Annotated in this window: 207 protein-coding genes, 1 tRNA gene, 1 riboswitch and 6 other annotated features (1 of these 215 cut by a window edge); of the genes, 38 read left to right on the top strand and 170 right to left on the bottom strand. The window is 37.0% G+C overall.

Going from position 1 to position 230,686, the window contains the following annotated elements; genetic code table 11:
* A protein-coding gene (locus ACFQU5_RS01070; protein ID WP_390283836.1) for a LysM peptidoglycan-binding domain-containing protein crosses the window boundary here: on the bottom strand, positions 1-929 show its 5' portion. 379 nt of this gene lie to the left of the window's left edge; only the first 929 of its 1,308 coding nucleotides appear in the window; its start codon is at positions 927-929; its stop codon lies beyond the left edge, outside the window.
* 146 nt (positions 930-1,075) lie between these two features.
* Here ACFQU5_RS01070 and ACFQU5_RS01065 point away from each other — a divergent pair, with 146 nt between their 5' ends.
* Entirely contained in the window at positions 1,076-1,606 is a 531-nt protein-coding gene (locus ACFQU5_RS01065; protein ID WP_390283834.1) for a transcription repressor NadR, read from the top strand.
* A gap of 50 nt (positions 1,607-1,656) precedes the next feature.
* Here ACFQU5_RS01065 and ACFQU5_RS01060 read toward each other — a convergent pair whose 3' ends face one another.
* The 36 genes from ACFQU5_RS01060 to ACFQU5_RS00885 all read right to left on the bottom strand — a co-directional run bounded on the left by ACFQU5_RS01060 (position 1,657) and on the right by ACFQU5_RS00885 (position 39,319).
* Entirely contained in the window at positions 1,657-2,043 is a 387-nt protein-coding gene (locus ACFQU5_RS01060; RefSeq protein ID WP_390283832.1) for a thiol-disulfide oxidoreductase DCC family protein, read from the bottom strand.
* A 13-nt stretch (positions 2,044-2,056) separates the two neighbouring features.
* Positions 2,057-2,944: a prephenate dehydratase gene (pheA, locus tag ACFQU5_RS01055; RefSeq protein WP_390283830.1), complete on the bottom strand. Its 888-nt coding sequence runs from the start codon at positions 2,942-2,944 to the stop codon at positions 2,057-2,059.
* A gap of 95 nt (positions 2,945-3,039) precedes the next feature.
* The gene (locus tag ACFQU5_RS01050) at positions 3,040-3,495 is read right to left on the bottom strand and encodes an ACT domain-containing protein (RefSeq protein ID WP_137729207.1); all 456 of its coding nucleotides are present in this window, start codon (positions 3,493-3,495) and stop codon (positions 3,040-3,042) included.
* Between the two features lie 42 nt (positions 3,496-3,537).
* The gene (gene obgE, locus ACFQU5_RS01045; protein ID WP_390283827.1) at positions 3,538-4,827 is read right to left on the bottom strand and encodes a GTPase ObgE; all 1,290 of its coding nucleotides are present in this window, start codon (positions 4,825-4,827) and stop codon (positions 3,538-3,540) included.
* A gap of 5 nt (positions 4,828-4,832) precedes the next feature.
* Positions 4,833-5,360: a Spo0B domain-containing protein gene (locus ACFQU5_RS01040; protein ID WP_390283825.1), complete on the bottom strand. Its 528-nt coding sequence runs from the start codon at positions 5,358-5,360 to the stop codon at positions 4,833-4,835.
* Between the two features lie 229 nt (positions 5,361-5,589).
* Positions 5,590-5,889, bottom strand: a complete 300-nt coding sequence (rpmA, locus tag ACFQU5_RS01035) for a 50S ribosomal protein L27 (RefSeq protein WP_036201727.1) — start codon at positions 5,887-5,889, stop codon at positions 5,590-5,592.
* Between the two features lie 13 nt (positions 5,890-5,902).
* Positions 5,903-6,250 (bottom strand): ribosomal-processing cysteine protease Prp, encoded by a 348-nt coding sequence (locus ACFQU5_RS01030; protein ID WP_390283823.1) that lies wholly within the window; start codon positions 6,248-6,250, stop codon positions 5,903-5,905.
* Between the two features lie 17 nt (positions 6,251-6,267).
* Entirely contained in the window at positions 6,268-6,576 is a 309-nt protein-coding gene (gene rplU, locus ACFQU5_RS01025; protein ID WP_107934610.1) for a 50S ribosomal protein L21, read from the bottom strand.
* Between the two features lie 14 nt (positions 6,577-6,590).
* Positions 6,591-6,668: a sequence feature (ribosomal protein L21 leader region), on the bottom strand.
* Positions 6,669-6,711: 43 nt separating this feature from the next.
* The gene (locus tag ACFQU5_RS01020) at positions 6,712-7,350 is read right to left on the bottom strand and encodes a site-2 protease family protein (protein WP_390283820.1); all 639 of its coding nucleotides are present in this window, start codon (positions 7,348-7,350) and stop codon (positions 6,712-6,714) included.
* Positions 7,323-7,874, bottom strand: coding sequence for a M23 family peptidase (locus tag ACFQU5_RS01015; protein ID WP_390283818.1), 552 nt, complete (start codon positions 7,872-7,874; stop codon positions 7,323-7,325). The genes ACFQU5_RS01020 and ACFQU5_RS01015 overlap by 28 nt, the downstream gene beginning before the upstream one ends.
* Before the next feature lie 386 nt (positions 7,875-8,260).
* The gene (gene minD, locus ACFQU5_RS01010; protein WP_390283816.1) at positions 8,261-9,058 is read right to left on the bottom strand and encodes a septum site-determining protein MinD; all 798 of its coding nucleotides are present in this window, start codon (positions 9,056-9,058) and stop codon (positions 8,261-8,263) included.
* Position 9,059: 1 nt separating this feature from the next.
* Positions 9,060-9,728, bottom strand: coding sequence for a septum site-determining protein MinC (locus tag ACFQU5_RS01005; protein ID WP_390283814.1), 669 nt, complete (start codon positions 9,726-9,728; stop codon positions 9,060-9,062).
* Positions 9,729-9,757: 29 nt separating this feature from the next.
* On the bottom strand, positions 9,758-10,282 hold the full coding sequence (mreD, locus tag ACFQU5_RS01000; protein ID WP_390283812.1) for a rod shape-determining protein MreD: 525 nt from the start codon (positions 10,280-10,282) through the stop codon (positions 9,758-9,760).
* Positions 10,283-11,209 carry a rod shape-determining protein MreC gene (gene mreC / locus ACFQU5_RS00995; RefSeq protein WP_390283810.1) on the bottom strand — a complete coding sequence of 309 codons (927 nt, stop codon included), beginning with the start codon at positions 11,207-11,209 and terminating at the stop codon, positions 10,283-10,285.
* A 12-nt stretch (positions 11,210-11,221) separates the two neighbouring features.
* Complete coding sequence (locus ACFQU5_RS00990; protein ID WP_390283808.1) at positions 11,222-12,241, bottom strand: rod shape-determining protein; 1,020 nt, start codon at positions 12,239-12,241, stop codon at positions 11,222-11,224.
* Between the two features lie 668 nt (positions 12,242-12,909).
* The gene (gene radC, locus ACFQU5_RS00985) at positions 12,910-13,608 is read right to left on the bottom strand and encodes a RadC family protein (protein ID WP_390283806.1); all 699 of its coding nucleotides are present in this window, start codon (positions 13,606-13,608) and stop codon (positions 12,910-12,912) included.
* Positions 13,609-13,622: 14 nt separating this feature from the next.
* Positions 13,623-14,210, bottom strand: a complete 588-nt coding sequence (locus ACFQU5_RS00980; RefSeq protein WP_390283804.1) for a Maf family protein — start codon at positions 14,208-14,210, stop codon at positions 13,623-13,625.
* A gap of 94 nt (positions 14,211-14,304) precedes the next feature.
* Positions 14,305-14,961, bottom strand: coding sequence for a hypothetical protein (locus ACFQU5_RS00975; protein ID WP_390283802.1), 657 nt, complete (start codon positions 14,959-14,961; stop codon positions 14,305-14,307).
* A 170-nt stretch (positions 14,962-15,131) separates the two neighbouring features.
* Complete coding sequence (locus ACFQU5_RS00970) at positions 15,132-16,382, bottom strand: bifunctional folylpolyglutamate synthase/dihydrofolate synthase (RefSeq protein WP_390283800.1); 1,251 nt, start codon at positions 16,380-16,382, stop codon at positions 15,132-15,134.
* A complete protein-coding gene (locus ACFQU5_RS00965; RefSeq protein WP_390283798.1) occupies positions 16,363-17,661 on the bottom strand; it encodes a bifunctional folylpolyglutamate synthase/dihydrofolate synthase in 1,299 nt (432 codons plus the stop codon). The genes ACFQU5_RS00970 and ACFQU5_RS00965 overlap by 20 nt, the downstream gene beginning before the upstream one ends.
* Positions 17,662-17,832: 171 nt before the next feature.
* Complete coding sequence (locus ACFQU5_RS00960) at positions 17,833-20,484, bottom strand: valine--tRNA ligase (protein ID WP_390283796.1); 2,652 nt, start codon at positions 20,482-20,484, stop codon at positions 17,833-17,835.
* Positions 20,485-20,553: 69 nt separating this feature from the next.
* Positions 20,554-20,805, bottom strand: a binding site (T-box leader).
* Positions 20,806-21,111: 306 nt separating this feature from the next.
* The gene (locus ACFQU5_RS00955; protein ID WP_390283794.1) at positions 21,112-22,140 is read right to left on the bottom strand and encodes a hypothetical protein; all 1,029 of its coding nucleotides are present in this window, start codon (positions 22,138-22,140) and stop codon (positions 21,112-21,114) included.
* 479 nt (positions 22,141-22,619) lie between these two features.
* A complete protein-coding gene (gene hemL, locus ACFQU5_RS00950; protein ID WP_390283792.1) occupies positions 22,620-23,906 on the bottom strand; it encodes a glutamate-1-semialdehyde 2,1-aminomutase in 1,287 nt (428 codons plus the stop codon).
* A 2-nt stretch (positions 23,907-23,908) separates the two neighbouring features.
* Positions 23,909-24,889 carry a porphobilinogen synthase gene (gene hemB / locus ACFQU5_RS00945; RefSeq protein ID WP_390283790.1) on the bottom strand — a complete coding sequence of 327 codons (981 nt, stop codon included), beginning with the start codon at positions 24,887-24,889 and terminating at the stop codon, positions 23,909-23,911.
* Entirely contained in the window at positions 24,876-25,643 is a 768-nt protein-coding gene (locus ACFQU5_RS00940) for a uroporphyrinogen-III synthase (protein WP_390283788.1), read from the bottom strand. Before ACFQU5_RS00940 ends, hemB begins: the two co-directional genes overlap by 14 nt.
* Positions 25,636-26,565: a hydroxymethylbilane synthase gene (gene hemC, locus ACFQU5_RS00935; protein ID WP_390283786.1), complete on the bottom strand. Its 930-nt coding sequence runs from the start codon at positions 26,563-26,565 to the stop codon at positions 25,636-25,638. Before hemC ends, ACFQU5_RS00940 begins: the two co-directional genes overlap by 8 nt.
* A 45-nt stretch (positions 26,566-26,610) precedes the next feature.
* Positions 26,611-27,438 (bottom strand): cytochrome c biogenesis protein CcsA, encoded by an 828-nt coding sequence (ccsA, locus tag ACFQU5_RS00930; RefSeq protein WP_390283784.1) that lies wholly within the window; start codon positions 27,436-27,438, stop codon positions 26,611-26,613.
* A gap of 323 nt (positions 27,439-27,761) precedes the next feature.
* On the bottom strand, positions 27,762-29,123 hold the full coding sequence (gene hemA, locus ACFQU5_RS00925) for a glutamyl-tRNA reductase (RefSeq protein WP_390283782.1): 1,362 nt from the start codon (positions 29,121-29,123) through the stop codon (positions 27,762-27,764).
* A gap of 326 nt (positions 29,124-29,449) precedes the next feature.
* Positions 29,450-30,031 (bottom strand): ribosome biogenesis GTP-binding protein YihA/YsxC, encoded by a 582-nt coding sequence (gene yihA, locus ACFQU5_RS00920; RefSeq protein WP_390283780.1) that lies wholly within the window; start codon positions 30,029-30,031, stop codon positions 29,450-29,452.
* 3 nt (positions 30,032-30,034) lie between these two features.
* The gene (gene lon, locus ACFQU5_RS00915) at positions 30,035-32,353 is read right to left on the bottom strand and encodes an endopeptidase La (protein WP_390283778.1); all 2,319 of its coding nucleotides are present in this window, start codon (positions 32,351-32,353) and stop codon (positions 30,035-30,037) included.
* A gap of 282 nt (positions 32,354-32,635) precedes the next feature.
* Positions 32,636-33,904 (bottom strand): ATP-dependent protease ATP-binding subunit ClpX, encoded by a 1,269-nt coding sequence (clpX, locus tag ACFQU5_RS00910; RefSeq protein ID WP_390283776.1) that lies wholly within the window; start codon positions 33,902-33,904, stop codon positions 32,636-32,638.
* A gap of 306 nt (positions 33,905-34,210) precedes the next feature.
* The gene (tig, locus tag ACFQU5_RS00905; RefSeq protein WP_390283774.1) at positions 34,211-35,503 is read right to left on the bottom strand and encodes a trigger factor; all 1,293 of its coding nucleotides are present in this window, start codon (positions 35,501-35,503) and stop codon (positions 34,211-34,213) included.
* Between the two features lie 106 nt (positions 35,504-35,609).
* The gene (locus ACFQU5_RS00900) at positions 35,610-36,617 is read right to left on the bottom strand and encodes a tetratricopeptide repeat protein (protein ID WP_390283772.1); all 1,008 of its coding nucleotides are present in this window, start codon (positions 36,615-36,617) and stop codon (positions 35,610-35,612) included.
* Between the two features lie 426 nt (positions 36,618-37,043).
* Complete coding sequence (locus ACFQU5_RS00895) at positions 37,044-37,925, bottom strand: NAD-dependent epimerase/dehydratase family protein (protein WP_390283770.1); 882 nt, start codon at positions 37,923-37,925, stop codon at positions 37,044-37,046.
* Positions 37,926-37,948: 23 nt separating this feature from the next.
* Positions 37,949-39,001: a DUF4097 family beta strand repeat-containing protein gene (locus ACFQU5_RS00890; protein ID WP_390283768.1), complete on the bottom strand. Its 1,053-nt coding sequence runs from the start codon at positions 38,999-39,001 to the stop codon at positions 37,949-37,951.
* Complete coding sequence (locus ACFQU5_RS00885) at positions 39,002-39,319, bottom strand: PadR family transcriptional regulator (RefSeq protein ID WP_390284684.1); 318 nt, start codon at positions 39,317-39,319, stop codon at positions 39,002-39,004. It lies immediately after the preceding gene.
* 109 nt (positions 39,320-39,428) lie between these two features.
* Between ACFQU5_RS00885 and ACFQU5_RS00880 the strand changes: the two genes are divergently transcribed.
* The 3 genes from ACFQU5_RS00880 to ACFQU5_RS00870 all read left to right on the top strand — a co-directional run bounded on the left by ACFQU5_RS00880 (position 39,429) and on the right by ACFQU5_RS00870 (position 41,414).
* Entirely contained in the window at positions 39,429-39,941 is a 513-nt protein-coding gene (locus ACFQU5_RS00880; protein ID WP_390283766.1) for a DUF3231 family protein, read from the top strand.
* Between the two features lie 113 nt (positions 39,942-40,054).
* Positions 40,055-40,804 carry an SDR family NAD(P)-dependent oxidoreductase gene (locus ACFQU5_RS00875; protein ID WP_390284682.1) on the top strand — a complete coding sequence of 250 codons (750 nt, stop codon included), beginning with the start codon at positions 40,055-40,057 and terminating at the stop codon, positions 40,802-40,804.
* Between the two features lie 124 nt (positions 40,805-40,928).
* Positions 40,929-41,414, top strand: a complete 486-nt coding sequence (locus ACFQU5_RS00870) for a hypothetical protein (protein WP_390283764.1) — start codon at positions 40,929-40,931, stop codon at positions 41,412-41,414.
* 43 nt (positions 41,415-41,457) lie between these two features.
* On the opposite strand, the gene trhA is transcribed toward ACFQU5_RS00870, so the two are convergent.
* The 16 genes from trhA to ACFQU5_RS00790 form a co-directional block, all read right to left on the bottom strand.
* Positions 41,458-42,099: a PAQR family membrane homeostasis protein TrhA gene (gene trhA / locus ACFQU5_RS00865; protein WP_390283762.1), complete on the bottom strand. Its 642-nt coding sequence runs from the start codon at positions 42,097-42,099 to the stop codon at positions 41,458-41,460.
* 317 nt (positions 42,100-42,416) lie between these two features.
* A complete protein-coding gene (locus ACFQU5_RS00860) occupies positions 42,417-43,694 on the bottom strand; it encodes an L-lactate MFS transporter (protein ID WP_390283760.1) in 1,278 nt (425 codons plus the stop codon).
* Between the two features lie 669 nt (positions 43,695-44,363).
* Positions 44,364-44,786 (bottom strand): universal stress protein, encoded by a 423-nt coding sequence (locus ACFQU5_RS00855; RefSeq protein ID WP_390283758.1) that lies wholly within the window; start codon positions 44,784-44,786, stop codon positions 44,364-44,366.
* Positions 44,787-44,987: 201 nt separating this feature from the next.
* Positions 44,988-45,845: a hypothetical protein gene (locus tag ACFQU5_RS00850; protein WP_390283756.1), complete on the bottom strand. Its 858-nt coding sequence runs from the start codon at positions 45,843-45,845 to the stop codon at positions 44,988-44,990.
* Between the two features lie 91 nt (positions 45,846-45,936).
* Positions 45,937-46,755, bottom strand: a complete 819-nt coding sequence (locus tag ACFQU5_RS00845) for a C40 family peptidase (protein WP_390283754.1) — start codon at positions 46,753-46,755, stop codon at positions 45,937-45,939.
* Positions 46,724-47,536, bottom strand: coding sequence for a serine hydrolase (locus ACFQU5_RS00840; protein ID WP_390283752.1), 813 nt, complete (start codon positions 47,534-47,536; stop codon positions 46,724-46,726). Before ACFQU5_RS00840 ends, ACFQU5_RS00845 begins: the two co-directional genes overlap by 32 nt.
* A gap of 8 nt (positions 47,537-47,544) precedes the next feature.
* Complete coding sequence (locus ACFQU5_RS00835) at positions 47,545-48,477, bottom strand: S66 peptidase family protein (protein WP_390283750.1); 933 nt, start codon at positions 48,475-48,477, stop codon at positions 47,545-47,547.
* A 5-nt stretch (positions 48,478-48,482) separates the two neighbouring features.
* Positions 48,483-49,424, bottom strand: coding sequence for an ATP-binding cassette domain-containing protein (locus ACFQU5_RS00830; protein ID WP_390283748.1), 942 nt, complete (start codon positions 49,422-49,424; stop codon positions 48,483-48,485).
* On the bottom strand, positions 49,417-50,475 hold the full coding sequence (locus tag ACFQU5_RS00825; protein ID WP_390283746.1) for an ABC transporter ATP-binding protein: 1,059 nt from the start codon (positions 50,473-50,475) through the stop codon (positions 49,417-49,419). The genes ACFQU5_RS00830 and ACFQU5_RS00825 overlap by 8 nt, the downstream gene beginning before the upstream one ends.
* Before the next feature lie 12 nt (positions 50,476-50,487).
* Positions 50,488-51,462 carry an ABC transporter permease gene (locus ACFQU5_RS00820; protein ID WP_390283744.1) on the bottom strand — a complete coding sequence of 325 codons (975 nt, stop codon included), beginning with the start codon at positions 51,460-51,462 and terminating at the stop codon, positions 50,488-50,490.
* A complete protein-coding gene (locus ACFQU5_RS00815) occupies positions 51,462-52,406 on the bottom strand; it encodes an ABC transporter permease (protein WP_390283742.1) in 945 nt (314 codons plus the stop codon). Before ACFQU5_RS00815 ends, ACFQU5_RS00820 begins: the two co-directional genes overlap by 1 nt.
* Positions 52,407-52,507: 101 nt before the next feature.
* Positions 52,508-54,346, bottom strand: a complete 1,839-nt coding sequence (locus tag ACFQU5_RS00810) for a peptide ABC transporter substrate-binding protein (RefSeq protein WP_390283740.1) — start codon at positions 54,344-54,346, stop codon at positions 52,508-52,510.
* A gap of 32 nt (positions 54,347-54,378) precedes the next feature.
* Positions 54,379-55,446, bottom strand: coding sequence for a dipeptide epimerase (locus ACFQU5_RS00805; RefSeq protein ID WP_390283738.1), 1,068 nt, complete (start codon positions 55,444-55,446; stop codon positions 54,379-54,381).
* Positions 55,447-55,457: 11 nt separating this feature from the next.
* The gene (locus tag ACFQU5_RS00800) at positions 55,458-56,252 is read right to left on the bottom strand and encodes a M55 family metallopeptidase (protein ID WP_390283736.1); all 795 of its coding nucleotides are present in this window, start codon (positions 56,250-56,252) and stop codon (positions 55,458-55,460) included.
* Positions 56,236-57,021 (bottom strand): M15 family metallopeptidase, encoded by a 786-nt coding sequence (locus ACFQU5_RS00795; RefSeq protein ID WP_390283734.1) that lies wholly within the window; start codon positions 57,019-57,021, stop codon positions 56,236-56,238. The genes ACFQU5_RS00800 and ACFQU5_RS00795 overlap by 17 nt, the downstream gene beginning before the upstream one ends.
* Positions 57,022-57,269: 248 nt before the next feature.
* Positions 57,270-58,334 (bottom strand): DmpA family aminopeptidase, encoded by a 1,065-nt coding sequence (locus tag ACFQU5_RS00790; protein ID WP_390283732.1) that lies wholly within the window; start codon positions 58,332-58,334, stop codon positions 57,270-57,272.
* 260 nt (positions 58,335-58,594) lie between these two features.
* Here ACFQU5_RS00790 and ACFQU5_RS00785 point away from each other — a divergent pair, with 260 nt between their 5' ends.
* The 4 genes from ACFQU5_RS00785 to ACFQU5_RS00770 all read left to right on the top strand — a co-directional run bounded on the left by ACFQU5_RS00785 (position 58,595) and on the right by ACFQU5_RS00770 (position 61,032).
* Positions 58,595-58,768 carry an asparagine synthase gene (locus tag ACFQU5_RS00785; RefSeq protein ID WP_390283730.1) on the top strand — a complete coding sequence of 58 codons (174 nt, stop codon included), beginning with the start codon at positions 58,595-58,597 and terminating at the stop codon, positions 58,766-58,768.
* Between the two features lie 274 nt (positions 58,769-59,042).
* Positions 59,043-59,318, top strand: a complete 276-nt coding sequence (locus ACFQU5_RS00780) for a hypothetical protein (RefSeq protein ID WP_390283728.1) — start codon at positions 59,043-59,045, stop codon at positions 59,316-59,318.
* 184 nt (positions 59,319-59,502) lie between these two features.
* The gene (locus tag ACFQU5_RS00775; RefSeq protein WP_390283726.1) at positions 59,503-59,772 is read left to right on the top strand and encodes a Parvovirus coat protein VP1-like protein; all 270 of its coding nucleotides are present in this window, start codon (positions 59,503-59,505) and stop codon (positions 59,770-59,772) included.
* Positions 59,773-60,006: 234 nt separating this feature from the next.
* Entirely contained in the window at positions 60,007-61,032 is a 1,026-nt protein-coding gene (locus ACFQU5_RS00770; RefSeq protein ID WP_390283724.1) for a threonine aldolase family protein, read from the top strand.
* A 62-nt stretch (positions 61,033-61,094) separates the two neighbouring features.
* On the opposite strand, the gene ACFQU5_RS00765 is transcribed toward ACFQU5_RS00770, so the two are convergent.
* The gene (locus tag ACFQU5_RS00765) at positions 61,095-62,684 is read right to left on the bottom strand and encodes a sensor domain-containing diguanylate cyclase (RefSeq protein WP_390283722.1); all 1,590 of its coding nucleotides are present in this window, start codon (positions 62,682-62,684) and stop codon (positions 61,095-61,097) included.
* 335 nt (positions 62,685-63,019) lie between these two features.
* Between ACFQU5_RS00765 and ACFQU5_RS00760 the strand changes: the two genes are divergently transcribed.
* Together ACFQU5_RS00760 and brnQ are read left to right on the top strand one after the other, a co-directional pair.
* A complete protein-coding gene (locus ACFQU5_RS00760; protein WP_390283720.1) occupies positions 63,020-64,135 on the top strand; it encodes a phosphodiester glycosidase family protein in 1,116 nt (371 codons plus the stop codon).
* Between the two features lie 158 nt (positions 64,136-64,293).
* Entirely contained in the window at positions 64,294-65,604 is a 1,311-nt protein-coding gene (brnQ, locus tag ACFQU5_RS00755) for a branched-chain amino acid transport system II carrier protein (RefSeq protein ID WP_390283718.1), read from the top strand.
* A 106-nt stretch (positions 65,605-65,710) separates the two neighbouring features.
* Here brnQ and ACFQU5_RS00750 read toward each other — a convergent pair whose 3' ends face one another.
* From ACFQU5_RS00750 to ACFQU5_RS00740, 3 genes are all read right to left on the bottom strand, one after another.
* A complete protein-coding gene (locus tag ACFQU5_RS00750) occupies positions 65,711-66,895 on the bottom strand; it encodes a NupC/NupG family nucleoside CNT transporter (protein WP_390283716.1) in 1,185 nt (394 codons plus the stop codon).
* 501 nt (positions 66,896-67,396) lie between these two features.
* Positions 67,397-68,356, bottom strand: a complete 960-nt coding sequence (locus ACFQU5_RS00745) for an alpha/beta hydrolase (protein WP_390283714.1) — start codon at positions 68,354-68,356, stop codon at positions 67,397-67,399.
* A 225-nt stretch (positions 68,357-68,581) separates the two neighbouring features.
* Positions 68,582-70,645 (bottom strand): metallophosphoesterase family protein, encoded by a 2,064-nt coding sequence (locus tag ACFQU5_RS00740; protein ID WP_390283712.1) that lies wholly within the window; start codon positions 70,643-70,645, stop codon positions 68,582-68,584.
* Positions 70,646-70,857: 212 nt separating this feature from the next.
* Here ACFQU5_RS00740 and ACFQU5_RS00735 point away from each other — a divergent pair, with 212 nt between their 5' ends.
* Positions 70,858-71,190, top strand: a complete 333-nt coding sequence (locus ACFQU5_RS00735) for a hypothetical protein (protein WP_390283710.1) — start codon at positions 70,858-70,860, stop codon at positions 71,188-71,190.
* Between the two features lie 78 nt (positions 71,191-71,268).
* Here the strand turns inward: ACFQU5_RS00735 and ACFQU5_RS00730 are convergent, their stop codons facing one another.
* Positions 71,269-72,165 (bottom strand): NAD(P)/FAD-dependent oxidoreductase, encoded by an 897-nt coding sequence (locus tag ACFQU5_RS00730; RefSeq protein WP_390283708.1) that lies wholly within the window; start codon positions 72,163-72,165, stop codon positions 71,269-71,271.
* Between the two features lie 415 nt (positions 72,166-72,580).
* Here ACFQU5_RS00730 and ACFQU5_RS00725 point away from each other — a divergent pair, with 415 nt between their 5' ends.
* Positions 72,581-73,207 (top strand): GntR family transcriptional regulator, encoded by a 627-nt coding sequence (locus ACFQU5_RS00725; protein WP_390283706.1) that lies wholly within the window; start codon positions 72,581-72,583, stop codon positions 73,205-73,207.
* A 295-nt stretch (positions 73,208-73,502) separates the two neighbouring features.
* Here the strand turns inward: ACFQU5_RS00725 and ACFQU5_RS00720 are convergent, their stop codons facing one another.
* The 6 genes from ACFQU5_RS00720 to ACFQU5_RS00695 form a co-directional block, all read right to left on the bottom strand.
* Complete coding sequence (locus ACFQU5_RS00720; protein ID WP_390283704.1) at positions 73,503-74,132, bottom strand: hypothetical protein; 630 nt, start codon at positions 74,130-74,132, stop codon at positions 73,503-73,505.
* 7 nt (positions 74,133-74,139) lie between these two features.
* Positions 74,140-74,361 (bottom strand): helix-turn-helix domain-containing protein, encoded by a 222-nt coding sequence (locus ACFQU5_RS00715; protein ID WP_390283702.1) that lies wholly within the window; start codon positions 74,359-74,361, stop codon positions 74,140-74,142.
* 10 nt (positions 74,362-74,371) lie between these two features.
* Positions 74,372-74,863 carry a DUF2975 domain-containing protein gene (locus tag ACFQU5_RS00710; RefSeq protein WP_390283700.1) on the bottom strand — a complete coding sequence of 164 codons (492 nt, stop codon included), beginning with the start codon at positions 74,861-74,863 and terminating at the stop codon, positions 74,372-74,374.
* Between the two features lie 432 nt (positions 74,864-75,295).
* Positions 75,296-75,808 (bottom strand): GNAT family N-acetyltransferase, encoded by a 513-nt coding sequence (locus tag ACFQU5_RS00705; RefSeq protein ID WP_390284680.1) that lies wholly within the window; start codon positions 75,806-75,808, stop codon positions 75,296-75,298.
* 139 nt (positions 75,809-75,947) lie between these two features.
* A complete protein-coding gene (locus ACFQU5_RS00700) occupies positions 75,948-76,913 on the bottom strand; it encodes a quinone oxidoreductase family protein (RefSeq protein WP_390283698.1) in 966 nt (321 codons plus the stop codon).
* Positions 76,914-77,146: 233 nt separating this feature from the next.
* Complete coding sequence (locus tag ACFQU5_RS00695; RefSeq protein ID WP_390283696.1) at positions 77,147-77,422, bottom strand: hypothetical protein; 276 nt, start codon at positions 77,420-77,422, stop codon at positions 77,147-77,149.
* A 420-nt stretch (positions 77,423-77,842) separates the two neighbouring features.
* Between ACFQU5_RS00695 and ACFQU5_RS00690 the strand changes: the two genes are divergently transcribed.
* Positions 77,843-79,555: a methyl-accepting chemotaxis protein gene (locus ACFQU5_RS00690; RefSeq protein ID WP_390283694.1), complete on the top strand. Its 1,713-nt coding sequence runs from the start codon at positions 77,843-77,845 to the stop codon at positions 79,553-79,555.
* Positions 79,556-79,912: 357 nt separating this feature from the next.
* Here the strand turns inward: ACFQU5_RS00690 and ACFQU5_RS00685 are convergent, their stop codons facing one another.
* Positions 79,913-80,749, bottom strand: coding sequence for a GNAT family N-acetyltransferase (locus ACFQU5_RS00685; RefSeq protein WP_390283692.1), 837 nt, complete (start codon positions 80,747-80,749; stop codon positions 79,913-79,915).
* A gap of 246 nt (positions 80,750-80,995) precedes the next feature.
* On the opposite strand from ACFQU5_RS00685, the gene dhaK reads away from it, so the two are divergent.
* Both dhaK and ACFQU5_RS00675 read left to right on the top strand, forming a co-directional pair.
* Positions 80,996-82,735 (top strand): dihydroxyacetone kinase subunit DhaK, encoded by a 1,740-nt coding sequence (dhaK, locus tag ACFQU5_RS00680; protein WP_390283690.1) that lies wholly within the window; start codon positions 80,996-80,998, stop codon positions 82,733-82,735.
* 362 nt (positions 82,736-83,097) lie between these two features.
* A complete protein-coding gene (locus ACFQU5_RS00675) occupies positions 83,098-83,418 on the top strand; it encodes a Cif family virulence factor (protein WP_390283688.1) in 321 nt (106 codons plus the stop codon).
* Positions 83,419-83,611: 193 nt separating this feature from the next.
* On the opposite strand, the gene ACFQU5_RS00670 is transcribed toward ACFQU5_RS00675, so the two are convergent.
* Positions 83,612-83,764, bottom strand: coding sequence for a multidrug transporter (locus tag ACFQU5_RS00670; protein ID WP_390283686.1), 153 nt, complete (start codon positions 83,762-83,764; stop codon positions 83,612-83,614).
* A gap of 255 nt (positions 83,765-84,019) precedes the next feature.
* Positions 84,020-84,382, bottom strand: coding sequence for a Na-translocating system protein MpsC family protein (locus ACFQU5_RS00665; protein WP_390283684.1), 363 nt, complete (start codon positions 84,380-84,382; stop codon positions 84,020-84,022).
* A gap of 962 nt (positions 84,383-85,344) precedes the next feature.
* On the opposite strand from ACFQU5_RS00665, the gene ACFQU5_RS00660 reads away from it, so the two are divergent.
* Positions 85,345-85,854, top strand: coding sequence for a DUF2179 domain-containing protein (locus tag ACFQU5_RS00660; protein WP_390283682.1), 510 nt, complete (start codon positions 85,345-85,347; stop codon positions 85,852-85,854).
* A 229-nt stretch (positions 85,855-86,083) separates the two neighbouring features.
* Here ACFQU5_RS00660 and ACFQU5_RS00655 read toward each other — a convergent pair whose 3' ends face one another.
* The 12 genes from ACFQU5_RS00655 to ACFQU5_RS00600 all read right to left on the bottom strand — a co-directional run bounded on the left by ACFQU5_RS00655 (position 86,084) and on the right by ACFQU5_RS00600 (position 95,864).
* Complete coding sequence (locus ACFQU5_RS00655) at positions 86,084-86,644, bottom strand: Ltp family lipoprotein (RefSeq protein WP_390283680.1); 561 nt, start codon at positions 86,642-86,644, stop codon at positions 86,084-86,086.
* Between the two features lie 754 nt (positions 86,645-87,398).
* Positions 87,399-87,472: transfer RNA gene (locus ACFQU5_RS00650), tRNA-Arg, on the bottom strand.
* Between the two features lie 123 nt (positions 87,473-87,595).
* Positions 87,596-88,102 carry a metallophosphoesterase gene (locus ACFQU5_RS00645; RefSeq protein WP_390283678.1) on the bottom strand — a complete coding sequence of 169 codons (507 nt, stop codon included), beginning with the start codon at positions 88,100-88,102 and terminating at the stop codon, positions 87,596-87,598.
* Between the two features lie 301 nt (positions 88,103-88,403).
* Positions 88,404-88,997 carry an XTP/dITP diphosphatase gene (locus ACFQU5_RS00640; protein ID WP_390283676.1) on the bottom strand — a complete coding sequence of 198 codons (594 nt, stop codon included), beginning with the start codon at positions 88,995-88,997 and terminating at the stop codon, positions 88,404-88,406.
* On the bottom strand, positions 88,997-89,755 hold the full coding sequence (gene rph / locus ACFQU5_RS00635) for a ribonuclease PH (RefSeq protein ID WP_390283674.1): 759 nt from the start codon (positions 89,753-89,755) through the stop codon (positions 88,997-88,999). The genes ACFQU5_RS00640 and rph overlap by 1 nt, the downstream gene beginning before the upstream one ends.
* A 273-nt stretch (positions 89,756-90,028) precedes the next feature.
* The gene (gene racE / locus ACFQU5_RS00630) at positions 90,029-90,823 is read right to left on the bottom strand and encodes a glutamate racemase (RefSeq protein WP_390283672.1); all 795 of its coding nucleotides are present in this window, start codon (positions 90,821-90,823) and stop codon (positions 90,029-90,031) included.
* Positions 90,824-90,842: 19 nt separating this feature from the next.
* On the bottom strand, positions 90,843-91,283 hold the full coding sequence (locus tag ACFQU5_RS00625; RefSeq protein WP_390283670.1) for a MarR family winged helix-turn-helix transcriptional regulator: 441 nt from the start codon (positions 91,281-91,283) through the stop codon (positions 90,843-90,845).
* 142 nt (positions 91,284-91,425) lie between these two features.
* Positions 91,426-91,647: a helix-turn-helix domain-containing protein gene (locus tag ACFQU5_RS00620; protein WP_036198757.1), complete on the bottom strand. Its 222-nt coding sequence runs from the start codon at positions 91,645-91,647 to the stop codon at positions 91,426-91,428.
* 72 nt (positions 91,648-91,719) lie between these two features.
* Complete coding sequence (locus ACFQU5_RS00615; RefSeq protein ID WP_390283668.1) at positions 91,720-92,163, bottom strand: acyl-CoA thioesterase; 444 nt, start codon at positions 92,161-92,163, stop codon at positions 91,720-91,722.
* Between the two features lie 480 nt (positions 92,164-92,643).
* A complete protein-coding gene (sdhB, locus tag ACFQU5_RS00610) occupies positions 92,644-93,423 on the bottom strand; it encodes a succinate dehydrogenase iron-sulfur subunit (RefSeq protein WP_390283666.1) in 780 nt (259 codons plus the stop codon).
* 21 nt (positions 93,424-93,444) lie between these two features.
* A complete protein-coding gene (gene sdhA / locus ACFQU5_RS00605; protein WP_390283664.1) occupies positions 93,445-95,190 on the bottom strand; it encodes a succinate dehydrogenase flavoprotein subunit in 1,746 nt (581 codons plus the stop codon).
* Between the two features lie 59 nt (positions 95,191-95,249).
* On the bottom strand, positions 95,250-95,864 hold the full coding sequence (locus tag ACFQU5_RS00600; RefSeq protein WP_390283662.1) for a succinate dehydrogenase cytochrome b558 subunit: 615 nt from the start codon (positions 95,862-95,864) through the stop codon (positions 95,250-95,252).
* Positions 95,865-96,133: 269 nt separating this feature from the next.
* Between ACFQU5_RS00600 and ACFQU5_RS00595 the strand changes: the two genes are divergently transcribed.
* Complete coding sequence (locus tag ACFQU5_RS00595; protein WP_390283659.1) at positions 96,134-96,550, top strand: YslB family protein; 417 nt, start codon at positions 96,134-96,136, stop codon at positions 96,548-96,550.
* A 121-nt stretch (positions 96,551-96,671) separates the two neighbouring features.
* Here the strand turns inward: ACFQU5_RS00595 and ACFQU5_RS00590 are convergent, their stop codons facing one another.
* From ACFQU5_RS00590 to zapA, 13 genes are all read right to left on the bottom strand, one after another.
* The gene (locus ACFQU5_RS00590) at positions 96,672-97,895 is read right to left on the bottom strand and encodes an aspartate kinase (protein ID WP_390283656.1); all 1,224 of its coding nucleotides are present in this window, start codon (positions 97,893-97,895) and stop codon (positions 96,672-96,674) included.
* A gap of 153 nt (positions 97,896-98,048) precedes the next feature.
* A riboswitch (Lysine riboswitch) is annotated at positions 98,049-98,233 on the bottom strand.
* A gap of 29 nt (positions 98,234-98,262) precedes the next feature.
* Positions 98,263-100,053, bottom strand: a complete 1,791-nt coding sequence (gene uvrC, locus ACFQU5_RS00585; protein WP_390283653.1) for an excinuclease ABC subunit UvrC — start codon at positions 100,051-100,053, stop codon at positions 98,263-98,265.
* Between the two features lie 269 nt (positions 100,054-100,322).
* On the bottom strand, positions 100,323-100,637 hold the full coding sequence (gene trxA / locus ACFQU5_RS00580; protein ID WP_486394997.1) for a thioredoxin: 315 nt from the start codon (positions 100,635-100,637) through the stop codon (positions 100,323-100,325).
* Positions 100,638-100,856: 219 nt separating this feature from the next.
* Entirely contained in the window at positions 100,857-101,834 is a 978-nt protein-coding gene (locus ACFQU5_RS00575; protein ID WP_390283650.1) for an electron transfer flavoprotein subunit alpha/FixB family protein, read from the bottom strand.
* A gap of 121 nt (positions 101,835-101,955) precedes the next feature.
* Positions 101,956-102,729 carry an electron transfer flavoprotein subunit beta/FixA family protein gene (locus ACFQU5_RS00570; RefSeq protein ID WP_390283648.1) on the bottom strand — a complete coding sequence of 258 codons (774 nt, stop codon included), beginning with the start codon at positions 102,727-102,729 and terminating at the stop codon, positions 101,956-101,958.
* A gap of 78 nt (positions 102,730-102,807) precedes the next feature.
* The gene (locus ACFQU5_RS00565; RefSeq protein ID WP_390283645.1) at positions 102,808-103,581 is read right to left on the bottom strand and encodes an enoyl-CoA hydratase; all 774 of its coding nucleotides are present in this window, start codon (positions 103,579-103,581) and stop codon (positions 102,808-102,810) included.
* 318 nt (positions 103,582-103,899) lie between these two features.
* Positions 103,900-104,481, bottom strand: coding sequence for a fatty acid metabolism transcriptional regulator FadR (fadR, locus tag ACFQU5_RS00560; protein WP_390283642.1), 582 nt, complete (start codon positions 104,479-104,481; stop codon positions 103,900-103,902).
* Positions 104,482-104,653: 172 nt separating this feature from the next.
* Positions 104,654-106,348: a long-chain-fatty-acid--CoA ligase gene (locus ACFQU5_RS00555; RefSeq protein ID WP_390283639.1), complete on the bottom strand. Its 1,695-nt coding sequence runs from the start codon at positions 106,346-106,348 to the stop codon at positions 104,654-104,656.
* A 1,033-nt stretch (positions 106,349-107,381) separates the two neighbouring features.
* Positions 107,382-107,795: a DUF350 domain-containing protein gene (locus ACFQU5_RS00550; RefSeq protein ID WP_390283636.1), complete on the bottom strand. Its 414-nt coding sequence runs from the start codon at positions 107,793-107,795 to the stop codon at positions 107,382-107,384.
* Between the two features lie 151 nt (positions 107,796-107,946).
* The gene (locus ACFQU5_RS00545; RefSeq protein WP_390283634.1) at positions 107,947-110,313 is read right to left on the bottom strand and encodes an endonuclease MutS2; all 2,367 of its coding nucleotides are present in this window, start codon (positions 110,311-110,313) and stop codon (positions 107,947-107,949) included.
* A gap of 38 nt (positions 110,314-110,351) precedes the next feature.
* Positions 110,352-112,064, bottom strand: a complete 1,713-nt coding sequence (gene polX, locus ACFQU5_RS00540; protein ID WP_390283631.1) for a DNA polymerase/3'-5' exonuclease PolX — start codon at positions 112,062-112,064, stop codon at positions 110,352-110,354.
* Positions 112,065-112,204: 140 nt separating this feature from the next.
* The gene (locus tag ACFQU5_RS00535; protein ID WP_390283629.1) at positions 112,205-112,747 is read right to left on the bottom strand and encodes a CvpA family protein; all 543 of its coding nucleotides are present in this window, start codon (positions 112,745-112,747) and stop codon (positions 112,205-112,207) included.
* Between the two features lie 5 nt (positions 112,748-112,752).
* The gene (gene zapA / locus ACFQU5_RS00530; protein ID WP_390283627.1) at positions 112,753-113,013 is read right to left on the bottom strand and encodes a cell division protein ZapA; all 261 of its coding nucleotides are present in this window, start codon (positions 113,011-113,013) and stop codon (positions 112,753-112,755) included.
* A gap of 439 nt (positions 113,014-113,452) precedes the next feature.
* Between zapA and rnhC the strand changes: the two genes are divergently transcribed.
* Complete coding sequence (rnhC, locus tag ACFQU5_RS00525) at positions 113,453-114,409, top strand: ribonuclease HIII (protein ID WP_390283624.1); 957 nt, start codon at positions 113,453-113,455, stop codon at positions 114,407-114,409.
* A 46-nt stretch (positions 114,410-114,455) separates the two neighbouring features.
* Here the strand turns inward: rnhC and ACFQU5_RS00520 are convergent, their stop codons facing one another.
* Both ACFQU5_RS00520 and ACFQU5_RS00515 read right to left on the bottom strand, forming a co-directional pair.
* Positions 114,456-115,889: a sodium:solute symporter family protein gene (locus tag ACFQU5_RS00520; protein ID WP_390283621.1), complete on the bottom strand. Its 1,434-nt coding sequence runs from the start codon at positions 115,887-115,889 to the stop codon at positions 114,456-114,458.
* A gap of 119 nt (positions 115,890-116,008) precedes the next feature.
* Positions 116,009-116,548, bottom strand: a complete 540-nt coding sequence (locus ACFQU5_RS00515) for a hydrolase (RefSeq protein WP_390283618.1) — start codon at positions 116,546-116,548, stop codon at positions 116,009-116,011.
* A 165-nt stretch (positions 116,549-116,713) separates the two neighbouring features.
* On the opposite strand from ACFQU5_RS00515, the gene ACFQU5_RS00510 reads away from it, so the two are divergent.
* On the top strand, positions 116,714-117,184 hold the full coding sequence (locus tag ACFQU5_RS00510) for a nucleoside-diphosphate sugar epimerase (RefSeq protein WP_390283616.1): 471 nt from the start codon (positions 116,714-116,716) through the stop codon (positions 117,182-117,184).
* Between the two features lie 35 nt (positions 117,185-117,219).
* Here the strand turns inward: ACFQU5_RS00510 and pheT are convergent, their stop codons facing one another.
* Together pheT and pheS are read right to left on the bottom strand one after the other, a co-directional pair.
* The gene (pheT, locus tag ACFQU5_RS00505) at positions 117,220-119,625 is read right to left on the bottom strand and encodes a phenylalanine--tRNA ligase subunit beta (protein WP_390283613.1); all 2,406 of its coding nucleotides are present in this window, start codon (positions 119,623-119,625) and stop codon (positions 117,220-117,222) included.
* A gap of 12 nt (positions 119,626-119,637) precedes the next feature.
* A complete protein-coding gene (gene pheS / locus ACFQU5_RS00500; RefSeq protein ID WP_390283610.1) occupies positions 119,638-120,675 on the bottom strand; it encodes a phenylalanine--tRNA ligase subunit alpha in 1,038 nt (345 codons plus the stop codon).
* A gap of 233 nt (positions 120,676-120,908) precedes the next feature.
* Positions 120,909-121,147, bottom strand: a binding site (T-box leader).
* Between the two features lie 213 nt (positions 121,148-121,360).
* On the opposite strand from pheS, the gene ACFQU5_RS00495 reads away from it, so the two are divergent.
* Positions 121,361-122,719 (top strand): methyl-accepting chemotaxis protein, encoded by a 1,359-nt coding sequence (locus tag ACFQU5_RS00495; RefSeq protein ID WP_390283607.1) that lies wholly within the window; start codon positions 121,361-121,363, stop codon positions 122,717-122,719.
* 70 nt (positions 122,720-122,789) lie between these two features.
* On the opposite strand, the gene ACFQU5_RS00490 is transcribed toward ACFQU5_RS00495, so the two are convergent.
* On the bottom strand, positions 122,790-123,551 hold the full coding sequence (locus ACFQU5_RS00490) for a TrmH family RNA methyltransferase (RefSeq protein WP_390283604.1): 762 nt from the start codon (positions 123,549-123,551) through the stop codon (positions 122,790-122,792).
* Between the two features lie 358 nt (positions 123,552-123,909).
* Here ACFQU5_RS00490 and sspI point away from each other — a divergent pair, with 358 nt between their 5' ends.
* The gene (sspI, locus tag ACFQU5_RS00485; protein ID WP_390283602.1) at positions 123,910-124,119 is read left to right on the top strand and encodes a small acid-soluble spore protein SspI; all 210 of its coding nucleotides are present in this window, start codon (positions 123,910-123,912) and stop codon (positions 124,117-124,119) included.
* A gap of 50 nt (positions 124,120-124,169) precedes the next feature.
* On the opposite strand, the gene ACFQU5_RS00480 is transcribed toward sspI, so the two are convergent.
* The gene (locus ACFQU5_RS00480) at positions 124,170-124,583 is read right to left on the bottom strand and encodes a MarR family winged helix-turn-helix transcriptional regulator (protein ID WP_390283599.1); all 414 of its coding nucleotides are present in this window, start codon (positions 124,581-124,583) and stop codon (positions 124,170-124,172) included.
* Positions 124,584-124,716: 133 nt separating this feature from the next.
* Between ACFQU5_RS00480 and ACFQU5_RS00475 the strand changes: the two genes are divergently transcribed.
* Positions 124,717-125,232: a CarD family transcriptional regulator gene (locus ACFQU5_RS00475; RefSeq protein ID WP_390283596.1), complete on the top strand. Its 516-nt coding sequence runs from the start codon at positions 124,717-124,719 to the stop codon at positions 125,230-125,232.
* Between the two features lie 456 nt (positions 125,233-125,688).
* Here the strand turns inward: ACFQU5_RS00475 and argF are convergent, their stop codons facing one another.
* The 3 genes from argF to ACFQU5_RS00460 form a co-directional block, all read right to left on the bottom strand.
* On the bottom strand, positions 125,689-126,654 hold the full coding sequence (argF, locus tag ACFQU5_RS00470; RefSeq protein ID WP_390283593.1) for an ornithine carbamoyltransferase: 966 nt from the start codon (positions 126,652-126,654) through the stop codon (positions 125,689-125,691).
* Positions 126,655-127,048: 394 nt separating this feature from the next.
* The gene (locus ACFQU5_RS00465; protein WP_390283590.1) at positions 127,049-128,137 is read right to left on the bottom strand and encodes a M42 family metallopeptidase; all 1,089 of its coding nucleotides are present in this window, start codon (positions 128,135-128,137) and stop codon (positions 127,049-127,051) included.
* A gap of 116 nt (positions 128,138-128,253) precedes the next feature.
* Complete coding sequence (locus ACFQU5_RS00460) at positions 128,254-128,736, bottom strand: dUTP diphosphatase (protein ID WP_390283587.1); 483 nt, start codon at positions 128,734-128,736, stop codon at positions 128,254-128,256.
* A gap of 92 nt (positions 128,737-128,828) precedes the next feature.
* On the opposite strand from ACFQU5_RS00460, the gene ACFQU5_RS00455 reads away from it, so the two are divergent.
* Positions 128,829-129,227, top strand: coding sequence for a sigma-w pathway protein ysdB (locus ACFQU5_RS00455; protein ID WP_390283585.1), 399 nt, complete (start codon positions 128,829-128,831; stop codon positions 129,225-129,227).
* Positions 129,228-129,419: 192 nt separating this feature from the next.
* Here the strand turns inward: ACFQU5_RS00455 and metG are convergent, their stop codons facing one another.
* From metG to infC, 5 genes are all read right to left on the bottom strand, one after another.
* Positions 129,420-131,054, bottom strand: a complete 1,635-nt coding sequence (gene metG / locus ACFQU5_RS00450) for a methionine--tRNA ligase (protein WP_390283582.1) — start codon at positions 131,052-131,054, stop codon at positions 129,420-129,422.
* Positions 131,055-131,127: 73 nt separating this feature from the next.
* Positions 131,128-131,372, bottom strand: a binding site (T-box leader).
* A 187-nt stretch (positions 131,373-131,559) separates the two neighbouring features.
* Complete coding sequence (locus ACFQU5_RS00445; RefSeq protein ID WP_390283579.1) at positions 131,560-131,829, bottom strand: DUF1294 domain-containing protein; 270 nt, start codon at positions 131,827-131,829, stop codon at positions 131,560-131,562.
* Between the two features lie 208 nt (positions 131,830-132,037).
* Entirely contained in the window at positions 132,038-132,397 is a 360-nt protein-coding gene (gene rplT / locus ACFQU5_RS00440) for a 50S ribosomal protein L20 (protein ID WP_390283576.1), read from the bottom strand.
* Positions 132,398-132,457: 60 nt separating this feature from the next.
* Positions 132,458-132,658 (bottom strand): 50S ribosomal protein L35, encoded by a 201-nt coding sequence (gene rpmI, locus ACFQU5_RS00435; protein WP_107934205.1) that lies wholly within the window; start codon positions 132,656-132,658, stop codon positions 132,458-132,460.
* 33 nt (positions 132,659-132,691) lie between these two features.
* Positions 132,692-133,195: a translation initiation factor IF-3 gene (gene infC, locus ACFQU5_RS00430; RefSeq protein WP_036198712.1), complete on the bottom strand. Its 504-nt coding sequence runs from the start codon at positions 133,193-133,195 to the stop codon at positions 132,692-132,694.
* A gap of 95 nt (positions 133,196-133,290) precedes the next feature.
* Positions 133,291-133,438 (bottom strand) — a sequence feature (ribosomal protein L20 leader region).
* A gap of 364 nt (positions 133,439-133,802) precedes the next feature.
* Between infC and ACFQU5_RS00425 the strand changes: the two genes are divergently transcribed.
* Together ACFQU5_RS00425 and ACFQU5_RS00420 are read left to right on the top strand one after the other, a co-directional pair.
* The gene (locus ACFQU5_RS00425; RefSeq protein ID WP_390283572.1) at positions 133,803-135,011 is read left to right on the top strand and encodes a glycosyltransferase; all 1,209 of its coding nucleotides are present in this window, start codon (positions 133,803-133,805) and stop codon (positions 135,009-135,011) included.
* Positions 134,995-135,726, top strand: coding sequence for an HAD-IIB family hydrolase (locus ACFQU5_RS00420; protein ID WP_390283568.1), 732 nt, complete (start codon positions 134,995-134,997; stop codon positions 135,724-135,726). The genes ACFQU5_RS00425 and ACFQU5_RS00420 overlap by 17 nt, the downstream gene beginning before the upstream one ends.
* Before the next feature lie 199 nt (positions 135,727-135,925).
* Here the strand turns inward: ACFQU5_RS00420 and thrS are convergent, their stop codons facing one another.
* From thrS to ACFQU5_RS00340, 16 genes are all read right to left on the bottom strand, one after another.
* The gene (gene thrS / locus ACFQU5_RS00415; protein WP_390283565.1) at positions 135,926-137,857 is read right to left on the bottom strand and encodes a threonine--tRNA ligase; all 1,932 of its coding nucleotides are present in this window, start codon (positions 137,855-137,857) and stop codon (positions 135,926-135,928) included.
* Between the two features lie 484 nt (positions 137,858-138,341).
* Positions 138,342-139,268, bottom strand: coding sequence for a primosomal protein DnaI (gene dnaI / locus ACFQU5_RS00410; RefSeq protein ID WP_390284676.1), 927 nt, complete (start codon positions 139,266-139,268; stop codon positions 138,342-138,344).
* Positions 139,269-139,278: 10 nt separating this feature from the next.
* The gene (locus ACFQU5_RS00405) at positions 139,279-140,664 is read right to left on the bottom strand and encodes a replication initiation and membrane attachment family protein (protein ID WP_390283562.1); all 1,386 of its coding nucleotides are present in this window, start codon (positions 140,662-140,664) and stop codon (positions 139,279-139,281) included.
* 18 nt (positions 140,665-140,682) lie between these two features.
* Positions 140,683-141,153, bottom strand: coding sequence for a transcriptional regulator NrdR (gene nrdR / locus ACFQU5_RS00400; RefSeq protein WP_301137984.1), 471 nt, complete (start codon positions 141,151-141,153; stop codon positions 140,683-140,685).
* 438 nt (positions 141,154-141,591) lie between these two features.
* Entirely contained in the window at positions 141,592-142,611 is a 1,020-nt protein-coding gene (locus ACFQU5_RS00395; protein WP_390283558.1) for a glyceraldehyde-3-phosphate dehydrogenase, read from the bottom strand.
* A 304-nt stretch (positions 142,612-142,915) separates the two neighbouring features.
* Positions 142,916-143,509: a dephospho-CoA kinase gene (gene coaE, locus ACFQU5_RS00390; protein ID WP_390283555.1), complete on the bottom strand. Its 594-nt coding sequence runs from the start codon at positions 143,507-143,509 to the stop codon at positions 142,916-142,918.
* A gap of 16 nt (positions 143,510-143,525) precedes the next feature.
* Entirely contained in the window at positions 143,526-144,398 is an 873-nt protein-coding gene (gene mutM / locus ACFQU5_RS00385; protein ID WP_390283553.1) for a bifunctional DNA-formamidopyrimidine glycosylase/DNA-(apurinic or apyrimidinic site) lyase, read from the bottom strand.
* Between the two features lie 12 nt (positions 144,399-144,410).
* Entirely contained in the window at positions 144,411-147,038 is a 2,628-nt protein-coding gene (polA, locus tag ACFQU5_RS00380; protein WP_390283550.1) for a DNA polymerase I, read from the bottom strand.
* Between the two features lie 153 nt (positions 147,039-147,191).
* A complete protein-coding gene (locus ACFQU5_RS00375; protein ID WP_390283547.1) occupies positions 147,192-147,629 on the bottom strand; it encodes a DNA polymerase I in 438 nt (145 codons plus the stop codon).
* Between the two features lie 375 nt (positions 147,630-148,004).
* The gene (locus ACFQU5_RS00370) at positions 148,005-150,104 is read right to left on the bottom strand and encodes an ADP-ribosylglycohydrolase family protein (protein ID WP_390283544.1); all 2,100 of its coding nucleotides are present in this window, start codon (positions 150,102-150,104) and stop codon (positions 148,005-148,007) included.
* Between the two features lie 12 nt (positions 150,105-150,116).
* Positions 150,117-151,271 carry an ADP-ribosylglycohydrolase family protein gene (locus ACFQU5_RS00365; RefSeq protein ID WP_390283541.1) on the bottom strand — a complete coding sequence of 385 codons (1,155 nt, stop codon included), beginning with the start codon at positions 151,269-151,271 and terminating at the stop codon, positions 150,117-150,119.
* Between the two features lie 13 nt (positions 151,272-151,284).
* A complete protein-coding gene (locus ACFQU5_RS00360) occupies positions 151,285-152,751 on the bottom strand; it encodes an extracellular solute-binding protein (RefSeq protein ID WP_390283538.1) in 1,467 nt (488 codons plus the stop codon).
* Positions 152,752-152,777: 26 nt separating this feature from the next.
* Entirely contained in the window at positions 152,778-153,656 is an 879-nt protein-coding gene (locus ACFQU5_RS00355; RefSeq protein WP_390283535.1) for a carbohydrate ABC transporter permease, read from the bottom strand.
* A 13-nt stretch (positions 153,657-153,669) separates the two neighbouring features.
* Positions 153,670-154,572: an ABC transporter permease gene (locus ACFQU5_RS00350; RefSeq protein ID WP_390283532.1), complete on the bottom strand. Its 903-nt coding sequence runs from the start codon at positions 154,570-154,572 to the stop codon at positions 153,670-153,672.
* 30 nt (positions 154,573-154,602) lie between these two features.
* Positions 154,603-154,911: a DUF4387 domain-containing protein gene (locus ACFQU5_RS00345; RefSeq protein ID WP_390283529.1), complete on the bottom strand. Its 309-nt coding sequence runs from the start codon at positions 154,909-154,911 to the stop codon at positions 154,603-154,605.
* A 2-nt stretch (positions 154,912-154,913) separates the two neighbouring features.
* Positions 154,914-156,269, bottom strand: coding sequence for an acyclic terpene utilization AtuA family protein (locus ACFQU5_RS00340; protein ID WP_390283526.1), 1,356 nt, complete (start codon positions 156,267-156,269; stop codon positions 154,914-154,916).
* A 277-nt stretch (positions 156,270-156,546) separates the two neighbouring features.
* Here ACFQU5_RS00340 and ACFQU5_RS00335 point away from each other — a divergent pair, with 277 nt between their 5' ends.
* Positions 156,547-157,641, top strand: coding sequence for an ABC transporter ATP-binding protein (locus ACFQU5_RS00335; RefSeq protein WP_390283523.1), 1,095 nt, complete (start codon positions 156,547-156,549; stop codon positions 157,639-157,641).
* A gap of 252 nt (positions 157,642-157,893) precedes the next feature.
* Here ACFQU5_RS00335 and hflC read toward each other — a convergent pair whose 3' ends face one another.
* The 8 genes from hflC to citZ form a co-directional block, all read right to left on the bottom strand.
* Positions 157,894-158,916 carry a protease modulator HflC gene (hflC, locus tag ACFQU5_RS00330; protein ID WP_390283520.1) on the bottom strand — a complete coding sequence of 341 codons (1,023 nt, stop codon included), beginning with the start codon at positions 158,914-158,916 and terminating at the stop codon, positions 157,894-157,896.
* Complete coding sequence (gene hflK, locus ACFQU5_RS00325) at positions 158,913-159,884, bottom strand: FtsH protease activity modulator HflK (RefSeq protein WP_390283517.1); 972 nt, start codon at positions 159,882-159,884, stop codon at positions 158,913-158,915. The genes hflC and hflK overlap by 4 nt, the downstream gene beginning before the upstream one ends.
* 242 nt (positions 159,885-160,126) lie before the next feature.
* The gene (gene pnpS, locus ACFQU5_RS00320; protein ID WP_390283514.1) at positions 160,127-161,572 is read right to left on the bottom strand and encodes a two-component system histidine kinase PnpS; all 1,446 of its coding nucleotides are present in this window, start codon (positions 161,570-161,572) and stop codon (positions 160,127-160,129) included.
* Complete coding sequence (locus ACFQU5_RS00315) at positions 161,569-162,282, bottom strand: response regulator transcription factor (RefSeq protein WP_390283511.1); 714 nt, start codon at positions 162,280-162,282, stop codon at positions 161,569-161,571. Before ACFQU5_RS00315 ends, pnpS begins: the two co-directional genes overlap by 4 nt.
* 53 nt (positions 162,283-162,335) lie before the next feature.
* Complete coding sequence (locus ACFQU5_RS00310; protein ID WP_390283507.1) at positions 162,336-162,773, bottom strand: MaoC/PaaZ C-terminal domain-containing protein; 438 nt, start codon at positions 162,771-162,773, stop codon at positions 162,336-162,338.
* A gap of 332 nt (positions 162,774-163,105) precedes the next feature.
* Positions 163,106-164,044, bottom strand: a complete 939-nt coding sequence (gene mdh / locus ACFQU5_RS00305; protein WP_390283504.1) for a malate dehydrogenase — start codon at positions 164,042-164,044, stop codon at positions 163,106-163,108.
* A 239-nt stretch (positions 164,045-164,283) separates the two neighbouring features.
* A complete protein-coding gene (gene icd / locus ACFQU5_RS00300; protein ID WP_390283501.1) occupies positions 164,284-165,543 on the bottom strand; it encodes an NADP-dependent isocitrate dehydrogenase in 1,260 nt (419 codons plus the stop codon).
* A 78-nt stretch (positions 165,544-165,621) separates the two neighbouring features.
* Positions 165,622-166,737: a citrate synthase gene (citZ, locus tag ACFQU5_RS00295; RefSeq protein WP_390283498.1), complete on the bottom strand. Its 1,116-nt coding sequence runs from the start codon at positions 166,735-166,737 to the stop codon at positions 165,622-165,624.
* A 300-nt stretch (positions 166,738-167,037) separates the two neighbouring features.
* Between citZ and ACFQU5_RS00290 the strand changes: the two genes are divergently transcribed.
* A complete protein-coding gene (locus ACFQU5_RS00290) occupies positions 167,038-167,952 on the top strand; it encodes an AI-2E family transporter (RefSeq protein WP_390284674.1) in 915 nt (304 codons plus the stop codon).
* On the opposite strand, the gene ACFQU5_RS00285 is transcribed toward ACFQU5_RS00290, so the two are convergent.
* The 8 genes from ACFQU5_RS00285 to ACFQU5_RS00250 form a co-directional block, all read right to left on the bottom strand.
* Positions 167,939-168,328 carry an FxsA family protein gene (locus ACFQU5_RS00285; RefSeq protein ID WP_390283495.1) on the bottom strand — a complete coding sequence of 130 codons (390 nt, stop codon included), beginning with the start codon at positions 168,326-168,328 and terminating at the stop codon, positions 167,939-167,941. The genes ACFQU5_RS00290 and ACFQU5_RS00285 overlap by 14 nt on opposite strands.
* A 137-nt stretch (positions 168,329-168,465) precedes the next feature.
* The gene (gene pyk, locus ACFQU5_RS00280) at positions 168,466-170,226 is read right to left on the bottom strand and encodes a pyruvate kinase (protein ID WP_390283492.1); all 1,761 of its coding nucleotides are present in this window, start codon (positions 170,224-170,226) and stop codon (positions 168,466-168,468) included.
* A gap of 22 nt (positions 170,227-170,248) precedes the next feature.
* Entirely contained in the window at positions 170,249-171,208 is a 960-nt protein-coding gene (gene pfkA, locus ACFQU5_RS00275; protein ID WP_390283488.1) for a 6-phosphofructokinase, read from the bottom strand.
* Between the two features lie 425 nt (positions 171,209-171,633).
* Positions 171,634-172,599 (bottom strand): acetyl-CoA carboxylase carboxyltransferase subunit alpha, encoded by a 966-nt coding sequence (locus tag ACFQU5_RS00270; RefSeq protein WP_390283485.1) that lies wholly within the window; start codon positions 172,597-172,599, stop codon positions 171,634-171,636.
* Positions 172,592-173,464 carry an acetyl-CoA carboxylase, carboxyltransferase subunit beta gene (accD, locus tag ACFQU5_RS00265; protein ID WP_390283482.1) on the bottom strand — a complete coding sequence of 291 codons (873 nt, stop codon included), beginning with the start codon at positions 173,462-173,464 and terminating at the stop codon, positions 172,592-172,594. Before accD ends, ACFQU5_RS00270 begins: the two co-directional genes overlap by 8 nt.
* A gap of 18 nt (positions 173,465-173,482) precedes the next feature.
* Complete coding sequence (locus tag ACFQU5_RS00260; protein ID WP_390283479.1) at positions 173,483-174,130, bottom strand: FadR/GntR family transcriptional regulator; 648 nt, start codon at positions 174,128-174,130, stop codon at positions 173,483-173,485.
* A gap of 266 nt (positions 174,131-174,396) precedes the next feature.
* Positions 174,397-177,480: a DNA polymerase III subunit alpha gene (gene dnaE / locus ACFQU5_RS00255; RefSeq protein ID WP_390283476.1), complete on the bottom strand. Its 3,084-nt coding sequence runs from the start codon at positions 177,478-177,480 to the stop codon at positions 174,397-174,399.
* Between the two features lie 17 nt (positions 177,481-177,497).
* Entirely contained in the window at positions 177,498-178,445 is a 948-nt protein-coding gene (locus ACFQU5_RS00250; protein WP_390283474.1) for a DHH family phosphoesterase, read from the bottom strand.
* 124 nt (positions 178,446-178,569) lie between these two features.
* On the opposite strand from ACFQU5_RS00250, the gene ACFQU5_RS00245 reads away from it, so the two are divergent.
* Positions 178,570-178,872 (top strand): YtpI family protein, encoded by a 303-nt coding sequence (locus ACFQU5_RS00245; RefSeq protein WP_390283471.1) that lies wholly within the window; start codon positions 178,570-178,572, stop codon positions 178,870-178,872.
* Positions 178,873-179,057: 185 nt separating this feature from the next.
* Here the strand turns inward: ACFQU5_RS00245 and ACFQU5_RS00240 are convergent, their stop codons facing one another.
* Positions 179,058-180,365, bottom strand: coding sequence for a DRTGG domain-containing protein (locus tag ACFQU5_RS00240; protein ID WP_390284672.1), 1,308 nt, complete (start codon positions 180,363-180,365; stop codon positions 179,058-179,060).
* 141 nt (positions 180,366-180,506) lie between these two features.
* Positions 180,507-181,184: a metal-dependent hydrolase gene (locus ACFQU5_RS00235; protein WP_390283468.1), complete on the bottom strand. Its 678-nt coding sequence runs from the start codon at positions 181,182-181,184 to the stop codon at positions 180,507-180,509.
* Positions 181,185-181,418: 234 nt separating this feature from the next.
* Here ACFQU5_RS00235 and ACFQU5_RS00230 point away from each other — a divergent pair, with 234 nt between their 5' ends.
* Positions 181,419-182,507: a M24 family metallopeptidase gene (locus ACFQU5_RS00230; RefSeq protein ID WP_390283465.1), complete on the top strand. Its 1,089-nt coding sequence runs from the start codon at positions 181,419-181,421 to the stop codon at positions 182,505-182,507.
* Positions 182,508-182,554: 47 nt separating this feature from the next.
* On the opposite strand, the gene ACFQU5_RS00225 is transcribed toward ACFQU5_RS00230, so the two are convergent.
* The 6 genes from ACFQU5_RS00225 to ald all read right to left on the bottom strand — a co-directional run bounded on the left by ACFQU5_RS00225 (position 182,555) and on the right by ald (position 188,517).
* A complete protein-coding gene (locus ACFQU5_RS00225; RefSeq protein WP_390283463.1) occupies positions 182,555-183,286 on the bottom strand; it encodes an ABC transporter ATP-binding protein in 732 nt (243 codons plus the stop codon).
* On the bottom strand, positions 183,279-184,052 hold the full coding sequence (locus tag ACFQU5_RS00220; RefSeq protein WP_390283460.1) for an ABC transporter ATP-binding protein: 774 nt from the start codon (positions 184,050-184,052) through the stop codon (positions 183,279-183,281). The genes ACFQU5_RS00225 and ACFQU5_RS00220 overlap by 8 nt, the downstream gene beginning before the upstream one ends.
* Positions 184,052-185,002, bottom strand: a complete 951-nt coding sequence (locus ACFQU5_RS00215; protein ID WP_390283457.1) for a branched-chain amino acid ABC transporter permease — start codon at positions 185,000-185,002, stop codon at positions 184,052-184,054. Before ACFQU5_RS00215 ends, ACFQU5_RS00220 begins: the two co-directional genes overlap by 1 nt.
* A 4-nt stretch (positions 185,003-185,006) precedes the next feature.
* Entirely contained in the window at positions 185,007-185,888 is an 882-nt protein-coding gene (locus ACFQU5_RS00210) for a branched-chain amino acid ABC transporter permease (protein ID WP_390283454.1), read from the bottom strand.
* Positions 185,889-185,996: 108 nt separating this feature from the next.
* Positions 185,997-187,151 (bottom strand): ABC transporter substrate-binding protein, encoded by a 1,155-nt coding sequence (locus tag ACFQU5_RS00205; protein ID WP_390283450.1) that lies wholly within the window; start codon positions 187,149-187,151, stop codon positions 185,997-185,999.
* A gap of 253 nt (positions 187,152-187,404) precedes the next feature.
* Positions 187,405-188,517, bottom strand: coding sequence for an alanine dehydrogenase (gene ald, locus ACFQU5_RS00200; RefSeq protein WP_390283447.1), 1,113 nt, complete (start codon positions 188,515-188,517; stop codon positions 187,405-187,407).
* A 350-nt stretch (positions 188,518-188,867) separates the two neighbouring features.
* On the opposite strand from ald, the gene ACFQU5_RS00195 reads away from it, so the two are divergent.
* Entirely contained in the window at positions 188,868-189,314 is a 447-nt protein-coding gene (locus tag ACFQU5_RS00195; RefSeq protein WP_390284670.1) for a universal stress protein, read from the top strand.
* 196 nt (positions 189,315-189,510) lie between these two features.
* Here ACFQU5_RS00195 and ACFQU5_RS00190 read toward each other — a convergent pair whose 3' ends face one another.
* From ACFQU5_RS00190 to ezrA, 10 genes are all read right to left on the bottom strand, one after another.
* On the bottom strand, positions 189,511-190,440 hold the full coding sequence (locus ACFQU5_RS00190) for a class I SAM-dependent methyltransferase (RefSeq protein WP_390283444.1): 930 nt from the start codon (positions 190,438-190,440) through the stop codon (positions 189,511-189,513).
* Between the two features lie 114 nt (positions 190,441-190,554).
* A complete protein-coding gene (gene tpx, locus ACFQU5_RS00185; protein WP_390283441.1) occupies positions 190,555-191,058 on the bottom strand; it encodes a thiol peroxidase in 504 nt (167 codons plus the stop codon).
* Positions 191,059-191,195: 137 nt separating this feature from the next.
* The gene (locus ACFQU5_RS00180) at positions 191,196-191,795 is read right to left on the bottom strand and encodes an RDD family protein (RefSeq protein ID WP_390283439.1); all 600 of its coding nucleotides are present in this window, start codon (positions 191,793-191,795) and stop codon (positions 191,196-191,198) included.
* A gap of 13 nt (positions 191,796-191,808) precedes the next feature.
* Positions 191,809-192,819: a signal peptide peptidase SppA gene (gene sppA / locus ACFQU5_RS00175; protein ID WP_390283436.1), complete on the bottom strand. Its 1,011-nt coding sequence runs from the start codon at positions 192,817-192,819 to the stop codon at positions 191,809-191,811.
* Between the two features lie 221 nt (positions 192,820-193,040).
* Positions 193,041-194,627: an acyl-CoA synthetase MbcS gene (gene mbcS, locus ACFQU5_RS00170; protein ID WP_390283434.1), complete on the bottom strand. Its 1,587-nt coding sequence runs from the start codon at positions 194,625-194,627 to the stop codon at positions 193,041-193,043.
* 317 nt (positions 194,628-194,944) lie between these two features.
* Positions 194,945-195,157 carry an alpha/beta-type small acid-soluble spore protein gene (locus tag ACFQU5_RS00165; protein WP_390283431.1) on the bottom strand — a complete coding sequence of 71 codons (213 nt, stop codon included), beginning with the start codon at positions 195,155-195,157 and terminating at the stop codon, positions 194,945-194,947.
* A 291-nt stretch (positions 195,158-195,448) separates the two neighbouring features.
* Entirely contained in the window at positions 195,449-195,661 is a 213-nt protein-coding gene (locus ACFQU5_RS00160) for an alpha/beta-type small acid-soluble spore protein (protein WP_390283428.1), read from the bottom strand.
* A 102-nt stretch (positions 195,662-195,763) separates the two neighbouring features.
* Positions 195,764-196,972: a tRNA uracil 4-sulfurtransferase ThiI gene (gene thiI, locus ACFQU5_RS00155; RefSeq protein ID WP_390283426.1), complete on the bottom strand. Its 1,209-nt coding sequence runs from the start codon at positions 196,970-196,972 to the stop codon at positions 195,764-195,766.
* The gene (locus ACFQU5_RS00150; RefSeq protein ID WP_390283423.1) at positions 196,969-198,117 is read right to left on the bottom strand and encodes a cysteine desulfurase family protein; all 1,149 of its coding nucleotides are present in this window, start codon (positions 198,115-198,117) and stop codon (positions 196,969-196,971) included. The genes thiI and ACFQU5_RS00150 overlap by 4 nt, the downstream gene beginning before the upstream one ends.
* A 128-nt stretch (positions 198,118-198,245) precedes the next feature.
* Positions 198,246-199,955, bottom strand: coding sequence for a septation ring formation regulator EzrA (gene ezrA / locus ACFQU5_RS00145; RefSeq protein WP_390283421.1), 1,710 nt, complete (start codon positions 199,953-199,955; stop codon positions 198,246-198,248).
* A 319-nt stretch (positions 199,956-200,274) separates the two neighbouring features.
* Between ezrA and hisJ the strand changes: the two genes are divergently transcribed.
* Both hisJ and ACFQU5_RS00135 read left to right on the top strand, forming a co-directional pair.
* A complete protein-coding gene (gene hisJ, locus ACFQU5_RS00140; RefSeq protein ID WP_390283418.1) occupies positions 200,275-201,066 on the top strand; it encodes a histidinol-phosphatase HisJ in 792 nt (263 codons plus the stop codon).
* 59 nt (positions 201,067-201,125) lie between these two features.
* Positions 201,126-201,605 carry a GAF domain-containing protein gene (locus tag ACFQU5_RS00135; RefSeq protein ID WP_390283415.1) on the top strand — a complete coding sequence of 160 codons (480 nt, stop codon included), beginning with the start codon at positions 201,126-201,128 and terminating at the stop codon, positions 201,603-201,605.
* Between the two features lie 94 nt (positions 201,606-201,699).
* Here the strand turns inward: ACFQU5_RS00135 and ACFQU5_RS00130 are convergent, their stop codons facing one another.
* Positions 201,700-203,571, bottom strand: coding sequence for a sensor domain-containing diguanylate cyclase (locus ACFQU5_RS00130; protein ID WP_390283412.1), 1,872 nt, complete (start codon positions 203,569-203,571; stop codon positions 201,700-201,702).
* Between the two features lie 518 nt (positions 203,572-204,089).
* Here ACFQU5_RS00130 and rpsD point away from each other — a divergent pair.
* Entirely contained in the window at positions 204,090-204,692 is a 603-nt protein-coding gene (gene rpsD / locus ACFQU5_RS00125) for a 30S ribosomal protein S4 (protein ID WP_390283409.1), read from the top strand.
* A gap of 295 nt (positions 204,693-204,987) precedes the next feature.
* Here rpsD and ACFQU5_RS00120 read toward each other — a convergent pair whose 3' ends face one another.
* Together ACFQU5_RS00120 and tyrS are read right to left on the bottom strand one after the other, a co-directional pair.
* Positions 204,988-205,155: a hypothetical protein gene (locus tag ACFQU5_RS00120; protein ID WP_390283406.1), complete on the bottom strand. Its 168-nt coding sequence runs from the start codon at positions 205,153-205,155 to the stop codon at positions 204,988-204,990.
* A 101-nt stretch (positions 205,156-205,256) separates the two neighbouring features.
* Positions 205,257-206,525 (bottom strand): tyrosine--tRNA ligase, encoded by a 1,269-nt coding sequence (tyrS, locus tag ACFQU5_RS00115; protein ID WP_390283403.1) that lies wholly within the window; start codon positions 206,523-206,525, stop codon positions 205,257-205,259.
* A gap of 147 nt (positions 206,526-206,672) precedes the next feature.
* Positions 206,673-206,887, bottom strand: a binding site (T-box leader).
* Positions 206,888-207,002: 115 nt separating this feature from the next.
* Between tyrS and ACFQU5_RS00110 the strand changes: the two genes are divergently transcribed.
* The gene (locus ACFQU5_RS00110; RefSeq protein ID WP_390284668.1) at positions 207,003-209,993 is read left to right on the top strand and encodes a transglycosylase domain-containing protein; all 2,991 of its coding nucleotides are present in this window, start codon (positions 207,003-207,005) and stop codon (positions 209,991-209,993) included.
* An 82-nt stretch (positions 209,994-210,075) separates the two neighbouring features.
* On the opposite strand, the gene argD is transcribed toward ACFQU5_RS00110, so the two are convergent.
* The 5 genes from argD to acsA form a co-directional block, all read right to left on the bottom strand.
* A complete protein-coding gene (gene argD, locus ACFQU5_RS00105; RefSeq protein ID WP_390283400.1) occupies positions 210,076-211,227 on the bottom strand; it encodes an acetylornithine transaminase in 1,152 nt (383 codons plus the stop codon).
* 38 nt (positions 211,228-211,265) lie between these two features.
* Positions 211,266-212,057 (bottom strand): acetylglutamate kinase, encoded by a 792-nt coding sequence (gene argB / locus ACFQU5_RS00100; protein WP_390283397.1) that lies wholly within the window; start codon positions 212,055-212,057, stop codon positions 211,266-211,268.
* Complete coding sequence (gene argJ / locus ACFQU5_RS00095; protein WP_390283393.1) at positions 212,020-213,243, bottom strand: bifunctional glutamate N-acetyltransferase/amino-acid acetyltransferase ArgJ; 1,224 nt, start codon at positions 213,241-213,243, stop codon at positions 212,020-212,022. Before argJ ends, argB begins: the two co-directional genes overlap by 38 nt.
* 13 nt (positions 213,244-213,256) lie before the next feature.
* A complete protein-coding gene (gene argC / locus ACFQU5_RS00090) occupies positions 213,257-214,291 on the bottom strand; it encodes an N-acetyl-gamma-glutamyl-phosphate reductase (RefSeq protein WP_390283390.1) in 1,035 nt (344 codons plus the stop codon).
* A 357-nt stretch (positions 214,292-214,648) separates the two neighbouring features.
* Positions 214,649-216,376 (bottom strand): acetate--CoA ligase, encoded by a 1,728-nt coding sequence (gene acsA / locus ACFQU5_RS00085; protein WP_390283387.1) that lies wholly within the window; start codon positions 216,374-216,376, stop codon positions 214,649-214,651.
* Positions 216,377-216,681: 305 nt separating this feature from the next.
* Here acsA and ACFQU5_RS00080 point away from each other — a divergent pair, with 305 nt between their 5' ends.
* From ACFQU5_RS00080 to ACFQU5_RS00070, 3 genes are read left to right on the top strand one after another with little or no spacing between them, the layout of a single operon-like run.
* On the top strand, positions 216,682-217,314 hold the full coding sequence (locus ACFQU5_RS00080; protein ID WP_390283384.1) for a GNAT family N-acetyltransferase: 633 nt from the start codon (positions 216,682-216,684) through the stop codon (positions 217,312-217,314).
* A 23-nt stretch (positions 217,315-217,337) separates the two neighbouring features.
* Positions 217,338-217,988 carry an acetoin utilization AcuB family protein gene (locus tag ACFQU5_RS00075; RefSeq protein WP_390284666.1) on the top strand — a complete coding sequence of 217 codons (651 nt, stop codon included), beginning with the start codon at positions 217,338-217,340 and terminating at the stop codon, positions 217,986-217,988.
* Positions 217,985-219,142 (top strand): acetoin utilization protein AcuC, encoded by a 1,158-nt coding sequence (locus ACFQU5_RS00070; RefSeq protein ID WP_390283381.1) that lies wholly within the window; start codon positions 217,985-217,987, stop codon positions 219,140-219,142. Before ACFQU5_RS00075 ends, ACFQU5_RS00070 begins: the two co-directional genes overlap by 4 nt.
* A gap of 39 nt (positions 219,143-219,181) precedes the next feature.
* Here the strand turns inward: ACFQU5_RS00070 and ccpA are convergent, their stop codons facing one another.
* A complete protein-coding gene (gene ccpA / locus ACFQU5_RS00065) occupies positions 219,182-220,180 on the bottom strand; it encodes a catabolite control protein A (RefSeq protein WP_390283378.1) in 999 nt (332 codons plus the stop codon).
* A gap of 493 nt (positions 220,181-220,673) precedes the next feature.
* On the bottom strand, positions 220,674-221,759 hold the full coding sequence (locus tag ACFQU5_RS00060; protein ID WP_390283376.1) for a bifunctional 3-deoxy-7-phosphoheptulonate synthase/chorismate mutase: 1,086 nt from the start codon (positions 221,757-221,759) through the stop codon (positions 220,674-220,676).
* A 178-nt stretch (positions 221,760-221,937) separates the two neighbouring features.
* Here ACFQU5_RS00060 and ACFQU5_RS00055 point away from each other — a divergent pair, with 178 nt between their 5' ends.
* Entirely contained in the window at positions 221,938-224,079 is a 2,142-nt protein-coding gene (locus ACFQU5_RS00055; RefSeq protein WP_390283373.1) for a cell division protein FtsA, read from the top strand.
* A 276-nt stretch (positions 224,080-224,355) separates the two neighbouring features.
* Here the strand turns inward: ACFQU5_RS00055 and ACFQU5_RS00050 are convergent, their stop codons facing one another.
* From ACFQU5_RS00050 to ACFQU5_RS00035, 4 genes are all read right to left on the bottom strand, one after another.
* A complete protein-coding gene (locus ACFQU5_RS00050) occupies positions 224,356-224,814 on the bottom strand; it encodes a YtxH domain-containing protein (RefSeq protein WP_390283371.1) in 459 nt (152 codons plus the stop codon).
* A gap of 18 nt (positions 224,815-224,832) precedes the next feature.
* Complete coding sequence (locus ACFQU5_RS00045) at positions 224,833-225,318, bottom strand: DUF948 domain-containing protein (protein ID WP_390283368.1); 486 nt, start codon at positions 225,316-225,318, stop codon at positions 224,833-224,835.
* Between the two features lie 91 nt (positions 225,319-225,409).
* Entirely contained in the window at positions 225,410-226,726 is a 1,317-nt protein-coding gene (gene murC, locus ACFQU5_RS00040; RefSeq protein ID WP_390283365.1) for a UDP-N-acetylmuramate--L-alanine ligase, read from the bottom strand.
* A 267-nt stretch (positions 226,727-226,993) separates the two neighbouring features.
* The gene (locus tag ACFQU5_RS00035) at positions 226,994-230,341 is read right to left on the bottom strand and encodes a DNA translocase FtsK (RefSeq protein ID WP_390283362.1); all 3,348 of its coding nucleotides are present in this window, start codon (positions 230,339-230,341) and stop codon (positions 226,994-226,996) included.
* Positions 230,342-230,686: the final 345 nt, after the last annotated feature.

Here is a 230,686-nt window from a genome sequence, read left to right as displayed (position 1 = left end):
GGTGCAACATCTGACATAGGGGCCATATCATAGTTGGGTTCGAAATTTGGCATTCCATAAGGCATCATTTCTTGAGAAGGATATCCTCCTCCACATCCACAGTCGTTATATTGTTGCGGCATTTGTTGATAATCATATTCATTTTCAGCATATGGCATTTGCTGGTAATTTGCGTGATCATCACATCCACATGGTTGTGGTTGATAATATTGCTGTTCTTGGCAACCACATGGGTTATGATAATATACCTGTTCATGGCATCCACATGGGTTATGGTGATGGACTTGCTCATGACATCCACATGGGTTATGGTGATATGTTTGCTCATGACATCCACATGGCTGTGGAGGCGGACAGCATACATAAATAATTTGAGGCTGTGGTACTGGTACGTGAACGTACTGCACCTCTTTTTCTACCGATGTCTCGACATTTGTTTCAACTTGCGTTTGTGGTGCCGGCATTTGAATATAGATTGGTTGTGGTACTGGCGCTGGTGCTGGTGCTGGTGCTGGTAAAGTTTTGGGTTGTTGAAAATGCATTTGTGGTGCAAAATCAAATTGGAATTGCGGCATTAAATCGACTTGCGGCATTGGCATAGGTTGTGGAACAGGAGCAGGAATTGGAGCAGTTTCCACTACTTTCGGCACCTCTTTTACTGGTTTAGGTTTTTCAATAGGTTGCGTTAATTTTTCTTTCGGGGCAGTCATCATTTCCTTTGTTGGCATCGGTGCAGTTTGCTGTTCTTTTGTCATGGTAGACTTTGGAGAAGCAGCACCATTTTCTGGCAAGAAAATTTCCATGCCCGGTACAATATAATCAGGGTTAGCTAAATGCGTATTTAAACGTTTTAATTCATCAAGCCCAATCCCATACTGTTTAGCAATACGCCAAAGTGTTTCACCTTTTTGAACAATATGAATTCGCACAAACATCCTCCTTTTCTCGTTTTATAATATGTGATTCATATGAAAAGGACACAAAAAAATAAAACGCTTTGTGTTGTTCCTCGTGATAAACTATGAATGATAGAGTGATGTATATACATGAAATTACATATGAAAGAGGTATCAAAATGAAAAAAATGTTAGGCGAGGACCGTCGACATGAATTGCTCCATATTTTAAAAACCACAAACGAGCCGATTACAGGAACAGATTTAGCAAATCACGCGAATGTATCCAGGCAAGTCATTGTCAACGATATGAATTTATTAAAAGCACGTAATGAACCAATTATTGCGACAAGTCAAGGGTATGTGTACTTAAAACGCGAAGAGCAAATGGAAGTATTTGAACGAAAGATTGTTTGTCTACATACAGCAGCACAAGCTGAAGATGAAATGTTAACAATTGTAGACTGTGGAGTTACATTAAAAAGTGTAAGCATTGATCACCCTGTTTACGGGGAGATTACCGCTTCCATGATGTTATCTAACCGACATGATGTAAAAACTTTCCTGCATCGTATCAGCAAGACACAAGCAAACTATTTATCTGTCTTAACAGATGGTACACATCTACATGAGATTTCTGCTTCTTCTGAAGAACTATTAGATCGAGCCGAACACATGCTACGAGCTAAAGGATATTTAGTTGAAGAATAAAGTCATCAAAAAAGTGGGCTCTCCATTGCGGAAAGCCCACTTTTATTAGTCTAGTCTATAAACCGTTCTAATTCTTCCTTTGTCGGAATTCTGCATTCAGTTTGTTTCCCAAGTTTGTGGCGATTCTTTGCGACAATATCATAGATTGCATCCCGCAAAAACGGTGGGGTGAATAAGAAGGGATATAACAAACTCCACACCCCATCTAACCTTCGAGCAACTTTTAATGCCGCAGTTGATTTTACATAACACTTTTTTCCTTCAATGAATACGAGGCTGTCTATTGTTTTAGGAATTTGAAATTCTTTTAACAATTTTTGCCCTATATTACTTTGAATAGAAGCAAACTTAAAATACTTATTTCTATCCCGCTTTATAATAAATTGAACACTTGCATCACAAAAATGGCATTCCCCATCAAAGAGAATAATGTTCATATTCACACCTCTATTACTCTTGTGTCAAGTATGTATAATAAGTACCAAGAGATTTCACATTACAACCCAGGGCATCCAATTCTTCCATGGCCCCCTTCATCATGGCATCATTTTCATCTGCATGGACATCCATGATAAAGAAATATTCACCCAACCCAGTTTTTAAGGGACGGGATTCAATTTTACTTAAATCTAGTTTACGCCAAGCAAGAACAGATAGAACTTGATGCAGCGCACCCGATACGTTCAAGGGTAATGTAACCATTAAAGTTGTTTTCGCATTTCCTTCTGATTTTTCAATAGGCAATCGCATATTACTTTTTGATAAAACAAGAAAACGAGTATGATTAAACTGAAAATCATGGATATTTCTTTGCACGATTTCTAAGTCATATTTCTCTGCTGATGAGATGTTTCCTATAGCAGCAATACAGCGATCAGGATTTTCGGATACTAGTTTTGCGGCAGCAGATGTAGAAGAATATGGATTCAATGGAACAGAACTGAAACGATAGTACAGGTATTTATGGCATTGTGCTAAAGCATGCGGATGAGAATAAATTTCTTCGACATTTTGCCAATTGTCTTTTTGTTTTTTATGTACCATTAAGTGTTGTTGAATTTTAGATAAGCAATCTGCTACGATAAATAAATTGGCTTCATGAAATAAATAATCTATAGTCAGTGGAACCGTACCTTCTATCGTGTTCTCAAGTGGTACGACAGCTAAGTCAACCTTCTCCTCAGATACTGCCTCTATACACTCAGGTATCGTTGAATAAGGCATCAGCCAATCACTTGGAAATAAACTCTTTGTCGCCAAATATGTAAAAGAAGCTTCGGGTCCTAAATAAGCAATCCTTTGATTCCAATCTTTATTTTCCACTGTTTTTGCCCCCATTATCTAAAGAGTTTCATTATTCAATCTTCTATCTATTGAAAAAGAGAGAGCAATGTTTCCACCTTGCTCTCCTCGTTATTGCGCTTACTTATAGTTTATAGAGCACCAGAACTGATTACCTCAGCAGATTCAACGAATTCTAACTTTTTTAATTGTTGAATAAGCTCGTCAAGTTCATATACCATACTCGTTACATCTAAAGATAAAGTTACGTTCGCCCTTCCCTGAATCGGGATTGTTTGATGTATCGTTAATATATTGCATTGTGCTACAGAAATAATTTCTAAAAGACTAGCGAGTGTTCCTTTTTCATCTTGCAATTGTATAAAAATCGTAAGAATTCGTTCACGTACAATGGAGTGGAAAGGAAAAACGGCATCCCGATATTTATAAAATGCGCTTCGCGATAAATCCACTTCTTTTACCGCATCCCAGATTGAAGAAACTGCTCCACTTTGTAATAGATGCTTGGCTTCTAAAGTTTTTTGCATAGCATCCGTCAGCACATCTTCTCGAACTAAATAATACCGTTGATTAGCAACGTTTTTCATACTCTCCCCCCAAAATCTCCTACGATCCAAAAACTAATAAGATTATTCTATAAACTCAAATTCGAATTCCATTAAGCGGACGATATCTCCGTCTGTTGCTCCACGTTCACGTAGAGCATCGTCGACACCCATTCCACGTAATTGTCTAGCAAATCGTCGAATACCATCTTCACGACTGAAATCAGTCATTTTGAATAGACGTTCAATTGAGTAGCCCGACAATACATATGCCCCGTCATCATCACGAGTAATTTCGAAGTCGTCACCTTTTTTCTCATGCTTATATAGTACAGTTGCATCACTATCTTCTGCAACTACATCATGCAATTCAAAGTGAGGTGTTACTTCAAGTAAGTCGGCAATTTCAAATAATACGGGTTTTAAGCCTTGTCGTGAAACAGCAGAAACCGGATAAACTTTTACAGAATCTCCAATTTTCTCTTTGAATTCTTTCAAGTTTTCTTCTGCGTCTGGCATGTCCATTTTATTTGCTACAACAATTTGTGGTCTTTCTGTTAACCGTAAGTTGTATTGTTTTAGTTCTTCATTGATTGTAAGGAAGTCATCATATGGATCCCGGCCTTCCATACCCGACATATCGATAACATGGACAATTACTCTCGTTCTTTCGATATGACGAAGGAATTGCATACCTAATCCAACACCTTGATGTGCCCCTTCAATCAATCCAGGTAAATCTGCCATTGCAAAGCTTCGTCCATCTTCCGTTTCAACCATTCCCAGATTCGGAACAATTGTCGTGAAGTGATAAGCACCAATTTTAGGTTTTGCTGCTGACACTACGGATAGCAATGTTGATTTACCTACGCTTGGGAAGCCCACTAAACCAACGTCTGCTAACACTTTTAATTCTAATGTAACATTTAATTCCTGACCTGGCTCGCCTTTTTCTGCGAGTTCTGGCGCTGGATTTGAAGGCGTGGCAAATCGGCTATTACCACGTCCGCCACGTCCACCACGTGCAATAACTGCAGTTTGGCCATGTTCCACTAAGTCTGCAATAACTGCCCCTGTTTCTTCGTTCATGACGACCGTACCAGGTGGAACTTTTACCACTAGGTCACCAGAGTTTCTCCCGTGCATCCCTTTACTCATTCCGTGCTCACCACGGTCAGCTTTAAAATGACGTTGGTATCGGAAATCCATAAGAGTTCGTAACCCTTCTTCTACCAGGAAAACAACATTTCCGCCATTACCGCCATCTCCACCTGCTGGACCACCATTTGGTACATATTTTTCACGGCGAAAGGCGACCATACCATCTCCGCCATCTCCACCTTTCACATAAATCTTAACGTGATCGACAAACATTAAATTCACTCCTGTTCTATGTTCAAAGCATACTTCCATTCTGTCGTAGTTTGCTCATATGTTTGAACCTTTATATTGTTATTCCCTTCATAATTGAAGTAATGAGTTTCCCACTTACCTTTTAAGTCAAAAAGTAATGTAAATTGTTTCTCATCTGTTTCAATTGAGATATCTAGTTGCTGTTCAATAAAAGGATCTAGAGTATCATAAACATGAATAACTGTCTTTTCTAAGTATTCTACAATTTGTTCATCTTTTTTCAGATTAACTGGAACAGTTATATTACTATTTAAAGTAAGTTCAAACGCAGGATATCTCCATTGGATCGTTTGCAACCATTCCACCGTCTTAGGTAATTTTAATTTATTGATATTTGAAAGGCTTTTACTTTGCTCCGAAATTTTTTCAATCATCTTTTTCGCTTCTTCGACCCTATCAAGATCTAAGTACATTTTAATTAATTGAATTTGATTCATGAAATCATGATTAGCAAATCGTAAAACATCATTAATCGAAAGTGTAGAAGTTTTCATATAAATCCTCCAAACGTAATAGAAAAAATCCTACCAATATCTTTATCAGTATAACAAGTTTTTCTATTTTTCGCCTTTCTTTGCCCTAAAGTGTGTAGGAATACTATAAGAAAATTTCAAATATCCATGGAGTCCATCATTATTTTTAATAGTTACGAGGGAACTATAACTTCCCTTATACATGAAAAAGGACTGCTGGCTAGCAGTCCTTTTTGTATAATATATACTCTTAAGCTTCTTGAGCTACTGGGTATACACTTACTTTTTTCTTGTCGCGACCTAAACGTTCGAATTTAACAACACCGTCAACTTTCGCGTAAAGTGTGTCATCTCCACCACGGCCTACGTTTGTACCTGGGTAAATTTTTGTACCGCGTTGACGGTAAAGAATTGAACCACCTGATACGAATTGACCATCAGCACGTTTAGCACCAAGGCGTTTTGACTCAGAGTCACGTCCGTTCTTTGTAGAACCTACCCCTTTTTTCGAAGCGAAAAATTGAAGGTCTAAAGAAAGTAATAATTTCATGTCGTTCCACCTCCTACTGGGCTACTTGGTTGTAGTTAATTTTAATATATTGTCCATAAGTTTGGACCATCGAGTAAACTTGAGCAGTCATAACTTGGACAATAAGTTGTAATTTTGCATCGGCTTCCACATCAATATCAGTAGGAAGATCTACACGAAGATAGCCTCCACCTTCTGTTGCCTGGTCGATTTTCGGTTCGATATGTAATAATGCATAAATGGCATTTACAGTACCAATGGCAATTGTAGATGCACCTGCACATACTAAATCCTTACCTGTTTCATCATACCCAGCATGACCTGAAAATTCGAATGCAGATACGTGTCTATTTTCATCGTGATGAATTGTAACAGAAATCACTTCACTCACCTCGACTCTTAAGCGTTGATTGTTTCAACAACTAATTTTGTGTAAGGTTGACGATGACCTTGTTTACGACGGTAGTTTTTCTTCGCTTTAAGTTTGAATACAGTAATTTTTTTCGCGCGTCCTTCTTTTACAACTTTCGCTGTAACAGTAGCACCTGCAACAGTTGGAGCTCCAACTTTAACTGTTTCTCCACCTACGAATAAAACTTTATCAAAAGTAACTACTTCGTCAGCTTCAACACCTAGTTTTTCAACATAGATCTCTTGTCCAGCTTCTACTTTGATTTGTTTTCCACCAGTTTCAATAATTGCGTACATTAAAATGCACCTCCTCTTAGACTCAGACTCGCCTGTAATGAAAGGTGATCAATTCGATACTTAAGACCCTCCCAGAGCGGTTGTAGCACGGGTGCTACAAACAATAACATTACAATATTATCATAGTATCAACTTTTAAGTCAACCGTTTAATTACATGTTTTTCAAATGCAGAACGGTATTTTCGATATCTCCACTCATTCACAATTTGTATAAATAAGAAGATACTCAATACAAGTAAAAATGAAGATTTTGGCAATAAAATAAATGTAATAAGTACAGTTCCCGAAATTAGTATGAGTGAAATGGTTAAATAGAATTCAACTACCCGAATTCGTGGGTAAAAGATATGAATAAGTGACATGATAATCCGTCCACCATCTAACGGCCATATTGGAATTATATTGATAGCAAGCAAAATAATTTGAATCTTCAATAATGGCGCTGCTATTAAGGGATCAAGAAACGGTGTGGCGGCAATACAACAAAGAGTGGCAATCGGTCCACCGAGCGCAATCATTAATTGCTTTTTCGGAGCAATCGAATTCCCGCCTTTTAACAGAATTTCTCCACCATATGGCATTATTACACATCTTTCAACTTTCACTTTACAAAGATAAGCTGCGACGATATGCCCCACTTCATGAATAATTAAGGAAGATAGAATAAGTGCATAATAAGAAATATTACCATATAACACAATACTGAACAGAATCGGCAAAAATAATGGATGAATGGTCATACGCATCATGATTGCGTATGCTCTTTCATCCATTCTAAAGTCTCCTCTAAGTTAAATACTTTCCCGTCATCTTCTATTTTGATATAAAGATCCCCAGGCTCTTTATTTGCAAGGGTACCTCCCCGTTCAATTGATGTATATGGCAATAATGAAAACGAATCCACATTTCCATAAGTTACAGTGATATCCCCTTCATAAAAGACTGAAATTGTTTTGCCTGTGTTTTTAGTATGACCTGTGTACACGACAAGTCCATTTTCGATTGCAAGGATTGGAATGGCTTCTTCAAATGTTAACAGATATCCTTGATCATACGGTTTTACAGATACAAACGATAATAACTCTTGATTTATATTTTCGGTTGAAACGGTAATTTTCTCATCTGGTTCCTGACCAAATACTTCTTGCAATAAATTACGCATAACAGTTAGATCTTCAGAGCTGTAAACTATTTTTTTCACATCTACTTCTAATTGACTTCTTTCTTGAAGCCGAGTACCGAATATGACAACCCCGCAGAGAACAATAGCCGCAATCCATTTCCATTTCTTGTTCACTACCTCATCCATTCTCTTTTTCATAGTATATGAAAAATATGAAATTAGGATTCTAGTGGAAATCAAAAGAAACTGTCCGATTACGTCGAATGCAAATGAAAATAATTTTTTCGTTTTTAGAAGGGGTGATCGAGCCAATTTGCAGTCGTCTCTACGACTTATCTTTAAGGCCAACACGACGTTTGTCATGTGACAATGCAACACGATGCCCGTGTCTTTGTCAGCGCAGTATGTAGAGGCGCGCTCACAAAAATTGCTGCTTAAATTTTCGCAGCTTACGTGGTAGGCTGCGTGTTCTAGATTAAACAACTATCTGTATGTAAATTAACAATCTGCTTTTCTAAATAATAAAAAGGCTATTGATTTTCACCAATAACCTTTTATCTCTATTTCGAGAAAATAGAGATTAATTTTTTAAACATCCCTTTAGAGTTATCTTCAATGGACATTAAAGGAACAGATTCGCCTAAAATTCTTCTTGCAATATTACGATATCCTAAGGAAGCCTTGCTACTAGGATCCATGACAATAGGTTCACCTTTGTTAGATGAACTGATTACGTCTTCACTATCAATTACAATACCCAATAAATCAATTGATAAATGGGTTGTAATTTCATTTATATCCAGAGCATCTCCGTTTTTCATTAAATCTTTACGAATACGGTTAATAATCAATTTTGGCGGTTCAATTGCTTCCTGCTCTAATAATCCAATAATCCGGTCGGCATCTCGAACTGCAGAGATTTCAGGTGTTGTTACAACAATAGCACGATCAGCACCTGCTACTGCATTTTTATAACCTTGTTCAATTCCCGCAGGACAGTCAATTAAAACATAATCATATTCACGCTTTAGCTCGTCTATTAAACTCTTCATTTGCTCTGGCGTTACGGCATTTTTGTCCGTTGTTTGAGCGGCAGGCAATAAAAATAGTTTTTCATCGACACGTTTATCCTTAACTAACGCTTGATGAATTTTACAGCGACCTTCTACAACATCGACTAAGTCATAAATAATTCGATTATCTAAACCTAATACTAAGTCTAAGTTACGTAAGCCAATATCTGTATCTACTAAACATACTTTTTTCCCTTGAAGAGCCAATGCAGTTCCCAGATTGGCAGTTGTTGTTGTTTTACCTACTCCGCCTTTACCTGAAGTTATTACGATTGCTACACCCACATTAGCTTCCTCCTTTAATCGTACTTAATAATGGACGTATTTTCCTTACCTCTTGTACTCGTTCATATGAAATTATGCCATCTCTATTAATATATGCAAAGATTTGTTCAGCATTTTCTTGGACAAAAGGTTTTTCATTGGACATTGTTTCGATAAGGTCATCAATTAAAACGTGGGTAGGTTCAAAATGAGACGCAACGATAATTGCCTCTTTATTTCCATTTACTCCTGCATGGGCAATTCCTCTTAAATTACCAAGAACAAATATACTTCCACCAGCCTCAATTTTACCATTGGGGTTTACATCACCAATGACAACAATATCTCCATCTGTTTTCACGATTTGACCTGAGCGAATAATCCCAATATAGGTCTCGCTCTGTTCTGTAAGCACTTTCTCGTTACTTTCTTCAATTGTTATAACATCACTGTGCACTTTCGAAACGTGCATATTTCCCGGTCCCTGCACAATTGCGATGAGTTCTTTTTGTTGTGCATTCAGTAGGTAACGGTTGCCTAGATGTAGTTGTACATCAACTTTTCCATCAATTCCACCTTCTGAAACCTTGCGTTCAAGTTCTTCTACTAGTTCTGCGTAGGCGCACTGATCATCAAGCCGTAGTACCAACCCCGCTTTAGTCCCCTTTATATGGACAAGCTGTTTATTCATAGTAAAGCGACACCTCACGCCAAATCAATTTAAGAATTATCTCGGGCACGCTGTAACACACGCGCATTGATTAAATATTTAAATGCCCAACCAAGCATTATTAAAAATAATAGGTTTGCGATTATAGTTGGCAGTAAACGGTTGCTTAAAAAATCGCTTACCGGAATAGTTGTAAATTGAATAAAATTAAAGAAATAATACAAAAAAACTTCCATTAAAGCTACGAGCACTACAGATAATATTGTTGTAACACTTAAATGTTGGTGGATAAATTTTACAGTTGACCCAGCAACAAAACAAAGGAGTGGATATAAAAAGGAATATAATCCAATAATATCAATGTAGAACACATCATACAAGAGTCCAAAAATCAAACCATACAAACACGCTCTTTTTTTACTATAGTAGATAGAGATAAATATTAAATAAAGAATGACAAACCGCGGTACTAAAACAAGTGTTTGTTCTCCCCAGCTAATTGGCGAAAACAAGGCAAATTCTGGTTCCAACAAAAATAAAACAACCGCTACGAAGGGAACTAAGAAACGTATCATCTATTCTTCACCTTCAGTAGTATCAGTAGTTTCATCGTCAGTACCATTTGTCAAATCCGCGTTAGTCCCCGTGCCATCCGAACCGTCAACCGAGACGGAAGTTCTTAGGGCAATTATCACATCTTCTAACATCGAAAAGTTTGCAGCTGGTTTAACGTAAGCCATATTTGTAAGACCGTAATCGTCGGTAGTCACTTCTGTAATTTCTCCGATTAAGATCCCTTTTGGATAAATCCCACCTAAACCAGACGTTACAACCTGTTCGCCCTCTTTTACTTTAAAGCTAGAATCGATTCTCTTTAGTATTAATTCATTACGCTCACTGTCATATCCTTCTATTAAACCAAAAACATCCGATTTTTCTCCTTGAACAATGGCAGATACTCGATAATTAGGATTATTCGAGTGTAGTAATTCAACTTCTGAAGTGAATGGTGTCACCAAACTTATTTTGCCGATTAAACCATTCGCCGTCATAACTGCCATATTTAGTTGAACACCGTGTGATGAGCCTCTGTTAAGAATGATTTTTTCTTCCCATTGGTCTGGATTTCGGGCAATCACAGTTGCTTTTAACGGATTATAATCTTTTAAACTATCCTCTTTTTCTACCAGTTCTTTTAAAGATTGATTTTCAGATTGCAAAGTATTAACTTCTGCTTGAAGTACAGCAAAATCTTCCAAACGCATTTTTAAACGTTTATTTTCTTCGTACGTATTTAATAAAGAATTAATATCATTGAAAATACCTGTTATGTAACTTGCTGGCTTTGCAACAATGAATTGAGCAAAGCCAACTGTGTCTTTAATAAATTGTTCCGGAACGCTTGCGTTTTGTCGATCTCGTAAAGAGAAGCTAATCAATGCCACAAGGAAAATTGTGCCAACTAGTAGCAGTATTAATTTCTTGTTTGTAAAATGTGGCATTGCGAATCCTCCTTAACCTTTCATCTGTTGAGAACGAACTAAGTCGATATGGTCTAGCGCTTTACCTGTACCAATAGCCACACAATCGAGTGGATTTTCTGCGATAAACACAGGCATATTTGTTTCGTCACTGATGACTTTATCCAGGTTGCGTAGAAGTGCCCCACCGCCTGTTAATACGATTCCTCTTTCCATTACGTCCGCGGAAAGTTCTGGAGGAGTTTGTTCTAACGTTTTCTTTACTCCATCAATAATAACTGAAATTGCTTCTTTTAGAGAGTCAGAAATTTCTTCTGCCGAAATTTCAATTGTTTTTGGCAAACCTGTCAGTAGATCGCGTCCACGGATATCCATCTTTTCATTACTATCATCTACTCGTGCAGTACCAATTTCTATTTTAATTTTTTCTGCAGTACGCTCACCTATTGTTAAGTTATACGTTTTACGAATATAGCTGATAATGGATTGGTCCATTGCATCTCCACCCATTCGAACCGATTCACTTGTTACGATACCACCTAAAGAAATAACAGCAACTTCTGTTGTACCACCACCGATATCAACAACCATCGAACCAGTTGGATCCCATACAGGCAGGTCAGCCCCAATTGCTGCTGCAAATGGTTCTTCAATAGTGAAGGCTTCTTTAGCCCCTGCTTGTCGAGATGCATCAATAACTGCACGCTGTTCGACCGATGTAATTCCATAAGGAACACAAATCATCACATTTGGTTTTTTCAAATTGGAACCTGAATTTTTTAAAGCCTGTTTAAGGTAGTATTGAATCATCGATGTGGTAATATCGAAATCTGCAATAACCCCATCTTTCATCGGTCTAATGGCCACAATTGACCCCGGTGTACGACCAATCATATTTTTTGCATCATTACCAACTGCAACAATATCCCCTGTTTTTGTATTTTTCGCTACTACAGAAGGTTCTCGTAAAACGATTCCTTTTCCTTTAATAAAAACTAATGTATTCGCTGTGCCAAGATCAATCCCGACATCTTTATTTCCTAATCCAAACAAATTTAGTACTCCCTTTCTTCATTAAGCAATCTCTAAGAGCGCTTAAAATCATAAGAATTATTATAGCTGAAAAGTTGGAGAATTTATAGTGTCACATGTACTGTTCTACCATATTTCTCTAATGATTCATTTTTTATCGACATTCTTCATTTTATTTCGATTCTGTCCATGAAACAAATAAAATAATTATGTAAGTTTTTACATTCACGTAACAAGTACTCCATTGTAATGACGAAAAAGAATAGAATAGGTTCTTTGAAACGAAAATGAAATATAAAAAGCGTACAATTACAAATTTCGTCGCCTTTTTTCTTTTTTTGTAATAATAATGTCATTTGTTTGTTATTCCATTTTATTTTAATTTGCCCCAAAAAAAGTCGAACATCCAAAAAAATTGGACATTCGACTGAAATCTTTTAAAAAAACTTACAAAGTGTAGACAAAGTCGATATTCCACTTTGTCTACACTTTTTTTAATTATTTCTAAAACAAAAATAGGTACTCAGACTGTCTTGAAAACGCTTGTCAGCCAGTTTTCCCTGCATCGAAAGCTCTGCGACAGATGCAAAGGCACGTAGTCGAGCGAAGACCCGAATAGAACTATACCTTCATGAGGGGACGAGCGAGACAAGTAACGCGGGATGCGAGCGTTTGTCAACAGTCTGAAATTACATATACCCTTTTTCTTTTAGACTAATGAATTGATGGTCACCAATAATGACATGATCGATTAATTCAATTCCAATAATATATCCTGCTTCTTGCAGGCGTTTGGTTACTTCTATATCCTCGGGACTTGGTGTGGCATTGCCAGATGGATGATTATGGGAACAAATAATCGATGCTGCTGAACGCTTCACCGCTTCACGGAAAATCTCGCGAGGATGTACAATAGAGGAATTTAAACTTCCGATGAAAATAGTTTGTTTATGCAATACCTGATTTTTGACGTTCAAAAATAATACCACAAAATGTTCTTGCTGAAGCGATGACATTTCAGGCATTAAGAAAGTAGCTGCATCCTGCGGGGAACGAATTGTAAACCGTTCATCTACTTGCTTCTGGGATAATCTTCTGCCTAGCTCAATTGCTGCTAAAAGTTGTACAGCCTTTGCTTCTCCAATTCCTTTAATCGAAATGATTTCTTCTATTGTTGCATGTTTTAACTCATGTAGCTTCTCAAAATTATTCAAAACACGATTTGCGAGAGTCAACACTGATTCTTGCTTGGTACCTGTTCGCAATAAAATTGCGATTAATTCTTGATTCGATAAACTTTGGGCTCCTTGTCGAATTAACCTCTCCCTTGGCCGGTCATCTACATGGACATCACGTATTTTAAGCTCGGGAAATGGGGTAATCGTCATCCATTTATCACTTCCTATAGTTCTATAATGTTTAGTGCGATTAGTTTTTCGAATAAGCTTGCTAAAGGGAGGCCAACTACATTGTTATAATCACCAACGATATGGTCCACAAATAGTACGCCATCAGTTTGAATGCCGTAGCCACCCGCTTTGTCAAAAGGGTCACCAGTTTCAACATAGCTTTCAATTAGTTCCTTAGATAATTTTTTAAAATACACTTTTGTTTCTTCTATAAATACTTCTTCTACTCCATCAGGTTGTATGATGACAACCGCCGTCATTACTCGATGAACGTTTTCTGATAGTCTAGTTAAATGAGTGATTGCTTCTTCTTCATTTTTTGGCTTATGTAACAATGTGTCTTCAAAGACAACCACCGTATCTGCACCAATAATTGTTTTACCCTTCTCTTTTTTCGCGATATCACGTGCTTTTAATAACGCTACTTCACGCACATAGGCATCCATAGTTTTAGCTTGTACTGACGTTTCCTCTACATTACTTTTAATGATTTCAAAAGGAACACCCAATTTAGAAAAGAGTTCCTTTCTTCTAGGTGACGCAGATGCCAAAACAAGGCGATGATTCGTTTTAAAATTCATATCCATTCCTCCTACTCTAATGATAGCCGAGGAATGGAATTTTGAAAAATCCTATACAATTTCCCAAATATAAATTTTCACACTAAATTTCAGCTTAAAACTCGATTTTCATACAGTCATTTTCCCCAATATAATGGGCTATTAAATGCAAACGAGCGGTACCTAAATCCTGTGAAAAGCTTGATAACGCTGAAGTTATAGACTGCCAATCTTGTGGAATATTGTCTGGGACATTGCCATCTTGAAAATAAAATTTTGAGGGGTCATTGCTCTCTAATATAGTAGGCAACCCTTTTAACGTTTCTTCAGTACAAGCTGCTCCTGAAAACTTAAAGGACTTTGCAAAAGAGGTCGGGTTATCCGATAGGATCAGTTCTTCTCTAATTGGTGTAATAGAAGACCAAACATAGAAATTCCCATCAACTTCTACTATTGCACTTGTATTTAACACGGGGTATTCGGAGATAAAATCAGATGCTGATTCTTCACTCTTAAATACACCATATTGATTTGCGAAAAATCCTGCTGAAGAATTACCTTCAATTACTCCACTAGGTTCATTTGATGATTGTACGGGGATTACTTCTTCTTCCCCTTCGCCTGAACTAGCTTGTTGTGGTTGTTCACTTGTAGATGAATTCATTGAACTGAGTAAAAGTATAAAAAATACGACACCCGCGAGGCCCGCAATGGAACCTATCACTGCTGCATTCTTAAGCTCTCGTTTTGCTAGTGCATTTGGAAATTTCATAAGTATCACCTCATATTTTAACGGTAACAAATATAGATTAAAAAAAAGCGAGACAGATGTCGTCTCACTTAAAAAATATTTCGCAATAAATGCCATTAAACGATTTGTTTCAACACTACTTACTAGTACTATTTACAAATGTTACGTTTTTAAAACAGTTACTTACAAATTTATTGTATTAGTTTCTCTCTTATTTCAGCTAATAAATAAAGCGAACCTGTTACAAAGGTTTTGCCAGGCCTTTTACTTGATGCTTTAAGGAATGAGGTATAATCTTTCAACTCAACTGCTTCCGAGGCTGATGAAAGGGTAAGCATTTCATTCGAAGTCATCGCTCGTTCATTTGTAAAGTCAACAAAGTAAAATTCATCACTTACTTGTTCCAACTGTTGTAATACTGCCCTTACATCTTTATCAACCAACATCCCTACAACAAATCGAATTGGCTCGTCCGTAAATTGCTGCCTGATCGTTTGAACAAGTTTTTCCGCACTTGCAGGATTATGCGCACCATCAAAATAAACATTCGGTAGAACTTGCTCAAAGCGTCCAGGTAAACTCGCCATTAAAATGCCATTTCGGATTTTATCTAGGTCTACTGTTAATTTCAAATAATCAGCAACTTCAAAAAATGCGGTAATTGCTAACGCCATATTGTCCCCTTGATGATTTCCAGGTAATGTGCGAACTAATTTATTGATTTGCGTTCCTTTTTCATCATTGGTATACACATCGCAGGAACCTTCAATTGATACTTCAAATTGATCTCCAAGTTCGATTAAAGGGGCACGTTTATCAAAGGCTATATTCTCAATTACAGTAAATGCCTCTTCAGGCAATCTTCCAACAACAACAGGGATATTCTGTTTAATAATTCCAGCTTTATGAGTTGCTATACTTTCAATGGTTGGACCAAGAAATTTCGTATGTTCAAGTGCGATACTTGTAATAATAGATACAATCGGGGTAATCACATTCGTGCTGTCTTCACGCCCCCCCATACCAGCTTCTAATAATACGAGATCAACCTCTTGCTGAGAAAAATAAAGAAACGCCACACAAGTTAATAGTTCAAAATCTGTTAATTTTCCGCTAAGTCCTGCATTCTTTACTTGAAGAAAAAGTTCGTTCATTTCATTTTCAGAAATGGGGTTGCCATTTAGTTGTATCTGGTCATGGACATCGACGATACAAGGAGACATAAACTTCCCGACATTTAAACCGTGTTTTTTTGCAATCTGTTCTAGAAAGGTAATCGTCGAACCTTTCCCATTGGTACCTGCTACATGAACAAGCGATAGGTTTTTTTCAGGGTTTTTTAACAACCTTAATGCTTCCTTTATCGCATCTAACCCAGGTCTTATCGATTGGTCACTTGCAACATCCCATCTTTTCTTATAGTCATCTAGTCTCGGTATCATGTAGTTCACCCTTCTCTACCAGAAATTTACGTACTTCAGCAATGAAATATAAAGATCCCGTGATAATTAGCAGTTCATCTAATTGCAGGGATTTCATTTCATCATCTATTAACTGTTGCCAATATTCATTGATACGGATCTTTGGGTGATTTGATTTGGCTGCAAGTTCCGCTGCTTTGGCGGCTCTTGGCAGATCAATTTGTGTAAAGCCCATTGAAGTTGCAACATTGTCCATCATGCCGATACTTGCTTCATGGTCTTTATCTTGCAGGGCAGCATAGATGAATTTATATTTTTTTGTAGGGTAAACCTCTTCTAATGTGTGTATTAAAGCCTCTGTCCCCTCTGAATTATGCGCTCCATCAATAACAACTTGTTCACTTACCTGCTCGAAACGTCCTTCCCAGCGTGCCTTTTGTAAAGCTGCACGGATTGTAGTTTCGCGTAATGATGAATCAAATAATAATGAAGCTGTTATAGCAAGTGCTGCATTATTAACTTGATGCTCTCCTTGCATCGCTAAGGGAATGTTATTTATTTCATAGTTTTTAAAAGAGAGGTCAAAATATTGAGGGGTCCCTTTCCTTGCATTTTCGATCTTAATTTCTTCATTTAAGCAAAAGCATTCTGACTGACTTTGAGACGCCTTTTGTTTAATTACTTCCAATGCTTCTTTTTGCTTAACCCCTACAACAACCGGTTTTTGTGTTTTAACAATTCCCGCTTTTTCAAAAGTTATTTTTTCAATGGTATCACCCAATATCTCTGTATGCTCCAATGATATGGTTGTAATCACTGAAACTTCCGGAGTAATTACATTCGTTGAATCGATTCGGCCACCAATACCTGTTTCCATTAAAGCAACATCAATTGGTTCATTCGCAAAGTGCAAGCACGCAATGACGGTCATAATTTCAAAAAAACTTGGATACTGGCCATCTAATTTCTTTTGAATAATGACATCTACCTGGTTTGCAAAATATAAAAAATCTTGGTCTGCAATTTGCTTATAATTGATTGTAATCCGCTCATTCACTCTTTCTAGATGGGGGGATATAAAAGCACCAACTCGCAAGCCATGCTCCATTAATATTTCTCGAGCAGCATTTAGAGTCGACCCCTTCCCATTAGAACCGGCAAAATGAATAAATTTAACTTTTTCATGGGGATTACCCAATTCAAACAATATTTTTCGAACTGCCTCTAGCGGCTCCCCTTTATATGTACTTGCCCTTAATTTAAATATAAAATCGGTACATTCTTCGATTGAATGAAACATGTCCAGTTCTCCTAAGCATTCATAATATTTATTTAAAACGTTCGCATACTTTACTTTAAGTGTAAAATAACAAAAATGCTAGCAAATGAATTATTCTTGGTTCCAAGCATACTTAATAATTTCCAACACAATAAAAATGCCCTAGAAGAACTAGGACATTTTCAGAAATGATTACATATTTTTCAATTCCGCTAAACGTTTTTCAACGGCTTCGTGTTTTTCTTGATACTCCGTCAATTTTTCACGTTCTTTTGCAACTAAGCTTTCAGGTGCTTTTGAAACGAATTTTTCGTTATTAAGCTTACCATTTACTAATTTTACTTCTTTTGCCCATTTTTCGAGTTCTTTTTCTAAACGAGCAATTTCCTCTTCTAGATTAATTAACCCTGCTAGCGGCAAGTATATTTCCGCGCCTGTTACAACGGCAGTCATCGATTGGGCAGGTGCTTCAAGTGCTACTCCGATTGTTAGCGTTTCTGGATTACAGAATTTTTCAATATATGCCTTGTTTGTTTCAAGAATGCCAGCAATTGCTTCATCATTCGCTGAAATTGTTAAAGGCACTTTTTTGCTCATAGGTGTGTTAACCTCGGCACGGATATTGCGTACTGAACGAATAATTTCTGTCAGCAGCTTCATGCTTTCCGCATCCTGAGCAAAATTGAATTCTTCTTTAACTGTTGGCCATGATGCAACTGTAATAGACGCACCTTGATGCGGGAGATGCTGCCAGATTTCTTCTGTAATGAACGGCATCATTGGATGAAGCAGTCGCATTGTTTGATCTAATACATAGGCTAACACAGAGCGAGTTGTCTTCTTCGCGGCTTCGTCTTCGCCATATAGAGGAAGTTTTGCCATTTCAATATACCATGAACAGAAGTCATCCCAGATAAAGTTATAAAGCTCACGTCCAACTTCCCCGAACTCATATTTATCCGATAAAGCCGTAACACGATCAATTGTTTCGTTTAAGCGAGTAAGAATCCATTTATCTGCAACATTTAAATCTCCCGTTAAATCGATTTCTTCATATGTCATGCCTTCCATATTCATAAGGGCAAAACGCGAAGCGTTCCAGATTTTATTGGCAAAGTTCCAAATAGATTCTACTTTTTCAGTTGTGTAACGCAAATCTTGGCCAGGTGATGAACCAGTTGCCAAGAAGTAACGAAGTGCGTCTGCGCCGTACTGGTCGATTACATCCATTGGGTCGACACCATTTCCAAGTGACTTACTCATTTTGCGCCCTTCCCCATCACGAACTAAACCGTGAATTAATACATCTTTAAATGGACGCTCACCAGTAAATTCTTTACCTTGGAAAATCATGCGCGATACCCAGAAGAAGATTATATCGTAACCTGTTACTAATGTACTTGTTGGATAGTAACGTTTGAATTCTTCATTTTCAGTATCTGGCCAGCCCATCGTTGAAAACGGCCATAATGCAGAAGAGAACCAAGTGTCTAAGACATCCTCATCCTGCGTCCAATTTTCAGCATCACCAGGAGCATCTTTTCCTACGTAGATTTCACCTGACTCATTATGATACCATGCAGGAATTTGGTGTCCCCACCACAATTGACGAGAAATACACCAATCATGGATATTTTCCATCCAACGGTTATACGTATTTTCGAAACGATTTGGAACAAAGTTTACTTTTTCGTCTTCTTGTGTTTGCATAGCTAAAGCTTCTTCGGCAAGTGGACCCATTTTAACAAACCATTGTGCTGAAAGATATGGTTCAACAACAGCGCCCGAACGTTCAGAGTGACCCACTTGGTGAACGTGTGGTTCAATTTCAACTAGCACGCCAGCTTCTTGCAAGTCTGCAACAATCTGTTTACGGCATTCGAAGCGATCCATTCCTGCATATTTACCAGCAAGATCATTCATCGTACCATTTTCATTCATAACAAGAATACGTTCCAGGTTATGACGGTTCCCAACTTCAAAATCGTTCGGATCATGAGCTGGCGTCATTTTAACAACCCCTGTTCCGAATTCCATATCAACATAAGTATCTGCAACGATTGGAATTTCCCGACCCACAATTGGAAGAATTACTGTTTTTCCGATTAAATGTTTATAGCGTTCATCTTCGGGGTGTACAGCTACACCTGAGTCCCCAAGCATCGTTTCTGGGCGGGTTGTCGCAACACGCAGCTTACCAGTACCATCTGCTAATGGATACTCCATATGGTAGAAAGCACCTTCTACTTCTTTATGGATTACTTCGATGTCTGATAACGCTGTTTGGGCTGCCGGGTCCCAGTTGATAATACGTTCACCACGGTAAATTAAATCTTTTTCATATAACTTAACGAATACTTCTTTTACTGCTTCAGACAAACCTTCATCCAAAGTAAATCGTTCACGAGAATAGTCTAATGCCAACCCGAGCTTTGCCCACTGTGCACGGATATGACTAGCGTATTCATCCTTCCATTCCCATGTTTTTTCAAGGAATTTTTCACGGCCAAGATCGTATCTTGAAATCCCGTCTGCCCGCAATTTTTCTTCCACTTTTGCTTGTGTTGCAATTCCCGCATGGTCCATACCCGGTAACCACAAGGCATCATACCCTTGCATGCGTTTCATACGAATTAGAATATCTTGCAATGTTGTATCCCAAGCATGACCTAAGTGTAATTTACCTGTAACGTTCGGTGGCGGAATCACGATGGAATATGGTTGCTTCCCGCTTTCAGGTTGTGCTTCGAAAAATTTCCCCTGTAGCCACCATTCATAGCGCCCAGTTTCAATACTTTGCGGGTCATATTTTGTTGGCATTGATAGGTTTTGTTGTTCTGTCATATTGACTCCTCCTTTTATAGTTGTTTGGGAAGTAGCGAAATAAAAATAAAAAAACTCCTTTCGCCCTAATAAAAGGACGAAGGAGTTTTGAATTCGCGGTACCACCTTTAGTTCCGAGTAAGTGTCATCATAAATCAAAGAATTTCACCAAGTTCTCGGCTCTCAATTCGCTAACGGGTTTTACCCGGCTTTTTGCTACTACTATTTCACAAAAGCTGCTCCAAGGCTACCTTCAAATGATTGCTAGCAGAAACTTTTCAGCTACCGTTTCCTCTCTATAGCAAGCAAGAACATTTTACTCTTCCTCTTCAACGCATCCATCATTATTCACTTTACTTTGCCTTCAACTATAACCCATAAACTAAATGAACAGATTCATAAAAAGTATATAAGTTGACGTTCTATAAACAAAGTATAACTGTTCTTAAAGTATAATATACCATCAACAGATTTGAAGTGACAACATTTTTAGTGAAAGGAAGAAAAATTTTGAAGAAAAAAAGCTATAATCCAAAGCTACAGCAATTGGCTTGCGAAAAATACGCTTTGTCTTTAAGTAATTGTTCAATAACGGTATTCCGTTACGAACGTTAATTGTACCAACTACCCGAGACTTTATTTAGCTTGTTAATCACGATAGATTTTATTTGACACATTCAGTATTGTATAAGATTCAGTAAGCTCATTATAAAAATCATCTGTATCCGTAGGGAAGTATTGATTTCTAGCCTCCACTACTTTTTCAATATTGATTTTCTCTAATTTAGGTTCGTCAATTTTTTCTTCAGCAACATTTTCTACAATCGGATCATCACTTAAATCGTATTTCGTTTCAGCTTTGAAGCTTGGGCTTTCATCAGCTTGATTCGATGATTTCTCTAATATCGCATTTGCGTGTTCTGCCTCACTAACTTCCTCAAGAAGTGATTGTTCTTCCTCATTAACTTCTTCGAGAAGTGATTGTTCTTCCTGTTGAGGTGGTTGTTCTTCATTAACAGTTGATTGTTCAGGGAAAATCCCATCAGTTCCACCAAAACGTATTTCTTCTGTATTTGGTGATTCCTCTTTCGGTTGTAAATCCTGGTGGATAGGAGCAACTTCTATTTGAGGCATGTCCTGTTGCTCATAAACCGGGATTTCTGGGGTTTCTTCAGATACTACTGGAGCAATCTCTTGAAGCACTGGCTTTTCTGGTAAAGGAGGTTGTTCTAATTCAATAGGCGTCTGCTGTTCGTATTGAAATAACGCTCCTTCTACTGATTCGTCAAATTGGCAATCGACATCCCACTTAAACGTACAATTCGAACCATCGTAAACAAAATGAGAAATATCATTAATACTTACTTGTGGTGAACTTTCAAAAGCAATCTTCTCACGAGGCAAATCTATTTCTAATGGTAATGCATATTCAAAATAACCGTTGTTTCCTTCAAACTCAAGTTCTTCAATAAATGTCCCATCGTTATACTCAGGTAGCTCATCTGGATTAAAGCGAGCAACTGCTGCAATATGATAGATACCAACAAGACGTACTGAGTCTTCTGTTTCAATTTGCTGCCAAATTGGTTTAATATCTACTGAAACCACTTCTTCAATAACACCTAACTGTTCTGGGAAAACAAATTGCGTCATCATATCCCAATTAATTTTTTGCACCTGGCATCCCTCCCGTAACTACCATATGCTAGAAGATTATAAGTATGCTAACCAATAGTGATGATTTATTACTTTGTAAAATATGTATCTTACACTTATGGAATTTTGAAATAAGGTACTTATTCAGAATCTTTTTGGTAGTGCTATAATCACGCTAGCTGCAGAAATCATCATACTTTGTAACATGGAGGACATTTCTCTTGTTTCTGCTGAATTATGTCTTTCATTTTCAGGATGAAGGACTTTTTCCTATAGATTCCGTTCAAAAATGTCTTTCATAAACAATATGAAGGGATTTTTCACGTTGATTCCGCTGAAATATGTCTTTCATCAGCAGCATGAAGGACATTTTCCTTTGTTTCTGCTCAAAAATGTCTTTCATTAATAGGATTATTTAGGGAAATCTATGTTGATAATTTAATAAACAAAAAAAGAGCACCTTTTTATCAATAAAAAGATGCCCCTACTGCAAGATTTATTTACTTCGCTAACTTAGCAAATACATTATGGAATGCTTGAACTGTTTTGGCAATGTGCTCTTCGGTATGAGCGGTTGAGATGAATAATCCTTCAAATTGGGAAGGCGGTAAATACACTCCTTCTTCAGCCATTAATTTAAAGTATTCAGCAAACATCTCTAAATCCGACGTTTTAGCAGATTCAAAATCTACAACTTCTTCATTTGTTAAGAATAAACCAATCATGGATCCAGCACGGTTAACTGTGTGCGGAATATTATATTTCGTTGCCGCTTCGCGAATACCAGCCTCTAATTGGTCTCCCAGCTTTTTGAAATGCTCATAAGACTCAGGAGTTAAACGAGATAATGTTTCGATACCCGCTGTCATAGCTAATGGGTTACCTGATAGTGTACCCGCTTGGTATACTGAACCAGCCGGAGCAATATGTTCCATAATCTCACGTTTACCAGCGAATGCACCTACTGGCAGACCTCCACCTACTACTTTGCCTAGGCATGTTAAATCTGGGTTAACACCAAAGTAGCCTTGTGCACAATTGTAATCTACACGGAAACCTGTCATTACTTCATCAAAAATAAGAAGTGCCCCGTTTTCTTCAGTTACTTTACGCAATCCTTCCAAGAAACCAGGTTTAGGAGGCACAACTCCCATGTTCCCTGCAACCGGTTCAACAATGATACCAGCAATTTGTTGACCATATTTTTCAAATACCACCTGAACTGCCTCTAAATCATTATAGGCAACTGTTAGTGTATTTTTTGCGATATCCGCCGGTACACCCGGGCTATCCGGCAAGCCGAGAGTAGCTACACCTGAACCCGCTTTGATTAATAAAGAATCGCCATGACCATGGTAAGAACCTTCAAATTTCAAAATGATGTCTCTTCCCGTAAACCCGCGTGCAAGACGTAATGCTGCCATTGTAGCCTCTGTTCCAGATGAAACAAAACGAACCATTTCAACTGAAGGGACTCGGTCAATTACAATTTGAGCTAACTTACTTTCTAATAGAGTTGGCGCACCAAATGACGCACCTTTTGCAACCTGTTCTTGAATCGCTGCTACGACTTCCGGATGTGAATGACCTAAAATAAGTGGTCCCCAGCTTAATACATAGTCGATATATTCATTGCCATCGATATCTTTAATAATGGCACCCTTACCAGACTCCATAAAGATTGGGTCAGCATTAACGGATTTGAATGCACGAACTGGACTATTTACCCCACCTGGCATTAAATGAACAGCTTCAGAGAAAGCTTGAACTGATTTTTCGTATGTCATAATTATTTCCCCTCCAACCAGCGAGCAACGTCTTTTGCATGATAAGTCAAAATCATGTCTGCTCCAGCACGCTTCATGCCTAGTAAAGTTTCCATAACAACTGGTTTTTCTTCAATCCAGCCATTTTGTGCAGCTGCTTTAATCATTGCATATTCACCTGATACGTTATATGCAACGATTGGCAAAGTATAGTTATTTCGAATATCACGGATGATGTCTAAGTAAGATAGAGCAGGTTTGACAATTAAGAAATCTGCACCTTCTTCAATATCAGATTCTGCCTCACGGAATGCTTCTAAACGATTGGCTGGGTCCATTTGATACGTTTTGCGATCACCAAATTTTGGAGCACCATCAGCCGCTTCACGGAATGGACCGTAGTATGCTGAAGCGTATTTTACAGCGTAGGACATAATCGGAACATCTTCAAATCCAGCTTCATCTAAAGCAACACGAATGGCTGCAACGAAACCGTCCATCATATTGGAAGGGGCAATAATATCTGCACCAGCTTTTGCTTGAGAAACAGCAGTACGGCCTAATAAATCTAGAGAAGCATCGTTTAAAATTTTCTCTCCCTCTACCACTCCACAGTGGCCATGGTCTGTGAATTCACATAGACATGTATCTGCAATCACGATTAATTCAGGATAACGCTCTTTGATTTGGCGAGTTGCTTTCTGAACAATACCATGATCATGGAAAGCGCCTGTCCCCTCTGCATCTTTTTCAGCCGGCAAACCGAAAAGGATGACGGCCGGAATCCCTAACTCAACTACTTCATCTACTTCCGCATTTAAAGTATCTAAAGAAAACTGGAAAACACCTGGCATCGAATTTACTGCATTCTTAATGTTTTCGCCTTCCATTACAAAAATCGGATAGATTAAATCTTCTTTGTGTAAATAAGTTTCTTTAACCATTGAGCGCATTGCTTGTGATGAACGAAGACGACGATGTCTTCTGAAATTAAGTTCTGTCATGTCTAATTTCCTCTCTCTTTCGTATTTCTTCTATGAGCGCTAGCATCGTATAATTAGTTGGTTTATATGTAACTCGAGCTCCATAATACTCAATTCTAGCCGCCGTAATATGGCCTATACATGCATATTTTGCGTTTTGCCATCCCACGATAGGTGCAATATTATATGCAAATACATCCACGGCAGATGGACTAGCGAAAATTATGATAGGTTGTTTTCCTGATTGTATAAGGTGGATGAACGGGTCAATAGTAGATACATTTTCGTGCGTATCATAGACCGTCCATTCAGTTAATTCAAAAGGCAACCCATTTTTCAAAGTTTCTTTTGCCTTACTTCCTCTTAAAAACAGACATTTTGGATGGTCACCTGCTGCTTGTGGAAACTCTTTTACAAACACATCCGCACTATAAACCGTGGGAGTAAAACTAATCTCGAAATGATTTTCCTTCAGTAGTTCTGCTGTTTTAGAACCTACTGCAGCAATTTTCCCACCAAACTCGGAAGGTTTCAACTGATGGCGCTTAATTTTCTCACAAAAAGCTCCTACAGCATTTTGACTCGTAAATATCAACCAATCAAAATTTCGCGCTTGCTCTAATTGCAACTGATCATCTGATTGAATATTTTCAGTCGTTTCAATAAGTGGATAATATACCGCTTCTCCACCTAGTGCCTTGATTTCAAAAAGGACAGCCGTTGTTTTAGAAGAACCAGTGACAACGACTGTTTTTCCACTAAGTGGTTTAAGCATCGAGCTCAGCCTTTACTTTTTGAATTAGATCATAGGCCCCTTGCTCTGTTAAAATTTTCGCTGCTTCTTTACCTAGTTCTTCAGGATTTGATCCTGATAATGTTTCTTTAAAAATAACAGATGAATCAGGTGCTGCTACTAAGCCAGTGAAAGTGATTGTATCTCCTTTTGTCGTTGCATACCCTGCGATAGGTACTTGGCATCCGCCATCCATGGCAGCTAAAAACGCTCTTTCTGTATGCGCTTCGTTCCAAGTCTTTTCGTCTGTTAACTTAGCTAATTCAGATAAAAGTTCTTTGTCATCTTCGCGGCACTCAATACCTAATGTTCCTTGTGCTACAGCTGGCAAACAAATATCTGTATCCAAGTATTCTGTTACAACTTCGTCACTCCAACCGAGACGTTTAAGTCCAGCTGCTGCTAAAATAATTGCATCGAAGCCTTCGCTTTCTAGTTTAGCCAATCGCGTTTCTACGTTTCCACGAATCCATTTAACTTCTAAGTCCGGTCTTGCTTGAAGCAGTTGTGCGCCTCGGCGTAATGAGCTTGTCCCAACGACTGCACCATTTGGAAGGTCAGCGAATTTCACATGCCCATTAGAAATAAATGCATCTCTTGCGTCTTCACGAGGAGGGATACAACCGATTACTAACCCTTCTGGCAAAACGGCTGGCATATCTTTCATTGAATGTACTGCAAAATCAATTTCTTTATCAAATAGTGCTTGCTCAATTTCTTTAACAAATAAGCCTTTACCACCAACTTTGGATAATTGAACGTCTAAAATACGATCTCCTTTTGTGACGATTTCTTTAACCTCAAATTCAAAAGGAACTCCTGCATTTTTTAATTCGTTAATGAACCAATTTGTTTGTGTCAACGCTAACTTACTTCTTCTTGAACCTACTATAATTTTTCTCATGATGAGCCTACCTTTCTTCTATAAAAACCCTTAAAGAGAATAAAGTTAATACCAAAAGTGGAAGCTGGACAATTTACTTCCTAAAAAGAAATTGATGACAACTAGCAGAAAAGTATAAATTTGTGCCCATGCAAAATTTAACCCCGTTAATTTCCCACTATGATGCAACACCAAAATTAACAAATAGATGATTGTAATAACAAAGGAGCCTAAAATTTTAATATCAAAAATGGAAAGTGCATCGAGTTTTAAAAATGCCCACTCAAGTCCCAAAAGTAAACTAATAAAAATAATTGGTACACCGACTAAAATGGAATAAAGCATCCACCTGCTTGTTTGATGTAAATCTGGCAGTCTTGACCATAATTTTGTATATTTTTTCTGTTTTAATAATCTATAGAGTATTAAATATAAGACTGAGAAAACAAATGAAAGAGAAAATGCTGCATACGCAAGTATGGCAAAGGAAATATGAATAAACACCATTTCTGATTCAAGTGATTTCACTAGCGGATTTTCTACTTGACTAGGAGCAAATAAATGAATTGTGATAAATACAAATCCTAATACATTAATAAAAAACACTGGTAAATCTACACGTGCAATACAATGCAAAAGAATAGAAAGTGTCACAAGTAACCATGCATAAAAATAAATCCCCTCTGTTAACGAAAGAATTGGAAATCGTTTTGTTTCGACAATATACAGTAAGAAGAAAATCGTTTGCAATACCCACACTATACAGATTAACCAAAATCCAAACCGACGAATTTTTATACGTTTATAGAAAAAATCAATGAAATAAAAAACGATACCGGTTGCATATAGGACAACCATTATTTCATAAAGCCTAGCCATTGCTAATTCTGTCATTTCGCTACCCTTCTTCATCTTTCACAACTTTTGTGAAGCTAATACCATATTTACAGTTTTTGTGTAATATTATGTAAAAATTCCATTTAGCGCTTTATTATCCAAGCTTAAGTTGGAAAATCTTGTTGAAATCATGCAAATTTAGTAAAAACAGGCGTCCTCGTATCTTATTTTAACATACAGATACGAAAACGCCTCAAGTTCATCATCATTATTTACCTTGACTAAATAGACAGTAGTCTTATGATATTTATTCATCTACGGAAGACTTGTACAAAAAACTTTTATTGTAGAACAAATCTTACCGTCAAGGTTGAATAAGGTTAGAAAGACAATTTCCCATCAAGAACGCTGCTGTTCTGTGAACTTTCAATAACCGCTTTTTCTTTTTGTTGCTGTGCGTTGACTTCTTCAATGACATCTTCTTCTATCCCAAAAATTTGTTGGAAAAGTTGAAGCTGCTGATTTGCTTTAGATGAATTTGCCAATTCCTTCGCTTGCAATATAGGATCCTTCAATAGTTGGTTAATGATGGATTTCGTATGTTTATTTAAAATTTTGATTTCACGCTCAGTTAAATTAGGCATTTTGTTCTCAATACTAGTCATCGTTTCTTGTTGAATACGGTTTGCCTTTTTACGCAATGCAGAAATTACTGGAACAACACCAAGAGTAGCAAACCAGTCTTTGAATTGAATAACCTCTTGTCCAATCATATCCGTGATTTCTTTAGCAGCTTGTTCACGCTCTGCTAGATTCGCCTCAACAATTCCTTGCAAGTCATCAATATCATATAAGAAAACATTTGGTAAATCGCTAATACGCGGATCGATATCACGTGGCACCGCAATATCTACCATAAATAAAGGCTTACCCTTGCGTAAACGTTCAACATATTGCATCAATTCAAAATCTATTACATAATCAGTAGCACCAGTTGAACTAATTAAGATATCAGCTTCCAACAAGATACATTGCAATTCTTGCATTGATTTTGCATCGCCATTAAATTTAGATGCAAGCTTTTCTGCTTTTTCAAATGTTCGATTGACAACCGTAACTTTACCTACACCATTGCCATAAAGATTTTGAATGGCTAGTTCGCCCATTTTACCAGCACCTAATATCGCTACATGCTTATTTTTTAATGTTCCAAAAATCTTTTTGGCAAGTTCCACTGCTGCATATGAAACCGATACTGCATTTTCATTGATTGTTGTTTCATTATGGGCACGTTTAGCGAATGTAACAGCTTGTTTAAATAACTGATTATAAATAGTACCAGTTGTCCCTACTTCTTGTGCCTCTAAAAAGCTTTTCTTCACTTGGCCGAGAATTTGTGTTTCACCTAACACCATGGAATCAATACCGGAAGTTACTCGGAAAAGATGGTGCAATGAATCGTCATCTTCCCGGATGTAAAGATGCTCGTCAAATTCAGTGACCGAAATATCAAACCACTTCGCTAAAAATTGTTTAATATAATAACGTCCTGTATGCAGCTGATCAACAACCGCATATATTTCAGTTCGGTTACATGTTGAAACAATTACGTCTTCTAATATGCTTTTTTCTTTTCTTAATGCAGCCATCGCATTCGGTAGTTCATTCTCAATAAACGACAATTTTTCACGAATTTCGACTGGCGCAGTTTTATAATTCAAGCCTACTACTAGTGTATGCATGAACTTTACACCTCACACGATCTATTTCATAAAATCTATTCTAACATAAAGAAAGCGTTATCCAAACTCTTTTTGTGAACAGGATATGAAATTATTTATCATTTTTTAAATTAGAATCATTCTAAAGTAAGTGTAACAAACATTACATTCTGTTTCAATAAAGATGACTTAAATAGTAATATTACAAATATTTTGTCAGCGTAATGAAATTCCTGGATCGTTGTAAGACCAATCGCGTTTCTACCGTTAGATGGCGTTTTCGTTTTATACCAAATTAGACAAAATGCACTAGCGACGCATCACTAGTGCATTAAAGTATGTAGGCATTACATTCGTTTTTCTATTTCTTGCCAAGCTTGTTCAAAGCCAAGCCCAGTTTCAGAAGAGAAAACGATTAATGGATCATTTTTGTCCATTTCCAATGCTTCTCTAACTACCTTTTTATGCTGATCCCATTTTCCCTTTTTAATTTTATCTGCTTTTGTAGCAATAATAATCGCAGGGATGTTGTAATATTTTAAGAAATCATACATCATTATGTCATCGTTCGTCGGGGGATGACGCAAATCAATGATTAATACAACAGCACGCAATACACTACGCGCTGTTATATATCGTTCAATCATTTTACCCCAGGCTTCACGCTCAGTTTTTGAAACTTTTGCATAACCATAACCCGGTACATCTACAAAGAATAATTGCTCTTCAATCTTGTAGAAGTTCAAGGTTTGAGTTTTTCCTGGTTTTGACGAAATACGAGCTAATGCTTTTCTTCCAATCATTTTATTGATAAAAGAAGATTTACCAACATTTGATCGACCAGCTAGTGCAAATTCAGGAAGTCCATCTTCTGGATACTGCTCTGGCTTTACAGCACTGATGACCATTTCTACATTATGGACTTTCATTGTTTAAAAACCTCCAACAAGTGCAATTTTCAGCACTTCTTCTGCAGATGATACAGGTTTAAACGTAAGTTGTTCACGAATACTCTCTGGAATATCATCAATATCTTTTTCATTATCCTTAGGAATAATGATTGTTGTTAATCCCGCACGATGCGCACCTAGTGATTTTTCTTTTAAGCCACCAATAGGAAGTACGCGACCACGCAAAGTAATTTCACCCGTCATGCCAACTTCACGTTTAATTGGTTTATTGGAAATTGCTGAAACTAATGCAGTTGCCATCGTAATCCCTGCAGAAGGACCATCTTTTGGCACCGCACCTTCAGGAACATGAATATGAATGTCATTTTGATCAAAATAATCAGTATTAATTTGTAATTTTTCGGAAAGAGACCGGACATAAGATAGTGCTGTTTGAGCTGACTCTTTCATTACATCACCAAGTTTACCTGTTAAAATCAGTTTACCCTTGCCTGGGGTTAATGACACTTCTATTTGAAGAGTATCTCCACCGACAGTCGTATAGGCTAGACCTGTTGCAACTCCAACTTGGTTTTCCTCTTCCGCTTGACCATAATGGTATCGGTGTTTTCCAAGCATTTCTTCTAATACTTTTGAATTTACCGTTACACGCTTTTTCTCACCAGAAACGATAATTTTAGCAGCCTTGCGACATAAAGCGGCAATCTGTCTTTGAAGATTACGAACTCCTGCTTCTCGCGTGTAGTAGCGAATTAAATCAATAATTGCTTCGTCTTTTATAGTAAGTTGTGATTTCTTTAACCCATTCTCACTAATTTGCTTTGGAATTAAATGATTTTTCGTAATCATTGCTTTTTCAATTTCCGTATACCCTGCAATCGAAATAACTTCCATACGGTCAAGTAAAGGACCAGGTATCGTACTTAAATCATTTGCAGTAGCGATGAACATAACTTGTGATAAATCATACGATTCTTCGATGTAATGATCACTAAAAGTACTGTTTTGTTCAGGATCTAATACTTCCAACATTGCTGCCGAAGGATCACCACGGAAGTCGTTTGACATTTTGTCAATTTCATCTAGTAAAAAGACAGGATTAACTGTACCTGCTTTTTTCATCCCTTGAATTATTCGACCTGGCATCGCTCCCACATATGTTCGACGATGGCCTCGAATTTCTGACTCATCTCGCACCCCGCCTAGTGAAGCACGAACAAAATTACGATTTAAGCTCTCTGCTACCGAACGGGCTAACGAAGTTTTACCTACCCCTGGAGGTCCTGCCAAACAAAGAATCGGACCACGAACAGAGTTCATTAGCTGACGAACAGATAAGTATTCTAAAATGCGCTCTTTTACTTTTTCTAAGCCATCATGATCACGATCCAAAATTTCTTCAGCACGCACAATGTCTAGGCGATCTTCTGTACTTTCTTTCCACGGAATGGTTACTAGCCATTCGATATAATTTCGAATAACGCCACTTTCTGCACTTGCTGCAGGCAACTTTTCATAGCGATCCAATTCTTTTATAGCAACCTTTTGAGTCGATTCAGGCATACCAGCATTTTCAACACGTTTACGCAGATCTGCTACTTCACCTGTTTTACCTTCTCGGTCACCAAGCTCAGCTTGAATTGCTTTCATTTGTTCACGCAAATAATATTCTTTCTGCGTACGTTCCATCGCCTGTTTTACTTTGGAGTTGATCTTTTTCTCAAGGTTTAATACTTCTTGTTCATCGTGCAGTCTGATAATTAAATGATCTAAACGTTTCTTTACATTAAAGATTCCAAGGACTTCTTGTTTTTCTGCAACTTTGAACGGTAAATGAGAAGCCACGATATCTGATAAGCGGCCTGGTTCTTCAATATCTAAAATAGAATCGATTGTCTCATTCGTAATTTTATTTGAAGATTTTGCGTACTTTTCAAAATAGGTCACTAGTGTTCGCATTAATGCCTCTATTTCAGCATCTTTTTCTTTTTCATCTTCATGTACTTCTACATCGACTGTCGTAAAATCTTTCTGTTCTTGATAATTACTCATCTTTGCACGACTAATACCTTCTACTAATATGCGTAGAGTGCCGTTTGGAAGCTTCAGCATTTGTTTTACATTTACCAAAGTTCCAATAGTATAAAGCTCTTCCTCTTTTGGTTGTTCAACACGCAAATCCCTTTGTGTTGCTAAAAAAATCTGGTTATCATTTAACATAGCATGCTCTAAAGCTGCTACCGAACGAGCTCTCCCAACATCGATATGTAAAACCATTGTAGGGTAAACTAGTAATCCACGTAATGGTAAAAGTGGTATATTTTCAATTGTTTTACTCATGCGGGTATTCACCTCCATCCACGTTTTCCGAAACAACCCGCTTTGTTAGTATGTCTTAAAAACCTAACTTTTCACTTACATAATCATAGTAATTTTTGCAATGAGCTTTTCATCTCATTTATTCATTCTATCCTACCTACTACTTATTATGTAAATAAATGCTCAAATTAGACTCCATATGTATAAAGTTTATTTTTGGAAGAAAGAGCTGACTTGCGACAAGCGTTTATTACGCTAGTTCGAAGTCAGCTCATTATCTTTGATATGCTGAACTCAAGCTAATTAAGCTGAAGTTTTTTTATCGTTCTTTTTTAACTCTGTGCCATCTGCAAGAATTAACTTTGGTGTTGCTTTGTCTGTAATTGTTTCCTTCGTCACAATACATTTAACTATATCTTCACGAGAAGGAAGTTCGAACATCATTTCCAACATTGTCGATTCAATTATTGAACGTAATCCACGCGCACCTGTTTTGCGCTCGATTGCCTCTTTTGCAATCGCTTGTAACGCTTCTTCATTAAATTCCAACTCAACTTTATCTAGCTCAAGCATTTTTTGGTATTGCTTAACTAGAGCATTTTTAGGCTCAGTTAAGATTTGAACAAGTGCGTCTTCATCTAATTGTTCTAAAGATGCTAAAACAGGTAAACGTCCAATAAACTCCGGAATCAAACCAAATTTCAGTAAATCCTCTGGAACTAGCTGTGAAAGAAGGGATGCTTTATCCTCTTCCATTTTCTTCGGATCTGAACCAAACCCAATTACTTTTCGTCCTTGGCGGCGTTTAATAATTTGTTCAATCCCATCAAACGCTCCACCTACGATGAATAAGATATTGGTTGTATCTATTTGTAAAAATTCTTGATGCGGATGTTTTCTTCCGCCTTGTGGAGGAACACTTGCTACAGTACCTTCAAGAATTTTAAGCAATGCTTGTTGAACACCCTCACCTGATACATCACGTGTGATGGAAGGATTTTCAGATTTACGAGCTACTTTGTCGATTTCATCTATATAAATGATTCCTTTTTCAGCACGTTCAATATCATAATCAGCTGCTTGTATTAATTTTAGAAGGATATTTTCAACATCCTCCCCAACATAACCCGCTTCTGTTAGTGAAGTCGCATCTGCAATCGCAAATGGCACATTTAAAATTCGAGCCAGCGTTTGAGCAAGGAGTGTTTTCCCACTACCTGTTGGTCCGATTAAAACGATGTTCGATTTTGACAATTCTACTTCATCAATCTTACTGTTCGAATTAATACGTTTATAGTGATTGTATACTGCAACAGCTAATGCTTTTTTGGCGCGCTCTTGTCCAATTACATATTCGTCTAAAATCGATAGGATTTCTTTCGGCTTAGGGATTTCCTGGAAATCAATTTCTTCTTCAACCCCTAGTTCCTCTACAACGATTTCAGAACACAGCTCGATACATTCGTCACAAATGTATACGCCTGGTCCAGCTACTAGTTTTCGTACTTGTTCTTGTGGTTTACCACAGAACGAGCACTTTAAATTGCCTTTTTCATCATTAAATTTGAACAATGTGCTTCACCCCTATTCAAGCAACAATCTTACAAGATTCTCTAATCATTATCAAATAAGATGTTTTGTGTCAGCTCATAATTAAATATATTATAAGCATTTTTTGTCTATGTATTATCCAGTATGTCAGAATTAAATCATTAACTCCACTAAGAACCATTGCGTTAATGCAAAAATTATTAACTATCTGAATTTTTTATGTTTGAAAACAAGGTACGGTAATATGCCGTACCTTGTTCATCATCTAATATTAAACTAACATTTAACTTTTCTTCAAGCAATTACATTGCACTGGAAAAGCAAGGATTATTCAGTAATTTTTGCATTCTCTACTAAGAATTCTACAGTTTTTTGAGTACGGATATCGTTCTCTAAAATTTCTGTAGTCCCACCTAAAGCAGCTAAGATCTGATCAGCTTTCATACCGAATTGGCCAGACATTTTTTCTAGTTCAGCTTTAACGTCATCTTCATTTACTTCAATGTTTTCAGCTTTCGCAATCGCTTCTAATACTAATGAAACTCGAACACGACTTTCAGCTTCCGGACGCATTTGTTCGTGTAAAGCATGCTCATCTTGACCAGAGAATTGGTAGTAAAGATCTAGAGTCATACCTTGCATTTGTAAACGTTGGCCGAATTCTTCAATCATACGGTGAATTTCGTTATGAGTCATGCTTTCAGGAATTTCAACTTCAGCATTTTCAGCAGCTTTTTCTACTAATTCGTCACGTAATGCACTTTCAGCGTCTGATTTCTTTTGTTCAGCAGTTTGGTCTTTAATTTTCGCACGTAATGCTTCAAGAGATTCAACTTCAGGGTCGATTTCTTTCGCAAATTCATCGTTTAATTCTGGAAGAACTTTTGTTTTAACTTCTTTAATCGATACTTTGAAAGTTGCTTCTTTACCAGCTAACTCTTCAGCATGGTATTCTTCAGGGAATGTTACGACTACGTCTTTAGATTCGCCGGCTTTTAATCCAACTAATTGTTCTTCAAATCCTGGGATAAATGAACCAGAGCCGATTTCTAACGCGTAGTCTTCACCTTTACCACCTTCGAAAGCTTCTTCACCCAAGAAACCTTCGAAATCGATCGTAGCTGTATCACCAGTTACGATTGCTTCGTCTTCTTTGATTTCCAACTCAGCTTTACGAGCTAATTGTTCTTCGATTTGAGCTTCTACTTCTTCATCAGTTACTACTGTGTCGCTCTTTTTCACTTCTAAACCTTTGTAGTCGCCAAGTTTTGGCTCAGGTTTAACAGTAACTTTTGCGATGAAAGTGAAGTTTTCACCTTTAGCGAAGTTTTCAGTTCCGTCGATTTCTGGGTAATCAACAGGAGTAATACCTGTTTCATCGATTGCATTTGAGTATGCATCTGGAACTAAAATTTCTAGAGCATCTTGGTATAAAGCTTCTACACCAAAACGTTTTTCGAACATTGGACGCGGCATTTTCCCTTTACGGAAACCAGGCACGTTAATTTCTTTTACTACTTTAGCAAATGCTTTATCGATCGCTTTGTTTACTTCTTCAGCTGGTACTTCGATTGTTAATGTACCAATATTTCCTTCTTGCTTTTCCCATTTCGCTGACATATATAATACCTCCAAAATTAGTTTACAATTGTTAGACAAACCACTCGTATCTACGATTTTGACAACCATTTTAGTATAACATAGATACTCGTAGTTTCAACTTTTTTCATACTTCTTGTAGTTCTGTTAACTTTTCGAGAATCTGCAAAAATTCTACAAGCTCATCATCCATCTCTTGGACACTACCAAACATCGTTCTTACTAAATCAATATAACTAAGGGCAATATCTTCCGTTTCATAATGGAGCCATTCAAATGGATAAGTAACAATTGCATGTTTTGAAAGTAAGTATTCGACCATTTCTAATGTAGATGGGTCTTTTTCTAATTTTTCAATAATCATTTTTGAAACGGCATTAAATTGAGGCATCTTTGTCGGCAATTCCAATACAGAAGGATTTACATACTTCTCCTGATTAAACTTGCTAATCTTTATATTGATGTCCACCTGTTGCTCGACTAGTAAAATTAATACAATACTCTTTATAAAAGGATGCGTGTCCTCATTTTCAATAATCGTCTTTAGCTGCTGGACGATTGGCCGTATATTCATAGTGGTTAGTTCATGTATTAAAGTTAACTGTTTGTCAGGCGAAAGAGACATAAATTTTTCTAGTTGAAATAATTCCCCATCTATTTCATTTACACTCGTCGTAATATCTTCCTGTTTTTTGGCATTGTCCGCAATATTTGCGTTTATATCTTTTAGACGTTCAAATTTATCTATTTGCTCCTGAGGAATAGCACCTTCCTCTAATAACGAAGTAATTATGCTTTCTACCTGTTTGTATTGTTTAAGCTGCATACAAATCGTTAAGTATAACTCCATTACTTCTAGATACATGGTTGGACCGATACTTAAAAGTTGTTCACAAACTTCTTTGGCTCTTTCAAAAGTTTTTGTTTCATAAAGTGAATAAGCATAAACACTAAGGGTTACTTCATCACCCTCCGTATATTTTAATGCTTCTTCAAAGCTTTTATTTGCTAGATCATATTGGTAGTTTTCAACGTATTCATGGGCACGAGCAATTAATTTTTCAACTGTACCAGGAAATATAACGACATTCTCAAATGTTGTGTATTTTATTTGTTTCCTCTTCAAACGTCTCACTCCCTGATGTCAATGTGAAAACTCATCTTATCGAATAAAGTTGTAATGATAAGTTTTAGTTCAATTATGCGAGACTTGGTATTTTCTTATTTTCCAATGAAAATATTACCAGTCAATCCTTGTTATTTTAACATTTTCTTTTCGGTAGGAACAATCAAATTTATTTTATACAAGTATTAACCTTATTTTCCCGTTTTTAATCGAATGTATTTGTGGACTATAGTTGCATATTTGCTAAGTCCCATCTTGTTAATTGAAAAGGCTTGAACATCAACACCCAGCTGAGCCCTTAGATTTTTTACTGAAGTTATCCACACTGCGCATTTCAAGCTTTCTAAAGAACGCAAAAACTGCTTTTATATAAGGCAGGACCCTTTATAAAAGCAGCTATCTTCGGTGTTACGTCGTACAGTACTTATTGATTTTTTATTTCACTTGCCCAGATAAGGTTTTCACAAGGTTGGGTAACCATGATTCTAATGGCGAACATGTGAATCCTGCAGCAATTGACTTTTCTTGAGACATATACCAGTCTTTTGGAACTGCAAATGGAGAACGTGTTTCATCATCTCCGACAAGGGCGATTTTTGCTTTCTTCCCAACATTTTGCTCAATGATTCCCATCAATTCCTTCAATGAATATGTTCCCGAAGAAGTTGCGTTATATGGCCCTGCAATATTAGAGAAACCTGCAAATTTCAAAAAATCACTTGCATCATCCGACAAGATATAGGACATACGAGCATCCATGTTCAGGAAACTGATGACTTTATCTTCAGCAACACTTTCTATATGGAAATGCAATCTTCTTGTATAATCATCTTCCCCTAGAACGATGGGAAAGCGTACTGCTACAACAGGGAAATTCGCTTTTCGAAAAAATACGGCTTCTGCTAGGCGTTTGCCTTCACCGTATGAAAAATCCTCAACATTTCCGGACCGAATCTCGTAAGTACATGGATCGAAATCACTTTCAGAAAGGTCTGCTCCTAAATCTACATAAGTAGACATAGTAGAAGTAAATACATATTTCTTTGTTTTGCCTTCAAAAATCTCACAGGCAGCAAATGCATCATTAGGTGAGTAACAAATATTATCGTAAATAATATCCCATTCCGTATTTGCAAAGGCAGACGCTAATTCTTCTTTGTTTGTACGATCTACGAGTACATGATTTACCTTGTCCCCAAAAGAATGCTCTGTTTTCCCGCGAGTGGCAATTGTGACTTCATGTCCTTTTTCAATTAGCAATTCCACAAGTTTCTTTCCGAAAAATCTTGTACCGCCAAATACTAATATTTTTTTCATAAATGCTTCTCCCCCTCTTCTTCCTATGCTTCTTGCAAAGCGGCTGTTGATACTGTGATACGACCATTATCCGTTTTAAAGCGGACAGGTATTGACCCATCCCCAAATTGAAATTTCTTTCCTTTTTCCCCATACACACTGATGCGGCCAAAATCTGACTTTGCGGATAAAGTCACATCATCCAACATTTTATCTGTTTTCAAAGTAATGCTGCCATTATCTGTCTTCCATTGTAGCGGTTTTGTGACCTGTGGAATATATCCTTCAATTCGACCGTTATCGGTAGTTGCCCAAATTTCACCATCAACTTCATTTAACTCGATACGCCCGTTATCTGTTGAAAGTTCAAATTTTTCAGCCCGCGAATGAGTTACACAAATTCTCCCATTGTCTGTAGATGCAATCACATCTGTAAAATTTGAATTATTTAAGACAATACGACCATTATCGGATTTCGCCTTTAGAACGCTCGCCAATAGTGACTTCATCACAATTTTCCCATTATCTGTTTCGAAGCTCATTTGCTTTGCTTGCTGTGATTTAATTTCAATTTTTCCACTGTCATTTACAACTCTCAATTGTTCATATAGCTTTTGAGGCAGTTGAACTGTTACGTCCACGGAAGCTAAACCGCTTAATGTAAAATGAATAAAGAAAAATTTCTTTATTCCATCTTCACGTTTCACACGAATTTTTAAGGTATTATTTATAACTTCCATGGTCGCTTTCGTTTTCCCATCCTGGTCTTTAACATCTATAGCAGGCAAATCATTTTCGGAAGGAATAATGGTAATATTCGCCTTATCTGCTTTGACATCAACAATATCAAAGTTTGTCTCAACACTAGGATTCATCTCCACATGCGAAACAAACTCTTCATCGGAATAAGCGGCCAGAAGTTCCGTTGCCAGGTCGTGAATCGGACCAAACGATTCAACAATTTCTTCAACTTTCTTTCCCTCTGCTATACCATTTGCGAAATACTCTTGAAAATCACGTATAATATCTTTTCTTTCATCTTCCTTTAATAATGATAGTTCCTTTTCAAGCATTTCTAAGAATTTTTCCTCTGACACTTAACATTCCTCCCCCTGAATTAATTCGTTTACACCTTTACTAAAATTCTGCCATTCCTCGCGAAGTTCCTTTAAATTTTCTTTGCCTAATGCAGTGATTTGATAATATTTACGCGGCGGACCTTCAGTTGATTCTTTTAAATATGTTGTAAAGTATCCTTCAGACGTAAGTCTTCTTAAGAGTGGATATACTGAACCTTCAGAAATCTCGATTTGGCTAGAAATTGCTTGAACGAGTTCATAACCATACATATCTTGTTGATCTACTAGAGCAAGCACACATAAATTCAATGCACCTTTTTTAAATTGGACGTTAATGGTTTGTTTTTAAAAAATTTATGACAATTATTTAATTTTGTATATTATTTAGCAACTTGACTACTCTAGTTTTGTAGGAAAATTTAAGAACCAGTAAGGAGTGCTAAATATGGGAATCATGAGTAGAAATCCTAAAGAAGAGCCGCTACACTATGGGGAAATTTTTACGATATGGTCTAACATCTTAACGAATAACGGCATGATTGCAATGTATCAAACATTATACAATCATACGGGTGACCGCGATCTTGCTAAGTTGGTTGAAGAATCAATTACAGGAATGGAAGAAGAAAATAAGCAATTAAAACAAATACTAAAAGTAAATGGCATCGGACTTCCCCCAGCACCGCCAGAACGCCCTAATGCTAGGCTCGAAGACATTCCTGTAGGTGCAAGATACAATGACCCTGAAATCAGTGCAATAATCTCGGGAAACCTTGCTGCAGGATTAGTTGCATGCAGTACGGCAATGGGTATGTGTACACGTGAAGATATCGCCATGATGTATGGCCAGATGCATATGGCTAAGGCACAACTTGGTGCCAGATTATTGAGATTAAACAAAAGCAAAGGGTGGTTAGTACCTCCACCATTACATGTTGCACCACAGGATGAAAGATAAGTTAAAACAAATGAAGTGGTTGGCTCGGGCGTTTCTTTCGAGCCAACCACTTTTCATTTCAGGTAAAATTCATGTATTTTAATATTATAAAAAAATTTACAAGCAGGAGGGATATTATGTTTCAAAATAAAACCGTCATCGTCACTGGCGCTTCTCAAGGAATCGGGAAAGAGCTTGCTATACAGTACGCTAAGCTTGGCGCTTGCGTTGTCATGGCAGATATTCATGAAGAGTTGGGACAATCAACTTGTTCAAAGTTAGTAGAAGATGGCCACAAAGCCATTTTTGTTCCAACTGATATACGAAAAGAACAAGATATCATCCATTTAATGACAAATGCTGTACTGCATTTTAATACAATTGACATTCTCATTAACAATGCAGGTATTTTTAAACCTACTTCTCCTTACGATCTTTCTATTGATATATTCGACGATATTATAAATACAAACTTACGGAGCGTCTTTTTATGTTCTAGAGAAGCTGCAAAGTTTATGAGATTGAACCCTAAAGGCGGTGCAATAGTATCAATGGCTTCGACACGAGCCTTTATGTCGGAACCGCATACTGAATCCTATGCTGCCACAAAAGGCGGCATCGTTGCACTCACTCATGCACTCGCTAGCTCTCTCGGACCTGATAGGATTCGAGTAAATTGTATTTCCCCCGGTTGGATTGAAACCGGTGACTATGACAGTTTAAGAGAGATAGACCATTCCCAGCATTTCTCTGGGCGTGTCGGAAAACCTGAAGATATCGCACGTGCTTGCTTTTATCTAACTGATGAAAAAAATGATTTTGTCACAGGAATCAATTTGACAGTAGATGGCGGGATGACGAAGAAAATGATCTATGAGGAATAAGCTGGACTAATCGACTAACCACTCCTTGTTAGTCGATTTTTTTATAACTTCTTTTTTGAATAGCAACAACTTACTCAATTGCATATATTACAAATAGCTTATAACGGGAAAGGAGTTAAAGAACATGAATACTTCCAAAACTAATTATTCGAAACCAAAAATGTTTTTTAACCCTCAATTAGATAGTAAAATAAATCAAAATTCATACAACATTTCATATATTGATGAGAAAATTAATTCGGATTTAAAACAAATTATCGAAAAACAAGCATTACTGGAACAATCACTCATCAAATTTCATCAAGTAATTAATAACCTCATGTTAAATACCAAATACTCAACGAACCTTCTGGGCAGTCACTTGAAAATGCTTCAAAGCACAATGATCGAACTCACGAATAAGCCCATTCAAAATGAAGAATTCCTTAAACTCATGAGAAAAACTGTACCCTCAAAAAATATCAAGAAAATATATGTAAACGGCTCCCCCATTGAAGTCAGTGAATTGCTCGATTTCAATGAACGTAAAAATTCAGCAACCTTTTTAACACCAGACAAACATACACTAGTAGTCGATGTTACACAGATTAATGGATTTGAAATACAATAATAAACCTGTACACTCCTTTTTACTAGGGTTGTACAGGTTTTTGCTAAATATAAAGGTAAATAGTAAGATACATAAACAAACTACCTGCCATTACAAACACATGCCATATTGCATGATTGTAAGGGATTTTTTTATTTTTATAGAAATATGTACCAACAGTATAGCTTAGACCACCTGCTAGAAGGAGGAGAAATCCATTCATTGTAATATAAGTTACTATTTGTTCATAAAAAACAATGGCCAGCCAACCCATTCCTAAATACACAAGTAGAGATAACCTTTTAAAACGATGTACAAAATACATTTTAAAGACAATCCCAAATAATGCCAATATCCATTCAATAATAAAAACTATCCAACCTAATTTACCGCCAATAGCGATTAACGCAACCGGTGTATACGTCCCGGCAATCATAAGAAAAATCGAGCTATGATCAAGTTTTTTCAAAACACTTTTATGTGTCGGCCATGCGTGATATAGAGTTGATGCAGTATATAAACAGAACATAGAAAGTCCAAAAATGATGTAACTCACCAATTCAATAGTAGAACCTTCCAAAAGCGCTTTTTGAACTAAAAGTAAAGTAGCAGGTATTGCCAGCAGAACACCGAGTCCATGACTTAACGAATTCAATAGTTCTTCTTTTTTACTATAACCATTTTGGACAGTTGTTAATTGTGCCATGATCTTCACCTCTTGCTTATAATTATTACATAATGAATGGATTTTGTCAGAGTTAGATGTAATTAATTTCAAATGATATTTGTCATAAGTTGGGCGAAGCAACTTATGATATAAACATTATAAATAATGCACATTATGCTCTTTTTAGTATGAATTATAAATAATTCTGTTTATCAAGTTGACGCAAATCAGGAATTGTATTACAGTCTTGAAAGAATCGATTCTTGTTATATAACAATCTTCATAACAAAAAACCGAATAAGGACATCTGCGAAATGTCCTTAATTCGGCAATTTATTGTTTATATAATTTTTCTATTATGACGTTGTAGTTGAGAGATCTCCAACCGACTCTTTTTTACGTTCAAGAGATTTTTTCTTTTTATTTACATCAGCACGCAGCAATAATGCAATTAAAAGTGAAATCGCAATTAACCCAGTAAATAGATAGAACACTGGTATATAGCTATCATACATATTCTTCACTGTACTAACGATAATTGGACCAAAAATACCACCTAATGACCATGTTGTTAATAAATATCCATGGATGACACCTAGCTGTTTTGTACCAAATAAATCACTTGCATATGCAGGTAGGTTAGAGAATCCACCACCATAGCAACTTACTACTAAGAAGATAAATAATTGGAATAGAATTACGTTTGTAGTAAACGGAAGTACTGCAAACGTTATTACTTGAATTGTAAAGAAGATTACAAAGATATTTGTTCGACCAATATAGTCAGAAATCGCTGCCCAAATTAATCGGCCACCACCATTAAATAATCCCATAACACCAACCATAGTTGCTGCTCCGGCTACTGATAGACCTACAATTTCTTGAGCCATTGGTGATGCAACAGAAATCATCATGATACCTGCTGTTACGTTCACTAAATGCATAGACCATAGCATCCAGAATTGTCTTGTTTTTACAGCTTCTTTTGCTGACAATTGAGCTAAATCTTGTTTTACTGTCTTCTCACCTGATTCCGTTGCCTTCTTCATTCCTTCAGGCATAAATCCTTTAACTGGAGGTGCAATATAAGAAGCTCCTAAAATCATCAAGATGAAATAACTTACTCCCAAAATAAAGTATGTAGTGGAAATTCCTACACCTTCCATTAAGTTTGCGGCAACCGGAGCAGTTATTAGAGCACCTGAACCAAATCCTAATACAGCCATCCCTGTTGCTAATCCACGACGATCCGGGAACCACTTTACTAATGTCGATACTGGAGCAATGTATCCAATACCCATACCTAATCCACTTAAAACTCCATAAGTTAACCAATATAAAACTACTGAGTCCATCATAATAGCTAAACCAGCACCTGCTTGTCCAGCTCCAAATAACACAGCAGCAACCATTGCTGATTTTCTAGGTCCCATTTTTTCTACTAAACTACCAAATAGTGCGGCTGCAAAACCAGCAAGCCCCATCATAATTGTAAAGGCTACAGTAACGTTAGTTTCAGTCCATCCCATTTCTGTTACAATCGGGAGCTTGTAAACACTATAAGCATAAGCTCCTCCAATAGATAAATGAATTGCTATGGCAGAAAGAGCGATTAACCATCGATTTTTCTTCATAATTCTCTTTTAGCCCCCTTCTCTGTAAATATGATAAAGTTGTGAACAACTCTTATCTCAAGATAACATTTACAAAATATGAAAAGCAATAGTTTTTTGAAAAAAGTTATTTGTGTAAAAGAGATTTTTTCTGCATTTCATAGAAAATATAAAGCTAAACGCAAATTTACCACTTATCTTACATTAATAAAATTACCAAAAATTACTTTCACTCTATAATTGAATGATGACATGTCGTTTCTTGTTATAAAACAGTTTACTGTAACATATTTTGAGGATTATCAAGGTTTTTAACTAAAATTAAATTTAGAATTTAAATGCAATTTATAGTAAATTGTATACATTATGTAGAATAAAAAATAGAAACATAATCTACATTTCGTTGATTGTTAAAATTATTCTTTCTTCCTATTTTAACTATTACATAATAGCTGTTTGATATATCGGTATAATTTAATTCGCTCAAATATCGTCAAATAAAGTTATTCCGTTATTATGCAGAATAAATATTCATAAGAGAGAAAATTTCTTAATCAAAAGTGGAAAGAACTTTTTAAAAAATTGGTTATTGTAAATTTTGATTAGCCGACATTGTATTTTTCCATATAGAAAAAACACCTATTATCCGAAGATATAGATGTTTAATAAATGGAATATATCTTGTTTTTGTTATCGAACAAGTTGCACATCACAAGTTGCAAGACGTACAATTTGTTCCGCCACTGATCCAATAACCATTTTTTCAATGTTAGTAACACCTGTTGCGCCACAAATAATTAATTCTACACCAGGGAGCTCTGTTAGAATTTCCTGAGCAGTACCCTCTTTGACAACAACCTCGACAATAGGAACACCTGCAGCTACTACTTCGTTTTTTAGTCCATCCATTTTTTTAAGCGACTCTTCTTTTAGCTGTTCTGCATATTCCAGGTCATAAGCTGCTACTGAACCAAATGATTTAGTATCGATTACGTTAACTAATTGTATACTTGCACCATTATCTTTTGCTACAAGAATTGCACGATTAAAAGCCTTCATTGACTGTTTCGAGAAATCAATTGCTACCGCAATTTTTTGATAATGTTTTATCATAATTGTCCTCGTCCTCCATTAACATCATTACTTCATGGTACCCTTTTTCAACTAAAATAAACGGAATATTTGTGATATATGCTTTATAGAACATTGTAGACAAAAACCGTTTATGAGTTGACGAACGAATCAACCAACGTAGGATTGAGCGTTTTTTTCAATCTGAGAGACACTTTATAGAATCATTATGCTATCTTTTGTCTAACTGAATGCCAATGCCCTCATTTTTCTTGCTAAATTGTACAGATCCTCCCCATCGACTTTAAAATCAGTCCCCATCAAAACAAACAACTCATAGCGATTGTGCTTCGTTAATTGCACCTCGCCTACTCCAGTAAAGTTAACTGTTTTCATACGATTCATCCATTCTGTCACTGCCCAGAATTTATTTATATAACTTTTGTTCAGTGGCTCTTTAATAAAAGAATCCTCAAACACAATGGTCATTTCCTTATTTTGATATCCGACGGTGAAGTAAACAGCTGATTCAAGCAACTCGATATGTTTTATGAATCCTTTAATGATACGATTTTTACCAACATCCGAAGGTCCAATTTCATGCACAAATCTTGAGTACAATTTGTTTCCTTTAAAATGAGCGACTTCTCCGTCCAATGCACCACCGAACAGCGTCATCTGCGCTGATTCCAATGCTTTACTTTTCATTTTACTTGGACGAGTATTTTCAGGTTTGGAAGTGATATGATTAAATTTTTTAGTATTTAGTTCATCTACAGCTATAGATTTGTACGCCCTCATTAATGCATTCTGTTTATGCCTCTTACTAATATTGACTGCTAATTTTAAGTGTTTACCTGCAATTAGCCTTACACCGTCACGTTCTAAATTGTGCTGGCAAGTTGGAGAATGGTTGCTATGAGGCCAAGTCTTATAATGCACTTTCTTACCGCTTGAATATGATAATTTGGCGGGACAATGAGGTGTAGGACAATAAAGTTTTCCCTTGTAATCAGTAACATATTTTTTCTTTGTCATTTGTCTGATGGGTATCATCTTGATGTCATCTTCTGTTACAAATCTTGCTGTAGATATCCGCATAAAATACCTCCAAGTATTTAAGATTTGAAAAAAAGTGCCTAGAAAAGCACACCATCTTCTGTGATTCTTGATGGTGTGCCTCTAGCTGTCATTATTTTGCAGGAAATATACTGCCTACTGCTGTAATTGTTGTCGCTAAATCGTCGCGATAATGAGGATGTTCTTTATTTAAGCTATTTATGCTCACTTCATTCCCTCCAAGGGAAGAATGTACATATAAATCATCTCCCATATACATGGCAATATGTCCAGGGAAATAGAGAAGGTCACCTTTTCGAATGTGCTCTATGCCGATTTCCTCAATCGGAAAGCCATCAACAATACTTGCATCTCGATATATAACCACTCCATTCAGCATATAAGCCATGGAACAAAGGCCGGAACAATCTATGCCTAAAGGAGACTTTCCACCCCATCGATAGGGCGTTGTAAGATAGCTTAGTGCTGTTTGCACAACTTGATCTCTGAAATCGTCTTCAGATAAATGATTTTCTTTAATTTTCGCTCTAATCCATTGTTTACGAGTATACCCTACTTCACCTGTTGCTAATTGAATCATCGCCCACCCTTCATTTAGGTTCTCATTCTGCAATACTTGAATAATCGAACCTCTCACAAGGGTTTCCAGCTTTGTACTTTGAATTTTGGGCTCCTGTAATACATCAGCAAATCCCTGTAAAATGACATAGTTAGCTTCATCCTGCCATGCATTTGCTTTTGGTGTATCGAATAGCAGATCAGATGCCTTACAGAAGCCCTTATAACGATAAGGCGTTTGCACATATAGCCAATTTTCTCGCTGTTCTACTATTTCTACAACCATGCCATATAACCCTTCATCTATTAGCTCCGATTTAGAATTAGGTTCTGCATGCAGATTAGCGACCCTGGATTTTATAATTGCCTTCATAAAGTGTTTCCCCCTCCTTTCCTAAATGATCATATACAATCTTTGAAATCTTCCCTATGAATCGTTTTGCGTCTTCATTATTTGTATGATCTGTGACAAAAACGCCAATAATATAGTCTTTCTTATTGGAAAAAACGATTCCGATATCATGTTCTACTGTATCCAGGCTACCGGTTTTGTGAGCTATTTTGACATCATCGACTAGGTATCTTTTTAAAGATTCATGGACTCGTTGTCGGCTTAATATATCAATTACTAGCTCACTATATTCTTTTGACAATAATAACTTTCGATAAATCGCCGTATAGAGCGTTGCCATATCTTTAGCAGAAGTGATATTGTCGAAACCTTTTTCCAATTGAACAAAATCCATCATTTTACGTTGTATTTTTGTTTGTGTTAAGCCAATTTTTTTAAAGTATAGATTTAATTTTTCGAGACCCATAAAGTCAATAAGAACATTCGTCGCTGTGTTATCACTAGTAATAATCATCCACACTAACAGTTCTTGCAGAGTACATGCCTCCGCCCCTAGCTCACTCAGCACACTATAATCCACCCGGTTTATTGGAGGAATCTTAACAGTTTCATGTAATGATCTACTTTCGTTTTCTACATAATCCAACACAGCTAATAGCATCGGAACTTTAATCAGGCTGGCACTAGAGAAAACATCTTCGAAATCTTTTGTTATTAAAAAATGATCGGCTCCTGCATCCTTTACTACTAATTTGACACCGAAAGGCACCTGTTCTATTAGTTCTTGAATGATTTCTTCCATTACAGTACCTATTCAACAACTTCTATTGTTTTTGTTTCTGTATTGAATGAAATCGTTCTACCCAAAGGAAGTGACATTGTCGGTAAGCAATGTCCACAGGCAACATCCATTAGAACTGGCTTTTTTAAAGGAACTAAAATTTCTTCAAAGATTGTTTGCAGCCGTAAACTATGTTCGGGACGATCTGGATTTTGTGGCCCACAATTTGTCCATGCACCCAACAAAATTCCTGACGCTTCCTCTAACTTACCAGATAACTGAAGCTGGGTTAGCATACGATCGATACTTCGTTCATACTCGTCTATATCCTCCAGAAATAGTATTTTCCCTTTTGTATCAATTTCATAGGGTGTTCCAAGTGAAGCAGCTACTAACGTTAAGTTTCCACCAACAAGTTGACCTGTCGCCTTCCCAGATACGAGAGTAGTCATTTCTTGATTCGTCGGATTCGATAAGTAATAACTATTTTCTTCCGTTATTGTCACAGCTTTAATAAATGATGACCATGTATAATCATCCATCTCTTGTTTAATGAATTCGGTAGAAGGCATCGGGGTATGGTAAGTCACCAAATCACATAACTGGTTAAAGGCGATATGCATTGCTGTCACATCACTATAGCCTGCAAATACTTTTGGATTTTTTTTAATCATCTCGTAATCTAGTAAAGGAAGAATTTTGGTAGCTCCGTAACCACCTCGAATGCTAAAGATACCGTCAATAGAGGGATCCTGGAACATCCGATTCACATCATTGGCTCGAAGCTCATCACTCCCTGCCAAATAGCCATGTCTCTCTCGGCAAGAATCTCCTACAACAACATTAAAGCCTAGTTTTTCGACTGCTTCTATAGCTGGCTGCAAGCTTTCCGGAGGTGTGGCACTGGAAGCACCAACCAGACCTATTGTATCTCCCATTTTTAACCCTTTTGGAATCTTCATATTTGTCACACTCCTATTTTAAACATTGTACGGTAACGTGTAATTTCTTCTTCATTTGCAAGTACATAATGACCATCCTCAATCTCGACAAAAGATGGAGGATCCATTACATAGTTATGCTGGGAAGGGTCATAAATTTCAATGGTTTTGGCACGCTCTTTATAAGGATTTGGCTCAGGTACTGCTGAAATAAGAGCCCGAGTATAGGGATGAATTGGATTCGAAAACAGTTTTTCTGTTTCCGCAAGTTCCACGATTTGCCCTTTATAAATAACTGCAGTTCGATCGGTAATAAAACGAACAATCGATAAATCATGGGCAATAAATAGGTAGGTTAGGTCATTTTGTTGTTGTAAATTCGATAATAGATTTAAAACTTGTGCACGTATGGAAACATCAAGTGCTGAAATTGGTTCATCTGCAATAATAAATTCCGGCTCCATAACAAGTGCACGGGCAATCCCAATTCTTTGTCGTTGTCCCCCCGAAAATTCATGTGGAAAACGGCTTGCAAACTCTGGCAGCAACCCTACCTCCAATAGGGCATTTCGAACCTTCTCCAAGCGTTCTGCATCATTTTTATAATTTTTTGTATTCACTAAGCCTTCTGAAATAATATAGTCAACTTTTGCACGTTCATTTAGAGATGCCATCGGGTCCTGGAAAATCATTTGAATTTTTTTAGTAATTTCCTGATCCCAATCCTTCGAGATTTTTCCATTAATCGGTTTACCTTTGAACAAAATCTCCCCACCAGTCACTTCATTAATACGCATAATGGAACGCCCTATTGTGGTTTTACCAGATCCCGACTCCCCCACTAGTCCAAAAGTTTCACCTTTATAAATTTCAAAACTTACATCTCTAATAGCTTGAAATATATTTTTGCCTTTCCCAAATGTAACATTTAAATTTTTCACTTCTAGAACTACTTCTCTATTACTCATAAGCGTATCGTCTCCCCTCTTCGAAGAATGCTTGCAAACTTTGTGGAGGCTCTACTTTTGGTGCATCAGAATGCAGTAACCAAGTTTTTGCAAAGTGCGTTTCCGTTACTTTAAAGAAAGGAGGACGTTCTACGAAATCGATATTTAAAGCATATGGATTTCGGGGTGCAAAAGCATCTCCTTTTATCTCATTAAAGAGATTAGGTGGTGTGCCTTTAATGGAGTATAGTTCTTCTCCCTTAGCTCCCAACTGTGGTAAAGATGAAAGGAGTGCCCATGTATATGGGTGCTTCCCATCAAAGAATACTTCATGAGTTTTGCCAACTTCTATAATATCTCCGGCATACATAACAGCAATCCGATCCGCTACTTTTGCCACTACCCCTAAATCATGGGTAATATAGATTGTTGTAAGACCATACATTTCTTGTAGATTTTTTAATAGTTGCAGGATTTGGGCTTGTATCGTAACATCAAGTGCTGTTGTAGGTTCATCGCAAATAAGAATTTTTGGATTACAAGCTACCGCAATAGCGATTACGATTCGTTGACGCATACCGCCCGAAAACTCATGTGGATATTGCTTATAGCGTTTTTCTACATCATGAATTCCGACATCTCTCAATAGTTTTAAAGTTCGATTATAAGCCTCTTTTCCCTTTAAACCTTGGTGAAGGACCACACATTCCTCAATCTGTTTTCCAACAGTTTTTAACGGATTCAATGAAGTCATTGGGTCCTGTGTCACCATGGCAATTTCCTTGCCCCGGATTTTTAACCAATCTTTTTCAGTACTAAACTGTGATAAATCATAATCTTTATAAAGAATTTTCCCCTGATCGATAAAACCGTTTTTATCTAACAAGCCCATAATTGATTTTATGAGCACGGACTTACCAGAACCCGATTCTCCTACAATCGCAAGACTTTCACCTTTGTATAGATCAAGAGAAATATCACGAATAGCTGTTAGTACTTGGCCACGCAGTTTAAACTTGATGATCAAATTTTGAATGGATAAAATCCGTGACTTAGCGTTGTTGTCCCCCATCGTCATCCTCCTCTACACGTGATTTTTTGGATCTGCTGCATCAGCAAATGCGTTACCGATAATATAGAAAGCAATTGTTATAATACTTAGTACGACACTCGGGAAGATTAACTGATATCGTAAATCTGGTGACATCATCAGTACACGCCCTTCATTAATCAAGTTTCCTAATGATGGTTCACTTATTGGCAATCCCAGACCGATATACGTCAAAAATACCTCTGCCCCGATTGCAAACGGAATAGCCAGACTCATCCGAAGCATTATAACGGAGATTAAATATGGCAATAAGTTTTTGAGAATAATTCGATAGCTCGGTGTTCCCAAACATTTCGATGCCAGATTGTATTCCCGGTCTCGTAAAATGACAATCTGATTTCTAATAAACCTTGCCATTTCCACCCATCCCGTAATACACATCGCAATAATGATCGTCGAAATACTTGGACGTAAAATAAATGACATAAGGATTAAAACAATTGTTGTCGGAATATTTTCTACAATATTGTAAATTTGCGTAATAGGTGTTTCAAGCTTTCTGGAGAATCCCCATAAAGCGCCTACAGAGATACCCACAATTACTTCAGCAAACGCTACAACAAACCCAATAAATAAAGAAGTTCTTGTACCTGCCCAAATACGGGACCATAAATCTTGTCCGATTGAATTCGTCCCAAACCAAAATTCTGAACTTGGCGTAATATTTCGGGCTTGAGAACCTGTTTGTTCATCAATATAAATCTCTGTTGGAGATTTTTGATATGGTAAATAAGGTTGTATAATTACGAAAGCAATAATTAGTCCAACTACTACTAATAGGAATACAGCAATTCGATTTTTTAAAAAAGATTGCCAGGTAGAACGCCAATAAGAATAATTCGAGTATCCTGTCTGCTCTGCCTTTTTATCATCAACAATTGCAAAATCAAATAAATTCTCGTTTGACTTTTGCGAAATATTTGAAATCTCTTCCGAATAGATGCCCATTAACGTGTACTCCCTCCTTTTCCTAACTTGATTCGAGGATCGACAAGTGCCATCGCTAAATCTCCCAAAAACAGACCTATAATCCCTAAAGAAGAGAATATTAATACTAACCCTTGCACCACTGAGTTATCTTGTCTTTGTATAGCGTCAACAAGCAACCCCCCCATTCCAGGGATTGAATATAATGATTCAATATAAATCGAACCAGTGATTGTAAATAATATGGTTGCTGGTAAGTATTGCGCCATTGGGATAAAAGCATTTCGCATCACATGCCTAAACATTAAAGTACGTTCTTTAACACCTTTTGCTCGTGCAAGCTTTATATAATCTTTATTTAATTCATCCACCATATAGCGACGCATCCACATTGCATATGAAGCTGTAGGTGCAAGTGCCATAGATGTCAACGGCAAAATCCAACTCATTCTATCATATTCATCAAATAATAATGGCAGGTTGAATAGATCTGTTACATACATTTGTATAAAGATATAATAAACTGCTGCTGGAACAGCAACAACGAACACAATATAGCCCGTCCCCAATCGATCCAGCCAGCGTCCTTTCATATGGGCCATTAAAATTCCTAAAGGGACCCCAACAATAAGCGACAATGCAACAGCACCAAGTCCAAACAGTAACGAATACATAATCTTTTCCGATATGATGGTAGTTACCGGGACATCCGTACGATATGTAACAGAAGTTCCTAAATCACCTTTGAATAAGCCTGAATAGAAATTCCCTAATTGAACAATCAGTGGATCACGAAGACCTAAGTTCGTTAAATATACTTCCTGTTGTTCCGCTGACATTTTCTCTGCTGCAGCTCCTAAATACCCTTCCTCGGGCATTAGGCGTAGTAATGAGAAAACAATAGTTATGATAATGAACAGCGTTAATACTGATTGCAATAATCGTTTTCCTATATACCAAAACATTCTCTTACCCCCCAACGATTTAAAAAAGAATGAAGGAAGGAGATGGCAATGCTGCTCCAGGTCATCTCCTTCTTTCATCTTGTCTACAAAACTACTAGTTTCTATTCACCTGCGTTCGCTAACGCTTCCGCCCTTTCTTGTTCCCAAGCTGTTAAAGCTTCTTTAAATTCTTCGTTACTCATTGGCTCTTCCAGAAGTCTCTGTCCTTTGAATTTCTCTAACGTTACACCAAAAGGAGAGTATTGTGCTTCAAATGGATTTAACTTTGAAGCAATATAACCAGTACCGCCTACTGCATACGGGATAACAAAAGCTTCTTCAATTAAGAAGGCTTCGGCTTGTGCAAATAATTCATAACGTTTTGCTGGATCCATTTCTGCTTTCGCTGCATCCACCAAATTTTGATATTTCGATTTTCCATTTGCATCTGTGTAACCTTCAGCAAGTTCCGGCTTGTTGTATGTTCCACCTTCTGTAAATGGATCTGTATAAGATGCAGGGTCAGCATAGTCTGGGCCCCAGTTCGCTTCAAGTAATGCATACTTCCCTGGGTGGCGAATTTCTGATAAGAAGCCAGTAGACGGACCTGCTTCTACAATCAAGTCAACATAATCTGCTCCTAGTAGATTTTCAAGTTGTTGTTCAACAACCTGTGTACGGTTAGCCCAATCCGGACTGCCAGAGTTGTATGGAATTACCATCTTCACTGGGAATGTTGCTTTACCATCAAGTTCTGCCATCGCTTTTTCTTTGAACTCCAATGCTAAATCTGCATTGAATGAATCCGTATTCGAAATGTCTGCCAATGGTGCTAGTTGTGTATAATCCACACCATCTACATCCACAAAGTTTTTCGGTGTAATCGTGTTGTTAAGCAGACTTTCCGGTTCGAAAGGTTCAGTTGTTAACATTGCGGATACACGGTCCAGGGCATGATATAATGATTTTCGGAAGTTTTTGTTGTTTACGGCAACTTTCCAATTTTCCGGTTCATATTCTGCATCAAATTGTGGATTAAAGTTTAACGCATAGAAATACGTATAGAAGTTGTTTCGAATTTGACGAAGCTGTGATTTTTTCTCTTCGTCATTAAACCATTCATCAACTACTGATGTCGGAATTTCTGCTGAATCGATTTCACCTCGTAAAAATAACTCTGGTGCAACCGTTAAAGCCTCTTTATTGTATTTATAGCGGATACGATCGATAAATACATTGTCTTTATCCCAATACGAATCATTTTTTACAAGTACACGTTCATTTTGAGATTCAAATTTATCTAAGATAAATGCCCCGTTATAGAGAGTTGTTTCTTTAGTAGTACCAAATGTTTCACCTTGCTCAGCTAAAAACTCACCATTAACCGGGAAGAAACATACATAGTTAAGCATCGACAGGAAATAAGGTGTTGGATTTTCCATTGTGTACTCAACTGTATATTCATCAATCGCCTTTACACCTACTTGAGAGAAATCTGTAACTTCGCCATTGTAGAAAGCATCGCCATTTTTCACAACTGTGGCAATCCATGCTGTAGAAGACTCATTTTTTGCATCTAGCACATAATTTAAGCCATCCACGAAATCTTGAGCTACTACATCTGCGTATTCTTCTCCTTCATGAGTAACCCATTTCACACCTTCACGCAACTTGAATGTCCAAACTGTATTATCTTCATTTACAGACCATTCTTCAGCTAAACTTGGTTGTACAATTCCGTACTGATCATACTCGATTAAGCCATCAATTAAGTTAGCAGACATAGCAAACTCATTCGCTTCCGCTGTTTTCAGGTAATTTAATGTCTTAATCTCTCCTGAATAAACTGTACGGTATTCTGCAACTTCTCCAGAAGACTCTTCTCCGTCTCCTTTCTCACTACAAGCAGCTAAAACCAAAGCTGCCATTGAAGCTAACAGCAATAACCACAACTTTCTCATAAAACCCCTCCTGATTCTGTACTATCTCTTTTTTATAATGAAAATCCGATTCCAGGTTCTCCAGACATTGTAATGACTTGCCCATTAAATGCAGGACCACCTGTCACTGGATCATTCATACATAGTAAAGGTCCATCTAAATCTACCATTGTGATATTCTTCTGAGATGCAGCAAAATGCGCAGCAGCGCTCACACTAATTTTGGTTTCCAACATGCAGCCAATCATACACTCAACTCCATTTGCCTCTGCAATATGGACAATTTTTTGTGCTTGATAAATACCGCCCGTTTTCATCAGCTTGATATTAATTAGATCAGCAGCACGTTTTTCAATAACCGTGATTGCCTCTTTGGGAGAAAAGACACTCTCATCAGCCAAAATATTGGTTAAGGTGTTAGCTGTTACATATCGCATTCCTTCGATATCGCTATAATGAACTGGCTGTTCGACTAGCTCAATATTCGTGTTGGCATCCTCCAAGGCTCCGATAATCCGAACCGCTTGCTTGGGTGTCCAACCTTGATTTGCATCTACACGCAAAATCACATTTGGCCCAACTGCATCACGGATCGCAACCACACGTTCTACATCACCAACAGGATCCTTACCAACCTTCACCTTTAGTATGTTGAAGCCTCTTTCCACAGCCGCCAGACTATCTTTAACCATCTCTTCCACATCATTCACACTTATCGTGAGGTCTGTAATCAATTTATTACTATATCCACCTAACAGTTTATATAGCGGTGTCTCATACCGTTTCGCGAACAAGTCATAAAGTGCCATATCAACAGCAGCCTTGGCACTGGTATTTTTATAAATACAATTCTCTAACCGCTCCATTATTCCAGCAAACTCTTCAATATCCATTCCGATAATCGCCGGTTTTATATAATCAGTGATTGCATGCGTAATGGATGCATTTGTTTCTCCCGTAATAACTGCTGTCGGGGCTGCCTCGCCAACACCTATTAGACCGGTATCTGTATGGATATAAATCACAATATTCCGAATACAATCTACAGTTCTTAGTGCAGTTTTAAAAGGTGTAATTAAGGGAGCCTCTACAACTCCCACACTGATATCTGTTATTTTCATTCCATCACCTTCTACGTTAAAAACTGTAATATACGTAAAACTTCATAATAATCATTCGTAACAAATTCTACTGTATTATGTGGTTTAAAAGTTGCTCCTGGATAGAAGGAATTTCGGTAGGCGCGAGCATGATCTCGGTAAACAATTTCTACAACGAACTGTTGGGGCAGTTTTACTTGCAGCGCCTCTCTATCCACTTTCATCGCTTCTTCTACAAGTATCTTAGTTTCTTTGATAGTTAGCTTTGGACTCACATTCACTGTTGCACTTCCCACACCTTCTTTAGTAGCGAAAGTGACGATATTCTCATTCACAGTCCGAATTTCTTCTGTAAGACCTACATCTCCACTGACAAAAGCAACCGGTACTCCATGTAAACCAGCTGCATAGGTATTAATTAAAAACTCGCTAACATATTCGCCATTAATCTTCACATCTGCATTTACGACCAATGTGTGAGCTAACGGATTTCGGTGACTCCCTCCCTTACTGTGGTAACCAATAAAAATGGCTCGGTCAAAACTCTTATCTAATCCTGCAACCATACACATCGGGTCCCCGGTCCATCCTCGAATAACTTTACAATTCACCGGCAAATTCGATATATCCAGATTGCGAGCAGAATCATGGGCATCCTTTAGCAATATTTCTGTAGCCCCTCCTGCAATTGCGCCCTCAATAGCCGCCTCTACTTCCTTCGTCATTTGTTTTAGAAAAGGTTGGATATCTTGAGTATTAAGCTCTGTCTCGATCCATGCGGTTGTACCCGTAATTCCTTCTATATCTGCACTAATATACACTTTCATAATATCTATACTCCTTTATTTGATGTGTCTCGATTATTGATTTCACAGCACCATATTTCGCTTCAGCTGAATTTACACGCCTAGCCCAAGTCACATTTCCAAAATCGAAATGCCACCATTCTTCAGAATAATTTGTGAAGCCAACAGTGGTCATACAGTTATATAGAAGGCGTCTATTTTTTAATGCTTCTTCATTTTCAAGTGGATGGTGTTCGTAATAACGGGTTGCGGATTTGACACTCATCTCATCAAATACACTTCCTAGATCTAATAAGTTGCCTTCCTTGTCTCCTAAAGTTAAATCAATAGCTCCACCGGTTAAATGAGGAGAGGTTTTATTTGGTTCTACACTTGGAAATGCCACATATTTCAGCGTCTCTTCTAATATTTTATCTTCCGAAAAATCCGGATGGCTCTTTCTAACCTCATCAGAAAATAGCTTGAATAAATGCTGTTGAACTTGAAGAGGACGATAGCCATCATACAAAATAAAGCTATATTCCTCCGGCAATAGGGATATAGCCTCTATTAACTTCTCATAAGCATTTTGTCTTAAGTAGATTGATTGCAAGCTATTCGGAATTTGTTGTTCAAAATAGATAGATCTTGAATAAATTCTTGGGTGAATCTCAGTTATATTAAGGATCGGTTCTCTACTTTCACAAACACTAGGGTTGGATTTTGTTGAAGGTAGTTCAAGCATAGGTATTGGATGAAAAATCTTTTGTTGTATAGTAATCACCTCGCAATTTATAATTGGATGTTTCAACAATATGAATATTTCGATAATTCAGTATTTAAAAACAAATCTATCATACTTTACATTTTTTTACTAGGTATTTAATAATATTTATGGGAAATTATTGTTTTCTTAACATTATTATGTAATAACATTATTCTTACTTCATTCGCTACTAATGCTCCTATTGACGACGTTTAGATTTTTTGTTTTTTTCACTTTTGTATATAAAAAAAGTTATTTATGGTTTTTTAATCCCTTAAATAACTTAAAGAGTACTATTTTTTAAATTCATAAGCATGAACTACATTCCCGTTTCGGCCGGTTGTTGTTTCAGCTTGCGAAAGTGAGTTAATAATTGCTTCTTCTGTCGTTTCCGCTGCCGCGGCAAACAAGTGATTCATTATTGGATGATCCTCACGTAGCTGTGTACGACTTTCAAGTAACTCATTTGTTGTATGGAGTATGTTATGAGCAGTTGTAAAGCCAATTACAATATCTCCGCTTCCATGAGAAAAATGACTTCCAGTACGTCCCAAACCAATGCCAGTGCGTTTAATAACACGAGTTAATTGTCTACTGCTTAATGGTGCATCTGTTGCAAGAACAATAATAATTGAACCATCTGTTGGTTTTTCTGTTGCCTTATTTTGTGGACTTAATATCTTATAGTTTTCCTGGAAAAACTCGGTCTTGTCCCCAAAATTACTTAATACCATACACCCCACTGTGTAGCAAAGATCTTCTCCATCAACTTCCCCCACTTTCAGCACTCGGGATGATGAACCAATGCCACCTTTGTATCCAAAGCAAATCATCCCCCTACCTGCACCGACTGCCCCTTCCCGGGCTACTTCCTGTGATGCATTCTGGATTGCTTGAATTGCATGTTCAGGTTTTACTGGACATGCTCTGATTGAATTTAGAAAACTATCATTGCACTCACCAACAACGATATTAATGGTTCCTGTGTCTAGACCAATATCTTTATTACAATCTAACATATATTGAAGGGTTCCTTGCGTCACTTGTGGCACACCAAATGTATTCGTGAGCATAATTGGCGACTCAATTACGCCTAGTTCATTCACTTGAACAAGCCCCGTTGTTTTGCCAAAGCCATTGATTACATAACTCGCAGCTGTGACTTTATTTTGAAATAGGTTCCCCCCATGCGGCAATATAGCAGTTACTCCCGTACAGGCATACTCCTCTCCATTTTCCATTTTATAATCTAATGTAACATGGCCAACCCTAACCCCTGCTACATCGGTAATACAATTTTTCTTGCCTGTTGGAAGCTTTCCAATTTCAATACCTATTTCACGTACTTTTTTGCCCATATGTACACTCCCTTTAAACACACCTATTCTATGTACTTCTCATACCTAATACTGTTTGCCTTCTATATAAATACACATATGATTAACTTCCACAGATCTAGACAAAATCCTTCACGAAACACACTCTTCTGATTGTTAATATCATTATATTTATGGCATTCTAAGATTCTGACCTAATTATCGAATATCCTCTGTGTTTATTAGTCATAATAGGAGTGGTGACTTAACACCTACTAACTTTCGATGTGGAGGGAACTTTTATGAACAATTTTCGTGAAGGCTTAATTCCAACTGTACTTGGTTCAGCTGTTACTGCTGCAGGGTATGCCATGAAACAAAAAAGTTCGAACCAAATGTTGGCAAACACCATTTTCGGGTTCGGTTTGGCACACATTGTCTTAGGTGCGATTGACCTAGTAGAACATCGTCGTTAGTATTGGAAGAGCACTTGATGTGCTCTTCTTTTTTTAAAAAAGAAGTTTAAAAAGAATTTCTGAAAATCCTATTCTTCATTATGTCCAGTTAACTTGGTTATTATTTACCATTTTGTTTTAAGTCCTTCTGCATTGGTATTGGGTAGTAAAATTTTGGTATAATTATATAAACTTTACTTTTGACTAAACCGATTTGATTAGCCTTAGTTGAATTTAACGTAATTAGAAGTTTTAAGTTTTTTACCTACTTCTCTGTAAAAAGGCTGGTGGAAAAATGCTAGATACTCTGGGGGATATTTTTGGGATCGTAGTAGCGGTTGCGGTCTTTTGTTTTCTCATTTATTTTGTCATTTTCGTGATTGTTCGAACTATTTCCAGTATTCTTTACTTCTTCAAATGGCGCAAAATGACACCTGCAGAACGTGCCTATGAGAAACGTATTAGAAATAGATACTCTAGTTCAGGCAACTCATTTGATTGGTGGAATTTTGGTTCCGACTCAGGCGGTAGTGCTGATGGCGGTGGCGGCGATGGTGGTGGCGGTGATTGATGTCGCTAAACCTAATCAATTATTCATAGATCTATAGTCTTGAATTCCTTTTCGGGATTTCAAGGCTTTTTTTATGCCAAACTTTTTTAACACTCCTCATAAATACTAGATGAAAAGCCCTTACTAGAATAATCGAAAACACATATGCTACTAAAAACTAGAATTCGGAAAAGAGGTTTCACTTATGAGACATGGGAGGATTGGTTTCTGTTATCCCGGATACCGTTATTGCGGCCCAGGTTGTTCTGGTCCTGGCTCCCCGACAAACCCAGTAGACGCTTGCTGCAAATTTCATGATGAATGCTATTTGTACAATCGAAATAGAAGTACTAGAAGATCTTGCGATGACTTATTCCAACAATGTCTGCGTCAATATAGCTACATGAACAATAAACTTGGAAAAGATGCTAGATTATTTTCAAAAGCTATTAATTTAAAGAACTTTTTCTTTTAGTTTTAGTTTTAGTGAAGTGTATTATAAAATGGCATGAACACTGTCTTCAAGTATTCATGCCTTACGCTGCCCCATTATTAGTTACATTCATCAAAAATACATCCTTCACTAGATACTAATTGAAGAAAAATTTTTCTTTCTTATACAATTTCCCTTTTAATATAATATTCAAAACATCTAGAAAATATAAATTAATGATATACTATTATAAAAAACTGCAAAGAAGGTCCAAAAATGAAATATAGTTTTAAAAATGATTATAGTGAACTTTGCCATCCAGAACTTTTAGATGCTTTACTGAAAGCGAGCAATGAACAAAATACTGGATATGGCTTAGACAAGCATTCTGATGCTGCAAAGGAACTAATAAAAGAAAAACTAGAATGCAATCATTGTGATATCCATTTTGTAACAGGTGGTACTCAGGCCAATGCTTCCGTCATTTCTCATATACTCCGTCCATATGAAGCGGTTTTATCATGCAGTACTGGTCATATCAATGTTCATGAAACTGGAGCAATAGAAGCAACAGGTCATAAGGTCTATACCGTTCCTGGAGTAGATGGAAAGCTAACACCATCAGATATTGAAACAGCTCTTAAGTATCACCAAGATGAGCATATGGTAAAAATTGGGTTGGTCTATATTTCTCAATCTACCGAGATTGGTACGGTTTATAGTGCTGACGAATTAAAAGCTTTATATGACTTTTGTAAAGTGAATCAATTATATTTGTACATAGATGGAGCTCGCCTTTCAAGTGGTCTGGCAGCAAGTGATGTGGAATTTAATCAATTGAAAGACCTTTGCGATGTGATGTATATCGGCGGGACGAAGATTGGCATGTTGAGCGGTGAAGCAATTGTCATCTTCAACGATCGGTTAAAGCCCTATTTTAGATACCATATAAAAAATAAAGGAGCTATGCTGGCAAAAGGATATGTAGTGGGTATTCAATTCGAGGCAGCGTTTAAGGATGACCTTTACTTTAAAATGGGAAAACATGAAAATGAATTATCTAGTTATCTGAGCAATGAACTTAAGAAATTAGGAGTTTCCCTTTTAAGTGAATCATCAACCAACCAAATCTTCCCGATTTTTAGCAAAGAACAAGTAGAACAATTACAAAAACTATATGCCTTCGAAATTTGGGAGCCCGTTGAAGAAGACAAAATCGCAATTCGCTTTGTTACTTCATGGGCTACTTCTAAAGAAGTTTGTATTGAACTCATTGAAGATATTAAAGCACTTATTGATTAGGCAATTTTTATTTTCAGAAATTAAAATGCAATTTGCATCGATGCAAATTGCATTTTTTCTTGTTATTCATCTAACTGAAGAGGATTTTCTGTCGAAGCAATCATCACACGATTTCGCCCCTGACTCTTCGCCTCATAAAGAGCACGGTCTGCAAGCTCAATCAACTCTTTCGGATGTGCTGCTTGTTTAGGGAACCCTGCAACCCCAGCAGAGAAGGTAACTGGTTTTCCTGATGGACTTATTGTATCTGCAATTTTTCTGCGGAATTGTTCCGCGATTTCGTAAGCTTCCTCCATAACTGTCTCTGGTAATAAGATAATAAATTCTTCCCCACCATAGCGACAACAAAAATCCTTCTCTCTTACTGAATTCCTCATTTGGAATGATAGAAATTTTAACACTTCATCACCGACAGCATGTCCATAGGTATCATTGATGGATTTAAAATAATCAATATCCAACATGATTATTGCGTACATTTTCCCTTGAGCTGTCCATGATTGCAAAACAGTATCCAACGCTCGTCGATTCGTTAATCTCGTAAGGGGATCTACGGAATTTTCATCCCTTAAAGTACTCATTTGGCCATGTAAAAATGAAAAACTTTGAATCAACGCTTTTTTGATTTGAGAAGCCTCATAGAACCAAGCATTTAATCCATTCAGATTCCCCACTTCATTTTCATTGATACTACTTTCTGTGAGTGTAGCAATCTGCTGCAATGGTTTTGTAATTTTTGCTGCCAACACTAATACGATGATGACCGAAATTAGTATAAGTGGTAATTCAAAGTAAAAGATCATTAAAACTTGTTCCCCAACTGAATTGATTGCTACTTCCCGTGGTGTCTGTACGACAACTCCCCAATTCACTTTTTCTAACGGGCTAAAACCTGCAAGCATTTCTTCATTTACCATATTTGTAACTGGCTGTGCACCGCTTTCGCCCTGCCCTATCCTTTGTACTATCTTATTATTTGAAACATCCTCACCAAGACGCGATTTATCGATATGGTAAATCAGTCGCCCTTTTGAATCAATAACATAGACGTATGTACCGTCTTGATATTGATGTTCACCTAAAATGTTTTCAAAAAAGTTTGATTCATGAATGTAAATGCTGCCATTAACAACCCCTTTATATTGTCTATCACTTGAAAATATAGGATAAGAGACCGTTATTAGCATTTTTCCAGTTGAAGCTCTATAAGGATCCGAAATCAAGATTTTTTGGCTTTTTAATTGTTCTAATCCTTCTTTTGACGTTATTGTCCTTCCTTTAAGTCTGTATTGATCAGGTGCCCCCGCTAACATTAATCCTTCAGAATTGGCTATAACGACTGAATTAAATGAACTCTGTTGATGAAAAAGACGCTTTACTTCATTATTCAATGCTTCATCATCATCCATCCGGTCCGCAATTTGCGAAGCACTATAATCAAGTATTTTTATTGTATGGTCCAAAAACAAATTGGCGGTTTGGGATAATTTTAAAGCATACACCCGATTTTTTTCTAAAGACTGTTCTTCTAATAGATCAATGCTTCTTTCATAACTACTGTACAGACTACTTGCCACAGATAATAGAAAGGCTAGTGTTATTAACCCGATCATAAGATGTCTTAATTTTATTTTTTCACTAAGATTTTGCATTCTATGCTCTCCTGCTTAAAGACTTCTTAAAGAGATAATCTACATTAATAAGTACACTACTCTGTTAGCTATATAGAATAAACGGGCAGTCTACTGATATAAACGATTCATCACTTTTTTTCATTTGGCTGATCTATTCTCGCCACTTTTTTCTCGGGATGTTTTTTAGTATTTACATGATTCTTCTTGAATAAATAGATTACCAAAAGGACGACTGTGTTTTCAAGTTACATGTTTAGATAGCTAAACCCTAAAGCGTCTTCAACACTTACAAATCACGTGAAATTTGTATATAATTGTATGTAGTAGTTATTAAATCATAGGAGAAAATACATATGTTTAAAAAAGCAATTTTAAGTCTTTTAATCTTTTTAGTTGGTGGCATCGTTGTACTTCAACAAGCAAACGCCAGCTCATTTGGAGTAATTGAAAGTGGTACATACAGAACTTTAGTACCACTTCGAACAGTTTCAGAATCTTTTAATGTTCCAGTAGAATGGAATAATCAAGAGAAAATAGTTACCGTGGATAAACAATATAAGTTAACAGTCGGAAGTAGAATGATAAAACAAAATGAGCAAATCATAAGGGAAATGGATTCGCAGCCGAAAATGATTAACGGTACAATCTATGTTCCTATCAGGGACGTTGGGTTTTTATTTAACACGTCCATTTCATGGAACAAAATAAAACAGCAAATTGAATTCACTGCAGACAATTCTTTATACATCATTCCTGTTTACAGTGAAGTTTTGTTGAATAAGCCAAAAGTTCAAACTTCGAAAAAATTTATAAAAGTTAACAGTAAAACCTTCACTGTCAATGTTGTTTCGGTCAATTTGCTAGCCCCTAATACTACCCTTCAAGTTGAGGCGGCAGATAATAAGATAGGTTCGGTTGGAACTTTAGCTTCCATTGCAAAAAATCATAATGCTAAAGTAGCGATTAATGCGAACTATTTTGATGCTTATACGAGTAATTCAGTGCGCCCAGTTTATAACGCGCTAGTAATGGATGGAAAGAAAATACAAGAATTTGACCCACAGTTTTCAACATTTTATTATACAAAAGATGGAAATGTAGGCATTTTACCAGGAGGAAAAGTAAAACTGCTATACAACGAAGGAAGCATTCAAGAAGCAATACAAGTAGGTCCTCGTTTAGTGACAAATGGTCAAATAACGCTAGATCCAATTTCCGAAGGCTTTACTAGCCACAAGATATTAAGTTCACCTGGGGCAAGAAGTGCAGTTGGTATCTTAAAAAACCGCCAATTAATTTTCGTTACAACCTCCGGAGCTACCGTGCAACAGTTTGCTTCCATAATGAAACAGCTCGGTGCAGTAGATGCCATGAATTTGGACGGCGGTGCATCAAGCGGTCTTTATGTAAATGGGAAATATCTGACAACACCTGGACGAAATATCGCTATAGCACTGTTAGTTAAATAGTATAAAAAGGCAAAGGAGCTCAGAAATAATATTGAGCTCCTTGTTTGTTTGAACGACTTTTCGCAATACTCTTATTATTACCACTATTTAAATTGTTATGGATTCTATTATTTATTGTTGTTATAATCATTGAATTGTATACAAAAAGGAGTTCATCTATGAATACACTATCATCGAAAGAATTATTATTTATTGTTTTTATGTTATTTTCCATGTTCTTTGGAGCAGGAAACCTGATCTTCCCCGCTTTCTTGGGAAATGCGGCGGGAACAGAAATGTGGATTTCGCTCGCTGGATTCATTATTACTGCAGTAGGTCTACCAATTTTAGGGGTAATTGCTGTCGGAAAAGCCGGGAGTTTGAATACCCTATCAACACGGGTACATCCTTGGTTTGCACTGGTATTTCCGTTTCTGATTTATTTATCAATTGGTCCTGGTTTAGCCATTCCTCGTGCAGGTACCGTTGCTTATGAAATGAGCATCAAACCATTTTTACCGGATGCTTTAGCAAATAGTCCTTTAATGCTGCTAATCTATACGTTCGTTTTCTTTGCATTAGTTTTATATTTAAGTTTGTCGCCATCAAAGCTAGTGGATCGCTTCGGTAAACTATTAACACCGATTTTGTTGATATTAATCGCTATTATCTTTGTGAAGGCTATTTTAACGCCAGTTGATTCATTTGCGGCACCAACTGAAATCTATGCAAATAATGCATTTTTCCAAGGATTTTTGGATGGCTATTTAACGATGGATGCTTTAGCAGCACTTGTTTATGGGATTGTTGTGGTAAATACGATCAGATTGAAAGGCGTTAAGGACGATACTGCCCTTTCAAAATATATGCTCTTTGCTGGATTGGGCGCGGGGATATTATTAGCAATTATATATAGTATTCTAACCTATCTGGGTGCTTCGGTTTCCTCCTTAGAACAATTGGATAACGGTGCAAATGTATTAACACTAGTGATGAACGAATTGTTCGGGCAAGCCGGCATTATTCTTTTAGGAGCTTTATTTACGGTAGCTTGTTTATGTGTTTCGATCAGCTTGGTTATCTCATGTGGGGAATATTTCTCGCGTCTTATTCCGTTTTTATCCTATAAAGCATGGGCAACAATCGTTGCAGTCATCAGTTTTATTATTGCAAATTTAGGGTTAAATCAAATTTTGGCGATTTCCGTCCCTATTTTAGGTGCCATTTATCCATTGGCTATCGTACTAATCATTTTAGGGTTATTGAATCGCTTCGTGAATAATTCAATCTACCTTTATGGCATTATTTTCACTGCCATCTTTAGTATTTTAGATACGATTAACACAGCACTGTTAAACAATTCATGGTCAAACACTTTAAGTTTAATTCCTTTGTATGCCCAAGGAGTTGGTTGGGTTATTCCAGCAATAGTTGGCATTATCATTGGTGCAATAATCGGAAAAGTCAAGGCACCTGTTCTTGTAAAGTAATTAAATAAAAGTACCTTATTTGAAGCCTATCAGGTCTTTCAAATAAGGTACTTTTTATTATCTAACCCTCTTTTTATGAAGGAGATTGTAAATATTCTAACATCTTTTAAATAAACAAACCTACTAAAGTAGCTGTTAACATTGACACCATTGTAGCTGCTACCAGCATTTTAAGTCCAAATTTCGAAACAACTGTAGCTTTTTCTCCATTAATCGCTTGCATTGAACCACTTATGATTCCGATCGAACTAAAGTTGGCAAAGCTAATTAAAAATACCGATACAATACCCACAGTTTTTTCGGAAAGAGATGGAATGTGTTCCACGAATTGAAGCATCGCCACAAATTCATTCGTTGCCAGTTTCGTTCCCATTGTTTGGCCAGCAACTAATATTTCACTTGATGGTATACCCATCAGCCATGCAACTGGTGCGAATATATATCCTAAAATTTCGGTAAAGGTTAACCCAATCACTGCATTGAAACCTGCATCGATTAGAGCCATTAAGCCCACATATGCAATTAACATCGCTGCAACGATTAACGCAACTTTCCCGCCATCTAAAGCACCCATTGAAATGGATTCAAATATAGATTTTGCAGGTGAAGCGTCCTTCGTTTCAATCACTTCGTTTTTGGCAGTATTTCGCTCAGGTGCAATAATTATCCCAATAATTAATCCTGATAAAGCATTTAATGCCATTGCCCCCAAGACATATTTTGCAGGTAACATTGTTATGTAAGAAGCCATTATTGAGGCGGATACGGATGCCATTGAAGAAACTGAAATAACAAATAAATTATTGTTTGTCATTTTATCGATATGAGACTTGATGGCCAAAAGTCCTTCTGATTGACCAAAGAAAATATTATTGATTGCATGGAAAGTCGTGACACTTGATAAGCCTGTTATTTTGGAAAGGAAACCACCAAAATATTTAATAATAATAGGTAAAATTCGCAAGTAAGTTAAAACAGAAAGCAACATTGAAGTGAAGATAATAATAAGTAGAACATTTACAAAGAATACTGAATTGCCATCAGGCACCCAGCCATCTATTACAAAGACGACACCTTCGCGGCCAATTTCAATGACTTTGGAGAAACCATTTCCTATCCCCTCAATCACTGTTAGACCGATTGTTGTTTTGAACATGATGATTGTTAGTACAATTTGCATAACTAACATAATTCCAACTGCTTTGTAGTCGATCGCCTTTTTGTCGTTACTCAGTAAGTATGCTAGGCCAAATACTACAACTAACCCTAAAATTCCGATAAAAATTGACATTATACCTCTACCTCAATTGTTTTAGATTCAGTGTCTCAATACACCTTATAGCTTTTTTCTATTCATCTATTAATTTCAAGATAATCGTCAGAAAAATATGTTTAATTACCTGTTAAAAATGAAAATAATTAATGTATATCGAGAAATTTTATACCACAAGTTTACTATAGTCAAATAGTTATTACAGCAGAGTCTAAAGTACTAATATTCTAAAAATAACCAAAGTTTTGTTTTGTAAAAATTATTAGTTTTATAAGGCGTTTCTAATTAAATCAATCGCAAAATGGTATATTTTTTAAAAAAAGTTTTGTTATTTATTTGATAACTTATTATTCTTCACTTTGCACATTTACTGATAATAAAAAAGGCCACTGTTAAAAGTCCTTGTAAGTGACTTTTAAAGAGCGGCTCTGTTTAAATACATTGAGTATATTTTTCCTATCATGAATCTCGGCTTTCTAGTATTGAGCGTTATGTTTATCTGGAATATGTTTGTCCAACCTAAATATATCTTCCCACAAACTCCCAAACCGTACTCCAATAGTTTTGAGGGTCTACATTTTCTGCTTGACCATGGCCGGCACCTTTGATAATAAGCTTCTCTTTATCTACTTGTGCTGCATCAAAAACTTCATTTAACATTTCATACGGGACAAATGTATCCTGATCACCATGGATAAATAACATTGGTTTCTCACTCTTTGCAACCTGTTGTACTGCAGAAGCCTTATATAAGTCAAATCCAGCACGGATTTTCGTTACGGTATTCGCCGCATTCAGTACTGGAAACTCAGGTAGCCCAAACAAATCATCCAACTGATAAACAAATACATCGCTCACCGAAGAATAACCACAATCTTCCACAATGACTTTCACATTGGATGGCAATTCTTCACCTGATGTCATCATCACGGTTGCTCCTCCCATGGAAATACCGAATAATACAATCTCGGCTTTAGGATCGCTCTCAATGATTTCATCAATCCATTTCAACGTGTCAAGTCGATCATGCCAGCCCATGCCAATGTAATTCCCTTCACTTTTACCATGCCCACGTAAATCAGGTGCGACTACATGGAAGCCTTGTTCATAAAAATTACGAATATATCTTGTCATCCCCTCAGCACTCGAAGTATAACCATGCACCGCTATTGCCCACTTATGATTCTCTTCTCCGTTTTGATAATAATCTGCATGTAAATTTAGCTGTAGCCCATCATCCGAAACTACGGACATGGCAGCTGCCTCATGCTCAGCTATAAACTGACTGTCTGCCAACTCAGCAGCTTCTGCCACATCGGCCGTCACGGCGATACTTTCTTCAAGGTTTGGATTGTCTACCATAAATTCCTTCTCATCATTTGCTTTCAACGCAAAATTATAAAAGTAATTCCCCACTCCTATGTAAGTACCTCCCAATAATATAAAAATACCTATAATGATGATCATTCTCTTTTTCATAGCTCATCCCCCATACGTTTATGTATTCACTCTTTTCTCTCTCATTTCCTTTATTACAATGCTAGAAAAAGACAACGGAAACTATTATATTACTACCTTTTGTATTTCTTGTCGTTAAAAAAACTTAGATTCGGTTTATCCAATTTCCGAATCCAAGCTTTTTATAGCTTGATATTTAATTCTGCTCATGACTGGTTACTTTATGAACCCTTTGCGTTCCCAAGTCTATTTAATAAAGGTATTTTCAATGTGATTAGAAGAATACGAGAGAAACCCTAAAGTGTTTTCCGTTTCAATAATGGAACTCCCTGCAATTTGATCATACAGTAGTTGCTCTTTCCATAGAAAATCTTTATCTGGAAGAAAATCTTTATCCGTATCATGAATCTGGTAAATAGTATCGCAATAGCGATGGATGGTTTCCGATTGCTGCAACATCCGATTAAGCGATGCTGTAACCTTCATGAGCATTCCCAGATTTTTAAAACTCATGTTTTTAATCGGACTTGCCGTAATTTGCTTTACGCATATCTTTTTCTCATCCCAAAATGTAAAGGTTGAATTGACAGAAAAACTATAGTGTACATCTCCGGAAAGAATAACAGGGCTTTTCGGATTCCATTCTGCTACTTGATTCAGGAAATTGGTTAGCCCTTTCCCATTGTATCTCCATGCTTCAACATCAAATATTGTTTGAACACGAGTCCCTAGTCTTTCTAATATTGGGAGAAGTTGAATCATCACCTTTTCAATTAAATCAAATCCAATCACCGGTGTGGGTGAGACGATAATTAATGGTTCTCCTTTGTGCCATCCACTTACCTGCAATTGTTTCGAGATTGCTTTATATTCGAGTTCATTTACTAACTGTGGTGGATACGTCTCTTTTTCAACCAGTTTTTCCCAAATTATTGTATCGGGCTTATCTTCATATTCTCTCAATGTTCTCGTATCTAAAAATACGGCTTTTGGCGTTGTCGGCGCAACAAAATGCCAGGGTTGATGGTCCCAAAGCAAGGCAATCCAGTCATCATAATATGGCATCATATTCCCATTTTGCAAATGCTGAAAATAGGTCTTCAGCTTAGGAATAAAAGATTTTCGAAAAACTTCCGGCTGATTGCCCCAGCCTTGAAAAGCGAAATAAGCAGCTAGACCATTAGCAACAACATGTCTACCTAAAGGTGAAGATCGAACTGTCTCTTTCCAATCCTTATTAATATTCAAGTCATCTGTGATATCATGATCATCGAAAATCATATATGTGGGGAGATTGGCGAATAATCTCCTGATTTTATATGCAGTCTCTCGACAATGAGAGATGAGTTCTTCATGCTCGGTATACCGTTTTTGAAATTGTGATTTTTCAAGTTTCTTCAGCTTATCGGTTCCGTTAGATAACCTCAAATGAAATTTTTCTCTTTCAAAGGCTTCATCAAAGGTTTCAAACAGATTCCCTTCCTTAGATACTTCCCACAAGACAGGACTCCAAGAATATAAATACATTGCTGCAAACTCACCAAACTCAATGAGATGATTGGAGCCATTTCGCGATGAAAAGCTTGCAAGATCCTTTATGATTTCTTTTCTTCCATTAATTCGATTCAACGCGGTACTAAATGCTTTACTTCCTATACGTTTATCAATACATGAAAGATTCTCTTCAACACCCATTAACGCTTTTCCTAAAAGGTTTATAGGGCGAGTAAGTGGATCTGCTACATTGTCTGCGTAAATTTGGTCGCCCATTAAAAAAAGTGCTTGTGGTCGGTTGCTTAGATTGCGGCTACGCTCTTCTAAAAGACGGTCACCGCTAGCCAACATATCTTCCCCTTCACCGTGAGTCCTTCGACAAGAGCCAAATAAGAAATTAGCCGATAGATTTGAATCCTTCTCTGGTATAAAGAAAGTAGGATATTTGAGTGCATCATAAACAATATTATTTGGGTTCGTGTGACTCAGAAGACCAAGATCTTCCAAATTAAAGTATTCTTGCTCATTTTGAAAATATAGGTTGTAACCTATTAATTGATTGGTAGGAAAAAGGTTTGAATTAGGGGTTATTTTGATTAAATGGATATAAAGGTGCTCACCAAGGTGAATTGTATCTGTTTCGGTTGTGGATTGGATATTTGAATATTGATCGATTGCATCAATGGTATTAATCTCACAAACTTCTGCAGTTATTGCAAAGTTTTTACTCGTTGCCACCCAAATAAATGCTTCGGAAGAGTCAAGACGACGTATCATCGGACCAGCTAATAGAGCAGGAAACAAAACAGCATTCATGTATCTCTTCCCCTCATCCCAGACTTTTCCTACAATATGCAACGAGCCCAATGTTTGTGTCTGAGGGATAGTATTCTACTTTGGTGACTCTTTCTCTATAAGTAATGAATCTTTTATTTTAAGAAATATTTATTAAAAATTGAAACTTTTTCCTCTCCTTCTCGTAAATATAGAAAAGTTTGAATTTTTGGATATTACGGAGGGTCGTTTTTATGCGAAAAAAGTTTCTATCCATTATGACGGTTGCCTTTATTATTGAATTACTCTTTACATATTTGGTTGCCTCATTCTTTTCAGTCAGAATGATAGAATTAATGTTCTTCGTGGGATTAATCTTCACTGTGATTATCTTGTTCTTTACAAGTAGTGGTGGCATCATTTCTAACATGAGCGCTTCCGAGGTCGGTGCCAGGACAGGGATTCTTCAAAAAAGTGAGCCTTTTATCTTCAAGAGAGGACCGATTTTTACAGCTTCTCTACTTTTGTTAGTTGTCGGGCTTGTGTTGTTTATCCTATTAGTTTCAGGGATCATCCCACCGGCTTAAATAAAAGAGCATGGAAACCAAACCATGCTCTTTTTAAGATTCAAGGAACAATTATCGCCTGATCTATCAGGCAATTATTTAAAAATCTTCACCCACTAAGTCATTTATAACACCCATTGCGACAATGCTTCCTTCACTTGCTGCATTTATAACTTGGGAAGGTGTAGATAGCGATATATCCCCGCTGGCGTAGACACCTTGAATACTGGTGCGTCCCATATTATCTATAACGATTCCGCCATTTTTGTGCTGCTTACAACCTAAGGATTCAGCTATGGTAGATGCTTGTTTTAAAGCAGCACTTACGAAGCCGCCACTTCTTTCTAGTTCTTTCCCATTTGTAAATCGAATTGTTTTTAATTGGCCCGCCTCGCCTTGTAAGCTTAAGATTTCTTCTTCAATCACCTTAATGTTGTTTTTTGATAATAACTCCTGTTGCTCGATTGAAAATATTTGCTTCCCATTCGTACATATAATTAAATCCTTGCTCCAATTAAAAATCAATTTAACTTTATGAAACGCACTTGGATTGTCTGATATAAGCACGAGTGGGAGGTCTTTTAATTCCCATCCATCACAAAATGGACAACTAAATAAGCTTGTACCATAAAAATCATGAACCCCATCAATAGATGGGAGTACATCCTTTAAACCTGTTGATAAAATTACTTTTCTTGACTCGTAGACATGGCCACTCTTTGTATAAATGGAAAAGCTTTGTTTCCACTTTTTAATATGAACAACTCGTTGATTTTGAATTGTTAGATTTGGATATTTCATTAAGTCTTCTTTCGCTAATCTTTTGAATTCGGATGGCTTAATGCCATCTCTTGTGATAAAACCATGAGATTCTGAAGTTACAGCATTTCTGGGTTTATCTTCATCAAATAATATGATATTCTTTCTTGCCCTAGCAAGAACAAGTGATGCATTTAGACCTGAAGGACCACCACCTACGACGACGCAATCTAACATCTACAATTCCTCCTTCATAGTAAATATATTAATTACACGCAATATCTATAATTAAATGTAAAAAATAATAGAAATACTTAATGATCCCTTTTACTTCCCTTTCACACCAAAATCTCTTTGGGAGTATCCCATATACATTTTCTTGCTAATTTTTCATGCTCCATATAGAACAACATAATAAGATAGTATTCCCTTCATTTGCAGTAATTACATCTTAAAAAATTTTTTTCGAGAGTGCCCTTTAACACCGGATTGAAAGGATGTATATTGGAGAAAAATTTTGCATATTGCTAACTGCTCTATACCAACATTCTTTCTTCGGAGTTAGAGTAATGATTTATTTGAGAAATAATTCATAAATTATACTTTTAGAGTATAATTGGTATGTTGAAAAATTTTCGGGGGGCCCTAAATTATGGTTTCAGACAAAAAAAATGCCCAAAAATACGCTTATGAATTTATTCGAGATCGTATGTTGGACGGAACTTTTGAAGGTGGCATGAAAATAGTTGAAGAACGTCTCGCACAAGACATAGGTGTAAGTCGCACACCCATTCGAGAAGCAATCAGAAGGTTGGAACAAGAAGGATTGATAAAGAATAAGCATATTTATAATCCTACTGTTGAGGATTTAAAATATTTATATGAGATGCGCATACTATTGGAAAGTTTTGCAGCAGAAAAAGCAGCAAAAAGTATGACACCGGAAATGATGAAAGAACTAAGAAATACGATAAAGGAATCTCGAAGTGCACGGTCGGAAAGCATTTATAATGCAACCCAACGTTTTCACGATATAATTGTAAATGAATGTCATAATCCAAGCATGATTACTATATTGGAAAAAGCACGAACGATATTCTATTTATTTAGCCTTAAGTTTGATATATATAAACGACCGCTATTGATAGATGAGCATGAAGAAATATACAGTGCCATCAAAGATAGAAATGAGCAGCTTGCGGGTGAACTAATGGCTAAACATTTATATAATGATATGAATTTTACTCTGGCTGAAATATCACCAGAAAAGGCAAAGTGAATGAATCCTAAAATGGATAAATGAGTATGAATCCAAACCCTAGTCTTCTGGGCAAATTTTAAGTTGAAGTACCAATTATAGAAGCTTGTCATCAATCTCGACTATGAAGCAGAGGTACTACTAAATAATATTAAAGCCTATCTACTTGGATAGGCTTTTTCCTTTCAACTGACAAACAGCGACCAGTTTGTTGAAGCAGCCCTCTTGCCAAAAACAATTTATATTTATTTTACCTTTAATCAAAAATAAACTGATCCCTAAATTAGAGATCAGCTTTCATTTAGTTTACTATAAATTAAAGTGTCAGTTTTCTTTTTAATAGTTCAAATGGTTGCCTAAACGTATACCCAGGACTCACTATTGGTATAGAAAGCATACCATGATCCAATAATGGATAATTGTACAAACTTCCTTCATAAACTAATTCGAACCGCGAATGCATCAAAAAGTCATTTGGTGAAATCAGGGCAGATGGAATATCCCATAAATTTAGGCCACTCTTTTTGAAGACCTCAGCCACAAATTGAGAGCAAAAGTATTTATTCTTTTGATTAATCGGATAGCGGACAGCCACACCTACGAGCCCTAACAAATTATATGAGTACTTCTCTTTATTCATAGTAAAGCTTTGGATGACTTCTCTGATGCGATCATATTCATTTGACGAAACAACCATTTTTAGTAAAAGGCATCTCGTATTGTCAAAGTATCGAAAGGTACCATTATAAACGTCTTCTCTAATAAACCCGGCAATCAATGGATTTCGCGGTTTTTTCCGCCCAAAACTATAGATTTCATCGAGCTTTTCGTCAAACACAATGGAAACGTGATTATAAGGAGCATTTGTATACCATTTAATGATTCTCGTTAGTACTGTTCCGGTATCGGTTAATAATATATAAATCGTTTTATTTGTTTCTGTCATGGCTTGATTACCCTTGACTAACTTCGTCATTTTTATATTCTAAAATATCCCCGGGTTGACAATCCAATGCTTTACAAATCGCCTCTAATGTTGATAAACGTACCGCTTTTGCCTTTCCATTTTTCAGTATCGATAGGTTAGCCATTGTTATGCCTACCCTTTCCGATAATTCTGTTACACTCATTTTTCTTTTTGCCAGCATCACGTCAATATTGATTATAATTGCCATTGTTTTCACCTCAGACCGTTAAATCATTTTCTGATTTTATATTAATAGCTTCCTGCAGTAGTCTTTGGAGAACAGCAGCAAAAACTGCAATCACCAATGGAGCAAATACAAATACCATTCCAATGAGTATGAGTCCAGGTGCGTCATCAACCTCTGCTAAAATATAGATGATTGGCAGGGCTACCACATATAAGCCACTGATTGTAATGGCACAATTTTTTATTTTCTTTAAAGCATTTACAGAAAATAGAGAGAACGCTTGGTTTTTGTCAATATATGTTAGCAGGATAAACGATTGATACAAAGCGAAGTAAAATGGAACCGCCGAAACATACATAATCATTAAAAGGCCATATATCACATAAGCCAAATCCGAACCTCTTTCTACTGCTTCATTAGCTTCACCCGCTATCTGAGGCAACAAAAATAGACACATAGCAAGAACCGGAATTCCGATAAAAATAACAGATATCTTTAAAAAGAGTGTTGACCCTCGTTTCATTCAAATGCACCTCATTTAATTATTGTCTAATTGAATTTAACACGATATTTATCGTTTTGCAATAAAATTTTATTTCTTTTTAAGTGAAATTTATTGTTATATTTTTGAATTAAATAAAAAAACAGCATCCCTTATTTAAAAGAATGCTTCTAAAGAGCCAACCTTTTCTATTGAATCCCCCCCAGGTTATTACTGTCTGAATCATAAAACGCAAACTTGTATTTCAATAAGTTACTTTGTACAATTACTGTGAAATACCTCTACATCATCCATAGATAACCATACTCCACTGAATAGATAGAATCTTGAAATTATAAACTACCGCTAATCAATAATTAAAGGACCACTTGCTTAATATTGAACCAACTCCCCCATTTAATGAAATGTCAGAATATTTTTATAATTGTTCCAGCTTTACTTATTTTCTTTGGTTCAATCTGTCAAGACTTTATAGTAGTATACAGTAGCATGTAATTCTCCGTTAGCCGATTTTGCATAATACGGGATTTTCCCAGCCTCTAGATACCCCAACGAAGAATACAGTAAGTTAGAAGGATCTCCTTCTCTTGTATCAAGAACAATTAATGTCCGCCCCCCATGCTTAGCCTGTTCTTCCGCTTCCTTCATGAGTTGACGTCCGATACCCATTCGTCGATAATTTGTATCTGTCATTAATTTTGCGATTTCAGCCCTATGACTACCGTTTTGCTTTGTACTTAGATGTAATTGGATACTTCCGACTATCCTATTATTTATTTTCGCAACAAATAAAATCACTTCCTGATTTAATACATTTTCCCAATATGCTTTAGCCTCAGTAATTTGCAATGGTGGCAAAAATCCAATTGATGCCCCCTCTTCTACTACCTGCACCAAAAGTTCCGAAAGCTCCTCAATATGCCCTTCAACTGATAATAATTGTTCAATTTTCACTACATTATTCAACACTAGATCACCTCAATAAATTAGACTTTTCTTAATACCAGAAGTAAATGATTATTAATTTAAAGAACTTATTCAACAATAATGTGCATTAATCCTTCTAAAATTAATAGCCCAAGAGTCTGGATACCTTCCTAACTATTTACACTTTCAGTAGAACCTTACCTTCATAATTACGACTTTCAATTAATCTATGTGCATCTGCCGCATCGCTTAAATTAAATACTTGTGCAATTGGAAGGCTAATTTGTCTTGAAGCAAAAAGCTCTATCACTTTTTCTGCAACTGGTGCTATCCGAACAGGATCATATTTTCTAGTTGTCCCTAAACTAAATCCTTTAATATTTCTACAGCTGCTATGAACATCATTTGTTGTAAATGTCCCGGCTTTGCCACTACTATTACCAAATTGCAATAGAGTTCCATACATAGCCAAGCAATCTAGACTTCTTCTTGTAACATCGCCCGCAACTGAATCAAAAATTAGATTTGCTCCTTGATTATCTGTTTCTCTTAAAACTTCCTCTGCAAATGTCTCATAAGTGCATACAAGATCCGCACCTAACTTCTTCACATAATTAACTTTTTCTGGACTGCCCACTGTTGCGATAATTTTATGAACGCCCAATAATTTCGCTAATTGTACGAGCATGGAACCTACACCACCCGCTGCACTATGTATTACAATGGTGTCAGTTTTTTGCACTTGTCCAAGTTCATGTAGTAGCATATAAGATAAGATTGAAACGACCGGCATTGCCGCAGCCTGTTCAAATGAAAGGCTTTCCGGAATCTTATATACTAAATTCTCATTTGCCACCACATACTCTGCATATGAACCATCTTTCGGAAAAGCAATCACTCGATCTCCTATAGAAAAAGGAGATTTTGAACCTGCTATTTCAACTGTTCCTGCCGCATCCAAACCTAATATTAAAGGAAAAGCTGCTTTAATCTTGTTTCCATTACGGGATTTTATATCTGCATAATTCACACTTGTAAACGCAACTTTAATTAGGCACTCATGGTCACCTATTATTGGTATTTCAACATCAGTGTATGAAAGTACACTTGCATCCCCATATTCGTTTTGTACGATTGCTTTCATTTGATCCATCCCCCCATCAATTACCAAGATTTTACCATTAATTGATTCAAGAAGGAACTTTGTTAATTTAATGAATTATCCTATTCTCATTTATTTTTAAAAGGTCCTTTAATTACAAGTTCCATCTACCCAATTAGCAATGTAGACCATTTCGAGTCCACAAAAAAACGCCGAGATAAATTCCCGGCGAAGGTGCGGTTGCCGCATTTCAAGTTCTTGAATGAAGAACACATTTAGAACGTTAACATCTCCCCTGTCATCAAAAAGACAATACAATAAATGTCTGCCGGAACCCACACCAATATTTGATTCATTGGATTCACTTTTAATAACAGTCCAATAATTGTGTTCTTAAGACTACTGGCTACTACAGTGCTTTGTTCTACGTTTTGTAAAGAATTGCTGTCACTTTTTAACTGTACTCTACTCAAGCTAGAGTTATCATAATCGGCCTCCAAAAATGCATATTGAGGATTTAAAATCTTCAAATTTACACTCCTTCGTATCATTTCTTTATTCTTCACGAAAAAGTTGGAAGTTTCATCAAATTTCTTCAAAGTTCAACAGTTCTATTATATTCCAAAAATAATGATTGCATGACTGATATATTTTTTAACCATTTCACATATTTAGATAGTCATCTCTTGAATGTCTTCTACCGTAGTCGTATCATTTTGTAAGTTCACCATATTAGCCATTCATAAGTTTCTAATATTTCGATTCTTTTCTTCTTCATGTATCTAGCGCTGCAATGACCACTCAACCTAATATTGATCATCCATTTATTAATTTTCACATTAATAATATTTTAAAATACTTAATTTTAATGAATTACAACCGATAAATAACTAGTATGCCCACAAATTGGGTTAATAGGGGCAACCATACAAAAATATAGTACATAATAACTCTACATCCAGGAGGAAAAAATGAAGTTTTTGAAAAATTTGAAGGTAGTACAGAAGCTTATCATATTAATTACATTATTTGCTTTAACTGTACTATTAATAGCCTATGTAAGCATTACTAGTCTTTCAAGTACCGTTAAAAGTACTAATACAATCTACAAAGATCAATTAATTCCAAGTCAAATATTCAACTCTATCAATCTCAATAATCGTGGTATTACTGCAGGTTTATTGGAATCAATGGTTACAGAAGACCCTGAGCAAAAAGGGCTTCTAAGTGAAGACCTAGAAGAAGATATTGAAGAAATTACTTCCTTGATAGAGCAATTAAACTCCATGTCTTTATCAAGTGAAGTAACCCAACATCTTGATGAATTAAGTTCAATTAATGAAAAGTTAAATGTAATCAGGAATAATGTAAACGACTTAGCATCGTCAAATGACAATGATGAAGCGTATAGAGTCTTTTCGAACGAATTAGAACCAACACGCAAACAATTTGTTGAAGTATTGGACAGTATTGAACAGTTAAATACTGACGGAGCACAAAAGTCTTATGATGAAGCCGTATCGGCTGCGGAAAAGGCAAATACTTTAGTAATTCTTACGATTATTTTGTCCTTACTCATCTCGATAAGTTTGGGAATTTTTATCTCAAGACTTATTACATCTCCTATTAAAAAAATTCAAACATTATTAGGTCAGGTTGAAAATGGGGATCTTACTGTGAAAGGAGATTACCAATCAAAGGATGAAATCGGTATATTAACAGTATCGTTTAATAAAATGATAGAAAGTGTAAATATGGTTATTCGTACAGTCGGGAACACTTCGGGACAAGTTGCTGCTGCTTCTGAAGAACTAACTGCAATTTCCGAACAAAGTACAAGAGCCAGCCAACATATAACGGCAACTACTCAAGAACTTGTAGTTGGAGCTGAAAACCAAGTTGAAATCATTAAAGAGAGTTCAAACCATATTGAAAATATCAGTCAGGGTACACAACAAATTGTTAATAACACTGATACCGTTTCAAATACGGTACACGAAGCATCCCGATTATCTTCTGAAGGAAGAAAAGTTATTAATGAAGTAAATACTCAAATGGAATTTATCGATGGTACTGTGGTGTCCTTAGTTAAATCATTTACAGAACTTTCAAACCGTTCAAGAGAAATTGGCCAGATTATCGAAGTAATCACAAATATTTCAGCACAGACAAATCTACTTGCACTTAATGCTGCCATAGAAGCCGCGAGAGCTGGGGAACATGGAAAAGGATTTGCGGTAGTAGCTGATGAAGTTCGAAAGCTAGCAGAAGAATCTGCTCATTCAGCTCGACAAATCAATAATTTGGTTGTAGCAATCCAAGAAGATACAAACAAAACGATGAAAACAGTTAATGAGGCGACTGGTGAAGTTAAACAAGGAATTGCGGTTGTTCAAATTGCCGGTAATACATTTGGTCAAATTGAAGCTGTCATTAAGGAAGCAGTTCCACAAATCGAAAATATTAAAGAAAACGTACAAATGTTATTAACAGGGATGGACAATGTTAATAGTTCTATATCTTTAGTAAGTGAAGTTGCCACAGAAACTGAAGCTGGCACACAGACCGTTACGTCAGCTACAGAAGAACAACTCGCATCAATGGAGGAAATATCATCATCTTCTCAATCTCTAGCTAATCTAGCAGGTGATCTCCAAACACTTATAATGAAGTTTAAAATTTAGGTTCCTTTTTGAAGACCCTATAAAAAATACCCCAAATCCTTATATAATAAGGATTTGGGGTATTTTCATTCGGTATGGACTTCTTCTGCCTGAACCCTTCGACTTCCCTGGATTACATAAGACATACCCTGTATAAGTTCAATAATATCACCCATAATCTTTACAATTAAGGTTTCGAGTCTTTTTTCTAGTTGTTTAAATTAGAAGAAATTCAACATTATTACGACTAAGTAGTACTATTAAAATACGCTGGCGCTTTTATTTCAATAGATTTGTATCGAGTGTTGTACAGCTATGGTACATATTTATTATAGCTTTAAACATCTCCTAAATCCCCGTTTCCTACTATGTTTAGTTTTAAGTAATAACTATATCAATCTCTTTTTCCATCCATACCTGACGTATAATCTCTTCAGTGTTTAAGTTGATGAGATATTTAGCTGCACGTGAAGAAAGAGGGGTATTGACTGTTGTAAAACCTTCACCTTCTGTTATGACCGATAGCATTGCATAAAATTCATCTAGTGTAACGGTCTCCAGTAGTTCAATTTGCAAAAATTTTGTCTGTTTCGTCTCACTATCTGTTTGTTGAAAAAGCACATAGCCAATCGGAATTTTGAATTGGTTGGTAAACACTGCAGCTTGAGCAGATAAGTTACTTTTCACAAGGCATTGCCACGGAACGTCTTCATTATATATTGGTAAATGTGGCAGTAATTCAGGACGTGTAAACTCAACATTAATAGTAGCCTTCTTTTCAACACTACCTTTAAAGAAAATGAGTTCATCTTTCATTTTGTAGCCAAGCTCCTCATAAAGTAAAATGGCAGCTTTGTTTTCTTTGATTGCTTCAAGGCTTGCACGTTTCACATTCCGTGCTTTATATTCTTCTATACTTTTTTGCAGGAGCATTCGTCCAACACCTTTTCTTCTAGCATTTGGATGTACAGCTGTCCCACCGTTCCATGCTAATATTTCACCATTATTTTCCCGGAAGCCATTTAGAAGAATTCCTTGCAGCACCCCATCTTCTTCAGCAACAAAAGATGATGTGGAATCTAGATCCTCGTTGGCCAGACGCTTAATAAAGCTATTCTGATTATCGCGAACCGGTACAAAGTAATTTGAAAATCCTTCGTTCCAAATATTCATTACTTCTTCAAGGGTACATGTATCAATAGTTTTAATGTTCATAACCTAACCTTCTTTTTTTAGAGTTTATTCTACATTTGGATATTATTTTATGTCGCTAAAGTAGATTAGAGAACAATTTTTATTAGTGACTGGAATAGTATCCACACTTTCCCTAACTATGGGTAAAAAGGGTTCTATTCCGTACACTCCCCCCTTTTATCCTCAAAAGTCGGAATATCAGGTATTATTTAATAAGAAGGGCAAATTTTGTCCTGGATAAGATTTTATTATATGGAGGTTTCATAGATGAAAAAACTAATGAATCAAGCAGAAAATTTAGTAATGGAAATGTGCCATGGTCTTGTGCTTGCCCATCCAGAACTTCAATTAAATGAAAAGTATAAAGTGATTTCACGACGTAATGAAAAAAATAATAAAGTAAGTTTGATTAGCGGAGGCGGAAGCGGTCATGAGCCGGCGCATGCAGGGTTTGTAGGTTCTGGGATGCTGGATGCGGCGGTTTGCGGAGATATCTTTGCTTCCCCTTCTCAAATTCAAGTCTATCAAGCGATTAAACAAGTAGCGACTGAGCAAGGTGTTTTAATGATTATTAAAAATTATTCCGGCGATATGATGAATTTTAAAAACGGGGCAGCACTTGCTGAAGAAGACGGCATTTTAGTGGACTACGTAAAAGTCGACGACGACATCGCTGTTGAAGATAGCTTATATACGGTTGGTCGTCGTGGGGTTGCGGGTACAGTGTTCATTCATAAAATTGCGGGAGCTGCTGCCGAACTTGGATATGATCTTGCAACTGTAAAAAAAATTGCAGAAAAAGCGGCCGCGCAAGTTCGAAGTATCGGCTTTGCGCTTACGTCTTGTACCGTTCCAGCGAAAGGTACACCAACATTCACTTTAGAAGAAGACGAAATGGAATACGGCGTTGGTATTCATGGTGAGCCTGGCATTCGTCGCGAGAAAATGATGAGTGCTGATGCATTAGCAGATCGAATGGTAAATGACTTATTAAAGGATTTAGGCGAAGTAAACGAAGTAGCTCTATTAGTCAATGGATTTGGTTCGACACCACTTCAAGAGCTATATGTATTTAACAATAGTGTCATTCGCGTACTTTTTGATAGAGGAATCCACGTTCACCGTACATTTGTCGGCAACTATATGACGAGCATCGATATGGCGGGTGCGTCCTTATCGATTTTAAAATTGGATGATGAGCTAAAACAATATATAGACTCCCCTGCTTCTACACCCGCTTTTAAAGTAGATGGAGAGGCAGCACCGATTCAAATGATTCAATCAAAAGAAGCAACTGAAAAAGCTGAACCTTCATTTAAAGTTGAAACAAAAGAACAGTTTGCCAAAATCAAAGACGAACAATTTACATTAGAGAACTTGCACTACTACATCGATAAAATGAGCGAGGTAATTATTGAAAACGAAGTGCCTTTCTGTGAGCTCGATGCCCATGCAGGTGATGGCGACTTCGGAATGAGTATAGCTAAAGGCTTTAAACAATTAAAACGTGAATGGTCTGAGCTTACCCGCGCAACTTCGATGAGTGTATTTTTATCAAATTGCTCGATGATTATCATGGAGCATTGTGGCGGTGCATCTGGTCCAATCTGGGGCTCTGCTTTCCGCGCTGCAGGAAAATCGGTGGAAGGAAAAGAATTTTTGACGGTTACTGATCTTGCAGCAATGCTACAAGCCACAGTCGAAGGAATTCAAACGATTGGCGAACGCTCTTTTGGACGTGGAGCAGTTGTCGGCGATAAAACATTAATTGATGCGCTCGTACCGTGTACAGACGCTTGGCGTGATGCAGCAAACGAAGGTGCTACATTTGCGGAAAGCTTCACACGGGGCGCAGAAGCTGCTGTCAAGGGGGCCGAGGCTACAAAACAGATTGTTGCACGAATGGGACGCGCGGGCACTGTCGGCGAGCGAAGCCTAGGCTACCCAGACGCAGGTGCGTACGGACTAGGTGTAATATTCACAGCCTTAGCACAAGATGCCAGGTAATAGATAAACAAGATAAAGTGAGTATATCTTTAGATTACAGTATACCGAAACATACGTTATCTCGATTCCGTTGATGGCAACAATTAAGAGAATACAATAAATTATCTAAACACTAGAAGCCTGCTCAACCGTTATACTGAGCAGGCTTAGTTTATAAACTAATTAATGGTTTCGTACGTCTTTCATTAATCTCTACAATACAAGTCCTAAACTATTAGTGATTAAAAGGAAATATAAACAGCTCTTTTTATTGTAAGAGCAAAGTAGTTTCTGTTTAAAATTGTGATAAATCATTATTTAAAATCATAGAATCTATTACCATATGTATAAATGTTGGAATATTTTAAAATGGAGGAAAGTATATGCTATTAGAACAATATGTTGCTCTATTAAACAAGAGCGATTTCGAAGGTATCTCAAAATTATTTACTGAAGACTGTCGAATAGACGATGGGGCAGCACGAACACTAAATGCACCAGACTTGGTTGCAAGTGGAAGAGAGCAATTAAGAGAAGCCTTTAAATTAGCTTTAGAAAATAATAAAATTCGTGCTGAAATTATAAAATTGAATGCAAATTCGATGGAATATGATTGTTACCTCGGAGATATTAAACTTGAATGTGTAGGATGCGCTACTTTTAAAAATGGACATATTGACGAGTACATTGTACGTCCAAGATAATATTTGATTCGAGAAATAAAAAAGACCGCCCTCCACAATTGGAAAGGCGGTTTTAAAATACTCGAATATCTTCTTGCAATTATATTCTAATAGCTGAAAAGAATATTACATGTTATTACTTAAACTTAAATTGGGCTAATTTTGTTGTTCTTCTTCTCGAAAATATAAACAAATTAAGAGGATGAATAATTTTCTATTTTCGTAGCATTTCGCGATTTTTCTCTATTATTTCCTTATTTTTAGCTATCGTTTCCTCTATATTCAGATGCATTTCCTTATCATAAGTTTCAGGATTATTTTTTAGGTTTGTATCTAAGTGAGGTACTGATGTTTTATTCTTATCCATATAATTTAATCCTCCTCTATGACCTTACTCTTGTATATCGATTGAATACAACGTTTAAGTTAAGTTTAGGTAACAATCTCCAACATTAAAAATTATGGATTTTTATATCAATTTCTTATCACAGAAGTTAAAGAAACACGGTTACATTCTATCTTATTAAAATATTTATTTGAGATGAGTACCTCTTATCTTTATTTAGGTAAAGCGCCTGATTTTAGATGATTATTAAAGCAACCCATTAGTATAATTGTTACATCATAATTTACTTTGCAAATCCTCTGAAAGCCTAAAGACCATAATGCGTTCCCCAGTTATTGTACTCAAATCGGTATAAAAACTCACCACTTCTATACCTGTTATATCCAATAGTGCTTCTTTTATTTCTTTAACACCTGATTCCACCAAGCTATTTCGCATTTCTTTTACTGATAATAGGCCCTCTTTTTCTCGGCATACTGAATATTCAGCAGGTGTTAACACCCCTCTCAACACAACAACCACCATATCTCGCAAGATATCTGCTTTAACTGAAACGGAACCGCGCCCAAGATAATTTTTCTCCCAATGAGTTAACACTTTACTGATCTCGGCCTCAAGAACACCTTTTGTTTTTTCCATAATGACTTCCTTCCATTCCATAAATAATCGTTATACATTATTTTTTTGAAATTCCGCTATAGTCTATATCCACCAGTTTTTTAACAATAAGCTAAAATTTCTTCCTATATGGCACAAGTCTCGATTTTCGAACGGACAAATAACTTAAAAACCCCTTCTCCCAATGTCCCTTTGAATCAATTGATGCCAATCGTATCCAAGATGTTGAACATATAAATTTTCACTCTTTTGCGTCATTTGAAATCCTTCAATTCTACCGAGTCCATTGCTTTAGATCGTAAATGATAAAAAACCGACAATTAAAAAGATAATGGTCTCAAATACTCAAACCATTAGACTTTGAAAATTGTCGGTTTACTTTTAACTAACCTAGTTTAGGTTTTTTAAATAGTCTACCTTTTATTCACAAATATTATTCTAGTTCCCTTTTGGCTTTTGATTGATAATCAATGTCAAATATTGACTATCAAACTAAGGTAATAGGAACGTATAAAACTCTATCTATATATAAAATTCTATTATTTAGTTGACTCCCTGTCAAGGTCAAGATAATTAAATTTGTATTTTTGGTCACTTTATCAATTAACTGCTTAGAACAGTTTACTATATTATCTTCTAGCATATTTTGCATATTAAAAAATTTCAAGAAAAGGCCATAAATATAAAATGAACCCTTATTCTTGTTTTAATTATAAATTTACAAAGTTCTTCAACAGAATTCACTAAAGGCAGGCATTATATCATAAATTCCCTTGATTTCTGACTCATATTTGGCATTGGCATTGGCTGGCCATATTATGAAAGATGAAGCCTATAGTAAATATAAGATTGGTCGTATCACGTTTTACGAAGGGGTATTAGGGATAATTAGACTGTATAGAACCGAGCAACTATTTACTGCAAAAGTCGTTAGCTAGACTATTTCGAAGGACATAATTTTCAAAAGTTCGGAGGAAAACGATATGGAATTTATCATCATCTTATTTGCGAAAGTAATTGAGGTTTCTTTGAGTACCGTTCGGACTGTTTTTATCTCAAAAGGGATGAAAGGATACTCTTCTTTAATCGCCTTCATTGAAGTCCTTATTTGGTTAAAGGTAGTAAGTGTTGTATTAATCGACATTAGTGAAAACCCTGCAAATATGGTCGCTTATGCAATCGGCTTTGCGGTCGGGAACTATATTGGAATATGGCTTGAAGGCAAATTAGCCATCGGACTTATTACCATTCAAGTTATCGTGGATGAAAGTGAGGGACAAGACTTGGCGGATTACCTGCGAAGCCACAATGTAGCCGTAACGGTCATGAATGGAAAAGGGAGAGACACGAACAGAAGCATCCTGATCCTTCACTTAAAACGTAAAATGAAAGATAAAGTGATTGAAGACATTGGGCAAAAGGTTGAAAAAGCACTTATAACATCATCAGATGTAAAAGTAATTCACGGTGGATATGGTTTGCTTAGAAAGTAATAGAATATGTTTAAATTGCAAAAAAGAGATACTTGAGTTGGTATCTCTTTTTTGGATGTTTAGAAATAATCCCACTATACTATGATACTATTTTTAATTCACAATAACGAAAGACTTAGTAATAGATTCGCCCCTAACAAGACAGACATCTGCTGTATTTTGAAGGCAACATAAAAGGGATTCTGCATCGGTGACCGAAGCCACGACCGAATCCCTAAATTCCTTTAGCTTAAAGACCTACTTGGTCAACACCGTATGTTGCTTCCTCAGTAGAAAACCCTTCATATTCTAATTGTTCAATCAGACCTGTTCTTGAAAATGACGAATAGTCAAGGTATGCTTGTGCTTGTTTTGCAGCTTGTTCTTTCCAATCTACTGAAATGTTATTTACAGCGTATGTTGCTTCCTCAGTAGGGTAACCCTCGTACTCTAATTGTTCGATTAGACCACTCTTAGAAAACGCTGTGTACTCAAGATATGACTCAGCTTGACGAATTGCATTTTGTTGAGAAAGAGATAGTTCAGGTTCTTTCGATTCTTCTTTAACAGGTTCAACAACAGGTTCTTCTTTAGCCGGTTCTGTCTCAACAATTTCTGCTTCAACAGGTTCTGCAACAGTTTCCGTTTCAACAGGTGCTTCAACAGGTTCAGTTGTACTTTCAGGTGCTGTTACTTCTTCCTCACCACCACCAGTTGCGATACTTCCAATGATAATAACAGCGAGTACCCACACCCACCATTTCTTATAGAATGGTTTTTTAACCTTTGCAGGTTTTAACTCGTTTGACATATGTAAGTCCTCCAAAAAATATTATTTTCTTAACATTGCAATCAATTGTAGCATATTTGTAATATTTTTGGAACGTAAATTTAATTTTTTATAGGAAATTAGTTCCTGTTTTGTCATCAATTTAATATATTACTATCACAATAGTTTATTAAAACTATAAGTAATGCTAATAGATTGTAATCCAACTTTTTTATGTCTAAAAGGTTTTGAAAAACTCATGTTTCCACTTTTTCTAAGTGACTAAAACGTTAGAACGAGGCTTAATAGAAACCCCAGGAATGATTTTAAATGGACAACTTCCCACAATCGCCTTACTAACACATCCTCCGAAACCAGATAACCTTGATATCTTAAATGCCCTGCTATTGAACTAGAACCGCCAGTTTGCTGTAATGAAGGTCTTTTTGTAGTACCAGTTGGATCATCAAAATAAATGAACTATTTATCATTGGGTAGCCCAACAATAAAAAAGAAACCTTGAAAGGCATTAAGCCAATCAAGGTTTTACTAATCTCTAAAATATTTCAAGATACCACTGAATTTGCTTTGTACCACCGTAATCTTGAATTAACTACTAACTTCAATTGCGATAACCTCATTTAACTATTTTATCACTAATTCTTGTTTAACTAAAATGTCTAATTATCGTTTTCTAACTTTTTCTCAAAAAAAGGAAAAGCGCCACAAATCCTCGATATTAAGGATTTGAAGCGCTGTTTTGTCGGTTCAAACTTATCCAATCTGAACCTTGATACGTCCCAGGAGGGATTCGAACCCCCGACCGTACGCTTAGAAGGCGTATGCTCTATCCGGCTGAGCTACTGAGACATTTGACAATCAAGTTAGCAAATAACCTGAAAGACAATTATTATTATATGCTTTAAAAATGGAAAAGTCAACGGTATTTGTAAAATAAAATTTTATTTCTTATAATTTTTTTCGTTTCTAGTATTACTCGGTTATTTCATAGGAATTTGTAAAGATTTCTTCACCTTTATCATTATATGCTGTGACATTCCAATTATGATTCGCAAATTCCACAACGACATAACTTTTTTCAGCAATACCACGCGGTTTGAGCAAACTTCCTGGATTCACGAATAATATATTGTCCACCAACTCTGCCCCTAATACATGGGAGTGACCAAAAAAGGCTACGTTTGCCTCTACTTCTTGTGCACGGTAAAGTAAATTCATGATTGTCGATTTTACATTTAATAAATGTCCATGGGCAACAAATACTTTTATACCTTCAACTTCGAACAAATCCTCTTTTGGGAATCGATTATCCTGGTCGCAATTGCCGCGCACTTTTCTTATCCCTTCTAAATAGGGATGATCAAATGCAAGTTCACTGTCGCCACAATGGATAATGGCATCTACATTTTGATTCGCTTCACGCACTTGTTTGATAACCTCTGCATCCCCGTGGGTATCACTCATTACTAATAATTTCACGATATACACACCTCCTATTGAAAAGATGTCCAGTATCTTTAGGAAATGGGATTACTACATATTCCCGCAAGGTTCCTCTAAATACTGGACACACTTCTTTTGCTAAAAAAGGACACTTTTAAGAACTTACTGAACAATTTCTGATTTTCCAGGCAGAATTCGAATTTAACCGGTCACTTTTTCAATTGTAACGGACATAAATTCAATTTTACCGGACATATTTTCTAATTTACCGGGCATTTCAATAAAATCCATTAATTCTAGCCCATCCACTCCACATAGCCTCTCAAGCCGCAAAAAACTATTTCATCAATTTCGGCAGTTTTTCTGCTAATTTGCGAATTGCATTGCCACGGTGTGAAATGGCGCCTTTTTCATCAGGTGTTAATTCGGCCATTGCACGATTCAAATGTGGTACAAAGAAGATTGGGTCATAGCCGAATCCGTTTGTTCCACGTTTTTCATGCAAAATTACTCCTTCGCACGTACCGAATACTGTATGTGTCTCCATTTCTGGACCCGCGATAGCTAATGCACAGCAGAAACGTGCCGTACGCTCCGTTTCAGGAATACCTTCTAATTTCTCGAGTACTTTTACAATATTAGCTTCGTCATCGTGATCGCCTGCATAACGCGCAGAATACACGCCAGGCTCACCGTTAAGGGCATCTACGGCTAATCCGCTATCATCTGCAATAACTACTTTGCCAAGCTCCCGAGAAAGGGTTTCTGCCTTTAATATGGCGTTTTCCTCAAAAGTCTTCCCTGTCTCTTCTATTTCCATTTCAGGGGCTACTTCAAACATTGTTACGACTTCATAACCTAGTGGAGAAAAAAGTGCTTCGAAATCTTTTGCTTTGCCTTTATTTTTTGTTGCGATCACGACTTGTTTCATTACGCTTCCTCCTTCTCTCTTCTGACTAGTGTTGCTGTATCCCCAAGCACAGATGTTTGAATCGCGATTAATTCACGAATCCCCTTTTCGCCTAAATCCAATAATTCGTTTAGTTCACTTCGGGAGAATGTTGCCTCTTCGCCTGTTCCTTGGATTTCAACAAAACGACCGCTGCCAGTCATCACCAGATTCATATCCACCGCTGCGCTAGAATCTTCAATATAATCTAAGTCGAGTACTGCCCCAATCTCATCGACAAAGCCTACACTTGTTGCAGCTAAGTAATCGACAATCGGGAATTTCGCAAATGGTTTAACTTCATGAATTTTGGCAAGCGCCTGAGTTAATGCGACAAAAGCTCCTGTAATTGAAGCAGTGCGAGTCCCCCCATCCGCTTGAATTACATCACAATCAATCCAGATTGTTTTTTCTCCTAGTGCCTCTAAATCGACGATTGCACGTAATGCACGTCCGATTAAGCGTTGAATTTCCATTGTACGTCCGTTAATCTTTCCACGAGAAGAATCACGCTGTGTCCGTTCTGCTGTTGCTCTTGGAAGCATAGAATATTCGGCGGTAATCCATCCTTTTCCTTGTCCACGCAAGAAGCCAGGAACTCGATCATCTACTGTAGCTGTACAAATGACTTTTGTATCGCCCACTTGAATAAGTACAGAGCCTTCTGGATGCATTAAATAATTTGTTTCAATGTTGACTTTTCGTAGTTGTTCTACAGCTCGTCCATCATGTCTTGTCATAAATATCCTCCTCGTTGTTTCGCGCTACCCATCTTACCACAATTTATCACTCTTTTCGAGTAGCGAACCGGGCAAAATACTATTTGCGTATTGTTTGCGTGCCAGACCCACAAACAGCTCAAAACAATTCCAATTTTCAAACACACCTTCACTTTACAATGTAAAGAAAAACATTAAAAAAGCCCAAAAATAGGATAGTCTACTTTTGAGCTTTATGATAAGTTTGCATATCAAATTTGATATACGAAAAAGAGAGAGTACCATTGAATAAGTTTATAGATCTATACGCCGTATATCTAGCTCTTTCGATTCCAACCAGTTGTTTGCAATCATTCGAAAGATGGGTACTGAACCTGTTGCAAAGAATACATGGTGTGGATTGCTTTTAGAAGTTGAAAGCTCTCGATTATATTCGAGTATATCCTTTACTTCCTTTGCCGTTTCCTCTGCAGATGATAGAACTGCTACCTGGGACCCTACAACTTTTTCAATATGATGCTGGATAATTGGATAATGCGTACATCCTAAGATAACAGTATCAAACTTTTTGTCGGCTAGCGGCTTTAACCCTTTTGCTACTAAGTCGAATGCAAACTGACCTTCATATTCCCCACTTTCTACAAGCGGGACAAATGTCGGACACGCAAGAGGAATTATTTTCGCCTTCGTACTTAAAGAAAGTAGAGCATTTTCATATGCTCCACTTTTTATTGTACCTTCAGTTGCAAGTACGACAATTTCATTGCTTTTTGTTTTTTTCTCTGCTGCGCGTGCACCTGCATTTATCACACCGACGACTGGAATCGACAGATGCTTCTGCAGACTTTCTAGCGCTACCGCAGTTGCTGTATTACATGCGACGACGAGCATTTTTATATTCATCTTTTCCAATGCTTTAGCCATTTGCCATGTAAAGTGCAGTACTTCGCGTCTGTTACGCGGTCCATATGGACATCTTGCTGTATCACCGATATAGTATATTGTTTCTTTTGGTAATAACTTCATCATTTGTTTTGCAACCGTTAAGCCGCCAACGCCTGAATCAATAACGCCTATCGGGGCATTCACAAAAACCGCCTCTATCCTATTACATTTGTTGATGGAGTTTATTTAGTAATTTTGATAAGCTTTCTACTTCAGCTACATCAAAATCTACTAATACATCCTGTAAATAATTCTGTCTTTTTTCGATTACTTCTTCGATAATTCGTTCGCCTTCTTGAAGTAAATGAATGTGTACAACTCGGCGGTCTTGCTCGTCACGAATACGCACTACTAATTCATTTTTTTCCATACGATCAACTAAATCGGTTGTCGTACTAAAAGCTAAATACATTTTATTCGATAATTCACCAATTGTCATATCGCCCGATTCATGTAACCATTGAAGCGCTACAAATTGTGGAGGTGTTATCGTATAGTTGCTTAATATTTCTCTACCCTTTTGTTTAATTAAATGTGAAATAAAGCGTAGTTCCTTTTCTAAAAATGCTACTGTATCGTGGCTGTGCTTTTCGTCCTTCCTCATTTAGTGCAGTCACTCCTCAAGAATCAATTCAGTCATTAGCGACTTTGAAATCCGTTTATGTTACTCGGAACAAAATATTTATGCTAGACATCAATATATAATTCTATTTTGAAGTGTTTTTGGCGAAATAGCAAGCATCCAATCAGTGTAATGATAATTCTTCTAGCCTCAGCAATTCAATTAAAGCTTGTGATCTACTGGATACGCCCAGTTTCTGAATCGTGTTTGAAATATGATTACGCACCGTTTTTTCGCTTATGCCCAACTTTTGCGAAATATCCTTAGTAGAATAATCTAGGATAAGCAACTGGAAAATTTCCCGTTCTCTCTTCGTCAAAAGTGAACGATGCTGCGGGCTATTCATAAGGCAACACCCTCCTATCTCCTCTTCTATGTAAAGTATGATAAGAGTTGAAAGGCTGTGAGGGCATTTTCACTATTTCTCTTGTAATATTAATATTTCTTTTTCATCCCAAGGAATGGCTTTACCCGAAGATTTATCGATTTGAACAATCGTCCCTCTGCCGGTAAATACAGGTTCGTCATTAATGTTTTTTGCTAAATAATGAATGTCAATTGAAGAGTTCCCAATTCTTGCTGCCTTTACATAGATTCGGAGAGTTTCATCAAAGTAAACTTGTTGTAGAAAATCACATTGCAAATCGGCCACAACAGAAATTGTGTTCTTTCCTTCTGCTGAAAAATTTGTAAAGCCGATATGTTTCATAAACTCAATACGGGCATATTCAAAGTAAACAAATGGTACCGTATTGTTCAAATGCCCATACATATCGGTTTCTGAAAATCTGACGGTTACCTCAACAAAGAACTTGAATTCTTCCTCCCATTTTTTTAAATCGCCAATATAATTTGCCTTCATGTTTAAATACCCCTTCCCCCATTTTCTCCCTATCCCCATATCATTTATCCTTTGTCGTTTATCCCTTGCAGTTTTACCGTGAAAGTAGCTACTACAGTAGACACTAGCTTCCCTATGCACGTTCTTTTCACGAAAGGTCGCTCTAAAATGAATTATGGTTCATTAAAGTATACCAAAAATGACTACGGAGATTAAAGGGATTGTTCTACTAATTTGGTATAGATTGGGGATAAATCCTCGTATAGAATGGAACTGTCGAGGATTCACGAACACTATCCGAAAGATATCCGTTTTCCCTCTAGGGATGAATAGAAATTATTTTAGAAGAGGTTTTGTTTCAGTAAAAGCATGAAGAATTTTATATCGCCCTATCATATGCAACACAACGCAAAAAGGGTATCTGAAAGTCAAGAAAATGACTCAGATACCCTTTTTGATAGGAAGAAACTGATTGTTTCTTATTATTAAGTTAATAATATATTAGTCAACCATATTGTCTGAACCGAAGAAGTTACGGAACATTTGAACAGTTGTTGAACGGTTAAGCGCTGCAATTGAAGCAGTTAGTGGAATACCTTTTGGACATGCAGCTACACAGTTTTGTGAGTTACCGCAGTTTGCAAGGCCACCATCGCCCATAATTTCAGCAAGACGCTCATCTTTATTCATTGCACCAGTTGGGTGTGTATTGAATAAACGAACTTGTGATAATGGTGCCGGTCCGATAAATGAAGCTTTTTCAGATACATTTGGACATGCTTCCATACATACACCACAAGTCATACATTTAGATAACTCGTAAGCCCATTGACGTTTACGTTCAGGCATACGTGGACCTTCACCTAAATCGTAACTTCCATCGATTGGAACCCATGCTTTAACTTTTTTAAGTGCGTTAAACATACGGCTGCGATCAACTTGTAAATCACGTACCACAGGGAAAGTTTTCATTGGTTCTAAACGTACCGGTTGTTCTAATTGGTCAATCAATGTAGAACATGATTGACGCGGACGACCATTAATAACCATAGAACATGCACCACATACCTCTTCAAGACAGTTCATATCCCAAGTTACAGGAGATGTATTTTGTCCATCAGCCGTTACGGGATTCATTTGAATTGCCATCAAGGCAGAGATTACGTTCATACCAGGACGATATGGTACTTCGAATTTTTCCCAACGAGTTGCGCCACCTTCAGTATCTTGACGAAGGATTTCCATTTTAACAGTTCTTCCAGTTTCTACTGGTGTTGTCATGATTAATGACCTCCCTTAAGTTTATGAAGAATAGTCACGTTTACGTGGCGGAATTAGGGAAACGTCTACTTCTGCATAAGAAATTTCAGGTTCACCAGTTTGTGGATTGAACTTCGCCATTGTTGTTTTTAAGAAGTTTTCATCATCACGTTCTGGGAAATCTGGTTTGTAATGCGCTCCACGAGATTCGTTACGTAAAAGTGCGCCTTTAGTAATTACACGAGCAAGGTATAACATGTTTTTCAACTGACGAGTGAAGTGAGCCCCTTGGTTACTCCATTTTTGCGTGTCGTTGATATTAATGTTTTCCCAACGTTGCAGTAATTCAGTAAGTTTATCGTAAGTTGCTTCAAGTCGATCATTGTAGCGTACTACCGTTACATTGTCAGTCATTAATTCACCAAGCTCTTTGTGAATTAAGTATGCGTTTTCAGTTCCATTTAACTTAAGAATCGCATCCCATTTTTCTTGTTCTTCTTGAACGCGAGTGTCGAAAATAGATTGTGGAAGATCTTCCGCATGTTTCTTTAAGGCTTTGACATATTGAACAGCGTTTGGTCCAGCTACGCTACCACCATAAATCGCTGAAAGTAATGAGTTCGCACCTAGACGGTTTGCACCGTGTTGTGAATAGTCACATTCACCTGCTGCAAAAAGACCAGGAATTTCAGTCATTTGATCGTAATCTACCCATAAACCACCCATTGAGTAGTGAACTGCAGGGAAGATTTTCATTGGTAATTTACGTGGGTCATCACCTACGAATTTTTCGTAGATTTCGATGATTCCACCAAGTTTAACATCTAACTCATGTGGATCTTTGTGAGAAAGGTCTAGATATACAACGTTTTCTCCATTAACCCCTAATTTTTGGTTTACACATACATCAAAGATTTCACGAGTTGCGATATCACGAGGTACTAGGTTACCGTAAGCTGGATACTTTTCTTCTAGGAAGTACCAAGGCTTACCGTCTTTGTAAGTCCAGATACGACCACCTTCACCACGTGCAGATTCTGACATTAGACGGTTTTTGTCGTCCCCAGGAATCGCTGTTGGGTGAATTTGAATCATTTCACCGTTTGCATAGCTTGCACCTTGTTGGTAAACGATAGATGCTGCAGAACCAGTGTTGATGATTGAGTTTGTTGATTTACCAAAGATAATACCAGGACCACCTGTTGCCATAATAACAGCGTCAGAGCGGAATGATCTAATTTCTTCAGTTTTCATATCTTGTGCTACGATACCACGGCAATGGCCTTCGTCATCAAGAACTGCTCCCAGGAACTCCCAGTGTTCGTATTTCGTTACTAAACCATCTACTTCATAACGGCGAACTTGCTCGTCCAAAGCATAAAGTAATTGTTGACCAGTTGTTGCACCAGAGAATGCAGTTCGGTGCATTAATGTACCACCGAAACGACGGAAGTCAATAAGACCTTCTGGTGTACGGTTGAACATAACACCCATACGGTCAAATAAGTGAATGATACCAGGAGCGGCATCACACATTGCTTTTACAGGTGGTTGGTTTGCTAAGAAGTCTCCACCATATACAGTATCATCAAAGTGAATCCAAGGAGAATCCCCTTCACCTTTTGTATTTACAGCACCATTAATTCCGCCTTGCGCACATACGGAGTGTGAACGTTTTACGGGAACTAATGAGAATAATTCAACTTCAGCGCCTTCTTCGGCAGCTTTCATCGTAGCCATTAAACCGGCTAAACCGCCACCTACGACGATGATTTTGCTTTTCGCCATGATTACTCTTCACTCCTCTTAATTTGCTCTTTACCTATTCGGATGTTCTACTAATATAATTATACGAATGCTAGAATTGCAGCAACACCAACGATACTTAATAGAACGAAGAAGATCATTGTTACGTAAGTTGCAACTTTTTGAGAGCTTGCAGATTGTGTAATTCCCCAGCTTACCAGGAATGACCAAAGACCGTTCGCTAAATGGAATGTAGCAGATAAAATACCTACAATATAGAATGCTAACATAAATGGATTGTTAACGATTTCTTCCATCATATTAAAGTCAACGTCTGCTCCAAGTGCTTTTTGAATACGCGTTTGGAAAATATGCCAAGCAATGAAGATTACAAGGAATACCCCTGTAAAACGTTGTAATACGAACATCCAGTTACGGAATGTTCCAAAGCGTTTCACATTTGGTGTAGCAGTAAATGCAATATACAGACCGTATAATCCGTGGAATAGAATTGGTATGTAGATTACGATCCATTCAACAATCAACAGTAGCCAGTGAGGAACTAATTCCATCATCCCTGTTGCATTGTTGTAAGATTCTTCTCCACCTGTAGCAGTGAAGTTCAGTGATAAGTGGAACACTAAAAACAGACCTACAGGAATTACACCTAGTAGTGAATGTAAGCGTCTCCAGTAAAACTCATGATTTTTCGACAAGACTATTACCCCCCTCAGTACTTTTAAATACCTGACAATATCGTCACCATTTTGTAAACGATCCATCATTGACTGTGTATTTCATAATGGTACAATATTATGACATGTCCATTGTACTCTCAAGTGGTACAAGCGTCAAGGTGACTTCCGACTTTTTATACCTCCTTTTAGAAGGTATTTATACTATTTTACGGTGAAAATTTCTAGTTACCTGAAATTTTTTGTTAATTTATACTATTACAAGAAAAATAAGAAAGAGGTATTTTTAAATGACATCAAATGAGAACAAAACTGTTCCAGTCTTTGGTTATGATATTTTGCGTGATTACTTGCTCCCCACGATTCTTGGAAAACATGAAAAAGATGTACTCTATTGGGCTGGTAAAGACTTGGCAAGAAAATTTCCATGTACCGATATCCAACTGATAATATCCTTTTTCCAAGATACAGGTTGGGGCAATCTAACTTTAACTGAGGAAGAAAAGGATGGCTGTGTTTTTCAACTTACAAATGATGTCGAATTATTAAAAATTACTGAACGCTCATTTCGAATTGAAGCAGGTTTTATTGCCCAGCAGCTTCAGTCCATCAATGGCTGCCTAACCGAATGCTATGACGAAAAAAACGAAAAGCAACAGCATATAACATTTACAGTAAAATGGGATAAAAAAGAGAAAGTGCAATAGGGAGATGTTATACGTATGACGTTTTTTCGTTAGATGCTATTTAACTGATTCCTTCTATACAATTAGACAAAGCCAATTCTTGTATGTATTCACACGAAACAAGAATTGGCTTTTTTGATTGTTAAGCAGTTACCTCAACAAGATTAAATTCATCATGCAATGCATTCGCTGCACGGACCATTTCGTCCTGTGGAACGACAACAGATACTTTAATTTCGGAAGTACTCACCATTTTAACTAAGATTCTCTCTTTACGTAAACGATCAAACATACGAGCAGCTACACCAGGATTTGATACCATACCTGCTCCAACAATTGAAACTTTGGCTAATCCCACCTCAAAATCTGCGAAACTAAACATTAGTTTGGCTTTATTTTTCTCTAATACCTTAATGGCTTCTGCGAAATCTTCTTTTGCAATAGAGAAAGAGACGGTTGGTTTGACACCATCAATCACTGCTTGGACAATTATATCGACATCAATATTGTGTTCTGCAAGAGTTGTAAAGATATCAGCAAGGGATGATTGTTCATACGAATCATAACCAACTGTTAAACGAATTATGTCTGCTTCATATGCTACACTACGAACAATTAAATTTTTCTCCATGTCTACCTCTCCCTTTATCAATGTACCTTCTTGATTTTCTGTACAAGAACGTACAACTAATGGTATTTCAACAATTTTAGCTAACTCTACCGCACGCGGATGAATATATGTAGAGCCAAGATTGGCGAGTTCCAGCATCTCATCATAAGTAATTTGATTTAGCTTCCTTGCTTGCTTGACTACTGCCGGATCTGCAGTATAAATTCCATCTTGGACAGTAAGAATTTCGACCTGCTCAGCTTGAATTGCTGCTCCAATTGCAACGGCTGTCGTTTCCGGGCCGCCTTCACCCATTAATAAGATGTTATGATTCTTGTCAATTCCTTGTGAGCCCGCTACAATTACAAACTCATCATTGTTCAAATGCTTGATAATAGTTTCAGGATTGATGCCATTGATTATCACATTTTGATTCGTTTCGACTACTTCGATTCCTGCCTGCCACCCATTTAAAGAGACGGCCTGAACACCTTTCTTTACAAGGGAGATTGCTAGTAGACTACTTGCTACTTGGATATTAAGTACATTCAGTGCGTGTTGTTCTCTATTTGAGGGATTATCCGATAAGATTTGTGAATAGTGAAGCAGCTTATCCTCTAGATTGTCTAAAGGCGGTACAACCGCAACCACTTTTTTCCCTGCGTTTTTTTGTTCAATCAATCTATCTGCGATTTGTTCAATTTTTTCTGGTGTTGATAGTGCTGTACTGTCTATTTTCACTACGATTGTTGTCATAGACACCTCTCCCTTTCAAATACATTCATCAAGATTTTTTCAATTCAGAAAACTTGTTCTAGTATCAGAGCTTTATCCATCTTCACTAAAAAAGACAGCATTTCACAAAAACGTGAAAAGCTGTCTCGAGAACTTACCTAAAGTGACGGAACGTTATGAGATAGCCCTCCAGAATCGCAATTTGATTCTGACAATCTTGCATTTGTTCAATGCAAAACCAGCAAATAAATCTAGACAATGGATTTATTACTTCGGCAAGTTACCCTTTCACGATCCTTCAACGGCATTGTCCATCCTCCAGAAAGTCTACTATTGCACCTTGCACCTCTATCATGTTATAGCAATTTTAATTAACAATATCATACAATTATTCCGTTGACAATGAGTCTTTGTGAAAGTGATTGTAGATTGCTTTAGCGGTTGCACTCGGTATATGAGCCTCCATCAATTCTTCCACGGATGAGGCTTTAATTTTCTTAATCGAACCAAAATGCTTTAATAGCTGCTGCTTGCGTTTTGGTCCAACACCTTCTATTTCATCTAATACAGACTGAATCGCATGTGTTTGATGCTGTTGACGTAAAAACGTAATGGCGAATCGATGGACTTCATCTTGAATTCTTTGTAATAGATAAAAACCATCACTCGTTCTTTTCATTTCGACCGGGACTGCAGGTTCACCAAATAGCAATTGTGAAGTATTATGCTTATCATCCTTGGCAAGTCCTGCAATTGGAATGAATAACCCGAGTTCATCTTCAATAACTTCCCGTGCGACTTCCATCTGCCCTTTCCCACCATCAATTATAATTAAATCGGGCAATGGCAAGTCATCCTTCAACACTCTGGTATATCTGCGGCGAATAACTTCTTGCATTGCTCCATAGTCATCATGCTTAGCGGTTTCCCGTAATTTATATTTCCGGTATTCTTTCTTAGCTGGTTTCCCATCAACAAAAACAACCATCGCGGATACCGCATCCGTTCCGTGCATATGGCTGTTGTCAAAAGCTTCAATTCGAAGAGGTGGGCTGATTTCCATTGCATCACCAAGCTCTTCACAAGCACCAACTGTACGTTCCTCTTGGCGTTCAATTAGTTGGAATTTTTCTCGGATTCCAATTTGGGCATTTTTCATCGCCAAGTCAACGAGTTCCTTTTTCGATCCACGTTTTGGAATGATAACTTCTACATCCAGATACTTTTCTAAAAGTGCTTTATCAATCTGGGATGGAATGAAAATTTCCCTTGGTTTTATATGTTCAGGGATATCATAGAATCGACCTATAAATGTGAGAAATTCTTCTTCTGAATCTCGATAAATTGGAAAGATGGATACATCTCGTTCTATTAACTTTCCTTGTCGGACAAAGAATACTTGAACACACATCCAGCCTTTTTCAACGGCGTAACCAAATACATCACGGTTCGATAAATCTCCAGTAACCATCTTTTGTTTTTGCATAACCGTTTCAATATGGGCAATTTGATCTCGAAATTCTTTCGCACGTTCAAATTCTAGATTTTCGGCTGCCTCTAGCATTTTCTTTTCGATATCTAACTTTACATCTTCAAAGCCGCCATTTAAAAACTTCGTAATTTCTTCAATCATCTCTTTGTAAACTTTTGGCTCAATTTCTTTTACACATGGTGCCAAACATTGACCTAGATGATAATACAAGCATACCCGATCCGGAAGACGCAAACATTTTCTTAATGGGTATAAACGGTCAAGGAGTTTTCTCGTTTCAGTTGCTGCATAGGCATTAGGATATGGACCGAAATATTTTGCTTTATCTTTTTTTACTTTACGAGTTGTTATAATGCGCGGATATTTTTCATTTGTAATTTTGATATATGGATAAGTTTTATCATCCTTCAACATCACGTTATATTTGGGATCATGTAACTTAATAAGATTTAATTCTAAAATTAACGCCTCTAGGTCACTGGAGGTCACGATATATTCAAAGTCTTCAATTTCACTTACTAATCTTTGTGTTTTGCCGTCGTGTGAACTATTAAAGTAAGAACGAACCCGGTTTTTTAGCACCTTGGCTTTCCCTACATAAATAATCGTTCCTTGACGATCTTTCATTAAATAGCAACCAGGCTCATCTGGTAAAATGGCTAATTTATTTTGAATCGTTTCATTCATCTATCTCACCCTTACGAGCTTTTTTATTATTATAATGCATTTAGAGAGGTTTACGGAATTGAAAACTGGATTTTCAACTCAGCTGGCAAAATGAATTATTAAAGTAGCTTCGGTTGCAGAAATATGTAAAGGAGCGCTTACAAAAGTTTCTGCTTGTAAAACCTCCGAAATTTATTGTGCCACCTAGTGGGCTTTCTAAGTTAGACAGCTTTTTGTCTAAATCTAAATAAAAAATATCCCAAAAGCTTGTAAACTTTTGGGATATTTTTTTATTGGTTGTTGTTAATGAATTCGATTAGAGCTTCTTTTGGTTGGAACCCAACTGTTTTCGCTTTTAGTTCACCGTCTTTGAATAAAAGTAATGTAGGAATTGACATTACTTGGTATTCAGCAGCAGTTCCTTGGTTGTTGTCTACATCAAGCTTTGCGATTTTAACTTGATCGCCGATTTCTGCATCGATTTCTTCCAATACAGGAGCGATCATTTTACACGGCCCACACCAAGTAGCCCAAAAATCTACTAATACAACGCCTGACGCGATTTCTTCTGAAAAGTTTTGATCTGTTACATGAACAATTGCCATTTTAATAGCCTCCTTAAATCTAAATCTGAATGTAGTATATCACGATAGAAATAATTGAGGTAGTAAAGTGAACTGAAATTGATACAATAAATTTACAATTCTTTTATAATCTTAATGGCAAAATAGAACGTCATGAGATATAGAAAGCTAAAGACTATGTGCATTTAATCCATACAAAAACCTCACCAATATTTTGGCGAGGTTTTGAGTAAATATCCATTAAGAATTAACTTTTAGAGCTTTAAATTCTTCAATAAGCATAGGAATTACTTCGAATAAATCCCCAACAATTCCATAGTCGGCTACTTTGAAGATATTTGCTTCCGGGTCTTTGTTAATCGCGACAATTACTTTTGAATTTGACATACCAGCTAAATGTTGAATTGCTCCAGAAATTCCTGCTGCAATATAAAGGTCAGGAGTAACAACTTTACCGGTTTGGCCGATTTGCAGCGAATAATCACAGTAATCAGCGTCACATGCACCACGCGATGCACCTACAGCACCGCCAAGTAAATTAGCAAGTTCTTTTAATGGCTCGAAACCTTCTGCAGATTTCACGCCACGGCCACCTGCAACGACAACTTTGGCTTCAGATAAATCCACACCAGTTGTTGCTTTGCGAACAACGTCTTTTATGATAGTACGTAAATTTTGTACATCCACCGAAAGTGAAGTTACATCACCTGTGAGACTTGCATTTTTATCTAATGGTTTAATGTTGTTTGGACGAATTGTCACAAATACAATACCTTCTTTAATTTTTACTTTTTCAAACGCTTTACCAGAGTAGATTGGGCGAATGAAAACTGCATCATCCCCAGAGCCTTCAATTTCAGTTACGTCTGAAATGAGACCGGATTTTAATCTTGAAGCCAATTTTGGAGACACATCTTTTCCTAAAGATGTATGCCCAAATACAATGCCATCTGGTTGTTCTTGCTCATAGACTGCCAGCAATGCTTGGCTATAGCCATCTGATGTATATGATTTTAAATGTGGATGTTCAACTGTTACAACGCGGTCTGCACCATAAGCAATCAACTCACTTGCAAGCTGTGCAACACGATCGCCAAGCAACACCCCTACTACCTCACCACCATCAGCAATTTGTTTTGCTGCAGCGATTGCTTCAAATGAAACGTTACGTAAACCACCATCACGAACTTCGCCTAATACCAATACTTTGTTTGCCATTGAAAATCCCTCCGTTACCGTCTTTGTTTACGGATAAGAAAGTTTAGAACTTTCTTATCCGCGTAAGTGCAACTATAGCTAATCGCTAAAGATCTTTTCGATTAGCTAAGTTTTCTATTCTTTAGATTACTTTTGCCTCTGAATGAAGTAAGTTAACAAGTTCCTTCACTTGTTGTGAAAGTTCTCCTTCCAATACACGACCAGCTGCTTTTTGAGGTGGCAGATAAATATCCACAATTTCAATTTTCACTTCTACATCGTCCTCATCAATATCTAAATCATCTAGCTCAAGCTCTGCAAGCGGTTTCTTCTTGGCTTTCATAATCCCCGGAAGAGATGGATAACGAGGTTCATTTAAACCTTGTTGAGCTGTCACTAATAACGGTAAGGAAGTTTCGATTATCTCTGAATCCCCTTCAATATCACGAACAATCTTTACATTTGTACCATCAATTTCTAAATCAGTAATTGTTGTTACATAGTTGATGCCTAGTAAATCTGCAACACGTGGTCCAACTTGACCAGTACCACCGTCAATTGCCACATTACCAGCTAAAATTAAATCAACCTCTTTATCTTTTAAATATTCTGCTAGAATGTGAGCGGCAGAATATTGATCTAATTCATCCAAATCATCTTCTGTATTAATAAGAACCGCTTCGTCAGCACCCATGGCTAATGCCGTTCTGAGTTGTTTCTCGGCGTCTTCTCCACCGATTGTTACTACGGTTACTTTGCCTCCCTTGGCATCACGAATCTGGATTGCTTCTTCAATTGCATACTCATCATAAGGGTTGATGATAAATTCAGCACCATCCTCTTGAATTTTGCCATTTGCAATAACAATTTTTTCCTCTGTGTCAAAAGTACGTTTTACTAATACAAAAATATTCATTTCCACTAACCTCCCAATGCGATTATCTGATTGCTTGTACAATCTATGATTTATTTTGCTAAGCTATGAAACTAATAATTATTTACCTGTAAACGCAGCTACCCGTTTTTCAAGAAATGCTTGAATCCCCTCTTTTGCATCGGCAGATTCAAATACAGTTCCAAAGCTGCCTGCCTCCGCCTTTACACCATCATAATAGGCTTGGTGCTTACCGAATTGGAGCATTTCAATTGTTGCCTTCAATGTAACCGGGCTTTTCAAAGCTATCTTTTTAGCAATCTCCAAAGATTTCGGTAGAAGATCATCTACTGGGAATGCCCGAGTTGCAAGGCCTGCTTGAACTGCTTCTTTTCCAGAGATTGGTTCACTAGTAAAGAGCATTTCTGCTGCTTTTGCTACACCGACATAACGGGGCAGACGTTGCGTTCCGGCAAAGCCTGGAATTAACCCGAGTTGCAATTCAGGTAAACCTAGCTTCGCATCCTCAGAAACGTATCGGATATGACACGCCATCGCAAGTTCTAAGCCACCACCTAAGGCAGCTCCATGTATGGCGGCGATTACAGGTTTGGTGAACGTTTCTAATCGTTCAAACACCTTTTGGCCACTTAAAGCCAGTTTAGTAAATTCTTCACCTGAAGAAACTTCAGTAAATTCTTTTATGTCTGCACCAGCAGAGAAGAATCGCCCCTCACCATGAAGAACTAGTACACGTATCGAATCATCATTTTCAACAGCACTTAGCATTTCATCAACTTCTAAAATTAAGCCTCGCGATAATGCATTTGCAGGAGGTCGTTGAATTGTTACAATTGCTACCCCTTCATCAACTTTCCAACTTAGAAACTCCATTCTCCCACTCCCTTTTAGTAAAAGCGCAAGGCGCCCGCTTATCAGCGGCAAGCATAAGTTGAGCATTGGCAGAAGGCGATCTTTGCCTTCCGAAGCGATCGACTTATGACCTCGAGCTGATGGCGCCTGGAGCTAGACACTGTTCAATCTTCGAAAATTTATGCTTTTTACCATTTAAATAAACCGGCTAATCTCTACCCTTTTTAGTAATTAGCTTGATTATTCTTTTAACCAATCGTGAAAATCTTGGCTGATCAGTCTATACTAGAGACTGTAAAATAACGACAAAACTTTCGCCTCAATGAAAGACTTGCTTTGCTAACCTTTTAAACCATTTAGCAGCAGATGTCTTACTTTTGGTGCTGTTTGTACTAAATCGTAACGGAACTCATTCATGACCCAACTTGTAATCGTTTCATCAATTGTTCCAAAAACCATTTGTCGAGCAATTCTCACATCCATTGTTGAATTGAACTCTCCTTTAAACATTCCCTCGATTAGAATCTCATCAAGTAGCTTCAAATACTCTTTTAAAATGGAGTTAATTTTTAACCTGATTTCTTTGTTTGACTGCCTTAACTCTAATTGCGTTACTGTTGCAAGGTGGCGATCATTTGCTAAAACATTAAAATGGTTATCGATCATTTTTGATAATTTATCAGAAGATGACTCTCCATTTTGAATGATTTCCTGTAGAGACTCTACGAAGACACCCATTTTTTCTTGAAAGACGGAAATCAGAATATCTTCTTTATTTTTGAAGTATAAATAGATTGTTCCGTCTGCAACACCTGCCTGCTTTGCAATCTTCGAAATCTGTGCTTGATGATAGCCGTTTTCTGCAATTGCAATTACAGCAGCATCGATTATTTGTTTATATTTGGGTTTATCTCGTTTCATGCCGTTCACCACCATTAAAAAACTTGGCTTAATCTATCTTATTTTTTTGTTAAGCCTACAATTATTTTTTCAGACGAATCTAAGTCTAAAAAAAATACGAAAATATGAATGACTATTCATTCATATTTTCATATTATAATTTAATAAAGATTCTGTCAATCATTGTACTTAATTATTTTGCCTGTAATTCGTTCAATTTTTGTTTTTCCTCTTCTACTAAAGTACGTCTTAAAATTTTACCTACAGCCGTCTTCGGCAATTCTTTACGGAACTCATAATGCCGAGGAACTTTATAAGCCGCCAAATTCTCACGGCAGTATTTATTCAATTCTTCTTCCGTTACACTTTTCCCTTCACGCAACACAATGTACGCTTTAACAGTTTCTCCGCGATAGGAATCAGGTATACCTGCTACCACACATTCCTGAATTGCCTCATGCTCATATAGCACTTCTTCGACTTCACGTGGATAGATATTGAAGCCCCCCGCGATAATCATATCTTTTTTACGGTCTACGACATAAAAATAGCCTTCTTTGTCCATGTAGCCTAAGTCGCCGGTTAAAAACCAACCATTCACAAATGTCATTGCCGTATCTTCCGGTCGATTCCAGTAACCTTTCATCACTTGTGGTCCCTTGATCGCTATTTCTCCTACTTCACCCTGAGGTAGAAGTTCTCCTTCCGATGACTTAATGATAGCTGCATCTGTATCTGGCCACGGTACACCGATCGACCCCGCTACCCTATTTTCCCAAATGAAGTTCGCATGTGAAACTGGAGATGTTTCGGTTAGTCCATATCCCTCGACAAGTTTTCCGCCTGTAACAGCTTCAAACTTCTGCTGTACATCGACCGGTAACGGTGAAGAGCCGCTTAAGCATGCCTTAATGGATGATAAATTGTAATTGCCTATTTCCGGATGATTTAATAATCCGATATACATTGTTGGTGCACCAGGGAAAAGAGTAGGTTTTTGTTTTTCAATCGTTTTCAAGACCTGTTCCACATCAAATTTAGGTAATAAGACCATTTTAAATCCTTGCATAACCGATAACAGCAGCACCGTCGTCATTCCATACACATGGAAAAATGGCAATACACCTAAAATGATTTCTTCTCCCTTTTTACATTGGTACATCCACGCATCACACATTTTGGTATTAGCTATTAAATTTTTATGTGTTAACATAACACCCTTCGGCGATCCAGTTGTGCCCCCGGTATATTGTAGTAGTGCGATTTCATCTTCTATATCAAATTCTTCAAGTTCAATTGATGTCGATGGGCTATTTCGCATAATTTCAGTAAATAAATGCGTTAACCCCTTATGCTCTACCTTCACACTAAATCCATATTGTTTTTTCTGTATAAATGGATAGACCAGATTTTTGGGGAACGGTAAATAATCCTTTATTCCTGTTATGATAACGTTTTCAATTTTTGTGTCCTTTAACACTTTTGTAATTTTTGGATATAAGATATCCATTGCTAAAATTACTTTTACCCCTGCATCAGCCATTTGATATTGAAGTTCACGTTCCGTATACAGTGGATTTGTTTGAACCACGATACCGCCTGCATATAATGTACCGTAATAAGCAATGACGGATTGCGGACAATTGGGAAGCATAATCGCTACGCGGTCTCCTTTTTCTATCCCTAACCGAACTAAGTAGTTTGCAAATTTTAAAGAAGATTCATATAGATCTTTGTACGTTACTTCTCTCCCCATAAAATGTATTGCAACTTTGTTGGGATAGTTTTCATTGGCCATCGTCAAAAAACTTTGAACAGGAATATTTTCGTAGGTCAAATTGTGAGGAATTTCTTTAGGATATTGGGAAAGCCAAACCTTTTCAGTCATTAACAACTCCCCTTCGTTCAATGTTTTAAATATTCTTACAATTTATTATAATGGAAAAAGAAAGTCCTTTCAAACTATTTTTATAAAAACTATCATATTTTAGCTAGAAAATACAATTATTTTCTATAATTATGTGGTGGATTAATTGATTCAAACCTTACAGATGTAGCAAGGGTATTTTAAGAGTTCTTATTCAAATGGTATATGTAAAGCAGATTAATGACCTTGTAAGTTAGATGATAGACTTTTTCATTCTCTCATCAATGCTAAATGTCCTTTATAGCCACGACGAAAGACTTTTTCATCCTCTCATCAATGCAAAATGTCCTTCATAAGCCGGATGAAGACCTTTTTCATCCTTTCACCATTTCAAAATGTCCTTCATAGCCAGGATGAAGACCTTTTTCATCCTCTCACCATTTCAAAATGTCCTTCATTACCACGATGAAGACCTTTTTCATCCTCTCACCATTTCAAAATGTCCTTCATTACCACGATGAGAGACTTTTTCATCCTCTCACCAATTTAAAATGTCCTTCATAACCACGATGAGAGACTTTTTCATCCTCTCACCATTTCAAAATGTCCTTCATTACCACGATGAAAGACTTTTTCGTCCTCTCATCAATGCAAAATGTCTTTCATAGCCATGATGAAAGACCTTTTTAACCTCTCACCATTTCAAAATGTCCTTCATAGCCACGATGAAAGACTTCTTCATCCTCACATCAATGCAAAATGTCCTTCATTACCACGATGAAAGACCTTTTTAACCTCTCACCATATCAAAAAGTCCTTCATAACCACGATGAAAGACCTTTTTCATCCTCTCACCATTTCAAAAGGTCCTTCATAAGGCAGATATATTTCATGAGTTACAATAATTTTTCCAAACTAAAAAGCAAGTAGATTTCTTCATATCTACTTGCCTTCCAAACAATCTTATAGAGTTGTTAAATAATAGATCCCGACCAATATAAATAATATACAAACCACGATTAAAACTTTCGCTAATTTTTCCATATATATGCTCCTACAAAATACTTGCACCGATTACGAAGGAAAGTCCGACTGAAATTGTAAAAGAAATAAAGCCAACTGAACGATTTTCATTTGCAATTTCTTCATCTACTTTAAATCGAGGTGTTAAAAATTCAAATAATATATACGCAAAGATTAATAGGGTAAAGCCAAACAAGCCCCACCCAATCATTTCCAGCAAAGTAGAATGTCTTTCAATAGAATATCTAAAAATATTACATATACCCAGGATTTTACCACCTGTAGCAAGTGCTACAGCAACATTGCCTTTTTTTATTTCTTCCCAGTTTTTATACTTTGTAACGAGTTCGAATATGACCATTGAAACAATTAAACAAAGAACAACAACACTAAAGTAACCGGCTGTTTCGACTAAAGGATGTTGCCAAAACCTCGAATCTAGCATGAAAGTCAACTCCCTTTTCACTTTTGAAATGTGCATTGGCTTATTTCTCTGCCTGGATTTTACCCGAATAAAATCGGGTAAAATCCCTTTAAATTAGTTGGATTACTACCAGGAAGACATACAATTTTATTACTCCTGGATGAAAATTAGATTATTTTAACTCAACTACAGTTACTCCAAATCCACCTTCTCCAGCTTCACCGTAACGGAATGACTTTACTCGTTTATGCCCTTTCAGTAAGTTTTGGATTCCTTGTCTTAACGCACCAGTTCCTTTACCATGGATGATCGAGACACGGGGGTAATTCGCTAAAAGTGCATCATCAATATATTTTTCAGTTCTTACGATCGCCTCTTCATAACGTTCACCGCGCAAATCTAATTCAAGTTTAACATGGCCACTGCGGTTTTTCACATTCGTCATTACTACCGTCTGTTTTTCTTTTTCAGGCTTCAGGTATTGTAAATCTGATTCTTCTAGCTTCATTTTCAGTATACCAATTTGTACAACCCATTCAGTATCTGATACTTTTTCAACTAACGTTCCTTTTTGGCCATAACTTATAACCTTTACCTCGTCACCAAGCTTTAAGTTCTGAGCACGTTCGCGTATCTGTGCTTGTTTTTTTAGTACTTGATTTTCTTGTGGGGCAGCTGCATCTAGTTTTTTCTTCGCTTCAATTAACTCATGCTCTTTGACAACTTTACTTGCATTTGCACGCATTTCTCGAAGCTCTGCAATTACCTTCTCGGATTCGGTTTTGGCTTCATCGACAATTTTACGTGCTTTTTCTTTCGCTTTTTTCTCTAATACTTCTTTCTTTTCATCGTAAGTTCTTAGGCGCTCTTCTAATTGCTCATGTAATTGTTGGGCTTCTTCCAATAATGCATGAGCTTCATCCGCTTCACGTTCAGAACGACGTCTGCTTTCCTCTAATGAAGCAATCATTGATTCAACTTCATGACGGTCCGATCCTGTAAAGCTCCGTGCCTGTTCAATAATCGATTCCTTTAAACCTAGGCGCTTAGAAATTTCAAAGGCATTTGAACGCCCTGGAACACCAATTAATAGTCGATAAGTTGGACTCAATGTCTCGATATCAAATTCCACACTTGCATTGACAACCCCTGGACGATTATAGCCATATGCTTTTAATTCAGGATAGTGGGTTGTCGCCATTATCCGAGCTCCGCGTCCTACCACTTCGTCTAATATGGAAATCGCTAACGCTGCTCCCTCTTGCGGATCCGTTCCAGCTCCTAATTCATCGAATAACACAAGTGAACGGGCATCAAACTTCCCTAAAATATCGACAATATTGACCATATGAGAAGAAAACGTCGATAGGGATTGCTCGATGGACTGTTCATCTCCAATGTCTGCAAATAATTGATCAAATACTGCTAATTCCGAACCATCCAATGCCGGTACAGGTAATCCAGCCTGTGCCATCAATGTACATAATCCCACTGTTTTTAAGGTAACTGTTTTACCACCAGTATTTGGACCAGTAATCACGATAGCTGTAATATCCTGCCCAAATTCAATTGTATTTGGCACTGCTTCTTCAATTGAAATGAGAGGGTGTCTAGCCCGAACTAAACGGATAAATCCTTCTTGATTCATCTTTGGTTTCGTACATTTATTCGCTTGACCATACTTACCTTTTGCAAGGATTACATCAATATCACCTAAAATTTGCACGAGGACAAATAGGTCGTGTGCCACTTCTTGTACTTTTGCCGATAATTCTAACAGGATTCGCTCAATCTCAATTTTTTCCTTCACTTTTAAACGCTGGATTTCATTATTTGCTTGTACAACCGATTCTGGCTCAATGAAAAGTGTTTGTCCTGACGACGATTGGTCATGAACGATTCCGCCGTAATGTCCACGGTATTCTTGTTTAACCGGAATAACAAAACGATCATTTCGAATCGTTACAATGGCATCCGAAAGCATTTTAGACGCATTGGATCCACGAGTTAAACTTTCTAATTTTTGTCGCACCTTTGCTTCTTCAGCGCGAAGAGATTGTCGAATCGAGCGTAGTGTAGTGCTTGCAGAGTCCAGAACTGCCCCATTGTCATCAATACAATCATTGATTTCATGCTGTAATGCAGTTAAGATAGGCATTTGCTGTTTTCTTTCAACAAAATGAGATATTGTAATATCATTCTCCGCTTCAATATCCTCAATAAAATTTCGAAGAATTCTACTTGCACGAATCGTACTTGCAATCTCCATTAATTCCATTGGGCTTAACATGCCGCCAATTTGCGCTCGCTTGGATTGAGGGCGTACATCAAAAATACCACCCATTGGTACATTTCCTTTTACGCGTAAAATGGAAAGTCCCTCATCCATTTCTTCCAATAGTTCGACTACAGTATCAAAATCAGTTTCGGGAATAAGTTGCTCTATCGCACTTTTTCCTAATGATGAGGTACAAAATCCGGCAACTTGTTCACGTACTTTATCATATTCTAATGTTTTTAATGCGCGTTCAGCGATCACTCCTGAACACCTCCTGCCTTATCATTCGTTCAATACGATTATCGCTTATTTCTATTAATAAAAGTTTCAAATTGTTGTAATGACCAAGTGTTAACGATCAATTCTTTTTTCAACCATGCTTTTTGGGCATATTTTGTACCGATTTCCATCACATCGAGCTGTTCAATAGCATGGGCATCTGTATTAATGGCAATCGGCACATTGTGCTCCATCGCCATAACCAAATGTTCGATACATAAATCTAATCGGTAAGGACTGGCATTTAGTTCAAGTATTTTTCCATATTGGGCTGCCCATTCAATTAGTTGCGGTATATCTGGATTATAACCTTCGCGCTGCCCAATAATTCGACCTGTTGGATGGGCAATCATATCCACGTATGGATTTTGGATTGCAGTATAAAGTCTATCCATGATTTTGTCCTGTGATTGCGAGAAACTTGAATGGATGGATGCTATCACGAAATCCAGTTCCTTTAAAACCCCATCCTCAAAATCTAAAGAACCATCCGGCAAAATATCCATCTCAGTTCCAGCAAATAAGCGGAAGTCTGGATGTGCCTCATTAAAATCAATTATTTCTAAACGTTGTTTTTTTAATCTTTCGGGTGTAAGTCCATTTGCCACTTTTAAATATTGTGAATGGTCTGTGATTACCCCATGTGTATAGCCGCGCTCGATTAGCGCTTCTCCCATCTCCTTGACAGTATGGGCACCATCAGACCAAGTAGTATGCATATGCAAATCAGAAACAATTTGCTCTAAGCTAACAAGGCCATCCAGTTCATCCAAACTCTCTAACTCTTTCCCCGATTCACGCACTGTCGGTGGGATGAAAGGTAACCCGAAATGGTCAAAAAACTCTACTTCGGAATCAAAGGTCACAATCGAACCATCTGGCTGTTCGACACCGTATTCACTAATTTTCTTTCCTTGTTCTTTGGCTAACTGACGCATACGAATATTATGGTCCTTGGAACCCGTGAAATGGTGAAGAGCTGTTGTGTATTCCTTTAAGGCAACGAGTCGGAAATCAACACTTACCGGATCTTCTGCCTCCAATATAACAGAAACCTTTGTATCCCCAGCTGCTACAACTTCCTTTACAGCAAGAATTTTAAGTAATTGATCCTTTACCGCTACAGGCTGTTCTGTTGCAACGATAAAATCGACATCCTTGCTCATTTCACTCACACGTCGGAAACTTCCCGCCACAGAGAATTTTTGGACTGCATCAATAGATTTCAATAACCCATTTAACTCTTCAACAATTTCTTGTAAATACCAAATCGGTAATCTTTCGCTGCGTTCCCCGAAGTGCTCCAGTTCTTTTAATATCTTTTCTTCCGACTTCGGACCGAAACCAGCCAGTTTTTGAATTTTATGGGATTCACAAGCTTCCTTTAAGCTTTCTGCACTATCTACGCCCAGCTCGCTATAAAGTTTCGCTAATTTTTTCCCACCTAATCCCGGTAGCTTTAATAATGGAATTAATCCCTTTGGAACCGCTTCTTCCAGCTCTTTTAATTGAGAGGATCCACCGGTTTCAATTAGTTCATGAATAACAGTCGCGGTACCTTTTCCGATTCCTTTTAGCTTCGTAATATCTTCAATTTCACTTAAACTGCGCTCATCTAATTCAAGGGCATTGGCTGCTTTGCGAAATGCTGATACTTTAAATGGGTTTTCACCCTGAAGTTCTAATAGCAATGCAATTTTCTCAAGTGTTTTAATGACTATTTTTTTATTCATCATTTACCTCCCTATAAAAAATTCTGAATCGTCCAAATTCTTTCGTTGGTCGTGGAAAAAGGAAATGCCCCAAAAAGTCGCTTTGGGACATTTCCTTAAAAATAGATTATCTACGACTTACGATAATCTCTCTCATATGTCTATTGCTCTTTATAGATATACCACCAATCTTGAACCATGTTTGTGAAAATTGGCGTATGCTCTAACATAAGCTTTGTAATGACGGAACCATCCATAATATTTTGTATGGACCCTACTGGAAGTAATGCCAACACATACATTCCAATAAATAATATTAAATAGAACTCAACAAAACACAGAATCGCTCCCAGTAGTCGGTTCACTGAATTTAAGATTGGCAAATACGTTAAAAAATCAAAGATGGAACCAAGAATTTGCAAAGCGATTTTTACTGCAAAGAAAATAACTGCAAAGGCAATGATTCGATAAAAAGTTTGGTCGACATTCAATGAATCAAGGACCAGCATCATCGACAAATCTTCTGTAACTCCTGGATATGGAATCCATAAAACAAACTTATCCGCAAGCGGTTTATAATAAATATACGCTACAATAAGTGCAACAAAAAAGCTAACAAGATGGATGGCTTGAACAATAAAGCCACGTTTAAGTCCTACTAGGATACTAGCAGCAAAAATAATCAGTAATATAATATCTAGCATTTACTTCAACCCTTTAATTTTTTCAATTCTTCTTCAAGTTCTTCAACCTGTTCTTTTAATTTTAGTAACTCATGTACGGTATTGACAGCTGTTAAAACGGCAAGCTTCGAACTATCTAATGACGGATTATGTACACGTATTTCTCGCATTTTATCATCTACTATAGAAGCAACTAATCTCATATGTCCCGTAGACTCAGTCCCTACCATTTTATAGGAATGGCCATAAATCTCAACGGATATTCGATTTTTTTCTTGGTCAGCCATGCAATACCCCCTAAAACTTTAGCAAAAAACATTATGGTCATGAATTTTATAAAATCTTACATACCATTATTCATAGATTTGATTATTTTCACTTCAATAGAATATACTATTTAAATTTATAATACATATCATATCATCTTTAGTTTGCACAGTACAACTACATTAAGATTACAAAACCAATACTATCAGTACTTTTGGTCACTTAAATACGTATAAAAACATGTCATCAGAGGCATACAACTCTATCTATTTAAGGTGAATATAGTCAATTTTCAATGGATCCAATCGGGGGTTTTTCTATTGTCATCAAAGAAAACAAGTTATAATAATCCCATAATACAACGCAATTCCCAATGGTTAACCATGAACAATCTATAGAAGTATAAAGCAGATGAAACTGTTTTTGATGTGTACCTCAAAGGGAGAAAGGACCGAAATAATGTCAAATATTGTGTTACAGCTTTCAAGTGAAGTACAAAATCAGGTGAGATCCTATTATGCTTCATCTAGAGTCGAACGAAATGCACCTGGAGTTATTTTTGCAGCAAAACTTCCAGATACAGCGATAACGATCTATAAATCTGGAAAAGTAATGTTCCAAGGTGGCGGAGCAACAAGAGAGGCAGGCCGCTGGGGTGAAGCAGGAACAACTTCTTCTCAATCCACATCTTCTACTAATGCCAATAAATCGATTAAAACAAAAGGCGATACACTCCCTGAGAACTTCGCAGCCATGTCCGTTTTGGGTTCAGATGAAACTGGAACTGGTGATTATTTCGGACCCGTAACTGTCGCTGCTGTCTATGTACCAAAAATCAAAATTGAACTCCTCTATGAGCTCGGGGTTAAAGATTCAAAAATGTTAAATGATCAAATCATGCTCAAAATTGCTCCCGACATCATGTCTGTTTGTTCTCACAGCATCCTCACATTGCGCAATGATAAATATAATGCCATTCAAGCAAAAGGATATTCGCAAGGTAAAATCAAGGCAATGCTGCATAATCAAGCATTGAAACTCGTCCTATCAAAAATAGAGCCTGAAAAGCCTGAGTTTATATTAATTGACCAATTTGCTGAAAGAAATATTTATTATAATCATATTAAAAATGAAAAAGAAATTGTTCGGGAAAGTGTATTATTTTCAACGAAAGCTGAACAGCTCCATGCAGCAGTTGCAGCAGCATCCATTTTAGCCCGTTATGCATTCTTAAAGGAAATGGATCGGTTATCAAAAACGGTAGGGATGAATTTACAAAAAGGCGCAAGTGGCAAAGTAGATGAAATGGCAGCACGCATCTGGTTAGAACAAGGTGAAGAAAAATTGAAATCGATCTCCAAGTGGCATTTTGCTAATACGGAGAAAGCCAGAAAGTTAGTTAATAAAAAGAAATAGCTTTTAAAAGAGAAACGTCATATACCGGCGTTTCTCTTTTTTATTTTCAAGCATTCCCCACTACTAGTGTTCTATTTAAATCTGTTTTATTTGGAAGAATGATCGAAATAATAACCGTTAAAACGGTGGAAATTAGCACTCCCCAAAGGATTCCAAATAACACAGATGCAATAGCTCCTGAGAGCAAGCCGATTCTGCCTCCCCAAACCGAAACTCGACTATTTTGTGATCCCATCTCAAATTTTTCGCCCTTTCGTTTTTTCCATAATAACCCAACAATTAATACTGGTACAACGCCACCGCCTGTTAATGTATAAGCAAAAGAGAATAAACTAATAATGGATTCTGAAAAATTTGCCGCTAACGTTGAAAAAATCCCAACTAATACGACCAACCATTTAGAAAGGACAATTAACTTTGCATCCTTTATTCCCTCAGAAAAAGGTATAATAAGATCATTTACTATGACAATGGCTGCAGAATGCAGTAATGAGGATGCACTCGAAATGGCGGCCAAGAAGATTAAAATGAAGAAAACAAGTGCGGTTGATTGGGTCATTTCATTTAAGATTAACCAAGAAATTGCACTTGCAGATTCAGTAGTAGCGTTCATTGCTTTCACAATCATTCCCGAAATAGAAGCTAAAATGGTAAAGATGATGGCACCGATTCCACTATACAACATCGCACGACTGGCTGCTTTTGGATTTCCTGCTGCAAAGCATCGTTGCCAATACACTTGTGCTGCCAATACTCCAAAGCATCCCGTTACAAAGAGCGTTACGATTTCCCAGCCAGAAATACTCATTTCCGTTAAGTGATTAGCATCCACTTCAGCTAGCATCGTTTTTAGATTTGAATAACTAAAATCAATTTTTGCAAAAACCTTAATATAAAACCAAATGGCGATCCCTAACAATAAAACCCCCTGAACAAAATCAGTCCATACCACAGATAACATTCCGCCAACGGTTGTATAGATGATAAACACAGCCGAGAAAAAGAGGATTAATAGTAGAGGGTCCGCTCCCGTAAATACGGAGAAAAGTTGCCCCATTCCTTTTGCTTGCCCACCAATCCATGCAATCATAATAGCAGAAGTTAAAACCCCAACAATCGCTCTTGACACCTTATCTCTTAAAATTAAATCATCTAATAATTCCGCAATACTTTTATAGGTAAACCTAGCAGCAAATCCTGCAAACAATAATGCAAAAAGTATTTTTGCCCCTTGCTCCCCAACTATGAATGGGATATTGGCTATTCCGATTTCAAACCCTTTTGAAGAGTGGCCAACAAAGTTTCCTACTCCCATGATTGTGGCTAAATCCGTAAATAAAAGTAAGAAAAATGGCAACGTTCCACCAGCAATGGCAAATTGCATGAAACTTTCTTTTGATTTCTTTCTAAATCTCAAAGACATTGCGATAAAAAACAAGCTTAAAACAACTGTTACTATCCAGGTCCATGTTGCGAGCATTAGTTTCCCCCTTGTATCGTAAAAATTCCATACTTATGCTTTTTACCCATTTTATAAAAATTAAAAACCATACAAAGCACCTGTAAATAAAAGCAGTGTATGGTTTTATTGAATCTATTTTATTTTACTAGCTTACTAATAGCCTTAAATTGGTCGCCTTTTGCGATTTGCAGCATTTCAAATAGAGCCATTTCGACTGTTGTCAGCTTCACACCAAGCTGCATCATTTTTTGAAGCCCGATTTCATGACTTTTAGCTGTACGCGAAGATACACAATCTGCAAGCACTTCAACTTCATAACCATTTTCTATTAGATGTGCGGCTGTTTGATAGACACAAATATGTGTTTCGATTCCAGCAAGCAGAACCTTTTTACGTTTTGTTGCTTCTAATTGACCAACAAATTCAGGCGTATCATATGCACTGAATGTGATTTTTTCAATTGGCTTTTGATTCGGTAAGGATTGGGCTATTTTCTCTACAGTTGGCCCAAGACCTTTTGGATATTGTTCCAGCCATAAAACAGGTAGATCTAGTATCTTTACACCTTCAACTGCCTTCGCAATATTAGAAATTACAATTTCACTGTCATGAACAATCTCTGCAAGTTTTCCTTGAACATCAATTAATACTAATACTGTTTCTTCTTTCGTAAGCATCTTTCGCATCCCCTTTGTTGAATATTTCTACTTAACTAATTATATATGATTCGATTTAGATATAAAATTCTCTAACTTGACTGTTTGTTAATCAATACATTCTTCCTATCCGATTTGAAACAAAATGACAGGACATGTATAGTACTAATAGAAAGGGTGATATTTTTGATTCGATTAAGCTGGTTCATTAGTCTTGGAATTTCGCTACTTGGCTTTTTAATAATAGGGAACTTCTTCACGATCCAACCCGAAGAACCTGTTAGTAATGGTAGTTTGGGTTGGATCGGCATTATATTGGTTTTGCCTTTTTTATTGCTCAGTATCTTCATAACATTTCGATACATTCTTACTTTAACAAGAACTGCAACCGATCGATTAATGAAGTCTTTATCGATTGTCGCAGGGGTTTTGTTGATTGGTGTACTCATCTTCTTTTCGTTAGATTATAAAAATGATATTTTAGCCGCACTGGATGAGTCTAGCGTTGGACTGATTTTCCCAAAGTTAAACGAATATACATATACAATCTACTTTAATTTTTATACCTTTGCCTTGATTCATACGATTATCGGTGTCATTGCTGCAGTGGTTGGAGCATTAAATCCTGGAATGAAAAAAGAAGAGTTGCCCGAGTAAAACCCGGGCAACTCTTCTTCATTTTGTGAACAAGCTTATCGCAGTTCTGCACCAGCTTCAGTTAAAGCTTTTAACACCTTGTTGTGTGCACTTACTACTTCTTCATCCGTTAATGTACGTTCTGGGTCAAAGTATGTTAATGAGAAGGCAACGGATTTTTTACCCTCTTCCATTTTATCTCCTTCGTAAACATCAAACACTTTTACTTCTTTTAATAATTTTGTTCCAGCACTGCGGATTATTTCTATAATTTCGCCAGCTGGTTTTGATCGATCAAGCTCTAAAGCAATATCACGTGTCATTGCCGGGAAACGCGGAACAGATGCATATACCAATTCCTCGACTTCTGCAGCCAGTATTGCTTTTAAGTTTAATTCCGCAACAAATGTCTCTTTTAAATCGTATTTTTTTCGTTCAGTTGGATGTAAGCCACCGATGATACCAACTTTTTCTCCATCAAGCGCAATAACAGCTGTTTGACCAGGATGAAGTCCATCAACACTTGCTTTTTCGAAGGATACACGTTCAGTTAAACCAAGTTTTTCGAATAAGCTCTCTACAATTCCTTTAGCAACGAAGAAATCAACTGTCAGCTTTTCGCCCTGCCATGCATGATCTACCCATTTGCCAGAAACAACTAATGCAAGATGTTCTTCTTCATATGGAAGTTCTTCAGCAGTTGTTCCAAGGAAAACAGAGCCGATTTCATATAGAGCAACAGAATCTGCTTTACGAGCTACATTATAGCTAGCAGCTTCAACTAAATGTGGAATCAAGCTTTGACGTAAAGTCGAACGTTCTTCACTCATCGGCATTAATAATCTTGTTGTATCTTCTGCTTTAAGTGCGAATTTCTGAGCAAGCTCATCGGATGTTAATGAATATGTGACAGCCTGGTAAAGACCAGCACCCTCCATAATATTACGTGCGATGCGACGTTTTGCTTGGTAAGGAGTTAATCCACCAATTTGCTCATTGCCTTCTGGTAATGTCATTGGGATTTCATCATATCCATAAAGCCTCGCAATTTCTTCCACGATATCTTCTTCGATTTTAATATCTTGACGTCGTGTTGGCGCATCAATGATTAATAAACCATTCGCTGCTTCCACATCAAATTGTAGACGGTTTAAAATCGATAACATGTCTTCCAACGAAATTTTCATTCCAAGACGATTGTTAATAAAGTCTGGTGATACAACAACACGTGCAGGTGATTTATCTAAATCATCTACTGCTACAGTTCCTTCAAGAACCTCTCCCCCAGCAAGCTCGGCTAGAAGTTGTGCAGCACGTTCTCCTGCAATAAGTACGCGGTTTGGATCTACTCCTTTTTCAAAGCGAGCAGATGAATCAGAGCGCAAGCCTAATTCCTTAGATGTGCGACGAACGGAAAAACCATCAAAGTAAGCTGCTTCAATGACTACTGTCGTTGTGTCACTTGTTACTTCAGAGTTCGCTCCACCCATTACACCGGCAATTGCAACTGGTACTTCACCATTTGTAATGACAAGATTATGCTCTTTTAAAGTACGTTCATGATCATCTAAAGTGACAATTTTCTCGCCTTCATTTGCTAAGCGAACAAGAATTTCATTTGTTTTCAATGCATCATAGTCGAATGCATGAAGCGGTTGACCATATTCCATTAAGATATAGTTCGTAATATCCACCACATTGTTGTGCGGACGTACACCCGCAGCCATTAAATGATGCTGTAACCAAAGTGGTGATTCTGCGATTTTCACATTTTTAATAACTTTCGCCGCATATAATGGGTTTTCTTTTGCTTCTACACGAACTTTAATGTATTCTTCTGCTTTTTCCGAAATAGTTTGATACTGAATTTCAGGTAATTTTACTTGTTGAGATAAAATTGCAGCTACTTCATAAGCAACACCTAACATCGATAAAGCATCAGAACGGTTTGGAGTTAATCCTAGTTCTAATACTATGTCACGTAGTCCGATTAGCTCTAATGCGTCACTGCCTGGAACCGTATCTTGGGGTAAAACGTAAATTCCTTCTGCATATGCTTTAGGAACAACGCGACCTTCCACACCCAGTTCTTGTAGTGAACAAATCATACCGTTTGATTCTTGACCACGCATTTTCGCTTTTTTAATTTTCACTCCACCTGGAAGACGCGCTCCAGGTAACGCAACGATTACTTTTTGCCCAGCAGCTACATTAGGAGCTCCACAAATAATTTGTCGGATATCTCCTTCTCCTACTTCGACTTGACAAACATTTAATTTATCTGCATCTGGATGTTTTTCTTTCGAAACTACATGCCCAACAACGATATTCGTCATCCCAGCGGAACGATCGATTACTGCATCCACTTCAATACCTGAACGCGTAATTTTTTCAGCCAATTCTTCTGGTGCTATACCATCTATATCAACATATTGTTTTAACCAATTTAATGAAACTAACATAGTTGTACCCCCTTACCCTTCTGTTCTATGGAATTGTGATAAGAAACGACTATCATTTGTATAGAAATGACGAATATCATCTACCCCATATTTCAACATTGCGATACGTTCTGCCCCAATACCAAATGCAAAGCCTGAAACTTTTTTCGAATCATAGCCAGCCATTTCCAATACATTCGGGTGAACCATACCCGCACCTAAAATCTCGATCCAGCCTGTATGTTTACATACGTTACAGCCCTTACCTCCACATTTGAAGCAAGATATATCCATTTCTACTGAAGGCTCCGTAAATGGGAAGAAACTTGGGCGTAGACGAATTTCACGATCGTCACCAAACATTTTCTTCGCCAATGCATCCAGGGTTCCTTTTAAATCACTCATACGAATGTTTTCACCAATTACCAGACCTTCAATTTGCATGAACTGATGTGAGTGCGTTGCATCATCATTATCGCGACGGAATACTTTCCCTGGGCAAATAATGCGAATCGGTTCTCCTTTTTTAAGTTCCATTGTTCGAGCCTGCACTGGAGAAGTGTGTGTACGTAAAAGCGTTTCCTCTGTGATATAGAAAGTGTCTTGCATATCACGAGCTGGGTGACCTTTTGGTAAATTTAACGCTTCGAAGTTATAGTAGTCCTTCTCAACTTCCGGTCCTTCTGCAATTTCATAGCCCATCGAAACAAATAAATCCTCAATTTCTTCAACAACGCGCGTTAATGGATGACGGTTTCCTTGGCGCACTTTACGTCCTGGTAAAGTGACATCAATCGATTCTTTTTCTAATTGTTCAAGAATCGCTTGTTCCTCTAAAACAGCTACTTTTTCTTCTAATTGTGCTGTTACATTTTCACGTACTGCATTTACTAGAGCACCCATTTTTGGTCTTTCTTCCGGAGATAATTTCCCCATTCCTTTTAATAAGTCCGTAATGGGACCCTTTTTCCCTAAATACGCAACACGAACGTCATTTAACTCTTTTAAGTTAGAAGCAGCTTGCAGCTTTGCTAATGCTTCTTGTTCTAATTGCTTTAATTGTTGTTCCACGTGTATACCCTCCTTATTTAAATTCGCTTTGATTTTTTGTGGTGGTGGTTTGAGTTTACTGGCAGTTAATGCTTACGAGCGGTTTTCACCTATTTACGAGCGAGTTTTCTCACTTCACGAGCGACTTTCATCCGTTTACGTGCGAGTTCACTCACTTTACGTGCGACTGTTCCATCATAATGTATAGCTCTCACCATATTCCTTCAAGAAAACACAAAAAACCTCGCCCCTAAAAAAGGGACGAGGACTAGATTCGCGGTACCACCCTAGTTATTGCAAGAAAAAGATTGCAATCACTTCATTGACATAACGACTCGATTGGCCGGCTTTCCTTTCACAAAAAATTTGATCCCGGAAGCTGCTTGCGGGGTGAACTTCAATACTTTCGACCATACATAAGCTTTCAGTCTATGGCTCATGTTCCCTGGATAGTCACGTCATTATTTACTCTTCCCGCTACTAACGCATTTTAGTAATTATTCGTTTTTTTAGTCTTCATTATTTTACGGCAAAACGGAAAACGTTTCAAGTATTGCAAACAATAAGTAATTAATCTTTTATCTACACTCTAGGATAGGAAAAAGGAAATGATTTCAAACTTTTTATATAGAAAAATTTACTCATATGGTATATTTTTATAAACGTAATGTCAGATTTTATAACATCAATTTCAAGGAGGGGTTTCATGTTTTTTTTAAAAAGAAGAGAACAACATTCAAATGAAGGAGCATCTCAAAATTTAGATGGGCAAATTCAGGTTGCGGTTGATCAACTAAAAGGGATTGTAGAGCAAGTGAAGATTGCTACGATAGACCTTGAAGAAACCTCTACATCAAGCAAAGAAAAAACAAGCATCTTATTAGAGCATAGTATGCAAACTGCGGAAAATACGCAGCAAGTTGCAGTGAAAATGAGCAAGATTGAATCGTCTGCCCTACATATTTCGGCTTTTTCACAAGAAATCTTATCAAATAGTCAAACTTCCAATGAAGAACTAGAGATATCTGTTGAATCCTTTCAGTCACTTCAAAGGAAATTTGACGCATTAAATGAAAGCCATCACACCCTCCTACAACATATGAATCAACTTGTGCTGAACTCAGAAAATATACATGAAATCGTCCATACCATTGGTTCCATTTCGCAAAAAACGAGAATTCTTGCGTTGAACGCGGCGATTGAAGCAGCTAGAGCCGGGGACCATGGTAAAGGCTTTGCAGTAGTCGCAAACGAAGTGGGGAATCTAGCTAGCCAAACTTCTGTCGCTATAGAACAAACCCGTGAAAACTTAAATCTTATTTTAAATGGAATCAATACTTCCACTATCATGGTTGAGACGGAAACAAGACAAATTGAAGAAGGCTCTACTGAACTACAAGAAACCTTAAAATCAATGCATTCCTTTAAATCTCGACTAGTCTCCATAACGAGTATGGTATCCGAGTCTACAGATTCAGTTGAAGAACAACGTGAGAATATTCAAGAGATTTCTCAATTACTTCAGGAAATTTCGCAATTGGCCATAGAAAATAAAGAACAAGTCTGCCAAGCAACAAATGATTTAGATAAACAGCATGAGAACGTGGAGGAAATCCGATCAATTAGTCATGCTTTGATTAATACTTCAGAAGAACTGCAATCTCTCATAAATAAGGATTCGGCACAAATGAATTTGAAAATTGATTCAGCATTAATCGAGAATTCCAAGGCAATTCTTTCCAATAGTATTGATGCTAAAAATTTAATTTCATTGAATCCACAGGTTCATCAAATTCAATTAGACAATATGCTATCAGCCGGTCAACAATTTGAAGCCATATGGTCCAATCGTTTGGATGGTTCATTTATATATTCAAACCCTACAGCTGCTCTTGTTAATGCTAAATTACGTCCATGGTTTGTCGAAGCTTCTCAGGGAAAAACCTATATATCTGACGTGTATATTTCTGCATTAACAAAAAAAGCATGTATCACACTATCCATGCCAATACTAGATGGAAATAAGATTATAGGCGTACTTGGTGTCGATTTATCAATTCCGTAAAAAATTATAAATCAGCGGGAACATAACGAAAACACCGATCCACAAATTTGTGAATCGGTGTTTGTTCTTATTATTTTGCGAATTGATATAGCAAGATCCCTGTCGCAACCGCAACATTTAAAGATTCAGCTTGTCCCAAAATCGGGATAATGACATTTTGATCTGTTTTAGCTAATAACTGTGGATGAATGCCACTGCCTTCATTTCCTACGATTAGAGCAAAGCTTCCTGCTGTTTCTACTTCTGTATAAACGACTGCCTCTTGCAGGGCGGTTCCATAGACCTTCACACTACGCTCTTGTAAATCTTCTATCCAGTCAGCTAATTCCCCACGAACAATTGGGATATGGAAATGAGAGCCTTGTGCTGAACGTAATGTCTTTGGATTGTATGCATCCGCACAGCCTTTCCCTAAGACAATGGCATCAATACCGGCTGCATCCGCTGTGCGAATCATCGTCCCGATATTACCCGGATCTTGCACTGCATCAACAAGCAACAGTTTTCTCCAGTTCGAGATACCTTCCTCTTCAACTTCTAATTGTTTACAATGGGCAAAGACACCTTGTGGATTTTCGGTTTCAGCAAGTTCATTGGCTATTGAACCCGTTATTTCAACCAATTCTACATTATCAATATCCCAAAGTAATGGCAAATCCACACCTTCGCGGACAATAATTTGAATAATCTGCTCTTTATCCTTTAGTGCTTCCTCGACCAAGTGAAAGCCTTCTACGATAAACTCTCCAGATTTTTCTCGTTCTTTTCTTGTTGTCACAAGCTTTTTCCAGTGCTTCACTAACGCATTTTGCGCTGATTCAATTCGTTTCATAATAGTACGTTTACCGCCTTTTCCTTTTCATCTATTGCCTAATTTTACATGAAAAGTCGGTCAGTGTAAAAAATGTTCTTCATAACTGAGTAACAAGTTGTTAACTCACTTACTTCCTCCCCAATAATCTATAGGCTAATTCCAGATTTTTAGTAACATTCTCGGTTATATTTCATTCCAAAGTATGCATGAAAAAAAAGTGTACCAAAACAAAGAACCATTTTCGCCAAAAATTTCGTCGAAGGAAAAGAGGTGTCTCATTTTCTCATGAGTCACCTCTTTTTTGCATCTTATTCTTAATTTACTATGTATACTTTACGATTCGTGACGCAGACTAGTCATTAAGGAGGCGATTGTAATGAATTTTCAAATTAGACAAGCCATTACATCAAATGTTCAAGGTGATAGTGCTACCGAATTCCGTGATACTGTAGAGGATGCGATTTCACGCGGAGATGAGCATTTATTACCCGGTCTTGGTGTATTTTTAGAAAAATGGTGGAATTCCTCTTCCCCAGATGAACAACAAGAATTTACTGAAAAACTTTCTAAAGCATTTCAAAACTAAAGAGTGATATAAGGCTGGCTTGATATTCTTGTCTTGACAGCCTTTTACAATTAAATTCCCCAATCACTTCTCAGTATTGTTTTTAACTGTTCAATTTCAACTATTTCCGATATCTTCTTTTCTATATCGTGTTTTAACACAATATACTTATTAACACAGATTTGTCCAAGGTCGGTTAGTTGGATGCATTTATCACGATTATTACTTCCTGGAACGAGCTCGACTAATCCTTTTGATTCTAATTTCTTTATAAATTTATGGGCTGCTTGTCGAGATATCTGCACGTTTTTAGCAACCATCGATATGGTTGGTTGTTTATTATTCACCTTTGACATAATGTACCATTCTGAATTTGAAATGGAGATATCGCTCATTTCATTCCATTTTTCTTCTAATATTCTTCGTATAGTACCGTGTCGCTCACTTATAAGGTCAAATAAATCCAATTGTTTCACGTCCATCATTCCCTTGCTTCACGTTTTCGAGAATAATATACTTAAACACGCACCATTTGTCAACTAAGTTGACATTTTTCTTTTATTCATCTATAATGAAATTAGTCAACCTAGTTGACAAAATGTACTTGGGGGCGAAAAAATGTTCAATATTGGAGATACTATCATTTATTCTTCTCATGGATTATGCCAAATTGATGGCATCAGTGAAAAAACTTTTTCTGGTGTGACAAAAACCTACTATGTGCTACATCCACTTAATAATGAAAAATTAGAAATCAGTACACCTGTTGATAATAAAACCATTTCAACTTTAATGGCTAAAGAAGAAGCTGAAGAAATTTTAACACTATTTACAAAACCCGGCATTGATTGGATCGAAAAAGGCAATCAACGTTCCCAAGGCTATTCGTTAATTGCAAAAAAAGGTAATCGCAAAGAGATAGCAAAAGTGATCAATACGTTACTTGTGAAAAAACACGAGTTAGAAAATAATGACAGGAAATTCTCTGAACAAGATCGTAAGCTGTTAGTTTCGATGCAGGGTATTTTATTCTCCGAGCTGGCCCTTTCTTTAAATACAACGACAGCGGAAATTTCCAATAAAATCGCTCACTTATTAGATATCGACGGAGAAGTGATGCTTACAAATGAATAATATTCGTTTCATCTTCAGGCAGCTCTTAAAGTAAGTATTATTTTAAGAGCTGCCTTTCCGTATCTAAAAGCAAAATAAAAAGCAACCCAGCGTCTCCCAGGTTACTTTTCCTATGTAGCGATGGGTCGTTCCATCTTGAACTCTTCATCACTCGAAATCTCTACAGCGAGTCCCCCATAAAAGATTTCTTTATATTCTTCAAGTAAAAATATACCACCCGTATAATTTTCACTGTTTTAAACCATTAAGCTAAAATCGATGCCAACACTGCCTTTTGCGCATGGAGTCTATTCTCCGCTTGCGACTGTCGCAGGCTTTCGTCGCAGAGCTAATCCGTTTTCTACGACGCTATTAGGCTAAAATTGACGCTAGTACTGCCTTTTGCGCATGTAAACGGTTTTCCGCTTGTGACTGTCGCAGGCTTTCGTCACAGAGCTAACAACTACTACGACGCTATTAGGCTAAAATTGACGCTAGTACTGCCTTTTGCGCATGTAAACGGTTTTCCGCTTGCTCGAAGATATATGAATTTGGACCATCAATCACCGATGTTGCTACTTCTTCTTCACGGTGTGCTGGTAAACAATGCAGGAACATATAATCAGGTTTTGCATGAGCTACTAATGCATCATTAATTTGATAGCCTTCAAAATCAACTAAACGTTTTGCCGTTTCTTCTTCCTGGCCCATACTAGTCCATACATCTGCATAAACCGCATCCGCATTTTTAACAGCCGCAACTGGATCAGTTGTTACTGTAACTAGGCTGCCGTTCTCTTTTGCTATTTTTTGAGCCCTTGCAATTACTTCTTCATTTGGTTCGTAGCCAATAGGAGTTGCTACCACAACATCCATACCCACATGAGCAGCAGCTACTACCAATGAATGTGCTACGTTATTGCCATCTCCAACGTAAGCAATCTTCAGTCCCTTTAACTCCCCTTTGTTTTCAGCAATCGTTTCTAAATCTGCTAATGCCTGACAAGGATGATATAGATCTGTTAACCCATTGATAACAGGGATTGAAGCATGATCCGCTAATTCCTTTACCATTTCATGGGAGTTTGCACGAATCATAATGGCGTCAAGGTAACCCGATAAAACATGCCCTGTATCCGAAATTGGTTCCCCACGTCCAATTTGCATATCACGGGAATGCATAAACATCGCTTCCCCCCCAAGTTGGTTCATCCCAACTTCAAAGGAAATACGTGTACGTGTTGAATGTTTTTCAAAGATCATTCCTAATGTTTTACCCTCTAGTAATCTCGGGCATCTCCCGGCTTTTGTAATTTTCTTCAATTGTGTCGCTAACTTGATTAAATCTTGAACTTCTTCGCTTGTATAATCTAATAATGTCAATAGGTCCTTCCCTTTAAGGCTTGACACTAACTTAAGCTGAACCTCTTCTAATAATTTCATACCCTTTTTGCCCCCAAACTTCCGATTGATGATGAATTCATTATACATATGTATAATTATTAAATCAAGTGAATTTTTATTATTTATACAATATTTAAAAATTATATTTTATACATTGAAAATGCATAAATAAACATGATATCACTCGTTTTATATGATTACTTCTATATTATATTTATAAAAATTCAATCACTATCATTTTACCCCTACTATATATATGCATAAACATTTTATTTTGATACCACTTGAACAAAAAAAGGAAGCGAGTTTTTTGCTCTTTAGTTCATTCTAAAATTATGTATTTCAGATAATTTTATCTATTATTATCTAAATTATATTAGCTCAGCAAAAAACAACCCAGGTACAGAGTTTGCTCTGTTCCCGGGTTAAATCTTTAATCAAAAATGATTTTATTCACTGTATCTCGGTCTAATTTTTTAACCAGTTCAACAATTAGTTTTACTGTGTTTTCATAATCATCACGGTGTAAAATAGCTGCATGAGAGTGGATATAACGTGTTGCAACACCAATTGCCATAGCAGGTACACCGTTTGCTGTTAAGTGAATTGATCCTGCATCTGTCCCCCCGCCTGGTGTAGAGTCGAATTGATATGGAATATTGTTTTCTTCTGCAACATCTACAACGAAGTCGCGAAGCCCTTTATGTCCAACCATAGACGCATCAAAGATAATAATTTGCGGGCCTTCCCCGATCTTAGAAGTCGATTCTTTTGGTGTAATTCCTGGCGTATCACCAGCTACACCAACATCTACTGCAAAACCGATATCTGGCTGGATCTTAAAAGTGGCTGTTTTTGCTCCTCGAAGACCAACTTCTTCTTGAACATTCCCTACTCCATATACAATATTGGGATGCTTTGTATCTTTCAACGCTTTCAATACATCAATCGCAATAGCACATCCTATACGGTTATCCCATGCTTTTGCTAAAAGCATTTTTTCATTTTTCATCACATTAAATTCAAAGTATGGAGTAATCATATCACCTGGGCGAATTCCCCATTCTTGTACTTGTTCTTTTGATGTTGCACCGATATCGATAAATAATTCTTTTAAATCCATTACTTTTTTGCGTTGTTCCGCTGGTAGTATATGCGGTGGTTTTGAACCGATTACCCCGATGATTTCCTCACCGGAACGAGTAGTGATTGTCACACGTTGTGAAAGCATAACATGGCTCCACCAACCACCAACTGTTTGGAATTTAATAAATCCTTTTTCATCGATTTGCGTGACCATGAAACCAATTTCGTCTAAGTGGCCGGCAATCATTATTTTAGGACCGTTTTCATCGCCAACCTTTTTAGCGATTAAACTTCCTAAATTATCTTGCTCGATTTCATCTGCAAACGGTTCAATGTATTTGCGCATTACTGCACGAGGAGCTCTTTCATTACCTGGAATACCATTTGCATCAGTAAGTTCTTTTAACATTTTTAATGTATCATCTAACTGCACCATTAAACGCCCTCCTAAATAGTTTCTTCCTAATTATACCTCTATTATTTCGGTTATTGAAATATAATCTCCTCTTTTTGCTTTCATTTCCACTACATGAAAACACTACGAGGTCCTATTTAATAACCATTTCTTTGACGCTCATAGTTTTTTTCATTTTTGGCTAAGTAGGCTTGGATAATATCGTCTAAAGTAAAGTCTAAATTAAAAGCCAATACCCCATAATATTGCCATACATCCTGATAACTATTCTTAGCAGGATTTTGAATAAATGTTAAAATGGCTTCTTGTGTACGTAAAAACCAATTAGTTAAATCCTCCTTGACTTTAACTTCTGGCCACTCTTTTAGTGATAATCCCTTTGCATTTCCAAGAGAAAGCAAGAAGTGAATCGAATCCACGAACTCTTCCAAAATAACTTCACGTTCCGATGGACCTTTAGTGCTCCAAAATTTAAAGCATCTTGTTTCATTTGCAAGTTCTGCCAGTTCAATCATTAAGGCAAGTCCTTTTTCTTTAAAGACATCACGGTTAATATTTTGCGTTTTTTCGATAAAAGAATCCAATTCTCTTTGCATTTCAAATAGTTCTATAAATTCCATAAAAAATCCCTCAATTTCTAAATAAAAGTGAAACCTATTGTCCTTCTTAATCGTAAAGGAACTTACAACGTTTTTACAAGGGGGAAATTGGCTTGGTTCTTCTACTTTTCCGTTTGCTTATTATCATATTAGTCGTTTACATATTTTATAAAGTTGTCAGATATCTTACAGACCCTAAACGTAAGCTGGATGAAGCTTTTGAAAAAGCGGAATATTATTTCTATGATGATGTGAAAAATGTTCGTAAAAACTTTTTCATTTCTTATAAAGGCGCTCTTTTTGAGGGCGAAAAATATCTTGGAACTACTGAAAATGCATTTGAAGTGGTATCCATCTTCGTTTGGGTTCATGATCCGATGAAGCTACAAGGGCTAACAAAGGATGACTTTTACTATTTGGAAAAGGAAATTCAGATGAGCTACCCAAAAGCTAAAATTAACTGGAAAAATCCAATTGAGCAGTTAATGAAGGAGCAAACAAAGGAAAGATAAATCATCTTTATCCCATTCATCAAATTGACAAGTTTTCGAGTTAGCAAATTTGACTTATTGCCAAGACTTTTGAAGAAAAGATTAGTTGTTTTTATGACGATAATCAATCATCCGAAAGTAAGGATTGTCAAACATGGCCTTGACTATGCATGTTAGATAATCCTTTCTCTTTTCTGTCAAATAATTTTAATTTTATCTCGATTTCGTTTTTAACTTTTCGAGTTCTTCATCAATCAGTTTCAGATCTAAACGTTCATACAGTGGTTCAATATTTTTCACAACTTTTGGCAATTCATTTTTTACGGCCCAGTTATTTTCTCGGATTTCTAGCATCTTTTCTATTTTTGTTGCAGCAAAGGGCAAGAATGGCTGCAAAATTTGCGCAAGATTAAGAATGATAAAGACACATGTAGATAGTGTTTCTTTGCATTGCTCCATTTCTACTTTTACTTGAATCCATGGTTTTCGTACATCAAAATAACGATTGGCGGAACGGATATAGTCAAAAATCGTTTCCAATGCTTGTTTGAATTGTCCAACTTCTATTAAAGCCCCAACCTCAACATATAGATTTTTTGTTTTATCATATATTTTCCGACTTGTTTTTGCTTGAGGAATTTCCCCATCAAAAGATTTTTCAATAAACTTCAGTGTTCGATTGACAAAGTTTCCAAAAGCGCCAAGCAGCTCACTGTTATGACTGTAGATAAACTCTCGCCACGAGAAATCAGTATCACGATTCTCGGGTGCATTTACAGTTAAGAAATAACGAATTGAGTCCGGATCATATGTTTGTAAAAGGTCTGGAATCCAAACAGCCCAGTTTTGACTTGTTGATATTTTTCTTTTTTCTAAGGTTAAATATTCATTTGAAATAATATGAGTTGGCAATGTGAAGTTATTAATCCCTAACAAAATAGCAGGCCAGATGACTGTATGAAATGGAATATTATCTTTCCCATGAATGTAATACGAAATTGTATCTTCATTCCACCAGTTTTCTAAGTTTTCTTGGTTCTGCTTTGCCCATTCGATACTCGCCGTCAGGTAACCTGCCACTGCTTCAATCCACACATAAATCTTTTTCCCCTCAAACCCCTTTACAGGTACATCTACCCCATTAGGTAAGTCTCGAGTAACTGCTCGATCTGGCAATCCTTCTGCTAAATATCTCTTCGTTAGGTGAATCGCATTTTCTCTCCAAAGATTGTCATGTTCTGCCTTTGCAACATATGCCTCAAGCTTTTCTTGAAAAGCACTGAAGGAAAAATAAAAATGTTCCGTTTCTTTTATTACTGGCTCTGTTCCACAAATTTTACAGCGTTTATCGTTTAAATCTAGTGGGTCCAATATTTTCGAGCAATGATCGCATTGATCTCCTCTTGCTTTTGATCCACAATTTGGACAACTTCCTTCTACAAACCGATCAGGAAGAAATTGTTTATCACGTTCACAATAGGCTTGCTCAATCCTCCTTTTATATAAATAGCCATTTTCTAATAATGTTAAAAAGATTTTCTGTACTGATTTGTGATGATGTGATGCATCCGTCCGAGTGTATAAATCATAAGAAAATCCAAGCTCGTTAAATACTTGTTCGAATTCCGCATGGTACCTGTCAGCGATTGCTTTAATTTTTGTGTTTTCTTGGGTAGCACGTATTGAAATTGGGGTACCATTACAATCACTTCCCGAAACATATAAAACCTTCTCCCCCTTTTGACGATAATATCTTGCTAAAATATCTCCTGGTAATAATGCGGCAATATGCCCTAAATGCAATGACCCATTAGCATATGGCCATGCTCCACCTATTAAGACCGTCATAATAAATCTCTCCTTTTAATAAATTTCTTTTACTCGAAAATTTAACCAAAAAAAAACGCCCTAATCGAAAAACGATTAGGACGAGTGTTCCCGTGTTACCACCTAAGTTCGCAAACAGCTCACACTATTTGCCTCCATCAGTACGTGTTCATACTGCCGCTGTTGTAACGAGTGCCTTTCTCGTCGTAGCCTACTCATCTAGTTTCGGTACGAAGCTTGAAGGGTCATTTTCAATAAGTTTCGTTTGCTTCATTTCCACCATCAGAAGCTCTCTTTTAAACTATCTCTTATTTACTTTTCCTTCTCGAACGCTTTTAGTTTTAATTAATTATAAATTATATTAGTTCAGTTGACACTTTTCAATAGTTGAACATTCTGAATTTTATTGGTAACTAGATACATTTCACAATACTACATCTTACTTAATACCATCACACCCACCATACCAATAATTCTCTCCAAAATAAAAACTGCCTTTCATCATAATGAGACAGGCAGTTTTATGCTAGAATATGTTGAAAATCCTAACGACAATAAAAATTTGTATGGCTGCAATGATTGGAAATCCAAATGCAAAGGAGTTGTGTTTTGTTTTGTGGCGAAATAGGTACATACCTAATATGCCACCACAAGCTCCACCAAGGAAGGCTAATGTAAATAGGGATTTTTCTGAAATACGCCATTCATGATTTCTTGCTCGCGATTTATCAATATACATAAAAATACATAGGACAATTGACATTACGACTATATAGGCTAAAAATGCAAATTCCATAGAAAATGCCTTCTTTCTTCAATAGAAAAAATCATTCATTCGATGTTTTTTCCAACTTAAAATTCTATTTTTAAATAAAAAAGCTGATAGGATATCCTACCAGCCTTTTTATGTAATCACTTTACACCTGAATATGTAAATGTGACGTTTGTGCACCTGCCGCTTTCGCTTTCGGTGCAGTAATAATTAAATTTGCGGGCAAATTTAATTATTTCGCTACAGCTTTTTTAGCTGCGTCTGCTAATTGAGTGAATGCAGCGCTATCTGTTACAGCTAGGTCAGCTAACATCTTACGGTTAACTTCGATTCCAGCTACTTTTAAACCGTACATTAAACGGCTGTAAGAAAGACCGTTTAAACGTGCAGCCGCATTGATACGAGTGATCCATAATTTACGGAAATCACGTTTCTTTTGACGACGGTCACGGTATGCATATTGACCTGACTTCATTACTGCTTGGTTAGCAACTTTGTATAATGTATGTTTAGAACCATAATAACCTTTTGCTAATTTTAAAACCTTTTTACGACGCTTGCGCGTTACTGTTCCGCCTTTTACGCGTGGCATACTAATTACCTCCTGCTAATTCTTTCGAATGTTTAATTTACGTTCATTTATACATAAAAATTATTTCATGTAAGTTAATAAAGATCTGATACGTTTGAAATCCCCAGATGAAGCAACTTTCGCTTTACGTAGGTGACGTTTTGCTTTTGTAGATTTGTTTGCGAATAAGTGACTTCCGTACGCACGGTCAAATTTCAATTTTCCTTTGCCCGTTTTTTTGAAACGCTTCGCAGCGCCACGGTGAGTTTTCATTTTTGGCATTTCGAATTTCCTCCTAAACTATTCAAGGGTTTACTATTTCTCGTTCTTTGGTTGAAGAACTAAGAACATGCTTCTGCCTTCCATCTTCGGTTTTTGTTCAACCGTTGCGACTTCGGTACAAGCTTCAGCAAAGCGATCTAGAACGCGTTGACCAATTTCCTTGTGAGTAATGGCACGACCTTTAAAACGTATAGAACACTTTACTTTGTCGCCCTTTTCCAGGAATTTAATGGCATTACGCAATTTCGTTTGGAAATCATGTTCATCAATTGTAGGGCTTAAACGTACTTCCTTCATATTGATAACTTTTGAATTTTTACGAATTTCACGATCTTTCTTTTGCTGTTCAAACTTAAACTTACCATAGTCCATAATACGAGCGACTGGTGGCTTAGCTTGAGGGGCCACAAGGACAAGATCCAAGTTTACACGAGCGGCGATTTCTAACGCTTCGTTACGAGATTTAACTCCTAGCTGATCACCATTATGATCGATTAGACGAAGTTCACGCGCGCGAATACCTTCGTTTACATACATGTCTTTGCTAATACGAATCCACCTCCAGGTTTGTGTCGGGAATACATGAGTTAAGAGCAATTATGCCCGGTTGAACGGTACACTTCCTAAGTATGTCCATAAAAAAAGGACGGACATTTCAGAAGATGTCCGCCCGCTATATATTCATACGCTATTAGTCAGCGCAAAAAATTCAACGTGTCAATACCTGTTAACTGCAATAGCGTCATTCAGGTGAGAAGCGGGCAGCCTCTACTTTAACTTTTATAATGTATTCATAACCATATCAATGTTAACACCTATTCCCTTTAAAGTCAACACATTAGAAAAAATATCTACTTTTAAGAAATTTCATTGATAAGTAATAACAACTTATTAAAACATGATTAATACAAAAAAGCAACTATTTTTTAAGAGAACAATACTGCCTTGGAACAGATCACTATGTAAATTTGTAAATTTGCCATTTTATTTGTCAAAAAATGTTTTAACAAAAAAATTGAAGGGAAGGAAAAGTACATCTTACCTTTTCACTGGAAATGAGAGGTTGGCTGAACATATAAACGCTCAAATAGCGAAATGATATCGAAACTAAGCTCTAGTATTACAACAAAACGGAGGTATAAATATGACTCAAAGAAAAGTACTATTTATCTCGGATCATGGGGATCCCTTAGCTCCACTTGGCAGTAAACAAGCGGGTGGGCAAAATAATTATGTTCGTCAATTAGCATTATCCTTAGAAGAAATTGGTTTTGCGGTAGACGTAGTTACCCATTGGTGTCTAGAGGATGCTCCCCAAATTGAACATTTCGGCAAAGCAAGTCGAGTTATTCGATTAGAAGCTGGCAAAAAAGGATTTGTCGATAAAAATGAATTATTTAAACTACTTCCAAATTTCTATGAAGAAATGAAGGCAAACATAGATCTTTCGCAATATGAACTTCTCCATACCCATTATTGGCTATCAGGGGTACTTGGCTTACAAATAAAAAAAGAATTCCAGTTGCCATGGTTTCATACGAATCATTCTTTAGGAATCGCAAAGCAATTAGGAACTGGCCTCAAGGACAACAGACGTCTTTACTACGAAGACAAAATTCTGTCGGAAGTCGATCAAATTATCGCTACCACTCCTAACGAGAAGCAACTAATTCTAGATACTGTCAAAACACCTGCAAGCATTCATGTTGTGCCAATCGGAGTTGCAGAAACTTACCATCGTTTATATGAAAAACCCTTTGATTTTGAAAACTATTTTTTATTTGTCGGACGTTTAGAGGAATCAAAAGGAATATTTGTATTAATTCAATCATTCCGCGAGTTGGTGGAGAAAAAGAAAATCTCGGAGAATATAAAATTACTTATCGCGGGTGGTACAAAATCCAATGTAGATGTAAAAACTTTCTCTCCAATTGATCCAAAATTGAGACAAGCAATCAAAGGACTTGAAAATCGCATTAAATTTTTAGGTCCACAAAACGAAAAAGAACTTGCCATACTATTTAAAAATGCCGTTGCTACTGTAGTTCCTTCATATTACGAATCTTTCGGAATGGTAGCAGCTGAAGCACAGGCGTGTGGATGCCCTGTCATAGCCTCAAAAGTAGGCGGCCTAAAGGATATTGTTATTCCAGGTAAAACTGGTTTACATGTTACAAAAGGAAATATCTCGAAATTATCGGAATCAATGTATCTTTTATTATCTAAACCCCAAATCGTTAGAGAATTAAAAAATAATGCCCGTAAATTTGCACAGCGTGAATTTAAATGGCAACATATCGCAAAAAAAATCAAACATCTTTATGAGGTGACTTTATATGAGACTGTTAGGTAGTGCAATTTTAGCAACCGATCTTGATAACACATTAGTCGGTCATAAAGAAAAATTAGATCAGCTATGGGAATTCTTCAAAACACAGAAAGTCCCCATATCACTAATCTATATTACTGGCAGGCACTATGATTCTGCTATAGAGCTCATTGATAAGCACCAACTGCCAAGACCAAGTATTTTAATCTGCGATGTAGGTGCTTCAATTTATATTGGTCCCAATTTACAAGAAGATGAACAATGGAGATTGGTTACTTCTGCAGACTGGAATCCAGACTTGATTTTAAGTGTGATAAAGCAATACGATAAATTCAAACGACAACCATTACCGAATGATTATCGATTATCATTTACCGTTTCAGATGATCCCGGTTATGTAAAAGAAGTAGAAGAAATGCTAAAACTTTATTGTATAGCCTTCTATTTAATGTATAGTTCAAACAAAGATGTCGATATTTTACCTTCTCATACAAATAAGGGAGAAGCCTTAAAATATGTTCTCCAGCGATATGCACCAGATCATTTTAGAATATTGGTTGCCGGGGATTCGGGGAATGATGTGGATATGTTAAGACTGGGTTTGCCTGCAGTGATTGTCGGCAACTGCCAAAATGAAATAAAACGATATAGATATCTACCAAATGTATATTTTGCAAAAGATACATTTGCATCAGGTATTCAAGAGGGATGGAGCTACTTTTATCAATCGGCATATTAATATCCCAAGAAAAGCGTAAGCGCCCTGCTAAGCCCCGACAAGTGCTGGAGCCTCCGACAAGAAGGCGTTTTTTGATTTCGTAGGAGGAAACGACTCGAGGGGCTGAGCGGCTTGCGCCAGACACTGTTCAAAATTATATGCTTTTAAAATTCATTAAAAAATTGGATGAAAAAATTACTTTTCATCCAATTTTTTTGTTTTATTTATTTACTTCAGCTTTAATCATTTCTAAGTAGTTTTCTAAAGAAACAGTTTCTGAATCCTTTGAGCCGTAACGACGAATATTCACGTCGCCAGCTTCCATTTCTTTATCTCCCAACACAAGCATATAAGGGATTTTCTTCATTTGTGCTTCACGAATTTTGTAGCCTAGTTTTTCTTCGCGAGAATCCATTTCCACTCGAATACCAGCTGCTAAAAGCTTTTCTTCCACTTGTTTTGCATAATCGAAGTGGACTTCGTTTGATACAGGGATGATTTCAACTTGAACTGGTGCTAACCAAGTTGGGAATGCTCCTTTGTATTCTTCAATTAAGAAAGCAATGAATCGTTCCATTGTTGATACGACACCGCGGTGGATAACAACTGGTCTGTGTTGCTTACCATCTTCTCCAACATAAGCTAAGTCAAATCGTTCAGGTAATAAGAAGTCAAGTTGGACAGTTGATAAAGTTTCTTCTTTTCCGATAGCAGTTTTTACTTGAACGTCTAACTTTGGACCGTAGAATGCAGCTTCACCTTCTGCTTCAAAGTAGTCTAAACCAAGATCATCCATAGCTTCTTTCAACATGCTTTGTGCTTTTTCCCACATTGCATCATCATCGAAGTACTTTTCAGTATCTTGAGGATCACGGTAAGATAGACGGAATTTATAGTCTGTTAACTCGAAATCTTTATATACATCTAGCACTAACTCAACTGTACGTTTGAATTCTTCCTTGATTTGGTCAGGGCGTACAAAGATATGTGCATCATTTAAAGTCATGCCTCGTACACGTTGTAGTCCAGATAAACCACCTGAAGATTCATATCGGTGCATTGTTCCAAGCTCCGCAATACGAATTGGCAATTCACGGTAAGAGTGCATACTGCTTGCATACACCATCATGTGGTGAGGACAGTTCATCGGACGCAGCACTAATGTTTCGTTATCCATTTCCATCGGCGGGAACATATCCTCTTGATAGTGCTCCCAGTGACCAGAAGTTTCGTATAAGCGTTTTGAACCAAGTACAGGAGTGTATACGTGTTTGTAGCCTAAGCGTAATTCTTTATCTACGATGTAACGTTCAACAGTACGGCGAATTGTAGCACCGTTTGGTAACCAAAGTGGCAAACCTTGACCAACAGTTTGTGATAATGTGAATAATTCCAATTCTTTACCGATTTTACGGTGGTCACGTTCTTTTGCTTCTTCAAGCATTTGAAGGTGATGTTTTAAGTCCTCTTTGTTGAAGAAAGCTGTTCCGTAAATACGTTGAAGCATTTTATTGTCAGAGTTTCCTCTCCAATAAGCTCCAGCTAAAGAAAGTAATTTAAATTCTTTTAGTTTCCCTGTTGATGGTACGTGAATTCCGCGGCATAGGTCGAAAAAGTCCCCTTGGTAATAAATTGAAACTTGTTCATCAGCTGGGATCGCTTCTAAAAGTTCTAATTTATATTCATCGCCAACTTCTTCATAAATTTTTTGCGCATCATCACGAGAAACGTCTTTGCGGTCAATTTCGATGTTTTCAGAAATGATTTTTTTCATTTCTTTTTCAATTTTTGGGAAGTCGTCCGCAGAAATTGGTTCTGGTGCATCCACATCATAATAGAAACCGCCTTCGATTACTGGTCCGATACCTAGTTTAATCCCTGGATATAAACGTTTTAAAGCTTGTGCAGTTAAATGTGCAGTTGAGTGACGAAGGATTTCTAAAGCTTCCTCAGATTTTGGTGTAATAATTTCAATTGCACCATCTTCTTCGATCGGTGTTTTCAAATCGATTAATGAACCGTTTAATTTACCTGCCAACGCTTGTTTTTTTAGTCCTGGGCTTATTGATCCTGCGACATCTGCAGTTGATGTGCCGCGCTCAAATTCCTTTACAGCCCCATCCGGGAAAGTTAATTTAATGATTTCTGACATGTCTATTGCTCCTTTTCATTAGGTATTCTTATGGAGTTTAAAAGAGCCACCTCATTTTTATTGTCTAGCTGAGGCGACTAGACTCACACGAAGTGAGTCATGTCGACGATGCAACAGGGCGTTGCGTTTCGTCGACGCGAGTCTGAACGAGCCACCTCCGCTTTTCCAATAAAAAAAGCGCCATCCCTATGAAAGGGACGACGCGTATGCTCGTGGTTCCACCCTTCTTCCTTCCGATAAGCAAGTTATCAGACGAAGCTCCAGGTCGGTTAACGTACCGATTTACGTTAGCGGATTATCCCCGCTAATGCTCCAAGGTAGTAAAGAATGTATCCGTACTAGGAAGCTTTCAGCCATGGCCTCCCTCTCTTTAAGTCGATTTACAATCTTGTTGTCCTTATCAAAGCATTTAGATATTTCTTAATTACAATGTAGTATACGCCCGAAGATTTAAAATTGCAACAATCAACTGAAATTTTTTCTTTTAGACTCTTCGGTTTGTACCTTCCATTTGAATTGGTGTAGTAGTCGTTTTAATACGTTCCATTATTCGCGCAGCTTTAACTACTTCCACTCCACCCTTTTGAGAGTTAGCCAAATGATTTTCCAACCCATCATAATCAAAGTTAGAAGTGATAAAAGTGGGCAGCTCTTCTGCCATACGATAATGCAGGATTGTTCCAAGAATCTCATCGCGAGTCCAGGTCGTTAGGGTTTCCGCTCCCAAGTCATCCAACATTAATACCGGTGCCTTTTTCACAAAATCAATCTTTTCTTGAAGCGTATTATCAGAAATAGCTTGTTTCATTTCACTTAAAAATTCAGGGACGAAAACAAGTACTGATCGAATCTTCAAACTTGCCAGTTCATTTGCAATCGCACCAAGCACAAAAGATTTCCCCACACCAAACGGGCCATAAATATAAAGACCCTTTGATGGTAACTCTCCAGTTTCTTTCACTATTTTTATGAACTTTGATGCAAGTTCCGCTACATCTATTTGAGAATCATTATTTAATAAATCTTTAACCCTAGCTCGTAATACATCTTTTGGCATGAACATGCTTGAAATCATTTTCGCCGATTCGCGTCTTTCTTCCTCGATCAGCTTCTGTTCACATTTGTAATATTCAATTTCAATTGAATTGCGAATGATCGATAGTTTTGGAATAAATCCATTTAGATAGTTTGTACAATTGTCAGTATTATCGCATCCGCAGCAACTAGAATTCTGACTAATATACTCATTTAGTGTGGTTAAACCACGCTCAACCATATCTTTATCAACAAGAGTGTCATTTTCTTCCAAAAACTTTTGAACTTGTGCATTTTCTAAAATTTCTCTTCTCAATTTATCATACCGTTCTTGAAAAGATGGCATTTTTATTACTCTATTAAGAGCTTTATTAATAGGTTCGATTTTAAGTCACCTCTCCATCTGATTGTCCCAACGCTTCTAAAATCTTTTTGCGTCGTTCCTCTGTTGACTTCTGTTTTTCAATATCAGGCTTCTTAGCTTCTTCCTGTTTATTTCGTTTATAAAACCATTCAGGGATTATTTCTTTACTTTGTCGATTCGAATTTTTATAGCCGGAACCACTTGGTTTTGTACCTTGCGCTTTATTGTCGTTTTCATTTTTCCACTTTGTATACTGATCCCTTTCGGTGCGAGCTAATTCCATTGCCTCTTTTGCCGTTTTTAGGTTTTTTCGTATCCAGTGGTCAGCGATTCTTTCCACATATTTTCGAGGCAGCTTCATATCGGTAGTCAGCATTACATATTCCAGAAGAACATTTACTACCCCCACCGGCATCCCGTGCTTCACAATTAATTCCTCTGCCAGTTCAACCGAAGATGGCAATGGCTCTTTCCCGTTATTTATATCTCTTAATACTTGAAGCGGTGGTGTTGTTTCGAGATAAATTTGAAGTTCCTGCTCCTTTGTCGATTTTAGTGCAGCTTGCGGCTTCTCACTTTGAACAAATGTTTTTTCCATTTTTGGGGCATCCTTGGAAACAGTTAGCTTATAATAATCCGCAGCTGCCTTTTTTAATCGATCAATGGAGATATGCATATTATCATCCAGCGCTAAAATAACAACCTTTTGCATATCTAAAGGCGATAAATGATAAAGAAATGCAAGCTTTGCGATTACTTCTTTTACTTCAGCCGTGATACTGCTAGAAGGAATCAGACTTTCCGATAACCCCGACATTAACAAATTAAAATCGAACTGTTCAAAATAAAACGGATAATCATGTTTCTTTCCTTCATTCATCTCAGCAAAATCCTTTGGCACATTCATATGTACTGGCTTGTACACATCCATAAATGAACGGGAAACCTCTTTAAACGTGTCCTTATTGATGGCTCTCGTAAAGCGTCTGCGAAGCTTTCGGTAAGCCTGTTCACCAATCTTCGAGAATAGGAACATTGAAAGTAACGGATCTTGAAAAAATGCAGGCGCATCAAGAGGACGAATTAACTCATAAATGAACTGGCGACTATCTTCTTCATCTTTTCGGAAAGTTCGTAGTAATCCGATTGCCTCAAGTGCAATTCTCGCTTCAAAAATTTTCCCGATTGGCATATTTAATACATTCATCAAATAATAATGGGTCATCGGATGATTATTATGTAGGTCTTCCCCTTCTGCCCATAATGTTAAATAAAGACTTATTGGTTCAGGGCCAGTCAAGGGTTGATAAAACAATGTCAGTAATTGACGTTCATTCGTTGAAAGAAAATGAGGGAGACTTATTTCAAAATGATCCGTAGGCTGTACTTCCTTATACAAATGAACCATTTATTTCCCTCCATAACTTTATTTTTTTAAATCAGATTGACGCTGAAGAAGTTCTTTCATTTCTGCAATAAACACGTTGATATCTTTAAATTGACGATAGACGGATGCGAAACGAACATAGGCCACTTCATCTTCTTTTGCCAGCAAATTCATAACCTTTTCGCCAACATCGTCAGAACGAACTTCTGAATTGCCTATTCTTCTTAGATCTTTTTCTACAGACAGAGCAATTCCTTCTAAAGTGTCTAACGTTACTGGGCGTTTCTCACAGGCACGAATCAGACCGCGCAATACTTTTTCTCGACTAAATTCTTCCCTTGAACCATCTTTTTTAACAACGATTAAAGGCGTTTCTTCAATCTTTTCAAATGTAGTAAAACGAACCCCACAGGATTCACATTCCCGGCGCCGTCGTATTTCTTTATTATCATCAACAGGTCTCGAATCCACAACACGTGTTCCATTATATTGACAAGCTGGACATCTCATAGTATTTCTCCCGTCTCACTCTTTTTCATTACTCTTATTATAACAAATCTCATTTATATAGAAAAATAGCAGTTATTTAGTGTTCGTAATAGTCAATTCTAATATATTTTGCAATAGAAAAACATTATTTTCTTATATTTTTCTTCTCCCATCCACTATTAAACTATCGATGGCAAGAAATAAAAGACTAATTAGATAAAAATATCCAGATCAGGCATCTTAAAGAACAGGCACATCCTACTATGTAAACTATGCAATATTTCTAGAGGGTGCAGCAGGGTTAACAATGCCTGAGGTGACCTTTCGCAAAAGACGATGGCAAATTTATTAGTACAACCGATATTTTAAAAGGACATTATATGGAATATGGAAGACATATCAAAACAAAAAAGATAGGAGCATATACCCCTACCTCTTTGTGTATTATTGCACAAACAACTATGCTATAACTACTTCTAAAGCTTTGACGATTTTCTTTGTTAAGTCTACTACACGAGATGAGTAGCCCCACTCATTGTCATACCAAGCAAGTACTTTCACTTTGCGAGTACCCATTACCATTGTCAACTGACCGTCAATAGTAGAAGAGTATGTTGTTGTATTATAGTCTGTTGAAACTAAAGGTTCCATTGTAAAGTTTAAAATTCCTTTTAAAGGACCTTCACTTGCAGCCTTGAATGCTTCATTAACTTCTTCAACAGTTACATCTCTTTGAAGATCCACTACAAGATCAACTAATGATACGTTTGAAGTTGGAACACGTAAAGCCATTCCGTGTAATTTACCTTTTAATTCAGGTAAAACTAGCGATAAAGCTTTTGCAGCACCTGTTGAAGTCGGAATGATGCTATCTGCACATGCACGAGCACGGCGTAGATCTTTATGTGGATTATCTAAATTCTTTTGGTCATTTGTAAAAGCGTGAACTGTTGTCATTAACCCATTCTCGATACCAAATGTATCATTTAGTACTTTTGCTACAGGGGCTAGACAGTTAGTTGTACATGATGCATTTGAAATCACATCATGTTTTTCGATATCCAACAACTCATCGTTGACACCCATTACAAGTGTAATATCTTCATTTTTACCTGGAGCAGTTAAAATAACTTTTTTTGCACCAGCTTCTAAATGCATTGCTGCTTTTTCGCGATCATTAAATTTACCTGTTGCTTCAATTACGATATCTACACCTAATTGTTTCCATGGCAATTGTAATGGATCACGTTCACTAATTAGTTGAACACGCTTACCATTTACAATTAAAGCGTTTTCTTCTGCTTCAACTGTTCCTTCAAATCGACCATGATTTGTGTCATACTTAATTAAATGTGCTAACGTTTCTGATGGATAACTAGCATTTATCGCAACGATATTTAATTCATCTTGAGCAATTGCTTGGCGGAAAACCATGCGTCCAATACGGCCAAACCCATTAATAGCAATAGAAACTGTCATTATTTGTAAATCCTCCTGTATTTGCAGTTAGTAATATATTATTCTATCTCTTGCAATTAGTATAACACATTTACCTAAAAGATGAACACAATTTATTCAGAATTAAAAAGTTTCTATTTTCTGAATAATCCTATTGTGTATATACCCGAACCACGCAGATTATATGCATTAGAGTTTATTTAATTTCCTGAAAGTTTTTGTTTCACCACAACTCTTATAAAAAATAAAAAGGCCGACTCATCAAAGTCGACCAATTGTATAGCATATTTACTTTAATGATACGCATAAAGTACAAGAATTGGGGTTAAATGACATTCCAATTGCGCAGAATGGTTTCTAATTGTTCTGCTGTTTGTTCAATCGTTCCATTATTATTTATAACCGCATCTGCCCCTTGTTCTTTCACAGTTAAAGGCAACTGCGAGCGTATACGTGCTTTCGCATCTTCTTCCGGCAATTGATTTCGCTCCATTAAACGCTTCAATTGCGTTTCCTCTGTAACCGACACAACTAAAATTTTCTCTACGAAGTGCTGCAACTTGCTTTCAAACAATAGAGGTATGTCCATGATGACTGTTTCTGCACCATTTTCAACATGCTCGTCACGTTGACGAATCATCTCTTCACGTATGGCTGGATGAATGATGCTGTTCAACATTTTTCTTTTCTCTTCATCATTAAAAACGATGGCACCAATTTTTTCACGATTCATAGCACCATTTTCTGTTAAAGCATCTTCACCAAATGCCTCTACAATTTTTTGCAGAGTTGGTGTTCCCGGTTCCACTACAAGTCGAGCCACTACATCTGCATCGACAATGGGAAGGCCATATTTCTTCAACATATTAGCAACGGTACTTTTACCGCTTGCGATACTGCCGGTTAACCCAATAATCATTCTCTGAACACACCTTTTAATGCTGACATTTCGGACAATACACCGAAGTTCGTCCGCCTATTATTAATGATTTTGTAGCTGTATTACATTGAGGGCAAGTTTTCTTCCCATACATTTTTAGACGATCTTGCATTCCACCAGCTTCACCATTTATATTACGGTAATCTGAAATGGTGGAACCACCCATCTCAATGCTTTCCTTTAAAATTGTACGAATCGCTTCAAACAATTCAATTTTTCGCTTTTTACTAATGCGATTCGTTTTCCGAGCAGGATGAATGCCCATTTTAAAAAGTGCTTCTGTTGCATAAATATTGCCGCAGCCTGAAATGACCTGTCCGTCCATGATCACTTCTTTAATAGGCTTGTTTTGATATTTTGTTAACTCACATTTTTCTAAAAAGAACTCACATGCGCCTTTTTCAAACGGTTCTGGTGCCATTAGAAGAAGTGGCGGATGGTCCTCTACTTTTTTAACAAAACGAAGCTCGCCAAATCTTCTTATATCTGAATAAACTAGAAGTTCTCCAGATTCAAGGGTAAAAATTGCATGCACATGCTTACGAAATTTCTCTTCTGTAATATCACTTAAATTCTGAACAACAAACCATGCACCAGTCATTCCTAAATGATTTACAAAAAGAAAGTTTTCTTGATTTTTTTCTAAGTGAAAATAGATATATTTTGAGCGACGTGTAATGCTTTGGATATTCATTCCTTGCATTACTTCCTCAAATAGGTTTGGCTCAATATTTTTGACAATGCATTGTTTGCCTAGTCCAAAAGAGCTGTATATTGTATCTGAGAGTTCCACTTTTAAAATCGTTTTCCCTTCAACAGCTGGCACCAGTGCCCGAACAACACCTTCTACCTCTGGTAATTCAGGCATATTTCCACTTCCTTATTTTGCATCGTACCAAGTATGACCATAGTTGAAATCTACTTTTAATGGAACCGTAAGTTCGATCGCATGCTCCATTACTTCCGGTACAATTCGCTCTAGAATTTCAATTTCCTCTTTTGGTGCTTCAAAAATTAATTCATCGTGTACTTGTAATAATAATTTCGACTTTAAGCCTTCTTCTTTTAAGCGTGCATCCATATCGATCATCGCTTTTTTAATAATATCCGCTGCACTGCCTTGAATTGGGGTATTCATGGCAGTACGCTCTGCAAAGCTGCGCAGGTTGAAATTTCTGCTCGTAATATCTGGTAAATAGCGGCGACGATTTAAAATCGTTGTTACATATCCCTTTAGCTTCGCTTCTTGCACAATCGTATCCATATATTCTTTTACACCCGGGAAGCTTTCCAAATATTTTTCAATAAATTCGCCAGCTTCTTTCCGTGTAATATTTAAACTTTGAGATAGACCATAATCACTTATTCCATATACAATACCAAAGTTAACGGCTTTAGCGGCACGACGCATATTCGAAGTGACTTCTTCTTCTGATACATGGAATACGTCCATTGCCGTACGGGTATGAATATCCATTCCTTCATTAAAAGCTTCCACTAAAGCTTCATCATTGGACATATGAGCCAGTACGCGCAATTCGATTTGTGAATAGTCTGCTGCGAATAATACCCACTCCTTTTCTGAAGGGACAAATGCCTGTCGAATTTTTCGACCTTCTTCCAGGCGAATAGGAATATTTTGAAGGTTTGGATCTGTTGAACTTAATCGACCAGTCGAAGTTAATGCTTGTTGGAAGCGAGTATGCACCTTGCTGTCTTCACAGTGAACTTCCTTCATAAGCCCTTCAATATAAGTGGATTGTAGTTTCGCCAATTGACGGTAATCCAAAATATATTGAACGATTTTATGTTCAGTTTGTAGCTTCTCTAGAACATCAGCAGCAGTTGAATAACCCGTTTTTGTTTTCTTCACTACCGGCAGACCCAGTGTTTCAAATAGAATTACACCTAATTGTTTAGGAGAATTAATATTAAACTTCTCTCCTGCAAGCTCATAAATCTCTTTTTCAAGAGCGGATATTTTCTGTCCCAAGTCCTTACCCATGTTTTCAAGTGTCGGGATATCAACTTTGATTCCTTTGCTTTCCATAGATCCGAGAATTGACGCCAGCGGAAGCTCTAATTCGTAATACAGCTCGAACTGTTCATTTTCCTTTAGCTTCTCTTCGACAACCGGCTGCAGTGACCAGATAGCAAAAGCTTTGCGACTGACATGCTCACCTAAAACCGATTCACTCGGAACCGTCCATTTTGCCCCTTTTCCATAAATCGTTTCATTGGCTTGTATATCTGTATATCCAAATTCTTTTGCAAGTGTAGCTATATCATCACCTGAGATAGCAGGATTAACAATATAAGCAGCCAACAACATGTCAAATTCAACACCACGCAAAGTAATCCCCACACGATTTAAGATTGCTTGAGCTGCTTTGCTATCTGACATATACTTTTTCTTCGTTTCGTCTTCCAACCAATTTTTGATGGCTTCGTTTTCCTGCATTGCATCAAAAGAAAGATAGAAGGTTTTTACTCCATCAGTAAAGGCAAAGCCTAAAACGCGGCACGAATGATAATGTTCATTTTCAATCTCGACATGAACGGCCATTACATCCTTTAGCATACCCTCTGTCACTTCTTGGACAATCTTGAATTCTAATTCAGCTGTTTCTTTTTCTTCTACCTGGAAGTCACTTTTTTCAATTAATGACTTAAAGGAAAGCTCTTGCCATATAGATAAAAGTTCTTCTTCATTGGGTCCTGGATAATTTAAATCCTCGAGCGTGATTTCGATCGGCGCTTCCGTAAAAATAGTTGCCAGCTTTTTGGATAGCTTTGCTGACTCTTCATTTTCCACCAGCTTTTCTTTCATTTTCGACTTTTTCATGTCTTCAATTTTTTCATATAATGTTTCGACAGAACCGTATTCCTTCAGTAATTTGATGGCTGTTTTTTCACCAACACCGGGTACACCCGGAATATTATCTGAAGCATCTCCCATTAGCCCCTTCATATCAATAATTTGAAGTGGGGAGAGCCCATACTTTTCTTCTATATGTGCTGGCGTATATTTTTCAATATCCGTCATTCCCTTACGAGTGATATACACAGTCACCTGCTCAGTAGCGAGCTGTGTTAAGTCCTTATCACCCGAAACAACAATGACATCCATGTTTTCACTTTCAGCTTGCTTGGCAAGTGTCCCGATAATGTCATCTGCTTCATAAAGCTCTTTTTCATACCGCTTGATTTGATAGGCATCAATCAGCTTTCGCAAATACGGAAATTGCTCTGAAAGCTCTGGCGGCGTTTTTTGACGTCCGCCCTTATACTCCCCGAAGGATTCGTGGCGGAAGGTTGTTTTTCCCGCATCAAAAGCAACAAGCATTTTTGTCGGTTTCTCTTCTTCTACTATTTTTTGCAGCATCGTCGTAAATCCATATACAGCATTCGTATGAATTCCACTGTCATTTGCGAGTAGCGGCAACGCAAAAAATGCACGATATGCCAAGCTATTTCCATCAAGTAATAATAATTTTTCTTTAGCCATTAAACGCTCTCCTTCATAATTGCAACAAGTCTTGTTATTAAATAATCTTCTCTATTTTACTTTATCCTTTGTACTGGCTTTTTTCCATTATAAAACACGTATCAGTCGAAATTACGACCAATACGTGCTACAAGGGACCATTATTACAACAACTCAACCATGAATTTTAGGAGTTTGGTTCTTTGATAATTTTGGATAAAAGATTTCTTCATATATTACTGTTAGTAAAAATGCGTTCATAAAGGCGAATACTAGATAAAGCGGCATTCCACCAAGATCGTGTACCATTAGGCTTCGGGCAAATACCTCTACTATTCCTACTTGTGTGAAGTAAAAAATCATCCCCACACCCACTTGCCAGATTGGTCTTTTGTCTTTTCTGCTTTCAAATTTCAACACTTTTTTGAAGCTATCACGAACATCCTCTACAACAAATAGCGAAATGCAGAACATAACAATAAACAATAAAGGTATATGTATTACTTCAAATTTTAACCATGAGTATGTTGTTGCTCTAAATATAGAAGTAATAGAACAAGACATGATGAATGCTAGAAGTATATTTTGAATCAGTTGATTTACTTTGTACAACTTTCATTCCTCTTTTCAGATAATATACGTTTATAGTACAACAGAAGTTATATTAATAGATAGTAGTAAAATATGTATCTTTTAGCCTATTTTTTAAAATTAATGTTTTATCTTGCAATATAAAAGGTATAACCTCATATTTTATTGGTTATACCTTTTCAGACTGTTGACATACGCTCGCATACTGCGTTGGTTGCCTCGTTCGTCCCCTCATGAACGTTTTGTTCTATTCGGGTCTTCACTTGGCTTCCCGCCTTGTCTGGCAAGCGTTTTCAAGTTAGTCTGAGGTATCTTTAATTTTCAAGTATTTCTATTAAAATGAGTGTAGACAAAGTCGATCATCGACTTTGTCTACACTCATACCTTTTGGTTAATCTAATTTATTTTAATATTGTCATAGGAGCATTCTCCACCTTCAAAAGCATAGAACCCCCACATTCCATGTTGATAGGTTTCATCTTGTACCGTTAACAAAAGCTCATCATTTATATAAAAAGATAAATTATTATCTATTGCTTTCACCTTTAAATGATACAACTCATCATGTTTCCATTTGTATTCTGTCACGGCTAATACAGTTGTATCAAAATTCTTTAACCCAATAGACACTTTGTCTCCAGAATCAAAACCTGCATAATAAAATTGTGATGTACCCAGTGCTCGAAACAAAATTCCATGCGAGTTTCCTTTTACTGGACGAATTTGAGCTTCAATGATTGCCTCTTCCATATAATAATGCCCTGTGAAGCTTGCGCATTCTTCATCGCTTTCCATTTGCATTTTATCTTTTTCCAATGTCCATTTTCCACGGTGATGAGCAAATGGTGTCACACAACTAAACTCGACGGCTTGTTTTTTAAAATCAATTTCATAAGATGGCTTACCATAGATTCGAAACTCATCCAAAAAGATTTTGCCAAATGCTCTTTCCGTTCGCGAGGAGTCCGTGTGAATCATCAGACCCACTTCCTCTACTAAATCACCTTTTGTATCTGGGATTGTAAATTCAATCGTTTGCCAAATATTATCAATTATAATAGGTTCCTTTGTTTCGATTGTTTTTTTATCATAAGTAGTACGGACGTATGGGGTCAAAATGATTGCCTCTCCATGCAAGCGTTCTACTCTTACTTTCATGGAAACCGTTTGCCCACTATAGGCAGTCGGCGCAAAGGTTGGCGAATATTTTTCATCCATAAAAAGATTTCTTCGGTAAAAACTTCTATAAAAAACCGTCGATAAATCTCCCTGGTACATCCTAATTACAACGATTTCTAACGATCCGCTAGTTCTATATCCTTTATTTTGTGCATGACGCAAAAAAGTTTTAAAAGGATAACTAGTGCCAAATCCATGAGTAGACCCAGGTAAAGTAAAATCCAAATAGACTTCCTTCTCTTTATAGCTTTTCACTAGTTGTGCAGGGGGTTCTTCATTTGCTTCACGGTAGCCTAATAGAGCAACTTGTTTTGCAAATGTGGGTAAGTCTACAATATTTAAATATCCTGAAACACTGGATGCAACGATAGAATCATTGATTGGCTTTCGGTAATTGGGAGCAAATCCATCTATCCCGGTTAACGCTCCCACAATTGAACCAACCGTACCAGCGTTGCAATCCGTATCCCAACCACACATGGTGGCAATTTCAATTGTTCGGCTAATATTCCCTTCTCCGTACAAAAGAGCCAGAATACAAACCCCTGCATTTGGAATGATATGACAGATTCCACCGTACTTATCATATCCCCATTCTTGTTCTAAAAAGTCCCGGCAAGCCCGGAAGTCATTTGGATTTTTTTTGTGAAAATCAATTACCGCATGGACTACCTTTGCATACGTACTATCGACTGGAATTTGCTTTAAAGCTTCATAGAGAATTTCATGGACCTCATTTTTAGCAAATGCTAAAGCAATACAAGCTGCAATAAAACGAGCACCGAATATCCCGTTTCGATCGTGGGATACACTTGCTGCAATTTCGGCATACTCTGCCGCCTTGCTTGGGTTATTTGGAAAGATTAAACCAAAAGAATCAATAAAAATTTGCCCGCCGATTTGTTCGGCTAAAATCTCTCCATTCTGTTCAATCGAACCAGAACGTGGAGCTTTAATCCCTTTTTTCAAATTTAAGTAGGCTGTATGTTCTGTACTGATTTGGTCGCCCCCCCACCAAATCATGCCTCTACCTTCACGCAAATAGTTTAACCAAGTTTTGGCGACATCCTGTGGTTCTAATTTACGGTCCTTTGCATGATCTAATAGTGCTCTTATAAAAAAAATGGGACCGTTTGCATCGTCATCTGCCGAAAAGACATTATAGTCTTTTACATAGTCTTTTATCTCTCCAAATACATCTTGGATCATTTCAAATGTCCATTCAGGTGGTTCGACTGGCGCACCTAATCGTATACCAGCATTCATCGCTAATATACTTGCATATACTTTTTCCAGATAATTATTTGGGATCATCATATGGCCCCCCAATTAATGCCCAATAATTCCTTCCTGTTTTCGAATGATTTGTAAATCCTTTTCAATAATTTGTTTAGCTACACTCGCAAAGGATATGGCTTCTTCATCAAAATTGATTTGGTTTGTCTTAGAAAGCAAGTCTATGTTGTCACGATTTATAAAATTCGTTCCATACATCGCCCCCAAAATCACTCCCACCATTACACCAATCGAGTCTGTATCTCTTCCAGAATTGATGCCGTCTAAAATAGATTTGTAGTAATCTCCATCGTTATAAACGATAAAGGCTAATGCAAGCGGTAATTCCTCAATAGAGAATAGTCGGCTTGGTGTATAATGATTGGAAGGAATTCCGACTTTCTCTATTTTGCGATGCACATCATCACCCATGGGCGAAAAAGGTGCAATGCTTTCATGTAAAATTGCCACCAATTCTTGGTAGGAGCATTTACTCTTCTTCAATTCTTTTGCGATCTTTGTAAGGGCTATGATTGCTTGTTTTGTGCCATCCTTAGCTAAGGAAATTGCCGTTTCAATAACATCCTCAACAGTAACGTTTGGAGTGAATGCACATGCTACACATGCCGCTAATACTCCAGCCGCTTCAAGACCATAGCTTACTTGGTGCCCCGAAGCAAAAGCTATTGCTTCATTATATGCAGCAAGTGGATTTCCTGCGTTTACTATTCCAATAGGAGCAATATACATGGCTGCACCACAGTTCACCATATTTCCTATCCCACCTTCTCGAGGCTCACAATTTGCGAGTACATGGCGAAGGAAGATATGCTTTTCCGGGTAAAATAATCGATCTAATATAAGAGATTCACGACCAAATTCAGGAATAAATGTTTTTCGGAAAGCAATTTCTTTCGTAAACTCATTTGCTAAATCATAAGCATCTAAATGACGTTTTACCGTTTTATATACACGACAAAGGGCAAGGGTCATTAAAGTATCATCCGTAATAATCCCATTGCCGCGCCGTTTTCCAAGTGTTGCCTCTTCCCCTAATTTTTCTTTGTACCAACGCGTTTTCATAGTTGTTACATAGCCATACTTATTTTTAATTTCTTTCCGTGACAATTTTTCAACCGGAGCACCGAGCGCATCGCCCAGTGCTCCCGAAATTAAAACGCCTTTCACACGATCTTCAAATGACCCCATTCGCAACAGTCCTTTACTGTACCGTTTCATTCGCTAATTTTGTAATCTCTTCTCCACCCGCTGCATACCACTCTTCTACAAAAGTATCAAACTCATCAACCGGAACTTTTCCCGTAATAATATCAGCTGCATATTCTTTATAAAGATTTTCCATGGCATCCCACTGGCTAATATACTCTTCCGGAATTATGAAGTCATTATCCGCGACATAAGTGTCAACTACTGCATTTGTAGATGCTTGCCCTGGAGGACTTAATAATGGCGTATCCGAACTCATCGGTATATCAAGCTTCACATTTTGCGGCTCCCAGAACCTAGAAAACCATTCAGAATAAAATTTCTCCGTTAACACAATCTCCTCATTCTCGATATTGTAATGTTCCCCTTCATACCCTAATAAATCAAGTTTCATCCCTTCAGGACTCGCCAAGAAATCCAATATTTCAAATGCAATTGTTTTATTTGGGGATTGCGACGATATTGCAAGTCCTCGCGGCTCCTTTGTCACGCTGGTTGCTGCATAACCAGATGAGACACCTGAAGCACTCGGCAATACGGTTAACTCTGCACTATCTCCGTTGACTGCCTTCGTGCGCGTATTATATAAATCTATTACTTTACCATTTGTACCGACAATAACCCCTGCTTTGTTGTTATAGAAATCATCTTCTTTTACATCCCATTGTTTTGTTAAATACTGATTATCCAGTAATCCATCCTCATAGAGCTCCGCATAAAATGCGAGTTTTTCCTTTTCAGCATCGGATACTTTTTTGTACACATAACCACCGGCACCATCTTCTAACCATGTGGAAGTAACGCCAAATGCGCGATTAAAAATAAAATCCAGTTCCGCAATATCACCAGCTACAGTTACCCCATATTGGGACAATCCTTTATCAACCATCTCCTCAAAGAAAGCTCGATAGTTTTCAACAGTTGGATCAGCTAATAAGCTTTCTGAAGTTGTTAGTTGCTCCAAGAAGTCTGTACGTACGACCGGCACTTTGTGATTGATTGGCTTCACCCATAATAAATATGGATAGTTCTCTAATCTTGTACCATTGTGTTCATACAAAATATCTTTTAAATACTCCGAGTCCTCGATATACGGTGTTAAATCCTCCAGCAATCCTTGTGCAGCTATTTGTTCATCACTACCTTGGAAATAAATAATATCTGGAATATCTCCGCTATAAAGAAGTAAATTTAGTTTTTCAGCATAATCACCTTGGGCAATTTCAACAATATTAAAGTCTACATTTAAGTCTCGATGTTCCTTTAATGCTGTTTCGAGAGCATCATAATATTTCACTGAAGCTTCACTCGAAGGTCCATCATCTTTATAAGCAATCGTGATGACCGTTTTTCCATCCTCGGTTACTTCGGGCTCAACAGCTTCCTCCCCCGTTTTATCACTGCATGCAACTAATAGAACCGCCAGCAATCCTAATAACATTACCCATACCAACTTCTTCACTTTGAAACCCCCCGTTTAATTTTTTACTATTCCTTCACTCCACCATCCATAGTCCCCTTTGTAAAATATTTAAGAATTAGTGGATAAAGCAATAACATTGGAATAACAGCGACTACAATCGTGGCTGATTGCAGTGAGCCAAAATCAAGAGTGGCAAGGAGTTCAGGCGACATTCCCTCTACACCTTTCAATAACGTCGTATTGTCCTGTGTTACAACAAACTGCCTTAATACAACTTGAAGCGGCCACTTATTTGGATCCGATAAATAAATTGTGGCACGGAAATATTCATTCCAATGATATACGCCATAAAACAAGGCTAATGTTGCAAGTGCCGGTTTTGACAGGGGCAGCATAATTCTCGTAAAAATCCGGAAGTGTCCCGCTCCATCTATTTTGGCTGCTTCCAATATACTATTAGGAACTTCTTGGAAGAAACGCATCAAAATGAATAAATAATAGACATTAATCGCTTTATATAAAATGACGGCAGCATATGAATTTAATAAATGCAAATCCTTCATTAATAAATATTCGGTAATCATCGATGGTTCAAATACCATAATGGCAACCAAGACAACTAATACAATTCGTTTTCCAACAAATTCAGTTCGAGCTAAAACATAGGCTGTAATGGCTGTTAAAAATAGGTTTAGACAGGTACCCACAATTGTTATAAAAACCGAGTTAAAAATGCTCTTTAATATAAACGGATTGGACATAATAATTTCATAGTTAATAAGCGAAAAGCCTTTTGGCATAACTCCAAGGCCCGATAATTCATTGACTCTAGCAGGTTCGGAGAGCGACATTGCGAGAATATTTAGTAAAGGAATTAAGACTGCTAAAGTAAATACAAATAATATGAATTGAATAATCGCCTTAGTGATGCTAAATTGCCTCATCTTAATCCCCCCTCTACCATACACCTTTACCAGTTAACCGTTTCGACATGAAATGAGTACCTAAAATCAATACCAAGCCAATGACACCTTTAAACAAGCTTGCAGCTGTTGCATATGAATACTGACCATTCAATATACCAATTCTATAAACATACGTATCTAAAATATCAATGACACTTAGTACGGAATCATTCATTAAGTTGAATACTTGGTCAAACCCTGCACTCATAAAGAATCCTAAATTTAAAATAAACAAAGTGACGACTGTGCTCATAAGCGCCGGGATGGTGATATATCGCATTTGTTGAAGGGTTGTTGCACCATCTATCCGGGCCGCTTCATAAAGAGAGGGATTAATTTTTAGGATCGCCGCCAAATATAAAATGGAATCCCATCCTGCACTTCTCCACATTTCAGAGTATACGAGGACCCACCTAATGTGTTCTTTACTTGTCATGTAGTCCAGCGAGGGCAATTGGAAGAAATTACGTATAACATTCACTCCCCCATCAACTGGATCAAGTAATGTAATCCAAATTCCCGCTATAACTACCCATGATAGGAAGTGAGGTAAATAAGAAACCGATTGAACATATTTACGGTAGGGACCAAAACGCAATTCATTTACTAAAAGCGAGACTAGAATGGGAATTGGAAAAATAAAGATAATCTTCATTGTACTAATGATAACCGTATTCGTTAATACATCCTTAAATGCTGGAGAGCTAAACAACTGCTGAAAATGCTTCATTCCAACCCACACATTTTCGCCTATAATTCTGTAATCTTGAAATGCTAGTTTCATATTTACTATAGGAATAATGTGAAAGATTACAAAATAGAGCATTCCAGGCAACAACATCAAATATAAAATCCAATCTTTATGAATACGCTTTAAGCTACTTACTCTTCTCATCCCCTCACTCCTTTCTAACGGGTGTCTTCTTTAAAGTTCAAGATTCATTAATGGGGCATGCTGTTGTGCTCCATAAACATCCCTATCCCCCGGGCTCCCCGAGGAGACCTTTCTTGCAAACGTGATTTTTATGCCAAGTGCTTGATCGAAATAAACAAGGTGATGAATGTCCGCTATGCTCAAATTATATATTTCAGCAATCGTCTCTTTCGTAATAACCCCTGCGTTCTTAACTTCCTCATAAGTCCTTTTGTCATCGAACAAGACGTCTAATGTAATTTCAAACGGCCCCGCATTTTTGCTGCGTAAGATTTTTGCTTTTTCAACTAATTTGACCATTATTACACCTCCATTACTTCCAGAAGGAATGGATCTTGGGTAATCCTCATTAGATGATAAATAGAAAATTCATAAACTGGACCAAATTCAATATCGCTTGGAGCAAATGGGAAAGCTAAATTCCCTGCTGATGATTTTCGTCCTTCATAGCCATAATGCAGAAACGTTGACCGGACATTGGAACAGATTGAATTTGCCAATTCTTGATCTTTCGCCAATACCTCGAACATCACTCCAATTTCATGTCCAAAAAAGGGACTGGGCTCTTGCTCCCCTAATACGGCATCCTTACCGTAATGATAAAAATTTACTTTGTAATCATCCTCGGAAATCTCCGTAAAATAACTTTTTACTTGACCAAGGACTTCTTTTTCTACTTCTTCTAACTGATTGATTAATACAGGGTCACGAATTCCTGCAATAACAAAAGTACGATAGGCAACTTTTCGAGCTCCTTCTAGCTTGATTCTCATTTCTTTTTCAGGAATATATCGACTGTTGCGAACCTCGATTATGCCATCTGCAATTTCATTAAATTCACAGTTTTCTAGATTTAATGTAAAACCTGGCCCATGTAATATAAATGGATGCTCTTTTTCGTAAAATGTATGTGCCGCCACACTGATTGGTGTACATTTGCGGATTGGATTTAACGCTTGAACAGTAAACGAATCGTTATATAGCGTACCGAGAATACTGTCTTTTGTCGTTCCGGGCTCTGCACATAAAGCACCACACTCTAAAATTTTTCCTAAATGATAAGATAAACCCGGATCCATCCCATGATAAATACCTAAAGCAGCAAATGGTGATGGGTCATAACTTCGACCACATAGTATGATGTCACACCTTTGTTTTAAAGCTTTTAAAATGGGTTCATGCCCCATCTGAGCCACTATGGTTTTGGTATCCAATATCTTTTCCATTGTAAGGTTTGGAATATTAGAACTTAATGGCGTAATGCGTCCTTCCTCCAATGCATCGATAATTGTCTGTTGTTTAAAATCCGCCCAAATAATCCCAATCTTTGCATGGGTGTTTTGTTCACATACTATTTCTTTTACAACCTCAAGAGTTAACTCAACATGTGTTTTTGCTCCTGCTCCCCCTGATGAACCAATAATGACAGGTATTCGATGCTTCAGACCTTTTTCAAGAATAATAGACAAATCCTTCTTGAGTGCACGCCGACTTACAATCGAAACATTCGCCCCCAATTTATGTGGACCCGCATCTGTAGATCCTGCATCCACCACTATCCCATGAATTTTCTCCTGGAAAGCATCCAGAAAAGGTTGTTTTGGAAATCCATATCCGAGAATGCCACAAGGAGATAGTATTTTTATGCCCTTCTGCATATAGTTCCTCTCCATCTCTTCACATATTTTGTAATCGATTACACTTTTAAAAATAAAAAGGACCTCTCTCGCTGTACCCATAATAAGTTGGCTGAAAAATTCAAGTAGGAAAAAGAATACTGTAGAAATGGAATCCTCCGGTCCTGCATAAAATAAACATATATTCGCTCGGGCAAATCAAATCTCATCCGCGTTTTTTGACTAACTCTATATAATATGCGAACCTTTTCTAAAATTTGAAATGGATACTGAAAAGTTTTAAAAAGGAGGAAGTATATTGGAAGCTTTAGCTTTAGAAAATATTTATAAAACCTATTCTGATGGTTCTCAGGCTGTAAGGGATTTTAATTTAGTAGTTGAGGAGAAAGAATTCATCGTATTAGTTGGGCCATCAGGCTGTGGAAAATCTACAACATTAAGAATGATTGCTGGTCTTGAAGAGATTACAAATGGCTCTTTGCGTATTGCATTAAAACAAATGAATGATGTAGCTCCCAAAGATCGTGATATAGCTATGGTATTCCAGAACTACGCACTCTATCCCCATATGAATGTATACGATAATATGGCATTCGGGCTCAAACTTCGAAAATTTTCTAAAAAGGAGATTGATAGACGGGTCAAAGAAGCTGCTGAGATTTTAGAGCTATCTAACCTATTAAAGAAAAAGCCTTCCTCCTTATCGGGGGGGCAAAGACAACGAGTTGCGTTAGGTAGAGCAATAGTTAGAGATGCCAGTCTTTTTTTAATGGATGAACCGTTATCAAATTTAGATGCAAAATTACGTGTCCAAATGCGGGCAGAAATTTCAAAACTGCATCAACGACTCGGTACAACAACCGTATATGTGACCCATGATCAAACCGAGGCGATGACAATGGCTACGCGATTAGTGGTGATGAAAGATGGAATCATCCAACAAATTGGTACACCCAAAGAAGTCTATGATACTCCTAACAACATTTTTGTAGGCGGTTTTATTGGTGCACCGGCTATGAATTTCTTTAATGGAAAAGTAGTGAATGGATATTTTTCTTTAGGAAGCTACCAGTTAAAAATTCCCCTGGTTGAGTATGAAAGATTAAAGTTACTAGGTTTCGAAGGGAAGGAAATCAAATTAGGCATTCGACCTGAATATATCAATCAAAATTTAACAGGTCTCATGAATGATTCATCTAATATAGTGAAGGAAAATATTCAAGTGGCAGAATTAACAGGCTCCGAATTAATATTACATTCTATGATTGAAGAGCAATCATTTATCGCTCGAGTGCACCCTGACACCATTGTCGCCCCAGGAGACGAAATAGAACTATTCTTTGACATGGAAAAAGCACTTTTCTTTGATGGGCTGTCAGAGAATCGGATTTAAAATATGATATAGCGTACTTTATCCTGGAAGTTTAGAAGAGAGAACTTTTGTGAGCGTGCCTTACACAAAGCACAAAGACAAGCCGCAGAGACAACTACAAGTTGGCTCGAGCTGCATGTGTGGGGAGCGAGAACGTCGCGTCCATGCGACATCGCTCCCATGACCAACACGCGCGCGCCTCTTAGCCCGCTAATCTAAATAACACTAATTTAGAATCTTTATTAGTAATAACATTATTTTAGTACAATGTTTCTATTCTAAATAACCAGACAAGACTCTAGCATATGGTGAATTTGATGGCAGGATAATGACTGTATCTTCACCGATTGTTTTCTTATACGACTCTAGAGTACGGTATAATCCGTAGAATTCTGGGTCACGTGAGAAGGCAGCATTATAGATTTGTGCCGCTTCTGCTTCTCCTTGTGCCCGGATTACGGCGGCTTCTTTCTCTGCTGTAGCTAGCAATTCTCGAACTTCGCGGTCTGTTTGTGCAACAATTTTATTTTTCTCAGCATCCCCTTCTGATAAGTATCGCTGGGCAATCGATTCACGTTCAGAAATCATTCTAGTATATACTGATTGCTCATTCTCCTGAGGTAAGTCTGTACGACGTATACGTACATCGACTACTTCGATTCCAAAGTTACCGCTTTTTAGAAATTTATTTACTTCCTCTGTTACTCGGTCATTGAGACTACCCCGTTTAGAATTTTCGTCATTAATAATTTGATCGTAATTTAATTGTCCGAGCTGTGTGCGAATCACAGAGTAAATAAATTCCTCCATCCGCGACTCTGCATTAATGAGTGTACCTGAATTTGAGATAAGAGATTTCGGGTCTGTTACGCGCCATACGGCATAGTTATCAATAATAATACGTTTCTTATCCAATGTGTTAATTTCTTCTTGGGTCATATCATAGGTCATTAAGTTTTTCGGCAGGGTTGTAACACTTTGGATGAATGGAATTTTCATATTCAAGCCTGGTTCGTCTTCGTATTTTACAACCTCTCCAAATTGACGTACGACTCTGAATTCATTCTCTTTTACCACATATACATTAGCTATCAAAATAACGAATACTGCAAAAATGACAGTTAAAAGGATTGCCGATTTGAAAAATTGCCGTCCATTAAATGGTTTTTTCTCTTTTACTATTTTTGTATCTTGTAAATCTCCACTATCAATTTTCTTTTTATTTTTATTATTTCCAAATAATGATTTAGCAAATCTTTCCAAATCCCCATCATATTGATTGTTATTGTTACTCATTCTTTATCGCTCCCTTCAGGCGTTTCTTCCGTATTTTGAACAGGAGCAGTAGTTGATGGTTGAAGCGGTAAATATTTTAATGTTTCTCCCTCATCATTCATGATATAAATCTGCGTGTTAGGTAGAACATTTTCTAATGTCTCCAGAATTAAACGTTGTCGCGTAATTTCTTGATTGCCTTGATATTCTTCATATAATTCTTTGAAAATAGCTACTTCCCCTTCTGCTTGTTGAACGCGGGCTACTTTTTCTCCCTCTGCTCGAGACATGATTGCACTCACTTCACCTTGGGCTTCACTTAACTTTTGGTTTTTATATTTTTCTGCTTCATTTGTTTTCGTATTTTTAGTTTCACGAGCATCTGTTACAGCAGTAAAGGCAGCACGAACTTCCTTATTCGGTAATTCAACATCCTGAAGCTTTACGCCTAAAATACTTATGCCAATATCATATTTGTCAACTAATGATACTAATAAGTCCCGCGTTTTTTCCTCAATTTTTGCTTTTCCATCTGTCAATGCTTCATCAATTGTTGAGCTGCCGATAATTGAACGAATTGCACTTGAAGTGGCACTATGTAAAATTTGTTTTGGATGTTCTGCATTGAATAGATACTTTTGCGGATCTGTTATTTTCCATTGTACGACTAAGTCTGTTAGGACAATGTTTTCATCCCCTGTAATCATTTCTGTTTCATCGTCATAAGCCTCGATGTCGCCTTCTTCCGTTTGTTCATAGCCAAACTGTAAGCTATACGTTTCTTTAGAAAGCACTTCTACCTTTTGAATAGGCCATGGCAATTTAAAATGCAAACCAGAATCAGTTACCGTCTCATCTGCTTGACCAAAAGTAATAACAACTGCTTGTTCTGATTCATCCACTGTATACCACGAAGTAAAAACTGCTATTAAGGCAATGATTGAAAACAAACTAAGTCCTGTAATAATCAAAGTACGTTTTACACTCAATTTAGATCCCCCTGCTTTAAATTTATTTAATCTTTAGTTTATTTACGGATCTACATAAGAAAAGTTTCACCAACGAAAAATTCTTTACCCAAGAAAAAAAGGAAATGCCTCTATAGGTAGAGACATTTCCTTTCAATGTATGTTTTTCTAATTACAAAAATTTGAAACAGGGGGGTTTCTATAAATAATCATATGATAGAAATATGAAGTAACAATAACATTAATGTAAATCTATTGTTAATTTACTTTTTTAATGGAATTAATACTTTCATGCAAGTACCTTTTCCAACCGTACTTTCTACATTGATTTTCCCATGATGAGCTTCTACTAAGTGTTTCACGATAGCAAGCCCTAATCCAGTACCTCCAGAATTGCGACTTCGAGCTTTATCTATACGATAGAATCGTTCAAAAATACGAGCAATTTCACTCTTCTCGATGCCCATTCCCTGGTCCTCTACTTCTATAATTCCATATTCACCGTTCGCTTTTATGCGTAGCGTAATGGTTGTATTTTCCGGAGAGTAGGTAATTGAGTTTGTAATAAGGTTCGTAAATATCTGAATCAGTCGATTGAAATCACCCATTACCATGACATCCCGGACAATGTCCACATCAAACTGCATGTTCTTCTCATCAAGTCTTGGGCTTGTTAGTTCCACTGAACGAATCAGAACTTCCTGCAAGCTTGCTGGCATTATATTAACGGAGAATCCGTGCTGCTCAATTTTCGATAATTCAAGCAAATCTTGAATAAGCATTTGAAGACGATTGCTTTCCTGATAGATGATATCCAAAAATGAAATAAGCATTTTTTCATCCTTAAAAGCACCATCCAATAAAGTTTCTGAAAATCCTTTTATGGAAGTAATCGGTGTTCTTAATTCATGAGAGACATTTGCAACGAAGTCCTTGCGTATTTGCTCTAGACGTATTAATTCAGAAATATCATGCATTACGATTACTACACCTAACCAACGCCCATGGTCACCAACTACAGGTGCACCATAAACCTGTTTGTATTGAATCTCCTGTTGGATTTCGACTTCTATTTGTTTTCGATATGGAAGTTCCGTTAAAAACACATGGTCTATAAATTTTTCCAACTCATTTGGTAAGCCTAAAGTTAAAAAGTTATACCCTTTGACTTCATCGATTGATAATTCAAACCCTTCAAGAAATCGCCGATTTACAATCGATACTGTAGCTTCACGGTCAATCATGATAAGGGCGCTACCCATGTTTTCAATTAAGGTTTTTAACCGCTCATCTTCAATCTCTCGCATTTTTTCAATCTCTTGCAGGTTCCTCGCTAAGATATTAATGGAGTTTCTTAATTCCACAATACTTAAAGGACCCAGTGCATAAGCACGAGCACGATAGTTTCCTTTCGTTAACTCTTTAGCTGTCAGCGTAATATTTTCAATTGGATCCAATAAGTTCCGAATGAGGTGATTTGCAACTAAGCATATTAGCACAAAACTGACAAGAATCAAAAAAGCAATGATTGAGGCAAACTGTCTCCGGATTGCCTCTATCTGTTCTGTACTGAATTCTAAATTACTTTTCGTTGCAAAGTTCTCGATAATAAATGGAAAAAGCTGACCCAAGATAAAGCCAAGGACAGCTAATATAGAACCTGTTAATATCATGAAGGTAACAAATAATCGATTTCGATATGCCTTCATAGGCTTTTTGGCTCCTCAAATTTATAGCCGATTCCCCTTATCGTTTTAATGAATTTTGGTTTACGGCTATTTTCCTCAATTTTGTCCCGCAAATGGCTAATGTGAACATCAACAATTCGTGTATCACCAGCAAAATCATAATTCCATACAGCACTTAATAGCTGATCACGCGTTAAAACACGATTCTTATTTTCTAATAGATAAACCAGTAGCTCAAACTCTTTTGGTGTGAATTCCAAAGACTCCTCATCAAGAAATGCTTCGAATCGATTTGGATACACTTGGAGTTTACCAAAGTTATAAACCACATTTTCCGGTTCTTCTTCCTCTTGCTGCTGAACAGGTGTAAATCGTCGTAAAACTGCTTTCACACGGGCGATTACTTCACGTGGACTAAATGGTTTTGTCATATAATCATCAGCACCAAGCTCTAAACCTAATACCTTATCAAACTCGTCATCTCGTGCTGTCAGCATGATAATAGGAATGTTTCGTTTTTGACTGCGTAGCTCCTTGCATACTTCCATCCCATCCATAGTCGGTAACATTAGATCTAACAGGATAAGATCTGGTGAATGCTCTATAGCCATATCAAAACCTATTTTCCCATCATGGGCTAGTAGTACTTCATATCCAACACGTTCTAAATTGTACTTTAATAATGTAGCGATTGATACTTCATCTTCTACGACCAAAATTGTTTTTAACATATACAACCTCCAATGATGATTTGAAACCCCCATTTCAAATCAGAAAACAAATATTAATATGGTGGTACTACCTTTAGTACACCATCCATAACCAGTATATTCTTTTCTTTAAATGCTTTCACATATATTTCTACTGTGTTTTGAGCTAAATCAATTTGTTGAACTTCAAGCAGTATTTCAATTGTTTCGTTATGATACACTGGCTCAAAATACATAATATTCTGTTCACGAATATGTGAACCCGGTCCAGGTAGATGTTTGGATATGGCAGAAGTAATGATTCCATTTAACATAATAGCAGGAATAATCGGTTTTTTGTATGGTGTCCCGATTGCATAGTCATGTTGAATATATAGCGGATTATTATCATTTGTTAAGCCTAAATAAAGAAGTAAATCTTTGTCTTCCATTTTTTCGAAAAATTGCAGCTTTTCTCCAACAAGGATTTCTTCAATCTTCTTCCCGAGTTTCATACCCTTACGTAGCAGCAATTATGCAGCAACCCCTTTTATTTTCGAGATTACTTTCATAGTATCAATTTTTAATGAAAATAACAATCTCTAGAAATATTGAAAGAATTTGTGATTCTGGAGAAGAATAAAAGCGCAAGCCCCCTGCTCTGCCCCGACAAGCGCTGGAGTATCCGACAAGGAGGCGCTTTTTGCCTTCGTAGGAGGGAGCGAAGCGACTAGAGGGGCTGGGCTGCTTGCGCTAAATGTAAAATAACCATTTCAGAATATTATCCACACAACAAAATTTTATAATTCCTTAACAAGCACAAAGCCGAGTGAGAATTTCCCACTCGACTTTTTAAACATGCAAATTATTCTAATATAGTCATTACTTCTTTAACAGCTTGGGCAGATACATCTAATGCTATTTTCTCTTGTTCCGTTAATTTCAGTTCAAAGATTTTTTCAATTCCGTTTGCTCCTAATAACGTAGGTACACCCAGATAGATGCCATTGTAGCCGTATTCACCTTCTAAATATGCGATAGACGGCAGGACGCGCTTTTGATCTTTGATGATTGCTTCAGCCATTTCTACTAAGGCTGCAGCTGGAGCATAGTATGCGGAGCCGTTTCCAAGCAGGTTTACGATTTCCCCTCCACCAGCTCTAGTGCGTTGTACTATTTCTTCCAGACGTTCTGGGGCTATCAATGTCTCTAATGGAATCCCACCAGCATATGAATAGCGAGTAAGAGGAACCATTGTATCCCCATGCCCACCTAATACAAAACCTCTAATATCCTTTACGGAAATATTTAATTCTTCTGCAACAAATGCACAAAAACGTGCCGTATCCAAAACACCAGATTGACCGATTACTCGATTCTTAGGGAATCCGGTTTCTTTATATACGGTATAAGTCATTGCATCTACAGGGTTTGTTAAAACTAGAATTGTTGCATTAGGTGAATATTTTGCAATTTCACCTGCTACTGATTTCATGACCTTTTGATTTATTTGAACTAAATCATCTCGGCTCATTCCGGGTTTACGAGCTACACCGGCAGTAATTATCACTAAATCGGACTCTGCAGTATCTGCGTAGTCGGAGGTCCCTTTTACATGCGAATCAAAACCTTGTACAGGTGCTGCCTCCCACATATCTAAAGCTTTTCCTTTTGTTGGGTTTTCTGCTTGCGGAATATCAACTAATACGACATCCCCTAGTTCTTTTTGAGCTGCTAAGAACGCTGCCGTTGCACCGGTAAAACCTGCACCAATGACAGATATTTTTTTGCGTTTTAGAGACATAATGTCGACACTCCTTTTGAACCTGAGTTAGTATGGTCCTCATTCTTTAAAGGGGAGAGCAGTGTTTATCGGCACCCCTCTTTAATAAATTTAGGATTGATAGATGTCCATCTAATCTTACTATATCCAAAAAAGGGAAAAATAAAAAGAAAAGGGTAGCTAATAATTCATAAAGTATTACTACTTTAATCATAAAAGCTACCCTTTTATTTAATTAATAATTTTAATTTTGCTAAGAATTAAAGGTTTGTGATTAATTCGTTAGCGAACTCAGAACATTTAACTTCAGTAGCGCCATCCATTAAACGAGCAAAGTCATAAGTTACAACTTTAGATGCAATTGTTTTTTCTACAGAATTAGTAATTAAATCTGCAGCTTCTTGCCATCCTAAGTGTTCAAGCATTAATACACCTGAAAGTAATACTGAAGATGGGTTTACTTTGTCTTGACCAGCATATTTAGGTGCTGTACCGTGAGTTGCTTCGAAGATCGCATGTCCAGTTACATAGTTGATGTTAGCTCCTGGAGCGATACCGATACCACCAACTTGTGCAGCTAATGCATCAGAGATATAGTCACCATTTAAGTTCATTGTAGCTACTACATCGAACTCTTTTGGACGAGTCAAGATTTGTTGCAAGAAGATATCAGCGATAGAATCTTTTACGATTACTTTACCAGCAGCTACAGCTTCGTCTTGAGCTTTGTTAGCAGCTTCTACGCCTTCTGCTTCTTTAATTCTGTCATATTGATCCCAAGTGAATACTTGATCGCCATATTCACGTTCAGCTAAATCATAACCCCATTGCTTGAATCCACCTTCAGTGAATTTCATGATGTTACCTTTGTGAACTAAAGTTAATGATGGACGGTTATGTTTGATAGCGTACTCGATTGCAGAACGCACTAAACGTTCAGTACCTTCTTTTGACACTGGTTTAATACCGATACCTGAAGTTTCTGGGAAACGGATTTTGTTAACGCCCATTTCTTCTTTTAAGAAGTTGATCACTTTTTTCACTTCTTCAGAACCTTGAGCATACTCGATACCAGCATAGATATCTTCTGTATTTTCACGGAAAATTACCATGTCAACATCTTCTGGTTTTTTTACTGGAGAAGGTACACCTTCGAAGTGACGTACTGGACGTAAACATACATATAAGTCAAGTTGTTGACGTAATGCTACGTTTAAAGAACGGATACCGCCACCGATTGGAGTTGTAAGAGGACCTTTAATAGCGATTAAGTATTCGTTAATTTTATCTAAAGTTTCTTGTGGTAACCATTCACCAGTTTGGTTGAATGCTTTTTCACCAGCAAGTACTTCTAACCATTCAATTTTCTTTTCACCATTATAAGCTTTTTCAACAGCTGCATCGATTACACGAGATGCTGCAACCCAGATATCTGGACCAATTCCGTCCCCTTCAATGAAAGGAATCGTTGGGTTATTTGGTACTTGAAGTGCGCCGTTTTCTACTACAATTTTAGACATAGATGTTGCCTCCCTATTTTCATAAATCTAGGACTGTGATTTCACAGTCCTAGACAATTCTAACATATTTTCAAAAAATTATCTTTCCTCGATTGATACGTATTTTTGCATTCCTGGTCCAACATATTCTGCACGAGGACGAATTAAGCGATTATTCGCATATTGTTCCAAGATATGTGCAATCCAACCAGAAGTACGAGATACTGCGAAGATTGGTGTGAACAAGTCATGTTCGATTCCTAATGAATCATAAACTGATGCAGAGAAGAAATCTACGTTTGCAGGTAGTTTCTTTTGTCCAACGATCATGTCATGGATTTTCACTGACATTTCATATAGTTCTGGTTTACCAGTTAATTTAGTTAATTTTTCGCTCATTTCACGTAAGTGTTTTGCACGTGGATCGCCTTTACGATATACGCGGTGACCGAAGCCCATAATTTTTTCTTTGTTATCTAATTTAGTTTGAATATAAGTTTCAACATTATCAAGTGAACCAATTTCAGATAACATTTTCATAACTTGCTCGTTAGCTCCACCGTGAAGAGGACCTTTTAACGCACCGATTGCAGAAGTAACTCCTGAATATACATCAGAAAGTGTAGCTACACAAACACGTGCTGTAAAAGTAGAAGCATTTAATTCATGGTCAGCATGTAAAACTAAAGCTTTGTTGAATGCTTCAATTTCGATCGGTGCTGGTTCTTTACCATGTAACATATATAAGAAGTTTGCAGCATATCCTAATTCAGGTTTTGGTGCAATTGGTTCTAAACCTTTACGGATTCGAGAGAAACCAGTAACTACAGTCGCAATTTTAGCTTGTAGACGAATTGCTTTACGGTAGTTTGCTTCAGTAGACATTTCATCTGCTTCTGAATCAAAAACACCAAGTAATGAAATTGCTGAACGAAGAGCTGCCATTGGATGTACTGTATCTAATGGGTATGATTTGAATTGGTCAAAGATAGCTTGAGGTACTTCAGCATTGTCTGCTAATTCTTTAGTTAACTCAGCTAGCTCGTCTTTTTTTGGTAAACGTGTATGCCAAAGTAAATATACTACCTCTTCAAATGTAGCATTTTCAGTTAAATCATCAATATCATATCCAACGTATGTAAGTGTGTCATCGATAATTGAACTGATTTTACTTTCTGCAGCTACGATACCTTCTAAACCACGTGTTGCTGTCATAAAAAATCGCTCCCTCTTCATAAATATTTTAGTTGTAAGTGCTTTCTTTTTGCAGCACCTAAATAATTCTGCTCATATGAACCTATAAGTAAATCGCTTACATCTCATATTATAATAAATTTTGACGGCTTTGTGAATGAAATTGAATGAAATAAAGAAAATATTGATTAGTTAATGAAAAACTCGATTAAAGAAGAAAAAAACGTCTCAAGCGAGATGTGAAATATATGAAATTGAGGTGGGATTTTGCAAACAAGCAAAAAAAACGTCATTCCTTACAAAAAAAATCTAAAATATTTAGTGTTAATTTTATATTTTGTTATTTTATGGCTTATATTACCTGTATCAATAGCCATATTTTTCGCCTATTTTTTGTATCCTATTATCAACTTTTTTCATAAGCGCCTAAGAATACCATACATATTAAGCACTATCTTGATTTCCGTGTTAATATTTCTTACAACTTATGTATTCCTATTTATGACGGTCCAAAGTGTTATTTCTATTTACCCTGAAGTGAAGGTACAAGTTCAAAATTTAGATATCCTTAATTCTGGCGACCATATATTATTAGAAACTATATTCAATAAATCTCTTTCCTATATAGATGGTGCCATTATGGGCATTGCAAATGTTTTGCAAGATATCTTATCTTATATAATCGAACTCTTTATTTTTATTGTGGCTTTCTTCTTCTCCATAATCGAATCCAGGAAAAATAGATATTGGTTTTTCATTTATGTTCCTAGACAATATCGCGAAGAATGGAAAGGTTATTTTTCTAAGGCAACAGGTCTTTTTGGATACTTCCTCTATGTTGAATTTCAACTATTTATCATTACATTTTTCTTATTAAGTTTTGGACTGGCATTATTGCAGTTTGAACATCCTATTAATAAATCGTTTTTAATATCTTTGGCAGATGCCCTACCATTTTTCGGGATCGGTTTATTCCTTATCCCAATTGCAATATACTTCTTTGTTATTGGAGAAAAATTTCTCTGTATCTCCTTAATAGTACTCTATATTTTCATCCAATTGACCCGGCAAATTGCGGAGTCGCTGCTATGGGCATCAACTTTCCATCTTAGAACAGTACATACCTTCTTTATCAGTGCTGCTTCGATATTATTGTTTGGTGTTTACGGGATATTAATTAGCCCGTTCCTTTTACTGATAGCAGTGAAAATCAAACAAAAGTCTATCTATGAATAATGAAGGCTTGACCGTTTTTCATCTTCTTTCTTAACCAATAGTAAATCGCAGGCTTATACAATTTTCTTGTGAATGGAATAATCAAGGTAAGGCCTACGAGATCGGTTAAAAAACCTGGTGTGACTAATAGAATTCCACCTACAAATATTAAAAATGTATCAATAATCGCCACTCCTGGTGGATTTCCTTCAGAAAGGCTGGTTTGTAAATTACGAAAAGATTGAATTCCTTGTTTTTTTGCAACTAGTATTCCAATCACACTCGTTAATACAATCAACACTAATGTACTAAAAACACCTAGCGCTTTTCCAACTACTATAAAAATTGCTATTTCAATTAATATGGTTGCTATGAAAGTACCTATTAATTTTCTCATTATAAACCTCCTTTTGCGAAATTATTTCTATAATAGTATATACGCTTCATGAGATTATTAGTTTCATTTTGCTTCAAGGAAAAAAGGGGCATCCTCAAATTGAGGTTGCCCCTTTTAAATATTCTTGATTCTTTTATCTATAAAACACTTGCATGGCCTTTATAAATGACGCCTGTTTCTGCATCCATCGTAATTTCTTGGCCATGACGAATTAATGTTGTTGCTTCATTTACACCAACAATTACAGGAATCCCAAGACTTAGCCCAACCACAGCGGCGTGGCTTGTTAAACCGCCTTCTTCCGTAATAATTCCAGCGCATTTACTAATTGCATCCATCATTTCACGGTCAGTTCCAACTGTTACTAAAATAGCATCTTCTGCATCATAGCTACGCGCTTCTTCAGCGTTTTTCACAACAATCGCCTTACCAACAACTGAAAGCTTGCCAACACCTTGACCTTTTGCTAATAAATCACCAATTACGTGAACTTTCATTAAGTTTGTCGTACCAGCCTCACCAACAGGAACACCTGCCGTAATAATCACTACATCTCCGTGGTCAACGTAACCATACTTCAATGCTTCATCTACCGATAATTCTAAAATCTCATCTGTAGTAGTCACTCTTTGTGTAACGATTGGTGTTACTCCCCAAACAAGAGTTAATTTTTGAGCTGTCGAAGGAATATTCGTTATCGCAACGATTGGTACACCTGGTCGATATTTTGCGATCATTCTAGCTGTCGTACCACTTGCAGTAGGTGCAAGTACTGATTTTACTCCTAGGTTTATCGATGTATAGGCCACAGCTTGAGAAAGAGCCTCCGTCATCGTTGCCCCTCTTTCTTTACTGCGAGTATTTACAATTGTTCGATAGTCCAATGAATTTTCTGTATACTCAGCAATTTTATTCATCGTAGTTACTGATTCAACCGGATAAAGTCCAGCAGCTGTCTCACCAGAAAGCATGATGGCATCTGTACCATCAATAATAGCATTGGCAACATCACTAGCTTCAGCTCGAGTTGGACGTGGATTACGCTGCATCGAATCCAACATTTGTGTCGCAGTAATTACTGGCTTGCCTACCAAGTTGCATTTTTTAATTAATGTTTTTTGAACAAGCGGCACTTCTTCTGCTGGAATTTCAACCCCTAGATCTCCACGGGCAACCATTAAACCATCTGACACTTCAATGATTTCGTCGATATGATCGACACCCTCTTGGTTTTCAATCTTAGGAATGATTTGAATGTGACTACCATTATTTTGTTCAAGTAATTCACGAATTTCAAGAACGTCTTTAGCTGTACGAACAAAGGAAGCTGCAATAAAATCAACGCCTTGTTCGATACCGAACAAAATATCCTGTGCATCCTTCTCCGTAATTCCAGGTAGTTTCACTGATACTCCGGGTACATTTACACCTTTTTTATTTTTCAATAGACCCGCATTCTCAACAATCGTATGGATTAATCCTGCTTCTAAATCCTTTGCCAGCACGCGAAGTTCAATCAAACCGTCATCTAATAGGATTCGATCGTTTTGGTCAACATCTTCGATTAAGTTTTCATAACTAACAGAGAAGCAGTTTTCATTTCCTACTACTTCTGTCATCGAAATGTCGATTACTTGTCCTTGCTTCAGATGCAGTTCTCCATTTTCCATAGTATGAGTACGAATTTCAGGACCCTTCGTATCAAGTAAGATTCCCACAGTTTTATTCAACTTTCGAGACACTTCCCGAATAGTTGCAATCCTAACGGCATGTTCTTCATGATTCCCATGGGAAAAGTTTAATCTTGCTACGTTCATGCCTGCTTCCATCAACTTAGTAAGCATTTCTGGTGATTCACTTGCTGGACCTATAGTACATACGATTTTTGTTTTTCTCATAGTTTTCTCTCCGTTTACTTAGTTATATTGAAAGTTCTTTCGACAATGTATAAAGGCTTAAATCCGCCTTATGCTTATTCGAGAATGCTTCTTCTAAGTCATAATCATAAACCTGATGATTTTTGATACCGACTGCTCGTCCACTTCTTCCTTCCAGCAGTACTTCTACAGCTTTTGCCCCAAAAAGACCTGCCAGAACACGATCTCGTGCAGAAGGCGAGCCACCACGTTGAATATGACCAAGAACTGATACTCTAGTTGTAATGTCTGCCTTTTCTTTTAATATTTTCGCCAATTCACTACCAGCCATTACCCCTTCAGCCACAATGATAATACTATGCTTTTTACCGCGAGCAATACCGTGTTCAATACGAGAAATAATATCTTCAATGTCATATTCTTCTTCAGGTATCAGAATTGATTCAGCACCAGCAGCAAGCCCTGCCCATAAAGCTATGTCCCCAGCATCTCTTCCCATTACCTCAACAATGAATGAATTTTCGTGTGAGGTTGCGGTGTCGCGGATTTTGTCAATCGATTCAATGACAGTATTGAGTGCTGTATCAAAGCCAATTGTATATTCAGTACCGGGTATATCGTTATCGATTGTTCCTGGAACACCTACACTTGGAAATCCTTTTTTCGTAAGTTCCAGCGCACCTCGGTAAGAACCATCTCCCCCAATTACAACAAGGCCTTCTACTCCTGCTTCTTTCATATTTTTAATACCCTGCAGCTGATATTGCTCTTCTTTAAATTTCGGGCAACGAGAAGAAAATAATTTTGTCCCGCCGCGTTGAATAATTCCACCTACAGAACCTAAATCCAACAGCTCCATTCTGCCTTCGATAAAGCCTTCATATCCATGGTAAACCCCCATTACTTCAACGCCATGAAAATTTGCTTTACGAACTACAGCACGAATGACTGCATTCATTCCCGGAGAATCTCCTCCACTTGTTAATACGGCAATTCTCTTCATTACGTAAAGAACCTCCTATTATATCCTCTTATTACACACATTAGCATAAAATGAAACGAATGTGAGTATATCAATAAAGTTATAATGATACTTTTACAAATTAAGCAATAATTGGGGAAATACTCAAAAATTAAATTAATAACTAATCTTTGTTAATATTCTACCCTTATTTTGATAAAAACACGAGCATCTCTATAATGTGAAATTAGATGTTTATATAAACTAATGCATCTAATAAATTCAAAAGTAATTCTGATTTCTATATAGAGGAATCAATTCATACTTCTGTTTCCAAAAAAGCTCTATTAGTACTGTTATCTTATCTGCTTAATTGTATCTTCTCAAAAAAAACGACAAAACCCAATTTGGATTTTGTCTTTTTTTAATCATCTATCTAGAAGTTGAGCTGGCCTCATAAACTTAAATTAGTTTACTTCTTCTTCGATGAACTCGCCTATCTTTCTAAATTTATCGTAACGATTTTCGATAAGCTCTGTTTCCGATAAGCCACTTAATTCAGTTAATGCATCATTAATACAATTTTTTAATTCAACTGCTTGAGCTTGTACATCTCGGTGTGCTCCCCCAGCAACCTCATTGACAATCCCATCAATAATGTTCATCTCTTTTAAATCAAAAGCTGTGATTTTCATAGCTTCTGCCGCTTGTTTCGCTAAAGTGGCATCTTTCCAAAGAATGGATGCTGCACCTTCTGGAGAGATAACAGAATACGTTGAGTTCTCAAGCATAAAAATTTTATTTGCAACCCCTAATGCCAATGCTCCCCCACTGCCACCTTCACCAATGACAACACTAATAACAGGTACTTTTAGTCCTGCCATTTCAAAAAGATTTTTTGCTATGGCTTCGCTTTGACCACGTTCTTCAGCGGCTTTACCTGGATAAGCTCCCTTTGTATCGATAAAACAAATAATTGGTCGTTTGAATTTTTCTGCTTGCTTCATTAAACGTAATGCTTTTCGATAACCTTCTGGATGCGGCATCCCAAAATTACGTCGGATATTTTCTTTTGTTGTTTTACCCCTTTGATGACCGATAATCGTAATCGGCTGTCCTTCAAAACTCGCAATTCCCCCAATTATTGCTTCGTCATCTCCGAAAGATCGATCCCCATGCAATTCGATAAAATCCGAGAAGATTTCTTGAATATAATCAGATGTTGTTGGACGTTGTGCATGTCTTGCTACCTGAACTCGATCCCAAGGCTCCATATTTGAGTAAATTTTCGATTCTAATTGCTGGAGTCTTGTTTCAAGTGTTTCTATTTCTGTTGACATATCGACTTCTGCATTTTTTGCTATTTCTTTTAACTCTCCGATTTTTTCACGAAGTTTTACAACAGGTTCTTCGAAGTCAAGAGACTTAGACATTTGAAACTCCTCCTTTTTGGTGTAACTTTACGATTGTCGCTAACTTATCACGCATTTCTTTGCGGTGGAAAATAGCATCTAATTGACCATGTGCCAGTAAAAACTCGGCTGTTTGGAAATCCTCCGGTAATTTTTCACGAACAGTCTGCTCAATTACACGACGTCCAGCAAATCCAATTAAAGCTTGCGGCTCAGCAATGTTTAAATCCCCTAGTGATGCAAAACTTGCTGATACTCCCCCAGTTGTTGGATGGGTCATGATAGAAATGAAAAGTAAACCATGATCACTATGACGTTTTAGCGCAACACTCGTCTTGGCCATTTGCATAAGTGAGATAACCCCTTCTTGCATACGAGCCCCACCACTAGCTGTGAAGATGATAAATGGCAAACCATACTCAGTTGCTTTTTCAATCGCACGTGTTATTTTTTCCCCAACTACTGATCCCATCGAACCCATTCGGAAATGTGAATCCATTATTGCAACAACTACTTGTGCCCCTTCAATACTTCCTATTCCTGTTAAAACTGCTTCATTTAACCCCGTTTTGTGTGAATCAATTTCGATTTTATCTAAATAGGAAGGAAATTTTAATGGGTTAGAAGTACGTAAGTTTTCATCAAAAGATTCAAATGTGCCTTCATCTAATAAAATAGAAACTCGTTCCCAAGCAGTCATTTTGTAGTGATGATCACAATTAGGACAAACTTTTAAATTGTTGTCTAATTCCTTAGTTAAGTAGATTTTTTTACACTCCGGACATTTTGTCATTAAATCTGCTGGAAAGGAGTTTTCTTTATTGCGATCTACAATGACACCTTTTTGTTTCTTTTTGTTAATAGATAATAAACTTCTAATTGCCACTGTTTTTCCTCCTTACAATTATGATGTTGAATTTCTCATATAGTGGATCCAGTTTTCATAAGCGCTCAATGCTTCTCTTTCATAGCCTAATTGCAATGACTTTATCAGCATCTGAAGCATCGGCTTTTCTTCCTCGGTTGATAGCTTCTTCAGTGGTGTTGCACCGTATGCTACGAGCTGCAGCCATATTTTTAAAGCCAGCCTATTACCAGATGCAATTATTAATTCTCTTAGTAAGAGATCTCTTACGATTCCATCTTCTAGTTCCAGTTTCATAAACAAGCTTTCCCAAACTGGTAAACTTCTTAAAGATTGTTCTGAACAAATGACTCGTATGGCTTCCTTTTCATGCATTCTTCTTACTATATGAACATCCTCAACTGACTTATTTTCTTGAAGTATAAAGGATGCTAAGATCTCAACCAATTGGTTTGAATGAACAGCAGATAAAAAGGTACCCCCGCCATGTCTTGTTTCAATAAGCCCCAGCAACTCCAAGCTTCGAAGTGCCTCCCTTACTGAGGAACGGCCAACATTCAGTCTTTCGGAAAGTACACGTTCTGAAGGTATTTTTTCTCCCGGTTGAATCCCCTCTTCTTTGATTAACTTTCTTAGTTGACTCACAATCTCTAAAAATACTTTTTTGTTTTCTTGTTTTTTATCCATAAGCACCCCGCATGACGTTAGGAACTAAAGGCATTATTATCCGTACAATGTAAATCACATAACAAACATTAGAAATTACGTTTTTTGGCAACACTAGAGAAGAAAATCAATTGAGCTCTCATAACTGATTTTCGAATTTATATATATCTTATCAGCCTAAAGTGGTCTGACCACTTTCCACTAGAATACATAATGTTGTTCCTTTTGTAAAGAAAAAACTGTGCAACAATTGCACAGTTTTTGTAATTACAGCTATTTTTTTCTCGTTATTGGCTATTTTTCATCGTTTTTACCTTAATTTGCAGATTTCCATTGCGTTGCTCCAACATACCTTCCACATAAACAATCCTGTCTTCTTTGATCCACCCGATGACTTCATTATAGCTTTGCGGAAAAAGTGTTGCAGAGATTGACCCATATTCGTCCTGTAGCTGAATAAAGGCCATTAACTCTCCTTTTTTCGTACGAATTTGACGAATGCTTTCCACCATACCCACTAACTTAACAAAGTTATTCTTTCTGGTTTGACCAGGGCCTTTTGTTGTAGCATTTACGTCCTGCCATTTAGCTCTTTCTAATGCAACTGGATGTTCAGCTAAATAAAAGCCGAGTGCTTCTTTTTCAAATTGGAGCTTCATCTTATCTGGTATTGTGTGGGCTTCCATATATTTAGGCTTACCAAAGATTAGGTTATCTGATGAGAATAAGTCATTTTCCTCTTCGTTTGGTCGAACGAGTGAAGCATGCTTCCCTGCAGCGTCGATTGTGGCTAGAAGTATAGCTCTGTCTTTCCCGAAATCATCCAATGCGCCGGATTTTATCAAAGGTTCTATGACTTTTCGATTAAAGTGAGCAGCACTTAAAGATACTGCTAAATCAAAAATATCTTCGAATGGTTGATCTTTAGATTTTCGAATGGCCAAGATCTTTTGCAAAAATGGCTGGGGTACACCTTTAATCGCAGAGAGGCTAAACCGAATCTTCCCTTGTTCGACAGTGAAAAACCTTTGGCTCTTTTGGATAGACGGCTTTAGTACATCTATCCCTTTATTTCTAGCTTCTAGAATTAGTTGGAATAGCTTTTCCTGATTACCCGTTGCATTTGTCATTAGGGCAGCATAAAAGTTTGCAGGGAAATTTGCCTTTAAATAAGCCATCTGATAGGAGATAATACTATAGGCAACTGCGTGACTCTTTGGAAACCCGTAATCTGCAAACCGGACGATTAATTCATAAACTTCTTTTGCTATTTGTTCCGGAAATCCCTTAGAGACTGCACCACTAACGAATGCATGCTGCTGTTGCTCTAACACTTCTCTTTTCTTTTTACTGACAGCTCTTCTCAATAAGTCTGCCTGACCAATCGTAAAACCAGCAAATAGATGAGCAATTTGCATAATTTGCTCCTGATAAACAATTACGCCATATGTCTCTCTTAAAATTGGCTCTAACACCGGGTGTGGCATCAGAACTTGCTCCCGCTTTGCTTTCCTTCTAGCATAGACCGGAATAAACTCCATTGGACCTGGCCGATAAAGAGCATTCACCGCCACAATATCCAAGAAATCAGTTGGGGCAATCTCTCTTAAAGCATTTTTCATTCCGTCTGATTCAAGCTGGAATATTCCGTTTGTATCCCCTTGCCTTAATAGCTGGAAGGTTTTTTCATCATTTAAGGGAATTTGATTAAAATTAATCCATTTTTTATGTGTATAGTAAATCGATTGTCGAATATTTTCTAATATTGTTAAATTACGCAGGCCTAAAAAATCCATTTTTAATAAGCCGATTTGTTCAACCTCTTGCATCGGCCATTGTGTTAAATAAATGCCCTCATGCCCTTCTTCGATTGGCACTACTTCAACTAAGGGCATTGGACTAAGTACAACTCCTGCTGCATGGGTTGATGCATTTCTAGGCAAACCCTCCAGTTTTTTCGCTGCTTGCAACCAAGTTTTGCGAATCTGCTCAGCTTCAACCCACTTTTGGAAGGCTTCTGATGATGAGTAGGCTTGTTGCAAGGTGATTCCAAGCTTATTGGGTATTAGTTTCGATATCATTGCGAGGGTTTCACTTTCAAAATTAAACATCCGTGCAACATCTCTTGCTACTGCCTTTGCAGACAATGTTCCAAAGGTAATAATTTGGGCAACGTACTGCTTGCCATACTTGTTTGCTACATATTGAATGACTTCCTGACGTTTTGTATCAACAAAATCAATATCGATATCCGGAAGGGTAATTCTTTCTGGATTTAAGAAACGCTCAAATAATAAGCCATACCTTAAAGGATCCACTTGAGTAATATCTAAACAATAGGCAACAAGTGAACTTGCCGAGGATCCACGACCAGGTCCTGTTAAGATATTCGCGTTTTTAGCGAAGTTCATGAAATCGGCAACAATTAGAAAATAATCCGCATATCCCATTGAAATAATGACTTCCAATTCATACTGTAATCGATTTAGATACGCCTCCCCTGGACTATTTGTTTGTAAACGATCTTTAAGTCCGGCCATAGCCATTTCAGCAAGAACCTTATCCGAAGTTTGTCCTGGCTGTAATGGGAATTTAGGCATAAAATGTTTATCATTGGTTAGGTCAACCTGACAGCTCATTAAAAAATGTCGACTATTTTCCAGCCATTGAGGTTGATCGTGATACCAATTTTGCCACTCATTAGCTGTTGGGACGTACCCGTTTTCACGCTCACTATGTATTCCTTCGCTCAGTTTCACACCTGTCTCGATGGCTCTTGCAACCTTATATGCAAAATAATCCTCACGATTTAAGAATAAGCATTCATGGATCGCTATACATTTTACGTTGAAAAGTTGACTCAATTGCAGTGCTCTTTGCTCTACAGGCGAAATAACACCACCACTTCGAGCAATCCCAAAATAAAAATCAAATTGAAAGGTTTTAGCAACCTGCTGTGTGTATCCTGCATTACTATCATTGAACCACTGCTCAGATTCTGTTGAAATTACAGCCGCACAGCCTTTGGAATAAGCTGCTAACCAACGCCATGGAATCTTTTCATCTTCTCGAATAGAAATACTACTGCTTATTTTCAATAGATTTTTATACCCATCATTATCTTTTGCGTAGATTAGTATTGGCAGAGAAATTTCATCGGTAAATTCAACAATAATAGATAAACCAACTACTGGATGAATTCCGTTTTTTTTCATTGAATGCCAAAAAGGCAAAAGCCCGTACAATTTCGTATTAACCATTGCACACACTATTGCCTTTTGGGATTGTAAAAAAGGGATGAGCTCTTCCATACGAATTGTACTTTTCAATAAATCTGCACTAGTTCGCACCTGTGGATATACGACTGTCACACTTCATCCCTCCAATATTATTTTTTAAATTGTCGACAGATTTCTTTTAATTCTACAATTACCTGATCTGCTTCTTCCCATGAATACGCTGTCGCACCAGAAGCAAGGGGATGTCCACCACCGTTGAATTTCTTTGCAAGTTGGTTAATCACCGGACCTTTCGAGCGTAAACGGACACGAATTTGTTCCGTTTCCTCCACCAAAAATACCCACGCAGTAACCCCTTTAATATCACTTAAAGAACCTACTAATAACGAAGTATCTGAAGGTGTCACTTGGAACTTCTCTAAAACTTCCTTTGTCAATTTTATGAAACAAGCTCCATTTTCATCTATTTCAAAGTTCTCATAGATATATCCTTGCAAATGCAATAAATTAGGCTCCTTTTCATACATCCCATTAAACACTTCAGTTCGGTCAAAATCGTATTTAATTAACTGCCCAGCGATTTCAAAAGTTCTAATGGAGGCACTTGGATAGATGAAGCGTCCCGTATCACCAACGATTCCAGCAAACAAGAGACGCGCACCAGCATCTGACATTTGCCAATTTTTATATTCTTTTCCTTCTATAAATAGTTCATAAATCATTTCACTGCATGAACTAGCGTTCGTATCCACCCATAACAAATCACCGTATTGATCATCATTCGGATGGTGATCAATTTTTATTAAGAATGCACCAGTATTATACCGACTATCATCAATACGTCCTGTATTTGCAGTATCCGTCACAATGATTAAACTGTCAGTAAATACATCATCGCTAATTTTTTCAGGTACTTCCAGGAATGTTAAAGAAGGATCATGCTCCCCAACAGCATAGATTTTTTTATTTGGGTAGTTTGCTTCTAATAATCGTTTTAGTCCAAATTGAGAACCATATGCATCCGGATCTGGACGAACATGTCTATGGATGATTATTGTATCATATTGCTCAATTTTGTCGATGATTTGTCGTTTCAAAGGAAATTCCTCCTGTAATCACTGTTTTTCGTTTTATGTGTTAGCTTTTTTTTATAAAAATCGTTACAATAGTGGAAGCACTCTTTACATAACTCAATTATGCACCTTTTGGGAGGTAAAAATCGTGAACATATTTTTTCTATTTTTTATAGTCATTTCATTTGCTGCTTATCTTTACAATAAAGCAAAAGAATTCCGCTCCACTTTACCTATTCAAAAAAAATGGTATAAAGCAAAAGCTGGTGTTGCACTTGGTATTTTTGTAATTGTATTTGGATTGAATACATGTGTCGTTAACCCTACACTTGTCGGCTTTTTGATTGCTGCAGTATTTATCCTTATAGGGGCTGTGAAAGCCTTTTCTAGCTATAAGCGCGTACGACATGAAGGTAAATTTGTTAAAGAAGAGTATGAACTAAATAGATAGCCTCATTAATCTTGAGCAATATACAAATAAATCTTGTATATTGCTTTTTTTATATTCAAGAATTGTTCCATGCCGAGAAAAAGTCGTACTCTACTATGTCAATTCTAAAAGAAAAATGATGATTATATAATCCACCTAAGGCTCATCGCTTTTAATTTTTACGATAAGCCAAGATATACCTGGATTTAGCGCTCCAATAGTTGGAACATCATCATTGCTTTTCCAACCAGTACTGTTTCATTAAATACATCGAAATCCATTTTCACGAATTTACGACTCATGTCTAAAATATGTGGAACAACCGTTAACACACTTTCCATCTGAACTGGTTTAATAAAGTAAATCGTCATGTTTTCTGCAACGGCATCTCCACGTTTTCGACGTTTTAATGCAAATGAACCCACTTCCGAAAGTAATGTTGTAAATGCGCCATATGAGATCGCCCCATATTGATTTGTCATTTGTGGGGTTACTGTAAACTCCACTACAACATCGTCTTCCCCCATAACTTTCATTTCACTTTTTACCAAGTCGTCTATTGTTTCACCATGCTGCGGCTGACGTTGTGCATGCTGCAAGGCTTTAAGTACATCTTGTCGGCTAATAACTCCTTGTAATATTCCATCATCGTTGACAATAGGCAATAAATCGATTCCTTCCCAAATCATTCGATGTCCAGCAGCCGCTACACTTGTTTTCATGGAGCCTGAAATCGGATTTTTTGTCATTACCTTATCAACCGTTTCACTATCTTCTTTTCCAATAACGTCTTTTACTGAAATCATGCCGATTAGCTTATTTGTAGCAGTCACTATAGGGTAGGCACCGTGTGTAGTTTGCAGGTTTAGCTTGTGGAAGTCTGCAATTGTATCCGTAGTTTTTAGTGAATACGTTTCTTCGATTGGAACATAGATATCTTCAATTAATAAGATATCTTTTTTAATTAATTGGTCATAGATTGCACGGTTAATCATGGTAGCTACAGTGAATGTATCATAACTTGATGAAATAATTGGCAATTCCAACTCATCAGCTAATAATTTATTTTCTTCTGTTGTATCAAAGCCACCCGTTATTAACACGGCAGCACCCGCTTTTAATGCGTTTTCATGTGCTTTGAAACGATTCCCTACAATTAGTAAACTTCCGGCATCTGTATACCGCATCATGTCATCTAATTGCATCGCTCCAATGACAAACTTGCCCAAAGTTTTATGCAAACCGTCTTTTCCACCTAATACTTGTCCGTCCACGATATTGACGATTTCGGCAAAAGTTAGACGTTCAATATTTTCTTTTTTCTTCTTTTCTATACGAATTGTCCCAACACGTTCAATGGAACTTACTAAACGGCGATTTTCAGCTTCTTTTATTGCTCTGTATGCAGTTCCTTCACTTACTTGCATTTCCTTAGCAATTTGTCGAACAGAAATTTTATCGCCTACAGGCAGTGATTCAATATATTGTAGAATTTTTTCATGTTTTGTTGACACAATATCACCTATTCCCATCTATCTTTCCTGGTATTAGTGTAACATATTTAATTTATGTATAAAAAAAGAAAGTAGCGTAAAATTTAGCAGAATGATGATTGTTCACCAAACTTCTGCTTATTTACGCTACTTTTTATTCAATTATAATTCTACTTCTTCACCCGGTTTTACAATCTGTACTTTACTGCCCTTTACAAGTTCAGCAAAGACGGTTGGATCCTGTTTAATTACCGGGAATGTATCGTAGTGAATAGGAACAACAGTTTTTGGTTTGAGCAATTCTGCTGCATAAGCTGCATCCTCTGGTCCCATTGTAAAGTTATCGCCGATTGGCAGGAAGGCTACATCTATGGAATTTCTGTCCCCAATCAGTTTCATATCCCCGAATAGCGCTGTATCACCAGCATGATAAATTGTTACACCTTCTGCATAGAATAAAATCCCGCCTGGGTTACCTGTATTAATTACTTCATTTTCTGTTTCATATACAGACCCATGGAAAGCAAGCGTATATTTCACTTTCCCGAATGGAAACTCATATGCTCCACCGATTCCCATCGGGTGAACATTTAACCCTTGTTTCCCTAGATATACTGCAAGTTCGTTTGGAGCAACTACGAGGGAATTATTCGATTTTGCCAATTCAATCGTATCCCCTACATGATCATTATGGCCATGAGTCAATAGAATAACATCTGGTTTTTCTTCCTCTACTTTTAAATCTGTTAGTCCATTTCCACTAATGAAAGGATCAATCAAAATCGTTTTGTCATTTGTTTTAATCTTTACAATTGAATGCCCATGATATGAGACTTGCATCTTTTATCCTCCTTCATTTTGTGTTCAAGTAATCTTAATTCGTTTTTAAATCGTTTTTTTCCTTCTTTTGCTATACTATAGACAGCGAAACTAGAAATCAGCGAATAATTCTCATTGACCTAGTTGGGCATTTTTCTGGTAATAACCCCTGCATATCTAGATATATACAAGAGATTACTGTATAAACCGATGCTCATGCAATTTAAATGATTTAAAATCAGTAGGAGGCTATTTATGAGTAAATTACAACAACTACAATCTTATTTAAAAGAAAATCAATATGATGCTGCTTTTATTACTACACCAGATAATGTTTTTTATTTTTCGAGTTTTAAAAGCAATCCACACGAACGTTTATTAGGAGTGATGGTGTTTCAGGAGGCAGCACCTTTCTTGGTTTGTCCAAAAATGGAAGCACCCGATGCAAAAAACGCAGGATGGGACCAAGAAATCATTGGCCATCTTGATACAGACAATCCATGGAGTCTCATTGCACAAGCCATTCAATCACGTGGCATTACGGTATCAACATTGGCAATTGAAAAGTCGCACCTAACTGTTGAACGTTTGGAGAGTTTACAGGATATTTACAGCCAAGCGAACTTTGTTCGACTTGACGACAAAATCAATGAAATGCGTGTGATTAAAGATGAAATCGAAATTGAGAAAATGCGAAAAGCTGCCCGACTTGCAGACTATGCAATCGAGATAGGGTGTACGGAAATTGCAGAGGGAAAAACAGAGATGGAAATCTTAACTGCCATTGAGAATGCTATCCAGGCTGAGGGTTGTAAAATGTCTTTTGAAACAATGGTACTTTCAGGTCCAAAGACTGCTTCCCCACATGGTACACCAGGAGATCGCAAAGTACTAAAGGGCGATATGATTTTATTTGATTTAGGCGTTATTTACGATGGATACTGTTCAGATATTACACGCACAGTTGCCTTCGGGGAACCAACTGAAGCTCAAAAGGAAATATACAATACTGTGCGTCAAGCAAATGAGAATGCCATTGCAGCTGTAAAACCTGGTGTTCGTGCGATGGATTTAGATAAAATCGCTAGAGATACAATTACCGATGCAGGCTATGGTGAGTATTTCACCCATCGCTTAGGTCATGGTCTTGGAATTTCTGTGCATGAATACCCTTCTGTTACAGGAACGAATGAATTAGAGCTTAAATCAGGAATGGTCTTCACAATTGAACCTGGTGTTTATAAAGCGGATGTTACTGGCGTTCGTATTGAAGATGACGTGGTTGTTACAGAAGATGGTGTAGAAGTTCTGACAAAGTTCACTAAAGAATTAGTCATTCTTTAATATGTAAAGGTGGTGCAAAGATTTCTCTTTGACCACCTTTTTACTTATTATTTCACAAGCTCTTGTTCACTAGTTGACTTTCTTCCTAAATACGCTTCAACAATTCGGGGATCCACTATTAAATCGGATGCCTTTCCTTCAATAATGATTTTGCCTGTTTCCATGACATAACCATAGTCCGCAATTTTCAAAGCTTGCTTTGCATTTTGCTCAACTAGAAGCACCGTCGTTCCTGCATGCTTAATTTCTTTAATAATGTTGAAAATTTCTGCAACAATTAATGGCGCAAGACCCATTGAAGGCTCATCTAATAATAAAAGCTTTGGTTTGGATAATAATGCGCGAGCGATTGCCAGCATTTGTTGCTGTCCACCCGATAAAGTTCCAGCCATTTGAGTTTGTCTTTCTTGTAATATCGGGAAACGTTGCATGACATTTTCAATATCCACTTTTACATCTTTATCTTTTCGGTGATAGGCACCCATCTCTAAATTTTCCAACACCGTCATGCTCGATAAAATAGCACGGCCTTCAGGAACTAATGCAATTCCTCTTCGCAATAATTGATCAGGACGCAAGCCTGTTATATTCTCTCCTAAAAACTCGACGATGCCATTTTTTGGTTTCAATAATCCTGCAATTGTTTTCATTGTCGTGGATTTCCCAGCACCGTTTGCACCAAGCAAAGTAATAATTTTACCTTCTTGCACCTCTAAATCAATGCCCTTTAATGCTTGAATTTGACCATAATATGTTTCAACATTTGACAATTTAAGCAATTTCGTCTTCCTCCTCTTTTCCGAGGTAGGCTTCAATAACCGCTTCGTTGTTTTGTATTTCAGAAGGTGTTCCGTCAGCAAGCTTCTCACCGAAATTCAATACGGTAATACGATCACAAAGTTTCATTACAAGTGGCATATCGTGTTCAATAATTAACACCGTAATCCCTTTTGATTGAATCATTTTGATCAAATCGTACAAACTATCCGTCTCTTTCTCATTCATGCCAGCTGCGGGTTCATCCAATAATAGAAGCTTCGGATTACTGGCTAATGCGCGTGCAATTTCTAATCTTCTTTGCTGTCCATAAGCTAAATTTTCCGCAAGCGTATCTTTATGTTCTAGAAGACCTACTAATTCCAATAGGTCTTCGGCTTTCTGATGTAGCTGGACTTCTTCTTTTTTTTGTTTCTTTGTACGAAATACACTACTAAAAACGCCGGAAGAGCTTCGACTATGTCCACCAACCATTACGTTTTTCAAGGCCGACATTTGTGAGAATAGACGAATGTTTTGGTATGTTCGACAAATCCCCTTCTCTGTAATTTTATGAGATTTAAGGCCGGTAATGGTTTCGCTATTAAAAATGATTTCACCAGAAGAAGGCTCGAAAATGTTTGTAATTAAATTAAACATGGTTGTTTTTCCTGCACCATTCGGACCTATCAAGCCATAAATTTCTCCTTGCTCAATAGAAAAAGAAACATTTTTCAGGGCATGAATACCGCCAAAGTTTTTTGAGACATTTTGAATTTCAAGCACCATTAACGTACGCCCCCTTTTGAACGTTTTATCCCTTTAAATCTGCCTAATAAATGAATATCCAATATTCCTTGTGGACGTACAGCCATTAAAATAACTAGCATAATCCCGTAGATGATATATCGATATTCACTTACAAATCGTAATAATTCAGGCATTAGAGTTAAAAAGACAGCACCAAACACTGACCCAATGATGACCTCACTGCCTCCAAACACAGTAAAGATTAAAATCTCGACTGCACGATGATATGAAAAATCTGAAGGAGATATATAACCCATTACATGTGCAAACAAAGCACCTGCTAATCCTGCTAAAAATGCACCTTGTGCAAAGGATAGCACTTTAAAGTACGTAATATCGATACCCATGGATTCTGCCGCTTTTTCATCCATTTGAATTGATGAAAACGACCTTCCTACTCTTGAATTTTGTTGTCTTACAACAAACCAAATCGTTGCGAGTACGATGAGGAATAACAGTACGAAAACCATTAAAAAGACGAATTGGTTATTTTTCAAACCAATCATTGATGGTTCAAATCCGAATCCCCTCACTAAATTCAATAGTTCTCTACCTATTTGCGGAACTCCAGTTAAACCAATTGATCCTCTTGTCAATGACTCCCAGTTCACGAAAATTACACGAATTACTTCTCCCAGACCTAAAGTTGCAATTGCTAAATAAACCCCAGTTAATCTTAAAGAAGGAATACCGATAATAATTCCTAATATTCCTGCTAAGCATGCACCTGCCAACACACCGATAAAAATTGGCAAGTCGAAGTTGATGGTTAATAAAGCTGATGTGTAAGCACCAATCCCCATAAAACCTGCACTACCAAGTGATAATTGTCCTGACGACAAAGGCACATAAACACTAACAGCCAATAGAATATTTATTAAAATAAATGACCCAATTTGCAAATAATACGGATTTATAAAATCTAACATGTTCTCACCTGCCTTCTGCTACCTTTGAGCCAAAGATTCCTTGAGGTCTTAATAAAAGTATTAAAATAATCATTACAAATGCAATGGCGTCACGATAACCCGAATCCCCATAGGCAACGAGGAATGTTTCCGAAAGACCTAAAAGTAACCCGCCAACCATCGCACCTTTGACATTGCCCATGCCACCTAAAATAATGATGGCAAGTCCTTTTAGACCAATTGCTAACCCCATTTGTGGACTAACTGAGTTAAACGCCATACCAACTAAAATTCCGGCGATTCCTCCCATTGCGGAAGCAATAATAACAGTTAATGTAATAACTTTTTTAGTATCTACTCCTAGAATACTAGCCGTCTCTAAATTCTCAGCAGTCGCACGCAAGGCTTTACCTGCTTTTGTTTTTGATAGCCAAGTTGATAGACCTATCATTAAAATGATGGAAATAGCAAAAATAACAATTTGTACGATATAAACTGTTACCTCACCAATTTCAATACTAATTTCTGCAAATTCTGTCCGAAATGGTTTATTTCCTGCTCCAAAAATATGGTGCGATAAGTTTTCAAGCAAGATGGAAACACCAATCGTACTAATTAATGGCGCTAAATGAGATACCCCCTTTTTTCCTCTCAAAGGACGTAAAGTCATTTGTTCCAACAAATAACCTAAAATAGCAGTTACAACTATTGAAGCTATAAATGCAAGCCATAAGGGCCACCCTAGTACCCCTGTCGTCATTACACCTACAAAGGCACCAACCATAAAAATTTCGCCATGTGCCATATTAATAATCCCTAAAACACCAAAGACCAGGGTAAACCCCAGGGCTACAATTGCATAAATACTCCCCAGGGTTATACCATTAATTAATTGTTCTAATAGCAAGCTAATCATCCTTTAATATCATTTTTGTCATCCAACTTTTGCAAAAATGAAATCTATTAGTCCATTTGTAGATTCATATTTACATACACTAATTGTTTCTAATACTAATTATTCAAATTCTATAAATTCTCCGTCTTTGATTTCTACAACTTTAACATCCATGACAACATCGCCTATTTCGTCAAATGAGAAGTTACCTAGTAAACCTTCAAAATCTTTTGTTTCTGCAAGAGCTTCGTGGAACAGTTCACGATCTGCTTCTCCCGCTCTCTTTAAAGCATCTGCATAGATATATAGTGCGTCATAAGCTTGTGCAGCAAATTGGTCTGGCAGTTTACCGTACTCAGCTTCATATTTTTCATTGAAATCAACTACTTTAGCTTCTTCCGATTCACCAAACCATGGTGTCGCAACAATTAGCCCATTCGCTGCCTCTCCAGCAATTTCGATTACTTGCGGAGAATTGAAACCATTACCCCCAACAAAAGGTACTTCAAGACCCATTTTACGGGCTTGGTCCATAATTACAGCGCCTTCATTATATAAAGCGGATGCTAAAATTAAATCTGGATTTGAGTTTTTAATCTTAGTTAACTGTGCATTATAATCGCTTTGTCCTTTTTGGAAAGTTTCAGTCGTTAAAATTTCTAATCCCATATCTTCTGCTGCTTTCTTCATTGTGTCAAAACCAGATTGTGTTAAAACATCATCATTCCCATAAATCATTGCCACTTTTGTTGCTCCGGTTCTTTCAACAGCTTTTTCCATTGCCGTCGGGATTGCTAATGCTTCAGGAATTGAATTTCTGAAAACATAATCACCAATTTCTGGAATCCCTTCAGCTGTTGTTGAAGTACCCATTATTGTAATCCCGTTTAAGTCTGCTTCAGGTGCAACAGCAAAAAATTCGGTACTTAATGTTGGCCCGATAATTGCAAGTATATTATCGTCGCTCATTAATTTTTGTGACGCTGAAAGAGCTTGCTCTGCTTCACCTGCAGAATCTTCTATTACCAATTCAATGTTAACTTCACCTTGTTCGTTTATCTCGCTTTGCGCTAATTTTAGACCTTGAGTTATCGCTTCCCCATAAGCAGCACCTGCCCCCGTCAAATAAGAAACAACGCCAATTTTCGCATTAATCGTTCCACTTTGGTCACTGGTTGAACCTTCACTTTCCGCACTCTCTCCGCTACATGCTGCAAGTAAAAGTAACATTAATACTGCTGATAATGTTATAGATTTACGTATAATCTCTTTCATATTAACCCCTCATTTTCCTATTTTTACGAGCAATTCTATTAAATTACATTTTCATGTAAAAGTAAATAGTAATTTCTAAATAATTCGTATTTTCAGATAACTACACCTATACCGTATACTAAAATTTGTCCGATCAGCAAGAACAAGCGATAAGGCATAGTTCCATTGATATTTCTAAGTAATTTAATAAATAAAAAAACTACCTGCCAGATTAAATTTCTAACAAGTAGCTTTCAGAGATATATTAAGTAATTTATAATAGTGAATCCACAGGAACGTACTCGCGTCCTTGATCTTCCGCAACCGCTTTATAAACTACACTTCCCTCTAATGTATTAATGCCTTTTCTTAAGGATTCATTTTCAGTACAAGCTTGTTTATAACCCTTATTGGCAATTTGCAAAGCGTAAGGAACTGTATTATTTGTTAAAGCTATCGTAGCTGTACGTGGAACGGCACCAGGCATATTTGCTACTGCATAGTGTACTACACCGTGTTTAATATAAGTTGGATCATCATGTGTAGTAACACGGTCTGTTGTCTCGAAGCTTCCGCCTTGGTCGATCGCAATATCAACTATAACAGAACCTGGACGCATGGATTTCACCATTTCTTCTGTTACAAGCTTTGGTGCTTTTGCCCCTGGAATTAATACGGAACCGATGACTAAGTCAGAATCTTTAACAGATTCAGCAATATTATAAGGATTAGATATTAGCGTTTGAACAGAAGAACCAAAGATATCTTCCAGCTGACGAAGACGCTCAGGATTTAAATCTAGAATGGTTACTTCCGCCCCCATGCCAACAGCGATGCGAGCTGCGTTCGTACCAGCCATACCACCACCAACAATTGTTACTTTTCCACGTGGTACACCAGAAACTCCACCTAGAAGAATCCCTTTTCCGCCATTCATCTTTTCTAAATATTGTGCTCCAATTTGTACAGACATTTTACCAGCAACTTCACTCATAGGAGTTAATAATGGTAACGAACGATTTGGTAATTGTACCGTTTCATAAGCGATTCCAACTACTTTGTTATCTAGTAAGCTTTGTGTCAATTCTAATTCCGGAGCTAAATGTAAATACGTAAATAATACTAAGCCTTCATAAAAGTATTGATATTCACTTGAGATTGGTTCTTTTACTTTCATTACCATTTCTTGTGCCCAAGCTTCTTTTGCTGTGGCAACAATTGTTGCACCCGCTGTCACGTAGTCGTCATCCGAGAATGAAGACCCAATTCCAGCACCCGTTTCAATAAATACTTCATGACCGGCACTTGTTAATGTTACTACTCCAGCAGGCGTCATTGCTACACGATTTTCATTGTTTTTTATTTCCTTCGGTACCCCGATTTTCATAGCTGATTTCTCTCCCTGTTGTAGAATTTATGTATCCATTATTATGAATGCAAATCCATAATACCAATATTTTCCCCATATTGTAAGATACTAAATTCATGTTCATTAAAATTATTTTCTAAATTATAAAAATATAGGACTTTAAAGAAAATTCGAGTTAAAAACGGGACTTTTACTTCTAAAAATAGGTTTTTAAAAAAATACAAACCTAACAACAATTTGCATAATATAAAAACCAACAAAATTATGGATAAATTTAGAAATTAGTGTGAACGTTTTCATTTTAGCTTCTATCAGAAGCTCTTTACATTACTAATCTGATATAATTAGTTATAGAAAAAGGAGGAATTATTATGACTCAATATAAAAGTATCGTAGTTGCAGTAGATGGTTCTAAAGAAGCTGAATATGCTTTCAAAAAATCAATCGATATCGCAAAACGTAATCCTGAATCGAAACTTAATTTAGTAAACGTAATTGATACTCGTTCCTTTGCGGCCATTGAAGCTTATGATCGATCAATCGCCGGACGTGCACAAACCTTTTCAGAAGAATTATTAAACGGTTATAAAAAGCAAGCTGAAGAGGCTGGTCTTAAAAATGTAAATACGATTATTGAATACGGTTCTCCTAAAACAATTATTACAAAAGAGCTTTCAAATGTTGTAGAAGCAGATTTAATCATCTGTGGTGCAACCGGGTTGAGTACCGTAGAACGTTTCCTCATCGGTTCCGTTTCAGAAGCAATTGTACGTTCATCAAAATGCGATGTATTAGTCGTAAGAACACCTGAATGATTTCTCATACCAGATAATTCAACTACAGATTAACCCTTCTACGCAAAGTTTTAAACCGTAGAAGGGTTTTTATTTTTCTCAATTCTTTTTGTTATTTTCAGATGCTTTTAGGATGAACTATCCGTTTTGAAAAATAGATTCTCCAGAAAATAAAAAGGCATCCGAGTATACGTTGAAACACTCAGATACCTTTTGCTTATTTACTTTCCTTCCACATTTGAACTTTCTCAAAAAACATGGATAACGCTTCTTTATTGGACATGTTGGGCACTTTCGCTAGTAATACTTCACGTGGGGCTTTTAAGGATTTCGATTGTTTTTGTAGAATTAAAATGCTTTTCTCGTGTGCTTTCGTTGCAAATAAATTCTCTGGAAGCTGTATAACTGCTTGAATCCAAGTCGCTTTTTTCAAAAACTTATGTAGATCCTTTGATTGCTCAGATTCAAACATATTTGCAGGAATTAAGAAGAATAAATAGCCGCCTTCCTTTGTATGTTTAATCGATTGCTCAATAAACAAATGGTGGGCATAGCTCATCCCCTCATGTGCGCATAGTTCATACTCAACTGCCACTTCTTCATTCGGGTAATAGCCGACCGGTAAATCGCAAACTACAGCATCAACTGGATCAACTAACATTTTTTGCAAGGCATCCTGATGGTACAGTACTACTGGTTGTTCAATAAGTTCTGCACTATCAGCTGCAAGACGAATTAATAATTCATCTACTTCAATTCCAGTAGCAGACACTTTTCCATCGAGTAGATTCATTACCGTTAAAAGCAAATTTCCTGTTCCTACTGCTGGATCTAGTAAAGAAATAGGACTTGTTTTTAATTGCTCTTCAAAAAATTGTTCAACAAAATAACCAACCAACAATCCAAGCGTATCAGGCGTCATTTGATGATTTGGCTGCGAAGTTTTTCGCATCCCCTTCAAAATCGCAATTTGAATCGCTTTACGAATTTCTTCTTTGGATGCATCCTGGAAGGCCAATGGTTCTTTTTCATCAAGAACATCTTCAAGCGACTGTAATACAGCATCCAAAAAAGTTATACCTTCAGCTTTTTCGTATTTTTCCGCTTTTTCATTAATAAATGAAAATATTTGTTCAAACTTTTCCATAAAAAACTCCTTTTGAAATGAACAACCCACTCCGAAAAATTCTCGAGTGGGTGTACATCTAAGCATTCTTTTATAACAGACTTTAATAGTCTACCATTTATCTGTTAGATTGACTTAAATTAAAGCTTTTACAGCTGCAATAGCCGCTTCATAATCCGGATGGCTTGTACCTTCTGGAACATATTCAACGTACGTTACAGTACCTTCCTTGTCAATCACAAATACTGAACGAGCCAGTAAACGCAGTTCCTCCATGTAAACTCCGTAAGCTTTACCGAAAGATAACTCTTTGTGATCAGATACAGTGTGAGCACCTTCAAGACCAGCAGCAGCACACCAGCGTTTTTGCGCAAATGGCAGGTCAACAGAAACCGTATAAAAGGCTACTCCATCGCCTAAGGCCACTACTTCCTCATTAAATCGACGCGTTTGAGCATCACAAACTCCTGTATCTAATGATGGTACAACACTAATAAGACGTACTTTTCCTTCAGAATCTTTTAATGTTACTGGTGATAAATCATTTGCTAATACTGTAAACTCAGGTGCTTTGTCCCCTACTTTTACTTCATTTCCTACTAATGTTACCGGGTTGTTTTTAAATGTTACTTGTGCCAATTTGGAACCCTCCTTTATATTACGTAAATAATCTTACTAAAGATAATTCCTTCTTTGCAAATAACTTCTCTTACAAATTTTTACGTTCCAATGAAAAAAGCGAAGAATTGCTTCTTCGCTCCTAGTATGTTACCTCTTTAAACTGTTGGTGTGACGGAATTATGGGAATCATAATCCTCGTTTTGAGGATGTTCGATTACTACTTCCTTTTTCCGTTTAATAAACATTTTTTCTTGCACGACCGATGTATCTGCAATAATATCATTTAAGCCATTATTTTTTGGCATAAATGCTACCATAAGGTAAATGATGGGAATTTTATTACTTATAAATCGTCCAACTAATTCTCTAAATATAACCGTTAACCAATCTAATTTTGCATCGTTTTTCCCTTTTACCCTTAGTCCAAAAATCATTTTCCCAACGGTTTGCTGCCAGTATTTTGTTGTAATCACAAAATAAGCATAATAAAAGACACCTGATACAATCGTCATTGGTGAATACCAATGACTTTCCGATAAACTCCAGCTAAATAAGTGGAAAAGTGGATTGATTATAATGCCCACAATGGCTGCAACAACTAATACGTCCACCACAAATGCCCAAAAGCGCATCCAAAAACCTGCTGTCTTCTCTTCAATCTGTTCAATAATTTGTATTTGTTGTTTCGTAAGGTTGGGCACAAGCTCATTTTTAGGAAGAGAAACGTTTGAGTCATAGTTTTCATTTTCTGACATCTATAGCCCCTCCTTAATTTTCACCGTATAAATACATCATGCGTGGTCCACCATTTGAAGACATTAGTTTTGTTAAGAATTGCTGTTCAGGAGAAGGGCCAAAGAATGAACTGACTTTCATGCCCAACATAGAAGTCAAATCACCGAAGTTTGATTCATACTCAAAAACTTCTGCATTTTCTAATCCATAGTCTGCTCTTACTGCCGCTATTGCATCTTCAATTCCCCCGATTTCGTCAACAAAACCTGCATTAAGTGCTTGAGTTCCACCCATAATGCGTCCGTCTGCTACTTTTTTAACATCGGCTTCTGACATACCTCTACCATTTTCAATCACGTCAACAAAGTCTTCATAAGATTCATTGATCATTTCTTGAAGCATTGCTTTTTCTTCTGCTGTGGTTGGTCTTGTTCCACCAAACATATCTTTGTGCTCACCTGATTTAATTGTTTCGAATTCAATTCCTAAATTACCTGCAAGCTCTGAAAAATTATAGCTTTGCATGATGACACCAATTGAACCAGTAATTGTTTCCTTATGTGCAAAGATTTTATCCGCTGGTGCAGAAATATAATATCCTCCAGAAGCAGCATAAGAACCCATCGATACGTAAATTGGGATATTTCTTTGTTCTTTTATTTCAACTAATTTTTCATGAATATCAGCCGATTCAATTACTCCCCCACCTGGTGAGTTTACATATAGTACAACAGCTTGAATGGACTGATCGCTTAAAATAGTTTCTAATTGTGCTAAAAAGTTTTGATGATCGTATTCAACTGCCGAGAAAGGTGTACTTGATCCGATATCCTGGATTGTTCCGTCAACAGATAATAAAGCAATCCTGCTTCCCATATCACCTGGTTCTACTACGGTTTCAATCATTGTTTGTTCAGTTGCGGTTAAGCTATCAAAATTCGAAAAAAAGTCAGTTTTGAATATGGATATTACTGTATTCAAACCGATCGAAAAAACAATCAACACAACTGCCGCTCCTAATGCTAGCCATCTTTTTGTATTCATCTCATTACTCCTCCTTCACTCTTACATACGGATTGGTTGTTTATTTGTTTCAAAGTTTATCTAATTTTTTAGAAAATAAATCCATATTGTGAACATAATCATTTTCATGTTAATAAAAAAGAGAGATTAAAGCCATTATATATGACTTTAAAATCCCCTTTAAATTCGACACTATTCCCTAGGAAATAAAATCTTTCAACTCTTGTATCTTCTAGTATAAGTTAATTTGTTAGTTCTTTTTTGAATTCCTTTTCACGAAGTTCAATACGTCTTATCTTCCCTGATGATGTTTTCGGTAATTCATCGATAAATTCAATTGATCGCGGGTATTTATAAGGTGCCGTAATTTCTTTCACATGATCTTGTAGTTCTTTCACAATTGTTGGACTGTTTTTTTGATCGGGCTCTCTTAACACTACAAAGGCCTTAACAATGTTACCGCGAATTTCATCCGGACTAGCTACAACGGCACATTCTTTTACAGCTGGATGTTTGACAAGGGCATCCTCTACTTCAAATGGACCTATAGTATACCCAGAGGAGATAATAATATCATCGCCACGGCCTTCAAACCAAAAATAACCTTCCTCGTCCTTGTAGGCACGATCCCCTGTTAAGAACCATTCTCCCCGATATTGCTTACTAGTTTTTTCTGGATCCTTTAAATATCCCTTAAATAATGCCGGAGTTGATGAATGTACAGCAATATCACCCACTTCACCGGCTTCTGTCGGTTCACCCAGGTCATTGATGATTTCTACAAGGTTCCCTGGTGTTGGTTTCCCCATTGAACCCGGTTTTGGGGTCATACCCAATAATGTCCCTACTAATAAAGTACTTTCTGTCTGTCCATAGCCATCACGAACTTGAAGAGAGAAAACATTCAGGAATTTATTAATGACTTCGCTATTTAATGGCTCCCCAGCTGAAACCGCACTTTTAACACTCGATAAATTATATTGTTCAAACTTATCTACTTTTGCCATTAAACGATATTCAGTAGGTGTACAGCATAATACATTTATTTGGTAATCCTGCAGCATTTGAAGATAACCCTGTGGTTCAAATTTCCCTATATGAATAAATGCTGTCGCCCCACTTCCTAATGTAGCTAGGAATGGGCTCCATACCCATTTTTGCCATCCTGGTGCTGCCGTTGCCCAAACCAAATCATCTTCTTGTACTCCAAGCCAATGAGCAGCAGTTGTTCTTAAATGGGCGTAGCCCCAACCATGGGAATGGACTACTCCTTTTGGGTTGCCGGTTGTTCCACTAGTATAAGATAAAAATGCGACATCGGAATCTTCAGTTTCTACTCCAACAAAAACATCCGACTCATTTTCTAAATTTTGCTCAATAGATAACCATGTATTTCTTGCTTGGCCGTACACAAAAAGTTTTAGCCCATCTATATGTTGTGCTTCATCAAATTGACTAAGTTCATTTTCAAAAGCAACTACAGCCTTTGCACCTGAATGTGTAATTCGATAATCGATATCTTTTGCCCGAAGCATCTCCGAGCTTGGTATAATTGTTAAGCCGGCCTTTAGTGCTCCAATATATGTAACATATGCCTCTTCTGAACGAGGTACCATGACTAGAATTACATCACCTTTTTTAAGTCCATTGCTTTTAAATAAATTGGCTACTTTATTTGCTTTTTTAATTAATTTTTCATATGAAATTTTTTCGATTTGTCCGCTATCATGATGAATCATTAATGCAATTTTTGAACTCGTTTTTGCATACTTCTCAATCTCATCCACAATGTTATATTTTTTAGGAGCCAGTAAATCTTCTCTTTTCATATTTATCCCCCTTTTATGCACCAAAAAAAGATACATTATACTAATTATAATAATATTCGACTATTATATCAAAATATTCCTCGAAAAAGAGAATTAAGCGTATTAAATGTATATTAGATATGTATAAAGTAATAATAATGATTCAGGAATCAGCAAGATTTTAATGTTAAATTGGCTTAATAAGTTTTGGGTTTTTAATCAATCAAACATAATTCGGGTTGACCTTTTATGTGCAAAACCAGAATATAAAGTATTCACACCGTACCTTTTAAAGCATAATAAAAGCTAGCAGCATCTAGCTACTAGCCCTATTGCAATTATTGTTGTTGTGAAGAACCACGTAATTGTGATTCAGCCATTTGTACAAGACGTTTAGTAATTTCTCCTCCAACTGATCCGTTTGCACGAGAAGACGCTTCAGGTCCGAGTTGAACACCAAACTCTTGCGCGATTTCGTATTTCATTTGATCTAAAGCTTGTTCTGCACCTGGTACAGTAAGCTTGTTACGGCTACCGCTGTTGTTTGACATTTATCTCACCTCCTTGTGCATTTAGATTGTGCGAAAATCATTTTTTAATACATAAAAAATAGTACTTTTTTGTTTAAGCTACATAGTGTAGACAACTTATAATTTTTTTAAAATTCATATTTCATTTTTTACAAAACTTTTATCTCCATTTACAATACTCCTAAAACCATTAAAAGATTAAAACAATGGCTTGTCGGAAAGACTAGATCATGAACTTATGTAAGCATATGTACATCGAACGAAAATGAAAGAGCTAGCAGCTTTTAGCTGCTAGCCCTTAGGAAAGTGATATTATTGCCCTGATGAAGAACCACGTAATTGTGATTCAGCCATTTGTACAAGACGTTTAGTAATTTCTCCTCCAACTGATCCGTTTGCACGAGCAGACGCTTCAGGTCCGAGTTGAACACCAAACTCTTGTGCGATTTCGTATTTCATTTGATCTAAAGCTTGTTCTGCACCTGGTACAGTAAGCTTGTTACGGCTACCGCTGTTGTTTGACATTTATCTCACCTCCTTGTGCATTTAGATTGTGCGAAAAATGTTTTTTAATACACTCAAGAATAAAGGTAAGTATTTCCTGTTAAATGTCTTCATTACAACGTTTTACAATAACCCTTCAAATTTATCTTTCACTGTATTCTCTTCCGGGAACTTATAAACTTCTCTGTTTCGAACAGCACGATCAATTAATTCATCGAATTCAGTAAAGCTTTCATAATAAGTCACTTTTTCAACTTTCGGTTTGGTTTTTGGATTTGCAGGCGTAAAGATTGTACAGCAATCCTCAAATGGTTGAATGGATGTTTCGTAAGTGCCGATTTTTTCAGCAATATCGATAATTTCCAGTTTATCAAATGCTATTAATGGACGAAGTATTGGTGTATTTGTCACGTCATTAATCGCTGTTAAGCTTTCTAATGTTTGACTGGCTACTTGACCCAAGCTCTCACCCGTCACGATTCCTAATGCACCGATTTCTTGTCGCACTTGATCTGCAATACGCATCATCATTCTTCGAGTTGTCGTCATAATTGTATTACTTGGAACTCGATCCCTAATTAATACTTGAATCTCTGTAAATGGAATAACATGCAATCGAATATTTGCTCCAAATTTTGTTAACTCGTTTGCAAGTACTTTTACTTTTTCTAATGAGTTGTCACTTGTATATGGTGGACTGAAGAAATGTATTGCTTCTAAACGAACGCCGCGCTTCATCAATAAATAACCTGCCACCGGACTATCGATTCCACCAGATAGCATCAACAGTGATTTTCCATTCGAACCAACTGGCATTCCACCAGCACCTTGTATAATCTGAGCCATCATGTAAATTGCATCTTGTCTAACTTCAATACGAAGCTCAACATCTGGTTTTTTTACCTGTACTGATATATTCGGATTATTTCTTAAGACATGTCCGCCAATTTCACGTTGAATTTCATGCGATTCAAGAGGAAACGTTTTATCTGATCGACGAACTTCTACTTTAAATGTTAGTTCTTGTTCTTTAAATTGTTCCATTATAATAAGAGATAACTTTTTCATGTCATCTAGATCTTTACCGCATACTGCCACCGGACTAAACGATTGAATGCCAAAAACAGTAGGTAATTTGTTCATTAACACTTCATATTGATCTTCATTTTCTAACTTGATATGCATACGATCACGTTCACTTACGATTTCTAATGGCGCAATATCAGAAAATGTGTGCCGAATATTTGCACGAAGTCGATTTATAAAATCTTTCTTATTTCGTCCCTTTGTTGATAATTCACCATATCTTATTAAAATTTCTTTCCAGATCATTGATTTTTATCTCCTTTTAACTCTTTCATCACATCGGTGAAAGCCTTTTTAAATTCAAGAATGTCTTCATCTGTATTGAAGGAACCAAAGCTTAATCGAATAACACCCTTTTTAAAGTTCGAAAGTATATTTAGTGCTTCAACTACATGACTTGTTTTCTTTTGCTTAGATGAACAAGCACTCGAAGTCGATACAATAATCCCTCTTTTTTGAAGTGCATTAATTAAGATCTCACCCTTTAAATCCTTTACACTAAAGGACAAAATATGCGCGGCGCCTGTATTCTTGGATAACAAATGAATATTTTCCCCGAATTCTGCTAAAAATTCTAATAGGTCATTATGCCATTTTCGGTACTTTTGAGCCGATTGTTCCATATTATCGTTAGCAATTCGAGCAGCTTTTGCGGTTGCAACTGCTAAAGGAACTGCCACTGTCCCGCTTCGTAATCCTTGCTCTTGGCCACCACCAAAAAAGAGTGGAATAATATTCATTTTTTTACGAAAAGCAATAATGCCTGATCCTTTTATTCCATGTATTTTATGTCCAGAGATTGTAATAATATCAGGACCTGCTTCACCGTTAAAGAAAATCGGCAATTTCCCAAAACTCTGTACGGCATCGACATGAAAGGCAGCACGACTATTTTCATGGATAATTTTCGCAGCTTCTTCAATAGGTTGAATTGCACCCATTTCATTATTTACATGCATTATGCTAACAAGTACTGTTTCTTTGCGAATCTTGGCTCGTAGTTCTTGTAATGAAATAACACCATTTTCATCAACTTTAAGGAAATCAACTTCGTATCCTTCATTTTGTAGTGATTTTACTGCTTCTATAATGGATGGATGTTCGATTTCTGTGGTAATAATATGTTTTCCTTTATGAGTATTTGCTTTAGGAATACCAAATATTGCAAAGTTGTTAGATTCCGTACCACCTGCTGTAAATAATACAAATTGGCCTTTCGTATGAAGAAGATCAGCTATCTGACCTCTTGCCCGGTCTAATAAAGTATTTGCTTCAACTCCAGCCTCATGAATTGAAGAAGGGTTGGCATAGAAGGATTCATTCACTTGTATAAATGTATTTAAAACCTCTTTGTGCGGTTTTGTTGTAGCACTATTATCTAGATAGATCATTTTATATCCCACCTTAATTTCTTGCATTTAGAAGTTTTAAAATATTTGATTCCACTCGATAAGAAAACCACCAACACATAAGTGCGGTGGCTTCCTCTATTAATTATAACGCTATTGTCAAGTGATGATTAATATTGTGATTTTTCGTAAAGCTCATCTTGAACAAGCTCTTCAATCCGTTTAATTGCCCCAGGCTCTGCCAACTCTACTGCGGCGGCTGCATCTTCTAACGCTTTTATGTAACGATATTGATGGAAAGCATATTCTGATTCTAGTAGAAGATCATTTACTTTTTGGTTCGTTGCACGATAACGGTTACCATATTGAATGATTCTTTCTATTAACATGACATTTTCAATCATCTCTTGAACATGTTTATTTACTTCATGTATACATTTTTCAGCATTTTCAATGTTGCCTTGTACACGGTTCATGTTTAGCGGTACATCTTGTAGACTTTGCATTACGATATAAATCTGTTCTTCTGCTTCTTCAATACGAGCATCCATTTCTTCTGGTATTCCAGGGATATTCGCCTTATTTAGTTGGCGATCCGTTTCTTGTAATACTCGTTTTAAAGAATCGAGCTTTGCTCTTGCTTTATTTTCATCAATTCTTAAATTCTTCAAACGACTAGAGAACTGTTCCTGTTCATCTTTTATACGTTCAATTTCTTCACTGATTTCAACTAATTCATCTTGCAAACTCGAATAAGCAGATTTTTCATCATTTACACGTGTAAGGAGTAGCTCAAAGCGTTTTTGAATGATTTCAAGTTGTTTGAGTCCTAATTTTGGAATCTCTGCTTCATTTTCAGGTAAATGATAGCTATTTTGTACATAAACAGCTTCGTTACTAATTTCTTTTGTGACTTTGACTACATCATTTAACGTTTGGAAAGTATCGTCACAATTTTTATCAACATAATTTCTTGCAATGACTTCCTTTTCTAATAGGTCATAATAATTTTCAATCTCTTCATTAATTTCATTAAGTCTTGGAGCTACTGAAGCTACATCCAAATCAGCTAGTTTTGATTTGAGTGTTTCTAGCTCTTCGTCAAGATGATCTAAGTATTTTGTTAGCTCTAAATGATTTAAGTAATAGGATTGCTCTTCCATTTCACGTTGACCGTTTCGCAATTCATGTATAGCAGCTGGTATTTTTGTTTGTATTTCTGATAGCAACGTTGGGACTTCAGATAATAAATGGTAAATTGTTTGAGCTTCACTATTAAGACCTAAAACGATTTCTCTAGCTTGCAAGTAATTTCCTTCTACCGTTAATGCTTCATATTCTTCAAATCTTGGAACAAATTGTTCTACTCTTTTTTCCAATGCTGCTAATGCTGGGCCAAAAGAATATTGATGAGCGAGCAAAGTTTTTCTAGCTGAGCGATAATGCTCTTTAATTTGTTCAATCTCAATGCGATTCTTTTCTTCGCTGCCGATTAGTTCTTCTAATTCGCTAATGATTTGATTTTTACTTTTTTCACATTTAGCAATATAATCCTCAATCGCATTTTCCACATTTGAAGCTTTTTTAAATTTAAAACGGTCGATGTATTCTTCCGCATCAAAAAGCATAGAATCTATCTTGATTACGTGAACATCTATAACTTCCGTCCAAATATTACGCCAATGTTCAAACATTTCTTCTGTTTGACCATTCATATTTAAAGATTTTACTTTTGTTAGCTCCTCAAATATAGGATAATGCTGAATTTGCATTTTTTCTTGTTCAAGTCGCTGTATAACAACATTATGTTTTCGACGAATCATGAGTCCAACGATAAATAATGCTAATAGTACGATGACGACAATGATGATATACTGCATCATAAGCCCCCTATTCCCAAATCACTGTACCTGCTACAATTTTGTAACTATAATATACCATGTTTTTTTTCATTTGTTTAAAAAAATACAGTTTTTTGCTAAAGTAAATTGTAATAAATATCTAGAAGATAAAAAAAATCCGAAATTTCTTAAATAAATTGGATTTTTCTAAGACATTCTACTAACAAAAATCTGCCTCTATAGACTATTATTTTATTAAGTTAGCATATAGTTAAATAATAGATTAAAAGCAATTTTACCGAAGCTCCCTGCTATTAATGGGAGCGTTGCCTTATTAAACCAGAGTGGAGGTTTGTTAATGAAAAAAGATGGTCATATACATTCACCTTTTTGCCCACACGGTACAAAGGACCCATTTGAAAGATATATTGAAAAAGCAATAGAAGAAAACTTTTCAGAAATTACTTTTACCGAGCACGCACCATTGCCAACTAATTTTGTCGACCCGACACCAAAAAAGGATAGCGGGATGATACCTAAGGATTTAACTGCCTACTTTGAGACTTTGCAACAACTAAAACAACAATACAAAGATCAAATTACTATTAAAGTAGGTTTAGAGGTAGACTATATTGTTGGCTATGAAACGGAAACTCGAGCGTTGTTGGACATTGCCGGTCCCATCCTTGATGACGCAATTCTCTCTGTTCATTTTTTAAAGCACAATGATACATACACATGCATTGATTTTTCTCATGAGGTATATCTTGATTTCGCTAGGCAAATTGGTGGAGTTGAGGCTCTTTATAATCTTTATTATGATACTGTTTTACAATCGATTGACGCTAATCTCGGCAGATTTAAACCTCGAAGAATTGGTCATCCAACCCTTGTTCATAAATTCCAGCTTGCACATGGAGAAAATATCGATGATAATCATCGTACCATTGAAGTACTAACAAAAATGCAAGAGAAGGGCTATGAATTGGATGTTAATAGTGCTGGTTTAAGCAAACCTTATTGCAAGGAACCTTATCCACCTATACACATGATTGAATACGCACGCTCTATTTCTTTGCCACTTGTTTTTGGCTCGGATGCACACAGTGCGGATGATTTACATCAGCACTATGATACAATTATGCGATAGAATGAAATCTCAATTTAACCTAACTGTTCATACAGTATTACTAATTATGGAGGTATAACATGTTTTCACAAATAACTTATGAAGGTCCAGTTTCAAAAAAATATGAAACATTATCTAAACAATTAGATGCATTACTTGAAGGAGAAACAAATTTAATCGCCAATTTAAGTAATGCTTCAGCCCTTTTAAATCAATTTCTGGATAATATCAATTGGGTAGGATTTTATTTGATGAAAGAAGGCGAACTTGTTTTAGGTCCCTTCCAAGGTTTACCCGCTTGTGTACGAATTGCTGTAGGTCGTGGTGTTTGTGGAACCGCTGTTTCAGAGCAAAAAACAATGCTAGTGGAAGATGTTCACGCATTTCCTGGACACATTGCTTGTGATGCTGCATCTAATTCGGAAATCGTGATTCCCTTCTTGAAAGATGACAAAGTAGTTGGTGTCCTAGATATCGATAGTCCGTTAAAAGCTCGATTTACTTTAGAGGACCAGCAAGGCCTGGAATTATTTGTTCAAACTTTACAAAAGTTTTTATAAGAAAGCAGCTGTTGACAAACGCTTGCAATCAACCAAACCAAATACGTGTAGATAAAATCGCTATTCGACTTTATCTACACGTTTAGTTTTTTTATTAAAAAAGCATTGATTTATTAAAAATTGAAAATTTATTCTTACCTGTAGATTTAGCATTGTACAATGCTGTATCAGCATGTAAAAAGAACTCCTGGAATTCCGGGCGTTCTTTTGCATTCCAAGTAATTAAACCAGCTGAAACTGTAACCGCAGGATTTGTAGCCTCTGGAATTGACTCCACGATTTGAGTCGCTAATTTTTCTACTTCATCCACTAAAATATTTGGTACGTAAACAGCTAACTCTTCCCCGCCCCACCTTGCACATATGCCACGTGTGCCAATCATATTTTTAAGTTGGTTCCCAATTTGAACAAGTACCTCGTCTCCAACTTGATGTCCATAAGTATCATTAACTCTTTTAAAATTATCAATATCAATCAATAGAAACATTCCTGAACTGTCGTTTTTCAATGAGTTTCCAACGAAATTATCAAAGAAACTACGAGCATGTAATTTTGTTAAGTGATCATGATCGACCATTTCCTGTAATTTATTGCGCAGAATTGAGTTTGCAATGGCTAATGAGGAGTGATGAATGAGCGATTGCATAAGTTTAAAACTATCAAAAGAGAAAAAGTATGAATCCTGATGCAGTACAATACTAAAACCATTAATACGTTGTTCTACTACCATCGGGATGGCCATCATCGAATTGAAATGAAGATCTTTCCCAATTAAACGACTGCAATCCGCAATAAATAATGGCTCTTGACTATTTTCAAAATGTTTGGAAACATGATCAATAAACAGGCGCCCTTCCTCAGTATCAAAAAGCTCTGTGGACTCCTCGGTAAGTTTTAACTCAGAATCATTCATCAAAACAAAACATACTTCCATTGGTTGGAAGGATTTTATTAGCTGTTTATGTAAAAACATAAACATCTCTTTACTATCTAATTTCATATTTAGACGATGTGATGTTTCATTAATGAGTTGAAGGTCGCTAATTAATCTATGTGACTGATGATATAGTTTCGCATTCTCTAAGGCATTTCCTGATGCATGTGCAAGCATTCTAATAAAATCTTCTTGTGTCTTTGAATAAACATAATAAAGAGGCGCACTTACTTGAAGGATTCCATAAATCGCTTGTCTTCCTTTAATTGGAGCATTCAACAGACAGCGGTTTAAATCTGAAGCCTGTTCTATTGTTATTGTCCCTGAAACGAAAGCCTCGATTGCAGCTGGCCTTTCTGAGAGATAATCAAACGGTTTAATATGTACCTTAGTTTGACGGTCTTGATCATTTGATAATATTAACTCTACATTAAAGTCCGGAAAATTATCTTGAATCGTAAATAACACATTTTCCAGAATTAAATCAATATCCATTGTCGAATGAAATAAATCGGTCATATTGTATAATTTACGGTACTGGTTTTCGTTTTGGAGGATTTCGATATTTTTGCACAATACTTTTAGTATATTAGCGGTAATATCTACGAAATTTTCAAAATATTCACTTTGCGAAAAGGTTATCCATTTTGGCGTTGCATCAAGTAATACAATACAAAAGACACCGAAAGATCCCGTTTTAAGTAATAGCATATGAGAGAATGGATTAAATTCTTTTATATTAGAAAGAAATCTTGGTACTTCAACTAACTTCCCTGATGAGAAATGTGTGCTAATATTACTCCAATGAATATCAGTAAAGTCTATTTCAATTGATGACTTTATATTAAATGGTATAAATGATTCACATTCATATAAAAGAAAACAGCATTTATCGATATCAAAATGCTGTTTCAAGCTTTTTTGCATCAATAAAACATATTCATCGTAGCAGTTTTTTTCATTCATAGAGTCTATACACAAACTTAACAAATCTGATTTAATATTCGTTAAAATCTCACGATGTTCTCTCATAAAAATCACCTTTTCTCAAGTAACAAAAATCATTTCCCTTATGTAACTTAATGTAAATTATACACAACTTATGCCAATTTGACTATAAATTTCTAATTGTATAGGATTATATATTCAAACAATTTATAATATTAGGGCATCTATATTTCATAATTTTAACATTTTTTATAAACTAAATAACTACTTTCGCTTGTCATACTTACCAATAATATTTCTTGACTCATATGATAATAAATTATATAATAATCTTCGTGTAAAATAAACGCAGCAGTTGTATAAGCTGTGCCTGTATTTTATTCCTCTTGGTCAACATATTGTTTCCTTGATGGTGTATTTGTAACCCTAATCGGCTGCAAGGGCGAAGATACATGAATATAAAATCCAGCAAGTTTCGGGTACAACTGGTTTTTGTTTTACTATAGAAAAAACATCACTTCGATGTCTTTTCTAGTTACTGATTATAGAAATTTTATATTTCGATCAGTAAAAAAACCAAATTAAAAGGAGGAGACAAAATTATGTCTCGTTATACAGGTCCATCATGGAAAGTGTCTCGTCGTCTAGGTATTTCATTAAGCGGCACAGGTAAAGAATTAGAAAAACGCCCTTATGCACCAGGACAACACGGTCCAAACCAACGCAAAAAATTATCAGAATACGGTTTACAATTACAAGAAAAACAAAAACTTCGTCATATGTTTGGTATGACTGAACGTCAATTCAAAAACCTATACAACAAAGCAAGCAAATTAAAAGGTGTTGCAGGTGAAAACTTCATGATCCTTCTTGAAACTCGCCTTGACAACTTAGTATACCGTTTAGGTTTAGCTCGCACTCGTCGTGGAGCTCGTCAATTAGTTAACCACGGTCACGTTTTAGTTGACGGTAAACGTGTTGACATCCCTTCTTTCAGCGTTAAACCAGGACAAGTGATTTCTCTACGTGAAAAATCTCAAAGCCTTGCTGTAGTAACAGAAGCTATCGAAGTTAACAACTTCGTACCAGATTATTTATCATTTGATGCAGACAAAAAAGAAGGTACTTTTGTACGTCTTCCAGAGCGTTCTGAATTATCAGCTGAAATTCAAGAACAATTAATCGTAGAGTTCTACTCTCGTTAATCCTAAGTTTGTATTCAAAGAGGACGACTTTTGGTCGTCCTCTTTTTTATATATGCAAAAAACTTTATTGATGGTAATTAAAGTATTTTAATTAAACACTACCTTTTTTAAGTATTTAACTTCTTCAATATATTCCCCCGCTCATTATTCTTCTCTCTTCCATTGGGGTCAATCATCCAAAAATTTTAAAAAATAAAAACCCCGAATAGTCACTTAGAGAAGTGCCACAATTCGGGGCTTTGTATAGAATGTTCAAGAACTTCTATACTGTTGTTGGTTGTGTGAGAGTAATTACTTATCGGTTCTCACTGTTGTTGTTATTGTTGTTGTTATTATTGTTTCTGTTATTGCGGTCAAAGTTTAATTCTTCTGCAAACTCTGCACGGTTGTTGCGGTTTTCTGCGTCATTGTTTTGACGATTGTTGCGTTGGCTGTTGTTGTTGTTATTGTTGTTTTGTGCCATATCTCTCACCTCCACCACATTATTATGAGTAATATTTATTTTTTTATTCTAAGACAAAATAAAAAAACGTCCTAGTTTAAATAAAAACCAGGACGCATTTATTAGCTAAATTTTACCATATGATACTTTTTCTTGCCACGTCTGATGATGGCAAACGCGTCTTCTAGACGGTCCTTTCCATCTATCACGTAGTCAAGGTCTGCTATTTTTTCTCCATTCACTGAAATCGCACCATTCGTTACATCTTCACGGGCCTGGCGTTTTGAAGATGAAATTCCAGCTTCTACAATTAAGTCCACAATATTTTTATCTTCTTTAACCAGCTCAATAGAAGGAACCCCAGCGAAGGCTACTTTCATCTCTTCAACAGATAAAGTCTTTAAGTCCCCGGAGAATAAAGCTGCTGTAATTTTCTCAGCCTGTTCTAAACCAGCCTCGCCATGGATTAGCTTTGTCATTTCTGCTGCTAAAGTTTTTTGAGCTTTACGCAAATGTGGTTCTTCCTGCACTGTAATCTCTAATGCTTCAATTTCTTCACGTGATAGGAACGTGAAGATTTTTAAATATTTGATTACATCAGAATCAGCTGTATTTACCCAAAATTGGTAGAACTCGTATGGTGAAGTTTTTTCAGGATCTAACCAAACAGAACCACCAGCAGTTTTACCAAATTTCGTGCCGTCTGCTTTTGTTACTAATGGAATTGTAATACCAAAGGCATTCGTTTCTTCCTCATGTGTTTTTCTGATTACTTCAAGTCCAGTTGTAATATTGCCCCATTGGTCTGACCCACCAACCTGGATTTTCACATTGTAGTTATCGTATAAATAGTTGAAATCAAGACCTTGAATAATTGTGTACGTAAATTCAGTAAATGAGATTCCTGATTCTAAACGGGAAGCAATAGTATCTTTTGCTAAAAGGTAATTCACATTCACTAATTTTCCATAATCACGCAAGAAATCAATAACGCTTAATTTTCCAACCCAGTCATAGTTATTGACAAGTTGTGCACCATTTTCCTTTTCACTAAAATCGAAAATACGCTCCATTTGTGCTTTTAAGCCTGCTACATTATGTGCAATTTGTTCTTCAGTCAATAAATTTCGCTCAGAAGAACGGCCAGATGGATCGCCAATCATTCCTGTTGCTCCACCAACTACCAATACAGGTCGATGTCCAGCCTGTTGAAATCTGCGTAGCGTCAGAAGTGGTACGATATGCCCAATATGCATGGAATCAGCTGTTGGATCAACCCCAACATACAGTGCTACCTTTTCTTCATTTAATAATTTTTCCATTCCTTCAGCATCAGTTTGTTGGTATAACAAGCCGCGCCATTGTAAGTCTTCTAATAAAGGGTTTGTCATTTTTTATCCTCCATTCATACTCTTTGCATTATTAATAATCAATAATTAAAATAAACCAAAAAATTGCAACTAACCCACAAGTGTTCACAAATTAAGATTTAAAGATTGGAAAACATAAAAAAGCCCCAACACGCAAAATCAATTGCATGCTGGGACGTTAATTAGCAAATTTAACGCGGTACCACCCGGCTTGAAGAAGTCTTGATAATAGAACCTCTTCCTCTTTGAGACGTTTTAACGCAACGCGGTCGTTCAAGCTCCAAGAACGTAATTCGTGTTTACACTGTGTCTAGCTTTCACCGACCGCTAGCTCTCTTAAACAGGGAATGAAAACACTACTTCAGACTTATCATTGCTTGAAAAGTATAATGATTATTCTACTCGTTTTAAATTCAATGTCAATATCTATGTTCGCACTATAGTGAATTATGCTATAATAAACGAGATTTTAGGGGGTGACGTTTCGTGAAAGTATGGATGAATCGATTTATAGAATATATACGAGAACTAAATGCGAAATTAGATAGATTAGCTGCGTCAAAGCAAATGAGCAGAATAAGAATAACAGGAAGTGTTATTTGGAATTTAGTCCTTATTTTCTTGATTTTTACGACTACAGCAGTCGTTTTTGTTGGTGGCCTGGGACTAGGTTACTTTGCATCACTCGTTAAGGATGATGCGCTCATTTCTAAAGCAGAAATGAGAGACCAAATATATAATTATGACGAAACCAGTGAAATTTATTTCGCAGGTGATATTTATATAGGAAAGCTGCGTACTGATTTGGAAAGAAGGGAAACTTCGATTGCTAAAGTATCTCCTACACTTATTAATGCTGTACTTGCAACAGAGGATGAGTATTTTAATGAACACGAAGGAATTGTTCCAAAAGCCGTTTTACGCGGACTTTTACAAGACATTACAAACTCATCTACTCAAACAGGTGGTTCTACATTAACCCAGCAATTAATCAAAAATCAGATTTTAACAAACGAAGTCTCATATGAACGAAAAGCAAGAGAGATATTACTAGCAATTCGTTTAGAGAAATTTATGACGAAGCAAGAAATAATAGAAGCTTATTTAAATATCATTCCTTATGGCCGTAATGCATCCGGTAAAAACATTGCCGGCGTAGAAACTGCGGCACAAGGCATATTTGGAATTTCAGCATCTGAATTAAACTTGGCACAAGCTGCCTATATTGCAGGAATTCCACAAGCACCATTTGCACATACACCTTTTACCAATACAGGCGAGATTAAGGATGCTGAAGGTCTAAAACCTGGTATTGATCGTAAGGAAACTGTTCTTAAGCGTATGTTAGCGGTTGGTTATATTACTAAAGAAGAATATGAGCAAGCTGCCAACTATGATATTACGAAAGACTTTCGTGATCCGGAACCAGAAGCTACAGACAACTATCCATGGCTTACATATGAACTAGAAGATCGAGCAAAAGCAATTATTGCACGGATACTGGCAGAAAAAGATGGAATCGATCCCGAACGTTTAGATGAAGAAGAAAACTTGGAAGAAAAATATATGATTCTAGCAGATCGTGATGTACGTTCTGGTGGTTACAGAATTTATTCGACAATCGATAAGGGAATGTATGATGCAATGCAGGAATCTGCACAGAACTTCCAGAGTTATGGTCATACTTTTACAACTACCCAAATTGATGAGGAAACTGGCGAAGAAATTGTGATTGAAGAACCAGTTCAAGTCGGTAGTATCGCTATTGAAAATAATACAGGTAAAATTCTAAGTTTTGTAGGTGGACGAAAATTTAACTTGGAGCAGCAGTTTAACTACGCAACACAGGCATACCGTCCAAACGGCTCGACAATGAAACCATTATTAGTATATGCACCCGCGATTGAATATGGTGTAATCGGTGCTGGAAGTCCGGTAGCAGATGTGAAGTTTACTCTAGGTTCATATAGTCCTTCTAACTATATCGAAAGTCAAGAACTGGGGATTATTCCAGCTCGGGAAGCTTTAGCCAAATCTCAGAATTTACCCGCATTACGCTTATATGATGCAATTCGAGATCGAAAGCCTGCAAGTTTCTTAGAACAGATGGGCTTCACAAAAGTAACGCCTGGCGATTATGAGAACCTTTCTGCCGCTATCGGTGGTTTGACTTACGGAACAACCGTGGAAGAAAATACAAATGCATTTGCCACATTTGCAAATGGTGGCCAATTTATCGATGCGTATATGATTGACAGAATTGAAGACTTGGATGGCAATATTATTTATAAGCATGAAGTTGAACCTGTCAAAGTATTTTCACCTGAAACCTCTTATATGGTTACAGATATGTTAAGAGACGTTTTAGATGAAGGGACAGCAACTAGAGCAAACAGTGCATTAAAATTCTCTTCTGATTTTGCTGCTAAAACGGGTACAACGAATGAGCATAAAGACGTATGGTTAGTCGGATACAATCCAAATATTTCGCTAGGTGTATGGTTAGGCTATGATCAAAACAAATCGCTTTATCAATTTAATAATACTTATGGGCAACCAAGTACACGAGTAAACTTATTATGGGCGAGTTTAATGAACTCCTTATATGATGTAAATCCGGAGTTAGTCGATCCTCAGGGACAATTTGAACGACCTGCCAATGTGGTTAACGCATCGTTTTGCGGTATTTCAGGAGATGCTCCTTCAACAGCATGTACACAGGCCGGTTTAGTTCGTTCAGATTTATTTAATCGAAATGTATTCTTGCCAAGCAAAGTCGACGAAAGTTTAAATGCATCCTCATCAGTAATGATTAATGGTAAAGCGTATATTGCCTTGGATTCGACACCAAGGGAATTTGTAACTACAGGAGGATCAGGTATAAATTCCGAATTTGCTAGCAGAATACTTGGTCGTCTTGGTGGAGACCCTTCAAAATTATGGCCAGGTGGAACAAGTAATGTTGTATCATCTGCAAGATTCAATGCAGACGGCAGTCCGCCACAGGCAGTATCAGCTTCTCTTTCAGGGAATGCCATAACTTGGTCTAAATCGGCATCTAATGATGTTATTGGATATCGTGTTTACGATATTACGAATGGTAGCCGCACCCATGTAACTACATTGAGAGATGGCAGTGGGCGTCAATCCACTATTACCAGTGGCAGGTCTTACATTGTAGTAGCTGTTGATATTACTGGATTAGAGTCAGCTCAATCGAACACAATTACAACAGTTGCAGCACCACCAACAGAACCTGAGCAACCACCAGAAAATAATAAACCGGACCCCAATGAAGGAAATGGTAATCAAAATGGTGATACTGATGACGGTTCCAATGATGGTACAAATGGTGAAACTCCTAATGGTAATGGTGAAGGAAATAGTAATGGAGACGGCGATAATAACGGTGGTGGAAACGGTACAGGCAATGATACTGATCCTGGTAACGGAACAGGACAAACCCCGCCAACAGATACAAATCAATAGTACGCTGGGCTTATCATCTAGTCTTCATGCTAGATAAGCCCGTTGTTCCAAAATTGTTATTCTAGAAAAAAAGCTCAGTCTCTTAAGAGACTGAGCTTTTTTCTTCTACTAATATCTTTTTCAAAATTTCAACTGCCTCATCTATTTCTTCCGTTGTAACCGTTAATGGTGGTAGAAGTCGAAGTACTTGAGAACCTGCTGCAACAAGCAATAAGCCCTCTTCCTCTGCTTTTCCCACTAAAGATGCAACTTCTTTCCCACAATCTAAGCCTATTAATAAGCCTTTACCTCGAATTTCAAATTGCTCCTGTGCAAGAGCTTCTTTTAACTTGCCGATAAGATAGTGTGATTTTTCTTGAACTTCATTCAGGAAGGAAGAGTCAAATACATGATTGACTACTGTTTGAGCAACAGCTACACCTAGAGGATTTCCTCCATATGTTGTTCCATGTGAACCTGGGCCAAATGTTTCATATAAATCTGATGTACCTAATATTCCACCAATCGGGAATCCGCCGCCTAATCCTTTTGCCATGGATACTATATCAGGTTTTAAAGGTGTTTGTTCGAAGGCAAAACGTGTACCCGTACGACCAATCCCTGTTTGGACTTCATCCACAATAAGTAATACATCACTATTTTCACAGATTTCATTAATTGCTTGCGCAAACTCTTCCGTTACTTCAATAATACCGCCTTCTCCTTGAATCACTTCAAGCATGATTGCAGCCACTGTCCCATCAACCGCCTCCTTAAGCGCGTCTGCATCATTAAAAGGAAGATACGTAAACTGATCTACTAGCGGTCCAAAACCTTTTTGAATTTTTTCTTGTCCTGTGGCAGACATTGCACCAAAAGTCCGTCCATGGAATGAATTTTCAAATGTAATAATATGGTGTTTCCCTGTATGTTTTCTGGCTAATTTAATTGCTGCTTCATTTGCTTCTGCTCCACTATTGCAAAATAATGCATGAGCTAAGTGATTATCCTTCACTAAACTTTCCGCTAATGCAACCTGACCTGGACTCTCAAACAAATTACTCGTATGCCAGATTTTTTCGCTTTGTTCCTGTATTGTTTTTACTAATGCTGGATGTGCATGACCTAAACAACAAACAGCAATTCCACTTGTAAAATCAAGATATTGTTTTCCATCAGCATCCTTTACAATCGTTCCTTTTCCTTCAACAATGCTAATTGGTCTTCTAGAATAGTTATTAAATAAAGCATTCATTTGGTTAGCTCCTTATCGAATTTTCGTGTCGGAATCTCCTACCGCTTTGCAAATGACTCATTAACAGAAGGAACAATCACAGTACCTGTTAATCGATCATCAACAATTTGTACTGATGGGACACCGGCTTTTAGCACTTGCATCGCCCCTTCTACCTTTGGAATCATGCCACCATAAATATGGCCTTCCTCAATCCATTGATTGATTAAGCTTGGGGTTGCTTCTTCTTGGTATTCTCCTTCAATACGAATCCCAGAAACATCTGTCACAAGCAGTAAACTTTCTGCTCCAATTGCCAATGCTACATCACTTGCAACCGTATCTCCATTTATATTAAGTGCTTGGCCGCTGACAGTTGCCCCAACACAAGCTATTACAGGAACAATATGATTGGCGCATAAAGTATTTATTAGTTGCGTGTTCACGCTCGTTACCTTTCCTACAAATCCATAAGTATCTTGCTCTAAATACTCGCTTTGCAGTAGTTGACCATCAAATCCGTTTAAGCCTATTGCCATAATCCCTGCTTCATTCAATTGGCCAACTAAAGCAGGATTTACTTTTCCTATTAATGTTGATTGCACAATGTTGATTGCTTCTTCATTTGTAATACGAATTCCATTTAGAACAGCCGAGCTAACCTGTTGCTTTTCAAGCTCTCTATTAATTGCCGGTCCACCACCATGGGTAATGATGATATCGTACCCTTCTTGCTGCAAAGTTTTGAAATTGGAAAAGAAGGCTCTATTTAAGCCTTCTAATGTACTTCCGCCAAGCTTGATGACGATTTTTTTACGAACGGTAGGAAGCATTGATTTGAACATAGTCATAAGTTAAATCGCACCCCCATGCTAATCCGTGCCCTTCGCCCTGACCTAGTGACACGTAAATTTTCACTTCATTCGCTTTTAGGATTTTAATTAATTCTTCTTCAGAAAATGGTACTGGTTCCCCATTTTGAACCATTAATGCTTCACCAATTTTAATTGTAATTTTTTCTGGGTCGACAGTAGCACCACTATACCCAACAGCTGCAATAATACGGCCCCAGTTTGCATCATTTCCGAAGACTGCTGTTTTTACCAACGGGGAACCAACTACAGTTTTGGCAATTTTACGGGCTTCCTCATCCGAGATCGCTCCAGTCACTTCTGCTTCAATTAATTTTGTTGCCCCTTCTCCATCACGAGCAATAGCTTTTGCAAGATCTTCAGCAACTACTTGCAATGTACTATAAAAATTATGCCAGTCTGGATGTCCAGTTGTTAAAGATTCGTTCCCTGCTAATCCATTTGCCATGATAATAACTGTATCATTTGTAGATGTATCGCCATCCACCGTAATTGCATTGAATGTTAAGTTCGTAATATCTGAAAGAGCTTTTTGCAGCACATCCGATTCAATATTTGCGTCAGTAGTAATGAATCCAAGCATCGTTGCCATATTCGGCTCAATCATTCCAGAGCCTTTCGCAGTACCTGAAATTACCACTTCCTTGCCATCGATCAATGTACTATAAGTCGTATTTTTCATGACAGTATCCGTCGTTAAAATTGCTTGTGCAAAATCAATCCCATGCTCCAATGTGTTTCCCAAATCCAAACTCTCAACACCGGCACGGATTGGTTCCATCTTCATAATCTCACCAATTACACCTGTTGAAGCAACACCAATTAATGAAGGGTCAATTCCAAGCTTCATCGCAGCCAAGCTTTGCATTTCATATGCATCTGCTATACCTTGTTTTCCTGTACAAGCATTTGCGTTTCCTGAGTTTACGATCAATGCTTGCATTTTACCTGACTGGTATACTACCTCTTTTGTCACTTTTAACGGTGCTGCTTGAATGGCATTCGTAGTAAATACCCCCGCTACACTTGCTGGAACTTCACTTACTAAAAGAGCTAAATCCTTTTTCTTATGTTTGATGCCACAATGCATACCAGCTGCTGAAAATCCTTTTGGTGACACAATATTTTTACTCGATAGTTTTCTAACCTCATATAATGTATTCAATATATTCTCCCCCTTAAATAAATAACGGAATAACGTCCAGACCAAGCGTTTGTGGTAGGCCCGACTGAACATTCATATTCTGGATTGCTTGCCCTGCAGCACCTTTTACTAAATTATCTATTACACCAACAATAGTAGCTCGGTTTGTTCTTTCATCTAACTTAACAAAGATATCGCAATAGTTTGAACCCTTCACGCGATTTGTTCCCAGAAAAGAACCATCTTCCACAACTCGCACAAAGGGGTGATTTTTATAGGTTTCTAGTAAACAATCAATTAATTGTTTATTCGTAACACCTGGTGATACTTGCGCATATGAAGTTGCTAATATTCCGCGCGTCATTGGGACTAGGTGCGTATTGAACGTAATAGCCGTCTGGACGTCTGCAAACATTGCAATTGCCTGTTCAATTTCTGGAATATGTTGATGTTCATTTACTTTATATATTGAAAAGTTTTCATTCATCTCGCTATAATGCGTTGTTTGGGAAGGCTTATTGCCTGCACCGGAAACACCGCTTTTAGCATCAATTACTAAGTAGTTTGGATCGATTAGCCGTTCCTTTATTAAAGGTAGCAGTGAAAGTAAAACAGCGGTTGGGTAACAACCTGGATTGGCTATTAAACTAGCTGATTTTATATTTTCCTCATTCCATTCAGTAAGTCCATAGACACTTTCCTTAACAATAGATTCCGGTGCCGGAGGTTTTTTGTACCACTGTTCATAAACACTTAAATCTTTTAGGCGATAGTCACCTGAAAGGTCTATCAGCCTTGGACCAATACCAACTAATGGAGGTAATAGCTTACTTGTGACACCCGAAGGAGTACTTGTAAATACAACATCAAACCCAGCTAAAGTCTCAACATCAATTTTTTGTAATGGTGTATCGTGAATCGATAACAAATGTCCAAATTTTGATGAAAAAATGGCACCTTCTTCAGAAGAAGTAAACAGTTCAATTTTTTCAACTTCTGAATGATTGTGTAAGAATCGGATTAGTTCTAATCCGCCATACCCTGTTGCCCCTATTATTCCAACTTTCAATTCATCCACCCCTAAAATTAGAAATCCTACTTGTGTCAAAATCTTGTGAGTTGTCCTATTTTTTTGCAGATTACTTGCTTCTCTTCTTCCTAATCTGCCATAATAACGTTAGTATAATTCTGCATAATTATTTAGTCAACTGTATTTTTATATATTTTCAAAATTTTCCTACGCATAATAAATAGGGTACTCTATCATATTTTATATCAGAGTACCCCTCTAAAAAATTGTATAAATATTAATATTTTAATAAGAATTTGTTAATAGTTCCCAAAACTAAAATTGCCAGATAACCATGTTGACTCCTAAATTACTATTACCCTAACTTTGATCACTTCTTTTTAACTAGTGAAAAAATTAATCTTCCATTGTTGATAAATCACCTGTTGGCAATTTTAATTCCCATGCTTTTAAAACACGGCGCATTATTTTGCCACTCCTGGTTTTCGGAAGCTTCTCTTTAAACTCAATCTCTCTTGGTGCAGCATGAGCAGCAAGACCACTTTTAACAAAATGACGAATGTCTTCAGCTAATTGATCGCTCGCTTCTACACCTTCACGCAAAGCAATGAATGCTTTAATAATTTCTCCTCGGACAGGATCTGGTTTACCTATAACCCCAGCTTCGACAACATCTGGATGCTCAAGCAATTTGCTCTCTACTTCAAATGGACCAACACGTTCACCAGAGGTCATGATCACATCATCAATACGCCCCTGGAACCAGAAGTACCCATCCTCATCGATATAAGCAGAATCGCCTGTAATATACCATTCTCCTTTTAAGAAATACGAATTGAATCGTTCAGGGTTTCCCCAAATCCCGCGCATCATGGATGGCCAACCTTTTCGAATCGCCAAATTACCCATTGTATATGGTGAAACTTCATTTCCTTCATCATCGACAACGCTTGCATAAATGCCTGGTACAGGTTTTCCCATTGAACCTGGCTTAATTTCCATGGAAGGATAATTACAAATAATATGACCACCAGTTTCAGTCATCCACCAAGTATCATGAATTCTATGGCCAAGTACTTCCATTCCCCATCGGATTACCTCAGGATTTAATGGTTCACCTACTGAAAGAATATGACGAAGAGTAGAAAGATCATAATGCTCCAATATACTTGGACCTGCACCCATCAACATTCTGAATGCCGTAGGAGCACTATACCAAACCGTTACACCATATTGCTCAATGGCACTATACCAATTTTCAGGACTAAAACGCCCACCAACTATTAAGTTTGTTACTCCATTTAACCATGGACCAAAAATACCATACGCAGTACCTGTTACCCATCCAGGATCTGCAGTACACCAAAAGATATCTTCTTCTTGTAAATCTAGAACCCATTGTGTAGTCTGGTAATGTTGAATCATTGCATTATGAACATGCAAAACCCCTTTTGGAGCGCCTGTTGAACCAGAAGTATAGTGCAGCAACATCCCATCCTCTCGGTCAACCCACTCTATATCAAACGTACTTGAAGCTTCTTTAATTCGACTTGCAAAGTCCACAATTTTATCATTTTCTTCGATTTGTTCCCCAACAACGAAGATTTTTTCTAAGTGTGGCAGCTTCTCTACAGGCACTCTCTTTAATAGGCTTGGAGTCGTAACTAAAGCTTTCGCCTCACTGTCCGCTAATCGATCGTACACGGCTCCTTCCATAAATGCTTCAAACAATGGACCAACAATAACGCCCATTTTAATAGCGCCCAATAGAGAAAAATACAGTTCCGGTGAACGCGGCATAAAGATAAATAAACGATCACCTTTTTCTAAAGTTGTTTGGTTTTTAAATATGTTGGCTGCTTTGTTCGAAAAACGCTTTAAATCATTAAAGGTGTAGCTTTCTTTTCTTGATCCATCATCAAAAAACAAGGCTACTTTGTTTTTTCGAAAGCTTTCGGCATGTCGATCAATGGCTTCATAAGCTGCATTAACCTTCCCCGTTGCATGCCAGCTAAAAGCTGTTTCTGTTTCTTGCCAATCGAAAGCCTCAATTTTTTCATCATAATTTTCTAAATGATGATTCCTGCTTACAACTGTTAATCTGTCCGTAATTTTTATCCCCATAAAAATTACCCCTTTCAATCAATTTCTCCGAAACTTTTCCACAATAATAATATTGGAATGTTATGGAATAAAATTACTTGCGAATTATACACTTTCTACTAAAATACAAAGCGATAATTTTTCAAACTATGAATACTAAGTGTTAGTATACTAGTTTGAATACCTATTATTTTACAATATTCAGAACATTTTGAGTTAAATATTTTAAATTTTAAAACAATTAATGTATTTTTAACAAATAACAGCGATTTTGTGCATAATTTATCATATAATGGAAGTATCAAACTTATGTGGAGCGAATTACAATGAAACATACTAAAACCTTTTATTCCATAGGTATGGAAACAAGGCACGGTCCAGTCACAATAGAAGGTCCAGTGCCTTCAGAATTGCTAGAAAAATATAGTTTTCATGAAGATTTAGTATCATTTAGACCTTCCATGCAGCAAAAAAAGGCACTAGTTGAAATTGCAAAACTAGAAGAAGGACGAATCATAATAATCCGAAATGACGAAACCGTCTTAGGCTACGTCACTTATTTATATCCAGACCCATTAGAGAGATGGTCTGAAGATCAAATAGAAAATATGATAGAACTCGGTGCGATTGAAGTTATTCCCTCTTACCGTGGGTGTGGGGTAGGTAAAAAATTATTGTATGTGTCTTTTATGGATGATGCCATGGAAGATTACTTGGTTATTACTACTGAATACTATTGGCATTGGGATTTAAAAGGCACGGGGTTAAATGTATGGGATTATCGAAAAATGATGGAGCGATTGATGAAGAATGTCAATTTCGAATATTACGCAACCGATGATCCCGAAATTACATCCCATCCTGCTAATTGTTTAATGGCAAGAGTTGGTAAACGGGTAAATAATGAAACAATGGAACGATTTGATCGATTACGTTTTAAAAATCGTTTCATGTACTAAATTTGAAAGGAGGAAGCAACATGATGATTATTGAAGAAATTATGAATAGAGATGTCCATTCTTTAGCACCTTCCAATACGGTAAAAGATGCCATTAAAATTATGAGGGAAAAGAAAATCAGGCATTTGCCTATTGTCGATGAAAGAGAAAAAATTGTTGGGATCATTACTGCACATGATTTAAAAAACATACTCCCATCTTCCATAAAGGAAGGGTCAAATTTAACAACTTATGAAACAGCTCTTGAAAAAATCATGGTAAAGAACCCCTTAATAGGACATCCGCTTGATTTTGTTGAAGAGGTTGCCCTTACACTCTATGAATCCAGAATAAGTTGTCTCCCCATTGTATCAGGCGGCAAATTAGTTGGTATCGTAACGACGACAGATTTACTTTATACATATATTGAGTTGACAGGAGCGAACAGGCCTTCTTCAAAAATTGACATTAAAGTAACTGATAAGCCTGGTATTTTATCTGACATTACCGAAATCTTTAAAAAGCACAATGCCAATGTCTTAAGTGTATTAGTTTATCCAAGTTCCAACCATGAAGAAAACAAAATCGTAAGTGTCCGAGTACAAATGATTAATCCTTTGTCCATTATTGAAGATTTACGTAAAGAAGGCTTTGATGTACTATGGCCAAATTTACCCGGAGTGGGTCCATTATGAAGAATGCGGTATTTATTTATTCGCCGGAACAACTCGGATATAAGTTTTCAGATACCCACCCATTTAACCATAAGCGATTATTATTAACAATCGATTTACTAAAAGGGATTAATGCCCTGTCGGACGCAGATATTGTACCTGCGAGAATTGCTACTGAAGAAGAAATAGCTCTTGGTCACGATAAGAAATATATCGAGATTGTAAAAAAAGCAGGCCATGGCTTATTAACCCCTGAGCAATGCGAAAGCTACGGCATTGGTACAGAAGATACTCCCATATTTGGCAATATGCATGAAGCAAGTGCATTATTGGTCGGAAGTACATTGCAAGCAGTCGATTATGTTATGCAAGGCAAAAGTCGCCATGCCTTAAATTTGGGTGGCGGACTTCATCATGGCTTTCATGGCCGCGCATCCGGTTTTTGCATCTATAATGACAGTACTGTTGCAATTCGCTATATGCAAAGAAAATATAACGCTCGGGTTTTATATATAGATACAGATGCACATCACGGAGACGGGGTCCAATGGGCTTTTTACGATGATCCGAATGTTTGTACTCTTTCCATTCATGAAACAGGTCGCTATTTATTTCCTGGTACCGGGAATGTAACAGAACGCGGAAACGGTCAAGGGTACGGCACGTCATTTAATTTTCCAATTGATGCGTTTACTGAAGATGAGAGCTATCTAGAGATCTATGAACAGGCGGTAAAAGAGGTATTTGACTACTTTAAGCCGGATGTCGTCCTTACTCAAAACGGTGCTGACGCTCACTATTTTGACCCACTTACCCACCTTTATGGAACGATGAAAATCTATCAAGAGATACCGAGGTTGGCACATAAACTTGCACATGAATATTGTGATGGGAAGTGGATTGCTGTTGGTGGGGGCGGATATGATATTTGGCGGGTTGTTCCAAGGGCCTGGTCCTTCATCTGGACTGAAATGAACGATATGTCTTTACCAACAGGTATGCTCCCCCAAAAATGGCTGGATAAGTGGCAGGCTGAATCTCCTGTAGCGCTTATTCCAACATGGGAAGATCCAAATCCCCTATACGAACAGATTCCAAGAAAGCTAGAAATTGAAGAAAAAAACGCCCAAATGCTGATGAAAGCACTGCATATGATTCGGGCTGAAAAAAGATAAACGAAAAAGCAGCTCCGCTTAAATACGAGCTGCCTTTTTTTATTTAACCGAGTTTCGTTTTTCGATTCGGTGAGGAATGATAACCGATTGATCTTCTATATTCTCTTTATTCATTAATTTTGTCAGTAATCGCATCGCTACGGCGCCAATATCGTATAGCGGCAATACTACACTCGTTAGTTGCGGACGTACCATACGGGCAAGTTTCGAGTCTTCAAAGCTAATTACTTCAACCTCATCCGGAACCTTTTTCCCATTATCCTGCGCACCATGGATTAGCCCAATTGCTAATTCATCACTTCCTGCAAAGAAGGCAGTTGGTGGTTGCTCGAGACTATTTAAGCTTTCCCATGCTTCAAGACCACTATCATAAGTGCCATCATCTGAGATGATTAACTGTTCATCTATTTCAAGGTTTACATCTGTTAATGCTTTTTTATAAGCCTCAAGTTTGAATCTAGAATTGATGGTATATGCAAGGGGACCTGAAACAAATGCTATACGTTTATGGCCATTAGCTATTAACATTTGAACAGCTTCAAAAGACGCTTGGAAGTAATCGATGTTAACCGAAGGAAATTTGTTCGTTTCATCCACTGAACCAGCAAGTACAATTGGTACAGGGGAATGTTCCATTGACTGATGAAGCTTTGGAGTTACTGCATCACTCATCATCACGATTCCATCCACTTGCTTTCCTAACATTGTATCTAATAGATTCAGTTCTTTATCTTCATTTTGGTCAGAGTTCGCTAAAATAATATTATAGCGATACATTGTCGCTATATCTTCTATACCACGTGCTGCTTCAGCATATATATTATTTGATATATCTGGGATAATGACCCCTACAGTAGTTGTTTTTTTACTTGCTAACCCACGAGCTACCGCATTTGGTCGATATTCCAAGCGTTCAATAACTTCTAACACTTTTTTTCTTGTCGCAGGTTTTACATTTTGGTTTCCGTTAACTACACGTGACACCGTCGCCATTGAAACATTAGCTTCACGTGCAACATCATAAATCGTTACAGTCAAAGGATACGCCTCCTTTTAAGTCAAATTAGTATTTCCATCATACGACAATTTCCATTTCTTTTTCAATATAAAGCATACAATCTTTAGAAAGATTAAACATTTGTATATCTTAAACTGTAACAATTAGTACAAGAAATACACTGGGCAAAATCAAAAATACCATTTTCCTTTAATAGGAAAATGGTATTTTTTCGATGTAGCGAAAATTTGATTTCCGTTTCGGGTACGCTTTTTTGCGGACAGTTCTTAAGCCTGTAGTCTCAGGCGTCGTTATTCTGCAGAAAGTTTGCACCTGTCGCTTTGCTTTCGGTGCAGAAAGTTTGCACCTGTCGCTTTGCTTTCGGTGCAAAAAAGACATTGCTGTGTAGCGAAAGACATAACCGACAGTTACACTCGACCCTACACTCCAATCAATTCATAAAGTATCCGATACTTATGTTATTTTCCGCTAATTTCCTTGAGAATTTCTACTTGGTCTAAGCATCTTAGTTCTTTATGCTTTTAACTCATATTGTTTCATGAATTTTTGAATCTCATTGTAGAATGCATCGAATTCCGGGATATCCATTTGTTGTTGAGAATCCGAAAGTGCTACAGATGGATCTGGATGTACTTCTGCCATAACTCCGTCGGCACCAATCGCGATTGCTGCTTTTGCACATGGCAATAGTAAATCACGACGGCCAGTTGAATGCGTTACATCCACAAATACAGGTAAATGTGTTTCTTGTTTTAATATCGGCACAGCAGAAATGTCCAGAGTATTACGTGTTGCTTTTTCGTAAGTTCGGATACCGCGCTCACATAACATGATATTTTGATTTCCTTGCGACATAATATATTCAGCAGCGTGAATAAACTCATCAATTGTAGCTGCTAAACCACGCTTTAATAGTACCGGTTTATTTGTAGATCCTACAGCTTTTAATAACTCGAAGTTTTGCATATTACGAGCACCAATTTGGATTACATCTATATAATCCAGTGCTTCTTCAATATGGGCTGGTGTTACGATTTCTGTCACAACTGCTAACCCATATTCTTTTGAAATTTGTTTTAAGATTTTTAGCCCTTCCAGACCTAAACCTTGGAAATCGTATGGAGAAGTACGAGGTTTGTATGCTCCACCACGAATCATTTTTAACCCTTTTGCTTGAATTGAAGCTGCAACAGCTGCAACTTGTTCATATGACTCTACTGAACATGGACCAAATACGAATGTTGGGCCTCCTGTTCCTACTGTTTCGCCATTGATTTCAACTACTGTATCATCTGATTTTTTCTTGCGTGATACAAGAAGTTCTTTTTTCTTATCTGCCTCTAATTGCTTTAATGCCGTTTTGAATATTTGCTTAAATATATAATCGACCGTCATTTGATTTAACGGACCTTTATTATGCTCTTTTAAAAGATTTAACATATGGCGCTCACGAAGAGGATCATATCGGTTAACACCTTGTTTTCCCTTAATTTTGCCAATCTCATCTACAATCTCTGCTCGTTCATTAATTAAACGTAAAATTTCTATGTTTAATTCGTCTATCTGACTGCGTAATGCTTCTAAATTTTGCTCACTCATTTCTTTTCTCCTCTCCTTTTCTGTATGTTACTCTTTTGAAGAACATCAAAATGTATGATACATTTTAAGTTAATAATCATATTATAATCAACAAATTTCAAATTGTCACGCTTTTTTCTTTAGCGATTCAACTCGCTAAAGTATTTTGTTGATTTTCCTTGAAAGGAAGCGGTTCCACATGAATTCAAAATTGTTTGCTTTAGATATAGGTACACGCTCAGTTGTCGGGATTATTTTGGAAGAGCACAACGAACATTTCCATGTAATCGATATCCTTATAAAAGAACATAAAGAGCGCGCTATGGTGGATGGACAAATACATAATGTTATATATGTAGCCGACTTAATAAAAGAAATTAAAAGTGAACTCGAAGATAAGTACGGACCGTTACCAAAAGTGAGTGTAGCGGCCGCCGGACGGGCATTAAAAACAGAGCAAGAAAGTGTTACGCTTAACATTAAAAATCGACCTATTTTTACTGAAGAAGATATTAGCCGGTTGGAACTGCAGGCTGTTCAACTAGCACAAGAAAAGCTTCTCTCATCTAATCAAGACGACCAAATAAGTCACTATTATTGTGTTGGCTATTCTGTATTATTTTATAAGCTTGATGGAGAAGAAATCGGTAGTTTAGTAGACCAACAAGGTGATGAAGCAACAATTGAAGTAATCGCAACATTCTTGCCAAGAGTAGTTGTGGAATCTTTACTTGCTGCTTTAAAACGGGCTGAACTAGAAATGGAAGCATTAACTTTAGAGCCCATAGCAGCCATTAACGTACTTATCCCACCATCAATGAGACGTTTAAATGTCGCTTTAGTTGATATTGGTGCAGGTACTTCCGATATTGCCATAACCGACAAAGGGACAATTGTTGCTTATGGCATGGTGCCAATTGCTGGAGATGAAATCACCGAGGCTTTAAGTGATCATTATTTATTGGATTTCCCTGTTGCAGAAATTGCAAAACGGCAGTTATCTACTGAGGAAAATGTAGTGATTCAGGATATTCTAGGATTCGAGCAATCCTACCCTAAAGAAGAGGTTGTCCAAGCGATCCATCCTTCTGTAGAAGCCCTTGCAAAGGCAATTGGCAGTGAAGTATTACGATTGAATAATCAAACCCCTCCCAAAGCTGTAATGCTCGTTGGAGGTGGCAGTCTAACTCCAAATTTACCAAACGAATTAAGTAAAGTTTTAAATCTTCCAGTGAATCGTGTAGCCGTTCGTGGAATTGACGCAATTCAAAACCTGACGAAGGAAGAGTCAATTCCAGCAACGCCAGAGCTAGTGACTCCCATTGGAATTGCCATTGCTGCAAGGAAGGCACCAATTCAGTATATGTCAGTAACCGTTAACGAGCAGGTAGTAAGATTATTTGAAATGAAGGAAATGACAGTTGCCGATGCATTTTTATCAGCGAATATTCGAGCTAAACAGCTTTATGGTAAACCAGGTCAAGGTATAGCCATTTCAGTAAATAACCAGGATATACTGATTCCAGGTGGTCATGGGCTTCCTGCAACAATCCTAGTAAATGGAGAGAATGCTTCTACCAAAACAACAATAAAAAGTGGAGATATTATTACCTTAGTCGAAGGACAAGATGGAAAGGATGCAAAAGCAACAGTTCGAGACATCGTGGACGACGCTCTAATTAAAAAAGTAACTGTCCAGGATACACCCTATACGGTTGAGCCAATAGTGACATTAAACAATAAAAAAAGTTCAGTTCATCAAGAGCTTAAGGATCGAGACTCACTTCAAGTTGAAACAATAGAAACGATAGAAGAGTTACTTAATCATCTTAAGCAAGCCGACAATTTGAAAAAATTGCAGCCATTCTATCTAAATATCGATGGAAAACCTGTTTTCTTTCCCGAGTTTTCTTCAAAGCTGCTATTGAATGGAAAACCATGTAAACTAACATATCCATTTAAGAATGGGGATACCATTCAAATTGAAAATGGGACAATCCCTACAATAGAAATGGTCGCTAATAGCTTAGATCTTATTCTTGAAGAGAAAATCGTCGTATCCTTTCAACAAAAAACTTTAGAACTAAAAAAGATATGTCGAGAAGTACTTGTTGCTGGTGATAGCGTTCCAGCAACATATAAAATTTTAAATGGTACCTCTTTATCGATTGTCGAGAAGGATATTAATAAATGGAAGTACCAGGATATATTCCGCTTTTCTAATTGGCAAATACCAGAAAACTTTAAAGGACAATTTACAATATTACGAAATGGCCTGCCTTCTTCATTTGATGAAGAGATTTTTGGCGGCGATCAACTTGAAATCCTTTTAACTGAATAACCAGCGCAGTCGACATAGGCGGAATGCTAGCACATACTCATGAATAAGACTACTTCTTTCGAAACCCAGTTCATTTTTGGGTCTTCACCTGCTTATGAAAGCTGCTATTTTCAGAACCTAGAGTCAAGTCCAAACCATTGTGTAAATTCCTAACAGCCTTTTTTGATCAAATTTGGAAGGGTCGTTCATCTGCCTCATGAACTACCGTTCCTTGCTCATGCTTTTAAAAAAACCAGGTAGAGAAAACATTTAGTTTTCCCTACCTGGTTAATTTTTCTAAATAGAAGAAGGTCTTGACACTTCTGCTATGTCTACACCTTCGTATGTTTCGTTTTCTAACGGTTCTTCGCCTTCATATGAAACGGTACCGTCATCAAATACAGTTGGAACCTTTGAAGTTTTATATTTTACCTTATCAACAAGTTGAGTTGATTGTTCTTTTAATTGATTGGAGATTTGAACGGTCTTTTCTTTTGCGGTTGTTGACAATGTAGCACTCTTATCCTTGATTAACTCGGCTTGGCTGGCGACATCACTACGCAAGTCTTTCCCCGTTTTAGGTGCAAGCAATAAACCAGCTGCTGCTCCAACAATTCCACCTACCAATGCTCCAATAACAAAATCTTTCATGTTCACCGACTCCTCCTCATAAATTGCATCATTTCCTGTATAAACTTGAGGTAAATTTGGTAATTCATTTTTTACTTCGTTATAGTTTGGTTTTGCCCCTGACATTTCTTCTCATCCCCTTTTTTATGTTCTTCGCTTAAATTTAGAAGATTTCTTAACGATTTCTTCTGTAGCTTCTTCCACGTCTACTTGATCAATGGTTTTACGCTGTTTCCATTTATCCGCAATTTCCATAGCCACATTACCCCATTGAACAACTTGAGCTATCTTTTCTTCATTTTTGCTTACTTCCGACGAAATGGATGAAGTAATCTGGTTAATCGATGTATTTAAACCGTTTACCGAAACCCCAATATTTTTTACGGCATCAACTACAGTATTCAACTTCTCAGATTTCTCCGTAATGTCTTCTGCAAGCGTGTTTGTTTTTACTAAAAGGGAGGTTGTCTCACGTGTAATTCCTTCCATCTGCCCTTCGATCCCAGCAATTGTACCTGCAATGCTATTCAAGGTATTTTTTAAACCGAATAGGGTCATTCCAACACTAATACATAAAATCAAAATGCCTAATGCTGCCAGTAATGCTGCGATGTATAAAATGATTTCCATTAAATTACCTCCTACGTCTACTACTCCCTATTATTCGACAAAATTTAAAGCGAATCCTTCTGTTTAGAAAAAACAGCCTAAACTTAGGCGTTTAAGCTGTTTCTTCCTTACTTTTCAAAACATTCTCAAATGCATTTTGATACTTATTGACATCTCCTGCACCCATAAATAAGAAAACAGCATCGGCATGTTCTTTCAAAAGCTCAATTTTATCTGTTTGAAGAATTTTACTATTCGGTATTAAATCCTGTAAATCTTCAATTGATAATGCTCCTTGCTTTTCTCGAGCTGATCCGAAAATATCACATAGATACACTGCATCTGCTTTTGATAAGCTATCGGCAAACTCTTGTAAAAATGCTGCAGTACGACTGAATGTATGAGGTTGGAAAACAGCTATAACTTGTCGATCAGGATACTTTTGACGTGCTGATTGTATTGTTGCCTTTATTTCTGTTGGATGATGTGCGTAATCATCTACAAGAACACTATTCCCAATTTTCGTCTCAGTAAAACGTCTTTTTACTCCGCCATAAGTACGTAATCGTTCTTGAATTAACTGAGCTGGAATTCCTTCATAATGACAAAGTGAAATGACGGCAAGTGCATTTAATACAGTATGATCACCATATAGTGGAATAAAGAATTTATCATAATATTCATTCCTTACATAAACCTCAAATGTCGTGCCTTCCGTTGACTTTTCGATATTTCTAGCTGCAAAGTCATTATTTGCACCGAAACCATAATACACTACTGGAACATTTGCCTGGATTTTTTGTAGGTGTTCATCATCACCACATGCGATAATTGCCTTATTTACTTGAAGTGCCAACTCTTGGAATGCCGAGTAGACATCCTCGATTCCTGCAAAATAATCCGGATGGTCAAAGTCAATATTTAACATCACCGCATAATCTGGGTGATACGCTAAAAAGTGACGTCGATACTCACAAGCCTCCATTACAAAGAAGCTTGCGTCCTCTTTACCTGAACCCGTGCCATCGCCAATTAAAAAGGATGTTGGCATGAAGCCCGCGATCACATGGCTCATTAGCCCAGTTGTCGACGTTTTACCATGTGCACCAGTAATCGCAATAGATGTGTAACGATTAATATAATCACCCAAAAACTTATGATAACGAATTACTTCAATGCCTAACTCTTTTGCGCGTACAATTTCTGGATGTTCATCCGGAAATGCATTGCCGGCAATAACAGTCATACCTTCTTTAATATTGTCAACGCTAAAAGGCAAAATTGTGATATTGCGCTCTCTTAGCGGTTTTTCTGTAAAATAATGAGTTTCATAATCAGAGCCTTGAACTTCTTCTCCTGAATCAAATAAAATTTGAGCCAATGAACTCATTCCTGAACCTTTTATTCCTGTAAAATGATAAAATGTCATATTTTAAACCTCCCGGGATCCACAGGTCCCAATGAATGAACGTTTGTAATTAAAGTTAGTTTGTGCCAATTCAACAAAACTTACCCCATTATAGCATTATTTTTTGTAAAGAATAATGCAAAATATCTTTATTTTTTTCATCCATTCATTCATTTATTCGTATTTTTATTTTTATTATTGAATGCTTCCCGTTTCAGGTCATGAAACGTTAGCTTGTTTTAATTATTTACTTTTTCCTTGCAAAAAAATGAGAGGGATTCCCCCTCATTACTCAAACATTGAGGTTAAGTCAGAGTCTGTAATATAAACCTCCCTAGGCTTACTTCCCCTTGGCTCTGAAATATAACCTTGGCTTTCCAACATATCGATCAAGCGTGCTGCTCGATTATAACCGATATGATATTTTCTTTGTATTGAAGAAGTGGAAGCAGAACCTTGTTCATGAACAAATCGGCAAACTTCCTCAAATAACTCATCTTGCTCTTCTACCATTTCGGTTTTCTTGAGTAATTCATCTTGTTGGAAGAAATAATCTGGTTCTCCCTGTCCTCTTACATGATCAATAATTTCCTCAATTTCATCATCTGTTACGAATGTACCCTGCAGTCGAATTGGTGCACTCATACCATTCCCCAAGTACAGCATATCCCCTCTACCAAGCAGTCTTTCTGCACCTTGGCTATCTAAAATTGTACGCGAGTCAACTTGCGAAGAGACCGCAAAGGCAATACGCGTCGGGATATTCGATTTGATTAATCCTGTAATAACATCAACAGATGGCCTTTGAGTTGCTACGATTAAATGAATTCCGCATGCTCTTGCTTTTTGGGCAATACGACAGATTGCTTCTTCTACATCTGCCGGGGACATCATCATTAAATCTGCAAGCTCGTCAATTACGATCAAGATATAAGGTAATTTGTGCCCATGCTCACCTTTTGAATCCGCTAATTTATTATAACGCGGTAAATCACGTACTCCGACATGAGCAAATAATTGATAACGTCTTTCCATTTCTTCTACTGCCCATTTCAAGGCTGCAGTTGCTGCCTTCACATCGGTAATGACCGGGCTGACCAAATGCGGAATATGATTAAATGGTGCTAGTTCCACCATTTTAGGATCTATTAACATTAGCTTTAACTCATTTGGGTCAGCTTTATATAATAAACTAACTAAAATCGAATTAATACAAACGGATTTGCCTGATCCTGTTGCCCCTGCAATTAATCCATGCGGCATTTTTCTTAAATCAATTGTTACTGGCTTACCAGTTAAATCTAAACCTAATGCTGCTTCCAGAGGAGATTCAGATTCTAAAAAAGAATCGCTGCATGTTACTTCAGATAATTGCACAGCTCGGGAAATACGATTCGGAATTTCAATCCCTATTGTACTTTTACCAGGAATAGGGGCTTGAATCCTAATATCCTTTGCTGCTAAAGCAAGCTTTAGATCATCTGACAGATTACGCACTTTACTAACTTTAGTTCCCTGACCGACTGTTATCTCAAATTGGGTAACGGCTGGCCCCTGTGTAATCGACTCCACTTGTGCTGTTACTTGGAAATAGGATAAAGACTCTACTAACACATCGGCCTGCGATTCCAACCACTCGCGATCTTCTGTTTTTTCTTCAGGCGGTGATAAAAAATCCAGGGAAGGCTTTGAATATACTTTTGGAAAAGATTTGTCCTCCGGGTTATTTGCAGCAATTTCTTTAGGCGTTTCCTCAATCGTTTGTAAAGGCACAGTTTCCCCTTCTTGAATAAGGACCATTTGGTCTTGCAGCTCTTCGTCTTTCTGTAAGACCTTTGTTTGATCCTCATCGTTCTTATCATCCACTTTTAGCGTAGGTACTGTAGATTCAGTATGTGAAGTACCTAGAGAATGCTCTATCTTATGTTGTTCTTCGGTATTAGTTATCTGCCTATGCATTTCTTTATTATCATCATTATGTTGAAGCATTTGTTTTTGTGCTAATTTGGCGGCATATTTTTCTTTGTCAGATTTCAGCATCAACACATTAAACGGCAATTTGCTGCCTTTAGATTGTGTTGGTTCAGCTGGATTTGCTTCACTTTCACTCGGCGGATTACTAATTTCATCTACCTTTGATTCGTAATCTTCAGTTGCTACGGATGCCTGATTCTGTCTTTCATTATATAAGTCGACTGCAGCGAACCTTTCTTGCTCCTGATTTGTTTGGATTTCTGTTTCTGATTCCAGTTCACTATCATCTAAAGCAATCGAAACCAACCTTTGTACTTGAGTACTTTGGATAGGTTCTAAACTAGATTCGTGGGAATATTCTGTTTCTGGATAAATGTCATCGGGTTTTATATTGTTATGAATAGCTTGGTCAACTTGTAATTCTTCAAACGACATTACTTGCTCTTCATGATAAGCTTTGTCTTCAATTACTTTTTCTTCTTCGACATATTGTTCTTCCTCAAGAATTTCCTCAAGTTGCGGCTCATTTTGTTGATTCGTCAAATCAAGTTTAGAAGATTTAAATTCTTCCACCTGAACCCAATCAGATTCTTTTTCAACTTTCAAGATTTCAGTTCCAGCAGGTACTGCATCAAGTACCGTCACTGCTGCTTCTTGTTCAGCGTGTGATTGTAAGTTTGCTTTAACCGGCTGAATAATTTCCTCACTACAAGCTTCTTCAACAACTCCCTCGTCAACTGACTCGGCTAGAATTGGAAAATCGACAGCTTTTTCTTCTGATTCTTTTAAGACAATTGGTTTTTCTTCCAACTCATCCTCAATATCAATAAAGCTAGTAGTTTTGGCTTCTGGTTTTTGTACAGGATCGAAAAGTATTTGATCTTCGTTACTTTCACTTATTTCTGCTGAACTTATAATTTCCTTCGTTACTAACGTAACTTCTGAAAGTGTTGATTCAACTTTATGTTCATGTTGTGATTGTTTTGTGTCCTGCGTCGCTTTAATCTCCTCTAAGTCATTCTCCATTTCATTTGACTTTGAACCTACTTTTCCATGCTTCTTCGACAGGAGATGGTCAATATTACTTGGCTTTTTAAAACCATAAACAGGTGATGGTACTTGAGTTGGAACAAATCTTCTTTTTGGAATAAGTTCATCCTCTTGTTCAACCACATTCTTTTTTATTGGTGTCGTATTTTTAAATTCCTTTTTTATCGGATCCTGTTTTTTTATATTGTCACCCCGCCGAATCAAGGTAGATTCCTGACGATTGATAACATTGGAATGCCCTTTTATTCGTTGGCGTTTTTCTAGTAAATCGCGGATTCCTGAAACCTCAACATCAAATACCTTGGAAATAGCATTTGGCTGATAAAAATATTTCGTATCCTTCTTTTTCTCTTCGAAACTATCAAAAACTTGATTTAGTGATTGTGAATGATATGACTGATTAGCCTCTAAAGGCGATTCCATTTCATTGTCTCCTATTATTGGAAACTTAAAGCTTTTTCTCTTGTTTGGAATATCTTCATCTATCTGACCATCTACATTTTCGATTGAAGCAGATATTTGTTCTTCAATTATTTCATCTTCATAGTATTCTTCCACATCATCTATATCATTATCAAATAGTTTATTAATCTGTTTTTTAAACCAGTTCATTATTTATCACTCTTTTCTATCAACATAGCTATTTCATTATAAAGTAATTATATGTAAGTAGGCACCAATATTTAACCAATGATTCCAAATTCTTAGGGAATGCTGTGCCATTTCACATTAGATTAAACCAAATTATTCAAAAACTAGCTCGAAAGGTAAATATAATATAAATCTACCTTTGTTAGCAAAATCATATCATAATTACATTGCAGTAAGATAACAATGTTAAAACATTTCTATGAAAAATCGAGTAGGAGGGAGTGATGAACTCCCGACCTCTCACACCACCGTACGTACGGTTCCGTATACGGCGGTTCAATTAAGATGGACAACGCAAAGTTTCGT

The organism is Ureibacillus sp. GCM10028918 (genome assembly GCF_042666115.1).
Taxonomy (GTDB): domain Bacteria; phylum Bacillota; class Bacilli; order Bacillales_A; family Planococcaceae; genus Ureibacillus.
The sequence above is the reverse complement of the archived record's forward strand: the minus strand, read 5'-3'. Positions and strand labels throughout refer to the sequence as shown.

What these genes read in the sequence shown, in the direction of transcription:
- ACFQU5_RS00445 (WP_390283579.1), bottom strand. Translation starts at nt 131,829, where the DNA reads ATGGAATTTGCATTTTTAGCCTATATAGTCGTAATGTCAATTGTCCTA.
- argF (WP_390283593.1), bottom strand. Translation starts at nt 126,654, where the DNA reads ATGAAATTATTAGAAGAGGTTCAGCTTAAGTTAGTGTCAAGCCTTAAA.
- ACFQU5_RS00235 (WP_390283468.1), bottom strand. Translation starts at nt 181,184, where the DNA reads ATGCAAGTCTCATATCATGGGCATTCAATTGTAAAGATTAAAACAAAT.
- ACFQU5_RS00965 (WP_390283798.1), bottom strand. Translation starts at nt 17,661, where the DNA reads ATGTTTCATTCAATCGAAGAATGTACCGATTTTATATTTAAATTAAGG.
- ACFQU5_RS00850 (WP_390283756.1), bottom strand. Translation starts at nt 45,845, where the DNA reads ATGCGGATATCTACAGCAAGATTTGTAACAGAAGATGACATCAAGATG.
- ACFQU5_RS00045 (WP_390283368.1), bottom strand. Translation starts at nt 225,318, where the DNA reads ATGGAAATCATTTTATACATCGCAGCATTACTGGCAGCATTAGGCATT.
- mreC (WP_390283810.1), bottom strand. Translation starts at nt 11,209, where the DNA reads ATGCCACATTTTACAAACAAGAAATTAATACTGCTACTAGTTGGCACA.
- ACFQU5_RS00860 (WP_390283760.1), bottom strand. Translation starts at nt 43,694, where the DNA reads ATGAAGAAAAATCGATGGTTAATCGCTCTTTCTGCCATAGCAATTCAT.
- pheA (WP_390283830.1), bottom strand. Translation starts at nt 2,944, where the DNA reads ATGGGGGCAAAAACAGTGGAAAATAAAGATTGGAATCAAAGGATTGCT.
- ACFQU5_RS00555 (WP_390283639.1), bottom strand. Translation starts at nt 106,348, where the DNA reads ATGACTGAAAAGGTTTGGCTTTCCCAATATCCTAAAGAAATTCCTCAC.
- ACFQU5_RS00590 (WP_390283656.1), bottom strand. Translation starts at nt 97,895, where the DNA reads ATGACAACAATCGTAGTGAAAATAGACAGTACAGCACTATCAACACCA.
- uvrC (WP_390283653.1), bottom strand. Translation starts at nt 100,053, where the DNA reads ATGAATGAAACGATTCAAAATAAATTAGCCATTTTACCAGATGAGCCT.
- ACFQU5_RS00285 (WP_390283495.1), bottom strand. Translation starts at nt 168,328, where the DNA reads ATGAGAAAATTAATAGGTACTTTCATAGCAACCATATTAATTGAAATA.
- ACFQU5_RS00655 (WP_390283680.1), bottom strand. Translation starts at nt 86,644, where the DNA reads ATGTCAAACGAGTTAAAACCTGCAAAGGTTAAAAAACCATTCTATAAG.
- ACFQU5_RS00660 (WP_390283682.1), top strand. Translation starts at nt 85,345, where the DNA reads ATGGAATTTATCATCATCTTATTTGCGAAAGTAATTGAGGTTTCTTTG.
- ACFQU5_RS00190 (WP_390283444.1), bottom strand. Translation starts at nt 190,440, where the DNA reads ATGGAAAAGTTTGAACAAATATTTTCATTTATTAATGAAAAAGCGGAA.
- ACFQU5_RS00270 (WP_390283485.1), bottom strand. Translation starts at nt 172,599, where the DNA reads ATGTCTAAGTCTCTTGACTTCGAAGAACCTGTTGTAAAACTTCGTGAA.
- rplT (WP_390283576.1), bottom strand. Translation starts at nt 132,397, where the DNA reads ATGCCACGCGTAAAAGGCGGAACAGTAACGCGCAAGCGTCGTAAAAAG.
- ACFQU5_RS00725 (WP_390283706.1), top strand. Translation starts at nt 72,581, where the DNA reads ATGGTTTCAGACAAAAAAAATGCCCAAAAATACGCTTATGAATTTATT.
- ezrA (WP_390283421.1), bottom strand. Translation starts at nt 199,955, where the DNA reads ATGCAGTATATCATCATTGTCGTCATCGTACTATTAGCATTATTTATC.
- rplU (WP_107934610.1), bottom strand. Translation starts at nt 6,576, where the DNA reads ATGTACGCAATTATTGAAACTGGTGGAAAACAAATCAAAGTAGAAGCT.
- hflC (WP_390283520.1), bottom strand. Translation starts at nt 158,916, where the DNA reads ATGAGTAACAATAACAATCAATATGATGGGGATTTGGAAAGATTTGCT.
- citZ (WP_390283498.1), bottom strand. Translation starts at nt 166,737, where the DNA reads ATGACAGCAACACGTGGTTTAGAAGGTATCGTAGCTGCAGAAAGTAAA.
- ACFQU5_RS00775 (WP_390283726.1), top strand. Translation starts at nt 59,503, where the DNA reads ATGAGACATGGGAGGATTGGTTTCTGTTATCCCGGATACCGTTATTGC.
- ACFQU5_RS00110 (WP_390284668.1), top strand. Translation starts at nt 207,003, where the DNA reads ATGAATCGATTTATAGAATATATACGAGAACTAAATGCGAAATTAGAT.
- hemA (WP_390283782.1), bottom strand. Translation starts at nt 29,123, where the DNA reads ATGCATACACTAGTAGTAGGCTTGAATTATAAAACTGCGCCAGTCGAA.
- brnQ (WP_390283718.1), top strand. Translation starts at nt 64,294, where the DNA reads ATGAATACACTATCATCGAAAGAATTATTATTTATTGTTTTTATGTTA.
- ACFQU5_RS00975 (WP_390283802.1), bottom strand. Translation starts at nt 14,961, where the DNA reads ATGAAATTTCCAAATGCACTAGCAAAACGAGAGCTTAAGAATGCAGCA.
- ACFQU5_RS00855 (WP_390283758.1), bottom strand. Translation starts at nt 44,786, where the DNA reads ATGATAAAACATTATCAAAAAATTGCGGTAGCAATTGATTTCTCGAAA.
- ACFQU5_RS00785 (WP_390283730.1), top strand. Translation starts at nt 58,595, where the DNA reads ATGAACAATTTTCGTGAAGGCTTAATTCCAACTGTACTTGGTTCAGCT.
- ACFQU5_RS00070 (WP_390283381.1), top strand. Translation starts at nt 217,985, where the DNA reads ATGAAGAATGCGGTATTTATTTATTCGCCGGAACAACTCGGATATAAG.
- ACFQU5_RS00350 (WP_390283532.1), bottom strand. Translation starts at nt 154,572, where the DNA reads ATGAGAAGAGTAAGTAGCTTAAAGCGTATTCATAAAGATTGGATTTTA.
- ACFQU5_RS00665 (WP_390283684.1), bottom strand. Translation starts at nt 84,382, where the DNA reads ATGGAAAAAACAAAAGGTGTTCTTGAGGCCGAGATCAGTAAAGTGTTA.
- trhA (WP_390283762.1), bottom strand. Translation starts at nt 42,099, where the DNA reads ATGGCACAATTAACAACTGTCCAAAATGGTTATAGTAAAAAAGAAGAA.
- ACFQU5_RS00870 (WP_390283764.1), top strand. Translation starts at nt 40,929, where the DNA reads ATGAATACTTCCAAAACTAATTATTCGAAACCAAAAATGTTTTTTAAC.
- ACFQU5_RS00050 (WP_390283371.1), bottom strand. Translation starts at nt 224,814, where the DNA reads ATGTCAGGGGCAAAACCAAACTATAACGAAGTAAAAAATGAATTACCA.
- ACFQU5_RS00735 (WP_390283710.1), top strand. Translation starts at nt 70,858, where the DNA reads ATGCGAAAAAAGTTTCTATCCATTATGACGGTTGCCTTTATTATTGAA.
- ACFQU5_RS00805 (WP_390283738.1), bottom strand. Translation starts at nt 55,446, where the DNA reads ATGAAAATAACAGATATCAGTGTGGGAGTTGTAGAGGCTCCCTTAATT.
- ACFQU5_RS00060 (WP_390283376.1), bottom strand. Translation starts at nt 221,759, where the DNA reads ATGAGTGAGCAAAATTTAGAAGCATTACGCAGTCAGATAGACGAATTA.
- ACFQU5_RS00165 (WP_390283431.1), bottom strand. Translation starts at nt 195,157, where the DNA reads ATGTCAAACAACAGCGGTAGCCGTAACAAGCTTACTGTACCAGGTGCA.
- ACFQU5_RS00515 (WP_390283618.1), bottom strand. Translation starts at nt 116,548, where the DNA reads ATGCTTACGAAAGAAGAAACAGTATTAGTATTAATTGATGTTCAAGGA.
- ACFQU5_RS00120 (WP_390283406.1), bottom strand. Translation starts at nt 205,155, where the DNA reads ATGGCACAAAACAACAATAACAACAACAACAGCCAACGCAACAATCGT.
- ACFQU5_RS00815 (WP_390283742.1), bottom strand. Translation starts at nt 52,406, where the DNA reads ATGTTTTGGTATATAGGAAAACGATTATTGCAATCAGTATTAACGCTG.
- rpmI (WP_107934205.1), bottom strand. Translation starts at nt 132,658, where the DNA reads ATGCCAAAAATGAAAACTCACCGTGGCGCTGCGAAGCGTTTCAAAAAA.
- yihA (WP_390283780.1), bottom strand. Translation starts at nt 30,031, where the DNA reads ATGAAAGTCCATAATGTAGAAATGGTCATCAGTGCTGTAAAGCCAGAG.
- ACFQU5_RS00480 (WP_390283599.1), bottom strand. Translation starts at nt 124,583, where the DNA reads ATGATGGACGTGAAACAATTGGATTTATTTGACCTTATAAGTGAGCGA.
- dhaK (WP_390283690.1), top strand. Translation starts at nt 80,996, where the DNA reads ATGAAAAAACTAATGAATCAAGCAGAAAATTTAGTAATGGAAATGTGC.
- coaE (WP_390283555.1), bottom strand. Translation starts at nt 143,509, where the DNA reads ATGATTATTGGGTTAACCGGCAGTATCGCAAGCGGTAAAAGTACCGTT.
- ACFQU5_RS00960 (WP_390283796.1), bottom strand. Translation starts at nt 20,484, where the DNA reads ATGACAGAACAACAAAACCTATCAATGCCAACAAAATATGACCCGCAA.
- ACFQU5_RS00465 (WP_390283590.1), bottom strand. Translation starts at nt 128,137, where the DNA reads ATGGTGCAGTTAGATGATACATTAAAAATGTTAAAAGAACTTACTGAT.
- ACFQU5_RS00730 (WP_390283708.1), bottom strand. Translation starts at nt 72,165, where the DNA reads ATGTTAGATTGCGTCGTCGTAGGTGGTGGTCCTTCAGGTCTAAATGCA.
- ACFQU5_RS00365 (WP_390283541.1), bottom strand. Translation starts at nt 151,271, where the DNA reads ATGGGGTCATTTGAAGATCGTGTGAAAGGCGTTTTAATTTCGGGAGCA.
- ACFQU5_RS00980 (WP_390283804.1), bottom strand. Translation starts at nt 14,210, where the DNA reads ATGAATTTTAAAACGAATCATCGCCTTGTTTTGGCATCTGCGTCACCT.
- zapA (WP_390283627.1), bottom strand. Translation starts at nt 113,013, where the DNA reads ATGGCTGACCAAGAAAAAAATCGAATATCCGTTGAGATTTATGGCCAT.
- thiI (WP_390283426.1), bottom strand. Translation starts at nt 196,972, where the DNA reads ATGATCTGGAAAGAAATTTTAATAAGATATGGTGAATTATCAACAAAG.
- ACFQU5_RS00620 (WP_036198757.1), bottom strand. Translation starts at nt 91,647, where the DNA reads ATGAATAGCCCGCAGCATCGTTCACTTTTGACGAAGAGAGAACGGGAA.
- ACFQU5_RS00690 (WP_390283694.1), top strand. Translation starts at nt 77,843, where the DNA reads ATGAAGTTTTTGAAAAATTTGAAGGTAGTACAGAAGCTTATCATATTA.
- ACFQU5_RS00825 (WP_390283746.1), bottom strand. Translation starts at nt 50,475, where the DNA reads ATGGGGGACAACAACGCTAAGTCACGGATTTTATCCATTCAAAATTTG.
- ACFQU5_RS00780 (WP_390283728.1), top strand. Translation starts at nt 59,043, where the DNA reads ATGCTAGATACTCTGGGGGATATTTTTGGGATCGTAGTAGCGGTTGCG.
- ACFQU5_RS00575 (WP_390283650.1), bottom strand. Translation starts at nt 101,834, where the DNA reads ATGGCAAACAAAGTATTGGTATTAGGCGAAGTTCGTGATGGTGGTTTA.
- ACFQU5_RS00845 (WP_390283754.1), bottom strand. Translation starts at nt 46,755, where the DNA reads ATGAAGGCAATTATAAAATCCAGGGTCGCTAATCTGCATGCAGAACCT.
- ACFQU5_RS01040 (WP_390283825.1), bottom strand. Translation starts at nt 5,360, where the DNA reads ATGAAAACTTCTACACTTTCGATTAATGATGTTTTACGATTTGCTAAT.
- ACFQU5_RS00940 (WP_390283788.1), bottom strand. Translation starts at nt 25,643, where the DNA reads ATGCTTAAACCACTTAGTGGAAAAACAGTCGTTGTCACTGGTTCTTCT.
- ACFQU5_RS00880 (WP_390283766.1), top strand. Translation starts at nt 39,429, where the DNA reads ATGGGAATCATGAGTAGAAATCCTAAAGAAGAGCCGCTACACTATGGG.
- ACFQU5_RS00345 (WP_390283529.1), bottom strand. Translation starts at nt 154,911, where the DNA reads ATGGTCAAATTAGTTGAAAAAGCAAAAATCTTACGCAGCAAAAATGCG.
- polA (WP_390283550.1), bottom strand. Translation starts at nt 147,038, where the DNA reads ATGGCTAAAGAAAAATTATTATTACTTGATGGAAATAGCTTGGCATAT.
- fadR (WP_390283642.1), bottom strand. Translation starts at nt 104,481, where the DNA reads ATGAAACGAGATAAACCCAAATATAAACAAATAATCGATGCTGCTGTA.
- ACFQU5_RS01050 (WP_137729207.1), bottom strand. Translation starts at nt 3,495, where the DNA reads ATGAAAAACGTTGCTAATCAACGGTATTATTTAGTTCGAGAAGATGTG.
- radC (WP_390283806.1), bottom strand. Translation starts at nt 13,608, where the DNA reads ATGACGATTACCCCATTTCCCGAGCTTAAAATACGTGATGTCCATGTA.
- hemL (WP_390283792.1), bottom strand. Translation starts at nt 23,906, where the DNA reads ATGACATACGAAAAATCAGTTCAAGCTTTCTCTGAAGCTGTTCATTTA.
- ACFQU5_RS00745 (WP_390283714.1), bottom strand. Translation starts at nt 68,356, where the DNA reads ATGAAAAAGAGAATGATCATCATTATAGGTATTTTTATATTATTGGGA.
- ACFQU5_RS00215 (WP_390283457.1), bottom strand. Translation starts at nt 185,002, where the DNA reads ATGTTAGATTTTATAAATCCGTATTATTTGCAAATTGGGTCATTTATT.
- ACFQU5_RS00340 (WP_390283526.1), bottom strand. Translation starts at nt 156,269, where the DNA reads ATGCAGAAGGGCATAAAAATACTATCTCCTTGTGGCATTCTCGGATAT.
- ACFQU5_RS01065 (WP_390283834.1), top strand. Translation starts at nt 1,076, where the DNA reads ATGAAAAAAATGTTAGGCGAGGACCGTCGACATGAATTGCTCCATATT.
- rnhC (WP_390283624.1), top strand. Translation starts at nt 113,453, where the DNA reads ATGTCAAATATTGTGTTACAGCTTTCAAGTGAAGTACAAAATCAGGTG.
- sdhA (WP_390283664.1), bottom strand. Translation starts at nt 95,190, where the DNA reads ATGGCGAAAAGCAAAATCATCGTCGTAGGTGGCGGTTTAGCCGGTTTA.
- ACFQU5_RS00520 (WP_390283621.1), bottom strand. Translation starts at nt 115,889, where the DNA reads ATGCTCGCAACATGGACCTGGATAGTAACAGTTGTTTTAAGCTTGTTT.
- ACFQU5_RS00535 (WP_390283629.1), bottom strand. Translation starts at nt 112,747, where the DNA reads ATGCTAGATATTATATTACTGATTATTTTTGCTGCTAGTATCCTAGTA.
- ACFQU5_RS01005 (WP_390283814.1), bottom strand. Translation starts at nt 9,728, where the DNA reads ATGAATAAACAGCTTGTCCATATAAAGGGGACTAAAGCGGGGTTGGTA.
- ald (WP_390283447.1), bottom strand. Translation starts at nt 188,517, where the DNA reads ATGAAAATCGGGGTACCGAAGGAAATAAAAAACAATGAAAATCGTGTA.
- rph (WP_390283674.1), bottom strand. Translation starts at nt 89,755, where the DNA reads ATGACAAGACATGATGGACGAGCTGTAGAACAACTACGAAAAGTCAAC.
- ACFQU5_RS00670 (WP_390283686.1), bottom strand. Translation starts at nt 83,764, where the DNA reads ATGGATAAGAATAAAACATCAGTACCTCACTTAGATACAAACCTAAAA.
- ACFQU5_RS00315 (WP_390283511.1), bottom strand. Translation starts at nt 162,282, where the DNA reads ATGTTAAAAACAATTTTGGTCGTAGAAGATGAAGTATCAATCGCTACA.
- ACFQU5_RS00700 (WP_390283698.1), bottom strand. Translation starts at nt 76,913, where the DNA reads ATGAAAGCAATCGTACAAAACGAATATGGGGATGCAAGTGTACTTTCA.
- ACFQU5_RS00695 (WP_390283696.1), bottom strand. Translation starts at nt 77,422, where the DNA reads ATGATACGAAGGAGTGTAAATTTGAAGATTTTAAATCCTCAATATGCA.
- ACFQU5_RS00205 (WP_390283450.1), bottom strand. Translation starts at nt 187,151, where the DNA reads ATGAAAGAGATTATACGTAAATCTATAACATTATCAGCAGTATTAATG.
- ACFQU5_RS00675 (WP_390283688.1), top strand. Translation starts at nt 83,098, where the DNA reads ATGCTATTAGAACAATATGTTGCTCTATTAAACAAGAGCGATTTCGAA.
- rpsD (WP_390283409.1), top strand. Translation starts at nt 204,090, where the DNA reads ATGTCTCGTTATACAGGTCCATCATGGAAAGTGTCTCGTCGTCTAGGT.
- ACFQU5_RS00080 (WP_390283384.1), top strand. Translation starts at nt 216,682, where the DNA reads ATGAAACATACTAAAACCTTTTATTCCATAGGTATGGAAACAAGGCAC.
- lon (WP_390283778.1), bottom strand. Translation starts at nt 32,353, where the DNA reads ATGAGTAAAACAATTGAAAATATACCACTTTTACCATTACGTGGATTA.
- pheT (WP_390283613.1), bottom strand. Translation starts at nt 119,625, where the DNA reads ATGTTAGTTTCATTAAATTGGTTAAAACAATATGTTGATATAGATGGT.
- ACFQU5_RS00970 (WP_390283800.1), bottom strand. Translation starts at nt 16,382, where the DNA reads ATGATACCGAGACTAGATGACTATAAGAAAAGATGGGATGTTGCAAGT.
- ACFQU5_RS00710 (WP_390283700.1), bottom strand. Translation starts at nt 74,863, where the DNA reads ATGAAACGAGGGTCAACACTCTTTTTAAAGATATCTGTTATTTTTATC.
- ACFQU5_RS00565 (WP_390283645.1), bottom strand. Translation starts at nt 103,581, where the DNA reads ATGGAGTTTCTAAGTTGGAAAGTTGATGAAGGGGTAGCAATTGTAACA.
- ACFQU5_RS00150 (WP_390283423.1), bottom strand. Translation starts at nt 198,117, where the DNA reads ATGATCTATCTAGATAATAGTGCTACAACAAAACCGCACAAAGAGGTT.
- ACFQU5_RS00625 (WP_390283670.1), bottom strand. Translation starts at nt 91,283, where the DNA reads ATGAGGAAGGACGAAAAGCACAGCCACGATACAGTAGCATTTTTAGAA.
- acsA (WP_390283387.1), bottom strand. Translation starts at nt 216,376, where the DNA reads ATGGGGATAAAAATTACGGACAGATTAACAGTTGTAAGCAGGAATCAT.
- ACFQU5_RS00420 (WP_390283568.1), top strand. Translation starts at nt 134,995, where the DNA reads ATGAGACTGTTAGGTAGTGCAATTTTAGCAACCGATCTTGATAACACA.
- ACFQU5_RS00595 (WP_390283659.1), top strand. Translation starts at nt 96,134, where the DNA reads ATGACATCAAATGAGAACAAAACTGTTCCAGTCTTTGGTTATGATATT.
- ACFQU5_RS00475 (WP_390283596.1), top strand. Translation starts at nt 124,717, where the DNA reads ATGTTCAATATTGGAGATACTATCATTTATTCTTCTCATGGATTATGC.
- polX (WP_390283631.1), bottom strand. Translation starts at nt 112,064, where the DNA reads ATGAATAAAAAAATAGTCATTAAAACACTTGAGAAAATTGCATTGCTA.
- tyrS (WP_390283403.1), bottom strand. Translation starts at nt 206,525, where the DNA reads ATGACAAACCCTTTATTAGAAGACTTACAATGGCGCGGCTTGTTATAC.
- hemC (WP_390283786.1), bottom strand. Translation starts at nt 26,565, where the DNA reads ATGAGAAAAATTATAGTAGGTTCAAGAAGAAGTAAGTTAGCGTTGACA.
- ACFQU5_RS00740 (WP_390283712.1), bottom strand. Translation starts at nt 70,645, where the DNA reads ATGAATGCTGTTTTGTTTCCTGCTCTATTAGCTGGTCCGATGATACGT.
- ACFQU5_RS00370 (WP_390283544.1), bottom strand. Translation starts at nt 150,104, where the DNA reads ATGATGATCCCAAATAATTATCTGGAAAAAGTATATGCAAGTATATTA.
- ACFQU5_RS00820 (WP_390283744.1), bottom strand. Translation starts at nt 51,462, where the DNA reads ATGGGCATCTATTCGGAAGAGATTTCAAATATTTCGCAAAAGTCAAAC.
- ACFQU5_RS00570 (WP_390283648.1), bottom strand. Translation starts at nt 102,729, where the DNA reads ATGAATATTTTTGTATTAGTAAAACGTACTTTTGACACAGAGGAAAAA.
- ACFQU5_RS00830 (WP_390283748.1), bottom strand. Translation starts at nt 49,424, where the DNA reads ATGAGTAATAGAGAAGTAGTTCTAGAAGTGAAAAATTTAAATGTTACA.
- ACFQU5_RS00895 (WP_390283770.1), bottom strand. Translation starts at nt 37,925, where the DNA reads ATGAAAAAAATATTAGTATTTGGCGGTACAAGATTTTTCGGAAAGAAA.
- ACFQU5_RS00355 (WP_390283535.1), bottom strand. Translation starts at nt 153,656, where the DNA reads ATGAGGCAATTTAGCATCACTAAGGCGATTATTCAATTCATATTATTT.
- pyk (WP_390283492.1), bottom strand. Translation starts at nt 170,226, where the DNA reads ATGAGAAAAACAAAAATCGTATGTACTATAGGTCCAGCAAGTGAATCA.
- sppA (WP_390283436.1), bottom strand. Translation starts at nt 192,819, where the DNA reads ATGAATACAAAAAGATGGCTAGCATTAGGAGCGGCAGTTGTGTTGATT.
- infC (WP_036198712.1), bottom strand. Translation starts at nt 133,195, where the DNA reads ATGTATGTAAACGAAGGTATTCGCGCGCGTGAACTTCGTCTAATCGAT.
- obgE (WP_390283827.1), bottom strand. Translation starts at nt 4,827, where the DNA reads ATGTTTGTCGATCACGTTAAGATTTATGTGAAAGGTGGAGATGGCGGA.
- ACFQU5_RS00810 (WP_390283740.1), bottom strand. Translation starts at nt 54,346, where the DNA reads ATGAGAAAGTTGTGGTTATTGCTGTTAGCTTCAATGGCAGCTTTGGTT.
- ACFQU5_RS00615 (WP_390283668.1), bottom strand. Translation starts at nt 92,163, where the DNA reads ATGAAGGCAAATTATATTGGCGATTTAAAAAAATGGGAGGAAGAATTC.
- mdh (WP_390283504.1), bottom strand. Translation starts at nt 164,044, where the DNA reads ATGTCTCTAAAACGCAAAAAAATATCTGTCATTGGTGCAGGTTTTACC.
- metG (WP_390283582.1), bottom strand. Translation starts at nt 131,054, where the DNA reads ATGACGGTCTTAATAGGTGGAGCATGGCCATATGCTAATGGGTCATTG.
- ACFQU5_RS00035 (WP_390283362.1), bottom strand. Translation starts at nt 230,341, where the DNA reads ATGAACTGGTTTAAAAAACAGATTAATAAACTATTTGATAATGATATA.
- ACFQU5_RS01020 (WP_390283820.1), bottom strand. Translation starts at nt 7,350, where the DNA reads ATGGATGAAAGAGCATACGCAATCATGATGCGTATGACCATTCATCCA.
- argB (WP_390283397.1), bottom strand. Translation starts at nt 212,057, where the DNA reads ATGACTATGTTCAAATCAATGCTTCCTACCGTTCGTAAAAAAATCGTC.
- ACFQU5_RS00460 (WP_390283587.1), bottom strand. Translation starts at nt 128,736, where the DNA reads ATGGAATTTATAGAACTATTTGAAATGCAAAGAGAATTGGATTCTTTT.
- ACFQU5_RS00180 (WP_390283439.1), bottom strand. Translation starts at nt 191,795, where the DNA reads ATGTCAGAAAATGAAAACTATGACTCAAACGTTTCTCTTCCTAAAAAT.
- ACFQU5_RS00750 (WP_390283716.1), bottom strand. Translation starts at nt 66,895, where the DNA reads ATGTCAATTTTTATCGGAATTTTAGGGTTAGTTGTAGTATTTGGCCTA.
- mutM (WP_390283553.1), bottom strand. Translation starts at nt 144,398, where the DNA reads ATGCCTGAATTACCAGAGGTAGAAGGTGTTGTTCGGGCACTGGTGCCA.
- ACFQU5_RS01060 (WP_390283832.1), bottom strand. Translation starts at nt 2,043, where the DNA reads ATGAACATTATTCTCTTTGATGGGGAATGCCATTTTTGTGATGCAAGT.
- mreD (WP_390283812.1), bottom strand. Translation starts at nt 10,282, where the DNA reads ATGATACGTTTCTTAGTTCCCTTCGTAGCGGTTGTTTTATTTTTGTTG.
- argD (WP_390283400.1), bottom strand. Translation starts at nt 211,227, where the DNA reads ATGAATGCTTTATTTAATAACTATTCTAGAAGACCAATTAGCATTGTT.
- ACFQU5_RS00760 (WP_390283720.1), top strand. Translation starts at nt 63,020, where the DNA reads ATGTTTAAAAAAGCAATTTTAAGTCTTTTAATCTTTTTAGTTGGTGGC.
- ccsA (WP_390283784.1), bottom strand. Translation starts at nt 27,438, where the DNA reads ATGACAGAATTAGCAATGGCTAGGCTTTATGAAATAATGGTTGTCCTA.
- pfkA (WP_390283488.1), bottom strand. Translation starts at nt 171,208, where the DNA reads ATGAAGAGAATTGCCGTATTAACAAGTGGAGGAGATTCTCCGGGAATG.
- ACFQU5_RS00495 (WP_390283607.1), top strand. Translation starts at nt 121,361, where the DNA reads ATGTTTTTTTTAAAAAGAAGAGAACAACATTCAAATGAAGGAGCATCT.
- ACFQU5_RS00055 (WP_390283373.1), top strand. Translation starts at nt 221,938, where the DNA reads ATGAATTCAAAATTGTTTGCTTTAGATATAGGTACACGCTCAGTTGTC.
- ACFQU5_RS00490 (WP_390283604.1), bottom strand. Translation starts at nt 123,551, where the DNA reads ATGAAACGAATTGAATCAGCGCAAAATGCGTTAGTGAAGCACTGGAAA.
- ACFQU5_RS00835 (WP_390283750.1), bottom strand. Translation starts at nt 48,477, where the DNA reads ATGAAGATTCCAAAAGGGTTAAAAATGGGAGATACAATAGGTCTGGTT.
- ACFQU5_RS00770 (WP_390283724.1), top strand. Translation starts at nt 60,007, where the DNA reads ATGAAATATAGTTTTAAAAATGATTATAGTGAACTTTGCCATCCAGAA.
- icd (WP_390283501.1), bottom strand. Translation starts at nt 165,543, where the DNA reads ATGTCTAAAATTGTAGTAGAAAACGGCGCACTTCAAGTACCAAATAAC.
- hemB (WP_390283790.1), bottom strand. Translation starts at nt 24,889, where the DNA reads ATGACAGAACTTAATTTCAGAAGACATCGTCGTCTTCGTTCATCACAA.
- ACFQU5_RS00135 (WP_390283415.1), top strand. Translation starts at nt 201,126, where the DNA reads ATGTTTTCACAAATAACTTATGAAGGTCCAGTTTCAAAAAAATATGAA.
- ACFQU5_RS00425 (WP_390283572.1), top strand. Translation starts at nt 133,803, where the DNA reads ATGACTCAAAGAAAAGTACTATTTATCTCGGATCATGGGGATCCCTTA.
- ACFQU5_RS00715 (WP_390283702.1), bottom strand. Translation starts at nt 74,361, where the DNA reads ATGGCAATTATAATCAATATTGACGTGATGCTGGCAAAAAGAAAAATG.
- ACFQU5_RS00790 (WP_390283732.1), bottom strand. Translation starts at nt 58,334, where the DNA reads ATGGGCAAAAAAGTACGTGAAATAGGTATTGAAATTGGAAAGCTTCCA.
- ACFQU5_RS00220 (WP_390283460.1), bottom strand. Translation starts at nt 184,052, where the DNA reads ATGGTGCTTGAAATTCAAAATGTCTCAAAAAACTTTGGCGGTATTCAT.
- murC (WP_390283365.1), bottom strand. Translation starts at nt 226,726, where the DNA reads ATGACATTTTATCATTTTACAGGAATAAAAGGTTCAGGAATGAGTTCA.
- mbcS (WP_390283434.1), bottom strand. Translation starts at nt 194,627, where the DNA reads ATGAAAAGAGAAGATTTACTGGCTCCTAAAAAATATAACATTGTGGAT.
- ACFQU5_RS00765 (WP_390283722.1), bottom strand. Translation starts at nt 62,684, where the DNA reads ATGCAAAATCTTAGTGAAAAAATAAAATTAAGACATCTTATGATCGGG.
- ACFQU5_RS00395 (WP_390283558.1), bottom strand. Translation starts at nt 142,611, where the DNA reads ATGACAGTTTCTATTGCTATTAATGGGTTTGGCCGTATTGGACGCATG.
- rpmA (WP_036201727.1), bottom strand. Translation starts at nt 5,889, where the DNA reads ATGAAATTATTACTTTCTTTAGACCTTCAATTTTTCGCTTCGAAAAAA.
- hisJ (WP_390283418.1), top strand. Translation starts at nt 200,275, where the DNA reads ATGAAAAAAGATGGTCATATACATTCACCTTTTTGCCCACACGGTACA.
- thrS (WP_390283565.1), bottom strand. Translation starts at nt 137,857, where the DNA reads ATGTCAGAAATCATTAAATTAACTTTCCCGGATGGGGCTGTAAAGGAA.
- ACFQU5_RS00840 (WP_390283752.1), bottom strand. Translation starts at nt 47,536, where the DNA reads ATGGAAGAAATCATTCAAGAACTAATAGAACAGGTGCCTTTCGGTGTC.
- trxA (WP_486394997.1), bottom strand. Translation starts at nt 100,637, where the DNA reads ATGGCAATTGTTCATGTAACAGATCAAAACTTTTCAGAAGAAATCGCG.
- ACFQU5_RS00130 (WP_390283412.1), bottom strand. Translation starts at nt 203,571, where the DNA reads ATGAGAGAACATCGTGAGATTTTAACGAATATTAAATCAGATTTGTTA.
- ACFQU5_RS00160 (WP_390283428.1), bottom strand. Translation starts at nt 195,661, where the DNA reads ATGTCAAACAACAGCGGTAGCCGTAACAAGCTTACTGTACCAGGTGCA.
- ACFQU5_RS00800 (WP_390283736.1), bottom strand. Translation starts at nt 56,252, where the DNA reads ATGAAAGTGTATATTAGTGCAGATATAGAAGGAATTACGGGTACAACC.
- ACFQU5_RS00685 (WP_390283692.1), bottom strand. Translation starts at nt 80,749, where the DNA reads ATGAACATTAAAACTATTGATACATGTACCCTTGAAGAAGTAATGAAT.
- ACFQU5_RS00260 (WP_390283479.1), bottom strand. Translation starts at nt 174,130, where the DNA reads ATGGATAAAAAACAAGAAAACAAAAAAGTATTTTTAGAGATTGTGAGT.
- ACFQU5_RS00075 (WP_390284666.1), top strand. Translation starts at nt 217,338, where the DNA reads ATGATTATTGAAGAAATTATGAATAGAGATGTCCATTCTTTAGCACCT.
- tig (WP_390283774.1), bottom strand. Translation starts at nt 35,503, where the DNA reads ATGTCAGCGAAATGGGAAAAGCAAGAAGGAAATATTGGTACATTAACA.
- pnpS (WP_390283514.1), bottom strand. Translation starts at nt 161,572, where the DNA reads ATGAAGGCATATCGAAATCGATTATTTGTTACCTTCATGATATTAACA.
- ACFQU5_RS00640 (WP_390283676.1), bottom strand. Translation starts at nt 88,997, where the DNA reads ATGAAACAAGTCGTGATCGCAACAAAAAATAAAGGCAAAGCAAAAGAT.
- ACFQU5_RS00550 (WP_390283636.1), bottom strand. Translation starts at nt 107,795, where the DNA reads ATGCTAGATTCGAGGTTTTGGCAACATCCTTTAGTCGAAACAGCCGGT.
- ACFQU5_RS00405 (WP_390283562.1), bottom strand. Translation starts at nt 140,664, where the DNA reads ATGGTTCATTTGTATAAGGAAGTACAGCCTACGGATCATTTTGAAATA.
- ACFQU5_RS00230 (WP_390283465.1), top strand. Translation starts at nt 181,419, where the DNA reads ATGAGTAAATTACAACAACTACAATCTTATTTAAAAGAAAATCAATAT.
- sdhB (WP_390283666.1), bottom strand. Translation starts at nt 93,423, where the DNA reads ATGACAACACCAGTAGAAACTGGAAGAACTGTTAAAATGGAAATCCTT.
- nrdR (WP_301137984.1), bottom strand. Translation starts at nt 141,153, where the DNA reads ATGAGATGTCCAGCTTGTCAATATAATGGAACACGTGTTGTGGATTCG.
- sspI (WP_390283602.1), top strand. Translation starts at nt 123,910, where the DNA reads ATGAATTTTCAAATTAGACAAGCCATTACATCAAATGTTCAAGGTGAT.
- ACFQU5_RS00720 (WP_390283704.1), bottom strand. Translation starts at nt 74,132, where the DNA reads ATGACAGAAACAAATAAAACGATTTATATATTATTAACCGATACCGGA.